At 63.0% G+C, this 162,838-nt stretch carries 126 protein-coding genes and 1 other RNA gene; 81 read left to right on the top strand and 46 right to left on the bottom strand.

Going from position 1 to position 162,838, the window contains the following annotated elements; all coding sequences use genetic code 11:
• Positions 1 to 163: 163 nt before the first annotated feature.
• The 5 genes from ACODSZ_RS12690 to ACODSZ_RS12670 all read right to left on the bottom strand — a co-directional run bounded on the left by ACODSZ_RS12690 (position 164) and on the right by ACODSZ_RS12670 (position 7,389).
• The gene (locus ACODSZ_RS12690) at positions 164 to 850 is read right to left on the bottom strand and encodes a hypothetical protein (RefSeq protein ID WP_488927720.1); all 687 of its coding nucleotides are present in this window, start codon (positions 848 to 850) and stop codon (positions 164 to 166) included.
• Positions 851 to 945: 95 nt separating this feature from the next.
• On the bottom strand, positions 946 to 1,635 hold the full coding sequence (locus tag ACODSZ_RS12685) for a hypothetical protein (protein WP_488927719.1): 690 nt from the start codon (positions 1,633 to 1,635) through the stop codon (positions 946 to 948).
• A gap of 4 nt (positions 1,636 to 1,639) precedes the next feature.
• Positions 1,640 to 2,350, bottom strand: coding sequence for a hypothetical protein (locus ACODSZ_RS12680; RefSeq protein ID WP_488927718.1), 711 nt, complete (start codon positions 2,348 to 2,350; stop codon positions 1,640 to 1,642).
• Entirely contained in the window at positions 2,347 to 4,617 is a 2,271-nt protein-coding gene (locus ACODSZ_RS12675; protein ID WP_488927717.1) for a peptidoglycan DD-metalloendopeptidase family protein, read from the bottom strand. The genes ACODSZ_RS12680 and ACODSZ_RS12675 overlap by 4 nt, the downstream gene beginning before the upstream one ends.
• Positions 4,618 to 4,623: 6 nt before the next feature.
• Positions 4,624 to 7,389 (bottom strand): type VI secretion system Vgr family protein, encoded by a 2,766-nt coding sequence (locus ACODSZ_RS12670; RefSeq protein WP_488927716.1) that lies wholly within the window; start codon positions 7,387 to 7,389, stop codon positions 4,624 to 4,626.
• 362 nt (positions 7,390 to 7,751) lie between these two features.
• Between ACODSZ_RS12670 and putA the strand changes: the two genes are divergently transcribed.
• From putA to ACODSZ_RS12640, 6 genes are all read left to right on the top strand, one after another.
• Positions 7,752 to 11,450, top strand: coding sequence for a trifunctional transcriptional regulator/proline dehydrogenase/L-glutamate gamma-semialdehyde dehydrogenase (gene putA / locus ACODSZ_RS12665; RefSeq protein ID WP_488927715.1), 3,699 nt, complete (start codon positions 7,752 to 7,754; stop codon positions 11,448 to 11,450).
• 199 nt (positions 11,451 to 11,649) lie between these two features.
• Positions 11,650 to 12,186, top strand: coding sequence for an ATP-dependent protease subunit HslV (hslV, locus tag ACODSZ_RS12660; protein ID WP_488927714.1), 537 nt, complete (start codon positions 11,650 to 11,652; stop codon positions 12,184 to 12,186).
• Between the two features lie 64 nt (positions 12,187 to 12,250).
• Positions 12,251 to 13,594: an ATP-dependent protease ATPase subunit HslU gene (gene hslU / locus ACODSZ_RS12655; RefSeq protein ID WP_175342987.1), complete on the top strand. Its 1,344-nt coding sequence runs from the start codon at positions 12,251 to 12,253 to the stop codon at positions 13,592 to 13,594.
• 23 nt (positions 13,595 to 13,617) lie between these two features.
• Complete coding sequence (locus ACODSZ_RS12650; RefSeq protein WP_008334294.1) at positions 13,618 to 13,821, top strand: hypothetical protein; 204 nt, start codon at positions 13,618 to 13,620, stop codon at positions 13,819 to 13,821.
• Positions 13,822 to 14,115: 294 nt separating this feature from the next.
• A complete protein-coding gene (locus tag ACODSZ_RS12645) occupies positions 14,116 to 15,291 on the top strand; it encodes a porin (RefSeq protein ID WP_488927713.1) in 1,176 nt (391 codons plus the stop codon).
• Positions 15,292 to 15,870: 579 nt separating this feature from the next.
• Positions 15,871 to 17,406, top strand: coding sequence for a tetratricopeptide repeat protein (locus ACODSZ_RS12640; protein ID WP_175342986.1), 1,536 nt, complete (start codon positions 15,871 to 15,873; stop codon positions 17,404 to 17,406).
• Between the two features lie 50 nt (positions 17,407 to 17,456).
• Here the strand turns inward: ACODSZ_RS12640 and gspG are convergent, their stop codons facing one another.
• Both gspG and cyaY read right to left on the bottom strand, forming a co-directional pair.
• Positions 17,457 to 17,912 (bottom strand): type II secretion system major pseudopilin GspG, encoded by a 456-nt coding sequence (gene gspG / locus ACODSZ_RS12635; RefSeq protein WP_488927712.1) that lies wholly within the window; start codon positions 17,910 to 17,912, stop codon positions 17,457 to 17,459.
• Between the two features lie 100 nt (positions 17,913 to 18,012).
• Entirely contained in the window at positions 18,013 to 18,345 is a 333-nt protein-coding gene (gene cyaY, locus ACODSZ_RS12630) for an iron donor protein CyaY (RefSeq protein ID WP_488927711.1), read from the bottom strand.
• Positions 18,346 to 18,394: 49 nt separating this feature from the next.
• Between cyaY and lptM the strand changes: the two genes are divergently transcribed.
• The 17 genes from lptM (at position 18,395) to ACODSZ_RS12545 (ending at position 38,067) form a co-directional block, all read left to right on the top strand.
• A complete protein-coding gene (gene lptM / locus ACODSZ_RS12625) occupies positions 18,395 to 18,616 on the top strand; it encodes an LPS translocon maturation chaperone LptM (RefSeq protein WP_034351583.1) in 222 nt (73 codons plus the stop codon).
• A gap of 126 nt (positions 18,617 to 18,742) precedes the next feature.
• On the top strand, positions 18,743 to 20,035 hold the full coding sequence (gene lysA, locus ACODSZ_RS12620; protein ID WP_175342984.1) for a diaminopimelate decarboxylase: 1,293 nt from the start codon (positions 18,743 to 18,745) through the stop codon (positions 20,033 to 20,035).
• A 316-nt stretch (positions 20,036 to 20,351) separates the two neighbouring features.
• Positions 20,352 to 21,254 (top strand): phage tail protein, encoded by a 903-nt coding sequence (locus tag ACODSZ_RS12615; protein ID WP_488927710.1) that lies wholly within the window; start codon positions 20,352 to 20,354, stop codon positions 21,252 to 21,254.
• Between the two features lie 257 nt (positions 21,255 to 21,511).
• Positions 21,512 to 22,969, top strand: coding sequence for a high affinity choline transporter 1 (locus tag ACODSZ_RS12610; RefSeq protein ID WP_488927709.1), 1,458 nt, complete (start codon positions 21,512 to 21,514; stop codon positions 22,967 to 22,969).
• Positions 22,970 to 23,167: 198 nt separating this feature from the next.
• Positions 23,168 to 23,911 carry a trehalose-phosphatase gene (gene otsB, locus ACODSZ_RS12605; RefSeq protein ID WP_008334313.1) on the top strand — a complete coding sequence of 248 codons (744 nt, stop codon included), beginning with the start codon at positions 23,168 to 23,170 and terminating at the stop codon, positions 23,909 to 23,911.
• An 88-nt stretch (positions 23,912 to 23,999) separates the two neighbouring features.
• Complete coding sequence (locus ACODSZ_RS12600) at positions 24,000 to 25,889, top strand: glycoside hydrolase family 15 protein (RefSeq protein WP_008334315.1); 1,890 nt, start codon at positions 24,000 to 24,002, stop codon at positions 25,887 to 25,889.
• On the top strand, positions 25,889 to 27,283 hold the full coding sequence (gene otsA / locus ACODSZ_RS12595) for an alpha,alpha-trehalose-phosphate synthase (UDP-forming) (protein WP_175342982.1): 1,395 nt from the start codon (positions 25,889 to 25,891) through the stop codon (positions 27,281 to 27,283). The genes ACODSZ_RS12600 and otsA overlap by 1 nt, the downstream gene beginning before the upstream one ends.
• 178 nt (positions 27,284 to 27,461) lie before the next feature.
• The gene (locus ACODSZ_RS12590) at positions 27,462 to 27,818 is read left to right on the top strand and encodes an FmdB family zinc ribbon protein (protein ID WP_034351585.1); all 357 of its coding nucleotides are present in this window, start codon (positions 27,462 to 27,464) and stop codon (positions 27,816 to 27,818) included.
• 18 nt (positions 27,819 to 27,836) lie between these two features.
• The gene (locus ACODSZ_RS12585) at positions 27,837 to 28,472 is read left to right on the top strand and encodes a DUF502 domain-containing protein (protein ID WP_175342981.1); all 636 of its coding nucleotides are present in this window, start codon (positions 27,837 to 27,839) and stop codon (positions 28,470 to 28,472) included.
• A gap of 95 nt (positions 28,473 to 28,567) precedes the next feature.
• On the top strand, positions 28,568 to 30,373 hold the full coding sequence (aspS, locus tag ACODSZ_RS12580; RefSeq protein ID WP_112068518.1) for an aspartate--tRNA ligase: 1,806 nt from the start codon (positions 28,568 to 28,570) through the stop codon (positions 30,371 to 30,373).
• A 247-nt stretch (positions 30,374 to 30,620) separates the two neighbouring features.
• Entirely contained in the window at positions 30,621 to 31,922 is a 1,302-nt protein-coding gene (locus ACODSZ_RS12575; RefSeq protein WP_008334331.1) for an MFS transporter, read from the top strand.
• Between the two features lie 8 nt (positions 31,923 to 31,930).
• Positions 31,931 to 33,160: a metal-dependent hydrolase family protein gene (locus tag ACODSZ_RS12570; RefSeq protein ID WP_175342980.1), complete on the top strand. Its 1,230-nt coding sequence runs from the start codon at positions 31,931 to 31,933 to the stop codon at positions 33,158 to 33,160.
• A 120-nt stretch (positions 33,161 to 33,280) separates the two neighbouring features.
• Entirely contained in the window at positions 33,281 to 34,186 is a 906-nt protein-coding gene (locus ACODSZ_RS12565; RefSeq protein WP_488927708.1) for a LysR substrate-binding domain-containing protein, read from the top strand.
• A gap of 48 nt (positions 34,187 to 34,234) precedes the next feature.
• Positions 34,235 to 34,738: a dihydroneopterin triphosphate diphosphatase gene (nudB, locus tag ACODSZ_RS12560; protein WP_488927707.1), complete on the top strand. Its 504-nt coding sequence runs from the start codon at positions 34,235 to 34,237 to the stop codon at positions 34,736 to 34,738.
• 53 nt (positions 34,739 to 34,791) lie between these two features.
• A complete protein-coding gene (locus ACODSZ_RS12555) occupies positions 34,792 to 35,589 on the top strand; it encodes an endonuclease/exonuclease/phosphatase family protein (protein WP_175342978.1) in 798 nt (265 codons plus the stop codon).
• 2 nt (positions 35,590 to 35,591) lie between these two features.
• Positions 35,592 to 36,755, top strand: a complete 1,164-nt coding sequence (locus ACODSZ_RS12550; protein ID WP_175342977.1) for a phospholipase D-like domain-containing protein — start codon at positions 35,592 to 35,594, stop codon at positions 36,753 to 36,755.
• Positions 36,756 to 36,891: 136 nt separating this feature from the next.
• The gene (locus ACODSZ_RS12545) at positions 36,892 to 38,067 is read left to right on the top strand and encodes an acetyl-CoA C-acetyltransferase (RefSeq protein ID WP_008334339.1); all 1,176 of its coding nucleotides are present in this window, start codon (positions 36,892 to 36,894) and stop codon (positions 38,065 to 38,067) included.
• Positions 38,068 to 38,158: 91 nt separating this feature from the next.
• Here the strand turns inward: ACODSZ_RS12545 and ACODSZ_RS12540 are convergent, their stop codons facing one another.
• The 3 genes from ACODSZ_RS12540 to ACODSZ_RS12530 all read right to left on the bottom strand — a co-directional run bounded on the left by ACODSZ_RS12540 (position 38,159) and on the right by ACODSZ_RS12530 (position 44,655).
• The gene (locus tag ACODSZ_RS12540; protein ID WP_488927706.1) at positions 38,159 to 39,715 is read right to left on the bottom strand and encodes an SEL1-like repeat protein; all 1,557 of its coding nucleotides are present in this window, start codon (positions 39,713 to 39,715) and stop codon (positions 38,159 to 38,161) included.
• Between the two features lie 99 nt (positions 39,716 to 39,814).
• Entirely contained in the window at positions 39,815 to 41,734 is a 1,920-nt protein-coding gene (locus tag ACODSZ_RS12535) for a phospholipase D-like domain-containing protein (protein WP_488927705.1), read from the bottom strand.
• A gap of 26 nt (positions 41,735 to 41,760) precedes the next feature.
• Complete coding sequence (locus tag ACODSZ_RS12530) at positions 41,761 to 44,655, bottom strand: type VI secretion system Vgr family protein (RefSeq protein ID WP_488927704.1); 2,895 nt, start codon at positions 44,653 to 44,655, stop codon at positions 41,761 to 41,763.
• A 173-nt stretch (positions 44,656 to 44,828) separates the two neighbouring features.
• Between ACODSZ_RS12530 and ACODSZ_RS12525 the strand changes: the two genes are divergently transcribed.
• The 7 genes from ACODSZ_RS12525 (at position 44,829) to ACODSZ_RS12495 (ending at position 53,219) form a co-directional block, all read left to right on the top strand.
• Positions 44,829 to 45,203, top strand: coding sequence for an RNA-binding S4 domain-containing protein (locus tag ACODSZ_RS12525; protein ID WP_008334342.1), 375 nt, complete (start codon positions 44,829 to 44,831; stop codon positions 45,201 to 45,203).
• Positions 45,204 to 45,297: 94 nt separating this feature from the next.
• Positions 45,298 to 45,759, top strand: a complete 462-nt coding sequence (locus tag ACODSZ_RS12520; RefSeq protein ID WP_034351592.1) for a hypothetical protein — start codon at positions 45,298 to 45,300, stop codon at positions 45,757 to 45,759.
• Between the two features lie 216 nt (positions 45,760 to 45,975).
• A complete protein-coding gene (locus tag ACODSZ_RS12515) occupies positions 45,976 to 46,683 on the top strand; it encodes a TetR/AcrR family transcriptional regulator (RefSeq protein ID WP_008334346.1) in 708 nt (235 codons plus the stop codon).
• 17 nt (positions 46,684 to 46,700) lie between these two features.
• Positions 46,701 to 48,491 carry an acyl-CoA dehydrogenase C-terminal domain-containing protein gene (locus tag ACODSZ_RS12510; RefSeq protein WP_175342974.1) on the top strand — a complete coding sequence of 597 codons (1,791 nt, stop codon included), beginning with the start codon at positions 46,701 to 46,703 and terminating at the stop codon, positions 48,489 to 48,491.
• A gap of 225 nt (positions 48,492 to 48,716) precedes the next feature.
• Complete coding sequence (locus ACODSZ_RS12505; RefSeq protein WP_488927703.1) at positions 48,717 to 51,104, top strand: 3-hydroxyacyl-CoA dehydrogenase/enoyl-CoA hydratase family protein; 2,388 nt, start codon at positions 48,717 to 48,719, stop codon at positions 51,102 to 51,104.
• 50 nt (positions 51,105 to 51,154) lie between these two features.
• Positions 51,155 to 52,351 (top strand): acetyl-CoA C-acyltransferase, encoded by a 1,197-nt coding sequence (locus tag ACODSZ_RS12500; protein ID WP_008334355.1) that lies wholly within the window; start codon positions 51,155 to 51,157, stop codon positions 52,349 to 52,351.
• Between the two features lie 103 nt (positions 52,352 to 52,454).
• Positions 52,455 to 53,219, top strand: coding sequence for an enoyl-CoA hydratase (locus tag ACODSZ_RS12495; RefSeq protein WP_488927702.1), 765 nt, complete (start codon positions 52,455 to 52,457; stop codon positions 53,217 to 53,219).
• A 27-nt stretch (positions 53,220 to 53,246) separates the two neighbouring features.
• Here ACODSZ_RS12495 and ACODSZ_RS12490 read toward each other — a convergent pair whose 3' ends face one another.
• The 4 genes from ACODSZ_RS12490 to ACODSZ_RS12475 are packed head-to-tail and all read right to left on the bottom strand — an operon-like array spanning position 53,247 to position 56,904.
• Entirely contained in the window at positions 53,247 to 53,750 is a 504-nt protein-coding gene (locus ACODSZ_RS12490) for an Lrp/AsnC family transcriptional regulator (protein ID WP_488927701.1), read from the bottom strand.
• A 29-nt stretch (positions 53,751 to 53,779) separates the two neighbouring features.
• A complete protein-coding gene (locus ACODSZ_RS12485) occupies positions 53,780 to 55,141 on the bottom strand; it encodes an aspartate aminotransferase family protein (RefSeq protein ID WP_488927700.1) in 1,362 nt (453 codons plus the stop codon).
• The gene (locus tag ACODSZ_RS12480) at positions 55,138 to 56,205 is read right to left on the bottom strand and encodes a phosphotransferase (RefSeq protein WP_488927699.1); all 1,068 of its coding nucleotides are present in this window, start codon (positions 56,203 to 56,205) and stop codon (positions 55,138 to 55,140) included. The genes ACODSZ_RS12485 and ACODSZ_RS12480 overlap by 4 nt, the downstream gene beginning before the upstream one ends.
• Positions 56,206 to 56,238: 33 nt before the next feature.
• A complete protein-coding gene (locus ACODSZ_RS12475; protein WP_488927698.1) occupies positions 56,239 to 56,904 on the bottom strand; it encodes a haloacid dehalogenase type II in 666 nt (221 codons plus the stop codon).
• Positions 56,905 to 57,222: 318 nt separating this feature from the next.
• On the opposite strand from ACODSZ_RS12475, the gene ACODSZ_RS12470 reads away from it, so the two are divergent.
• Positions 57,223 to 58,497 (top strand): NAD(P)/FAD-dependent oxidoreductase, encoded by a 1,275-nt coding sequence (locus ACODSZ_RS12470; RefSeq protein WP_008334366.1) that lies wholly within the window; start codon positions 57,223 to 57,225, stop codon positions 58,495 to 58,497.
• On the opposite strand, the gene ACODSZ_RS12465 is transcribed toward ACODSZ_RS12470, so the two are convergent.
• A complete protein-coding gene (locus ACODSZ_RS12465; protein WP_488927697.1) occupies positions 58,478 to 59,644 on the bottom strand; it encodes a GGDEF domain-containing protein in 1,167 nt (388 codons plus the stop codon). The two genes, ACODSZ_RS12470 and ACODSZ_RS12465, sit on opposite strands and share 20 nt — an antisense overlap.
• 106 nt (positions 59,645 to 59,750) lie before the next feature.
• A complete protein-coding gene (locus ACODSZ_RS12460; protein ID WP_008334369.1) occupies positions 59,751 to 59,942 on the bottom strand; it encodes a hypothetical protein in 192 nt (63 codons plus the stop codon).
• 224 nt (positions 59,943 to 60,166) lie between these two features.
• On the opposite strand from ACODSZ_RS12460, the gene ACODSZ_RS12455 reads away from it, so the two are divergent.
• The 4 genes from ACODSZ_RS12455 to ACODSZ_RS12440 all read left to right on the top strand — a co-directional run bounded on the left by ACODSZ_RS12455 (position 60,167) and on the right by ACODSZ_RS12440 (position 65,650).
• Positions 60,167 to 62,179 (top strand): putative bifunctional diguanylate cyclase/phosphodiesterase, encoded by a 2,013-nt coding sequence (locus ACODSZ_RS12455; RefSeq protein ID WP_008334371.1) that lies wholly within the window; start codon positions 60,167 to 60,169, stop codon positions 62,177 to 62,179.
• A 176-nt stretch (positions 62,180 to 62,355) separates the two neighbouring features.
• A complete protein-coding gene (locus tag ACODSZ_RS12450) occupies positions 62,356 to 63,315 on the top strand; it encodes a bifunctional enoyl-CoA hydratase/phosphate acetyltransferase (protein ID WP_008334373.1) in 960 nt (319 codons plus the stop codon).
• On the top strand, positions 63,312 to 64,493 hold the full coding sequence (locus ACODSZ_RS12445; RefSeq protein WP_488927696.1) for an acetate/propionate family kinase: 1,182 nt from the start codon (positions 63,312 to 63,314) through the stop codon (positions 64,491 to 64,493). The genes ACODSZ_RS12450 and ACODSZ_RS12445 overlap by 4 nt, the downstream gene beginning before the upstream one ends.
• A gap of 83 nt (positions 64,494 to 64,576) precedes the next feature.
• The gene (locus ACODSZ_RS12440) at positions 64,577 to 65,650 is read left to right on the top strand and encodes an alpha/beta fold hydrolase (protein WP_217509815.1); all 1,074 of its coding nucleotides are present in this window, start codon (positions 64,577 to 64,579) and stop codon (positions 65,648 to 65,650) included.
• Positions 65,651 to 65,656: 6 nt separating this feature from the next.
• On the opposite strand, the gene ACODSZ_RS12435 is transcribed toward ACODSZ_RS12440, so the two are convergent.
• The gene (locus tag ACODSZ_RS12435) at positions 65,657 to 66,358 is read right to left on the bottom strand and encodes a TetR/AcrR family transcriptional regulator (protein WP_175342968.1); all 702 of its coding nucleotides are present in this window, start codon (positions 66,356 to 66,358) and stop codon (positions 65,657 to 65,659) included.
• A 227-nt stretch (positions 66,359 to 66,585) separates the two neighbouring features.
• On the opposite strand from ACODSZ_RS12435, the gene ACODSZ_RS12430 reads away from it, so the two are divergent.
• From ACODSZ_RS12430 to ACODSZ_RS12420, 3 genes are read left to right on the top strand one after another with little or no spacing between them, the layout of a single operon-like run.
• Complete coding sequence (locus ACODSZ_RS12430) at positions 66,586 to 67,671, top strand: efflux RND transporter periplasmic adaptor subunit (RefSeq protein WP_488927695.1); 1,086 nt, start codon at positions 66,586 to 66,588, stop codon at positions 67,669 to 67,671.
• The gene (locus ACODSZ_RS12425; protein ID WP_008334379.1) at positions 67,668 to 70,811 is read left to right on the top strand and encodes an efflux RND transporter permease subunit; all 3,144 of its coding nucleotides are present in this window, start codon (positions 67,668 to 67,670) and stop codon (positions 70,809 to 70,811) included. The genes ACODSZ_RS12430 and ACODSZ_RS12425 overlap by 4 nt, the downstream gene beginning before the upstream one ends.
• Positions 70,811 to 72,295 carry an efflux transporter outer membrane subunit gene (locus tag ACODSZ_RS12420; RefSeq protein WP_488927694.1) on the top strand — a complete coding sequence of 495 codons (1,485 nt, stop codon included), beginning with the start codon at positions 70,811 to 70,813 and terminating at the stop codon, positions 72,293 to 72,295. The genes ACODSZ_RS12425 and ACODSZ_RS12420 overlap by 1 nt, the downstream gene beginning before the upstream one ends.
• 15 nt (positions 72,296 to 72,310) lie before the next feature.
• On the opposite strand, the gene ACODSZ_RS12415 is transcribed toward ACODSZ_RS12420, so the two are convergent.
• The 5 genes from ACODSZ_RS12415 to ACODSZ_RS12395 form a co-directional block, all read right to left on the bottom strand.
• On the bottom strand, positions 72,311 to 73,162 hold the full coding sequence (locus ACODSZ_RS12415; protein ID WP_175342964.1) for a carbohydrate ABC transporter permease: 852 nt from the start codon (positions 73,160 to 73,162) through the stop codon (positions 72,311 to 72,313).
• Positions 73,163 to 73,216: 54 nt separating this feature from the next.
• A complete protein-coding gene (locus ACODSZ_RS12410) occupies positions 73,217 to 74,140 on the bottom strand; it encodes a carbohydrate ABC transporter permease (protein ID WP_175342963.1) in 924 nt (307 codons plus the stop codon).
• 99 nt (positions 74,141 to 74,239) lie between these two features.
• A complete protein-coding gene (locus ACODSZ_RS12405; protein ID WP_488927693.1) occupies positions 74,240 to 75,487 on the bottom strand; it encodes an ABC transporter substrate-binding protein in 1,248 nt (415 codons plus the stop codon).
• Between the two features lie 215 nt (positions 75,488 to 75,702).
• Positions 75,703 to 77,679, bottom strand: coding sequence for a beta-galactosidase (locus ACODSZ_RS12400; protein ID WP_488927692.1), 1,977 nt, complete (start codon positions 77,677 to 77,679; stop codon positions 75,703 to 75,705).
• Positions 77,680 to 77,739: 60 nt separating this feature from the next.
• Entirely contained in the window at positions 77,740 to 78,885 is a 1,146-nt protein-coding gene (locus ACODSZ_RS12395; protein WP_008334390.1) for an ABC transporter ATP-binding protein, read from the bottom strand.
• Between the two features lie 416 nt (positions 78,886 to 79,301).
• On the opposite strand from ACODSZ_RS12395, the gene ACODSZ_RS12390 reads away from it, so the two are divergent.
• From ACODSZ_RS12390 to ACODSZ_RS12365, 6 genes are all read left to right on the top strand, one after another.
• Positions 79,302 to 80,324 carry a LacI family DNA-binding transcriptional regulator gene (locus tag ACODSZ_RS12390; RefSeq protein ID WP_488927691.1) on the top strand — a complete coding sequence of 341 codons (1,023 nt, stop codon included), beginning with the start codon at positions 79,302 to 79,304 and terminating at the stop codon, positions 80,322 to 80,324.
• A 255-nt stretch (positions 80,325 to 80,579) separates the two neighbouring features.
• Positions 80,580 to 83,312, top strand: a complete 2,733-nt coding sequence (locus ACODSZ_RS12385; RefSeq protein WP_488927690.1) for a type VI secretion system Vgr family protein — start codon at positions 80,580 to 80,582, stop codon at positions 83,310 to 83,312.
• Positions 83,313 to 83,325: 13 nt separating this feature from the next.
• On the top strand, positions 83,326 to 85,461 hold the full coding sequence (locus ACODSZ_RS12380) for a T6SS effector phospholipase Tle3 domain-containing protein (RefSeq protein ID WP_488927689.1): 2,136 nt from the start codon (positions 83,326 to 83,328) through the stop codon (positions 85,459 to 85,461).
• Positions 85,461 to 86,951 (top strand): hypothetical protein, encoded by a 1,491-nt coding sequence (locus ACODSZ_RS12375; protein WP_488927688.1) that lies wholly within the window; start codon positions 85,461 to 85,463, stop codon positions 86,949 to 86,951. Before ACODSZ_RS12380 ends, ACODSZ_RS12375 begins: the two co-directional genes overlap by 1 nt.
• Before the next feature lie 61 nt (positions 86,952 to 87,012).
• Positions 87,013 to 88,362 carry a hypothetical protein gene (locus tag ACODSZ_RS12370; protein ID WP_488927687.1) on the top strand — a complete coding sequence of 450 codons (1,350 nt, stop codon included), beginning with the start codon at positions 87,013 to 87,015 and terminating at the stop codon, positions 88,360 to 88,362.
• Positions 88,363 to 88,396: 34 nt separating this feature from the next.
• Complete coding sequence (locus tag ACODSZ_RS12365; protein WP_488927686.1) at positions 88,397 to 88,660, top strand: PAAR domain-containing protein; 264 nt, start codon at positions 88,397 to 88,399, stop codon at positions 88,658 to 88,660.
• Between the two features lie 98 nt (positions 88,661 to 88,758).
• Here ACODSZ_RS12365 and ACODSZ_RS12360 read toward each other — a convergent pair whose 3' ends face one another.
• Complete coding sequence (locus ACODSZ_RS12360; RefSeq protein WP_237713618.1) at positions 88,759 to 89,862, bottom strand: GGDEF domain-containing protein; 1,104 nt, start codon at positions 89,860 to 89,862, stop codon at positions 88,759 to 88,761.
• Positions 89,863 to 90,397: 535 nt separating this feature from the next.
• Between ACODSZ_RS12360 and ACODSZ_RS12355 the strand changes: the two genes are divergently transcribed.
• Entirely contained in the window at positions 90,398 to 90,808 is a 411-nt protein-coding gene (locus ACODSZ_RS12355) for a VOC family protein (RefSeq protein ID WP_008334403.1), read from the top strand.
• Positions 90,809 to 90,960: 152 nt separating this feature from the next.
• Here the strand turns inward: ACODSZ_RS12355 and ACODSZ_RS12350 are convergent, their stop codons facing one another.
• The 3 genes from ACODSZ_RS12350 to ACODSZ_RS12340 form a co-directional block, all read right to left on the bottom strand.
• Positions 90,961 to 91,320, bottom strand: a complete 360-nt coding sequence (locus ACODSZ_RS12350; protein WP_488927685.1) for a 5-carboxymethyl-2-hydroxymuconate Delta-isomerase — start codon at positions 91,318 to 91,320, stop codon at positions 90,961 to 90,963.
• Between the two features lie 111 nt (positions 91,321 to 91,431).
• Positions 91,432 to 92,409 (bottom strand): threo-3-hydroxy-L-aspartate ammonia-lyase, encoded by a 978-nt coding sequence (locus tag ACODSZ_RS12345; protein ID WP_175342960.1) that lies wholly within the window; start codon positions 92,407 to 92,409, stop codon positions 91,432 to 91,434.
• A 74-nt stretch (positions 92,410 to 92,483) separates the two neighbouring features.
• A complete protein-coding gene (locus ACODSZ_RS12340; protein WP_175342959.1) occupies positions 92,484 to 93,146 on the bottom strand; it encodes a helix-turn-helix transcriptional regulator in 663 nt (220 codons plus the stop codon).
• 154 nt (positions 93,147 to 93,300) lie between these two features.
• On the opposite strand from ACODSZ_RS12340, the gene gcvA reads away from it, so the two are divergent.
• From gcvA to ACODSZ_RS12325, 3 genes are all read left to right on the top strand, one after another.
• On the top strand, positions 93,301 to 94,203 hold the full coding sequence (gcvA, locus tag ACODSZ_RS12335; RefSeq protein WP_034351598.1) for a transcriptional regulator GcvA: 903 nt from the start codon (positions 93,301 to 93,303) through the stop codon (positions 94,201 to 94,203).
• Between the two features lie 100 nt (positions 94,204 to 94,303).
• Positions 94,304 to 95,140 (top strand): DMT family transporter, encoded by an 837-nt coding sequence (locus ACODSZ_RS12330; RefSeq protein ID WP_175342958.1) that lies wholly within the window; start codon positions 94,304 to 94,306, stop codon positions 95,138 to 95,140.
• 60 nt (positions 95,141 to 95,200) lie between these two features.
• Complete coding sequence (locus ACODSZ_RS12325) at positions 95,201 to 95,962, top strand: SDR family oxidoreductase (protein ID WP_488927684.1); 762 nt, start codon at positions 95,201 to 95,203, stop codon at positions 95,960 to 95,962.
• 97 nt (positions 95,963 to 96,059) lie between these two features.
• Here ACODSZ_RS12325 and ACODSZ_RS12320 read toward each other — a convergent pair whose 3' ends face one another.
• The 8 genes from ACODSZ_RS12320 to ACODSZ_RS12285 all read right to left on the bottom strand — a co-directional run bounded on the left by ACODSZ_RS12320 (position 96,060) and on the right by ACODSZ_RS12285 (position 104,296).
• The gene (locus tag ACODSZ_RS12320) at positions 96,060 to 97,136 is read right to left on the bottom strand and encodes a saccharopine dehydrogenase family protein (RefSeq protein ID WP_488927683.1); all 1,077 of its coding nucleotides are present in this window, start codon (positions 97,134 to 97,136) and stop codon (positions 96,060 to 96,062) included.
• Positions 97,137 to 97,301: 165 nt separating this feature from the next.
• Positions 97,302 to 97,766, bottom strand: coding sequence for an Lrp/AsnC family transcriptional regulator (locus ACODSZ_RS12315; protein WP_008334419.1), 465 nt, complete (start codon positions 97,764 to 97,766; stop codon positions 97,302 to 97,304).
• 115 nt (positions 97,767 to 97,881) lie between these two features.
• Positions 97,882 to 99,132, bottom strand: coding sequence for a phospholipase D-like domain-containing protein (locus ACODSZ_RS12310; RefSeq protein WP_488927682.1), 1,251 nt, complete (start codon positions 99,130 to 99,132; stop codon positions 97,882 to 97,884).
• A gap of 31 nt (positions 99,133 to 99,163) precedes the next feature.
• A complete protein-coding gene (locus tag ACODSZ_RS12305; protein ID WP_008334421.1) occupies positions 99,164 to 99,808 on the bottom strand; it encodes a MotA/TolQ/ExbB proton channel family protein in 645 nt (214 codons plus the stop codon).
• 66 nt (positions 99,809 to 99,874) lie between these two features.
• Positions 99,875 to 102,310, bottom strand: a complete 2,436-nt coding sequence (locus tag ACODSZ_RS12300) for a TonB-dependent receptor (protein WP_488927681.1) — start codon at positions 102,308 to 102,310, stop codon at positions 99,875 to 99,877.
• A 76-nt stretch (positions 102,311 to 102,386) separates the two neighbouring features.
• Positions 102,387 to 103,097 carry an energy transducer TonB gene (locus ACODSZ_RS12295; RefSeq protein WP_175342954.1) on the bottom strand — a complete coding sequence of 237 codons (711 nt, stop codon included), beginning with the start codon at positions 103,095 to 103,097 and terminating at the stop codon, positions 102,387 to 102,389.
• Positions 103,097 to 103,504: an ExbD/TolR family protein gene (locus ACODSZ_RS12290; RefSeq protein WP_175342953.1), complete on the bottom strand. Its 408-nt coding sequence runs from the start codon at positions 103,502 to 103,504 to the stop codon at positions 103,097 to 103,099. Before ACODSZ_RS12290 ends, ACODSZ_RS12295 begins: the two co-directional genes overlap by 1 nt.
• A gap of 195 nt (positions 103,505 to 103,699) precedes the next feature.
• Positions 103,700 to 104,296 carry a hypothetical protein gene (locus ACODSZ_RS12285; RefSeq protein ID WP_249776935.1) on the bottom strand — a complete coding sequence of 199 codons (597 nt, stop codon included), beginning with the start codon at positions 104,294 to 104,296 and terminating at the stop codon, positions 103,700 to 103,702.
• 256 nt (positions 104,297 to 104,552) lie between these two features.
• On the opposite strand from ACODSZ_RS12285, the gene ACODSZ_RS12280 reads away from it, so the two are divergent.
• Together ACODSZ_RS12280 and ACODSZ_RS12275 are read left to right on the top strand one after the other, a co-directional pair.
• On the top strand, positions 104,553 to 104,909 hold the full coding sequence (locus tag ACODSZ_RS12280; RefSeq protein ID WP_008334438.1) for a MarR family transcriptional regulator: 357 nt from the start codon (positions 104,553 to 104,555) through the stop codon (positions 104,907 to 104,909).
• Positions 104,910 to 105,025: 116 nt separating this feature from the next.
• Complete coding sequence (locus ACODSZ_RS12275; RefSeq protein WP_488927680.1) at positions 105,026 to 105,796, top strand: CDP-diacylglycerol diphosphatase; 771 nt, start codon at positions 105,026 to 105,028, stop codon at positions 105,794 to 105,796.
• 9 nt (positions 105,797 to 105,805) lie between these two features.
• On the opposite strand, the gene ACODSZ_RS12270 is transcribed toward ACODSZ_RS12275, so the two are convergent.
• Positions 105,806 to 106,696 carry a LysR family transcriptional regulator gene (locus tag ACODSZ_RS12270; protein WP_175342951.1) on the bottom strand — a complete coding sequence of 297 codons (891 nt, stop codon included), beginning with the start codon at positions 106,694 to 106,696 and terminating at the stop codon, positions 105,806 to 105,808.
• Between the two features lie 156 nt (positions 106,697 to 106,852).
• On the opposite strand from ACODSZ_RS12270, the gene ACODSZ_RS12265 reads away from it, so the two are divergent.
• The 5 genes from ACODSZ_RS12265 to ACODSZ_RS12245 all read left to right on the top strand — a co-directional run bounded on the left by ACODSZ_RS12265 (position 106,853) and on the right by ACODSZ_RS12245 (position 112,625).
• Positions 106,853 to 107,599 (top strand): SDR family oxidoreductase, encoded by a 747-nt coding sequence (locus tag ACODSZ_RS12265; RefSeq protein WP_488927679.1) that lies wholly within the window; start codon positions 106,853 to 106,855, stop codon positions 107,597 to 107,599.
• 225 nt (positions 107,600 to 107,824) lie between these two features.
• Positions 107,825 to 109,081: an Hsp70 family protein gene (locus ACODSZ_RS12260; RefSeq protein WP_488927678.1), complete on the top strand. Its 1,257-nt coding sequence runs from the start codon at positions 107,825 to 107,827 to the stop codon at positions 109,079 to 109,081.
• Between the two features lie 142 nt (positions 109,082 to 109,223).
• Positions 109,224 to 110,072, top strand: coding sequence for a MurR/RpiR family transcriptional regulator (locus ACODSZ_RS12255; RefSeq protein WP_175342949.1), 849 nt, complete (start codon positions 109,224 to 109,226; stop codon positions 110,070 to 110,072).
• 416 nt (positions 110,073 to 110,488) lie between these two features.
• The gene (locus tag ACODSZ_RS12250; RefSeq protein ID WP_488927677.1) at positions 110,489 to 111,937 is read left to right on the top strand and encodes an MFS transporter; all 1,449 of its coding nucleotides are present in this window, start codon (positions 110,489 to 110,491) and stop codon (positions 111,935 to 111,937) included.
• A gap of 22 nt (positions 111,938 to 111,959) precedes the next feature.
• Positions 111,960 to 112,625: an aspartate/glutamate racemase family protein gene (locus tag ACODSZ_RS12245; protein ID WP_008334460.1), complete on the top strand. Its 666-nt coding sequence runs from the start codon at positions 111,960 to 111,962 to the stop codon at positions 112,623 to 112,625.
• 19 nt (positions 112,626 to 112,644) lie between these two features.
• Here the strand turns inward: ACODSZ_RS12245 and ACODSZ_RS12240 are convergent, their stop codons facing one another.
• Positions 112,645 to 113,487, bottom strand: coding sequence for an aldo/keto reductase (locus ACODSZ_RS12240; protein WP_488927676.1), 843 nt, complete (start codon positions 113,485 to 113,487; stop codon positions 112,645 to 112,647).
• Positions 113,488 to 113,675: 188 nt separating this feature from the next.
• Here ACODSZ_RS12240 and ACODSZ_RS12235 point away from each other — a divergent pair, with 188 nt between their 5' ends.
• The 4 genes from ACODSZ_RS12235 (at position 113,676) to ACODSZ_RS12220 (ending at position 123,087) form a co-directional block, all read left to right on the top strand.
• On the top strand, positions 113,676 to 115,949 hold the full coding sequence (locus tag ACODSZ_RS12235; RefSeq protein WP_488927675.1) for a CHASE2 domain-containing protein: 2,274 nt from the start codon (positions 113,676 to 113,678) through the stop codon (positions 115,947 to 115,949).
• A 573-nt stretch (positions 115,950 to 116,522) separates the two neighbouring features.
• Entirely contained in the window at positions 116,523 to 118,187 is a 1,665-nt protein-coding gene (locus tag ACODSZ_RS12230; protein WP_175343000.1) for a ShlB/FhaC/HecB family hemolysin secretion/activation protein, read from the top strand.
• A gap of 1 nt (position 118,188) precedes the next feature.
• Complete coding sequence (locus ACODSZ_RS12225) at positions 118,189 to 122,265, top strand: beta strand repeat-containing protein (protein WP_175342945.1); 4,077 nt, start codon at positions 118,189 to 118,191, stop codon at positions 122,263 to 122,265.
• Positions 122,266 to 122,319: 54 nt separating this feature from the next.
• Complete coding sequence (locus ACODSZ_RS12220) at positions 122,320 to 123,087, top strand: FecR family protein (RefSeq protein WP_488927674.1); 768 nt, start codon at positions 122,320 to 122,322, stop codon at positions 123,085 to 123,087.
• An 82-nt stretch (positions 123,088 to 123,169) separates the two neighbouring features.
• Here the strand turns inward: ACODSZ_RS12220 and ACODSZ_RS12215 are convergent, their stop codons facing one another.
• The gene (locus ACODSZ_RS12215) at positions 123,170 to 123,943 is read right to left on the bottom strand and encodes a 3',5'-cyclic-nucleotide phosphodiesterase (RefSeq protein ID WP_175342943.1); all 774 of its coding nucleotides are present in this window, start codon (positions 123,941 to 123,943) and stop codon (positions 123,170 to 123,172) included.
• A 445-nt stretch (positions 123,944 to 124,388) separates the two neighbouring features.
• Here ACODSZ_RS12215 and ACODSZ_RS12210 point away from each other — a divergent pair, with 445 nt between their 5' ends.
• The 3 genes from ACODSZ_RS12210 to ACODSZ_RS12200 all read left to right on the top strand — a co-directional run bounded on the left by ACODSZ_RS12210 (position 124,389) and on the right by ACODSZ_RS12200 (position 129,429).
• Positions 124,389 to 126,056, top strand: coding sequence for an HD domain-containing phosphohydrolase (locus ACODSZ_RS12210; protein ID WP_488927673.1), 1,668 nt, complete (start codon positions 124,389 to 124,391; stop codon positions 126,054 to 126,056).
• A 106-nt stretch (positions 126,057 to 126,162) separates the two neighbouring features.
• Positions 126,163 to 127,737, top strand: a complete 1,575-nt coding sequence (locus ACODSZ_RS12205; protein ID WP_349627551.1) for a COG3904 family protein — start codon at positions 126,163 to 126,165, stop codon at positions 127,735 to 127,737.
• 207 nt (positions 127,738 to 127,944) lie between these two features.
• Complete coding sequence (locus ACODSZ_RS12200; protein WP_175342940.1) at positions 127,945 to 129,429, top strand: SulP family inorganic anion transporter; 1,485 nt, start codon at positions 127,945 to 127,947, stop codon at positions 129,427 to 129,429.
• 139 nt (positions 129,430 to 129,568) lie between these two features.
• Here the strand turns inward: ACODSZ_RS12200 and ACODSZ_RS12195 are convergent, their stop codons facing one another.
• The 4 genes from ACODSZ_RS12195 to ACODSZ_RS12180 form a co-directional block, all read right to left on the bottom strand.
• Positions 129,569 to 131,083 (bottom strand): efflux transporter outer membrane subunit, encoded by a 1,515-nt coding sequence (locus tag ACODSZ_RS12195; protein WP_488927672.1) that lies wholly within the window; start codon positions 131,081 to 131,083, stop codon positions 129,569 to 129,571.
• A gap of 33 nt (positions 131,084 to 131,116) precedes the next feature.
• Positions 131,117 to 134,332 (bottom strand): efflux RND transporter permease subunit, encoded by a 3,216-nt coding sequence (locus ACODSZ_RS12190; RefSeq protein ID WP_175342938.1) that lies wholly within the window; start codon positions 134,330 to 134,332, stop codon positions 131,117 to 131,119.
• Positions 134,333 to 134,434: 102 nt separating this feature from the next.
• On the bottom strand, positions 134,435 to 135,640 hold the full coding sequence (locus tag ACODSZ_RS12185) for an efflux RND transporter periplasmic adaptor subunit (protein ID WP_488927671.1): 1,206 nt from the start codon (positions 135,638 to 135,640) through the stop codon (positions 134,435 to 134,437).
• Positions 135,641 to 135,650: 10 nt separating this feature from the next.
• Positions 135,651 to 136,514: an alpha/beta hydrolase fold domain-containing protein gene (locus ACODSZ_RS12180; RefSeq protein WP_175342936.1), complete on the bottom strand. Its 864-nt coding sequence runs from the start codon at positions 136,512 to 136,514 to the stop codon at positions 135,651 to 135,653.
• 402 nt (positions 136,515 to 136,916) lie between these two features.
• Here ACODSZ_RS12180 and ACODSZ_RS12175 point away from each other — a divergent pair, with 402 nt between their 5' ends.
• The 3 genes from ACODSZ_RS12175 (at position 136,917) to ACODSZ_RS12165 (ending at position 140,303) form a co-directional block, all read left to right on the top strand.
• On the top strand, positions 136,917 to 137,930 hold the full coding sequence (locus ACODSZ_RS12175) for a LysR family transcriptional regulator (RefSeq protein WP_008334492.1): 1,014 nt from the start codon (positions 136,917 to 136,919) through the stop codon (positions 137,928 to 137,930).
• A 297-nt stretch (positions 137,931 to 138,227) separates the two neighbouring features.
• Positions 138,228 to 139,232, top strand: coding sequence for an AraC family transcriptional regulator (locus ACODSZ_RS12170; protein ID WP_488927670.1), 1,005 nt, complete (start codon positions 138,228 to 138,230; stop codon positions 139,230 to 139,232).
• A gap of 63 nt (positions 139,233 to 139,295) precedes the next feature.
• Positions 139,296 to 140,303 carry an aldo/keto reductase gene (locus ACODSZ_RS12165; protein ID WP_175342934.1) on the top strand — a complete coding sequence of 336 codons (1,008 nt, stop codon included), beginning with the start codon at positions 139,296 to 139,298 and terminating at the stop codon, positions 140,301 to 140,303.
• 34 nt (positions 140,304 to 140,337) lie between these two features.
• Here ACODSZ_RS12165 and ACODSZ_RS12160 read toward each other — a convergent pair whose 3' ends face one another.
• Positions 140,338 to 141,090 carry an HpcH/HpaI aldolase family protein gene (locus ACODSZ_RS12160; protein WP_488927669.1) on the bottom strand — a complete coding sequence of 251 codons (753 nt, stop codon included), beginning with the start codon at positions 141,088 to 141,090 and terminating at the stop codon, positions 140,338 to 140,340.
• A gap of 85 nt (positions 141,091 to 141,175) precedes the next feature.
• Complete coding sequence (locus ACODSZ_RS12155) at positions 141,176 to 142,441, bottom strand: D-amino acid dehydrogenase (RefSeq protein WP_488927668.1); 1,266 nt, start codon at positions 142,439 to 142,441, stop codon at positions 141,176 to 141,178.
• A gap of 183 nt (positions 142,442 to 142,624) precedes the next feature.
• Here ACODSZ_RS12155 and rnpB point away from each other — a divergent pair.
• An RNA gene (rnpB, locus tag ACODSZ_RS12150) (RNase P RNA component class A) lies at positions 142,625 to 142,959 on the top strand.
• A gap of 80 nt (positions 142,960 to 143,039) precedes the next feature.
• Positions 143,040 to 144,200 (top strand): enoyl-CoA hydratase/isomerase family protein, encoded by a 1,161-nt coding sequence (locus ACODSZ_RS12145; protein WP_488927667.1) that lies wholly within the window; start codon positions 143,040 to 143,042, stop codon positions 144,198 to 144,200.
• A 44-nt stretch (positions 144,201 to 144,244) separates the two neighbouring features.
• Here ACODSZ_RS12145 and ACODSZ_RS12140 read toward each other — a convergent pair whose 3' ends face one another.
• The 3 genes from ACODSZ_RS12140 to ACODSZ_RS12130 form a co-directional block, all read right to left on the bottom strand.
• Positions 144,245 to 144,724 (bottom strand): nuclear transport factor 2 family protein, encoded by a 480-nt coding sequence (locus ACODSZ_RS12140; RefSeq protein WP_241821439.1) that lies wholly within the window; start codon positions 144,722 to 144,724, stop codon positions 144,245 to 144,247.
• Positions 144,725 to 145,077: 353 nt separating this feature from the next.
• Positions 145,078 to 145,362: an HU family DNA-binding protein gene (locus ACODSZ_RS12135; RefSeq protein WP_006465510.1), complete on the bottom strand. Its 285-nt coding sequence runs from the start codon at positions 145,360 to 145,362 to the stop codon at positions 145,078 to 145,080.
• Between the two features lie 78 nt (positions 145,363 to 145,440).
• A complete protein-coding gene (locus ACODSZ_RS12130; RefSeq protein ID WP_175342931.1) occupies positions 145,441 to 145,809 on the bottom strand; it encodes a hypothetical protein in 369 nt (122 codons plus the stop codon).
• 432 nt (positions 145,810 to 146,241) lie between these two features.
• Here ACODSZ_RS12130 and mraZ point away from each other — a divergent pair, with 432 nt between their 5' ends.
• The 14 genes from mraZ (at position 146,242) to ftsA (ending at position 162,789) form a co-directional block, all read left to right on the top strand.
• Complete coding sequence (gene mraZ / locus ACODSZ_RS12125) at positions 146,242 to 146,670, top strand: division/cell wall cluster transcriptional repressor MraZ (protein ID WP_006465511.1); 429 nt, start codon at positions 146,242 to 146,244, stop codon at positions 146,668 to 146,670.
• Between the two features lie 12 nt (positions 146,671 to 146,682).
• The gene (gene rsmH, locus ACODSZ_RS12120) at positions 146,683 to 147,666 is read left to right on the top strand and encodes a 16S rRNA (cytosine(1402)-N(4))-methyltransferase RsmH (protein ID WP_008334517.1); all 984 of its coding nucleotides are present in this window, start codon (positions 146,683 to 146,685) and stop codon (positions 147,664 to 147,666) included.
• Positions 147,663 to 147,935, top strand: a complete 273-nt coding sequence (gene ftsL / locus ACODSZ_RS12115) for a cell division protein FtsL (protein WP_008334519.1) — start codon at positions 147,663 to 147,665, stop codon at positions 147,933 to 147,935. Before rsmH ends, ftsL begins: the two co-directional genes overlap by 4 nt.
• On the top strand, positions 147,932 to 149,710 hold the full coding sequence (locus tag ACODSZ_RS12110; protein ID WP_008334521.1) for a peptidoglycan D,D-transpeptidase FtsI family protein: 1,779 nt from the start codon (positions 147,932 to 147,934) through the stop codon (positions 149,708 to 149,710). Before ftsL ends, ACODSZ_RS12110 begins: the two co-directional genes overlap by 4 nt.
• Positions 149,710 to 151,236: a UDP-N-acetylmuramoyl-L-alanyl-D-glutamate--2,6-diaminopimelate ligase gene (locus ACODSZ_RS12105; RefSeq protein ID WP_175342928.1), complete on the top strand. Its 1,527-nt coding sequence runs from the start codon at positions 149,710 to 149,712 to the stop codon at positions 151,234 to 151,236. The genes ACODSZ_RS12110 and ACODSZ_RS12105 overlap by 1 nt, the downstream gene beginning before the upstream one ends.
• Positions 151,233 to 152,693 (top strand): UDP-N-acetylmuramoyl-tripeptide--D-alanyl-D-alanine ligase, encoded by a 1,461-nt coding sequence (locus ACODSZ_RS12100; RefSeq protein WP_175342927.1) that lies wholly within the window; start codon positions 151,233 to 151,235, stop codon positions 152,691 to 152,693. Before ACODSZ_RS12105 ends, ACODSZ_RS12100 begins: the two co-directional genes overlap by 4 nt.
• A gap of 1 nt (position 152,694) precedes the next feature.
• Entirely contained in the window at positions 152,695 to 153,864 is a 1,170-nt protein-coding gene (gene mraY, locus ACODSZ_RS12095) for a phospho-N-acetylmuramoyl-pentapeptide-transferase (protein WP_008334527.1), read from the top strand.
• Positions 153,865 to 153,983: 119 nt separating this feature from the next.
• A complete protein-coding gene (gene murD, locus ACODSZ_RS12090) occupies positions 153,984 to 155,981 on the top strand; it encodes a UDP-N-acetylmuramoyl-L-alanine--D-glutamate ligase (RefSeq protein ID WP_488927666.1) in 1,998 nt (665 codons plus the stop codon).
• Positions 155,978 to 157,243, top strand: a complete 1,266-nt coding sequence (ftsW, locus tag ACODSZ_RS12085) for a putative lipid II flippase FtsW (protein ID WP_488927665.1) — start codon at positions 155,978 to 155,980, stop codon at positions 157,241 to 157,243. Before murD ends, ftsW begins: the two co-directional genes overlap by 4 nt.
• Positions 157,240 to 158,322 carry an undecaprenyldiphospho-muramoylpentapeptide beta-N-acetylglucosaminyltransferase gene (gene murG, locus ACODSZ_RS12080; protein WP_008334531.1) on the top strand — a complete coding sequence of 361 codons (1,083 nt, stop codon included), beginning with the start codon at positions 157,240 to 157,242 and terminating at the stop codon, positions 158,320 to 158,322. The genes ftsW and murG overlap by 4 nt, the downstream gene beginning before the upstream one ends.
• A complete protein-coding gene (gene murC / locus ACODSZ_RS12075; RefSeq protein WP_175342924.1) occupies positions 158,319 to 159,746 on the top strand; it encodes a UDP-N-acetylmuramate--L-alanine ligase in 1,428 nt (475 codons plus the stop codon). Before murG ends, murC begins: the two co-directional genes overlap by 4 nt.
• Positions 159,743 to 160,747: a D-alanine--D-alanine ligase gene (locus ACODSZ_RS12070; RefSeq protein WP_008334541.1), complete on the top strand. Its 1,005-nt coding sequence runs from the start codon at positions 159,743 to 159,745 to the stop codon at positions 160,745 to 160,747. Before murC ends, ACODSZ_RS12070 begins: the two co-directional genes overlap by 4 nt.
• Before the next feature lie 28 nt (positions 160,748 to 160,775).
• A complete protein-coding gene (locus tag ACODSZ_RS12065) occupies positions 160,776 to 161,546 on the top strand; it encodes a cell division protein FtsQ/DivIB (protein ID WP_008334542.1) in 771 nt (256 codons plus the stop codon).
• 10 nt (positions 161,547 to 161,556) lie between these two features.
• Positions 161,557 to 162,789: a cell division protein FtsA gene (gene ftsA, locus ACODSZ_RS12060; RefSeq protein ID WP_008334543.1), complete on the top strand. Its 1,233-nt coding sequence runs from the start codon at positions 161,557 to 161,559 to the stop codon at positions 162,787 to 162,789.
• Positions 162,790 to 162,838: the final 49 nt, after the last annotated feature.

Raw genomic sequence — 162,838 nt, 5'->3', positions numbered from 1 at the left:
AAGGCGGCTTATCTGGGTGAGGGATGATGGGTGGTTTCAGTGCGTGGTGAAGAAACCGGTAAATGATATAAATCATTTGCAGTGAAATCCCATGAAAAAGCGCAGCTCTCGGGCTGCGCTTTTTTTGCTTGAAGGCTGAGTGCATCGCCTGCATGAATCTTTATTACGGAGACCAGGGTAATCGCCAGTGACCAAACTTAATGCTCTTCAATGCGCGCATGAAGTCTCGATAATGCAGTTCGTTCGGCGCTCGGGGATTACGGTCTCGGGCAAGACAGGTGGCGAACTCCAGGCTGTTTTTTTGATTGCCGATCAAGGCGATGAAACATCGTTGTGGCCGTTTAGGTGCCGCATCGCCCATCTCTTTGCGCGTCGGCTCCGTGCGCCGCGTCCAGAGATAGCCGGTCCAGTCCCTGCCGCGAAGCTTCTCGCGTTTGATCTCATCTGGCCGGGTGGCCCAGAGAAAATCCACACCGTACTCGTTGAGCTGTATCGCATCATCTTCCTGATTCAGGTGGCCAGTGGGCGCAGGGACGGCGATCCAGTCCGAGATGCCTGAAGCGAGATAGTCCTGCGTCGATTGTCCCGAGAGAAAACCATCCGTGAAGGCCAATAACCCAGGTCCCGGAAAGTCCTGCGGATAATGGCCTATCTGCAGTACCTTGGCGCCAGGGTAGCGGGGAAGGTCCGCACAGGTGATGAAGGCTGCACTGGGCGGTAGCTTCATATCAAGAAGACATTTGCGTTGGACGTCATTTCGAACGTCACGTGCGAAGGCTTCGCGGTTTCCTGCCATGCTGGTGGTCGCCAGCGTGGCCGTGAACAAGAGCGAGCAATAGAGCAGACACATGTTCAACGATATTCTCCTGAATGGAAGATGGTTCTTTCGAGCGGACGGCGCAAGTAGCCAGGGGACCTGATCGGGAAAGATAAGTAAAAAGAAAATTAATCCGTATTGAATCTGATGCTGCGAATCATCGTGAGGAAGTCCTCAAAGTCAAAATCGGCAGGATGGGTTTTCTTGCGGTTTGTTGGCAAGCAGGCTGGGCCGAAGTGCAGGATCCTGGATCGATTGCCGATGATCGCTACGAAGCAGGTATCCGACAGATCAGAAGTCATGCAGTTGCCCGCTAGATCAGCGTGTTTTGGCCGCGATCTACGTGCGCACAGATAGCCTGACCAGTTATCAGACTTGATGGCTTTTCTCTCAATGTCGAGTTCGCTTCTTGCGCATAGACTTTCCATTGTCTCCGGCTGAAGAACGGGCTTTCCATTATCCGGGAGCTGCCCGTTAGCGCCCGATTCTCGGGCCAGGACCACGCTTCGCGCGCCACCGTCCATATATTTTTCAAACACATTTTTTTCGACAATTCCGGAGATGTGTCTTACGGCTTCGTTGTGTATGAATTGTTGGAGAAAGTATTCGATGTCTAGAATTACGTAGCCGTGTTCGTTAAGACCCCCACTGCATCCAGCTGAACTAATGGACGCGGGAAAATGGATTTTCAAATCGCAATCGTCCGTTAGCTCCAATGGTAAATTTTCAAATTGCTCGGACCTGAAAGGAGTCGCCCAGCTGGAGTCCGGCATAAGGAAACTAAGGAAGAGGGCCATGAAAAATGCACTTGGACTCATTTATTCAACTGCCTTTGGAAAGGGAGAGATCTAAAGTGTCGAAAGTAATGCTGTAGATCATCTTCATGAAGTCATCCGCATCAAACTCAGCAGGGTCGGTTTTCTTTCCGTTGCGGAAGATGCAGACGTCGGAAAAATGCAAGACCGTTGTTTCATTTCCCAAGATCGCTGTAAAACAAATGGTTGATTCAGAGAGACCCGGACAACCATCGCCCATCTGTTTTCTCTTGATTCTGCGGACAGGTTGCCATACATATCCACGCCAGCCATACGACTCGATTACGTTGATCGCGATGTCGTTCTTTGTCTTGGCACAAAGCCTGGCTATGTGTTTCTCAGTCAGATCTGGCAGCGGGGAGGAGCTAGCGTTCGTCCGCGAACCGATGGGAAGAACATCCCCCGAGGCACCATTGCGCAGGTACTCATCCAGGGAATCATTGGATACGATGGCCTCGATGTAGCGCGCGAAACCATTATGGACAAACTGATTCCTGAAATAGGTCACGGTGACCAACGCGTCTTCCTTTTCACGGAGATCTCCGGAGCAAGCTATCGAATAGGCGGCTTCGGGAATCACCATGTTCAGCCTGCAGCGTTTTTCGCCGGACATGGATAGCGTGCGTGGCGGATGATCCTCGGTTTGAGAGAGCGCAACTGTTGGAAAGCCGATGGCCACGAGGGTGGTGATACAGGCGATGGTTGGCCAAATAGTCATTCGGGCGGCCTCTGAATCGAATTGCGCATTGTTGAAGGGATTTTTGCATCTCCGAGTATTAATAGCAGATAAGCCAAAGCGGCTTGGCGCGCAGAGAAATGAGTCGTCCCGCCATTGACAGCAATTGTCGCGAGACTGAACGAGGTAGATAAATCGCCATCGGCGTAGCGATTGATGTTTAGTTTCTTGTATTCCCGGCTCACCCAGAATTTGAGCGCGGAATCGACTGCCTCAAAGGCATTACTTGCCAATAAATTTTCTCGACCGTCGCTCGTGTAATCTTTGCCGCGATAGATACCGTAGCCGGCGTAATTAGAGCGGCCGGTGAGCTGAATGATCCCGCGTCCTTTGAAACGTGGGCCGTCTCCGGCTTGCGTGTTGCCGAGACTAGCTGCTTTTTCCTTAACTTGGTCAGGTCGAATGGATTTGTATTCTTCCAAGCTGTACTTGGCTTTTGTTTTGCGGTTGATATTGAGGTCAAATCGATTTGCAACGCTTTTGGGATTCGAATAGTCTTCAGCGCATTCCTGTTCGGTAATTACCTCATACATTGTCCGATAGTGGCGATCGTTGCCATACTCGACGACAGCCTTGAGTACATCGCTTTCAACCATGACCTGGCTGAAGAAAGTAGCAACTCTTACAGGTGACGACGACAATTGATATTTACGAGAGAGAACTTGCCAGTTAGGGTGTAGGTGGGGAGGCATTGATCCACGATCTTCGTCCAGTGCACCTTGTTCTAGCCGTTTAATTGCCTTTTTCCAATCCACACCTGCAAGCTTTGCGACTGACGATTTAGCCGGTATTATTTGAGCCATCTCTTTCAACGACATCCATCCATTCCTTCTAAAGACAAGCAAGAATTCACGCGGATTGAACCGCCACTTCGCCATCAAGATCTCTTTGTGATCGATGCAAAGCGCCCTCGCATGCTTTTTGAATTGCTCAAATCCCTCGGCATTCAACCGCGCCGGCACACCATTCTCACTGCGTGTCAGCCATGACCATCGCGCCTCCAGCCTGGCGGCATCCCACTCACTTTCCACCCTGCAGATCAAGCGAGAAAGCCGCTCATGCGCAGTCTGGTCATCCAGTGCCTTCAAGGCCTCTTGTTCCGTCACCTTGCCGTCGCCATCCAGATCCAGCCAGCGGGAGACGGCGTTGGCTGCGCATCGGCTATCCACGGATCGTGAATGCTCTTCTTCCCTGACGAGTTGCCAGTGCTGCCAGGGAGGGAAGTCGGCATCGCTGTATTTGCGGATTCCCGCGCCATTCAGGTTGACCCAGCCTTTGCCTGTGGGCAGCGCAATCTCCCGCCAGTGCGGTACATCGGACGGTACCAGCGGATCAGGCCCCACGATCCTGCCAAAGCGCAGCAGTTCATAGACTGCGCTGGGTGCCGGACGCTTGCCTTCGGGATAGGCCAGGCTGATCTTGTTGGCGCTGGCGTAGAGGAGATATTCCGCCTCCGGCAAGCGGAGGGATTGTCCTATCCGTTCCCCATCCGCACGATAGGTCGTGATGAGCAGGTCGCCACGCTGTGCGGGTGCGCCGTCACCTTCGGCATAACGCAGTCCGACGATCAGCATTTCCTTGCTCAACTGCAGCGTTTCGGTCTCCGGCGTACTCTGGTTACGTGGTGGTTCTTTCACATACAACCGAGTACCGGCAGGCAGCAGGAAATACATTTCACCGAAGAGCACATCGGTGCGTCCGTCGCGGCTCAGGTCCAGCTTGTTGTCGCTGCGCCCGATCAATTTTCCAAGGTTGGCGTCATCGCAAGCGATCTCGAAGTGGATCAGTTTGCGTGAGCTGTCATGGCACTGGCCGGCCATTCCCAGCAGATCCTTGCGGTAGACTTTTTTCCCCGCCTTGATGCCGGCTTCCACCTGGCTCAGATGCATGTAGAGCGAATAGAAGACGATCTGGGAGGCCGCTGCACCCTCGCCGATGTCGGTGTCATGGCGGATCACAACGCAGCCATCATCGGTCCAGCCCAGATAGTTCAGGGCATGTTCACGATTGTCGTTCTTTGGCGTGGTACTACGGCTGAAGATGACCGTGCCATCGGCAATGGCGTGGACCCATTCCGTACCCTTGGCGTGAGCAGGGGCGTGCACATGCAGACCGCCATGCCAGTTGAGATCACGACTGACAGGAAAGAACCCCTCGCCAGCTGGTGGATCGGGCAAGAGCTTGTTCAGCCATGCGGCATCGGAGAGATCGCCGGGGCGCGGCGGCAGAAATGGAGGGCTCAGCAGCATGGCAACTCACTTTGAAAACGGTGACCGGTTTTTTTCTTGAACAGGGGCTTTGGGCAAAAGAGGGAGTTCGAGCTTGATGCGTGCGGCGCCGTCCAGCAGCTTCTGCCCCGCATGGACTGTCAGCGTCCCCGGACACAACACCGTAATGTTCCCGCCCTCGATGACGATACTGGCCCCACCCGCCGTGGCCAGCGTGATCTTGCGCGCCGCCGCCCACGTCACACCGGCATTGGCGCTGACCACCTGCAACTGTTCCCGCGCCTGCACGGTCAAGTTGCCGGCCTGTGCCTGCACATCGATGTCGCGCTGCGCAGCGATCATCTGCAAGCCGATGCCCTTGTCGCCAGCAGCCGTGGCCCCGCCCAGCAGTCCGATAGCCTGCTGCGTGCGCAGCCGGAATTGCTGACCACTGACGTGCTGGGCATCCTGTCCGTTGATCAGGCTGACGCCGCCACCATTGGCCAGTTGCAGATGCTGTCCCGCCACCACGCCCAGCCCTTCCTTTGCGGCGATCTGGATCAGCGGTGTACTGCTGGCAGGCAGGTCCTGCTGCGCAATCTCGGCCTGCCCGGCGATGGCCTGCTTCATCGCATCGAGTCCCTCTGCCATCCCCACCGTGCGATGCGTGCGGACTGCCTCGTCGAAGGTCTTGCGGATATGTGCGGCCTGTCGTGCCATCGCCCGTTGGCCCGTGTTGTCCCCGGCCGGGTCACGATGCTGGGCGCGATGTTCCACCCGATAACTGGAGAACAGAATGCCGCGTCCCGCACGAATGACCCCATAGGCATCAGTACGCAATTCCACGCCCGTGCCACGGAAGCTGCCGCGATAATTGTCAGCGTTGTGGATCAGGTGACCGAGATTGAGTTCGCTGCCGGCCTGGGTGGTCTTGAGCTGGATACGGCCACGCTGGTTGCTGTCGTCGAAGAGCAGCTGGTTGTATCCCCAGCCGCCAAATTCCTTGGACCGGATGCCCCATTGCGCAGCGGGATTGCGGTGCCCGTCGAGATCGGCACTGGCACCATGCCACGTTGGCGCATTACCGCCAGCCAGATTGCCCTGGCCACTGATGGCGATATCGCCGGCTTGGTGAAAAACCCGGATTTCGGCAGAAACCTTCACTTCTCCGCCAGGCGTCGGGGCGACACCTCCCTCCCCGCGGCCGTTGTAGAGGGCACCGAGCACAATCGGTCGTTCCAGGTCGTTTTCGAGGAACTGCACCAGCACTTCCTGCCCGATGCGCGGCAGGAAGTGCATCCCCATGCCCGGGCCGGCGCAGCGCTGGCCCACGCGCACCCAGCAGGTGGCCGCCGCGTCGTCGTGCCGTCCCTGCCAGTGGAAACGGATGCGCACGCGGCCCAACCGGTCGCAGCAGATTTCATCGGGACCGTTGGGCTGGGTCTCGCCCCGGTAGCCGACCACGATGGCGCTCTGGCTACCGTGCGACGGCGCATGCGGACGGCGCTCCATGCCCGTGCCATCGGCCAGGACGGGACGCCAGGGAATATCGGCGCGGATCGCTTCGAACACATTGGCGTATCCCATGCGGCGCGCCAGTGCAATCAGGCCCTGATCACATGCCTGCGGCTGGACCATCCCGGTGGCCTTGAGACAGGTTGCGACAGCCTCCTCCAGCAAGACCGGCAAGGGCCCGAACAACTCAGCCAGTACCGCTTCGGTATCGGCAGGCAGATTGTTGACGCCCACACCGAGCACCGAGAGCACGGCATAGTCACGTTCCTGTCCGGCCAACGGTGCCTGCATCAAGGTGAAGCGCGATCCGGCCTGCAAGCTGCGTACCGTGCCGCGTCCGCGCCAGAGCTTGTTGCGGGCCTCGGCGGCTTCCATCATCAGGCGCGCGTGGCGGTCTGCGGCGTCGCTGTCGTCATGGGCGGCCAGGCCTGCACTGTCGTAGCTTTCCAGCCATGGCGCAGCGCGGCCGCCGAAGGCGTGATGGGTGGGGATGCTGGCGGCGATGGCTCGTTTGTTTTGGTCGTCGTAGGACAGCAGCGCATAGCTGGCCGCTTGCAGGCTGCGGCAGGCGGTCAGGGCCTGGATGCCATCCTGTTGCTCCTGCTCCCTGGCGCCATGAAAGCGGATGCCGCCATGGGCCGCGCTGGTCGCATCTTCGGGAAAGCAAGCGCGCGCAGTACTGTCGGCAAAGATCACCATGCGATGTCCCTGCGGGCTGGTCGCATGTTCTTCCATGCGCCATGAGAGCCCTTCGCCGGCCAGCAGGCGGCTGATGAAATCGAAATGAGTCTGCCGGTATTGCACGGTATAACTGCGCAGCGGCAAGCGATCCAGGCAGGCCAGCGCATCGGCGGACCAATGCCAGTCGGCGTGTTGCAGGAATTCGCGGAAGACGTCTTCGACCACTTCCAGCAGGCTTTTGTCTTGCCAGACGCGGCTGGTGCTGGCCTGTGTGAGCAACCACGGCCAGGGGGCCAGGCGCAGGCGATAACGGCAGAAACCGCCATCGCCGCCCAGCCGGGCGACTTCATGGATCAGCCCGGTACAACGATGGACACCACCATCGGCCAGGCGCATCTCCAGCGTGGCGCGGCAACCCAGCAGGGACTTCGCTGGCGCGTCTGCATCCAGGCTCAGGACAATCAGCTCGGTGGCACCCACCGTATGCAGGGCATCGACGGTCACATGGGCCTCGACCAGGAAACGGTCCTCGGTTTGACCGGCAATGTCCAGGCGGTACAAGCGCGTTGCCGCAGAAAAGCGCAGCAGACGGGACAACAACTGGCGGGTGGTATCCATGAGCAAGCCCGGAGCAATGATGGGCCGTCATTCTTGTTCGACGCGTTCGGCTTGCCAGAAAAACACCGAAAATCCTCGGCAAAGCTCGAAATGAACCGAAGAATGCTTCGAATTATTTGTGATTCCCGCTGACCAGGCCCTTGCTTGCACCGGTTCAGGCCGATTCGCAGCGCTTGCCACCGCCGCAAGCCGCGACAGCTCTGCACAAGACGCCGATGCTGCCGAATTGTGGAAAATTTAAGTTCGTATAATTTCAATATGCCAAATTAAATATTGGGTAAGAGGTTCAAATACAGAATTAATATTGGCATCAAGCACATAGAATCCGGTTGCCCATTTCCATCCCATTTCGACTCCAGACCATGACCACCGTCGCCTCCGCCGCCCCTGCGGCCTCCGCTTCCAGCCTGCCCTTTGGCTCTTTCCAGGCCGAGTTGCTGCCGGCCCCCAGCCCGCTGCGTGCGGCCATCACCGCCGCCTATCGTCGCGACGAGCGCGAGGCCGTTCAATGGCTGCTGCAGCAGGTGCAGGGCCAGCAACCCTGGAAGGATGCCACCCAGCAACTGGCCAGGAAGCTGGTGCAGCAGGTGCGCGAGAAGCGCACCCGGTCCTCCGGCGTCGATGCGCTGATGCACGAGTTCTCGCTGTCCTCGGAAGAGGGGGTGGCGCTGATGTGCCTGGCCGAGGCACTCTTGCGCATCCCCGACCGCCAGACCGCCGACCGTCTCATCGCCGACAAGATCAGCAAGGGCGACTGGCGCAAGCATCTGGGCGAGTCGCCCTCACTGTTCGTCAATGCCGCCACCTGGGGTCTGCTCATTACCGGCAAGCTGGTCTCCACCAGCAGCGAAAGCGGCCTCACGCAAGCCATCACGCGCCTCATCGGCAAGGGCGGCGAACCGCTCATCCGCAAGGGCGTGGACCTGGCCATGCGTATGCTGGGCAATCAGTTCGTGACCGGCCAGACCATCGACGAGGCACTGGAAAACAGCCGCGACAACGAAAAGCGCGGCTATCGCTATTCCTACGACATGCTGGGCGAAGCGGCACTGACCATGCACGATGCCGATGCCTACTACCAGTCCTACGAGAGCGCCATCCACGCCATCGGCCGCGCTTCCAATGGTCGCGGCATCAAGGACGGCCCGGGCATCTCGGTCAAGCTGTCGGCCCTGCATCCGCGCTACTCGCGCGCCCAGCATGCGCGCGTGATGGGCGAACTGCTGCCGCGCCTGAAGCAGTTGCTGCTGCTGGCCAAGCAATACAACATTGGCCTGAACATCGATGCTGAAGAAGCCGACCGCCTCGAACTGTCGCTGGACATGATGGAAGTGCTGGTGGCCGATCCCGACCTGGCCGGTTTCGAGGGCCTGGGCTTCGTGGTGCAGGGCTACCAGAAGCGCTGCCCCTTCGTCATCGACTATCTGGTCGATCTGGCCCGCCGCAACGGTCGTCGCCTGATGATCCGCCTGGTCAAGGGCGCTTATTGGGATAGCGAAATCAAGCGCGCCCAGGTCGATGGCCTGGAAGGCTATCCGGTCTACACCCGCAAGCTGCATACTGACCTGTCCTACCTGACCTGCGCGCAGAAGCTGCTGGCCGCCACCGACGTCATCTATCCGCAATTCGCCACGCACAATGCGCATACGCTGGCGGCGATCTATCACTGGGCCAGGCAGCACCAGATCGACAACTACGAATTCCAGTGCCTGCACGGCATGGGCGAGACCCTGTACGACCAGGTGGTCGGTGCCGACAACCTGGGCAAGGCCTGCCGCATCTATGCGCCGGTGGGGTCGCACCAGACCCTGCTGGCCTACCTGGTGCGCCGCCTGCTGGAAAACGGCGCCAACTCTTCCTTCGTCAACCAGATCGTCGACGAGGCCGTGCCGCTGGATCGTCTGGTGGCGGATCCCATCGAGACTGTGCGCGCCCAGGGCGGCGTGCCGCATCCGGCCATTGCCCTGCCGCAGCAGCTGTATGGCCAGGAGCGCAAGAATTCAGCAGGCATCGATCTCTCCAACGAATCACGCCTGCAGCAACTGGGCCAGTTGTTCGTCTCCATGGCCCAGCGCCAGTGGCAGGCCGCGCCGCTGATCGCCGGCGACATCGTTGCCCAGGCTGCACAGCTCGTACGCAACCCGGCCGACCATCGCGAAGTCGTGGGTCAGGTCAGCGAAGCCACCGTGGCCGATGTCGATACCGCGCTCACCGCAGCGACTGCCTATGCACCGCAATGGCAATCGACCCCGGCCGCCGAGCGCGCCGCCATGCTGGAACGCGCGGCCGACCTGCTGGAAGAAAATATCGCCGAGCTCATGGCCCTGGCCGTGCGTGAAGCCGGCAAGTCGCTGCCCAATGCGATTGCCGAAGTGCGCGAAGCGGTCGATTTCCTGCGCTACTACGCCATCGCCTCGCGCCATGACGGCAACGTGCTGGCCTGGGGACCGGTGGTGTGCATCAGTCCGTGGAATTTCCCGCTGGCGATCTTCATCGGTGAAGTCAGTGCCGCCCTGGCTGCCGGCAATGTGGTGCTGGCCAAGCCGGCCGAGCAGACCGCGCTGATCGCCCATCGCGCCGTGCAACTGCTGCATGAGGCGGGTGTCCCGCGCGCCGCCCTGCAATTGCTGCCGGGCCGTGGTGAGACCGTGGGCGCCGCGCTGACCTCGGATGCGCGCGTCAAGGGCGTGATCTTCACCGGCTCCACTGAAGTGGCACAGCTCATCAATCGCACCCTGGCCCAGCGCAAGCATGATGATGGCGATGGCAGCGGCGAACACGGCGAGGTCCCGCTCATTGCCGAGACCGGCGGCCAGAATGCCCTGATCGTGGATTCCTCGGCCCTGGCCGAGCAGGTGGTGCAGGACGTGCTGTCCTCGGCCTTCGACAGCGCCGGCCAGCGTTGCTCGGCCCTGCGCATCCTGTGCCTGCAGGAAGACATCGCCGACCGCACTCTGGAAATGTTGAAGGGGGCCATGGCCGAACTGCGCGTGGGCCGCCCGGACCGTCTCTCCACCGACATCGGCCCGGTCATCGATGCCGAGGCCCGGCAGAACCTGCTGGCCCACATCGAGCGCATGCGCAAGAGTGCGCGTGCCGTCCACCAGCTGCCGCTGGGCGAGGATTGCCAGCACGGTACTTTCGTGCCCCCGACCGTCATCGAGATCGACGACCTGGGACAACTGCAGCGCGAAGTCTTCGGCCCGGTGCTGCACGTGCTGCGCTATCGCCGCGATGCCCTGCCGCAGCTCATCGACGCCATCAACGCCACCGGCTATGGCCTGACCCTGGGCGTGCATTCGCGCATCGACGAGACCATCGATTTCGTGTCCCGGCACGCCCACGTGGGCAACATCTACGTCAATCGCAACATCGTCGGCGCGGTGGTGGGCGTGCAGCCCTTCGGCGGCGAAGGCAAGTCCGGTACCGGTCCCAAGGCCGGTGGTCCGCTCTACCTCAAGCGCCTGCAACGCCATGCGCAACTGCACGAAGAGCTGACCCGCGCACAACCCGCAGACGTGCCCAACACTCTGCTGGACAGTCTGCTGGACTGGGCCCGCACGCACGGCCATGAACGCCTGGCCGCCAGCGGCCAGCGCTATCACCGCGACAGCCTGCTGCAGCGCAGCCTCCTGCTGCCCGGGCCGACCGGCGAGCGCAATACCCTGGCCTTCGCCCCGCGCGGCCTGGTGCTGTGCGTGGCCGCCAGTGTCGGTACGCTGTTGAATCAGCTGGCCGCAGCCTTTGCCACCGGCAATACGGTGGTGGTCGACGAGGCCACGGCAGCGCTGCTGCCGGCTGGCTTGCCGGCCCCGGTGCGTGCGGCCATCCGCCGCGCCAGCCAGCTCGATGCCGAGCCGCTGCAGGCGGCCCTGGTGGACAGCCATCAGGCTGCCCCCTGGCGGGTACGCCTGGCCGCCCGTGAGGGTGCGCTGGTGCCGCTGATCCTGTGCAGCGAAGACGGCGCCATCCCCCTGTGGCGCCTGCTGGCCGAGCGCGCTCTGTGCGTCAACACCACGGCCGCGGGCGGCAATGCCAGCCTGATGACCATTTCGGTGTAATCGCTCCCGCTGCCTGAGACGGGCGCCCCGGCCTTGTGGCCCGGGCGCCCGTTTTCCTTGCGGGCGTACAATATCGGCCTCGACGGCGGCCCTTCCGATCTCATGACTTGCAATCCGGCGGGCCAGCCCCATCTCGACAGGAATGCGGAATCGGTACGTCCCTCCGCGGCTCCCAGGCACATATTGAACAGAGGCAAGCATGGAACAATTTCACGGCACCACCATCCTTTCCGTCCGTCGCGGCAATCAGGTCGCGCTCGGTGGCGACGGCCAGGTGACGCTTGGCAACATCGTCATGAAGGGCAGTGCGCGCAAGGTGCGCAAGCTCTATCACGGCAAAGTCCTGGTCGGTTTCGCCGGCGGCACGGCCGACGCTTTCACCCTGCTCGATCTGTTCGAAGCCAAGCTGGAAAAGCACCAGGGCAACCTGATGCGTGCCTCGGTCGAACTGGCCAAGCACTGGCGCACCGACCGCATGCTGCGTCGCCTGGAAGCCATGCTCCTGTGTGCCGACAAGGAAACCACCCTGGTCATCACCGGCAATGGCGACGTGCTCGAACCCAATGACGGCATCGGCGCCATCGGCTCCGGTGGCAGCTATGCGCAATCGGCGGCCAAGGCCCTGTACGACAACACCGACCTGGCGCCGGCCGAGATCGTCAAGAAATCCCTGACCATCGCCGGTGAGCTGTGCATCTACACCAACCTGAACCACATCATCGAGACGCTGGAATAAGCCGCGCAGCGCGCATTTCCTGCCTATTTCTCCGATGAATCGTCACAGCGAAAAGATCACCACCATGAATATGACTCCCAAGGAAATCGTCTCCGAACTCGACAAGCACGTCGTCGGCCAGGCCCGCGCCAAGCGCGCGGTGGCTATCGCCCTGCGCAACCGCTGGCGCCGCCAGCAGATCGAGGAGCCGCTGCGCCACGAGATCACGCCCAAGAACATCCTCATGATCGGCCCGACCGGCGTGGGCAAGACCGAGATTGCACGTCGCCTGGCCAAGCTGGCCGATGCGCCTTTCATCAAGATCGAAGCCACCAAGTTCACCGAAGTCGGCTATGTGGGCCGCGACGTGGACACCATCATCCGCGACCTGGTTGACATCGGTATCAAGCAGACCCGCGAGCTGGAAACGCGCAAGGTGCGCACCCGCGCTGAAGATGCGGCCGAAGATCGCATCCTCGATGTGCTGCTGCCGCCGGCCCGCGATTTCGGTTTTACGCCCGATGGCAATGCCAGCCCGGAGAAGGACGACAAGAACACCACCCGCCAGACCTTCCGCAAGCGTCTGCGCGAAGGGGCGCTGGATGATCGCGAGATCGAGCTGGAACTCAATGACGCTGCACCGTCGATGGAAATCATGGCGCCCCCGGGCATGGAAGAAATGACCGAGCAGATCAAGTCGATGTTCTCCGGCCTGGGCAACCAGCGCAAGAAGGCGCGCAAGATCAAGATCAAGGAAGCCATGAAGCTGTTGATCGAGGAAGAGGCGGCCAAGCTGGTCAACGAGGAAGAACTCAAGCAGAAGGCCATCGCCAACGTCGAGCAGAACGGCATCGTCTTCCTGGACGAGATCGACAAGATCGCCACCCGCTCGCAGAACGGCAATGCCGACGTCTCCCGCGCCGGTGTGCAGCGTGACCTGCTGCCGCTGGTGGAAGGCACGACCGTCAACACCAAGTACGGCATGATCAAGACCGATCACATCCTCTTCATCGCCTCCGGTGCATTCCACCTGTCCAAGCCCTCCGATCTGATTCCGGAACTGCAGGGCCGCTTCCCGATCCGCGTGGAGCTCGATTCGCTCTCCATCGCCGATTTCGAGCGCATCCTGACCGGCACCGATGCCTGCCTCACCAAACAGTATGAAGCGCTGCTGGCCACCGAAGGCGTGAAGATCGAATTCGCCGACAGTGGCATCCAGCGCCTGGCCGAGATTTCGCACACGGTCAATGAGAAGACCGAGAACATCGGTGCACGTCGTCTCTACACCGTGATGGAAAAGCTGCTGGAAGAGGTTTCCTTCACGGCCGGCGAAGCCGGTGTGGATGGCCTGCTCATCGATGCCGCGTACGTCAACGAGCGTCTGGGTGAGCTGGCCGTGGATGAGGACATGTCGCGCTACGTGCTCTAACGCCAGCAGGCGAGGAGATCGGGATGGCCAACAAGACCCTGGGAACGCGGCAGAAGCTGAGTTTTCGCGTCGAGCCATCGCAGTCCAGGCCACGCAATCCGGTGGCCCTGGCGGCACAGCAGCGTGCCGGTGGGGCCGGTGCACATCGCAAGAACGCCTCGGCACAGCGCCAGCAATTGAAGTCGGATCTGTTGAAAAAGCTGGTCGGTGATCCTGAAAAGGAATGAGGGCGCATCAAGCTCTGCTGGCAAGATGTATCAAAATGTTAGAAATCACGAGAAGCGCCGGTAGAGATACCGGCGCTTTTTCCTTGATGCGAGCCGATCCCGCAGCCGGGTCGCAAGCGCGCCATGGAAATTGACGATAAAAAAATACAACAATTGCCATTTCAATCTTTCGCTCCCGTCTAAAAAATCACTTCTATCGACCAAGGTGCAGTCACGCGCGGCGAGAAGCATTAATGTTTGCCCATCCGACTGCAAGTGCGGATCCTCAAGACTATTTTTAGAGAAGGACGTCACATGAAAAAATCTCTGCTGGCACTCGCCGTTCTGGGCGCGTTCGCAGGCGCAGCCCATGCGCAAAGCTCCGTCACGATCTACGGTATCGTCGATACCGGTGTTGTCTACCAAAGCAAGGTTGCTACCACCTCCGGTGGCACCGGCAGCAAGTTCGGCCTGAATTCGGGCGTCATTCAGGGTTCGCGTATCGGCTTCAAGGGTGTTGAAGATCTGGGCGGCGGTCTGTCGGCCGTGTTCAACCTGGAAGCTGGCTTCTCCAACGATACCGGTGCTCTGGATGACTCCAAGACCAGCAACACCCTGTTCCGTCGCAAGTCGGTCGTGGGTCTGACTGGTGGTTTCGGTAGCGTGCTGGTCGGTCGTCAAACCGACTTCGCTGACACCATCTCCGCTTACACCGCCGTGGCCGACTTCGGCGGCTGGGTCAGCAACTCCGGTTCGGGCCTGGATCGCCTGCAAGGCACCCGTACCAACAACTCCATCAGCTACACCACCTCGAACCTGAACGGCTTCACCGGTAACCTGATGTACGGCTTCGGCGAAACCGCTGGTCAGACCTCCGCTGGTCAAGCCTTCGGCGTTGGCGGCAAGTACGACAACGGTCCTCTGGGTCTGGGCATCACCTACTACCAGTCCAAGGCTGGTTCGACCGCGGCTGACACCTCCCTGCTGAGCAGCAGCACCACCACCAGCGTGGCCAGCGAAAGCAACCTGGCTGGCAGCACCGCTCAGAAGGTCTTGAACGTGGCAGCGTCGTATCAGTTCGGCCCGGCACGTGTGTATGGTAACTACTCGCGCGTCAAGCAAGATCTGAACAGCCAGACCAACCTGAGCGCCGCTGGTGTCGGTTCGCTGACCAGCATCGCCAACCGTACCCTGGCCAACTCCAAGAAGGCTGACATCTACGAACTGGGTACCGCTTACTCCCTGAGCCCGTCCCTGAAGCTGCTGGCTGCCGTGGATCACACCCGTGCCGACTTCGACGGCGTGTCGACCAAGGCCAAGCTGACTCAAGTCAGCCTGGGTACCGACTACTGGCTGTCCAAGCGCACCGACCTGTACGCCTTCATGGCTTACACCAAGGCTAGCGACCTGAACAACCCGGGCGTTTCCAACGCCACCGGTACCGATGGCAACCAGGGCGCCGTCGCCGTGGGTATCCGTCACAAGTTCTAATGTGACTTGAACTGCGTCGTCTTCCCGGCGGCGCAGTTTGATCTGCAACAGAGCAAGAGAAGCGCCGCATGAGGTTCATGCGGCGCTTTTTTCATGTGTGCAGGGCGTTTCATTTTGTTAGTTTCTGTAACAGTGTTTTCTTCGCCGCGCACGAATGCACCATTTTCGTGGCGTCCCCATTTTCTTCCTCGCATTCCAAACCAATTTGGTGCGCCTGGCGGCGCGCGGCCACGCTGGAAGGCCGTTTGTGGCACCGCAAAAAGCTCGCTTTAGCATCGTCAAATGCTGACGAAACCCTTACTGGTAGCGGGTCTTGATGTCAGTAAAGAAAGCGTAATAAGCTCTCGTCATTGCGCACTTTTTTGCAGCGCACTGCTCTAATAAGAGCGCTATTTCGATGCGCGTCGAGTTCATCCTCATCCATGACCCGCGCATCGCACCGCCCACTCATGCACTGGCGGGTCGCATTCAAATACTTAGTTTTTGATGCACACCGGACTGACGCAGCCTGCTGCGCCAGCGGGGATGTTTTTGCCTGCAGCTTTTGACTGTCGGGCTTGCTGAGAAAGGAACAAGAACATGGCAACGAGAGAAGAACTGGCCGTCATCAAGGCCGCCCGCGCCGGTGAATCGCGCGCACAGCTGGCCCTGGGCCGGCGCTACCTGAGCGGCGGCAGCGGACTGCCGCGCAGCAAGGGAACGGCCTTCTACTGGCTGCGCCGCGCTGCGCAACAGGGGGTCGATGATGCGTGGATGATCATCGGCCGCAATATCACCTATGAGCAGGTCAAGGAATTGTCCTCGCCCCAGGAAGCGGCCATCTGGTACGAGAAGGCGTTTGAAGCGGGCGTGCCGCAGGCTGGCGTGATCTTCGCGCGCCTGGTGCTGGAGCACACCGCACAGTTCGACAGCAATACCCATGCTCGCGCCATTGCTGCATTGTCCTTGCTGGCCAGCCGCGACGATCACGAGGCTCAATGGCTGCTGGCGCAGCAGATGCAGCGTCACGGGCAGCCCATGGTGCCTGGCCTGGCGGCCTCGGCGGTCGAGGAGAACCTGGTACGCGAAGCCGCCCGTGCGGGCATCGAGCAGGCGCAGTACGCCCTGCTGGACAAGGCCTGGCAGCAGGGCCAGGGTGCGGCCTTCGCGCGCGGTGCCGCGATACTGGTCAAGCGCCTGATGGAGCGCAACAGCGCCGCGCTGGCGCAGCTGGAGAAAGAGAGCGACGGTGCCGGGCTGGTCCGGCTCAACAGCGAGGAGGCTACGCTGCTGCTGCGTTATGGTCAGTGGCAGGCGGGTACGCAGCAACCTGACCTGGGCCAGCTGCTGCGCCTGTTCGAACTGGCGGCGCTGGCCGGCAATGTCGAGGCGCGCCTGGAGTTGGGCCTGTTGTGCGCCAAGATTGACCGTGCCGGCAATCGGGTGTTCATGGAACAAGGCCTGGCCAATTTCAAGAAGGCACTGCACTGGTTGCTGTTGGCCGGGGAGGGCGGTGCGGCTCAGGCATGGCATGCACTGGCGCGTATCTATTCGCGCTCGATCTATTCGCAGCGCAATCTGCAGGTGGCCCAGCAATATCTGGAGAAGGCCGCCGAAGCGGGATTGGTGCAAGCGCAGTGCGAGCTGGCACAGATCTTCTGGCGCAATCGCCGTGATGATCCCCTGCATGACGTCAAGGCCCTGTACTGGTGGCAGCAGGCCGCCAGCCAGGGCGATGCTGCTGCGATGCAAGCCTTGCACGCCTTCACGGTCCAGGAGCAGGGCCCGTCATGGGCGCTGCAGGCACGCCAGCAGCTCAGCGAGCGCCTGCGCAACAGCAATCCCTTCCTCAGTGCCCGCATCGAGCTGGCGGCCATCTTTGGGCTGACCAAGCCGGAAGCGCTGCTCATCGACATCAAGCAGGCTGATTACGGGCACTGTCTGGTGGTCGACATCTGCGCTCATCATGCCCGCAGCAAACGTCGCCTGATCGCGGTGCAGACCGAAGCCCAGCGTGCGGCCATCAACCGCGTGAGCCGTCTGTTCGGCGACGTCGACTGTGGGTTCAGCGGTCCCGAAGGCAATTACCGGCAGCGTCAGTACCGGCTGCGCACGGCCTTCCCGGATGTGGCCTGAACAGGCCCTGAGAAAGACTCCGGGCGGCGCCGGCCGCCCGTGGCACAAGCTCAGTGCAGGCTGATGACCTGCTCGCCATCGGCACCGCCATCCGGGCCAGCTGCGCCGAAAGAATAGAGTTCGTAGCGACTGCCCTCATCATCGGCCCCGTATTGGTAGGAGTTGCCCCAGGGGTCGCGCGGCAGGCGATCGACGTAGCCGCCGATCTGCCAGTTGCCCGGCACGGGCGGCCGCGTGGGCTTGATCACCAGCGCCAGCAGGCCCTGGGGGCCACTGGGGTAGCGACCGTTGTCCTGGCGATAGCGCTCAAGGCCTGCGGCAATGGCCTGCAGGTCTTTTTCGGCTGCCAGGGTTTGGGGGCTGTGGTCATGGTTCAAGCGTGCCACCAGCGGCGGCAGCAGCAGTGCTGCGGCCACGGCCAGCAAGGTCAGCACCAGGATCCAGCGCAGGCGCGCCAGTCCGCGCTGCAGGAACAGGAAGGCAGGATGTCGGAGGGATCGACGCATGAATGCTGCAGGTTGATTGTCTTGGACGGTGCAAGTCGGAAGGGCGCACGGGCAGGCAGCCGCCGCAGCGGCAGGATGCACGGACCGGCGCCGCGCCGGCTCAGGGCTGGATGGTGACGGGTACGCCCGCCTGGCTGCTGACCACATCCGACAGTGTGGCGTAAAGCTCGCTGCCATCGCGGGTGTTGAGCCAGTGTCGGCCGTCATATTTGTAGTGGAAGCCGCCGGAGCGCGCGGCCAGCCACATTTCCTGCATGGGGGCCTGGCTGTTGATGATGATCTTGGAACCATTGTCCACGCATTCGATTTCCAGCACGTTGCCGCTGCGACTGCATTCCACGTCCAGCTCACTGGCGTCGCAGGCGTCTTCCAGGGCCGTCTCGATGGCGTTGAGGGTGGCGTCAGCCAGGTCCAGGAATTCCGATTCGGTCATGCTACACTCCAAGTCATTCTAAGATTTCGATGTAATCCGTCATTTTATCGTGAAGTCACCCCATTCTCCCTTCCGTTGTGCAGCTTCCCTGGCGCTGTGCGCCGCCGTCCTGATGCTGGCCGGTTGCGGCCAGAAAGGTCCGCTGTACATGCCCAAGGTGCCGCCCGACCCGTTCGTGCGCACCCAGCCGGTCGCTCCGGCCAAGGACAAGGCGGCCGGCCAGGAGGGCGCGGTCTCTGCCGACACCTCCGCCGACACGCCCAAACGATGATGCCGGACTGAAACATCTGGCTGCATCGCGGCCGGTCCCCCAAAAAGCATGAAGGAGGGACCGCGCCGGATTTCCTTGTCGAACCGATTTTTCCGCTGATCTTTGCGCTGACCTTTCCGGAACCCCATGTCCCACTTCTCCTATCGCAACGGCGTGCTGCACGCCGAAGATGTCTCCCTGCAAGCGCTGGCTGAACAGTTCGGCACCCCGCTCTATGTCTATTCCAGGGCAGCGTTGGTGCAGAATTTCTCGGCCTATGCCGATGCCTGCCGCGCGGCAGGCCGCACCGACGGTGCCAAGGGCGGCGCCCTGGTGTGCTACTCGGTCAAGTCCAATTCCAACCTGGCGGTGCTGAACCTGCTGGGCAAGCTGGGTTCGGGCTTCGACATCGTTTCCGGCGGCGAACTGCTGCGCGTGGTGGCCGCCGGCGGCGATGCGCGCAAGGTGATCTTCTCGGGCGTGGGCAAGGGCCGCGACGAAATGAAGCTGGCGCTGGAGCACGACATCCTCTGCTTCAACGTCGAATCCATCCCCGAAGTGGCGCGCCTGAACGAAGTGGCCGGTGCACTGGGCAAGCGTGCGCGCATCTCGCTGCGTGTCAATCCCAATGTGGACGCCAAGACCCATCCCTACATCTCCACCGGCCTGAAGGAAAACAAGTTCGGCGTGGCCTATGAAGATGCGCTGAACTGCTACCGCGCCGCTGCCGCCCTGCCCAACATCGAAGTGGTGGGCATCGACTGCCACATCGGCTCGCAGCTGCTGGACGACTCGCCGCTGCTGGAAGCGCTGGAGAAGATCATCGACATGGTCGACGCGCTGGAAGCCGAGGGCATTCCGATTCACCACCTCGACATCGGCGGCGGCATCGGTATCCGTTACGACGACGAGCAGCCGGTGGCCATCGGTGATTACCTGGCGCGCGTGTTCGCCCGCGTCGATGCCTGGCGTGCCAGCAAGTACCAGGGCCGTCCCATCCAGGTCATGTTCGAGCCGGGTCGCTCGGTGGTCGGCAATGCCGGCCTGTTGCTGACCGAGGTGCAATACCTCAAGCATGGTGAAGAAAAAAACTTCGCCGTGGTCGATGCCGCCATGAACGATCTGATGCGTCCGGCCATGTACGAAGCCTGGCATGGCGTCAAGACAGTGAAGGAAAACGCCGGTCAGCCCCGCATCTACGACGTCGTCGGCCCGGTATGTGAATCCGGCGACTGGCTGGCCCGCTCGCGCGAACTGGCCATCGACCAGGGCGATCTGCTGGCACTGATGTCGGCCGGCGCCTACGGCATGACCATGGCCTCCAACTACAACACCCGCGGCCGGGCGGCCGAGGTGCTGGTCGATGGCGCGCAAGTCCACCTGGTCCGTGCGCGCGAGAATCCGGCAGATCTGTTTGCACTGGAAAAGATCGTCGACTGAGCCAATCTTGTTGTCGGCATGTTAAGCGGCAGTCCTGGAAACGGGGCTGCCGTTTCTTTTTGCACATCGTTTCTTGATAGCCCGGCAAGTCCCGTCCGGCTTGGGATGCAGATATTTTTTGCATAGCCGCATTTTTGTTTTGCCTTTCAGAAATTTCGGCGCAAAATAGCCATCCGTCCAAAAAACAAACGCAGCATCAAAACATGCCTTGGGGTGAAGTTACCCGCTTCTGGAGACCAGGCAAGCAAACACGGACGTGAGGGAGCACACCAGGGCCGCCAGGAGGGTGGCCGGTAGCGCAAACAGGGGAATTCCAATGCAAGTTCTGGAGCGTTCAGGGGAAGATCGCGACCGGCGCGCCGCCAGCGAGGGTGTGTGCGCGCATGCGCCGCATGCCGGTCAAGCGCATGCACCCGCGCGCACGGCCACGGTGCCACAGGTACTGAGCGAGGAGGAACTCGAAGTGCGTGCCTCGCACATCACCGCCGCAGCCGTGGCCGCCGCGGCGGTTACCGCGGCCGTGGCCACCTCGGCCACCAGTGCCAGCCAGCCGATCGAACAAGCCGTCGCGGAGGCGTCGGCGCAGCAAGAGCCAGCACCCATGGCCCGCCGCAGCGCACGCGGGCCGCGCAGCCAGGCGCAGCCGCAGGCATCGATGCGGGGGGCCTTGCTGGTCTCGTTGCTGACCCTGGCCATCATCGGGCTGGCCCTTTGGCTGGGTACGCATTGGCCCCAGCGCGCGCTCAAGCCGGTCATGCAGCCATTGCCACCCCAGTCCAGATCCGCCCCGCCCGAGCCGCTGGCCCCGGTGGTCAGCGCCGATCCGGTGGCCGCCAGCGCCAGCGACGCCCCTGGCTCCGAAGTGATTGCTCAGTTGCAACAGGAAGCCGACGAGCGCGCCCGTCAACTGGCCCAGAAGCGTGCCGCGGCTGAATCCCGCCATCGCCGCGAGGATGCCGCCCTGGCCCTGCGCGAGCAGCGTCGTCGCGAGGCCGAGGCGCAACTGGCCAAGGCCCGCGCCAAGGCGGAACGCGCCCAGGCCGTGGCGCCAGCGCCGGACGTGGTCCAGGTGCCGTCCCTGCCGACCCTGGCCGAGCAGGTCAGGCAATGCAGCGCGCTGTCGGTGTTTGCACGGGAACGCTGCCTGTGGAAGCTGTGCGACGGCAGTTGGGGCAAGAACGGCTGCCCCTCCTACGAGCGCAACAACGAAGGCGCCTGAATCCTCCTCTGCTGCGCTGCCGCTCCGGTGGTGCAGCAGGCTTCACTTCCGCTTCAATCCTCCCTGACAACATCTTCAATGCCGACCGCCTGCGGGCAGGAGCAATTCTTGCTTGCGCAGCAGACCGCCCGTACTGGCTGGCCAGCGCGGCTGTGGCCTGACGGCGACAGATGAAAAGTCTTGCCGCAAGCGGCTTTGCGCGAGGAAGTTGCCGCTATAATGCGCGTTTTTCTTACCCCCCCTGCAAGGAAAAAGGCATGAATGCACTGCTCTGGTTCGTCGTCCTCTATTGGGTCATCTCGGTCGGAATCGGCTTGTATGCCACCCGCTATGTGAAGAGTTCGAAGGACTACGCCGTGGCCGGCCGTTCGCTGCCGATGTCGGTGGTGACCGCGACCGTCTTTGCGACCTGGTTCGGGTCCGAGGCCGTGCTGGGCGTGTCCTCGACCTTCCTTCAGGAGGGCTTGGGCGGTATCGTGGCCGATCCCTTCGGCTCCTCCCTGTGCCTGATCCTGGTTGGCGTTTTCTTCGCCAAGCGGCTCTACCGCATGAATCTGCTGACCATCGGCGACTATTACAAGAAGCGCTTCGGTCGCGCTGCCGAAATGCTGGTCACGATCTGCATCGTCATTTCCTACCTGGGCTGGGTGGCCGCACAGATCAAGGCGCTGGGGCTGGTTTTCAATGTCGTCTCGGGTGGCTACATTCCCATGCACTGGGGCATGATCATCGGTGCCGGTAGCGTGCTGATCTATACCCTGATGGGGGGCATGTGGGCCGTTGCCATCACCGACTTCCTGCAGATGATCATCGTGGTGGTCGGTATGCTCTACATCGGATATGAAGTGTCGGGCATGGTCGGCGGGCCGGGAGTGGTCATCGCCCATGCGGCGGCGGCCGGCAAGTTCAATTTCTGGCCGGCGGCCGAACTGAAGGACGTGCTCTGGTTCTTTGCCGCCTGGATCACCATGATGCTGGGGTCGATCCCGCAGCAGGACGTGTTCCAGCGCGTGATGTCCTCCAAGAACGAGAACGTGGCGCGCAATGCCTCGGTGCTGGGGGGCGTGATCTATTTCTTCTTCGTCTTCATCCCGATCTTCCTGGCCTATTCGGCCACGCTGATCGATCCGGCCATGGTCTCGCGCCTGCTGGAAACTGACTCCCAGCTGGTGCTCCCGACCCTGATCATGGAAAAGATGCCGGTATTCGCCCAGGTGATGTTCTTCGGCGCGCTGCTGTCGGCCATCAAGAGCTGCGCCAGTGCGACACTGCTGGCCCCCTCGGTGACCTTCACCGAGAACGTCCTCAAGGAGATTCGCCCGTGGAAGAACGATCGTGAATTCCTCTTCTCGATGCGCGCCGTGGTGCTGCTCTTTACCGTAGGCGTGACCTCGCTGGCCCTCAACAGCCAGTCCAGCATCTACGAGATGGTCGAGAATGCCTACAAGGTCACTCTGGTCGCCGCCTTCGTGCCGCTGGCGTTCGGCGTGTACTGGCCGCGCGCCACCCGCCAGGGCGCGTTGATGGCCATGGTGCTGGGTCTGGTCTCCTGGATTGTCCTGGAATACCTGGCCCCGGATGGCCTGTGGCCGCCCCAACTGGCCGGTCTGCTGGTCTCCATCGGCGGCATGGTGGTCGGCTCCCTGATGCCCCAGGTGCTGGCCCCGGTTCCGCCCATGGCGGTGGCCCCGGCCGAGGGCAGCATGCAGTCCTGACCCTCTCCTGCCGCACTGAAACGGTCGCCCGGCCTTGCCGCGCGGCCGTTTTGTCTTTTTGCGCCAGCTCATCAGAACTGCTGGGCCAGCTGCTGTCAAAGAAGTTCGTCGCCGAAGTTTCGAATTTATTTGATATATGATTGGCAATAATTCGAGATCAAGCCGGAACTTATTTGCCTTACATCAACCTGAAATGGCATGACTGAGCACATTCGCCCCTACGATGTTGCTGCCGATGCGTTGTTTCTGGACTTCGACGGCACCCTGGTCGACCTGGCGCCCCAGCCTGAAGAGATCGTGGTACCGCCGCAGCTGATCACGCTCCTGCAGCGCATCCAGCAAGAATCGGACGGCGCGCTGGCCATCGTCAGCGGCCGCCCGCTTGATCAACTGGACTTCTTCCTGGCCCCGCTACGCCTGCCGGCGGCGGGCGTGCATGGTGCCGAGCGCCGCACGGCGGATGGCCGCATCCTGCAGCAGCCGGTGCCGGACGTGCATCATCTGCGCCAGCGCCTGCTGCCGCTGGTCGAGTCGCATGCCGGCTTGCAGCTTGAACTCAAGCGCGGGGCCCTGGCGCTGCATTACCGCCACGCCGCCCATCTGGAGCAGCGCTGCGTGGAAACCATGATGGATGCGCTGCGCCACGAACCCGGCTTTACCTTGCTGCACGGCAAGATGGTGGTGGAGGCCAAGCCGCACATCAACAAGGGCGATGCCGTCGCCGCCTTCCTGCATGAAGCGCCTTTCCGGGGCCGACGTCCTGTCTTCATCGGCGATGACGTCACCGATGAAGCCGGATTTGCCATCGCCCAGGGGGAGGTCTTCGGCGGACTTGGCATCAAGATCGGCACCGGTCCCAGTCAGGCTTTGCAGCGCCTGGCCGATCCGGCCGCCGTGCTGGACCTGCTGCGCCAGAGCGTGGAAGGGCGCAGCAACTCCTGAGAACCGTATTGCCGGCATGCCTGCCGGCCCCCGCAGCACATCGCCTTCCATCAAGAAATCTGATCCACAGAACAGAGCACGAGGAACCATGAGCCAGCCCAGTCCCGATCCGCGGCAAGAGTCGCAACCGCAGCCGCACTCCCAGACGCAGCATTCCGAACAACCGCATCTGGCCGCCCAGGCCCATGATCTGCCCTCGACCTCTTCGCTGGAGCTGGGCGTGATCGGCAATTGCGCCTTCTCGGCCCTGGTGGACAAGATGGGCCGCATCGTCTGGTGCTGCCTGCCGCGCTTCGACGGCGATCCGGTCTTCAATGCCCTGCTCGATCCCACCGACAATGGCGCACTGTGGTCTTTCCAGCTGGAGAATTTCTCCCACAGCGAGCAGTGGTATGAACCCAATACCGCGGTGCTGCGCACCCGCCTCTACGACACGCTGGGGCAGGGCATCGAGATCACCGACCTGGCGCCGCGCTTCCAGAGCCGTGGTCGTTTCTTCCGTCCGCTGCAACTGGTACGCCGCATCCATCCGCTTTCGGGGGCACCGCGCATGCGCGTGGTGCTGCGTCCGAAGTTCGACTGGGGCCGCGAAGTGCCGCCGCAGACACGCGGCAGCAACCATATCCGCTATGTCGGCCAGGAGCAGACCCTGCGCCTCAATACCGATGCGCCCATCAGCTACATCGTCGACGAGACCGCCTTCGTGGTCAGCCGCCCGTACAACTTCATTCTCGGCCCGGATGAAACTCTGCATGGCGGCATCAACGATACCGCCCGCGATTTCGAGCAGGAAACCACCGCCTATTGGCGCAACTGGAGCCGTGCCCTGGCCACCCCGCTGGAGTGGCAGGACGCGGTCATCCGTGCCGCCATCACGCTCAAATTGTCGGTCTATGAAGATACGGGCGCGATCATCGCCGCCATGACCACCAGCGTGCCCGAGGCACCGGGCAGCCAGCGCAACTGGGACTACCGTTATTGCTGGCTGCGTGACGCTTTCTTCGTGGTGCGTGCCCTCAACAGTCTCTCCGAGCTGGGCACCATGGAGGACTACCTGCGCTGGCTGACCAATGTGGTGGTGCGTTCCGGTGGCGGCCATGTGCAACCCCTGTATGGCATCGGCCTGGAAGAGGCGCTGCCCGAGCAGATCCTCGGCCACCTGCCGGGTTACCAGCACCACCAGCCGGTGCGCGTGGGCAACCAGGCTTACGAGCATTTCCAGCATGACGTCTACGGCAACATCGTGCTGGGTGCGGCGCAGGCTTTCCACGACATGCGCCTGCATCATCGCGCCGGCGCCGAGCACTTCCAGCATCTGGAAGCCGTAGGCGAACGTGCCTACGAGGTCTACAACCAGCCCGATGCCGGCATGTGGGAGCTGCGTACGCGCTCGCGCATCCATACCTCGTCGGCACTGATGAGCTGGGCCGCCTGTGACCGCCTGGCCAAGATCGCTGCGCGCGTCGACCTGCCCGAGCGTGCCCGCTACTGGGGCGACCGGGCCAAGGAAATCGGCGAGCGCATCCTCAGCGAAGCCTGGAACGAGCAACGCCAGGCCTATGCCGAAAGCTTCGGCGGCCGCGACCTGGATGCCAGCGTGTTGCTGATGGTGGAAGTGGGCCTGATTTCGCCTACCGATCCGCGCTTCATCTCCACCGTGGAAGCGCTGGAGAAATCGCTCTGCGATGGCCCCTACATGCGCCGCTACGAGGCTCCGGACGACTTCGGCCGTCCCGAGACCGCTTTCAACATCTGCACCTTCTGGCGCATCGACGCGCTGGCGCGCATCGGCCGCAAGGAGCAGGCGCGCGAGATCTTCCAGGCCATGCTGGATGCCCGCAACCACCTGGGCCTGTTGTCCGAGGACACGCATCCGGTCACGCGCCAGATGTGGGGCAACTTCCCGCAAACCTATTCGATGGTGGGCATCATCAACTGTGCGATGCGCCTGTCGGCATCGTGGGAGGCGGTAATCTGATGGCCAGACTCGTCGTTGTTTCCAATCGCCTTGCCGATCCACGCAAGCCTGCTGCGGGCGGTCTGGCCGTTGCCCTGGGCGAAACCCTCAAGAAGACCGGCGGACTCTGGTTCGGCTGGAGCGGCAAGGTCATCGAGAACGGCACGCCCGGCGAGGGTGAGCTGCGCGTCAACCAGGCCGGCCCGGTCACCCTGGCCGAACTCGACCTGTCGCAGGAAGACCATGATGCCTACTATCGCGGCTACGCCAATGGCGTGCTGTGGCCGGTGTTTCACTATCGGCTGGACCTGGCGCATTTCGAGGCGGGTCACCTGGGCGGCTATCGCCGGGTCAATCAGCTCTTCGCGCGTAAATTGTTTCCGCTGTTGAAGCGCGATGACATCGTCTGGATCCACGATTACCACCTCATCCCGCTGGCCGCCGAACTGCGCGCCATGGGCTGCGAGGCGCGCATCGGCTTCTTCCTGCACATCCCGCTGCCGCCGCCGCCCATCCTCACCGCCATCCCTTCGCATGAATGGCTCATGCGCGCACTGTTTGCCTACGATCTGGTGGGCTTCCAGAACCACGCCGACCTGCAGCACTTCGCCCAGTACGTCCAGGCCGAAGCGACCGCCGAGCCGGTCGGTCCCAACCAGTTCCGCGCCTTCAACCGCACGGTGCATGCCAATGCCTTCCCGATCGGCATCGATGTGGCCGAGTTCCAGCGCCTGGGTCAGGCCAGGGAGGCGCGCGATACCTATGAAAGTACCAAGGCCGAGTATTCACGCCGGCGCCTGCTGATCGGCGTGGACCGGCTGGATTACTCCAAGGGCCTGCCGCAGCGCATCCGCGCCTTCCGCGAGCTGCTGCGCCTGTATCCGGAGAACCGCCACAGCGCTACGCTCCTGCAGATTGCCTCACCCAGCCGCGAGGACGTGGAAGCCTACGGCGACATCCAGCGCGAGCTGGAAAGCCTGTGCGGTTCCATCAATGGCGACTTCGGCGACTTCGACTGGATGCCGATCCGCTACATCCACCGCACCGTGGCGCGCCGCCGCCTGCCCGGGCTGTACCGGGCCTGCGCCGTGGCCCTGGTCACGCCCCTGCGCGATGGCATGAATCTGGTGGCCAAGGAATTCGTCGCCGCCCAGGATCCGGACGATCCGGGCGTGCTGGTGCTGTCGCGCTTTGCGGGGGCCGCCGAGCAGATGAAACAGGCGCTCATCATCAACCCCTACGACACCCATGGTGCCGCCCAGGTGATTCAGCAGGCCCTGCAGATGTCGCAGAGCGAACGGCGCGAGCGCCACGCCGCGCTGATGGAGAACATCCGGCGGTTTGACGTCCATTGGTGGTGTAGTGAATTTCTCGACACCCTGCGCAGCAGCCGTGCCGCCCCGGTGGAGAGTTGAGCCGCAAAGGCAGCGCCGGCCGGGCAGGGTGGTGAATAAAATTTCCAAAAAGCAAATATTTGCCGGGTGCGGCGGTACAGGCCGTCGCGTCAGCGCATCGCCCGCGCGGGCAGGTTCAGTAAAACTCCGCCAAAAGCCTTTATAATTCAGGGTTTTGGAAGTTTTTTGCGGAGTTTTCATGCCCATTTACGCGTATCGCTGCCAAGCGTGTGGTTTTGCCAAGGATGTTTTGCAGAAGATCTCTGACGATGCGTTGACCGTTTGCCCCTCCTGCCACCAGGACAGTTTCCGCAAGCAGTTGACTGCGGCCGGCTTCCAGTTGAAGGGTTCGGGCTGGTATGTGACCGATTTCCGGGGCAATGGCAGTGGCTCGGCCAACAGCAAGGGTGCCAATGGCACCGGCATCGCCGGTTCCGCCGACGCCCCGGCCCCTGCTGCGGATGCTCCCGCTGCTGCGGCGCCGGCTGCTGCGGCCCCTGCGCCTGCACCTGCCGCGGCCCCTGCGGCGGCGCCCTCCACCCCCAGCGCCAGCTAACGAGGCCATCCTTCCCCCATGCGCAAATACTTCATCACGGGTCTGCTGATCCTGGTTCCCCTGGCCATCACGCTGTGGGTGCTGAACCTGATCATCAGTACCATGGACCAGTCGCTGCTGCTGTTGCCGGAGGCCTGGCGGCCGGCGCACTGGCTGGGCCACAACATCCCGGGCCTGGGCGCGATCCTGACCTTGCTCATCGTGTTCCTCACGGGCCTGGCCGCGCGCAACTTCATCGGTCGCCGCCTGGTCCTCTTGTGGGAAGGCATGCTGACCCGCATCCCGGTGGTGAAGTCGATCTACTCCAGCGTCAAGCAGGTCTCCGACACGCTGTTCTCGCCCTCCGGCAACGCCTTCCGCAAGGCCGTGCTGATCCAGTACCCGCGCCAGGGGTCGTGGACCATCGCCTTCCTGACCGGCGCGCCGGGTGGTGAAGTCAAGAACCATCTGCAGGGCGACTTCATCAGCGTGTATGTGCCCACCACGCCCAACCCGACTTCCGGTTTCTTCCTGATGCTGCCGCGTGCCGATGCCATCGAGCTCGACATGTCGGTGGATGCAGCCCTGAAGTACATCGTCTCCATGGGCGTGGTCGCCCCCGAGATGGTCACCGACAAGAAGATCATCACCGACGCGGCGGCACCGAAGAATTGAGGGGGCGACCGGCTCCTTGCCCGGCCAGCCCCACCTTCGCCCTTAGCGTCTTCTCTTTCGAATTCAACAAGAACACTGTCAACGGAATCACAACCATGTCCATGCGAACCCAATACTGTGGCCTCACTACCGAGGCACTGCTCGGCCAAACCGTCAGCCTGTGCGGCTGGGTGCACCGTCGCCGCGATCACGGCGGCGTGATCTTCATCGACTTGCGCGACCGTGAAGGCCTGGTCCAGGTGGTCTGCGACCCGGATCGCGCGGACGTCTTCAAGAACGCCGAATCGGTGCGCAACGAGTTCTGCCTGCGCATCACCGGTCTCGTGCGCAACCGTCCGGAAGGCACCACCAACGCCAACCTGAAGTCGGGCAAGATCGAAGTGCTGTGCCACGAACTGGAAGTGCTGAACCCGTCGGTGACGCCGCCGTTCCAGCTCGATGACGACAGCCTGTCCGAAACCACCCGCCTGACCCACCGCGTGCTGGACCTGCGTCGTCCGCAGATGCAGAACAACCTGCGCCTGCGCTACAAGGTCGCCATGGAAGTGCGCAAGTTCCTGGATGCGCAAGGCTTCATCGACATCGAAACCCCGATGCTGACCAAGTCCACCCCGGAAGGCGCCCGTGACTACCTGGTGCCCTCGCGCGTGAACGCCGGTGAATTCTTCGCCCTGCCGCAGTCGCCCCAGCTGTTCAAGCAGCTGCTGATGGTGGCCAACTTCGACCGCTACTACCAGATCACCAAGTGCTTCCGCGACGAAGACCTGCGCGCTGACCGCCAGCCCGAATTCACCCAGATCGACTGCGAAACTTCCTTCCTCAACGAACAGGAAATCCGTGACCTGTTCGAAGGCATGATCCGCCTGGTCTTCAAGAACGCGCTGGACATCGACCTGCCGAACCCCTTCCCGGTGATGGACTTCGCCACCGCCATGGGCATGTATGGTTCGGACAAGCCGGACATGCGCGTCAAGCTCGAATTCACCGAGCTGACCGATGTCATGAAGGACGTGGACTTCAAGGTCTTCTCGGGCGCTGCCAACAGCGAAGGCGGCCGCGTGGTCGGCCTGCGCGTGCCGGGCGGTGCTGAAATGCCGCGTTCGGAAATCGACGCCTACACCCAGTTCGTCGCCATCTACGGCGCCAAGGGCCTGGCCTACATCAAGGTCAATGAAAAGGCCAAGGGCCGTGACGGCCTGCAGTCGCCCATCGTCAAGAACATCCACGATGCGGCCCTGAACGCCATCATCGAGAAGACCGGCGCACAAGACGGCGACCTGATCTTCTTCGGTGCCGACAAGGCCAAGGTGGTCAACGACGCCATCGGCGCGCTGCGCGTGAAGATCGGCCACAGCGAATTCGGCAAGAAGAACGGCCTGTTCGATGACGCATGGCGTCCGCTGTGGGTGGTCGACTTCCCCATGTTCGAATACGACGAAGACGGCCAGCGCTGGGTGGCCCTGCACCACCCGTTCACCTCGCCCAAGGATGGCCACGAAGACTTCATCTCGACCAACCCGGGTGCGGCCATCGCCAAGGCCTACGACATGGTCCTGAACGGCTGGGAACTGGGCGGCGGCTCGGTCCGTATCCACCGCGCCGACGTGCAGAGCAAGGTGTTCCGCGCCCTGAAGATCGATGACGAAGAAGCCCGCCTGAAGTTCGGCTTCCTGCTGGACGCCCTGCAATACGGCGCGCCCCCGCACGGCGGCATCGCCTTCGGCCTGGACCGCCTGGTCACCATGATGGCCGGTGCCGAATCGATCCGCGACGTGATCGCCTTCCCCAAGACCCAGCGCGCCCAGTGCCTGCTGACCCATGCGCCTTCGGAAGTGGACGAGAAGCAGCTGCGCGAGCTGCACATCCGCCTGCGCAATACCGAGCCGGCAGTGAAGGCCTGATCGTCTTATCGATTTTCTCGATAAGCCCATCGAAAAAAGCGCGTGCAGAAATGCACGCGCTTTTTTCATTATCTCCGGCGCCTCGAATAATGGTTTAAATAATATAGATAATTAATCGCATAATTCACTAAATCATTTGCCGACGCATGCGCCCAGAGCATGGCTGCATGCACAGATATCATTTCCGCCTGCCCCTTGCTGACCCTATCATCGGCCGAACATTCAACGTCCGACATGAGGGGAGAGCATGCAAACAACGACATTACCAGCCGACGGGATTGCGCTGGTGACCAATCACCAGCGCCGCCGCGCGATCATTGCGACCGTGATCGGCAATGGTCTCGAATGGTTCGATTTCACCGTCTACAGTTTCTTCGCGGTGATCATCGCCAAGCTGTTTTTCCCCACCGGCAATGACCTGACCTCGCTGCTGCTGGCGGTGGCCACCTTCGGTGTCGGTTTCTTCATGCGCCCGGTGGGCGGCATCCTGCTGGGCATCTACGCCGACCGCGTGGGGCGCAAGGCCGCGCTGTCGGTCACCATCCTGCTCATGGCCGTGGGCACCACCATGATCGGACTGGCGCCGACTTATGACAGCGTGGGCCTGTTTGCGCCGCTCATCATCGTCCTGGCGCGGCTGCTGCAAGGCTTCTCGGCCGGTGGCGAAATGGGTAGCGCCACCGCCTTCCTGACCGAATATGCCCCCGAGCGTGAACGCGCCTATTACTCCAGCTGGATTCAGGCCAGCATCGGCGTGGCCGTGCTGCTGGGTGCGGCGGTGGGTACCTTCGTTACCGCCAGCCTGGATGCACAGGCACTGGCCAGCTGGGGCTGGCGCCTGCCTTTCCTGCTGGGCATCGTGATCGGTCCGGTCGGATACTACATCCGCAACCACCTTGAAGAGACCCCGACCTTCCTCGAAGAAAAGGACAAGACCGATTCGCCCTTGAAGGACGTGATCCGCAACTTCCCGCGCGAGACCTCGGCCAGCTTTTCCATGGTGATCCTGTGGACGGTCTGTACTTATGTTCTGCTGTTCTACATGCCGACCTACTCGGTCAAGGTCCTGAAGCTGCCGCAGACGACCGGGTTCATCGCCGGCATGGTGGGCGGGCTCTGCATCATGGTGCTGGCACCCATCGTCGGACGCCTGGCTGACCGCATCGGACGCCGTCCGCTGCTCTCCGGCTCGGCTGCGCTGATCCTGGTACTGGCCTATCCCATGTTTGCCTACATCAACAGCGCGCCCAGCCTGTCGACGCTGCTGATCTTCCAGCTGGTCTTCGGCACCCTGATTGCGGCCTATACCGGTCCCATCCTGGCGGCGTTCTCCGAACTGTTCCCGGCCAAGGTGCTCTCGACCGGGTTGTCGGTGGCCTACAACCTGGCCGTGACCATCTTCGGCGGATTCGCCTCCTTCTTCATCACCTGGCTCATCGCCGCCACCGGCAGCACCATGGCCCCGGCCTTCTACGTGATGATCGCCGCTGCCATCAGCTTCGTCGGCACCCGCTTCGTGCGTGAGCCGCAGTACCTGCAACAAACTTGATTTCTGACATGACCAAGATTCTCCTCAAGGGCGGCAACGTCCTCGATCCGGCGCTGGGCAGCCTGTTTCCGCGCCATGATGTCCTGATCGAAAAAGACCGCATTACCGAAGTTTCCTCCACCCCGCTGGAGGTGAGCGGCGCGCGCGTGATCGACGTGAGCGGCAAGACCGTCATGCCCGGCCTGATCGACTGCCACGTCCACGTGCTGGCTTCGCTGGCCAACCTGGGCCTGAACGCCTTGCAACCCGGCTCGCTGACCTCGATCCGTGCCTTGCCCATCGTCGAAGCCATGTTGAACCGCGGCTTCACCAGTGTGCGCGATGCCGGCGGTGCCGACTGGGGCCTGGCGCAAGCCATCGCCATCGGCCTGGTGCCGGGTCCGCGCATCTTCCCGTCGGGCAAGGCACTCTCGCAGACCGGTGGCCATGGCGATTTCCGCCCGCGTTCCGACGTGCTGGAGCCGTGCTCCTGCGCCTTCCGCGCCGGTGCCATTGCACGGGTGGCCGATGGGGTGGATGCGGTACGCCTGGCCGCGCGCGAGGAATTGCAGAAGGGCGCCACCCAGATCAAGATCATGGCCTCCGGTGGCGTCGCCTCGCCAACCGATCCCATCGGCAACACGCAATACAGCGAAGATGAAATCCGTGCCATCGTGGCCGAGGCCGAAGCCGCGCAGACCTACGTGATGGCGCATGCCTACACCGGCCGCGCCATTGCCCGCGCCGTGCGCTGTGGCGTGCGCACCATCGAGCACGGCAACCTGGTCGATGCCGAGGCTGCGCGCGTCATGCGCGAGCACGGCGCCTTCGTGGTGCCCACGCTGGTGACCTACGACTCGCTGGCCCGCGACGGTGCCCGCCTGGGTTTGCCGCCGGACTCGGTGGCCAAGATCGAATCGGTGCGCCAGGCTGGCCGCGACTCGCTGCGCATCTATGCCGAGCATGGCGTACAGATGGGCTTCGGCTCGGACCTGCTGGGCGAGATGCACCAGGACCAGTCGACCGAATTCCTGATCCGCGCAGAGATCCTCGGCAACCTGGAAACCATCCGTTCGGCGACCTCGATCGCCGCCGCCATCCTCCAGCGCGAAGGCGAACTGGGCACCGTGCGTAGCGGCGCCCTGGCCGACCTGATCGTGGTCGATGGCAACCCGCTGCAGGACATCACGCTGCTGACCGGGCAGGGCGAGCACCTGTCGCTGGTCATGCAGGCCGGCCACATCCACCGCACTCGCTGATCTGCGGCACCGCGTCCCTGCCGCCGCCGCTTTCCCTCTGCAACAGGAAAGCTGCGGCGGGCATGCTTTTCGCTCTACCATCTCGATCTGGATGAGACCTTTCGAGCTGGAGCGCCGACCATGCGTATATCGCCACTTCCCCCACTGCCTTCGCTGATCGCGTTTGAAGCCGCCATGCGCCATGGCAGCTTCACCCGCGCCGCTGCCGAACTGCACCTGACGCAAAGCGCCATCAGCCGCCAGATCGCCCAGCTGGAACGCTTTCTGGGCAAGAAGCTGTTCCTGCGCGAGCCGCGCGCCTTGCGCCTGACCGTCAGCGGCCAACGTTACGCGGCGCTGGTGCAGCGCCTGCTGGTCGATTGCGCCGAAGCCACCGAAGACATCATGAAACGCAAAGGCCACCAGGAACTGACGGTGGCCTGTTCGCAAGGCGTGGCCGTACTGTGGCTCACGCCGCGCCTGGCACGTTTTCGTGCTCTGCATCCGGATTGCCACCTGCGCCTGATCGTCAACGACAGCCTGGCCCAGCTCTCAGAAACCGATTTCGACATGGGCATCTATTTCCTGCGCGATGGTCCGCCCTCCGGTATGGCGGTGCGCCGGCTGTATGACGAAGAAGTATTTCCGGTCTGTTCCCCGGCCTATCTGCGCGGCCGTACCCTGACCCCGGCCGACCTGCGCCAAGAGACCCTGCTGATGCTGGAAGACGGGCAGCGGCAATGGATGTCCTGGCAGAACTGGATGGCACACAATGAAGTGCCGGATGCACGCATCGAGCACCAGATCCTGTCCAATCAATATCCCGTGCTGCTGCAACTGGCCATGGAAGGGCAGGGCATCGTGCTGGCCTGGCGCCACATGATCGATGCCTGCATACAGCAGGGGCTGCTGGTACCTGCCTGTGCGGCCAGCGCCAGCCTGGGCGGCGGCTATTACGCCGTGTGGCCGCGCGACCGTATCGAACACGCGGCTGCACGGGCCTTTCGCAGCTGGCTGGTCGCCCAGAGCGAGGCTTCGCTGCTCTGAAACGGCCGTCCCGATACAATGGAGCCTTTCCCGCATCACGGACAGGCCATGACGCAAGCCAAGCCCTACAAGATTCCCGAATCGGTGCTGGTGGTGATCCACAGCGCCGACCAGCATGTGCTGCTGATCGAACGCGCTGACCAGCCCGGCTTCTGGCAATCGGTTACCGGTTCCAAGGACAGCCTCGATGAGCCCTTGTCGGAGACCGCCCGACGCGAAGTCGAGGAAGAAACCGGCATCGTGGTCAGCGATGGCGGCGTAGACTCGATGCCGGGTGACGGAAACCGTGTGCCGCGCTCGCACCTGCGCGACTGGCAACTTTCCAACCTCTATGAAATCTATCCCGTCTGGCGGCATCGTTATGCGCCTGGCGTGACCAAGAATACCGAGCACGTCTTTGGCCTCCTGGTGCCGCGCGACATTCCCGTGACGCTGGCCCCGCGCGAGCACACCCGCCATGTGTGGCTGCCGTATCGCGAAGCGGCCGACCGCTGTTTCTCGCCTTCCAATGCCGAGGCGATCCTGCAGTTGCCGCGCCACCTCGCCCCATAGCACGGCCTTGCGCCAGGACGGCGCCGGACAAGAACAAGAGAAAGGCTGCATCGATGAAGCTGCGCGTTGCCACATACAACATCCACAAGGGCGTGACCTCCTTCGCTGGCCGCCCGCGCATCCTGGCGTTGAAGCAGGCGCTGGCACAACTGGATCCGGACATCCTGTTCCTGCAGGAAGTACAGGGCCGCCATGATCTCAACGCCTTGCGCCATGCCTCCAACTGGCCGCAGCAGGGACAGCACGAATACCTGGCTGGCGACACGCATCATGCCGCCTACGGCATGAACGCTGTCTATGACCATGGCCACCACGGCAATGCCCTGATCTCGCGCTTCGAAATCGCTTCCGTACGCAACCAGGATGTATCCGACCATGCCTACGAGTCACGCGGCATCCTGCATTGCGTGGTGCCGGTAGAAGGGGTGGAGGTGCATTGCTACGTGATCCACCTGGGCTTGTTCGCCGGGGGCAGGCGGCGCCAGATTGATGCGCTGATCCAGGCGGTGAGCACTTCCTCACCGCCCGATGCGCCCCTGCTGATTGCGGGAGATTTCAATGACTGGACCAACCAGTTGAGCCGGACCTTGTACCACAACCTGGGCGTGACCGAGGTATTCGATCAGCCGCAAGCGAAGTCACGCGGTGTCATGCAGGGCTTGCGCCGGCTCGGTGGCCTGTCGGCCACGATTCGTCCGGCGCGCACCTTTCCGGCCATGATGCCGTGGCTGCGACTGGACCGCATCTACGTGCGTGGTTTCCGGGTGGAGACGGCAGAGGTCTTGAAGGATGGCCCCTGGGCGCGCCTGTCGGATCATGCACCCATCGTCACCGAACTTCACCTGGCCTGATCTTGCGTCATCTCGCCTTCACCGACGGCAACCAGATTGCGCTGCTGCATAGTGGCGCGGGTTTCTATCCGGCCTTGATCAGCGCCATCGACGCTGCATGCGTCGAGATCTACCTGGAAACTTATATTTTTTCTCTTGACGATACCGGCGTACTGGTCTGCGATGCCCTGAAAAGGGCCGCCGGACGTGGTGTTGTGGTCTATGTCATCAACGATTGGCTAGGTACAGGACGGGAAAATACTAACAAATTGCGATTGGCGCTGACCTCCGCAGGGGTGCAGCATCGCTCCTTCAACCCGTGGTTCCGGCGTGGCGTAGCGCGCAGCCATCGCAAGTTGTGCGTGGTTGATCGGCAGGTGGCCTTCGTGGGTGGCCTCAACATCAATGACGACATGGTCTCTGACCGTGACCATGCCCGGCCCCTGCCGGCACCGCGCTGGGATTTTGCCGTGAGCGTGCTCGGCCCGCTGGTACAGGACATCTATCATGAAGTGCAGGCGCAATGGTTGCGTGTGGGGCGCATGAAGCTCAAGGCGCGCTGGCGCAACTTCAGGCGTCTGCGCCATGGTCATCCCGGGCCGGTGCATGACCAGACCCAGGCCGCGCTGGTGGTGCGCGACAACTTCCGCAACCGGCGCACCATCCAGCGTGCCTATCTGCAGGCTCTGGGTCGTGCACGCGAGACGGCGTTCCTGGCCAATCCTTATTTCGCCCCGGGACGCAAGATGCGTCGTGCGCTGGAAGAGGCCGCCATGCGCGGGGTGAAGGTGACCTTGCTGCTGGGTGTGGGACAGTTCGTGATGCAGGATGCGGTGGCGCATTCCTTCTATCCCAAGCTCTTGCGCGCGGGGGTGCGCATCGTCGAATACACCCATACCGAACTGCATGCCAAGGTTGCGGTGGTTGATGACCGGTGGGCCACGGTGGGCTCCAGCAACTATGATGGTCTGTCCCTCTTCGTGAACCAGGAAGCCAACGTGGTGGTGCAGGATCCGGCCTTTGCCGACTTTCTGCGCCAGGAGATCGAGACCGGGGTGGCGCAGGGGCGGGTGGTGCACCTGTCGGACTTCATGCACGTACCGTGGTACAAGCGCGCGGCCTATGGTGCCGCCTTCCTCCTTTATCGCACGGTAATTCACATCATTACGCTGGGGAAAGACGCTTAGGACTTTTTGCCGGGTGTTTGATTTACCGAAAATTCACCATATCGCCTTCGCAGCTGAAATGGAATAAGATGACCATCCCGGTTTTCGAAGGGCGGCCGCACGCGGCTTCCTGCACTTTCAATAAAAGGAGCGAGTTATGGATGATGTGGTCATTGTCGCAGCACAGAGAACGGCGATCGGCAAATTCGGCGGGTCCTTGTCGAAGATTGCGGCGGCCGATCTGGGTGCGCAAGTCATCAAGGCCCTGCTGGCCAAGACCGGCATCAAGCCCGAAGCCATCAGTGAAGTCATCCTCGGCCAGGTGCTGACGGCGGGTCTGGGCCAGAACCCGGCGCGCCAGTCGGTCATCAAGTCGGGTCTGCCCGACATGGTCCCGGCCTTCGTGGTCGGCAAGGTCTGCGGCAGCGGCCTGAAGGCCGTGCAACTGGCGGCCCAGGCCATCCGTTGCGGCGATGCGCAGATCGTCATCGCCGGCGGCCAGGAAAACATGAGTGCGTCCCCGCACGTGCTGAACAATTCCCGTGATGGCTTCCGCATGGGCGATGCCAAGCTGACCGATACCATGATCGTCGACGGTCTGTGGGACGTCTACAACCAGTACCACATGGGTATTACCGCCGAGAACGTCGCCAAGAAGTTCGAGATCAGCCGTGAAGAGCAGGACGCGTTCGCTGCCGCGTCGCAGAACAAGGCTGAAGCGGCGCAGAAGGCCGGCAAGTTCAAGGATGAGATCGTCCCCATCGAGATCAAGGGCAAGAAGGAAACCGTGGTCTTCGATACCGATGAATTCGTCAAGCATGGTGTGACAGCCGAAGCGCTGGCGGGTCTGCGTCCGGCCTTCGACAAGGCGGGTACGGTGACGGCCGGCAACGCTTCGGGCATCAATGATGGCGCCGCTGCGGTGGTGGTCACCTCGGCCAAGCTGGCCGCTGAACTGGGCCTGCCGGTGCTGGCCAGGATCAAGGCTTACTCTTCGGCCGGCCTGGACCCCAGCATCATGGGCATGGGCCCGGTGCCGGCTTCCCAGCTGACCCTGAAGAAGGCCGGCTGGAGCCCGCAGGATCTGGACCTGATGGAGATCAACGAAGCCTTTGCTGCGCAAGCCATTGCGGTGAACAAGCAGATGGGCTGGGACACCAGCAAGATCAACGTCAACGGTGGCGCCATTGCCCTGGGCCACCCCATCGGCGCCTCGGGTTGCCGCGTGCTGGTGACGCTGCTGCACGAGATGGTGCGCCGTGATGCCAAGAAGGGTCTGGCCAGCCTCTGTATCGGTGGTGGCATGGGTGTGGCGCTGGCGGTGGAGCGTTGAGTCGTCCACTCGGTTTGTTGTGATGAGGAAACGCCGGCTTGATCGCCGGCGTTTTTCTTTGGAGCAAGACAATGCTGACTTGCTCAACAGTTCAATGTCCGTGCTCTTCGGAATGCAGAGGATCGAAGTTGCGGATGGTGATGTCTTTACGCCCCGAAGGCAGAGGCTGATTTGCCTGATCCAGCCATTGCCACTGAATATCTTTTGGAGAAATATCCAGACCGCGTTCACGCGGATCCGGGAAAGGCTGTCCTTCTTCGACATAGGCCTGGCGCGTCCATAGGTTGAAGACCTTTGCCAGGGGATGGGCAAGATCGATGTGGCCGTGCCAGATGCCAGTAGCAGGAGCCGGGAGCAAGCCGCTGGAGCGCAATTCGCGTGAGGGGACGGGGATCTCGCGCAGCACGCCTTGCGGGACCCGCCAGTCAGGGACATGCCGTGCAGCCAGTGGTTTTGGAACAGGCGTGCCGAGATAGTGGAAACGAAGAACGCCGGACTCTTTTGTAAAGTCTTCTGGGGGTGTGAAGGATTCGCCCTGTGCGTAGTACATGGGTATCTGTGCAGCATTCCACGCCACTTGCTTGGGTGTGTAAGGTTTGGCCAATTGCGCTAGCCAAAACCCGCTGATGATGGCATCGGTGTGCAGACGCTGGATCAGGTGGCCACCTTGCGGCTCGTCGGGGAGGACAAAGCCGTCGGGGATATGAGCGCGGCCCTGTCGCAGTGAAGCAGGGGCAGGTTTGATGTCCGCCAGTGAGCTTGTCTTGACGGGTTTGGCGCCATTGACCAGGGTTTCTTTTTCGCCATCCCAGTAGGGGAGGATGGCCGGAGGCAGAGGCAACACCTTGTCCAGGTTGGGAAGGCGGAGGTCGGGGTTGAGGCGGAGCAGGTCGGCGATGGCAGCGTATCTTTCCGCACGACTTTTATCCTGAAATTTATCGACCACCTTTCGTCCATCATCAAATTCGACGAACAGCTTGTTAGCACTGTCTTCGCTGCCAAACTTGACCCCATCGTGAAGAATATGTAACGCCCGCTCAAACCGCTCATGAAAGCTCAGCTCGTGACCTAACAAATACGCAGCGTTTCCATTTTCCTGTTGGTAACCACATTCCATCATCTTGATGGCCATCCCTCTGTTTCCCCAGAAGGCTCCTTTGGGATCATCGTAAGAGGCGTTGAGCTTGTCGCCAAGGTAAGCTAATGCATCAGAACTTCCCATGTTGGCGGCATGCGCCCAGAAAGCATATGCTCGGGTGGCATCTTGCTTAACACCAGTTCCATTCATGTGATAGGTTCCCATCAGGTCAAAGGCCTTTGGGACGCCCAGTGACATTGCCTTCTCCACCAGTTGAACAGCGCGCTCACTGTTGCGCTCAACCCCGGTTCCTTGCAAATGAAGAGTGGCAAGGTTCAGAATGGCGCGCCAGTGATTTTGTTCAGCCGCTTTCGTCCATAGAATGGCAGCTTTCCTGTAGTCTCGATCTTCGGGCCAGAGATCGTAACTGGTTGCAGCGAGGCCTTCTCTGTACCACTGCTCAGCCTCGTCGTTGACCCGTGGCTCCAGGCTTCTTTCATATTGGCAGTAAAATTCTGTTCGATGCGGATCAAAGGCGATCAATTTCATATTGCGCGGGAGAGTTTGCATGATGCATCCAGGGATAAACATCGCTGAGATAACGATGAAAAATGTGAGTAGAGAAAATGAGGTTCCGGACCTATTCAAGTGCATACGTATTCCCATGTTCTAAGCCAGCCTCAGATTGGACGTTCGGTCATCAAAAAATGGAATAAGAAACCCTTGCGGCCCTGACTGCGCGTTCTTCTCTCGACGATTGTCACGTAGCAGATTTCCCCATTTCCTAAACGTGCTGGAAATCTCAGCGGTACTGCCGCTCCCACCGTCACACCCTGCAGCGTTGGCTGAATGCATAGCAAACACCTCCCTACGGAGTTTCCCGCTCAACAACGGATCATCACACCCGATATTGATCTCAGCATCCACCGCCATGCTACGCAGATTCATGTTCGCGCTACCTAAGGTAAAGAACGCATCGTCGATGATCATCAACTTGCTGTGGATGTAGATCTCGCGATATTTTTCCCCCTTGCTGTCCCCGGCGTGATCGTAGGTCCAGAGACTTGCCACGAGGGTTTTGATGCCAAGGGAATCGAGCTCCTTTGCAATGTCTGCATTGCTCCGGGATTCACCGTCGGGAGTGGCCGGCTTGGGTCCCCGCACCAGCTCCGGCGGAGTACCATTTTTCCTTTCCTTGAACTCGTATGTCGCCAGTTTTTTCTCCTGTTCCCGAACAGCCAGCTCTCGTTCCACCTCCTTGTCCTGATTGGGCATCGATGTGCCATGCCCGAGCGCCTTGACGGTCTCATGCGTGGCCGGAACCATCTGTGTGCGCTCTGGAGTGGGGATGACGATGAAGACATGCAGATCGGGAAGTTTATTTAACGGCTGCCCCGCCGCTTTCCATCCTGCGATGAAATCACGGCGCAGCTGCTTGAGATACTTTGCCCACTCTGCGTACTGGAAATACTGGTTCTCGATGTAGATGTAGTTGGAAGCGAAACTGGTCGCTTGTCGATAGAGGCGCTGGATGGTCTTGTCGCCTTCCTCGGCCTGTGTGCGCACGATCTGCGCGCGATGAGCGGCCTTGCCAGCGCGAACCTTCAGGCCAGCCGGTGGCGAACGCAGGTCGTGTGCACGCCGGATTTTCTGATCAGCGGTGGCAACCCGATTCCAGGCATCCACAAAATTCTTGCTCACGCTGATCAAGGCTTCGCCGCAAATGCGGCAGGCATAGTCCTGCAGCGGTTTCAGGCCGGGAAATTCATCCCCACCACCTTCCCATGATTGGCCCCGGCGCGGATCGTGAAACAAGTGCTTTCTGGTATCCCAGTAGTCTGTGACGCTGTTCAATCCCATCACGTAACCGACGGCATGTTCTCCGTCTGCATGGTCGTAGTCGATGAGTATCGTTTTTTGATGCGCAGTCGATGCCTCCATGAGGGAGGTAAATTCCATCTGCGGCAGGATCTTCATCTTCTCCTGCGCAATACTCTGTCCGATCTTGTCGGAATTGGCCGCGCGAACCTTGAAGATGAGATGAGGATGCGTAGCATGGGTAGCTTCAAAGAACCACAACGCATTGAAGTAGCTGCGTCGCTCCTGCGGCGTGAGACCAGCTTCGTGCGGCTTGCCGGAGAGGCGCTCATGATGCCGGATGCGTTTGACCTGATCGGCGTCGAGCGTACCGTAGCCTGGCGTATTCTTTGCGATGGCAGAGAGCATCCCCTCGTGCCAGCACAGCACCCGTACCTCGACCGGCTTGCCGTTGTTGTACTTGCCGGCCGCAACATCTCTCAGCAAATCCCCCCAGGTCGGACCGCGAGGCCAGGTGTGGCCCTTGCGTTCCAGTTCCATGGCCGGGTCGAAGCCCCAGCAAATGATTTCCACACTGTGCTTGGCCTGTCGGATGTCGTGCAGGATACGGGAAAAACCTTCTTCACCGCAGATCAATACTTCAAGCTGGTTGGCGTGATAGATCGGAGAGTTGCTGTCTTCTGCGCGCTCCAGCAGCCATTGTGCCGTTGCGGTAGCACTACGTTTGCGCAGGTCGATGGGAACGCTGCCTGGGTGGTAGGTCTGTGTCATGGAGATGATCCGGGAAAGGAAATGGTTCAGGCGCCTGCATGGCGCAGGCGGCTCTCTGTGTCCGCTTCTGTGCTGCGGTAGCCCGAGGCCGCCAGCTGTTGGTCCAGTGCACTGATCTGCTCGTGGACCGGTAAATCAAAGCGGTAGCCATTGGGGAGCTTGACCGAGTAGTTGTCGTCGCCCGGTTGATGGCCTTCGATCCGCAATCGCCCGGCCGCGTCAGTGACGCCCACGGCGATCTGCGCCCCCTGCTTGAAGAGCGTGTAGGGTTGCTGTGCCAGCGGCCTTCCATCGCGCGCATGACTGCGCAGGCGGACCATCAAACTGGCGCTGTGCTGCAGTTCTTCGTAAGTGGTCGGCGGCGGGATATCGGGCGGCGGGCAATTCGCCGGGCCCAGTACATGATGTGTGGCCGCCTGCTGGCGCCATTCTCCGGGAGTACCGTGCTCGATCATGTCGGCATTCCAGCGGCTGAAGCTGCCCCCGCCGCTGACCTCCGTGTTCTCGCGCGAACGGATACTGATCTTGGGCGCCTGCAGGATGATCTCTTCGCTGGCCTCCAGCAGAATGCGCCGCGCGGCAGAGAGGTCGATATGTTCTTCGTGGGCCTGTACCTTGATGCTGCCTTTGCCGCTGATCAGCTTCATGTGCTTGGCCGCAAAAGCCGCCAACATCTCGCCGGCCCGCATCAGGAGGCTGCGCCCTGTGCTGACCTGGGTATTGGCCTGGCTGACCATGTCGATGTGTTGCGCTGCGCCCAACACCATGGTGTCCTGGCTCGTGATGCTCACGCCCGCCGGTGCGTCCACGGCGACCATGGGCGTCTCGGTGCGCACTGCTTCGCTGCTGGGATCGCCCGCATCCCAGGCCTGCAGTTGGCTGCTGATGCGCTCCAGCTGGGCCAGATCGGTTGCCTCGGCGTGATGCCTGGCGGCATCCTGGCTCAGGCGCTGCGCCAGCTCTTGCAGATCGCGCAGTGTCTCCAGCAGGACGGCACGCTCCAGGATGCGACCGCGTCCTCGGTCCTGGTGTTGCGCGGTGATCAGGACGCCCTTGCCGGCACGCAGCACGCCGTGTCCGTCAGTTCTGGTTTCCACGCCCTCGCCACGATCATTGCCTTGGCCGTCGTGGCGTGGTTCGGTCAGATAGCCCAGGTTGATCTGGCTGTGCTGGTGTTCGCTGGCCAATTGCGTGCTGATCTGGCCGGGGGTGTCATCCAGGCGCAACTGGTTGTAGCGCGCGCCGTCTATCTCCTTGGACTTGATGCCGGACAGGAAGCGGTTGCCCGGCAAACCGCCTGCGTGGCTGAAGCGCGCCGGCAGGTTGAGGCCGTTGTGCAGGACCCCGGCGACGAACATCTTGTCCGGATCGCCACCGAGAAAATCGATCAGTACTTCCATGCCGACCCGGGGCACGGCATCGTGTCCATAGCCTGCCCCGGCCCAGGCGCTCGATACGCGCACGAAGGCGCTGTCCTGGTCATGGCCGCTGGTGCCCGCACCTTGGGCATGGGCGTGGTCTTCCGCTTGCAGGCCCTGCAACTGCACCTTGATGCGTCCCAAGGCATCGCAGTACACCTCTTCCTGTGCCGGCCCCACCACCAGCGCCGTGATCGGATGCACGGCAGGCAGATGCCGGCGCGGATCGTAATGCGGGGTCAGCGAGGCAGTACGCCGCACGCAGGTGAGGCGATTGTGATAGCGCAGATCGCTTGTACCTTGCGGTGCTCCGGCTTGCCACTGGAGTTCCGGCAAGAGTCGGTGGATGGAAGCCTGCAAGACCTTGGGGAAATTGTTTTCGGCGCGCTGCTGCAGCGAGGTGACGATGAATTCGCGCTGCGAGGTATTCCGGTAGCGCATATCGGGGTGCCGTTCCAGAACGAACCAGTGCCCTACCGCCAGGTCGCGCACACTGCCACTGGCCTGGAAGGATTCGCAACGGCCTTCGTGCGCCAACATGCGTGCATCGGCCAGGCGTACCTGGTCCAGCAGGTTCTCTGCCACATGGGGTGCCTCGATGAAGCGATCGGTGATGGCCAGGCCGAGTTCGGTGCCGGCCCTTCCCTGGTCCACGATGCCATGGCTGACCACGTCATCGATGCGTACCGATTTATAGTCCCAGCTGGCGCGTTGCACGCTGGCCGGTGAGAGGCTGCGTTCGCAACTCCATGCGCTGATGGTGTCGCGTTCTTCGGTGGCGCCGTCGCGGTGATAACGCACGTTGGCCGCGCTGGCTTGCGGCAGCAGCGCCACCTGGTCGCAGAACACCAGGGTGTGAGCTGGCGTGGTTGAGGTGTCGATACCGTCCGACGCCTGGGGTGTGGCGATGTACCAGGTGATACCCTCGCGCCGGCAAAGCCGTTCGATGAAGTGCGCATCAGACTCGTTGAATTGATGACTGATCTCGCGGATCGGATAGCGCGCATCGTCGAGCCGGTCGAGGTCGAACGAAAAGGCACTGGCCAGCACAGGACTTCGCTGGCGCCATTCGCGCAGCATGATCTCAAGGATGCTCGGTACGTTCTTGCCGCGGAAGACGCGCGTGTTGACCCGTTCCCTCATCACCGAGAGCGCATCACGCAGCGTCAACTGATAGACCCGCAGCGCCCCATCGGCATGGCCGGCCCGCGCATCGGTGATCAAGCCATTGATATGGTGCAGGCCGCCGCGGTCGGTCACCATCTCTACGCCGATCGGCTGCCCCAGCAGTTCTTGCAGGGGCAGATCGGGATCGATGGACAGGCAAGTCAGCTGTCCTTCCAGTCCCTCCAGCAGCGCTTCGCGCAGCTCTACCCGTTGCACCAGCAGTTGTTGGGAGAAATGGGTTTCACGCTGGCTCCAGCGCAATCGGAGGGGACGATATTGCTGGGTCAGGATGGCCTGGGTGAAGGCCGTCGTGACTGTCGAGAGGTCGTCGGTCATGGCGGGTACCGGAACAATGAAGGCGGGTTGAGCAAGCCGCAAAGCATAAGTACACCGATCCACAGGGAAAGCGATGAGCCCGATAAAGACCAGGTTTCCCGATTTTCTTGTGTATATTTTTAGAAAAATATCGATAATTACCGCAAGACCATTTTTCTCCCATCCCCAACAGCATGGACACAACGCGCATCGACAAATGGTGCTGGGCTGCACGCTTCTTCAAGACGCGTTCGCAGGCCACCGAAGCCGTGGAGCGCGGCCGCATCAAGCTCAACGGCGAACGCACCAAGCCCGCCCACAACGTCAGGAATGGCGACCGCCTGGACATCGACAACGGTTCCACCGAGTGGGAGGTGCTGGTTACCGGCATCGCCGACAAGCGTGGCTCGGCCGCCATTGCCGCGACCCTCTACCAGGAAAGTGAAAAGAGCATCGCGCGCCGTGCCGCCCAGGCCGAGCGTCATCGTCTCTTCCGCGAACCCTCGGCCGAGATCAAGGGGCGACCGACCAAGCGCGACCGCCGTCTGCTGGATCGATCCTCCTCCTGAGCAGGTGACAGCGCCACCGCAGCGCAGGCTCGTTGTAAGATGAGGACCGGTTTTTGTGGCCCGTCTTTTCTCCAACCCAGGTGCAAAGGTGCAGATGTCTCAGGTGGTTTCTTCCGAATCGACGCAGCCCGTTCCGGTGACGCGGCCGCTCCGCAAGGAGTGCCCGCCCGGCGCCTGCGACTGCCAGCGCGAAGCCCTGCTGGAATGCCTGCACGCCCCCGAGGCTCGCGTGCTGTGGCTGACCCGCGAAGAAGAAAAGCGCCTGATCGAACGCATCACCCGCATCGCCACCTATGACGAGCTGCTGCACGTGCGCAGCCTCATGCGCAAGAACCTCGGCATCCACCTGCACATCAGCCCCGGTCCCAACGAAGTGCGCACCGTGCGCGGCCTGCAGATCCACCTGGCCGAGCAGCCCGGCCTGTGCCGCAAGACCCGCGACACCATCCCGGCGGCCATTCGCAAGTGCCTGGAAAACAACCCCACCATCGTCTACGCCCTGCTCGATGCCCATGACCTGCTGGGCAGCGCCAGTCCCCCTGCCGAGTCCGCCTGAAGGCTTGCCGCCCGGAAAAAACCCTGCGGCAAGCCGGCCCGATTTTTTGTTTGACATTTGCGGCGCGATGAATAATAGTACGATCGTTCGAATAAATTCTGCATGAAGAATAATTCATGCCGAATCCATCAGGGCACAAGACAGCGGACCCCGAGCCGCGCCCGTCGAACCGGTTCCTTCCCGCCGCCGCCTGCGGCGGATATCAAAGAGACAACGATGACTGAGACAAGCAAGGTGACCACCGCGCCCGCCCGGCCCAAGTTCCTGCGCAAGGGCGAGCAGACCCGCGCCGCCATCCTCGATGTGGCGCTGGAGCTGGCCAGCCGCGATGGCCTGGAAGGGCTCACCATCGGCCTGCTGGCCGAGAAGATGAAGATGAGCAAGTCCGGCGTCTTTGCTCATTTCGGCTCGCGCGAGGATTTGCAGATCGAGGTCGTGCGCCTGTACCACAACCGTTTCGAGCAGGATGTGTTCTATCCCTCCATCAAGGAGCCGCGCGGCCTGCCGCGCCTGGAAGGCATGTTCGCGCGCTGGATCAAGCAGGTCACGGTGGAAATCGCTCTGGGCTGCATCTACATCAGCGGCGCGGTCGAGTACGACGACCGCCCCGGCGCCATCCGCGATCACCTCGTGGCCATGGTCCAGGCCTGGCGCGATGCGCTGGAACGCTGCATCAAGCAGGCCATGGAAGCCGGCCACCTGCGCACCGACATCGAGGTCAGCCAGATGGTCTATGAAATGTATGGCCTGATCCTGGCCCTGCATCACGATGCGCGCTTCCTGCATATCCCAGGCAGTGTCGAACGTGCCGAGGCCAGCTTCCGTCGCCTCATCGACAGCTATCGTCCGCAGGGCAGCCACAGCAAGAGCGGCAGCGCGACCACGTCCAAGAATTCCAAATCGGCTGCCAGGAAGGCAGCGTAACCCGTCCGGAGACATTCATGCCCCAATACAACGCCCCCTTGCGCGACATGCAGTTCGTGCTGCACGAGCTGCTCAATGTCGAGGAAGTGTTCAAGGAACTGCCGCCCCACGCCGACACCAACCGTGAACTGGTGGATCAGGTGCTGGAAGAGGGCGGCAAGTTTGCCTCGCAGGTCCTGTTCCCGCTGAACCATTCGGGTGACCGCGAGGGCTGTCACTACGATCGCGAGAGCAAGGCCGTGACCACGCCCAAGGGTTTCAAGCAAGCCTACCAGCAATACGTGCAAGCCGGCTGGGCGGCGTTGTCCTGCGATCCGGAATTCGGCGGCCAGGGCCTGCCGCTGACGATCAACAACTCCTTCTACGAGATGTTGAACTCGTCCAACCAGGCCTGGACCATGTATCCCGGCCTGTCGCATGGCGCCTACGAGTGCCTGCATGCGCACGGTTCGGATGAACAGAAGCAGCTCTACCTGCCCAAGCTGGTCTCGGGCGAATGGACCGGCACCATGTGCCTGACCGAAGCGCACTGCGGCACCGACCTGGGCCTCTTGCGCAGCAAGGCCGAGCCGCAGGCTGACGGTTCCTACAAGATCACCGGCAACAAGATTTTCATCTCCGCCGGAGAAAACGACGTTTCCGACAATATCGTTCACCTGGTGTTGGCGCGATTGCCCGATGCACCGGAAGGTTCGAAAGGAATTTCACTTTTCCTGGTTCCCAAGTTTTTGCCCAATGCCGACGGCTCGCTGGGCGCGCGCAACCCGATCTTCTGCGGCGCCATCGAAGAGAAGATGGGCATCCACGGCAATGCCACCTGCCAGATGAACCTGGACGGCGCTACCGGCTGGCTGATCGGCCAGCCGCACAAGGGCCTGCAGGCCATGTTCGTCTTCATGAATGCAGCCCGCCTGGGCGTGGGCATGCAGGGACTGGGCCTGACCGAAGTGGCTTACCAGAACGCCCTGGTCTACGCCAAGGACCGCCTGCAGATGCGTAGCCTGTCCGGCATCAAGGCGGCCGACAAGCCGGCTGACCCGATCATCGTGCATCCCGATGTGCGCCGCATGCTGCTGACCGCCAAGGCGTTTGCCGAAGGTGGCCGTGCCTTTACCTCCTATGTCGCCCTGGAGCTGGACAAGGAACTGACCCATCCGGACGAGCAGGTGCGCAAGGACGCCGCCGACATCGTGGCCCTGCTGACCCCGGTGGTGAAAGCCTTCCTGACCGACAACGCCTGGATGGCCACCTCCGAGTGCCTGCAGGTCTATGGCGGCCACGGCTACATCGCCGAATGGGGCATGGAGCAATACGTGCGCGATGCCCGCATCAACATGATTTATGAAGGGACCAACACCATCCAGTCGCTGGACCTGCTGGGCCGCAAGATCCTGATGGACAACGGCGCCAAGCTGAAGAAATTCGGCGCGCAGATCCAGGCCTTCGTGGAAGAGCACGGCACAGATGAATCCATGTCTGAATTCATCACCCCGCTGGCCGACATCGGCGACAAGGTCACCAAGTTGACCATGGAAATCGGCATGAAGTCCTTCGCCAACCAGGATGAAGCCGGTGCGGCTGCCGTACCTTACCTGCGCGTGGTGGGCCACCTGGTGTTCTCCTACCTGTTCGCCCGCATGGCCAAGATCGCGCTGGAAAAGCAGGACAGTGGCGACAGCTTCTATACCGCCAAGCTGGCCACGGCGCGCTTCTACTTCGCGCGCCTGCTGCCGGAAACCGCGATGCTGATCCGCCAGGCCCGTTCGGGCGCCGGCAACCTGATGGCGCTGGACGCAGCGTTGTTCTGACCGCAACACCATGCCGTGTGCGGGCTGTCGGCCTGCACGCGGCGTTGATCCACCGCAATATGGGCCGCCATGGCGTCACGTGGACGTCACTGCGGCAGGGCATGCTGAGAGCCGCCGCCTTGCAAGGGACAAAGAGCGTACAGTAGTTGCTCGTCCCAGCGGCGCAGCACCTTGCCAGGCCCGAATTCATGTTTCATGTTTGCAGCACCAGCAAAGGAGATTTGCGTGTCCAATTTCATCGTCAAAAAAGTGGCCGTGCTCGGCGCGGGCGTCATGGGGGCGCAGATTGCCGCCCACTGCATCAATGCCCGCGTGCCGGTCGTGCTGTTCGACCTGCCGGCCAAGGAAGGCCCGAAGAACGGCATCGTGCAACGCGCCATCGAGAACCTCAAGAAGCTCAGCCCCGCACCGCTGGGCAACAAGGATGACGCGGCCCTGATCCAGGTCGCCAACTACGAGGATGACCTGGCCGTGCTGGAAGGCTGCGACCTCATCATCGAAGCCATCGCCGAGCGCATGGACTGGAAGCATGACCTCTACAAGAAGGTCGCCCCGCACATCGGCCCCAAGGCCATCTTCGCCTCCAATACCTCGGGCCTGTCGATCAATGCCTTGTCCGAAGGTTTCGATGCCGGCCTGAAGGCGCGCTTCTGCGGCGTGCACTTCTTCAACCCGCCGCGCTACATGCACCTGGTCGAACTGATCCCGACCCAATCGACCGAACCGCACATCCTCGACCAGCTCGAAGCCTTCCTCACCACGACGCTGGGCAAGGGCGTGGTGCGAGCCTTCGACACCCCCAACTTCGTGGCCAACCGCGTGGGCGTGTTCGGCATCCTGGCCACCATCATCGAAGCCGAGAAGTATGGTCTCTCGGTTGATGTGGTCGATGACCTGACCGGTGCCAAGCTGGGCCGTGCCAAGTCCGGTACCTTCCGTACCGCCGACGTGGTGGGCCTGGATACCATGGGCCACGTCATCAGGACCATGCAGGACAACCTGAAGGATGATCCCTTCTTCTCCTCCTATGCCACCCCGCCGCTGCTGGCCAAGCTGGTCGAGCAGGGCGCACTGGGCCAGAAGAGCGGTGCCGGTTTCTACAAGAAGGTGGGCAAGGATATTCTGCGCATCGATCCGGCCAAGGGCGATTACGTCCCGGGCGGTGCCAAGGCCGATGACATCATCGCCCGCATCCTCAAGGAAAAGGATCCGGTCAAGCGCATGAAGGCGCTGCATGATTCGACCAATCCGCAAGGCCAGTTCCTGTGGGCCATCTTCCGCGATGCCTTCCACTACATCGCCGTGCACCTGGAATCGGTGGCCGACAACGCACGCGACCTCGACTTCGCCATGCGCTGGGGCTTCGGCTGGAGCGTCGGTCCCTTCGAGACCTGGCAAGCCGCCGGCTGGAAGCAGATCGCGCAATGGGTCAAGGAAGACATCGATGCAGGCAAGGCACTGTCGAGCGCTCCGCTGCCCGACTGGGTCTTCGATGGCCGTGATGGCGTGCATTCGGAGAAGGGTTCCTGGTCGCCCTCCAAGAAGGCTGACGTGGCCCGTTCCGAACTGCCGGTCTACCAGCGCCAGGCTTTCCGCGCCCCGCTGGTGGGCGAGGGTGCAGCCGATGGCAAGAGCGCCGGCACCACCTTCTTCGAAGACGAATCGGTACGCATCTGGCACCAGAATGACGATGTGCTGATCCTGTCCTTCAAGACCAAGATGCACGTGATCGGCCAGGGCGTGATCGATGGCATGAACAAGGCCGTCACCGAAGCCGAACAGAACTTCAAGGGCCTGGTGATCTGGCATCCGGATGCAGCCGAAGGCGGCGCCTTCTCGGCCGGCGCCGACCTGCAATCGATGCTGCCGCTGTTCATGTCCGGTGGCGTCAAGGCCATCGAGCCGGTGGTGCACCAGCTGCAGCAGGCGCACCAGCGCCTGAAGTACGCCAGCGTGCCGGTGATCGCCGCGGTGGCCGGCCTGGCCCTGGGCGGTGGCTGCGAATTGCTGCTGCATACCGCCAAGCGCGTGGTCTCCATCGAGTCCTATATCGGCCTGGTGGAAGTGGGCGTGGGCCTGATCCCTGCCGGGGGCGGCCTCAAGGAAGCCGCCGTGCGCGCTGCCCGCGAAGCCAAGGGCAACGACATCCTGCAGTTCCTGAAGGAATACATGCTGGCGGCAGCCACTGCCAACGTCTCCAAGTCCGCACTGGAAGCGCGCAAGCTGGGCTACCTGCGCGAGGATGACGTCATCGTCTTCAACCCCTATGAATTGCTGCACGTGGCCAAGGTCGAGGCGCGTGCGCTGTTCGACGCCGGTTACCGTCCGCAGCTGCCGCCGCAGGTGCCGGTGATCGGCCGCAACGGTCTGGCCACCATCATGGCGCAGCTGGTCAACATGCGTGATGGCGGTTTCATCTCGGCCCACGACTTCAAGCTGGGCAAGATGATCGCCGAGACTGTCGCCGGTGGCGAGGTGGAAGAGGGCAGCATCGTCAATGAACAATGGCTGCTCGACATCGAGCGCAAGTTCTTCATGGAGCTGCTCAACCACCCCAAGACCCAGGAACGCATCATGGGCATGATGCAAACCGGCAAGCCTGTGCGCAATTAATGAAACCTCTCTCCCCCTGAAGGGGAGGGAGAGTCCAAGGAGATTTGGTAATGAGCAAACAACTGCAAGACGCCTACATCGTCGCCGCCACCCGCACCCCTATCGGCAAGGCGCCGCGTGGCATGTTCAAGAACACCCGCCCGGATGACCTGCTGGTGCGTGCCATCCAGTCCGCCGTCGCACAAGTGCCGGGCCTGGACCCCAAGCTGATCGAGGACGCCATCGTTGGCTGCTCCTTCCCCGAAGGTGCACAGGGCCTCAACATGGCGCGCAATGCCGTGCTGCTGGCCGGCCTGCCCAATACCATCGGCGGTGTCACCATCAACCGCTACTGCGCCTCCGGCATCACCGCCATCGCCATGGCCGCCGACCGCATCCGCGTCGGCGAGGCCGATGTGATGATCGCGGCCGGTGCTGAATCGATGTCGATGGTGCCGATGATGGGCTTCCATCCTTCCATCAACATCAATGCCTTCAAGGATGAGAACGTTGGCATGGCCTATGGCATGGGCCTGACCGCCGAGAAGGTGGCGCAGCAGTGGAAGGTCTCGCGTGAAGCCCAGGACGAGTTCTCGCTGGCCTCGCACCAGAAGGCCATCGCCGCCCAGCAGGCCGGTGAATTTGCTGACGAGATGACCTCGGTCGAGATCGTCGAGCGCTTCCCTAATCTCGCCACCGGCGAGATCGACATCAAGACCCGGACCGTCGCCCTGGACGAAGGTCCGCGTGCCGATTCCAACCTGGCCGCGCTGGCCAAGCTCAAGCCCGTCTTCGCCGCCAAGGGCAGCGTCACTGCGGGCAACAGCTCGCAGACCTCCGATGGCGCAGGTGCGCTGATCATCGTCTCGGAAAAGATCTTGAAGCAATTCAACCTGACCCCGCTGGCGCGCTTCGTCTCCTTCGCCGTGCGCGGCGTGCCTCCGGAAATCATGGGCATCGGTCCGAAGGAAGCGATTCCTGCGGCTCTCAAGGCAGGTGGCCTGACCCAGGACCAGATCGACTGGATCGAACTGAACGAAGCCTTCGCTGCGCAAGCATTGGCCGTCATCGGCGACCTGGGCCTCGACCCGAGCAAGGTCAACCCCATGGGTGGCGCGATTGCTTTGGGCCACCCGCTGGGCGCCACCGGTGCCATCCGTGCTGCCACCACCATCCATGCACTGCGCCGCAAGAATCTGAAGTACGGCATGGTGACCATGTGCGTGGGTACCGGCATGGGTGCCGCGGGCATTTTCGAACGCGTCTGATCCGCGCCCGCAAGGCCTGATGCAAAAGCCGCACTGCGCATGCCGTGCGGCTTTTTTCATGAACCTTATAAATCATTTATAACATTCAAGGAGACCTGTGCAGATGGATATCCAGCTCACCAAGGCCGATGGCATCCTGACCATCCACTTCGACCGCGAAGACAAGAAGAACGCCATCACCGCCGCCATGTACCAGCAACTGGCCGATGCCCTGAAGGAAGCCGAGACCGACAACGCGGTGCGGGTCATCCTCTTCACCGGCAAGCCCAAATCCTTTTCGGCCGGCAATGACCTGGAAGACTTCCTGAAGAATCCGCCCAAGACCCAGGATGCACCGGTATTCCAGTTCCTGTGGCAGATTAGCCATGCCAGCAAGCCTATCGTGGCTGCCGTCTCGGGCGTGGCCGTGGGTATCGGTACCACGCTGCTGCTGCATTGCGATCTGGTGTATGCCGCCGACAATGCCAAATTCTCGATGCCCTTCACGCAACTGGGTTTGTGCCCGGAGGCCGCTTCCTCTCTGCTGTTGCCGCATATCGCCGGTTACCAGCGCGCCGCCGAAAAGCTCTTGCTGGGCGAAGCCTTCGGCGCAGACGAAGCCTGCCAGATGGGCATGGTCAATCGCGTACTGCCGCTGGAAGAGTTGCTGCCCTATGCGCAGCAGCAGGCGGCCAAGCTGGCGGCGCTGCCGGCAGCGTCGATCCGGGTAACCAAGCAGTTGATGAAAAAAAACCGGGTGACAGCGACCGAACAGCAGATGGTGGCCGAGATCGAGCACTTCTCGCGCATGCTCACGGCACCGGAGGCCAAGGAAGCCTTCACCGCTTTCTTCGAGAAGCGCAAGCCGGATTTCACGCGGTTTTCCTGAGCGCGGCGACGGCGGGCTCGCCTGCCGTCACTTCCAGCTGCTCTTCCCCGAAGCAATCACCTCCACCGGCTCCACCCGCCGCTCATACGGATGCCGCAACACAATGCGGCTGGCGAATTTCTCGATGCCGATCTCATCCTCCAGCAGGCGTTCCATCAGTTCCTGGAACAGCCCAACAGTAGGCGAGACGATCTTGAGCAAATAGTCATACCCCCCGCTGACGTTGTAGCACTCCACAATTTCCGCATACCGCGCTGCGCCGTCTTCGAACTTGCGAAAGTCCGCGGGACGGTGGCTGCCCAGCGTGATTTCGGAAAACACTACGACGTGGCTTCCCAGCTTCTCCAGTGCCACCTGGGCCGCATAACCGGCGATGACGCCGGTTTCTTCCATGCGCTTGGTCCGGGTCAGGCAGGGGCTGGGACTGAGATTGACGGCCTCGGCCAGCTCCACGTTGGAACAGCGGCCCTCCCGCTGCAAGTGCTCGAGGATCTTGATGTCGGTGCGGTCGATGGGGTCGGGGGTGCGCATGGATCGATCATAGCACCGCATCATCGGCCTCAGCCGCGCGCCGCAGCTGCCCGGGCTTCGGTCAGCGACTCGTCCAGCGCATCGATCACCATGCCCGCCTGGTCGGCCGACAGCACCAGCGGCGGCCGGATCTTGAGCACGTTGTGGCCCATCGCGCAGGCACTGAGCAGCACGCCCTTCTGGCGCATCCGGTTGACCACTTCGCTGGTGAGCGCCCGATCCGGCGTACGCTGTGCCCGGTCCGACACCAGTTCCACGCCGACGAACATGCCCGCACCGCGCACGTCGCCGATGGCTTCATGGCGTTCGGCCAGCGCACGGATGCCTTCAAGCAGAACGCCACCGACCTCCCGTGCATGGGGAACCAGGCTTTCGCGCTCTATCGTCTTCAGTACCGCCAGCGCGGCAGCACACGAGACCGTATTGCCGGCGAAGGTATTGAAGTAACGCGAACGCTGCCCGAATTCCTGCAGCACATCGGCGCTCGCCAGGATGCCTGCGACCGGCTGGCCATTGCCCATCGGTTTGCCCATGGTGACGATGTCGGGCGCGACGCCATGGCGCTGGAAACCCCACATGTGCTGGCCGGTGCGGCCGAAGCCCGGCTGTACTTCATCGGCGATGAACAAGCCGCCTGCCGCCTTGATGGCCTGCACCGCCCCCTGCAGAAAGCCCGCCGGGCCGGGGAGGATGCCGTCGCTGGTGAAAAGTGAATCCACGATCAGGGCAGCAGGCCGGATGCCGTGCCGTTGCAGGTCGGCGATGGCGGCTTCGACGTCGCGTGTGAATTTTTCTCCCAGGTCCTGCCCCGGCGCATGATAGGCGCGCGGGGCCGGTACCAGGCGCACATGCGGCCCCAGGTTGACGCTGCTGCCCAGCGAGGGCGAGAACTGCGAGACGGTATCGGTGATGCCGTGATAGGCCGTGTCAGTGACGATGACGCCGGTGCCGCCGGTATGCACCTTGGCGATGCGATAGGCGAGGTCATTGGCTTCGCTGCCGGTGCAGGTGAGCATCAGGTGGGCCAGCGATGTCTCCGGTACCGTCGCCAGCAAGCGCTCGGCCAGCTCCAGGATGGTGTCGTGCAGGTAGCGCGTATTGGTGGCCAGCGTCTGCACCTGCTGGCAGATTGCCTCGGTGACGGCCGGATGGCAGTGTCCCAGCGAAGTGACATTGTTGTACACATCCAGGTAGCGCCGCCCCTGCGGATCGATCAGCCAGACGCCTTCGCCGCGCACGATGTGCAAGGGATGTTCATACATCAGTCGATAGGCCGGCCCCAGCAGGGCATTGCGGCGCTCGATCAGGGCCCCTGTCACGGGTCCGACGTCGGCGCGGCCGGGAATGTAGGCGTTGACCATGGTGAGGTCGGTGGTGGTGGTAGTGCTCATGCAATGCTCCTGTGTCGGATGTCGGAAAGCAGGCGGTCACGTGCGTCCTGGCGCGGCAGGTCGGCCAGCTGGCCGAGCGCCTCCCAGGCCGCCGGGTTGTGCCGCATGATGTAGGCGCGGTTGTGGGGATATCGCACGGCGCGCCATTCCGAGATGAGGGCCGTGACCAGATGGCGCGTGACCATCAGGTCGGTGACGATCTCCTGTTCGGGTGCGCTCAGCGGCAGCACGGCGTGATAGGCCGCCACGAATTGGGCCGGCCCGGTAAAGGGATCCTCGTTGCCTGTCATGTGGAAGGCCGCCGCCGTGGCGACTTCACCCACCAGCGGCGCATGCAGCATGTCGCCGAAATCGATGATGCCGGTGATGCGCTCCTGCTCGTGCGGGGCCACCAGCACGTTGTAGAGGTGATAGTCGTTGTGAATCACCTGCGCACGGACGTCGCGCAGGCGCGGCAACACCTGCTCTTCGAAGCGCGTCATGAAGTGCCGTGCCAGCTGGCGTTTGGCCGGATCCTGCAGGCTCTCCATCTTGTCGCGCAGCCGGTGCGCCGCAGAGACGTTCCACAGCAGGTCGTGATGCGCCCCGGCGTGGTTGAAGCCTTGCAGGGCCAGGTCCAGTCTGGCCAGGCCGCTGCCCATGGCGCGCCGCTGGCCGTCGCTGCGTTCGGTATGCTTGATCTGCACGCCGTCGAGGTAGGTCAGCATGCGCACCATGCTGATGCTGCCATCCGGCAGCCTCACCCGTTCGATGCTTTGCCCGCCCAGGGAGCGCAGCACGCGCGGGATCGGCAGCTCCGGTGCCGCCTGCGCGATGTGATCCAGCGCGGCGATCTGGAAATCCACCACGGTGGCCTGTTCGGAGGGATTGCTGATCTTGAGTACGTAGCGCGTGCCATCGGCGCTCTCGAGGCAGGCGTTCTGGTCGCGTTCACCGCCCAGCGCAGTGGCCACGCCTTGGATGCCGTAATGTTGCGCGGCCAGCCTTTGCAGCGCCGACGCCGGCAGGTCAGGTGCCGCCGTGCTGAGGGCGGCGGTATCGGTCGAAGCGGTCTCAAGCATCATGCGTCTCGCGTCGCGTAAACGGCCCGGCATTCATCAGAGGCCCACCAGCGCGGCCAGCTGGCGGAAGTCGGTCAGCCGGCTCACGCCATAGCCATCGCAGTAGGGCTCGTGATGGCGATCGATGTAAGCCTTGCCCATGAAGCCGAGATCCTTGGCCGTCATCAGGTCGTAGCGGAAGCTCGACGAGCAGTGCACCATCTCTTGCGGACCGCAGCCGAGCTGGTCGAACATGTATTCAAAGGCCTGTCCGCGCGGCTTGTAGGCTTGCGCTTGCTCAGCGGTGTAGACCGCATGGAAGGGCGCCTTGAGGTGCGCCACGCTGTGCGGGATCAGGTCGACCATGGAGTTCGACAGGATCACCAGCGGGATGTGCGGGGCGATCTTCTCCAGCGTCTCCACTACATGCGGATGCGGCTGCCAGGTCGGGACGGCCGCATAGAGCGCCTGGCCATCGCTGTCCCGGCATGGCACGCCATGGGCGTGGCAGGTGCGACGGATGGCATTGTCCACCACTTCCAGGAAAGGCTTCCAGGCACCCAGTACTTCGTCCAGACGATAAAAACGGAAGCTGTCCAGGAAGGCCGGCATGCGCTTTTCATCGACGCGGTCGGCGAAGAGCATGCGGGCGGTCGGACCCATCTCGAAATTGATCAGGGTTCCATAGCAGTCAAAACTGATGTACTTCGGCTTGAAAGTCATTTGCTCAAACTCCTTCGTTGGGGATGGAAGAAGTATGGCCGCGCGCCTCCAACTAATAATTCTTATTGCGCCAGGAACGGAGCAGCTTCTACTTTTAAAAGACGGCTTTCCGGCATTTTGCATTGCGCCCCGGCCTGCCTTCGCAAGTGTAGTTCCTCTACGGACGGTGTCTCTGCGAGCATTAAGCTGCGTTTAATGCTGTGTTCAATGAGCATTAATCCCTGCCTGAGGAGCGGGCAGCATAATCAGTACCTACCCTGCTTCGGCCACGCCATCTTCGTTCATGGTCCGGCCTGCCGATTGTCGATGGAGCCCCCGATGCAACTGACGTCGTACTGGCTGGACACCTCCCCTCCCTTCATTACCACCCACACCACCTTGCCCGACGATGGCTGCGACGTGCTGGTCGTCGGTGGTGGCATCACCGGTTCGGCTGCGGCGCTGGCACTGGCGCGCAAGGGCGCCAGGGTGGTGGTGTGTGAAGCCGGTATCGTCGGCGGCGCCGCTTCCGGACGCAACGGTGGCATGTGCAACAACGGCTTCGCGCAGGACTACGCCGCGCTGTCACAGCGTCTGGGAACGGAATGGGCCAACCGGCTCTATCGAGCCTTCGATGCCGGTGTCGATACCGTGGAACGGCTGGTGCGCGAGGAATCCATCGACTGCAGTTTTGCCCGTTACGGCAAGCTCAAGCTGGCGGCCAAGCCCGAGCACGTCGACAAGCTGGCGCGCAGCCAGGCCCTGCTGGCAGCCAACGTGGATCCCGACACGCGTCTGCTCAGCCGGTCCGAGCTGAGCAAGGAGCTGGGCAGCGATCGCTACTACGGCGGCCTGCTGATGGAAAAAAGCGCCGGCATGCACGTGGGCCGCTATGTGCGCGGCCTGGCCCATGCCGCCCAGCGGCGCGGTGCGATCTACCTCGAACATACGCCCGTGCTCGGCCTGAAGGCGCAAGGTGGCCATTATCAGGTACGGACGCCGACGGGCAGTCTGCGCGCCGGCCAGGTGCTGCTGGCCAGCGGCATTTCCCAGGTCGGACCGTTCGGCTGGATACGCCGCCGCATTGTCCCCGTCGGCGCTTTCCTGATCGTCACGGAACCCTTGCCGACTGCATTGCTGGACCAACTGCTGCCGACACGGCGCATGTACACGGATACCAGGAATTTCGTCAATTATTTCCGGGTGACACCGGACAATCGCCTGCTCTTCGGCGGACGCGCGCGCTTCGCGGTTTCCAATCCGCAGTCCGATGCCAGGAGCGGCGAGATCCTCCGAACCCAGATGCTGAACGTCTTTCCGCAACTGGGGTCGGTACGCATCGATTACTGCTGGGGCGGCATGGTCGACATGACGGTCGACCGCCTGCCGCGTGCCGGCCAGCGCGATGGGTTGTTCTACGCAATGGGCTACAGCGGGCATGGCACCCACATGGCCAGCCTCATGGGGACCTTGATGGCCGAGGTCATGGAAGGCAGGGCAGACCTCAATCCGTGGAAAGATCTGGACTGGCCTGCCATTCCCGGTCACCTGGGCAAGCCCTGGTTCCTGCCCCTGGTCGGTGCCTGGTATCGACTCAAGGACTGGCTGCAGTGAAGTTTGCCGGGTTCACGACGAGTCGATTGCGGCCCGCGCGCTTGGCGTCATACAGCGCCGCATCGGCCATTGCCAGCAAGCTTTCCAACGCCAGTGCCGGCGTCGAGTAGAGACTGACGCCCACGCTCAGGCTCACCGCATCAGGCGTGGGCACCCCCTTGAGCGCCACGTGGGCGAAGGCTTCCCGCAGTTGTTCTCCCAGATGCGCCACTTGCTCCGGGCGAACATCCCGCAACACGATCACGAACTCATCCCCACCCAGCCGAGCGGCCAGCGCATCCTCGGGCAGCACCTCGCGCAGCAGGGTGCTCAGGGCTTCCAGCAGCTTGTCACCGGCGGCATGACCGTGCAGGTCGTTGACCTGCTTGAAGTTGTCGATGTCGATGAGCAGCAGCGCGCCCGGATGCGCCTGGCTGGCTTGCGCCAGCAGCGCCGGAGCCCGTGCCAGCAGCGCCCGCCGGTTCAGCAGTCCGGTCAGGGGATCGCGCGCGGCCAGTTGGCCCATGTGCTCTTCGCGGCGATGACGCTCGGTGCCGGTCATCGACAATGCGATCAGCATCACCGCCATCGAGCCCTCCACCAGCGAGACCTGGATCAGCACGCCGCCAAAGGCCGCCAGATCCACAAAAGCACCCAATGCCAGCGCCCAGACCGCCTTGGCCACGTAGAACAAGCCGTGGATCAGCAGGACGAAGCGCAGCTGCACCGCACCTACGCTGAGCGAGGCACCATGGGGCCGGAGCAGCAAGCTGGCGCGCAAGGTGAGGGCGGCGATCATCAGCGATTGCAGGCCCAGCATCACGCGTGACCACCAGGCATGCGCAGGCAGCAACAGCATCAGCACCCACAGCAGCGCGATGAGCCACCAGCCGCGTGAAACGCGGGATCGCGTGAACCAGGCCACGCCCGCCAGGAAGCAGGCGTGCGCGGCGATCAGCAAGCCGTTGGCGAACCAGATACCGACCAGCAGATAGCCCCGCGAGCGCAACAGCGCCAGGAAGGAGCCGATGGTGATGATGGCAAAACCGCTGCTCCATAGCAGCAGCGAGCGTTCTCTGACGCTGTTCCATTCGATGGCCAGATAGAGCGAAGCCGACGCCGCCAGCGCGATGGTGAGGATGAGCAGAGTGGAGGGATCGAGAGCCATGACAGAAGCAGCGCCAGTTTGCCGCGCAATAGATACGGCTCCATTTTAGCCTTCCGGCGGGCTGCCTCCTCAGATGCTTCCGAAGGATTTGTTGCTGTTGTGAAACTCAGGGCGTCGCAGCGCCTCCCGCCGAGCTTTGCGGCGCTGCGTCGGGCGCAGCCGTGGCGGCTCCCTCGGTACCTTGTTGCGGCGAGAGTTGCGGCAGTTTTTTGTGAATCAGGGGTAAGTCCTGACGTTCGCTGCCATCGGGCATGACGGCCTGTTCGGCCGATAACCAGTTGCCGTTGTCTTGGGCCATGCAGTTTCTCCAGGTTGTGAAAGGGGATCAGCAAGGTCGCAGCTTGTCTCTTTCGCGCCAACAACTCGTTGATACATCTCAATGGCCCCATTGTTTTGACAAGAATTCTTCTTATTCATTGGATAATACCCCGCAGCCGCTGCGGGCTCCCTCGGGAAAGGGACGCCTCCGATCCTGCCACGCCTTTCGGCGGGCAGCGCAGCCGGGCATGACGGGATGGAGATGTGAGCGAACTGAAGACAGAAACCGGCGTCGGCGACCAAGCGTCCCGGCCTGCATTGCGAGAACTGATTCGCGCGGACCAACTGACGGCGGCCCGCCACACGGTCATGCTGTCGATCCCGGTGGCTTTCGTGCTGAGCGCCATCTCGACTTTCGTCGCCTGGCATTCCGGCAAGCTCTGGATCGCCCTGGCGTGGCTGGCCTGCGCCACGCTGGTCAACCTGGTGCGTATCCCGCTGTGCCGCCTCTCACCGCAGCGCGTGGCGCAACTGGTGCCGTGGATGCAGCCGCGCGGCGCGATCCTCGGCCAAGGCGACGTGGTGGAATTGAACCTGCGCCTGCACTGGATCCTGGCGCTGGTCTCCGGCTTCGCGTGGGCCGGCATGCCCTGGCTGAGCGAGGGCTACACCACGCCCGAAACGCTTTTCTATCTCACCTGCGTGTGCGGCATCACGGCCGGTGCCGTCACCCACGGCTTCGCCTTTGCCCGCATCCCCATCAGCTTCATCACGCCGCCGCTGTTGTCGGTGATCTTCTGCCTGTCCGTCTTCAATCGCAATCCGACCCGGCTGGCGCTGGCCGCGACGGCCGTGATCTACCTGGCCGGCCTGATTCGCGGCGCCCGCGTGGGCGAGCGCATGTTTGCGCGCGCCTGCGCCCTCAAGAATGAGGCCACCACCGCCAACCAGGCCCTGGCCGTGGCCCATGAAGACCTGCGCCAGTTTGCCGCGCGCATGCAGTATCAGGCCGAACACGATCTGCTGACCGGCCTGCTGGACCGCGCCGGCTTCATGCGGGTCGCCGCGCAGGTGCTGGCGCGCCAGCCGCACCGACAGTGCCTGATGTTCCTTGACCTGGATGGTTTCAAGGTCATCAACGACGCCTATGGCCATGAGGCGGGGGACCAGGTGCTCATCGAAGTGGCACGGCGCCTGCAGTCCTGTCTGCCCGAGAGTGCGACGCTGGCGCGCCTGGCGGGTGACGAATTCGTGATTCTCTACCCGCTGACCGCCCGGGCAGAGTCGCCGGAGCAGCTGGCGCAGCGCCTCATCACGGCGATCCGCCAGCCGTTCGCACGACTGGCCCATCGCCACATCGGCCTGAGTGTGGGGATCTACCTCTCGCGCGGCGATGATATCAACGAGATGCTGGTCTGTTCGGATGCCGCCATGTATGAGGCCAAGCGACGTGGCCGCAATCAGTATCAGGTCTTCAACGCGGCGCTGGATGCGCATCTGCAGATGAAGCGCGATGTCGAGCGCGATCTGGCCCAGGCGCTGGCCGATGGCGAACTGCAGGTGTGGTTCCAGCCCATCGTTTGCGAGGACGGGCGTGCCCTGGACGGTTTCGAGGCCCTGGTGCGCTGGACCCATCGCCGCCATGGCCCGATCGCACCGCCTGACCTGATCGAGATTGCAGCGCTGGCGGGGCTGTCGGAGGAACTGCTGCGCTTCATCATGAACGAAGTGGCGCGCATGATTGCGTTCATGCAGGACACTGGTCGCAGTGACTTGCGCGTGTCGATGAATATCTCGCCGCGTGAAATGGAGCGCATCGTCATCGAGGACCTGGTGGCGGCCACCCTGAAACAGCAGAACCTGCCAGCGCACATGCTGGAAATCGAGATCACCGAAGAGACCGCGCTCGACCTTCAGGCGGCCACACAGACCCTGACGGCGCTGGCGCTGCAGGGCGTGAGCATCGCCATCGACGACTTCGGCGTGGGCTATTCCTCGCTGGGCTTCCTGCGTCAGATGCACGTCTCGCGCGTGAAGATCGACCGCAGCTTCGTCACCGGCCTGGCCGACCAGACCGAGAACCAGGCCCTGGTTTCTGCGGTGCTGCAACTGGCGGCATCGTTCGGTTTCCAGGTGGTGGCCGAAGGCGTGGAGAGCGAGCAAGACATGCAGGTCCTGCAATCCATGCACTGTCACGCGATGCAGGGACATTACTTTGCCGAACCGATGCCGGCCGAGATGGCGCGCCGACACGTGCTGGCACTGGCCCAGGTCTGAACGCGCCAGCATGGCTGCATGCGGTCTGACAAAGTTGAAGCAGATCAAGCTTTGTGCTCTCTGCCCCCTTTGCGGGCAGTGCCGCAATTGAACTCACCTCCGCCTGGGGATATGCTGCGACACAGCAAGCCCGCATGAGCGCGTCCTGCCTCATGCCACCCCTTCAGGAGGACGCCATGTTTCCACCGACGCAGGCCACGCCTGCCGAGCGCTACGGTCAACTCATCCGCGATGCCCTGGGCGCGCAGCCGATGCGGGTGGCCGTGGTCCACCCCTGTTCTGCCGAGGCCTTGCAGGGCGCGCTGGAGGCGCACCAGGAAGGTCTGCTGGAACCGTTGCTGGTCGGGCCCGAAGTCAGAATACGACGTATCGCCGAGCAGGCCGGGCTGTCGCTGACGGGCTTGCAGATCGAGTGCACCGAACACAGTCATGCGGCCGCAGCCCGCGCCGTCGAGCTGGCCGTGCAAGGGCGCGTGGCCGCGCTCATGAAGGGCAGCCTGCACAGCGACGAACTACTCGCAGCGGTGGTGGCGCCGGGTGCTGGTCTGCGCACCGAACGTCGCATCAGCCATGTCTACGCCATGGCCATTCCCACCTACGCCAAGCCCCTCATCATCACCGATGCCGCCATCAACATCACCCCCACGCTGGCCCACAAGCGCGACATCTGCCAGAACGCCATCGACCTGCTGCACGTGATGGGTGTGCCGCGTCCGCACGTAGCGGTGCTGGCAGCCGTGGAGACGGTCAATCCGGCCATGCCTTCCACCCTGGATGCGGCCGCCCTGACCGTGATGGCCACGCGCCACCAGATCACCGGCGCGGTGGTCGATGGCCCGCTGGCCTTTGACAACGCCATCAGTCTGCAATCGGCCAGCATCAAGCAGATCGCCTCGCCGGTGGCGGGTAGCGCCGATATCCTGCTGGTGCCCGATCTCGAAGCGGGCAACATGCTGGCCAAGCAGTTGATTTATTTGTCCCAGGCTGAGGCTGCCGGACTGGTGCTGGGCGCGCGCGTGCCGGTGATCCTGACCAGCCGTGCTGACAGCTTGCGAGTGCGCCTGGCCTCCTCGGCGCTGGCCCGTCTGTTCGCCTCGCGCAGCAAGCTGTGCGCGGTCGGCAAGGAACGCTCATGAATCGCTGGTTGCTGACCTTCAATGCCGGCTCGTCCACGATCAAGCTGGGCGTGTTCCGCCTTGATGGTCCGCGCGCCGGCAAGATCGGCCACGGACAGCTGGATCTGCATCTCTCGCCCTTGCGGCTGCGTCTGGAGATCGAAGGTGTCACATCGACCGTAGCCATCGATGCCGATCCCGTGGCATCCATGGACAAGGTACTGGAGCAGGTGCTGCACCAGCTCGAAGTCGGTCACGATCAGGGAGCATTGTGCGCGGTCGGTCATCGGGTGGTGCATGGCGGCCTGCACCTGGCGCAATCGGTGCTGCTCGATGAACGCATCGAAGCGGAGCTGCAAGCCCTGGCGCCCCTGGCACCGCTGCACCAACCGCAGAACCTGCGCCTGATCCGCGCCGTCGCGCGACTGCGGCCGGGACTGCCGCAGAGCGCGTCCTTCGATACGGCCTTCCATGCCGACCAGGATGCGCTGGCGCGCCGCTTTGCACTGCCGCGCGAGCTGCACGAGCAAGGCGTGCTGCGTTATGGCTTCCACGGCCTCTCCTACAGCTACATTGCGGCCGAACTGCGGCGCCGCCAGCTGCCCGAGGCCCACGGCAATGTGGTGGTCGCGCACCTCGGCAACGGCGCCAGTCTGTGCGGTATCCAGAACGGCCGCAGCGTTGATGCCAGTACCGGCTTCTCGACCTTGGACGGCGTGCCGATGGGCACGCGTTGCGGTGCGCTCGATGCTGGCGTGCTGCTGTATCTGCTGCAGCAGGGGATGACACCGGCGGCGCTGGAAGACTTGCTGTATCACCGCTCCGGCCTGCTGGGGGTATCCGGTGTGAGCGCCGATGTACGCACCCTCCAGCAGAGTCAGGCGGCGCCTGCGCGCGAGGCGCTGGAACTGTTCGCCCTGCGCTGCGCCGGCGAGGCCGCCCGCCTGGCTGCTACCCTGCGCGGCATGGATGCTCTGGTCTTTACCGCCGGTATCGGCGAACACGACGCGCGCATGCGCGCGGCCATCTGTGCGCGTCTGGACTGGCTGGGCGTGCAGCTCGACGAGAGCGCCAATGAAAAGCACCAGGAATGTATCAGCCACCCGGCCAGCCGCGTGCGCGTGCTGGTCATTCCGACCGATGAAGAACAGGTCATTGCCGACGATGCGGCAAGACTCATACACGGGAGTACATCATGACGACCTCACACACCGGCCATGCGCCGCTCGTTGCCGAGACTGCAGAGGGCTGCGGCCCTGGCTGCGTTCCGCTGTTCTGGCCGATGATGCTGGCCAGCGCAGTGTTTCGCCAAGGTCAGGATGTGGTGGACAAGCAGCTGCGCTTTCTGGAAGAAGAAGCCAAGCTGCACGCCATCCACCATCCGCAGATGGCCACCGCTCATCAGGTGCGCCTGAAGCTGCGTACCCTGACCCTGCGCGAATATGGCAAGGCCAGTGGCGCCCACGCCGTCCCCACGCTGGTGGTGGCGCCGTATGCCGGCCATACCTCGGTGATTGCCGATTATTATCCGGGCCAGAGCCTGGTCGAAACCCTGCTCGACCATGGTGTGCCGCATGTCTTTCTGACCGACTGGCATAGTGCCAGCGAGGACATGAAGGACCTGGAGATCGACAACTATCTGGCTGACCTCTGTGTGCTCATCGATGAACTGGGCGGGCGCGCCAATCTGGTCGGACTGTGCCAGGGCGGCTGGATCTCGGCCATGATCGCCGCGCGGTTCCCGCACAAGGTGCAACGTCTGGTGCTGGCCGGCTCACCCATTGATGCCGGTGCCGGCGAGGGGCCGTTGAAGCAGATGGTGGAGCGCACGCCGATCCGCTTCTACGAGGACCTGGTACGTACCGGCGGTGGGCTCATGCGCGGCAGCTTCATGCTGCAGGGCTGGAAGAACATGCACCCCGACGAGCACTACTTCACCGAACACGTGGACCTGTTCCAGCATATCGATGATCCGGTCTACCTGGCCAAGCGCGAGACCTTCGCCGCCTGGTACGAAACCCCGATCGATCTGCCGGGACGCTGGTATCTCCAGGCCATTCGCCAGATCTTCAAGGACAACCTGCTGGCGCGCGGGCAGTTCGTTGCGCTGGGCAAGATGCTGGACCTGCGCGACATCACCTGTCCGCTCTACCTGCTGGCGGGCGAGCGGGATGACATCACCACGCCCGAGCAGGTGCTCAATGCGGCGCAACTGGTCGGTACATCCTCTGCGCACATCACGCAGCGGGTGGTGCCGGGCGGGCACATCGGTCTGTTCATGGGGGGGCGTACACTGGCCGAGGCCTGGCCGCAGATTGCACAGTGGCTGGCCGCCCCGCTGAAAACCGGTGGATAGCCACTCTCAGGCAGCAGGCAGGGTTCTCTTGCGGGCGGCGGCGGGTTTGCGCGCCGCCTTTTTGATTTCCGCGGCGGGCGGCTGATCTGCGGGAGCGGCCACTGCAATGGACGCCTTCAGAAACCACGCCAGCACCGACTCGGCCGTCTTGCCGTCAACGATGTGCGGCACGCAGCGGTAGGAAAAACTGACGCCCTCGCACAAGGCCATCAGGCCGATGGCGATCTCGCGCGGCGGTGCGGCCGGGGCGGTACCGGTCAGGTGGCAATAGGCTTCGACAAAGCGGGTGATCTGAACGTAGCGCTGCTCCAGGAAGCTGTCCAATTGGGCACGGAATTTCTCGTCGCGCAGCGCGATGATGCGCGCCTCCATCCACAGCAGGCTGCACTTGTCATCGCGGTACAGTGCCGAGTACTGCACGGCCAGAGCGTCGCGCAGGGCATGCGGATCGGTCAGACCGCCGCCGAGAATGCGCTCGAAACCCCGGTCGATGCTTTCCCCTTCGCGGCGCAACAGCTCGAAGAAGAGCTGCTCCTTGTCATCGAAGTTGGAATAGAAGGCACCGCGCGAATAGCCCGCTGCGGTGCTGATATCTTCCACGCTGGCCTGCGCATATCCCTTCTGCATGAACATCGCGTGCGCCGCCTCCAGCAGACGTTCCCGGGTCTGCTCACGGCTTTGCTCGCGGCTGAGTCGTTGGCGTGTCATGGGGCTGGATTCTAACACTGTTGTATTCGGATACAGTGTTGCATTTGAATTCATATCTGCATTAGAATCGCTGAACTTTTGTAAAGACGCCCACGAGGCGGAGCGCGCCGCGGTCCGACCCTCCCGACACTCCCTTTCCCGAAAGGAATGCTGTGAAGCCTGTCTCACGTTCGTGTCCCGGTCCTGCTTCCCTGGCTTTTTCCGTACGCCGCGTCCGGCTGGCGCGCATGGCCCTGCTGGCCGTTCCCTTTACGCTCTGGCTGGCCGGATGCAGCAAGCCGGCCCCCGTGGCCGAGGTGCCGCGCGAAGTGGTGGTGTTGCAGGCGCAGGAGCGCGTCGGCACCCAGCCCCTGCACCTGCCGGCCGAAGTGCAGTCGCGCTATGTGACCTCGCTCTCCTTCCGGGTGGCCGGACAACTGGTGGAACGTCGCGTACATCTGGGCGATGTGGTGCGCAAGGGCCAGATCCTGGCCCGTCTCGACCCCGCCGATGCCGACCAGAACGCCGCGTCGGCGCGCGCCGAACTGGCGGCCGCCCGCCAGCATCTCGACGCAGCCGAGAAGCAGCTGCAGCGCGATACGGCGCAGGCCGCAGAACAGCTCATCAGCGCCCAGCAGCTGGAACAAAGCCAGGATGCCCATGCCGCCGCGCTCTCGCAATGGAAGGCCGCGCAGGCCCGTGCCGCGGTGGCCGGCCACCAGCGTGACTACACCACGCTGGTGGCTCAGCATGACGGCGTCATCAGTGCCGAGCAGGCCAATACCGGCGATGTACTGAGCCCCGGTCAGCCGGTCTATTCGCTGGCCTGGTCGGGGGCGGTGGATGTCGTCACCGACGTGGCCGACCGCCAGCTGGCCGGCCTGCAACCCGGGGTCGCTGCCGATGTCACGCTGGCCGCCCTGCCCGGCAAGACCTGGAAGGGGCGTGTGCGTGAAGTCAGTCCGGCAGCTGATCCGCAGAGTCGTACCTATCGCGTCAAGGTCACGCTGGAACAGCCTGACGCCAGCGTGCGCCTGGGCATGACCGGCGAAGTGACGATCACGCCGTCCAACACGACGCAGACGCAGGTTCTGCTGCTGCCGGCCACGGCCTTGTTCCATCAGGGTGACAAACCGGCAGTGTGGGTCGTCGGTGCCGACGGCAAGCTGGTACTGCGTCCGGTGACGGTGGCCGCGTATGGAGAGCGCAGCATTTCGCTCTCGCAAGGCGTGGCTGCCAGTGACAAGGTGGTGGTGCAGGGCGTACATACCCTGACCGTGGGAGAAAAGGTCAAGCCGGTGGCGCCGCTGCACGCCGAGGACTTCGCCCTATGAGCGCACCCGGCCGATTCAATCTGTCCGCCTGGACCTTGCAGCACCAGGCGCTGGTGACCTTCATCCTGGCGCTGGTGACCTTGCTGGGCATGGGTTCCTATTCGCGGCTGTCGCAATCCGAAGACCCGCCCTTCACCTTCAAGGTGATGGTGATCCAGACCGACTGGCCCGGCGCCACCGCGCGCCAGGTGCAAGAGCAGATCACCGACCGCATCGCCCGCAAGCTGCAGGAGACACCGGACGTCGATTTTCTGCGCAGTTATTCGCGCGCGGGGCAGTCGCAGCTCTTCTTCACCATCAAGGACACGGCCCCGGCCTCGCAGGTGCCGCAGACCTGGTACCAGGTGCGCAAGAAGGTCGGTGACATGGCCGCCACCTTGCCGCAGGGGGTCAAGGGACCATACTTCAATGACGAGTTCGGTGATGTCTACACCAACATCTACGCACTGGCCGGTGACGGTTTCACGCCAGCGCAGTTGCGCGACTATGCTGACCAGTTGCGCGGTGAACTGCTGCACGTGCCGGGCGTGGCCAAGATCGATTACTTCGGGGATCGTCAGGAACACATCTACATCGACATCGGCAACACCCGCATGACGCGCCTTGGCATCAGCCCGCAGCAGCTGGCCGATGCCATCGGTGCACAGAATGCGGTGGTGCCGGGTGGTCTCATCACCACCGACAATGACCGCGTCTACGTGCGTCCTACCGGCCAGTTCGACAACCTGCGCGCGCTGGAAGACAAGATCATCCATGTCAACAACCGCAATTTCCGGCTGGGTGACATCGCCACCATCACGCGCGGTTACGACGAACCGCAGGAACAGGAGATGCGCGCCAACGGCCAGCCCGTGCTGGGCATCGGCGTGACCATGCAGCCTGGCGGCGACGTGATCCGCCTGGGCCGCGCGCTGGACGAGCGCACTGAACAATTGCGCAAGCGCCTGCCCGCCGGGCTCACGCTGACGGCGGTTTCCAGCATGCCGCATGCAGTGGAAAAATCGGTAGATGACTTTTTGGAAGCGGTGGCCGAGGCGGTCGCCATCGTGCTGGTGGTGAGCCTGGTCTCGCTGGGCATTCGCACCGGCATGGTGGTGGTGATTTCGATTCCCATCGTGCTGGCGGTGACCTCGCTGTTCATGTACCTCTTCGACATCGGCCTGCACAAGGTCTCGCTGGGCACTTTGGTGCTGGCACTGGGGCTGCTGGTTGATGATGCCATCATCGCCGTGGAAATGATGGCGGTAAAACTGGAGCAGGGCTGGAACCGCCGCCGCGCCGCCGCCTTCGCCTACACCAGCACGGCCTTCCCGATGCTGACCGGCACGCTGGTGACCGTCGCGGGCTTCCTGCCGATTGCACTGGCCAAGTCGGGGACCGGTGAATACACCCGTTCCATCTTCGAGGTCTCGGCCATTGCATTGCTGCTGTCGTGGCTGGCGGCGGTGGTGCTCATTCCGCTGCTGGGCTATCACCTGCTCAAGGAAAAACCGGGTGCGCTCACGGATGAACAGATCGCCGCCAACCCGCATGCCGGCCATGATGAGGAGGACCACGACCATCCCATCTACCAGACCCGCATCTACACCTGGCTGCGTCGTTCGGTGGCCTGGTGCGTGGCCTTCCGTGGGCGTGTGGTGATCGCCACCACGGTGCTGTTCATCGGCTCGCTGGCCGCCTTCGCACTGGTGCCGCAGCAGTTCTTCCCCAGCTCCGACCGCCCCGAACTGCTGATCGACCTGCACCTGCCGGAGCGTGCTTCCTTTGACGCCACGCAGCGCGAGGCGATCCGCATGGAAGCCCTGCTCAAGGGCCGTCCACAGATCGATCATGTGGTCAGTTTCGTGGGCGTCGGCGCGCCGCGTTTCTACCTGCCGCTGGACCAGCAACTGGCCAGCCCCAACTTCGCGCAGTTCGTCGTGACGGCCAAGTCGGTGGAAGACCGCGAAGCCCTGGCGCGGGCACTGGAGGAGCCGCTGCGCCAGCAGTTCAGCGGTGCGCGCACGCGCATGACGAGGCTGGAGAATGGCCCGCCGGTCGGCTTCCCGGTGCAGTTCCGCATCAGCGGCGAACAGATCCCCAAGGTACGCGCCATTGCCGAACAGGTAGCCGCCGAGTTGCGCAAGGAAAGTCGTGCCACCAACATCCAGTTCGACTGGGATGAGCCGGCCCAGCGTTCGGTGTCCTTCGAGATCGACCAGAAACGTGCCGCCGAGCTGGGCTTGAGCAGCCAGCAGATTGCCAACTTCCTGGCCATGCAGTTGTCGGGCGTGACCGTGACGCAATATCGCGAGCGCGACAAACTCATCAGCGTCGACCTGCGCACCCCGCGCAGCGAGCGCGTCGATCCCTCGCGCCTGGCCAGCTTGTCCATGCCCACCGCCAATGGTCCGGTGCCGCTGGCCACACTGGGCCAGTTCCGCAATACGCTGGAATACGGCGTGATCTGGGAGCGCGACCGCCAGCCCACCATCACCGTGCTGGCCGACGTGCGCCCGGGCGTGCAGGGCATCGATGTCACCAATGACGTCAACCGCAAGCTCGATGCCCTGCGCGGCGAGCTGCCGGTGGGTTATCGCATCGATGTGGGCGGTCCGGTGGAAGAGAACGCCAAGGCCCAGTCCTCCATCTCGGCGCAGATGCCCTTGATGGTCATCGCCGTGCTGCTGTTGCTGATGGTGCAGTTGCAGAGCTTCGGCCGCACCCTGATGGTGGTGATGACTGCACCGCTGGGCCTGATCGGCGTGGTCGGCGCGCTGCTGCTGTTTGGTCAGCCCTTCGGCTTCGTGGCCATGCTGGGCACCATTGCCATGCTGGGCATCATCATGCGCAACTCGGTGATCCTGGTGGACCAGATCGAGCAGGACATCGCCGCCGGTCGTGGCCGCTTCGATGCCATCGTCGGCGCCACCGTGCGCCGCTTCCGTCCGATCACGCTCACTGCTGCCGCGGCCGTGCTGGCATTGATTCCGCTGTTGCGCAGCAACTTCTTCGGACCGATGGCCACCGCGCTCATGGGCGGCATCACCATCGCCACCATCCTGACCCTGTTCTACCTGCCGGCGCTGTACGCGCTGTGCTACCGGGTCAAGCCGGATGAAACCCATCACCGCGACCATGCCGCGCAAGGGAGTCACTGATGAGCGCCGTTCGTTTGATCTTCGCCCCGCAGCTGCGCCCCGTGGCGCTGGCCGCCGCGCTGCTGCTGTCCGGTTGCGCCCTGGGACCGACCGGCGAAGCGCCGGCCATGCCGCAGCCGGCCCACTATGCCGCCCAGGCCACGCCTGCCACGCTGGGACCTTCGGAGGCGCGCCAGACCTTCGTGCTGGGTCAGCGCACGGTGCCGCACTGGTGGCGTGCCTATGGCTCGCCGGAACTGTCGGCCTGGGTCGAGGAGGCCTTGCGCAACAATCATTCGCTGGCCGAGGCCGATCGCAATCTGGCCAGTGCACGCCTGCAATTGCGCGCGCAGATCGATGAGTCGCTCTGGCCCACCATCGATGCGGTCGGACAGGCCCAGCGTCAGCGCGCTCTGGGCCTGCCCAACATCGGCCCGACCACCAATCTGTACAACGTCTTCGCCGGCCAGATCCGGGCCAGCTATACCTTCGACCTGTTCGGGGTGGAACGCTTCGCCAATTCGGCCCTGGCCGCGCAGGTCGATGCCCAGTCCTATCAGTTCGATGCGGCACGGCGGGCAGTGGCAGCCAACGTGGTCATCACGGCCATCAATGCCGCTTCATTGCGCGCACAGGTGAGCGACACCGAGCGCCTGGTGGCGCTGGCCGATGCCGATGTGGAGGAATTGCAGCGCCGTCTGGCGCTGGGGGCGGTGTCCGCTGACGAGCTCTTGTCCGCGCGCGCCAGTGCGCAATCGCTGCGCGCCAGCCTGCCCGGTCTGAAGGCGCAATGGCAGGGTGCGCGTCATGCGCTGGCGGTCTTGATGGGCCGCACCCCGGATGCCGCACCATCCGATCTGGAGATGGCCAGCCTGAAGTTGCCGCAGCAGGTTCCGATGACGGTTCCCTCCGAACTGCTCAGGCAACGGCCCGACATCCTCGCGGCCGATGCGGCCTTGAAAGTGGCTGCGGCCCAGCAGGCGGTGGCCACGGCCGAGATGTTTCCCAGCCTGTCCATCAGCGCTTCCTTCGGCCAGTCCGGCTTCTCGTGGGCCAAGGCCACCGGTGGTGCCGGTGCGGTGTGGGGCCTGGGGGCGTCGCTGACACAGCCGCTGTTTCATGGCGGGGCCTTGCGCGCCAAGCGGGACGCCAGCAAGCAAGCCTATTTCGCGGCCGAGGCCCATTATCGCCAGACCGTGTTGAATGCTTTCCAGAACGTGGCCGATAGCCTGGTGGCACTGACCGAGGATGCCGATGCTCTGCAGGCGTCGTCGGCGGCGCGCATCGCTTCCGAGCAAGGCTGGCGCAATGCGCAGCGGCGCGCGCAACTCGGGGCCTATCCGGCCAGTGTCGCGCGCACCGGCGAGCGCCAGTATCTCAATGCCAGGCTGGGCGAGATCCGCGCCACGGCCAGCCGCATGAACGATACGGCCACCCTGTTCCAGGCCATGGGCGTGGGGCTGGAGGAAGCGCCCGTGGCGGCACCGCCACCGACGCAGCCCTGAGTCGGCAGAGCTTGCTCAACCCTTGCTGGCGCCGAAGGTCAGTCCGGCCACGAACTGCTTCTGCATCACGAAGAACAGGATCACCGAAGGCAGCGCCGCCAGGATGGAGCCGGCCGAGACCAGGTTCCAGGAGGTCGTCCACTGGCCGCGCAGCGCCGCCACGCCGACGGTGATGGGCGCCACATCATCGCCCTGGGTCAGCACCAGCGCCCAGAAGTAATCATTCCAGACGAAGGTGAAGACCAGCACCGCCAGCGCGGCCAGGGCCGGCCGGATCAGCGGCAGCACGATGCGATAGAACACGGTCCACTCGCTGGCCCCTTCGATGCGCGCGGCTTCGATCATCTCGAAGGGCAACTGCTTGATGAAATTGCGCAGGAACAAGGTACAGAATCCGGTCTGCATGGCGATGTGGAACAGCATCATCCCGGTGATGGTATTGAACAGCCCCAAGGACAGGGTGAGGTCCCGTACCGGAATCATCAGGATCTGTTGCGGCACGAAGTTGCAGGCCACGAAGGTGGCGAAGAGTACGGTGTTGCCGCGAAACTGATAGGTCGACAGCGCAAAGCCGGCCATGGCCGCCAGCGAGATGGCACCGATCACCGACGGGACGGTGATGAGGCAGCTGTTCCAGAAATAATGCAGCATGGGCGAGGCGGTCAGCGCCTCGCGATAATTGTCCAGCATGGCGAAGTCCTGCGGCCAGCCCCAGTAGTTGCCGGCCATCAGTTCGTCGTTGGAGCGTATCGAGGTCACCAGCGCGGTCAGCATCGGCAACAACCAGATCAGCAGCGCCACCGGCAGCGAGGCGCGGTAGAGCGCGCGGTTGATCGGCTTCCATTTTTCTATCGGCATGGGAAACATGGCGATCTCTCTTTTCTCGTTAAGCGGTTGACGATGGGCGTTTGCGTTCAGCGTTCAGCGTTCAGCGCGCAGCATGCGGCGCAGCTGGAAGACGATGTAGACCAGCATGATGGCAAAGAGCGTTACCGCCACCGCCGCCGAATACCCCTGGCGGTAATACTTGATGGCCTGGTCATAGGCGTAATACGCCAGCACGGTGGAACTCTCGTAAGGGCCGCCGCTGGTCATCACCGAGATCAGATCGAAGCTGCGCAGGGCCCCGATGATGCTGACCACGAAGGCCATGAAGGTGGTCGAGCGCAATTGCGGCAGGATCACGTAGCGCAGCATGGTCCAGCCCTTGGCGCCTTCCATGCGGGCGGCCTCTACCTGGTCATGGTTCAAGGCGGTCAGACCGGTCAGGAAGAGGATCATGCAGTAGGCGGTCTGCGGCCACAGGGCGGCGAAGATGATGCCGAAGGTGGCATAGCGCGCATCACCCAGCACCGGCACACCATGGCCGAGGATCAGCGACAGCAGGCCGAAGCTGGGGTCGTAGAACCAGCTGTAGATCAGCCCTACCACCACGCCCGAGAGCACGAAGGGCGCGAAAAACAATGACTTCACCACGCGCATGCCGCGCACCTTCTGGTTCAGGTAGAGCGCGATGGCCAGGCCCATGGGCGGGGCCAGCAGGAACATGAGCAGCCACAGCACGTTGTTTTTCAGGGCCGTGTAGAAGGTCGGCGCATGGAACAGTTCGATGTAGTTGGCCATACCCACGTACTTGGGCGCAGTCATGCCATCCCAGCTGAAGAAGCTGAGATAGATCGTATAGAGAATCGGGTACAGCACATAGACCAGCGTCATGACGCAGGCCGGCGCCAGGAACCAGAAGGCGGCACGGTTGCGGCGGGCGGCACTGCGCTGCGGGCCGGTCACCGGCGTGGCAGAGGCTTGGGTCGCAGACGGCTGCGCGGCGGATGTGGGCGCTAGCATGGCGGGGTCTCCTTCTTTTTCTGCGGGCCATTCCGCTGCCGCACGCGGCAGGGGAATGACCCGGATGGACTACCTGGACCAGCCAGGCATCAAGGACGATCAGGACTTCTTGTAGATACGCTTGCGGCTTTGTTCCAGCTCATTGAGCACGTCATCGATCTTGGTCGGGTCGCTGACGAACTTCTGCATGCCCTTCATGCCTTCATCGGCCATTTCCTTGGTCATGTCGCGATCATAGAACTGCGAGATACCGCCCTTGGCGTTGGAGAGGATCTCGAAACCGATGCGCGAAATCGGATCGGTGGGCGCCGGCGACTTGCTGTTGGCCGGCAGCGAACCCAGGCCCTCGGCCAGCTTGGCGCTGATGGCCGGGGTACCGACGAAGGCGATGAAGCGGTGCGCATTGGCCTTGTTGCGGGCCTTGGCCGGGATGTGAATGGATTCGGTCGGGCCTTCTTCAGCCGTCGGCACGTTGGCATCGATGATGGGGAACTGGAAGTAACCCATCTCCGGCGCCAGTTTGGCCGGGAAGCCCTTGGCAATGAAGGTACCCATCAACATCATGGCGGCCTTGCCCTGGAACAGGAAGGGTTGTGCGCCATCGAGGTCATAGGACAGGGCGTTGTCGATGAAATACTTGTCGTCGATCAGGCTCTTCCAGGCGGTGTAGACCTTCTTGACGCGCGCATCGGTGTAGGCGACATCGCCCGCCATCAACTGCTGGTGGAAGGCGTTGCCGTTGATGCGCAGGTCCAGATAATCGAACCAGCCCGCCAGGGTCCAGGCGTCACGGCCACCCACGGCGATGGGGGCGATGCCGGCGGCCTTCAACTTCTTGCAGGCATCCAGGAATTCATCCCAGGTCTTGGGTTCGGCGCTGATGCCGACCTTCTTGAACAGGTCCTTGCGATAGAACATGCCCCAGGAGTAATACACGGTCGGCGCCGAATACTGTTTGCCGTGCCAGGAAGAAGCTTCCTTGGTGGAGGCGTAGGTCGTATCCCAGCCGTTCTTCTTCCAGTCGTCACTCAGGTCTTCCAGCAAGCCTCGGCTGGCGTAGAAGGCCATGCGCTCGCCGTTGTGCCAGTTGATGATGTCCGGAGCCTGGGTCGAGAGCCAGCCCGGCAGTTGGACCTTGTAGGCTTCTTCCTCGATGAAGGACACCTTGACGTCCACATCCGGGTTGGCCTTCTTGAATTCATCGACCGTGGATTGCCAGACGTTGCGCTGTACTGCGCCCTTGTAGGCGATGTTGACGGCCAGGGTACCGGCCATGGCAGCGGCGCCCCAGGCGGCGGATGCAGCCAGGCAGCCGGCGATCACGGTCATGCGAATCATCTTCTTCATTGTTGTCTCCGAATGTTTGGTTCAAGCGGTTCAGGCAGTTCAAACAGCTAAACGGTTTATAAGGTCAAAACGGTTTAAAAAGCAAAACGGCTGCGTCATGGATCTCGCAGCTTCTTGTACGTTCACGGTACAGCGATCTTGCGCAGGTCTGTGGCCTGCTTGTGCAGGCGGCCGCAGCCGCCGTGCTGTCTTCCAGAGTGAGGCCGGCGTATTGCTCATGCTTGCGTGTGCGGACGGTAAATGGCCACGCCCTGCGGCTCCAGCGCTGCCTGTCCGACCAGGAACTGCGCGCCGTCGGCGTGCGGCAGCGTGATCGGTGCGTCACTGTAGTTGAAGGCGAACTGCAGGCCGCCCCGCTGCTGCAGGCGCAGGCCTTCCGGCAGGCGTTGCGGAGCCAGTCCGGCGGCGCGCGCCACGTGCTCGAAGTAGCGCGTGGTCAGCTCGGTATCGAAGATGCCGGCCAGGTAGTGCGCGCGCTCCTTCTGCACGATGGCTGGATGGCCGTCACCGAAGCTGGCAATGGTCTGCAGGCCCTCGCCATCGGCTTCGATCAGGTCGCGCCAGTAGCGGGCCTGGCCTTGTGTCGTACCGAACTGTACTGTTTCGCTGACGTTGGGGCGCATCGATTCCACCCGCCATACGCGCATCGGCAGCAACTGTTGCAGCGGGCCCGGCGGCAGGGTCGAAGGAATCTGCAGCGACTGGGTCTTGGAGCCGCTGCGCGGACCGAATACCACCTGCGCACCGCTCTCTGCGATGCGGCCCGGCAGATCGTCCGGCACGATGGGCAGCGGCGGCACCACGATCATGGCGTAGCCTTGCAGATCGGCGTTGAGCGGGACGATGTCCACATCCAGGCCGAGCGAACGCAGGGTCGAGTAATAGTCGAAGGCGAAATGCGCATATTCGAAATCGATGCCCTGGAAGTGGATCTCGAAGAGCCACTTGGCATCGTAATCGAACAGCAGCGCCACCTTGCCGCGCGGCTGGGCCAGCGCGCCGTTGGCGTTTTCCACCGCGAGGATTTCCCGGGCCACGCGTTCGGCTTCGCTGCCGCCCACGTCCAGGCGATTGTCGGGACGGTTCAGGCCGGCGTGCAGTTGTTCCTGCGCGAACGGGCACTGACGCCAGCGGAAGTAGGACACGCAGCCCGCACCGTGGGCAAAGGCTTCCCAGCTCCACAGGCGCACCATGCCGGGCAGTGGGGCCGGGTTCCAGTGCGCCCAGTTCACCGGGCCGGGCTGTTGTTCCATCACCCAGAACGGCTGGGCCGACATGCCGCGATAGAGGTCGTGGTTGAAGCTGGCGAAATCGGGATGGCCGGTGCGCAGCCAGCGCGCCTTGGTTTCCGGGTCGTACCACATCACTTCCAGCGCGCCCAGCGGATAGCTGTCCCAGGTGGCGACATCGAGGTCGGCGGCGACCGGATAGTGATCGAACTCCAGGAACATCTGCATGAAGTTGTGCACCATCAGACGGCCCGGCGAGAGCGGACGCAGGATCTCGACCTGCATGCGGTTGTAGCGCACCACTTCATCCGACGCAAAGCGGCGATAGTCCAGGCGATGCGAGGGATGGGCCTCGGTGACGGTGCCCACGGGCGCATCGATCTCCTCGAAGCTGCGGTATTCCATGCTCCAGAACACCGTGCCCCAGGCGGTATTGAGGGCATCGATACTGCCATAGCGCTGGCGCAGCCACTGTCGGAAGCGGCGCTGGGCCGAGGGCGAATAGCTGACCACGGTCTGGTGGCAGCCGTATTCATTGTCCAGCTGCCAGGCGGTGACCGCCGGATGCTGGCCGTAACGTTCGCCCAGCAGGCGCACGATGCGCTGTGATTCCTCGTAATACGAGTCCGAGGAAAAATCATAATGACGGCGCGAACCGAAGGCGCGCTCGCGACCGTTGGCATCGACTGCCAGCACGTCGTCATGACGGTCGATGAGCCACTTCGGAGGCGTTGCGGTCGGGGTGCACATCACCACTTCCAGGTCATGTTTGGCCAACACCTCGATGGCGCGGTCGAGCCAGTCCCAGCGCAGGTCTCCGGGCGAAGGTTCGATGCGGCTCCAGGCGAATTCGCCGATGCGCACCTGCTTGATGCCCAGCGCCTTCATGCGCCGGGCATCGCTTTCCCACATGGCCTCGGGCCAATGTTCAGGGTAGTAACAGACTCCCAATCGTAACGACATGGTCGTGGTTCCTTAGCGGTAGTGAAGCGTGGAGTGAAGAAGGGCGCGTACGCGGCCTGTTCAGGCTGCGGCGGCCAGGCCCGGATGAACTTCTGTGCGCGCCAGCGCGACCCCGTCCTCATCGAAGAGGTAGGCACAGCTCGGCGTCACCGTTACGCGCAGGCGTTCGCCGCGGGCAATGCGGGCATCGCCCGGCGCCTTGGCCACCAGCGGCTGACCGGCCGGTTCGTCCAGGTGCACGTAGGTCTGCTCGCCCAGGCGCTCCACCAGCATCACTTCGCGGGTGATGCCGTACTGGCCCTGGGTGCCGATCTCCATGTGTTCGGGACGCACGCCCACGGTCACCTGCTGGCCCGCTTGCACCGGACCTTTGGCGGCGACCAGCAGGGTTTCTTCGCTGTGCTGCAAGCGGATCTGGATGCCATTGTCCTGGGCGCTCACCACCTGTGCCGGCAGGAAGTTCATGCGTGGAGAACCGATGAAGCCGGCCACGAAGCGATTGCGCGGATGGTGATACAGCTCCATGGGCGCGCCCACCTGGGCGATGCTGCCAAAGCGCTGGGTATCGGCGCCGGCATGCAGCAGCACGATGCGATCGGCCAGGGTCATCGCCTCGACCTGGTCGTGCGTGACGTAGACCACGCTGGCCTGCTCGAACTGGCGATGCAGGCGCGCGATCTCGATGCGGGTCTGGCTGCGCAGGGTGGCATCGAGATTGGAGAGCGGTTCGTCGAAGAGGAACACCCCGGGGCGCCGCACGATGGCGCGGCCAATCGCCACGCGCTGACGTTGGCCGCCGGAGAGTTCCTTGGGCTTGCGCTGCAACAGTTCTTCCAGCTGCAGGATGCGCGCAGCTTCGCGCACCTTCTGTTCGATCTCGGCCTTGGGCAGCTTGGCCAGGGTCAGACCGAAGCTCATGTTTTCATACACCGTCATGTGCGGAAACAGTGCATAGCTCTGGAACACCATCGCTACCGAACGCTGCGCCGAGGGCACATCATTGACGCGCTTGCCACCGATGAAGAGGTCACCGCTGGTCAGATCTTCCAGCCCCGCGATGCTGCGCAGGAGCGTGGATTTGCCGCAGCCGGACGGGCCCAGGAAAACACAGAATTCATGTTCGCCAATGTCGAGGTCGACATTGCGGATCACCGGCGGTGCATCGCCGTAGGCTTTTTGTGCTGCACGCAAGCTGATGCTGGCCATCACGTTTTCCTAACAGAAATGGATTGCAGGGCAGGGCGCCACGAGGCAGGTGCGGTGTCAGGTTAAGCGCTTAATCAAGCGAGCCAAAAAAAAGATCGCTTGAGTTTCCTGTGTGCAATCGGGGGTTGTCTCCACGTCGTTGTTCTGAGCGTGTTGCCGTGTTGGGTTGGCAAATATTTTGGTTGATCATACCCATCTTGCATGCCCTCCGCAACAACAATCCTGTAACCACCAGCTGCCAGCGATTTGTCAGGAAACGCTCATGCGCATGTGCGAGGGGCCGGCGAACTTTGCGTAAATCGTTTCCGTATTTCCTGCGGGCTGCGCATTCATGGCGTGCATCGTGGCTGACGCGTGCGCGTTGACAAGGCCGTCATAAGCGGTTTGAATGCGAGGGCTTCCAACTCCATGCACCCATGACCACCTTATCCGAAGTTGCCCGTCTGGCCGGTGTTACCTCGGCCACTGTGTCCAACGTCTTGCGCCAGCGCGGCAAGGTTGGCGAGCAGACGCGCCAGCGCGTGCTGGAGGCGGTTGCCCAGCTCGGCTATCGGCCGCATCTGACGGCCCGTGCGCTGGCCGAAGGTCGCGCGCCGACACTGGCGCTGGTGGTCTCCAGCATCGCCAATCCCTTCTATCCGGAATTCGCCCTGGCCGCCGAACGCGCGGCGCGCGAGCGCGGTCGTTTCCTGATCGTCTGCAATACCAACGACGACCCCGATACCGGCCGTGCCTATCTGGACCAGATCGCCGGCACGCTGTCGGACGGCGTACTCATCATGAATGCCAACCTGCCCATGGATGAGTTGAAGAAGACCGAACAGCGCGGCGCACCGGTCGTACTTTGCATGTGGGAAAAACCCGATGCACCGCCCGAGCTGCCCTGCATCGCGGTGGATTTCTTTGCGGCCGGCGCCATCGCTGCGCAGCACCTGGTGGGGCTGGGCCATCGCCACATCGGTGCGCTGGTGGGCAGCAAGAAGAGCGGCATCCATGCCGAGCGCTATCGCGGCTTCGTGGAAGCCTGTGCCGCCGCAGGTATCAAGCACACCCTGCAGCGCACCCGCTATATCGGCGACACGGTCGAATCCGGCTACCAGGCCACCATGACGCTGCTGCGCGAGGAGCCGCAACTGACCGCCATCTTCGCCAGCAATGACCTGCCCGCGCTGGGCGCGATGAATGCCATTGCCGACCTTGGTCTGAACGTGCCACGCGATATCTCCGTGACCGGCATCACCGACATCCAGTGGGCGCGCGTCTCACGGCCCGCTTTGACCACGGTGGCGGTGCCGACCGAAGAGGCGGCCCGCATGTCCATCGACCTGCTGCTGGCCCTGATCGAAGGGCGCAGTCCCTCGCCCGTCATGCGCGTGACCGCGACCCCGCAACTGGTGCAGCGCGCCTCCACGGCGGCACCGCGCAAGCGCAAGCAATGACGCCAGCGTCAAGGCGGTAGCTGCTTCTCCAGATACGCACGGAACATGTCGGCGATGGTCTCCGTGTGCCGGGTCTGTCGATGCGGGTGGCCATGGTTTTGCTGGGCTCAATGAGAACAGGCAACAGAGCAAAACATCTGCCTCGTCCATACGGGAGGGGTGGTGGCAATGGAAGCAAAATCTAGAAAACATACTAAATAATTTCCGTTGGCTGTTCGGTAGCATGCAGAGCTTTCCCTTCGCTGCGTTCCGATCATGACAGTCACTTCCTCGATGACCTCTGCGCCTCCGGGTGCGTTGTTGAATCTGCTGACGCACGAGCGTCGTCTGCTGAGGCTGCACTGGCCTGCCTCTGCCCCTGATCCTGTTCAGCGTCTGGTCGCCTTGCAGGTCAGCGGAACGGAGGCTGTCTGCGGCAATGTGCTTTATCGCTTGCAGTGCGCCAGCAGTACACTCGATATTGCCATTCACGATCTGCAAGGACTTCCCGTCGGCTTTTCCGTGAGGGATGCCGAAGGGAGCCCGGCATTGGTATGCGGCCTGACCAGCGCCGTGCGGCAAGTCCACTCGGAAGCCGGCGCAGTCCTGTACGAGCTCGAGCTCTGCGACGCACTGCATCTGCTGGAGCAGCGCAAGACCTGGCGCGTCTTCTGTGACCGTTCGGTCTTGGACATCAGCGAGCAGATCCTCACCGAGCATGGCCAGGACAATAGCGTCCTGGCCGCCGCCTTGCGCTGGCATACCAGTGGCCTGCGCAACACCTATCCACAGCGGGCCTTCGTCATGCAGGCCGGAGAAAGCGATGCCGCTTTCCTGCAGCGGCTGTGGCGCCAGGAAGGCATTGCCTGGCATTTCCGCTTTACGCTGGAGGGTGATGAACCCGTCCATCATCTGCATCTGGCTGACCATCCGATGGCCTATCCCGACCGGTCCGCAGTGGCCTTGCGTTACCACCGCGCCGACGCACTGGAACAGACGGATACGGTGACGCATTGGGAAGCCTGGCGCGAGCAATCGATCGAGGCAGTCACGCTGGCCGCCTTCGATTACAAATCCAACCGGTGTCTGCAAGCGCAGGAGGATGCGCTGCGCGGAGAAGGGACGACAGGTCTTGAGCTCGCACGCACGTTGGGCCATTACGAGTATGCTCCGCCGTTCCTGGCGGCCGGACCGGCTCACCAGCGAAAAATGGCCAGAAACCGGATGGAGGCTCATGAACTGGCTGCCCAAGGGTACCGCGCCCGCAGTGTGGTGCGCGTCTTGCGCGGCGGTACCGTATTCGCCTTGAGCGGACATCCTCTCGTCGATACTCTGCCCGAGCACGCTCGCCGCTTCACCGTCACGCAGATCACGCTCTACGCGCGCAATGGCCTGGTCCTTGATGCGCCATGGATGGCCGCGCTGATGCAGGAGTGGTTGCCGGCGCGCGCCCATCTGGGTGACCAGACTGCGCTGGACGTACCGGTCTACTGCAATGCGTTTGAATGCGTCCAGCGCGATACCGCCATCGTGCCGTCGTATGACCCGGACCAGGTGCCCAAGCTGGGGATGATGAGTGCACTCGTCGTCGGGGATGGAGACAAGGAGGTCGATGTCGATGAGATGGGGCGCATCGCCGTGCGTTTTCTCTTTACCCGACCCGAAGAACATCCGCGTCAGCGTGGCGCCAGCGGGACCACCGGCGACTCAGCCCGCATCCGCGTTCTGCAGCCCTGGGCCGATGCTGGTTTTGGCGCGGCCTTCTGGCCCCGGGTGGGCAGTGAAATCCTGATCGGCTTTCTACAGCATCACCCCGACAAGCCTGTGGCCCTGGGCGGTCTCTACGATGGCGATCACTGTCCGCCGCTGTTTTCCCATCGGGGCAAGCTCCCGGAGAATAGTGCCCTGTCGGGCATCCGGAGCAAGGAGCTCAAGGGCGACCGGCATGGCCATCTACGATTTGACGATAGCTCAGGGCAGATCAGCAGCCAGCTCTTGTCGGACCACGCCGCCACCCAGCTCAACCAGGGCTGGCTGGGCTCGCCGCGCACGGACGGGCAGTCGGCGCCGCGCGGCGAAGGTTTCGAACTGGCCACGGATGCCGCAGGTTGCTTGCGCACGGCCCATGGCCTGCTGATCACGGCCTTTGCGCGTCTCAATGCCAGTGGCCACCAATTGGCGCGCGAAGAAACGCTCACACTGATGCAGCAATGCGTGCAGCTCTTTGCTGGTATCGGCGAATACGCAGCCCGGCACCAGGCCATGGCGACTGATCAAGCCGCGCATGAGCGCCTGGTTCGGCACGTGCAGCAATGGGAAAACGGCTCCAACACCGCGCCCGCTGCAGAGGGTGGCAGTGCGCCCGTGGTCGCCGTCACGGCCCCGGCGGGCCTGCATTTCAGTACGCCCGAGACCGCCGTCACGCACGCAGGCGAGAACTGCGACACGGTGGCGCTGCGCCATATCCAGCTGGCCAGCGGCGAACATCTGACGGCCAATGCAGGCAAGGGCATTTCTCTGTTTGCCCAGTCGGAAGACCTGAAGCTGATCGCGCATCAGGGTGAGCTCAGGCTGCAGTCGCAGCACAACGATACCAAGGTGGCTGCCGCCAAGAACCTGAGCCTGAGTGCAAGCGAGGGCAAGGTGCAGATCATTGCGGCCGACGAGATCTTGCTGGCCGCCTCCGACGGCAGCTATCTCCGCCTGGGCGGCGGAAAGATCGACATCGGCTGCAGTGGGACAGCGACGATACATGCAGCCACGCACCGCTGGATCGATGCACAGACTGCGTCCGGCGAATTGCCCCGCTTTGCGAAAGATGAGGTGGGTCGCAAGCCTGTCCTGGCACGCCCGACTGACGACCAGAGCGTGGCAGGCGCGCGCTTCGAGATCGACCACGGCGATGGCTCGGGGACGGCGGGGAAGACCGATGATCAAGGCAAGGCCGGCACGATTTCCAGAAACGCGTTCGAGCAGATGCGTATTCGATTTCTCGATACTGATTCATGAGGAGAACGCCACCATGAGCAGCCCATCCGATTCCGATCAGCCCTTCCGCGTGATAGGCGGTGGCAAGTTCGCGCTCTTGCCCGATCATGGCGAGGCACGGTTCTACAAGACCTTGCCCTTGCCCGGGGTCATCATCCTGGTTCACGGGGTGAACTCCGATGGCGAGTGGTACGAGAGCACGGAACGCGGCCTGTGCGAGGGGCTCAATGAGCGGCTGGCCAGACTACCGGAGCAAATGGCCTACAGCGGGCCGACATCGGGACGCCTGATGCCGGCGCACTATACGCCGGAGCTCACCGCCGATGGCTACCTCGCGCCCCAGCGTAGCGCAGACAATTTCATCAATGGCGCATCTCATTATTCGCCTGTCATCCGTTTTCGCTGGGGATACAAGGCCGGCAAGATGGAGATGAGGCAATTCGGCAAGAACGTCTGGCTCAACGAAAACGATTACTGGGGTGGAGGTCCCTTTGCCAACGGTTGTTCGGCCATTGCCGATCTCTGGACGGAGGGACTTAACGACCGCCTTTTCCTCTGGCTGACCGCTCAGCATCTCAATCCGGTGAGCGGTCGCGATGTCTATCGTTGCCCGCACCGCGCCTACTACGTTCACGCCGCGCTGCGCCTGGCGCGGCTCATCAAGTCCATTCGCCAGCGGCAGGCGGATTGCCCGATCACCGTGATGTGCCACAGCCAGGGCAACATGGTCGGTATCGCTGCGGCCTTTCTCGCTGAGCGGCTTGGTGTGCAGGCGGACAACTATCTGCTGTGCAATCCGCCGCTGAGCCTGTTGCCGGACAACATGATGGAGAGCTGGAGCCAGCGCGGCAGCAGCGATTCCCAGGGTTCGCTGGGACGCCAGACGCATCGCGCGCGGGTAGAGACGCTGAAGAATTTCTTTGCGCTGTTACGTTCCCGCGCTGCCTGTGCACACGCGGATGAGAGGGTCGACAAGGAGATGGCCAATAGTTCGCCCAAAGTAGGTACCGCGTTTACAGCGGCCGAAGACCGCCAGCGTCATGGGCTCAACGGTTCCACATTTGGTCGCGTGACGCTCTATTGCAACCCGCACGATCAGGTGATTTCAGCCGCCACCGTGCAAGGGATAGGCTGGCGTGGCATGAGTGCGCAGGAAATCGAGATGACCAACGGCAGGGGCGTATTCGTGCAGCGTGTTTTTGCCCATCGATATTCGGTCGGCCAGGCACCCGGCAAGTCTTATCGTTATTGGGACGACCGCTGGAACAAGGATGCCGGTGCTGGCAAGGACGGGTTCTGGCATCCACCGTCACCCATCGTCACGTATCGATTGCGCCAGGGACTGGCCTCGAGCGAGACGATCATCGAGAAAATCCTGTCCGTGATCACCGGCCCCTTGGTCGGTTTGATTGGCCTTGCCAAACAAGGCGTCAATGCGGATGTTGACAAGGGCTGGTCCATCCCTGTCGATGCCCCTGAATTGCCTCGGCAATTCCTGCCGACGGCCTATCGCTATGGAAAGCCGAGTCCGCAATTTGACGAGGGTGTGGATGCCGTCGGCAGTGCACGCGACGCATCCAAGAGCGGGGATAAAAAGAAGGCTGGCGATCCCTATGACGAGCATGCCACGCGCCAGGCTCAGGACGGTTCTGCTGACGATGCCCCGCAGGGTGATCAAGAGTCGGAGGCGCAATTACGTTACGAGCACCGGGCGCGCTTGCGCATGCAGGCCAGGCGGGATGACATGGTTGATGCACAGGGGAACGTCACCGGAGAACAGCCTGGTGGAGAGCCCACCAGGGAATATCAGGCCTGGCGGACCGAACAGATTGGGATCTTCCTGAAGGAGGGCGTGGATCAGAGTGCCACGGATCACTCGACTATCGTGACCAATTCGGAGCATGCGCGGTTGGCTGCTGCTTATGACGTGGCCGTTGGGGTTTGTACGCTCAGTGAGGAAGAGATGCGGGAGCTGCGGGTTGAGGCGGATTGGCGGTATGGCGCTGGGCTTAAGAAACAACATCCTCATCGCTATTTTGGGGAGTATTTTCATAAAAGCACCATGCAGGGAAAATCTCTAGAAGATTGGCTCTCGAATGAGGAGGCAACTCGCCCGCCGGGCATCGTGGATGAGCGCTCCTGGAAGATAGCTAAGCCGGAGGTCAGGTAATGAGCATCTTTCAGAGAAACGCCCTTCGCCGAATTGTGCTCTTTTTTTTAGTGCTGATAGCGGTGTGTTTTGTCAGCTTGGGGCGGATGTATTTCCTTGATCAAGAACAACCCCGTCATTGGGAAACAGGCGATTTGATGAACCGATTGATATTCCTGCCGCTATCTATCGCGGCATTAATAGTGCTTATAGTAACCGCTGTTACGCATCGATCATCCAGGGCAGTCGAGGTGACAAAAGCACCTTTGGCGCTAGCGAGCGAGGAACGCTTTCGAGCGCAGGTCATTGGCGTCCAATGGCTTAATCCGTTGATGCGACGAGATTATCCGACGGAATGGCAGTTGCTTTGGACGTTGGGAGTCGCAAATCCGAACAAGGATGACGACGAGGTGAAAAGAGATCCGCTCACGTTCACGAGCGTGCAACCAATTGCACCGTTAAGTTTCAATGTCGGCAAGGAAATAGTATTTGATGATGGAAGGAGTGTTTTTCCCGAATATCTTTCCGACTATCTAAGTGAAATCGTAAAACCTATCGGTCGCCAATACGCGTTTAACGGAAGGTATTTCTATACAATCCAACCAGAGAACCGAAAGAAGTGGCGAGAACTCCATGGCATCCACGTTGAACTTGCCATTCCTGATATTTCGTTGTTGGCTTCGGATGACGCTGCGGAACGTACCCGTGAAGCGTTCAAGGCTGAGTTCGAGTTCCATAATCCTGAGTTGTCCACATCAAATATTCCAGCCGACGTCAACATCACCAGAGGCGGCGCGAGCGCCGGTTTCACCTCCCTGTCAGCCGGGATGGATTATCTGGAAGCCCACCCCGACAAAACCGTCTGGGTCATGAACATGGATGCGCCCGAGTTTCCCGAATATGGTCGGATCAGCGAGAACTGTACCTTGCTGATCCTGGCCGGTCCCAAGTTCGAGACAGGCCGCGAACCTCTTGCATGGATCTCCCGCCCTGCAGTTCGTAACGTCGGGGACTTCGCTACCACTGAAGGTGAAAGCCGTACCGCAAGCGCGTGGAAAAGCGCAATCCAGGCAGCCTCCGAACAGGCGTCCATCTCACCCTACGACATTCGTTACGTCATCCACGATGCCGGCAAAGGCAGCGAAGAAGCTGGCCGCCGCATCGGCACGCTGGCGCAGGCCATGACGCAGAGCTTGCCTGAACTGGACGTGCTCAAGCAGACCTTCAATACACCGCAACTGCTGGGTGACATGCGTGCCGGAACGGCAATCACGAATGTCGCGTTGGCCATCGCATGGACCCATCACAAGGGCAAGCCCGTGATGGTGGCAGGCACCACCGAGGCCGATAAGGCTACGGCGTTGGTGGTGATGCCTCCTGACCGTGCCCGTGTCTTCGATTCGGAGAAAAACTGGTTCCGCGCACGGGGAGAGGGCTATGCCTATCTGCCTTGGTGGGGGTTGAGGAAAGACTTTGACTGGAAGACTTATATGCAAGGCTATTCGGATTGATCAGAAAATTTGGCGCACTGATTTTTGCGGAGCCTACTATCCATAGAAGGAAAAGGATCTGATGAACCGATTGATATTCCTACCGCTATCTATTGCGGCATTGGTGGTGCTGATCGTAACTGCTGTCATGCATCGTTCTTCCAGAGCCACAGAAGTGACCGGGTCGCCTGTAGTGGTGAACGCCGAGCACTTCAAGGCGCAGGTCGTAGGTGTTCAATGGCTCAACCCGTTGATAAGAAGAGACTATCCTACCGAATGGCAACTGCTCTGGACGCTTGGCATAGTTAAGCCGAATAAAGACGACGATGAGGTGAAGAGAGATCCCGAGACATTCACGACCATACAGAAGATTGCTCCTTTAAGCTTCAATTTTGATAGGGAAAGTGTCTTTGAGGATGGAAGCAGCGTCTTCCCAGGCTACCTATCCGATTACGTGAGAAAGATCATCCAACCTATCGGCCGTCAGTACGCGCTCAACGGCAACTACTTCTACACGATCCAACCGGAGAAACGAAAGAGGTGGCGAGAGCTACACGGCATCCGCGTCGAATTTGCAATTCCCGATGTCCCCATGTTGACGTCCGAGAATGCAGCGGAGCGCATACGCAAGGCTTTTAACGCAGAGTTCGTGTTCTACAACCCCGAGCTATCCACTGCGAATATCCCTGCCGATGTCAACCTCGTCAGAGGCGGCGCCAGCGCCGGTTTCACCTCCCTGTCAGCCGGGATGGATTATCTGGAAGCCCACCCCGACAAAACCGTCTGGGTCATGAACATGGATGCGCCCGAGTTTCCCGAATATGGTCGGATCAGCGAGAACTGTACCTTGCTGATCCTGGCCGGTCCCAAGTTCGAGACAGGCCGCGAACCCCTTGCCTGGATCGCCCGTCCCGCTGTTCGCAACGTCGAGGACTTTGCCACCACTGAAGGCGAAAGCCGTACCGCAGGCGCGTGGAAGAGCGCAATTCAGTCAGCCGCCGAACAGGCGTCCATCTCGCCCTACGACATTGGTTACGTCATCCACGATGCCGGCAAAGGCAGTGAAGAAGCCGGTCGCCGCATCGGCACGCTGGCGCAGGCCATGACGCAGAGCTTGCCTGAATTGGACGTGCTCAAACAGGCCTTCAACACACCGCAACTGCTGGGGGAAATGCGTGCCGGAACGGCGATCACGAATGCCGCGCTGGCCATTGCATGGGCCCATCACAAGGGCAAGCCTGTGATGGTGGCAGGCACCACCGAGATGGATAAAGCGACGGCGGTGGTGGTGACACCTCCTGAGCGTGCCCGTGTCTTCGATCCTGAGAAGAACTGGTTCCGCGCACGGGGAGAGGGCTATGCCTATCTGCCTTGGTGGGGGTTGAGAAAAGACTTTGACTGGAAGACCTATATGCAGGGCTACTCGGACTGAGCAGCGAATCATCCATGTCGACAAGGAGAGCAAGATGAAGGGCGTCATCCGTCTGGACGACCCGACCAGCCACGGTGGCAAGGTCATCAGCGCCGCGGCGCGCGTGGAGGTGAGAGACAAGGCCGTCGCCCGCGTGGGTGACCGTTGCTCCTGTCCCGTCAAGGGACACGCGGATTGCGTCATCGTCGAAGGACACCCGAGCATCAGGGTCGATGGCATCGCAGTCGCTTTCGAAGGTCATCGGGTCAGCTGCGGCGCCGTGCTGATCTCATCGCTGTCCAATAGCGGCGCTGCCTGAGGGCGCATCAAACAAAAGCGCCGCTGCACGTGCAGCAGCGCCGTTCTCCGTGCAGCAAGAGAGAAGCCCTGGACCTCCCATCCCTGCAAGGCCATCGATCACGCATTGCGCGGATTACGCCCATGCTTGCGCTGATACATCGCCTGGTCAGCCGCATGCAGCAAGGCGCTGAAGTCGCACATCTCCGACGGCGTCACCGTGGCTGCGCCGAGGCTGATTTCGATATCCGTATGCGGCCACCTCACGCGTGCCACCGCCTGCCTGATGCGTTCGGATACCTGCAATGCGCCGGTCTCGTCGGTATCCGGCAGGATCAGCGAGAACTCATCGCCACCGTAGCGCGCCAGGAAATCGCTGGCACGCAGCGGCGAGCGCAACACACGAGCAAGCTGCACCAACAGCGCATCACCGGCGGGGTGACCATAGGTATCGTTGTATTGCTTGAAGTAATCCACGTCCACCATCAGCATGGTCAAGGGGCGGGCGTTGCGCAGATGGCGCGTCCACTCCTCGCGCAGGCGTGAATCAAAACTGCGGCGATTGCCGATGCCGGTCAGGGCGTCGGTCAGCGTCTGCTGCTCCAGCTTCTGCATGGCGCGATGGCTGTCGATCTGCGCTTCGAGCTGGCGTGCCAGCTTCTGGAAAGCTTCGCGTTGCGCCGGAGTCAGCGTGCGCGGTGCGCGGTCCATCACGCACAGCGTACCCAGGAGATCGCCATTGCCCGATACCAGCGGTACGCCCGCATAAAATCGCACCGCCGGATTGCCGCGGGCCAATGCACTGGTGGCAAAGCGCAGATCGCCGGCCAGGTCACTGACCTCGGTAACCTGGCCCGGCGTACGCGCGGCCAGTTCACACAGCGAGAAGTCGACGGCATGACGCAGTACACCGGTCTGACCGGGGAAGCGCCACCATTGGTTGCGAGCATCACCGCGGCCATTGTTGACCGAGAGGTAAGGATGCTGCAGACCGATATCGGCGTGCAGCTGGCTGAACATGCCCATGGGGGTGCCGCAGACGCTGGAGGCCAGCGATATGAAGTCGGACAGGGCCGGTTCCAGCCAGGCATCGGCATCGCTGTCGGTATGCGCCAGCTCGATGCGCTGGGCAGGGTCTTGCGGGTTCGCGTGATGCGTAGCCTGGGACCGCTTGAAAATGGAGCGTTCGGGAGTGTACTGAGCGTGCAAGTCTCGAATGTTCATGGCGCGATACTCGTGAGGGTTGTGGTGCGTTATGTTCGGTCACCGTCTGCGCAGCGCTATGCAGTGGGGGACGGTGCGGCAAGTCAGTGTGCAAGTGGAAATATTTTTCTTTTTTCTTCACCGCACACCATGTTGCCCTGCGACATCAAGGTAGCAGATCAAGTTCGGAAGTAAACCGCTTGGGAACATCCGCTTACAATTTATACGCGTTCCTAGTGCAAACGATGCTATTCCGATCACATACAGACAGCTTGGCTGATCATGCTGACAATTGACGTTTTATTAGTCTCTTGCCGACGGTAAGTCAGGATAGTTTCTTCGCAGGCAAATGAACATCGGACAGCACCACTTTCGCGTGTCAGCGGATTCTTATATTGCTCTGCAATATTTCATGCAAAGGACGACAGAAAGGCGTCGCCGGACAGCGACACAACAGCGTCGCCACAGGGAGACGATTAATGCTTGCCAAGTGCCATGGTCGTAAATAAACTCTGCCGTTCCTTGTTTGATCCGATCAACGTTTTTGAAAGCAGAGATGTCGACCCAGCCCAAAGCAGGCGCAGTCCTGTTCGCCAAAGATGTAGCCCGCCTCGCCGCGTTTTATGCGCAGGTGCTGGCGGTGGTTCCCAAGCAGGCCCAAGCCGAGAAGGTAGTGATCGAGGCCGAGGATTTCCTGCTGGTGATTCATGCGATTCCACAAGCCACGGCAGCCAAGGTGGAGATTTGTTCACCACCGGTGCTGCGCGAGAACGTGCCGGTGAAGCTCTTCCTTCCCGTGCGTTCACTTGCCCACACGCGCCTGTCTGCCGAGCAGCTCGGCGGTGGCATGAAGCCCGCCGCGGCTGAATGGAACGGACCGGATTTCCGGGCCTGCGATGGCTTCGATCCGGAAGGCAACGTAGTGCAGTTCCGCGAGGTCCTGCGCGAAACGGCGCTGGCGTCCTGAACGCCTGATGCACCGGGGGAGAAGGCTGCGCGGCATCACAAGAACAGCATCGCGCTGCGTCCTTCACCCGAAAAAAAGCCGCCCGGTTTTGCACCGCGCGGCTTTTCGTTTTGGGGTGTCCGCTGCCAGGGCAGCAGGGTCACGCCATCGGCTTATTGCAGGGCGACCTTGAAATAGGTCTCGCGCTGCATGTCGACCACTTCCACGGTGATCTGCACCTGGAGATCCTGGGGCCAGCTCTGGTCCCTCTGGATCGCCGCACCCAGCAGGTCCGACACCGACTTCTTTTCTTCCAGCGTGCGGCCGGTCAGGATGGCCAGGCGCAGTGCGACGAAGGCACGCTTGGCCTCGGCAGCGGTACCGACCAGGTAGTTGTCCAGGCGCACGGCACGCGCCTTGATGGCGTTCTCTTCAAAGTGGCCGCTGGCCACCAGTGCCTGGTTGAGCTTGAGCAGGGTGGGCTGCACATCGAGCGCGAGATTGCCGGTGTATTCCAGAACGAGATGGGGCATGGTGTTTCCAGTCCTTGTGATTGAATGGTGGGAGCAAAGTCAATGATGAGGCTCAACACTGTAAGTCAAAATGACCCCGCGCGAGATTGGGGTCACTGATGCGGCCAATCATCAGGACAAATACCCCGACAACTTGCCCAGGTCGATGTTGCCCCCGCTGATGATCACGCCCACGCGCTTGCCCCGCAGCTGGTCCTTCAGCTTGCGGGCCGCGGCAAAGCCCAGGCAGCCGGTCGGTTCCACCACCATCTTCATGCGTTCGGCAAAGAAGCGCAGGCCCGACACCAGCTCGGCGTCGCTGACCGTATGGATGTCGTCCACCAGCTCGCGGATGACCTCGAAGGTGTACTTGCCCAGGTGCTGCGTCTGGGCGCCATCGGCAATGGTCTTGGGGGTATCGATGTGCACGATCTGGCCTGCGCGCAGCGATTGCTGGCCATCGTTGCCCGCTTCCGGCTCGACGCCATAAATCTTGCAGTCGGGCGACAGCGCCCGCGCCGCCAGTGCCGCGCCCGAGAGCAGGCCGCCGCCGCCCAGGCAGACGAAGAGCGCATCCAGCGGGCCGGTTTCCTGCAGCAGTTCCAGCGTGGCCGTTCCCTGACCGGCCATCACGTGCGGATGGTCGTAGGGCGGGATCAGCGTCATCTTGCGTTCGGCCGCCAGGCGCGCACCGATGGCTTCGCGGTCCTCGGTATAGCGGTCATACATCACGACCTCGGCGCCGTAACCGCGCGTGGCGGCCACCTTCGCCGCAGGCGCGTCCTGGGGCATGACGATTACCGCCGGAATACCCAGCAGCTGCGCCGCCAGCGCCGTCCCCTGGGCATGGTTGCCGGAAGAGAAGGTGATCACGCCATGCTTGCGCTGCTCGCTGTCGAATTGTGAAAGCGCATTCATGGCGCCACGGAACTTGAAGGCGCCCATGCGCTGGAAGTTCTCGCACTTGAAGAACAGTTGTGCGCCTACCTCCGCATCGGCCGTGCGCGAGCGCAGCACGGGCGTCTTGTGGGCCCAGGGCTTGATGCGTTCGGCAGCCAGCAGGACGTCGGCAAAGCTGGGCAATTCGGTGGAACTGGAGAGGGGAATCATGAGGTTTCCTTCAAGTGGGATGGAAAGATGAGGACCTTGAGCATGGCAAGCGATGAAGGCGCGGATCGCAGCCCTCACTCCTTCTCGTCGTTGTAGACCGTCGCGCGCGACACCCCCAGGTGCGCGGCCACGATCTCGGCCGAGCGCCGCACATCCATGCAGCCGGACTGGCGCAGTTCGCGCATGAGCTGGCGCCGGTCCTCGGCCTTGAGACTACGCGGGGTGGTCGACATTCGGGCGGCAAAGGCATCAATGCGACTGCGCAGGGCATCGGCACCTGCCGGCTCCAGCGTCTCGGCCACGCGGACCGCGTTGTCGATACCGCCAAACTGGCGCAGCATGCCTTGCAGTGCGCCGAACAGGGTCAGATCAATGTTCATGCAGAGGGCCGCGACGTATTTGCCGTCCGCATCCTTGATGCCGATCGAGGTGCTCTTGGCCTGGCGTCCGTCGGGCAGGGTGTTTGCGTAATTGGTCAGGACCTGCGGATAACTCTCGTCGGCGATGCGTGCCAGTCCCAGTTCGGTGGTGGCATCTCCTACCTCGCGGCCGGACAGGTTGTTGTGCAGGGCGACGATGGAGTGATCCGCGTCACGCAGGTCGTGCAGCACCACTTCGCAGAACGGTGCGAAGGTCTCACCCAGGCCCTTGGCCACCTGCTGCAATTGCGAAAGCAGCAGGGCATGGTCGGGACGGTCAGGTTTCTTTTTGCGGGAGCGGGAGGTCATGCGATACATATTATCTAAAATTAGACGGTATGTATAGCCGCGATGTTGCGCTGCATTCTCGTCCGCTTGCGAGGGGCTTTCCGGACTGCAAGACGGTGCCTGTTGCTATCATGAGCTCTTGTTCATGACTGTTGTTTCCAGCCGTCCATCCCTGAGCGCACCCATGAGAGACCTTCCCCCCACGGCCACCCTGCGGGCCTTTGAAGTCGCCACCCGCCATCCCAGTTTCACCTCCGCCTCGGAAGAGCTGCATGTCACGCAGAGTGCGGTCAGCCACCAGCTGCGCCACCTCGAAGCGCTGTGGGGCATGCCGCTGTTCCAGCGCGGCAAGTCCAATACACTGACCCCGGCCGGGGCTGCACTGGCGCCGGTGGTGCGCGAGTTCTTCGCCCGCCTTGAAGCCACCCTGGCCGAGCTGCGCGCACAGGAAGGGCGGCAGCCGCTGAAGGTCAGTACCACCTATTCCTTTGCGCTCAAATGGTTGCTGCCCCGGCTGCCCGCGCTGGCACAGGCCCATCCCGAGCTGCTGGTGACGCTGGAGACCACGGATACGGCCATCCACTTCACGCCGTCCGAACCGGATGTGGCGATCCGCTTCGGCCCCGGCCACTATCCCAGCCTGTTTTCCGAATTCCTGTTCCGTGAGCAGGTGTTCCCGGTGGCCAGTCCGGCCCTGCTGGCGCGCCTGGGCATGCCGCGCAAGCCGGCCGACCTGCGCCGCTATCCCCTGCTCACGCGCGCCGGGGCCGACATGGTGCCGAAATGGGACCTGTGGTTCCAGCAAGCCGGGGTAAGCGTCTCGGCCTTGCGGGAAAGCGTGCGCCTGGCCGATACCAACATGACGCTCGAGGCGGCGCTGCTGGGCCAGGGCGTGGCCCTGGCCCGCAGCGGCCATGTCGAGCAGGAACTGGCCAATGGCAGCCTGGTGCGGCTGTTCGAGCTGGCCTTGCCTTCCCCGCTGGCCTATTACTTTGTCTGCCCCAAGGGCGTGGAGACGCAGCCGCACGTAGCCAGTTTCCGTGCCTGGCTGCTGGCGCAGTCACAGGTCGCCGGTGCGCGCTACTGAGATGCGGGGTCACCGCCTCGTCACCAGGCATGAGGATTTGCTCATGACGGGATGAGGAGACTTCGCTTCTGTCCGGCGGCGCTCCTGCTTACCATGGCGCATGCCCTTGCCTGTCGTCCTGCTCATCCTCCTTGCCGCCGTCCTGCATGCCAGCTGGAATGCGCTGCTGCGCAACGGCACCGATCGCCTCTGGTCGATGACCGTGATGTGCCTGGCCGTAGCCGTGGCCAGCCTGGCCACCGCGCCGTGGCTGCCCGTACCGTTGCCGGCCAGCTGGCCGTACGGAGTGCTCTCGGCCCTGCTGCACGTGGGCTACAACCTGTTCCTGGTGCGTAGTTACCGCAGCGGTGAGCTGGGCCAGACCTATCCGATCGCGCGTGGAAGCTCGCCCCTGCTGGTCACGCTGGGCGCGGCCCTGCTCGCCGGCGAGACGCCGGGACCGCAGGCGCTGCTGGGCATCGGGCTGGTATCGGGCGGCATCATCGCCCTGGCATTCCGGGGCCGCAGGGTGGCACTACCCGGCCTGCGCTATGCCCTGGGGACCGGGTGTTTCATCGCGGCCTACAGCGTGGTGGATGGCCTGGGTGTGCGGCTCGCGGGCAACCCCATGGCCTATACCGCATGGATGTGCGCGGGATGGGGCTTGCTGATGCCCGCCGTCTTCATGGCCTGGCGCGGCCCCCGTGCATTGTGGCAGCCACCTGCATCGGCGGCGACCTTTGCCACCGCTTTCGCAGGCGGTCTGGTGTCGCTGCTGGCCTATGGCATCGTCATCCAGGCCATGGCGCTGGCGCCCATGGGCGCAGTCTCGGCGCTGCGCGAAACCAGCGTCTTGTTTGCCGCCATCATCGGCCGGCTGTTCCTGGGCGAGACGCTGAGCTGGCCACGGGTACTGGCCTGTGCCGCCATTGCAGCAGGGACGGTACTGATCGGTTAACCCGGTGGCTGTTCCCGCCGCTGCTCCCCTGCCGTTTTGCTCACTCCAAGGAGATCCGTCATGACTCATGCGTCATCGAAGCCCGTCATCCTCATCACCGGCGGCAGCCGCGGCATGGGAGCCGCCACCGCGCGGCTGGCCGCCGAACGCGGCTACGATGTGGTCTTCAGCTATCTGCGCGATGCGCCAGCGGCCGATTCGGTGGCGGCCGATATCGCGCAGCGCGGCGCGCGGGCGCTGGCGCTGCGGGCCGACAGTGCCGACCCGGACCAGGTGGCGCAGCTCTTTGCTGCCATCGATGCGCGCTTCGGCCGCATCGATGTGCTGGTCAACAATGCGGCCATGCTGGAGCGCCAGTCACGCATGGAAGACCTGGGTTTCGCGCGCATGCAGCGCATCTTCGCGGTCAATGCCATCGGTCCCATGCTGTGCGCGCAGCAGGCGGTCAGGCGCATGGCCTATCGGTACCAGGGCAGGGGCGGGGTGGTGATCAACGTGTCGTCGGCCTCGGCCCGCCTGGGCAGTCCCAACGAGTATGTCGACTACGCCGCCTCGAAGGGCGCACTGGAAACCTTCACCACGGGACTGGCCAAGGAAGTCGCCCGCGAAGGGATCCGCGTCAACTGCGTGCGGCCCGGCCACATCTACACCGACATGCACGCCAGCGGTGGCGAACCGGACCGGGTCAACCGGGTCAGGGAATCCATCCCCATGGGGCGGGGCGGACAGCCCGAGGAAGTGGCGCGCGCCATTCTCTGGCTGGCCAGCGAGGAAGCTTCCTTCAGTACGGGGACTTTTCTGGACGTGACCGGAGGCAAGTGAGGCCGGCCTCAGGCTTCAGCATCAACAAGCGCAGGGCCACGGCCCTGGTCCCTGTGCGGCAATTCATCCTGTCCACAGGCTGGCGTGCAGCGTCCGTTCAGGCATACACCGCGCCGAAGCGGTTGCCGAGCAGCTCCGGCAAGCTGATCTGTTCCTGGCGGATGAAGCCGCGCGCTGGCAGTCGACCTGTACGGAACAGGTCCAGCGCCGCGCAGACACCGGCAGCCGTGCTGGACTGGATGGCACTCTCGCGCCGGCCCTCGCGCTCCTGCGCGAAGATCTTGCGGGTGAAGACTTCCTGCATCAGCTTGCCTTCCCGCAAGCCGCTGACGGTAATGAACACCAGCACCACATCCTGCAAGGTCGCCGGCACGCTCTTGCGCAGGATGTCCTTGAGCAAGCCCGGATCATGCCGCAGCCCGAGATCGCCCAGCAGGAATTTCATGCGCTGCTGGTGGCCGGGGTAGCGCACCGACTTGTAGTCGAGATTGCGCACCTTGCCGGCTAGCGTCTCACACAGGCTGCCCAGGCCGCCCGAGGTATTGAAGGCTTCGTACTCCACCCCTTCCAGCGAAAAGTGTTCGAGGTCGGCCAGGGGATCGACCATGACCCGCTCGCCGTCGCGCAAGGCTTCGCAGGGATGGCAGTACTCGTTGATGAGACCGTCCACGCTCCAGGTCAGGTTGTATTTCAATTCATTGGTTGGATACTGCGGCAGCGCACCGACGCGCATCTTGATCTCGTGCACTTCTTCAAAGCCGGCGGCCAGATGGTGCGCGGCAATCCCGATGAAGCCCGGGGCCAGACCACATTGCGGCATGAAGGCGCAGGGAGCACCCTCGGCCAGAGCTGCGATGGCGCGGCTCGCCTGCACATCCTCGGTCAGGTCGAAGTAGTGGGTGCCGGTCAGGCGCGCGACCGTGGCCACGCTCGTGGCCATGTGATAGGGCAGGGCATTGATGACCACGTCGGCGCGTTGCAGCAGTGCCGCCAAGGCCAGCGGGTCGGACGAGTCGAGCACGGCCTTTTCGGCATGCACGCCCGCGATGGCCTGCATGGCCGCCGCATCGCGGTCAGCGATGGTGACCTGGTAGTCGCGGCCTTCGCCGCACTCAGCCAGCAGGCGGGCGATGGTCTGGCCGATGTGGCCGCAGCCGAGGAGGACGGTACGCATGAGGGACTCCCGAATGAAGATGGATACGATGATTCATTCTAGGTAGCCGCCGTGACGGAAACCATTGCCAGATCGTCAGAAAGTAGCGCAGATTTCGTCACTTTGCAGTGCAGTTTCGTCATTATGTAGCGACGCCAATGCAATCCGGCGAAATCGACGTGCTTTTCAGCGCGTCCTGGCCGCGTCCCCCCGATCAATCTTGCGGGCCAGCACCACCGAGGTAGTGGTCTTGAGCACGCCTTCCATCTCGCCGATCTGGTCCAGGATCTTGTCCAGCTGTTCGGGCGTATTGACGCGCAGCCAGGCCACGTAATCATATTCGCCGCTGACCGCGCAGAGCTGGTGGACTTCCGGAATGCGGCCGAAGCGGCGAATCACGTCGCGCCCGGCACGCGGCTGCACAGTCACGCCCACGTAGGCTTGCAGGCTGGCATCGACGACCTCGCGTCCGAGCTTGAGGGTATAGCCGCCGATGATGCCGGTCTGCTCCAGCCGCTCGATACGGGCTACTACGGTAGTGCGCGCGACTCCCAGGCGCCGTGCAATCTCGGCCACCGGTTCACGGGCATTGAGCTGGAGGATGGAAAGGAGTTGACGGTCGATGTCGTCGAGTTGGTCCAGCCTGGTCATCCCGGTTCTCCTGGTCGATGCTACACAATGACGAAACAACGCTACATTTCGTCAGTGTAGACCAGCAGGCGCGCAGTGGCGGGAAGCGGCCCTCAAACGCCGCTCCCGGGTCGAATCATTCCGAGGCGGGCTTGCCCTTGGCCGGCCTGGGATAGACCTTCAGCACATCGATGGCTTGAGCATAGGACGAACTCCAGGTCTGCTCGTGCAGGGCCGCCACGCGCCGTGCCATGGCGGCATCGTGCAGCACCACTTCGAGATTGCGCGAGTTGTCCAGGTAGCCACCGGCCCAGTTGCTGGTGCCGATCCAGGCGATCTTGCCATCGATGCTCATGGCCTTGGTATGGATCACCCGTGCGAAGGGAATGAAACCGCTCTTGGCCTGTGGCAGCGTGACGATGCGGATTTCCACGTTGGGCAGCAGCGCCAGGCTCTGCAGATAGCGGATGGCCGGTGCCTCGGTGTTCCAGTTGGAGACCATCAGCTTGATCTTTACGCCTCGGGTGGCCGCGGCGCGCAGGGCATCATCGATCACGGCGTAATAGGGCCGGGTGTGATTGGGTCCGTAGGACAGCGGGGCGTAGTCCAGCAACTGCACGCGTATCTCCTGTTGTGCTTGACCGATCAGACGCACCAGTTCACTTTGCGAATCCCCCACGCCGGGCGGATTGTAGGCGTTCGGACTGGCCACCAGATAGTTGCCGCGTGCCACATCGGCCGCGACTACGCTGTGGTTGGTCATCACCGGGGTCTGCCCGGCGGCGATGGCGGCCTGTGCCGCCCAGTCGATCTCGAAGATCGCCTGTACCTGCGCTGCCACGGTCGGGTCGGTGATCTTCAGTCCGGTCTCGTGGATGTGCGAGAACGAACGCCAGTCGAAGTTCTGGCTACCCACGTAAGCAGTGCGACCATCAACCACGAAATACTTGGCGTGGATGATGCCGTTGCCGGTCATGCGGGAATAGTCGAGCTGGCGCAATTCCAGGTTCGGGATGCGCTTGAGCTTCTCGATGGTGGCCGGGACCGAGGCGAACTCGCCCTTCTTTTCCATCAGGAAGCGGATCTTCACGCCGCGCCGCCCGGCCGCCTCCAGGTGCGCCATGATGTCGTCGAGCGCTTCCCCATCCTGCCCCGCCACGTAGAACTGGCCAAAGACGATCTCGCGCTGTGCGCTATCGAACATTTCCTTCCACACCAGCGCTGCATCGCGCAGGTCCGGCGTGGCCAGCGTGGTCTCGCGAGGGACCGTGTGCACCAGTTCGAAGCCGGGGATGGCGAATTCGGCGTGGACCGGGCAGACGAGCGAGAGGGCCAGCCCGAAGGCGGCAGCGAGACGAAGCAGTAGACGGCGTGGCGCGAGTTTCATGGTGTCGGAGAAGGTGATGTCAGCGTTGCGCTCAGGCGATATGCAGCTTGCCCTGCGGTTGCGGGCTGTGCTGGGGTTGCGGGTCCAGACGGCCGACGCAGGCGCGCAGCATCAGCACCTTGAGATGATCGTTGATGCGCTCGATGCGTTCCTGGAACAGATTGAAGAAGAACATGCCGACCACGGCGATGCCGATGCCCAGGGCCGTCGCATAGAGCGCAGTACCGATGCCCTGCGACACCTGGCCAGGATCGGAGACGCCCGACACGGCCAGCGCCTTGAAGGTATCGATGATGCCCAGGATGGTGCCCAGGAGGCCCAGCAGGGGCGCAGCAGTCACGATGGTATCTAGGATCCACAGGCGCTGCTGCACTTCGCCGCGCTTGGCGATATAGACCGACTCGCTGAAATCTTCCAGGTCTTTCTCGGTGTGCAGATGGTGCTTTTCGGCCAGGATGTCCGAGACCAGCGCCAGCGGCAGGCTGGGACGGGTGGTCAGTTCGGGCGGCAGCTCTTGCAGGTGCTGCACCGCATGGGTCATGGCGCGTTCCAGTCCGGTGGCCTGGCGCATGGTGTAAGCGAAGAACAGACCGCGTTCGACGATGACGAAGATGGCCAGTGCCGCGCAGGCATACATCAGATAGAAAGCCAGTTCGTGGAGTAGTTGCATGTTCATGCTTGCCTCTCTTGCGTTGATGGGCGGCCCGTGCTGCTGGTGCGGGCCGCCCGGTTCAGACCGCGATCAGAAATCCGCAGTCAGGGTGATGGTGAAGGTGCGCGGGGCACCGATGTAGAGCGAAGGGGCGGTGCCGGCAATGCCGTTGACCGCCACGGCATTGGTGGTGAACTGGCTGCCGCTGCCGCCATTGAGGTTGAGGTACTGCTTGTCGAAGAGGTTGTAGAGGTTCAGCCGCACGGTCGGCTTCTTCAACCAGGTGGTGGATGCGAAGCTCATGCCGGCACCGGCGTTGAACAGGGTGTAGCCCCCCAGGGTGTCGTCGTTGACCAGCGTGGTGTAGCGGCGGCCGGTGTACTTGGCCTGACCGAACACATACCAGCCATCCTGCTGGTATTGCAGCGACAGGCCCGAGAGCCAGTTCGGCGTATCCGGGAATTGCTTGCCCGAGGTCGGCAGGTACTGGGTCGCGCTGTTGCGCAGGTCCTGCTTCATCTTGCTTTTGATGTAGGACAGCGAGCCGTACATCGACAGGTTGCGCGTGAAGGCATAGCCGCTTTCCAGTTCCAGGCCGTGCGAGCTGGCGTCGCCCACGTTGTAGTCGGTCTTGTTGGCGGTGTCCGGGTTGTAGGCGCTGGCGATGCGGTTGTGATAATCGATGTAGAACAGCGAGCCCGAGGCCATCCACTTCTCGGTGTTGTAGCGATAGCCGAGGTCGTAGTTCCAGGAGGTTTCCTTGTCCACCGGCACCTCGCGCTGGGTGGCGCCGACCAGTTGACCGTTGACGATGGTGCCGCCCGAGAGCAGGCCGAAGTAGGAGAAGTTGCCCGGTGCCTTGAAGTTCTTGGCGGCGTTGAAGAACACCGACTGCTTCTCATCGAGCTGGAAGCGTACGCCCAGGCTGGGCAGGAAGTCGGCGTAGTTCTTCTTGACCTTGTAGAAGGCGGCGCTGGAATAGCTGTTGGTCCCGCTGGTGGAGCCGGTGCTGGGGTAGTTGGTGAAGTCCCGGTCGATGGAGGAATAGCGGCCACCGACTTGCACGTTGAGCTTGTCGTTCATCATGCTGATGCTGTCCTGCAGGAAGATCGACTGGGCCGTGCTGACGGTCATGGTGTCGCGGTACTGAAGCAGGGAGCCATCGGCATTGCGCAGCCACAGGTCGGAGCTGTCCTGCCACAGATCGGCGATGTTGCCGTTGTTGTCCACGCGGCTGAAGGGGCCGGTCTGCTGGTGGCGCGCGCGTTCGACCCAATAGCCGGCCAGGATGTGATGGTTGTCCAGCTGCTGGTTGAACTTGAAGGTCACGCCCGGACGGTAAGTACGGGTGCGGCTGCCTTCGTAGGCATAGACGGTATCGAGACGGTCGCCATCGCCGTTGACGTCGGCGACGCCACCACCGAGCTGGCTGGCACCGGCCACGCCGCCTTCACGCACGGTCTGCAACTGGTTGCCACCGGTGCCGAAGCCGTACCAGAAGTAGGGATCGATATCGAGGCTGGCGGTCGGGCTCAGCTGGAAGTGCGCATTGACGGTGCCCAGCCAGTTCTCGAAGGGATTGAGGTTGTAGGCGTAGTAGCCATTGCCGGCGATGTTGGCGGCCACGTTGGGCGCATAGGTCGTATCGTTCTGCGCGGTACCGGCCACGGCCGGCTGGTGCTGCGGCACGGTGCTGCCGTAATCGGCATTGCTGCCGAACTGGGCGATCTGGGCCTTGGTCAGCGAGCGGTAGTTGTTGTTGAGCTGGCGGTTGTAGAGCAGGTTGGCATTGATGAAGCTGCCCTGGCCCAGATTGAAGCTGGTGCCAATGTCGACGTGATCCTTGATGGCACCGCCCGGTCCCTTGAACTTGTCGGCCGTGGTCTTGGAGTACGAGATGAAGAACTTGAACTTGTCATCGAACAGCTTGCCCGAATCGAAGCGCACATAGCGCTTCCAGAGGCTGTTGGAGCCGAAGGCATTGGTTACGCGGATGCGCTGCTGGTCTTCCGGCGCGCAGAAGGTCATGCCGATGTTGCCGCCGGTGGCGCCCACGTGGGGGGCTTCGGTATCGGTCGACCCCTGGGTCACGAAGACGTTGCACAGGTTGTCAGGCTCCGTGTACTCCTGCGGATAGACTGCGAAGTTGCCGGAGTCGTTGACCGGCGCGCCGTTGATGGTGAAGCCCAACTGGTCGCTGTTGAAGCCGCGCACGCGGATGTTGCCGCCGAACAGGCCCGTGCCGTCGTTGTCATAGGTGTTCACACCCGGCAGCAGGTTGATCATCTGGTAGGGCGTACCGGTGGGCGATTGCTTCTCGATGTAATCACGGTTGACCGAGCTGCGCGCCTTGGGCGAATCCTCGGCCTGGATCAGGCCGGTCGCAGCAGCGGTGCCGGCACTGGCGCTGCCGCCTCCCTGTACGGTCACGGTCCCTACATCGGTCGTGGTCTGGGCGAAGGCCGGTGCGCCCGCCATGAAGATCCCGGATATCAGCAAGGACAGCCGGGTAAGTTTGCATTGCATGTCGTGTTCCCCTGGGTTTGTTGGACTACATGTTGAAATCGTTGCGCCCGGCTACCGCCCCTTTCTGCAGGGCAGCTCAGACGGGAATGAATTCCAGATCGGCAGTGAATCGGTGCGTGCTCTCGCCCTGGTAGCTGTCTTGCGGGAAGGGGGCAAAGGTGGCGCGGTGGATGGTCTTGCGGGCCGCGTCATCGAGCAGCATGGAGTTCGAGGAACTCTCGATGCCGCTGTCGACCACGCTGCCATCGCGCTTCAGGACGAACCACACGCGCACCTTGCCTTGCGGCCGCAGGGTGCTGGCCTCGCGGCCGGTCGGATAACGCTTGATGCTGTTGAGATGCGCACGCAGCAGGCCGACGTAGGTCTGTTCGATCCTGGCGGTATCGACCGGCGGCGGCGCCGGTGGTGTCACCGCAGCGGCCTGCACCGGGGGGGTAGCCGGGGCGCTGGCGGCCGGCAGGATGGGCGCTTCCGACGACGGTGGCGCCGGATCCACCGGCGCCGGTGCTTGCCTGACCGGGGCCGGCTTGGACACGGGCTTGGGCGCTTCCTGTTTCCTGGGTGGTTCCACGGGTTTGGGCGGCGGCTCCACTTGCGGCTTGGGTTGCGGCGGTGTGGGCGGTGGTGGCAATTCGGTCAGCGAGATCTGCACCGGCTGCGGATCTTCCTTGCGCTTGAGTTCACTGGCCTTCTGCACCCCGGCCAGGATGAGCACGGCCAGCACCAGCAGCGACGGCAGCGTGGCCAATGGCTCACGGAAGCGGAAGAGGACGGGAACGTTCATCATCATGGCCTGCGGGTGGCAATCGAGATGGAATCGAAACCGCCCTTCTTGAGCGTATCCATCACGTCGACCAGGCGCTGCACTTCCACGCCCCGGTCGCTGTTGATGATGAGGTTGAGTTTTTCGCCTTCGCCGCGCAGCTTGTCCAGGCGGGCGGTGAGCGCGTCCAGGTTGGTGTTCTCGCCATCGACCTGGATCACATCATCCTTGGCGATGGTGATGACGGCCTTGGTCTGCGGTTTCAGGTCCTGGGCGGTAGACGAGCTGGGCAGCCGGGTCTTCAGTCCCAGTGCCGGAATCACGTTCAGGCTGATCAGCACGAAGAAGACCAGCAGGAACATCATCACGTCGATCATCGGAATGATCTCGACACGGGCCTTCCGTTTTTTGGGTTCGTCCCAACTGCGCATGCCACACTCCTCGAAGCTTCGTTATACGATTTGTAGCGCTATAGTTTTTATAGCGATGCGCAGCGTAGCGAGGAAATGTGTCGTGCGTATTACACCATGCAGGTTTGCGTTAAGCGGTGTGAAGCAATGCTGACGGTCCACCGCCTGCATGAAGATGTCGCCGACGCCTGCCGGCGACAGCGGTGGAAGTCGTGATCAGCGGCGTGGCAACGGCCTGCGCGGCAGCAGCGACAGCAGCAGCTTGCACAGGTAGACCACGATCAGTGAGCCGGAGAGGTCGCCCATGGACATGACCACCAGGCCGCTCCAGAAATCCGGATAGACCCCGCGCAGGACGAACCAGATCAGCTGGAACAGCGGATTGGAGAGTGCATACAGCAGGATGCAGGCCATCAGCCGGGTGGTATTGAGGTTGACCAGATTGCGGCCCAGGTCCAGGCCGGAGAGGGTGAGCCGGTAGGCCAGGTAGGGGGCAGCGGCGGAGATCAGGCAGTAGCCTGCCGCCGTGACCAGGTCGTGCGGGAACAGCTGGTAGGTCGCCGCCGTGGCCAGCGAGCCCACCAGCAGGCCCACGCAGCCGGCCTCGGCAAAGAGCAGCGTGCAGATCAGGCGTACCCCGGCAGGCAGGTAGATCCAGGCAATGCCCTCGGTGAACTGGGTGCGCCGGAACAGCCATTCATTGATCGAATAGAACAGGAAATAGCACAGCGCCGTACCGGCAATGGCGGCCAGGTGGGTGCGCAGGGCAGGGCGGAGGTCGGAGGAGGCTTGCATGACGGGAGGGGGAGACATGCGCAACGGCGCGTATGTTACCCATTAAGCTGGCCGGCTGCACCTCCACAATTTTCGACAGTGTGGCGTGCCAGCCGCGCAAATGGTCGCGCAAACGGTCGCAGTGGACGAGTTGGCGCCGGTCAAGACCTTAAAGATTGCACTTTCAGGCAGGGCCGGCGTATGATTCGCTATCAATTCTGGAACGATGTGGCAGGCAAATGGGACCCCGCCAGTCGTACCGCACTTGCAATACAACAACCAACACCATCGTCACATGGGTAAAAACAAGCGGCCGGCGGACATCTACCTGCGATTTCTGCAACTGGCCGAAGCACTCCGGGGATTGCCGTCACTGGCCACGCTGGATCCGCTCGAAGACCGGATCCTGGCTTTCATCGCCCGTGCCGGGCAGGAGCAGCAACGGCTGTCGGTACGCGACCTGATGGCGCAAAGTGAATTGGGCTCGCCGGCGATGCTGCATACGCGCCTGAAATCGATGCGCGAGAAGGGCTGGATCGTGCTGGCCGATACCGAAGACCCGCGCCGCAAGCAGGTCGAACTGAGCCAGGCCGCCTGGCTGCATTTCGACAAGCTCTCCAAGTGCCTGGTGCAGGCCACCCGCGACAAGTGATCGTCCGGCACCGCTGTCATCCTCCGGAAACACCGGGCCGCTAAGCTCACGCTCTGGCTGCAGCGTCCACTGTCCACTGTCCTGAGGTCGCGCAGCGTCTTGCCCGGATGATGTCGATGCGACCGTTTTCCCGTTCTCCTTCCTGCTTCTCTTCCCTCTTTTCGCTCTGCCTGCTGCTGGCGGGTGGGACCATGCCGCTCACACCGGCCCTGGCCGCCGACCCGAACAAGCTGTGGGAAATCACCAGCCAGCAATGCGTGCCCGGCATGCAGGCCAGTGGCCAGCCGCAGCCTTGCGTGCTGGTTGACCTGGCGCGGGGCTTCGTGGTGCTCAAGGATCTGGTCGGTCCCGCGCAGTACCTGCTCATGCCGACCCGTCGCCTCACCGGCATCGAAAGCCCGGAACTGCTGGTACCGGATGCGCCCCGCTACTGGGCCTATGCGTGGGAGCAGCGCGCTCGTGTGGCGCAGGCGCTGGGACGCTCCTTGAGCGACGAGCAGCTGGGGGTGGAAGTCAATTCGGCCGCGGCACGTTCGCAGTTGCACCTGCATCTGCACATCGACTGCATGCGTCGTGACGTGGCCGCCAGCCTGGCCGACCATCGCGATGATCCCCTGCAGCACTGGCAGCCATGGTTCTTCGAGGGCCATCGCTATTGGGTGATGCGGCTGCCCGCCGATGCCCTGGTCCGGCACGATCCCTTCAGGCTGGCCGCTGAACGCAGCGCCTATGCGGCGGCCAACATGGCCGCGCAGTCCTTGCTGCTGACCGGTGCGCGTTTTGCCGATGGCAGCAATGGCTTCTTCCTGGTCAACATGGCGGTCAATTTCGACCAGCAGGAGCCGGGCAGCGCCGAAGTACTGATGGATCACGACTGCCGCTGGTAAGCCCCGGTGTCAGTGGGCGAATTCGCGCACCAGGGCATCGAACACCAGCCGCAGGCGCGGTGGCACCGGTCCGCGTTGTGGACGGTAGAGATACATGTCCCAGGGGTCGGGCTCGTGGTCGGCCATGACCGGCACCAGGCGACCGGCGGCGATGTCGTCCTCGCACAGAAAGCCGGCGATCTGGCCGATGGCCACGCCACTTCTCACCAGCAGATATTCCCCCTCCGAGTCGTCGCAGAGGAAGCGTGCATGATCGGCCATCCACTGGTTCTCCTGCTGGAACAGCCAGGGCCAGGGCCGACCCGTGCCGCGATCCAGCATGGCCGTGCAGGGCAGGTTGCGCAGGGCGTCGGCATCGGTCGGTATGCCGTGGCGCCGCAGGAAGCGCGGCGTGGCCACCACGTGGAAACGCACCTTGCCCAGGCGGCGTACCACGAAGCGATTGTCCGGCACCGTACCGATGCGGATGCCGATGTCGATCTTCTCCCCCACCACATCGGCGCGCTGGTCGGTCAGGCGCAGGTCGAAGCGCAAGCCCGGATGCGCCCGTGCCAGTCGTTCGACGAGCGGTAGCAGGCGGTTGCGTCCCAAGGCCGAGGGCGCAGCCAGGCGCACCAGTCCGCTCATCTCGTCCGTCGGGCTGCCGTTGTCCGTGTCGAACAGGCCATCCAATTCACGCAAGCTGAGGCGGGCGCGTTCGGCCAGGGCCTCGCCGAAGCTGGTGATGCGTACCTGGCGGGTATTGCGATGGAACAGCATCTCACCCTGCAGACGTTCCAGTTCCTGAATGGCTCGCGTGACGGCCTGCGGCGAAATGCCCAGCCGGATGGCCGCCTCCTTGAAGCTGCCGGTATCGGCAGCGGCGCAGAAGATGCGCAGCATCTCCAGTCGGTTGAGCATGATGATTCCTGAAAATGGAATTCTGTAATCTTAACATTTCCATTGTTTGGCATATTCGTGCCACCCATAATCCTTCCATCGACAAGCAGCAACGACAAGCAGCAACGACAAGCAGCAACGACAAGCCAACCCGTCAATACCGGAAAGGAATTCATCATGAGCAACAACATCAAGGACAAGGTCGTCGTCATCACCGGAGCCAGCAGCGGCCTGGGCGAAACCACCGCACGTCATCTCGCTTCGCTGGGCGCCAGGCTGGTACTGGGTGCACGCCGCACCGAGCGGCTCGAAAAACTGGTGGCCGACATCACCGCCGCCGGTGGCCAGGCCATCGCCGTCACCACCGACGTCTCCCGTCGTGACGACGTCGAGGCGCTGGTCGCCAAGGGAGAGCAGCACTTCGGTCGCATCGACGTGCTGATCAACAATGCCGGCATCATGCCGCTGGCGCCGATGGCCAGGCTCAAGGTCGAGGAGTGGGACCGCATGATCGACGTCAACGTCAAGGGCCTGCTCTATGGTGTGGCCGCTGCGCTGCCGCGCTTTGCCGCGCAGGGCACCGGCCATTTCATCAACGTATCGTCGGTGGCCGGCATCAAGGTCTTCGCCGGCATGGGCACGGTCTACAGCGCCACCAAGTTCGCGGTACGCGCCCTGACCGAAGGCCTGCGCGCTGAAGCACCGGACGGTGTGCGCACCACCATCATCTCCCCGGGGGCGGTGGATTCCGAATTGAAGACCCACAGCAGCGACAAGGAGACCTCGGAAGCCCTGCTGGCCTGGTATGAGGCCAACCAGATCCCGGCCGATTCGGTGGCACGTGCGATCGCCTATGCCATTGAACAACCGGCCAATGTGGATATCAGCGAAGTGGTGCTGCGTCCGGTGGCCCAGGAATTCTAAGAATTCTAAGTTTTCCACAAGCGATCTTCTTCGCGCCTTACGACGGCGCCGGTGGGCAGTGATGCCTTCCGGCGCCGTTTTTCGTGGGCTTGTTATCCTGCCATTGCCGTATCGGCAATGATTTCGCGGCGGCATGTTGTTTGCTTCAAACGCTGCAATGCGCGCGTGCAGACAAGCACGGTGCTTTTCTATATGATTGCCGGCCCAAAAAAGAAGGAGTGATCGATGGCGAACGCGTGCGGTGTGGATTTCGGCACCTCCAATTCCACGGTGGGCTGGCTGCGTCCGGATGCCGGGGATTCTCTGCTGCTGCCGCTGGAAGACGGCAAGCCCACGCTGCCTTCGGTCGTGTTCTTCAATGCCGACGAGAACAGTTTCAGCTATGGTCGTGCCGGGCTGGGCGAATACCTGGCCGGTTACGAAGGCCGTCTGATGCGCTCACTGAAGAGCCTGCTGGGCTCCGGCGCCATCGATGGCCAGACCGAAGTGGGCGGGCGCGCGCTGCCCTATCGGGGGCTGCTCTCGCAGTTCATCGGTGAGCTCAAGCAGCGCGCCGAGGGTACCGCCGGGACCGCCTTTTCCCAGGTGGTGCTGGGGCGCCCGGTGCACTTCGTCGATGAGGATGCTGCCGCCGACCAGCTGGCCCAGGATACGCTGGAGCAGATTGCGCGCGATGTCGGTTTCAAGGACATCGCCTTCCAGTTCGAACCCATCGCGGCCGCCTTTGATTACGAATCGCGCATCGACCGGGAAGAGCTGGTGCTCATCGTCGACATCGGCGGCGGTACCTCCGACTTTTCGCTGGTGCGCCTGTCGCCCCGGCGCGCCGCGCGCAGCGAGCGGCGCGACGATATCCTGGCCAATGGCGGCGTGCACATCGGGGGCACCGACTTCGACAAGTACTTCAGCCTGGCCTGCGTGATGCCGCTGCTGGGCCTGGGCGGGCGCCTGCTGGGCAATGCCGAGATCCCGTCGAGCTACTATTTCAACCTGGCCACCTGGCACACCATCAACCAGCTCTACACCCGCAAGGCCTGGCAGCAACTGCAGGACGTGGCGCGTGAAGTGGCCGACCGCGAGCGTTTTGCGCGCCTGCTGGACGTGGTCGAGCAGCGTTGCGGCCACTGGCTGGCGCTGCAGGTGGAAGCGGGCAAGATTGCCCTCTCCACCGCCGACCAGACCCTGCTGGAGCTGGATCGCCTGCGCCAGCCCGAGCAGTTGCCGATCTTGCGCAGCGACTTCAACGGAGCCGTCGATCACCTGGTGCAATCGGTCGAGCAGACCGTACTGGCACTGCTGCAGCAGGCCGGTTTGCGCGCCGACGACATCGACAGCGTCTTCTTCACCGGTGGTTCCAGCGGGGTGCGCCTGCTGCGCGAACGCATCGGTGCGCTCGCCCCGCAGGCGCGTCATGTGGAAGGCGATCTGTTCGGCAGCATCGGCAGCGGCCTGGCCATCGACGCCGCGCGCAAGTTCGGCTGAAGCCGCAGCGCGGTCCTGCTGCTATACAATGCGGCGACCCGGTCCGGATCGCGTGGGTTTGGGGCGATATGAAGCAAATCGTCACAGACGGCATCGCCTGGGCCTGCATTGAACCGCATCGCGGATTGATCCCCGTACCGACATGAAACCTTCTGCCGAATCCTTCGTGCGCCGCGTGCGCAGCAAACTCGACGAGCTCTCCAGTACCGAGCGCCAGCTGGCAGACTTCCTGCTGGAGTTTCCGGGCGAGCTGGCCAGCTATGCCGGCAACGAACTGGCGCAACTGGCCGGTGTCTCGCCCTCGACCGTGAGCCGCTTCATCCGCCGCGTCGGTTACGACAGCTACGAGGAGGCGCGGCGCCACGTGCGCGAGGAACAGGAAACCGGCTCCCCGCTGTTCCACGCCAGCAGCCCCGCTGCCGCGCGCCAGGTGCGTTCGGTGGCGGCGCACTTCCAGCAATCCCGGCACAATCTGGCAGCGACCTTCGAGCGTCTCTCGGATGCGACCCTGGCCGAGATCGCCCGTGCCATCGTCGCCGCGCCGCAAGTGCTCATCTTCGGCAGCCGCAGCAGCCAGGCCTTTGCGCTCTATCTGCGCTGGCAGATCATCCAGGTCTTGCCGCGCGTGACCTGCCTGCCGGGGCCGGGCGAGACGCTGGGGGAATACACCGCCGGTTTGTCCGAGCGCGATTGCGTGATCGTCTTCGGCACCCGTCGCCAGACCGGGCAGATGCAGCGCCTCCTGGAGGCGGCCACGCGCGCCGGTGCTGATCTGCTCTACATCAGCGACCAGGCGTCGGCCGACTATGCCCCGGCGACCTGGTCGTTGCAGGCGCATTGCCGTGGCCCCGGTTCTCTGGACAACCACGTTGGCGTGATGGCCCTGTGCGATCTGCTGGCCACCCTGGTGATCGAGGCCAGCGGTGCCGCCGGGCGCAAGCGGCTGGCGGCGGTGGAGCAGGAACACGAGGAACTGGGCGACTTCGATTGAATTGCCTGACTGAAATGGCGCATGTTCGCCATCGGCAAGATATTGAAATCCCGATTTCATCCCCGCCTTTATTCTGACTCCCAATTTTCATGCGTGCCGCCCCGTCGCGGTGCGCTGAGCCGGCTGACCGCCCTCTTGCGGCGCACGCCGGCGCCTCCCGGGCGACCACTTTCTTCTGAAATCCGGATTTCATCCAGTGCGGCAGTCTGGCACGAAGATTGCTGGTGCAACGCATGTCTGAAATAATAATTTCAATAAATCATATAAATTGAAATTGTTCTTTCATTCACGGGCATGCTGGACTACAGTACTTTCGCGGCCACCGAAGCAGGGCGGCGTGGTTCCACAGCCTCGCATCATCCGATGTGCACACCGAGCAGCACTCATTGGACCTTCCAACGCAAGAGGAGCAGACCATGGCTGGACCCACACTTTCGTCGCCCGACCTGCCGCACTCATCGCGCGTGGCCGAACTGGACGGCGCGCTGGACAAGATCGGGGTGACCCGTTCGCATCACACCATCATTTTCCTGATCCTGATCGGCTGTCTGTTCGACGCCTTCGAACAGAATGCCATCGGCCTGGTCGGCCCGCTGCTCAAGCAGCAGTGGGGGCTGAGCGCGACCGACATCGGCCTGCTCAATACGGTTACCTTTGCCAGCGCCGCCATCGGCCGCATCGTCTCCGGTCTGGTGGCTGACCGCTATGGCCGGCGCGTCATGCTGAGCCTGGATCTGCTGCTCTTCACGCTGGGCGCGGGCATCTGCGCGCTGGCGCCGGACCTGACGGTAATGGCCGTGGGGCGCGCCATTGTCGGCTTCGGTCTCGGGGGCGAGATCGCCATTGCGGTCACGATGCTGGCTGAATTCTGTTCCAGCAAGTTCCGTGGAACGGCCGTGGGACTGGTCAACGTGGGGGCGGGCGGCATGGGCAATTTCCTGGCGCCGGCCTTTGGTCTCTTGGTGTTCACGCTCTTTCCCGGTGAGAACAGCTGGCGCTGGCTGTTCTTCTGCCTGATGCTGCCGGCGCTGCTGGGCGCCTTTTATCGCCGCTACATCCCGGAGACGCCGCGTTTCCTGCTCTCGCGCAACCAGGTCGCGCAAGCCAATGCGGTGCTGGCACGACTGGCCAGCGGCAAGCTCTCCGGTCCGGCGCCACAGGGCCGTGACTGGATCAGCGACGATGGCCGCCACGAGCATGCGGCCTCGGTCAAGGTGCGCTCCATGGAAATCTTCCAGGGTCCGCTGGCTCGCCGCACCCTGCCGCTGTGTATCGCCATCTGGATGACCTATGGCGCGCAGATTTCGGTGCTGACCCTCATGCCGACCATCCTGGTGAGCCTGGGCTATACCATTTCCAAGAGTCTTCTGTTCACCATGGTCATGCAGAGCGGCAGCCTGCTGGGGGCGATTGCCGCCTCGGTGTTCGGTTTCCACCTGCCACGCAAGCGCGTGCTGACGGTGGGCGCCATCTGTGCTTGTCTGGCGGCGCTGGCCATCGGTTTCCTGGCCAAGAGCATCGTACTGATTCTGGCGGCCGGTGCGGTATTCCAGTTCTTCGTGCTGTTGCTCAACACCACCATCTGGATCTTCGCGCCCGAACTGTATCCGACCCGCGTACGCGCCTTCGGCACCGCCTTCATCCTTGCCACCGGCACGGCGGCCGGAGCGTTCATGCCGCTGGTGGCCGGACGCCTGTTCGATGCCTTCGGCCTGGCCGGCGTCTTCGGCATGATCGCCGTCATGTACGGCATCTTCACCGTGGCCATCCGTACCATGCCGGAGACCTATGGCAAGTCACCCGATGCACCGCTGGAAGAAACCGCTTCGCAAGCGGTGGTGCAGGCAGCGGTGGCGCGTAGTTGATGGTCTTTTTCATGAGTCTGGCATGCCGCATATCCTGTTGATCAATCCCAATTCTTCCCAGGCCACCACCGAGATGATGGTGGCCATTGCCCGCGCCTGGCTGCCATCGGGGTATTCGCTCACGGGCGTGAGTGCGCGCCGGGGGCCGGAGATGATCGTCAATGCCGTGGAGCTGGCAGCGGCGGGTGAGGAAGTCCAGCGCAACTGGTGCGAAGGCGGACGGCACAGCGCAGGTGCCATCATCAGCGCCTTCGGCGATCCTGGCATCGAGCGTCTGCGCGGGCTCGATGGGCGTCCGGTCGCCGGACTGTGTGAAGCGTCGATGCTGGAGGCGGCCGAGGGTGGCCGGCGTTTCGGTGTGGCCACCGTCACCCCGGAGCTGGCCGAGGTGATTGGGGAAAAGGCGCAGCAGGCCGGCGTTGCCGCGCTCTATACCGGTATCAGCCTGACTGCCGGAGATCCGCGTACGCTGGCGGCTGATCCGCAGGCATTGGAGCAAGCGCTGGCGCAGGCCGTGCGCGCTTGCGTGGAGCGCGATGGGGCCGAGGCGGTGGTGATCGGCGGTGGACCCTTGGGGCAGGCGGCGACGGCCCTGGCGCAGCGTTTTTCCGTGCCGGTGATTGCGCCGATTCCGGCAGCCGTACGCTATTTGCTCAAGGCCCTGCGGGCCCTGGACGCGGCGGCCTGACGGCCTCTGGTCCATTTCTTCACAACATCGCCAGCGGCTGCTTGCGTCGCGGCGGCGGGAAGGCCGCGTCCAGCTCGCTGATGTCATTTTCATTCAGTTGCAGTTCCAGGCAGGCCCGGTTGGCCTGCACGTGCGCCAGCTCGGTCGCCTTGGGGATGGCGATCACGCCCGTGCGCCGCAATACCCACGCCAGCGCCACCTGTGCCGGTGTCACGCCGTGGCGCTGCGCCACCGCCTTCAAGGCTGGCTGCTTGAGGATGCGTCCCTGCTCGATGGGCGAATAGGCCATGACGGCCACGCCACTGTCTGCGGCCTGCGGCAGCAGGTCGTATTCGATGCCCCGGCGCGAGAGGTTGTACAGCACCTGATTGCACAGGACCTGATCGCCGCCGGGTTGAGCGATCAGCTCGTCCATGTCGTCGGTATCGAAATTGCTCACGCCCCATCCGCGGATTTTGCCCTGCGCCATCAGCGTCTGCATGCCCGCGATGGTGGCCGCCAGCCGATGCGATCCGCGCCAGTGCAGCAGGTAGAGGTCCAGATGGTCGGTGCCCAGGCGCTTGAGGCTGGCCTCGCAGGCGGCAATGGTGCCGCGCTCGCTGGCGTTGTGCGGCAACACCTTGCTGACCAGGTAGACCTGCTCGCGCCGGCCCGCGATGGCGCGGGCGACGATGCGTTCGGACTGGCCATCGGCATACATCTCGGCGGTGTCGATCAGGGTCATGCCCAGGTCGATGCCGGCCTGCAGGGCGCGCACTTCGGCGCTGGCGGCAGCGGACGACTCACCCATGTTCCAGGTGCCTTGGCCCAAGATCGGGACTGGTGTTCCATTGCGCAGGGTGAGCGAGGCGATCGGCTTCATGCAGGACTCCTTCATCATGGACGGGAAAACATTAGAACCCATTTTGCGCATCGGTTCACCGCACCCCGCGCTCTCATCAGCATGGGAATGATGCCGGCGGGCAACTTCCGCAAGTCCCTGCCGATTGTGGGCACAGGCAACTGGTGGCATGATCGCAGCCAATCAAAAAGGGAATCGGGGGAAAGTCCATGTTGCGTCGTTTGCGTACCGCCTTGGCCAAGTATTGGGCGCGCTGGCTGCTGGCACTGTTGCTCATCGGTCTGGCCGAGGCAATGGTGTCAGGGCTGTTGCCCAATCCGGTGGTCGAGCGCATGGACCTGTTCTTCTATGACTTGCGCATGCGGGTGGCCAAGCCCGCGCTGGACCCGCGCATCGTCATCGTCGATATCGATGAACGCAGCATCGACGAACTCGGGCGCTGGCCCTGGAGCCGCGACCTGGTGGCCAAGCTGGTCCAGCAGATGACGCAAACCTATCAGGCCCAGGCGGTCGGTTTCGACGTCGTCTTTGCCGAGCCCGACACCACGTCGGGCTACGGTCGCCTGGAAGATCTCGCGCACGGTCCGCTCAAGGATGTGCCACAACTGGCGCAGCAGCTGCGCATACTCAAGCCGCAGATGGATTACGACGGTCGCCTGGCGGCAGCCCTGAAGGGGCAGCCGGTGGTGATGGGCTATGCCTTCTCCAATGAGAGCGGCGCCGTGGTCAAGGGCGAGTTGCCGCCGCCGGCCTTTACCGTGGCCGACCTGGGCGGGCGTGATGTGGATGTGGTGCGCTGGCGCGCCTATGGTGCCAATCTGCCGCAGCTGCAATCGGCGGCGCGTGCCGGCGGTTTCTTCAATCCGGTTCCAGATGACGACGGACTCATCCGCACCGTCTCGCTGCTGGCGCGGCATGGCGACAATTTCTACGAGTCGCTGGCCCTGGCCACCGCACGGGTGGCCGTGGGCGGCAAGCGCATCAAACCGGTCTTCCTGACCAGCGCCGATGGCTTGCTGGGGAGCCAGAAGGAGAATTACGACGCCCTGGCCGCCATCGCCGTGGAGGCGCGTCCGCAACCGCTGATCATTCCGGTGGAGCGGCGGCTCACGACTCTGGTGACCTACCGCGGGCATGGCGGGCCGCAGGGCGGCGCCTATCGTTACGTGCCGGCGATCGACGTGATCCGTGGCACCTACCCGCATGACCAGCTCGATGGCCGCATCATGCTGGTGGGCACCACCGTGCCCGGTCTGAACGATCTGCGGGCTACGCCCGTGAACCCGGTCTATCCGGGAGTGGAGATCCATGCCAACCTGATCGCCTCCATCATCGATGACGACTTCAAGACCCGGCCCGATTTCGCCGCCGGCTATGACGGGGTGCAGGTGGCGCTGGCTGGCCTGCTGCTGGGCCTGCTGCTGCCCATGCTGGGGCCGCTGGCCTCGATGCTCCTGTCGCTGGGTACGGCCGGTGCACTGGCCTGGCTCAACTACTGGCTCTACGACAGCGCCGGCATGGTGCTGCCGCTGGCCTCGGTGCTGCTGCTGGTGGCGCTGCTGTTCATCAGCAACCTGGGCTGGGGCTATCTGTTCGAGTACCGCAACCGCAAGGCCATCGTCAATCTGTTCGGTGAATACGTGGCGCCGGAACTGGTGGCCGAAATGGCGGCCAATCCGGCCAGCTACAACATGGAAGGCGAGATCCGCGAGCTGACCGTGATGTTCTCCGACGTGCGCGGATTCACCACCATCTCGGAGAGCCTGCAACCCAATGAGCTGCGTGAATACATCAACCTCTATCTGACGGCGATGTCCGAAGACATTCGCGGCAATCGCGGCACGCTCGACAAGTACATCGGTGACGCCGTGATGGCCTTCTGGGGTGCGCCGCTGGATGTGCCCGATCACGCCGCCCGGGCAGTAGCCACGGCATTGAAGATGCAGCAGACCACGCTGCTGCTCAACGAGGAATTCACGCGCCGCAACTGGCCGCCTCTGAAGATCGGCATTGGCGTCAACAGCGGCCAGATGCGCGTGGGCGACATGGGCTCGCGCATCCGCAAGGCCTATACGGTGATGGGTGATGCGGTCAACCTGTCCTCGCGGCTGGAATCGATCACCAAGGTCTATGGCGTGGGTGTGCTGGTGGGGGAGGCCACCCGCCAGGCTGCGCCGCAGTTCGCCTACCGCGAGCTGGACCGGGTGCGCGTGAAGGGCAAGAACGAGCCGGTACCGATCTTCGAGCCACTGGCCCTGGAGAGCGAACTCGATGCCGACTTGCGCGCCGAAGTCCAACAGTGGCATGCGGCGCTGGCGCTGGTGCGCGCGCAGCGCTGGGATGAGGCGCAGCACGCCATTGAACGCCTGCAGGCGACGCAGGCACGCGGCCTCTACACGCTCTACCTGGAGCGCATCGCGCATTTCCGCCAGACGCCGCCTGCGGCGCATTGGGATGGCGTGACCACCTTCGAGACCAAGTAAACGCAATGGCGTGGCGCATGGCTGCAATTGCCGTGCGGAAATCATGCGGCTGATGAAAAACGTACAGCCCCCTGTGCAAAATTTCTCAGCCGCTGGCATTGCCTGAATTTCTTTGCATGTTGAAGGTGCAAATCATTTCCGCATGGCAATCAGGTGTCGCGCAATCTGGCGCAAACGCCCACTGCAAGCGGTTTTTCGCCGATTCTTGTCGACGCGGTCAGACCTAGTCAGTATACTTTGCAAGTGTCAAGAGTGATGTCGCCTGGCAAGGTGGCTTCACTGCCGGAGACGATCCATCCCTCCTCCAAGAAGGGGCATATCGATGTCCGGGCAGGTCTGCTTCAGGGGTTCCTTTTCGTCTTGTCGTTGGCTGTCGTGGTCCGTTCGCCGCTTGTGTGGCGGACCGGGCCTTGCGTGCGCGTCCGCCATGGGCGCTCGCCGGGGCAGCGTGCGACTGGATGCAGAGGTGGCAGTGTGAGCGTGGCCGGTGCCGCGTTGCACGAGAAGAAAACTGGGAGGGCTCGCCGGGGGCGGGTCACAGAGACAATGAATCGATGCTTTCAGCATTCTCTGATGGGGATGGCGCTGCTGGGCAGTGCCGTGGCCGCGCTTGCGCAGCCGGCAGGCATGGCTCCTGGCGCCATGCCCGCCGGCGACAGTGCGCAGGTCCATCAGGACGAGCGTTTCGACATCACCCGCTTTGCGGTCGAGGGCAATACCTTGCTCACGCAGGCCAGGGTGGATCAGGCGGTGGCTCCGTTCCTCGGTCGCGGGCGTGTCTATGGCGATATCCAGCAAGCGCTGGAGTCCCTGGAAAACGCCTACCGCAGCGCCGGTTACACGGCCGTGCAAGTGAGCGTGCCGGAGCAGGAACTCACCGGCGGCGTGGTGCGGCTGCAGGTGGTCGAGACGGTGGTGGGCAAGGTGGTGGTGAGCGACAACCGCCATTTCAGCGAGCAGAACATCCGCGCCAGCATCCCGCAGCTGGTGGAGGGCAGTGCGCCCAACCTGCGGCGCATTTCCGAATCGGTACAACTGGCCAATGACAATCCGGCCAAGCAGGTCAATGTCACCCTGACGGCCTCCGAAGCCACCAACCAGATCGATGCGGCCATCTCCGTCAAGGATGAGAATCCCCTGCGCGTGATGCTCAACCTCGACAACAGCGGCAGTCGCGATACCGGTCAGTGGCGCACCGGCGTGGCCGTGCAGCATTCCAATCTGTTCAACCGCGACCACGTCGCCACGGTGGCCTATACCACCTCGCCCGACAGTCCCTCGGGGGCCAAGGTCGATCTGTACTCGCTGGGCTATCGTCTGCCCCTGTATGGACTGGGCGACAGCCTGGACTTCATCTACGGCAAATCCAACGTCAGTTCAGGTCAGACGCTGGCGGTCAATTCCACGCTCAACATCACCGGTCGCGGTGAAATCTATGCGCTGCGCTGGAACCACTACTTTGCCCGCAGCGGCGAGTGGAGCAGCAAGCTGGTCTTCGGTGCCGATTACAAGAAAGTCGATTCCTCCTGCAGCATCAATGGCGGCCTGCTCAATGGCGCCACCCTCAATACCTGCCTGCCTTATTCCACCTTGCCATTGTCGGTAAGCTACAGCGCGCAGCGGCAGGGCGTGGGCCAGATCGTCGATTACAACCTGGGCATTGCGCGCAACATGGCCACCGGTCAGGCGCGCCGCAACGATACCCTGCAGGTGACGGACCGCTACTCGCTGTTTACCGGATCGCGCCGGTCGATGGACAACTTCATCGCCATCCGTGGTGGCGCGAGCTGGTTCAGGGTCTTCCAGAATGACTGGCAGGTACGTCTGGCCGCTGCCTTGCAGGTGTCGCCCCATGCCCTGCCGGCGGTGGAGCAGTTCGGTCTGGCCGGTGCCAATGCGGTGCGCGGTTTCACCGAGCGCGCCGTAGCGGCCGACAGCGGTGCGGTCCTCAATACCGAACTCTATACCCCGGATCTGCTGGTCAAGACCGAGATGCGCGGCAACCTGCGCCTGTTGGGCTTTGTCGATGCCGGACGCGGAGCCAACAACAACGTCACCTCCGCCTCCACCGTGCCCTCCACGGTCACGCTGGCCAGCATCGGTGCCGGCCTGCGCTATACGCTCGGGCGTGACTTCAGCCTGCGCCTGGATGTGGCGCGGGTGCTGCTCAACGGCAATTCCGTGACCGAACAGCGGGGCGATCTCAACGCCCACCTGAGTGCCATCCTGGGGTTCTGACATGACATCACCATCCACTGCCGTGCAAGTACCGGCCCGTCCGGCCATCGAACTGCTGCCGCCATCGATCACGGTGCGCGTGGGCAAGCGCCGCCTGAGCTTGACCTGGCGCGTACGCAAGCCCCTGCCGATGCTGTTGTCGCGTCTGTTGCGACGCGCCTGGGTGCGCGTGCTGGCGCCGGGCCTGCGCCTGTCACTGGCGGCGGCCGCCGTGTGCGCTGCCTGGCAGGCAACGGCGCTGGCAGCAGCCCCGGCACCTGGCACCCTGCCCACCGGGTGGAGCGTGGTCAACGGCAATCTCAGCTTCAGCCAGAACGGCAACACGCTCAACATCAACCAGCTCTCGCCGCAGGCCATCGCCGCTTTCGCGTCCTTCAGCATCGGTGCGGATGCGACCGTCAACGTGCTCCAGCCGGGTGCCTCGGCCGCCTTGCTGGCCAAGGTGACCGGAGCCGATATCTCGCAGATCTACGGCAAGCTCTCGGCCAATGGCACGGTGGTGCTGTACAACCCCAATGGCGTGGTGATCGGCCCCAGCGGTACGGTCGATGCAGCGCGCTTCATCGCCACTTCGCTGGCCGTGAGCGACAGCGACTTCCTGGCCGGCCGGCTCAACTTCGTCAAGGATGGTACTGCCGGACTGGTGGACAACCAGGGCAAGATCACCTCCGCCACCGGTGGCAGCGTTTACCTGATCGGCGGCAGTGCGTCCAACAGCGGCATCATCACCAGCCCGCAGGGCGAGGTCATCCTGGCCGCAGGTCAGACCGTGACCCTGGCCGATACGGCCACACCGGGCGTGACCGTCAACGTCACCGGCAGTGCCGGCAACGTCACCAACCTGGGCACGATCACGGCCGAGGCCGGGCGGATCGGCGTGGCGGCCGGTCTCATTACCAACAGTGGCGTCATCAATGCCTCCAGCGTGGTGCGTGAAGGTGGCCGCATCTTCCTGCGCGCATCGGGCAACCTGACCACCACTGCCAGCTCCAGCATCAATGCCGATGGCACTCAGGGGGGCAACGTCACCTTGTATGCCGCCAATACGGCCTTCATTGATGGCGACGTGTCGGCACTGGGCACGTCAGGTGCGGGCGGCTTTGTCGATACCTCCGGTCTGAAGCAACTGGAAGTGGTGAAGGTTCCCAGGGTGGGAGCGGGCGGCACCTGGCTCATCGATCCGCTTAACCTGGATGTGGTGTCCACCGGTTCGCAGAATGTGAACATCAGCATTCCTGCCTGTTCAAGCGATTACGCCATCACCTCCACCGGCAGCGGATCAAGGATCACCGCAGAGACCATCACCAGCCAGCTCAACAACGGAACCAACGTCCAGCTGGTGACGGGCGATGGCGAAGGACTGGGCGGCAACATCAACGTCACGGCCAATATCAGCAAGACCGGATCGGCCAACAGTTCGCTCACGCTCAATGCCGCCAACAACATCAGCATCACGGCTGACATCACCAGCCAGGGGGGCGCACTGGATCTGATCCTCAACAGCGGTTACAGCGGGCCGGGGACGCAGGTCGTCTCGGAAGCCCGTGTCCTGGACGAGGGCAAGACGAGTCATCTGAGTACCGTCGACAATGGCGCGCGCATTCTGCTCAATGGCGGCTCCCTGAGCGTCAACGACGGTTCGGCCAGCGGCGATCTGCTCATCAACAATGGCACGGTCAACCTGGGCAGCGGCAACCTGAGCGCAGCCGCGGTGACCGTCAACAGTGCCGGTACCCTGACACTGAACGGTGGCCAGGGCAACATCACTTCGCTCAACAACAACGGTACCGTCAACGTGGCCACGAGTGGCAACAACAGCCTGTCCGTTGGTAGTGATGGCATCACCAACAACGCTACGTTCAACATCAGCGGCAACGTCGCTTCCAGCGGTGATGTGACCAACAATGCCAATGCCACGCTCACCCTCAACGGCGACGCCGCTTCCCTGAACGTGACGGGCAATGCCAGTCTGACCAACTACGGTCTGCTGACGCTGGCCGGTGGCAACATCAGTGCCGCCGCCATCAGCAATGAGGCCAATGGCACCATCGCCGGCAACGGCACCGTTGCGGTCAGCGGGTCATTCACCAATGACGGTGTTCTGGCGCCGGGCAGCGATGGGACTGTGGGCCATCTCATCCTCAGAGGCTTTGGTGAATCCACCGAGCCCCGCTTCAGTCAGGGTGATACCGGGAAGATGCTCATCGATATCGCCAGCGCCGACAGCTACGACCAGATCGACCTGATGGGGTGGTCCTCAGCCAGGCTGGGCGGTACGCTCAAGACCCGCCTGCTGGACGGCTATGCGCCTACCGGTGAGGTGAGCATCAATCCTTTCAACCTCGCTCAGGGTCAGCAATTGAGCGACTACTTCGGCACCGTGACGGGCGATATCGTCGGCGCGGGGCAGCAAGAGAAGATGTTCAAGGCGGTCTACGATGAGAATGGCCTGGCCAATCTGTCCTTGCGCGGGGCCGAGACCTTCACTTACCAGCAGTCCTCCTATTCCGAGGGGGGCTGGGAAGACCGCTCCAACTGGAGCAGCAACGCCACGGTAGGCAATGTGTCTACCTACATGCCGACGCAGATCGATACGGTGGTCATCACGGGCGATCAGAGCGTCAGGCATGGCAGTGGTGACGATACCGTCGCCAATCTTCAGATCGGGTCCGATGCCCAGCTCAATCAGCAAGGCGGTACGCTCACGGTGCGCAACAGTACCAGCAACAACGGGACCATCAGCGTCAATGTCGCCAGCGACGCCAGTGAGGGCAGCGTTGCCGCCCTGGTGCTCAATGGCACTACCAGCGGCAACGGGACCCTCAATATCGGCGGCACGGACTACAGAGAGGGGCAGACAGTCCTGCTCAACGGCACCGTCACCGTGGCCAGCGCCGCCCAGTCCGGCATGACGGCGGTGCTGACGGCAGGCGACCTGACCCTGGGAGGGGATGTGCGCCTGTCCAACCTGACGGTCTCCAATGGTACCGTCACAGGCAACGTCGGTTCGCGCCTGGTGGTGACCGACTCCTTCAGCCAGAGCGGCGGCAATCTGACCCTGGCCGATGCGGCCCTGTCGCAGGCTGACGGTTCTCTGGCCGTTGGCAACATCACCGCCAACAATCTGGTGCTGGAGGCAGCCAGCGGCAATCTCAGCCAGAACACAGGAACCGCAATGCACGTGAAGTCGCAGTTGATCGCCTCGGCCAGCAACGGCATCACCTTCAACAACACCGGCAACCAGATTGCAGGCTTTGCCGCCAACAACAGCGGCACCGGTGACATCACCTTGAAGAACACCCTCAACACCAGCGATGCCAGTGCGGTCAGCATCAATGGCGTCACGACCACGCGCGGCAATATCAGCATCGACAACACCGGCGGCGTGGTGACCTCAGCCATCGGCGCCAAGGCCAACTTCCTCGGCAGCCTGCCCGCCGAGGCCAGCGGCGCGACCATCAGTACCAGCAGCAGGCTCACCACCCTGGGCATCAACAGCAGTGGCCAGATCAAGACCAGCAACGGTACGGTCAGCGTCGTGACGCACAGCCCGCTGACGATCGGTTCCGGCGGCGTCAGCGCCACCGGGACCATTACCCTGACCGCCAGCGCCTCCTCGGGCAGCAATGACACACTGCTGATCAACGGGGTTCTGGTCTCCACGGGGGGCAACATCACGCTGTCGGCGGGTGATTCGATGACCATCAACGCCAATATCTCGACCTCGCCCCCGGGCGTGGCACTGCTGTCGGTGGCGTCTGGTCAGGTCATCGGTTATGCCCAGGGCGTGACCATCGTTGACGCCAATGGCACCCGCACTCCGGTGACGGGCACTACCAGCAGCTCGAGCAACAGCCAGGCTGCGCAGGCCGTGCAGCAACAACAGAACCAGCAGAGCCAGGACCTGCAGACCAGTCTGAACAACGCCCAGCCCGGCACGGAGGTGGCTCCCGTCAACGGCAGTGTGGTGCAGCAGACCGGCAATGCCACCCAGACCGTGGGTGGCACGACGGACCACTTCGGTGACGAGGGCGAGGACCGCAAGCAGGCCAAGAAACCGCTGCCGATGTGTACCTGATGTGATACGGGATGCACGACGGATGACCCGTAATAACCGGATGATGTGATCTTCATGAATTTCTTCAAGCAAAATCCGCCGGCCTCGTTCCGGCGTCCACTGATCGGGCTGGTGATGGCACTGCTGCTTCTGCTGGCGGTGACCTGCGCCTTCGCCCAGGCGCAGCCGGTGGTCGGGCAGGTCACCCATCTGTCGGGCGTACTCAGTGTGCGGCATGCCGACGGTACGCGCGTGGTGCTGTCGGTCAAGTCGGCGATCCTGCAGGGCGACACGCTCATCACCGAGCGCGAGACCTATGCCCGCGTCAAGTTCGTCGACAACGGCGAGATCGTGTTGCGTCCGGGGTCCGAGGTGGCTGTGAGCAAATACCTCTACGACGATAAAGATCCGAAGAATGACTCGGTCGCCATCAGTCTGGTCAAGGGCGGACTGCGGGCGGTCACCGGGCTGGTTGGCAAGCGCAACCACGATGCCGTCAATTTCGATACGCCCACGGCCACCATCGGTATCCGCGGCACCCACTTCGGCGCCCTGTACTGCCAGAACGATTGCGGCGGTGTGCCGACCCCCAACGGTCAGCCGCCGGCCAACGGCTTGCACGTGGATGTGGTCAGCGGTGCCATTCAGGTCACCAACCCCAGTGGCACGCAACTCTACAGCGCGGGCCAGTTCGGTTTCGTCCCCTCGATCTCGCTGCCGCCGGTGATCGTGCCGCCGACGCAAGGCGTGGCGGTGACGATGCCGCCGACCATCAGCAGCAATGCCAATACCGGGACGCAAAAGATCGGTGCGGCCAAGCTGGATGCCTGCGTGACCCAGTAAGCGCCCGGCCGCGCCTGGCGCAGACATGAAAAAAGGCGCCGGCACGGATGTGCGGCGCCTTTGTCGTTGGCCAGGCAGCCCGTCAGAATTCCAGTATGGTTCCCGTGGCCAGCATGCGCGGATGATGCGGGCCGGACCCGGCCGCGATTTCTGCGGCGATCTCCTCGAGTTGTCCGGGTTTGGCGTGGGTGATCAGGACCTCCGGATGGCCCTGCAGGTGTTGCAGTTCCTCCAGCAGCAGGCTGGGGCACAGGTGCTTGGACAGCAGTGCCAGCTCACGGTCGCGGTTGGCGAAGGCGGCCTCGATGATCAGATAGCGCAACTGGTCGATGCGATTGACCGCCTCCCACAGTGGTGCACAGCGACAGGTGTCGCCGCTGAAGGCCAGCGAGGCACCGCTGGCATGATTGCGGACCTGGTAACCGACGGCCGGCACGGTATGCGCTGCGGGCAGCGGCGTGATGCTGCGCTGGCCCAGCTGCACAGGTTGGCCCGGCTCAACCGTGGCGAAGCGCAGGAAGGGGCGCTGGGCATCGGGGATGACGCTGAAGTCGGGCCATATGTGCCAGTTGAAGATGTGCTTGCGGATGATCTCCATGGTCGCCGCGCTGGCGTGCATGGTCAGCGGGGCGCTGCGCATGTCGCCCACGCTGTCGATCATCAGTGGCAGGCAGGCAATGTGATCCAGGTGCGCATGGGTGATGAAGACGTGATCGATCTTCACCAGCCGCGCCAGCGACAGGTCGCCGACACCGGTGCCGGCGTCGATCAGGATATCGTCATCGATGAGCAGAGAGGTGGTGCGCATGCCATTGCCACCGATGCCCCCGCTGCATCCCAGGATTTCTACACGCATTGTGATTGCCGCTCATAGGTTATGGGTTCCGGCCCCACCGCTCGGACTGATTCGGAACCTTGTTGCAGTCCGGAAACCCTTGTCCGGACTGGCTTTGCGGACGATGTAGCAAATTATGCAACATATCGTGATGGTAAGGGATTCAGCGGTGCTGTGCAATCGGGATATCCCTGAGCTCGGCCTTGGCGAGCGCGTCGGGCAAGCGCAGAATTGGCGGTCAATTCCCCTCAAGCTCGCTGCAAGACGGCGTGCGCAGTCGTTCTAAAATCGCGATGATGCCGAAAAAGCATCCGCCAAAAGTGCGCCGACATTGCCCTCTGGCAATGATCGCGCCATGTCCGTATGCCAACGCTTCAGGGAGCCGCATGTTGCCAGTCGTCCATCCAGCAACTCACACCCGCCATCGCGTCCAGTGTTCGCACTGTGGCGCGCGGGAGATGGAAGCATGAACGTCCCGGCCAGCATGCACGATCTCGCGCCCACTGCCGGCGAGCACCGCGACATCGCCTATCGGCTGGAGCGCCTCACCGACCTGTGCCGCGAGCTGGGCAGCCAGCGCGACATTCCCCTGTTGCTGGAACGCATCCTGCTGACCGCGCGCGACATCACTCGTGCCGATGGCGGCACCCTCTACCGCACCACCGACAATGGCGAGGCGCTGCGCTTCGACATTTCCGTCAACCAGACCCTCAAGATGCACCAGGGTGGCAGCAGCGGCCAGGTCATCTCGATTGCCGACATCGCCCTGAGCTTGCCCGACGGCAAGCCCAATCTGACGGCGGTGGCGGCCTATGCGGCCAATACCCGGGAATCGGTCAACATCGCCGATGTCTACCAGGCCAGCGGATTCAATTTCAATGGCATGCGGCTCTTCGACGAGAAGTATGGCTACCATTCCAAGTCCATCCTGACGGTGCCGATGCAGGATCACGAGGGCGAGCTGGTGGGGGTGTTGCAGCTCATCAACGCCATCGATGCCGACAGTGGCGAGGCGGTTCCCTTCTCGGAAACCGACCAGCGCTTCATTGAGGCCCTGGCCGCGCAAGCCGCCATGACGATGACCAACCAGCAGTTGATCGCGCGTCTGGAAAACCTGTTCGAAAGCCTGATCAAGCTCATCAACATCGGCATCGGTGAAAAATCCCCGCACACCGGGCGCCATTGCGAGCAGGTACCGCAACTGGCCATGATGCTGGCCGAGGCCGCGCACAATACTACCGAAGGACCGCTGGCCGATTTCCGCATGAGCGAGGCCGACCGCCGCGAACTGTGGCTGGCCGGTCTGCTGCACGATTGCGGCAAGATCGGCACGCCCAGTCACATCGTCGAAAAGGCGACCAAGCTGGAGACCATTTTCGATCGCATTCACCTGATCGACACGCGTTTCGAAGTCCTCAAGCGCGATGCCGAGATCCGCGTCTTGCAGGAGAAACTGGCGCTGGGCGCCGCGCTGACCCCGCAACGCGTGGCCGAACTGGAGGCCGGGCTGCAGGCCGAGTTGCTGACCTTGGACGAGGAGCGGGCTTTCCTGCGCAAGATCAACTACGGCACCGAAGGCATGCGCGCCGAAGACCAGCAGCGCGTGCTGGACATCGCCGAGCGCAGCTGGCGCGGCCCCGATGGCCAGCTGCGCAAACTGCTCGATGACGAGGAAGCAGGCAACCTGCGCATCCGTGCCGGCACCCTCAATGATGCCGAACGCGCCATCATCAACAACCACATCGTCATCACCATCAAGATGCTGGAATCCTTGCCGTGGCCCAGGCAGCTGGCGCGGGTCACGGAGTTTGCCGGCGGCCACCACGAGCGCATGGATGGCAAGGGCTATCCCAAGGGCCTCACGCGCGAGCAGATGTCGGTGCAGGCCCGCATCATGGCGGTGGCCGACATCTTCGAGGCGGTGACCGCCGCCGACCGGCCCTACAAGCGTGGCAATACGCTCAACGAGGCGGTCGAGATCCTGGCCGGGTTCAAGCAACGCAACCATATCGATCCGGATCTGTTCGATCTGTTCGTGCGGGAACGCATCTACGAGAAGTATGCCCAACAATTCATGCACCCCAGCCAGATCGACCAGGTCGACCTGTCGCGCATTCCCGGCCACGGCGGCTGAAAGCGCGACGGCATCGCCAAGCTGGGTTATGCTGAGGTCTTCATAAAGTCACCTTTCATTGAAGACGCTGTGTGCCTGGCCGCAGCGCATCGAGGAAAAGCACCACGTGTCCGAGGCAGTAACCCGATCTCCCGTTCCCACCCGTTCGTCCACCGGTTTCGTGCGTCGTCACTGGCGCGGCGATTATGGGCTGGGCCGCTCCTACTGGCTGCATACCGTCCTGCTGACCTCGCTGGTACCGGCGCTGGCCATCTCGGTGCTGGCGCGGCTGACCAACGACATGCCGGCGCGCTACGGCATGGCCGGGGTGCTGGGCATCGCCGCCTTCAGCTATCTGGCCTGGACCTGGGGCGTATGCGGCTGCTGGCGCTCGGCCAGCAAGCATGTGGGGCGCGGCGGACGGCGCTGGGCCGAGGTGGTGGTCAAGTTCCTCATCCTCTGTGGTGTCATCAGCATGGTCACCAGCACCTGGCGGGCGGCGCACTCGGTACGTGAACAGCTGGACATCGCGCTGGGCAAGCAACTGGGGCCACCCGTGGTGTACCAGGTGCGGGTGGATGGCAAGTCGGTCCTGCTGCAAGGTGGCATGAACGATGGTGCAGCCGATGGCCTCGATGCGGTCCTGCAACAGCACCCCTCGGTGCGCACCGTGGTGCTGTATTCGGCCGGTGGCTGGGTGCGCGAGGGCAAGCTGGTGGGCGAGGTGATCCGTCGTCACCGGCTCAACACCTATGTGGAACAGGAGTGCTCGTCCTCCTGCACGCTGGCCTTCCTGGCCGGCCGTGACCGTGCCATGGACCCGCGCGCGCACATCGGTTTCCATACGCTCTACACGGTCGGCGGCGATGACCGCATCAACAAGAGCTTCGACCGCAAGCTGACCTTCGAGACCTACGGCAAGCTGGGCCTGCCGCATGACTTCATCGAACGCATTGCCGATACGCCGGCAGCGCAGAGCTGGTATCCCGAGCTGGGCCAACTGTTGCAGGCCGGCGTGCTCACGCGCCTGGCACCGGGCGGCGAGACCGCGCAGATCGCCACCATCGCCACGTCGCGCGATGTGCTGGAGGCCGAATTCAAGAAGGGCGCGCTCTTCGACATCATGGCGCGCTATCATCCGGCCGCCTTCGCCCGGACCATCGACCTGGCCTGGGCCAAGGTGCAGGCGCATGCCTCGGATGCCGAGATCCTGGCCGTGGGGCGCGAGCAGGTCGGACTGCTGAGTCGGCGGCTGCTGCCCATCGCCTCCGATGAATCGCTCGCCGAGTTCCAGCAATTGCTGCTGGATGAGGCCGTGGCGCTGCGCGGCATCAGCGTGTCGGCCTGTACCGAACTGATCTATCCCCGTTCGCGCGCCGATGCCGCGGCCGGCCGGGAAGCCCCGCAAGCGGCGCTGCCACAGGAATTCGCCAACCGCGAGCAACAGATGACCCAGCGCCTGCTGCGCGATGCCGACCCGGCCAACGCCGGGCGCTACAGCCTGGCCGAGCGGACCCGCGTCATGCGCAAGGCGCTGGCCCCGCTGACCCAGGAACAGTTGAAACTGCTGTCCTCGCCATTGCGGCGCCAGGCCGATCCGGTGGCGACCTGCGATGCCTCCATCGCCTACCTGCTGGCTGTCAATCAGTTGCCCCCAGCCGAAAAACGCGTCGCCTTGCGAGTGTTGTATTCCCGCGAATGAGGCGGACAGGCAGCGTCCGGGCAGCGTATGCTGCAATGCGGTAAAATAAGGACTTCCTTTCCTGCCCGCCGTGCGGCATGCCGCGCGTGAGTTGTCGGCACGACATCGTACATGTCATTGCTTGCTGTTCCATTCCTGCCGCGACCCTGACGTCTGCGGCTGCTGCTTTCCTGCTGTTTTCCTGCTGTTTTCCCGCTGATCTTGCCCATGACGACTATCGCCACCCCGACTTCGCGCCTGCGCGATCTGCGCCAGAACGTACTGGCCGGCCTTACCACTTCCTTTGCACTGGTGCCCGAATGTATCGCCTTTGCGCTGGTGGCCCAGTTGAACCCGCTCATGGGGCTATATGGTGCTTTCTTCATCTGTACCATCACGGCTCTTTTCGGTGGCCGCCCGGGCATGATTTCCGGGGCTGCCGGCTCGATGGCCGTGGTCATCGTGGCGCTGGTGGTGCAGCATGGTGCACAGTATTTCCTGGCGACGGTGGTGCTCTCGGGCGTGATCATGCTGCTCTTCGGTGCGCTCAGGCTGGGCAAGCTGGTGCGCATGGTGCCGCATCCGGTGATGCTGGGTTTCGTCAATGGCCTGGCCATCGTGATCGCCATGTCGCAGCTGGAGCATTTCCGTGTCGATACTGCTGCCGGTCCGCAATGGCTGCAGGGCTCGGCGCTGGCCATCATGATCGGCCTGACCCTGGCGACCATGCTGATCGTGTGGCTGCTGCCGCGCGTGACCAAGGCGGTTCCACCGGCGCTGGCGGCCATTCTGGGGGTGGGACTGGTGACCTGGGCCAGCGGCCTGCATACCCGTACGCTGGCCGACATGGCCCACATCGCCGGCGGCCTGCCGCCACTGCACTGGCCGAGCGTGCCGATGAACCTGGAGACGCTGCGCATCATCGGTCCCTACGCGGTACTCATGGCCATCGTCGGCCTGCTTGAAACCCTGCTGACCTTCAATCTCACCGATGAGATCACCTCCAGCCGGGGCCAGCCCAACCGCGAATGCCTGGCCCTGGGCGCGGCCAACATCGTCTCGGGCCTGTTCGGTGGCATGGGCGGTTGCGCCATGATCGGCCAGACCATGATCAACCTCGGCTCCGGCGGCCGGTCGCGGCTCTCCGGGGCGGTGGCCGGTGGCATGATCCTGCTGTTCATCCTGTTCCTTTCGCCGGCCATCGAGCGCATTCCTCTGGCCGCGCTGGCCGGGGTCATGCTGGTGGTGGCGCAGGAGACCTTCGCCTGGGGCTCGCTGCGGGTGCTGGGCAAGGTGCCGCGGAACGACGCGCTGGTCATCATTGCGGTGACGGTCATTACGGTGCTGACCGATCTGGCCGTGGCAGTGTTGTGCGGCATCGTGATCGCCGCGCTCAACTTCGCCTGGCAGCATGCGCGCGAAGTGCGCTCGGATGTGCGCGATGAAGACGACGGCAGCCGCACCTACCTGCCGCATGGCACGCTGTTCTTTGCCTCCACCACGCATTTCCTCGAATTGTTCGATACCGTCAATGATCCGCAGCAGGTCACCCTGGATTGCCGCCATCTGCGCCTGGCCGATCATTCCGCCATTGCCGCCGTGCAGACCCTGGCCGAGCGCTATGCCCGACTTGGCAAGGACCTGCGCGTGGTGACCTTGTCGCAGCGCTGCAGCCAGTTGTTGCAGCGGGCGGGCTTGCCGCAGGTGGCGTAAAAAATGCCCGCCGTCGCTGGGTGCGGGGCGGGCTGAAGTACCACGGGAAATTCTGCTGCATGACCGGCCCGCATCGAAGGATGCGGGCCGGTTTTTCGTATTGCTGGTTTTTGTTTGTTGCTTGTCGCTGCGGGCGCTCCTACTTCGAGGAAGACAGCTGCGTCGCCGGTGCGCCCCAGCCGCCGCCCAGTGCGCGGATCAGGTTGACGGTGGAACGGGCGCGTTCGCCATCGAGCGTGACCGAGGCGCGCCTGGTCTGCAGCACGGTGCGATCGGCATCGATGACGCTGAAGTAGCTCACCGCACCCTCGCGGTACTGCGTGTGCGAGAGTTTGGCTGCGCGCGAGGAGGCGGCCACGGCTTCATCCTGGGCGCGGTTCTGGTCATCCAGGATGCGCAGATTGGCCAGGTTGTCTTCCACTTCGCGGAAGGCATTCAAGACCGTGCCGCGATAGGTGGCCACCTGTTCTTCATAGCTGGCGCGCGCACGATCCACACCGGCCTGACGGCGGCCGCCATCGAAGAGCGGCATTGACAAGGCCGTGCCTACCAGCGGTCCCAGCAGGAAAGTGCGGCTGGACCAGTTGAAGAGATCGCCCAGTTGCGCCGACTCATACCCCAGGCCACCGGTCAGGTTCAGCGCCGGGAAGAAGGCCGACTTGGCCACGCCCACGCGGGCATTGGCGGCAGCCATGGCGCGCTCGGCGGCGGCGATGTCGGGACGGCGTTCCAGCAGCGCCGAAGGCAGCCCGGCCGGCACCGATACGTTCAGGCGCGTGAGCGGTTGTGGCGGCAGCGAGAACTCGGCCGGGGTGCGGCCCAGCAGGATCGCCAGCGCATGTTCGGCACTGGCGCGCTGGCGCGCAATGCCCAGCGCCTCCGATTGGGCCGAGGCCAGTTCGGAGCGGGCACGGGCGACGTCGACCTCGCTGATATCACCCTCATCGAAGCGGCGCTGCACCAGGCGCAGCGATTCCTGGCGCAGGTCCACAGTGCCGCGGTACAGCTCGGCGGCGGCATCCAGTTCGCGCACCTGGAAATACTGCTGCGCCACGTCGGCCTGCAAGGCCAGCAGCACCGAGTGGAACAATGCCTCGCTGCGCTGGGCATCGGCGGTGGCGGCATCGACCGTGGAGGCGACCCGGCCGAACAGGTCAACTTCGTAAGAAACATTCACTTGTGCGCGATACAGAGTGAACGGTTGTGTATTGGCATCGGCCGCTAACCCTTGTGAGGCGGGCGAAGGGCGCTGGCGGGTCGCGCCGACCCCTGCATCCACCTGCGGGAAGTAGCCCGAGCGTGCATCGCGGGTCAGGGCGCGCGCCTGGCCGAGTCGCGCGGCGGCGGCCTTGAGGTCCTGGTTGGCTTGCCGGGCGGTGTCTTCGAGGGCGTTCAGCTTGTCGTCACCGAAGATCTTCCACCACTGGCCGCGGGCGATGTCTTCGGCGGGCTGGGCGGTCTTCCACTGGCTGCCGTTTTCGCCGGTCTGCGCGGTCGGGGCGGCTTCCTTGAAGGCGGCCGGGGTGTCCACCGAAGGACGTTCATAGGTCGGGGCCACCGAGCAGCCGGCCAGTACCAGCAGCGCTGCCAGCAGGGCCGAGCCGATGCGCACGGGGCGCAGCAGGCGGCTCATCGATAGAGATTGGGTCATCATTTTTCTTGCTCCATTCATGGGCTGATCCGCAGATCAGCGATCATCCTGTGCGCCCGGTGCAGCGTGGGCGATGTGGGTGCCGGCAGTCATCGGTGCTTCGTGATGCGAGGCCGAGTGCAGCGCGCGGCGGTCGATGGTGCGCAGCAGGACATAGAACACCGGGGTCAGGAACAGGCCGAACAGGGTCACGCCCAGCATGCCGAAGAACACCGCGATCCCCATCGCATGACGCATTTCCGAACCCGCGCCGGAGGACGTCACCAGCGGCACCACACCCATGATGAAGGCGATGGAGGTCATCAGGATCGGACGCAGACGCAGGCGGCTGGCTTCGATGGCGGCTTGTACGGCGCTGCGGCCCTGCATCTCCAGTTCGCGGGCGAATTCCACGATCAGGATGGCGTTCTTGGCCGAGAGTCCCACCAGTACCATCAGGCCGATCTGGGTGAAGATGTTGTTGTCGCCACGGGTCAGCCAGACACCGGTCAAGGCCGCCAGGATGCTCATCGGCACGATCAGGATCACGGCCAGCGGCAGGGTCAGGCTTTCATACAGCGCAGCCAGCACCAGGAACACCAGCAGCACGCTGATCGGGAACACCCACACGCCCGCATTGCCGGCCAGGATCTTCTGATAGGTCAGGTCGGTCCATTCGAACTTGATGCCGCGTGGCAGGGTGGCAGCGGCCACGCGTTCGGCAGCAGCCTGGGCCTGGTCCGACGAATAGCCGGGTGCCGGGCCGCCGTTGATGTCGGCGGCGGTATAACCGTTGTAGCGCACCACCATTTCCGGACCGAAGGTCTGCTTGACCTTCACCACCGAAGACAGCGGCACCATCTCGCCGGCATCGTTGCGGGTCTTCAGTTGCGCGATGTCCTCGGCCTTGGCGCGGAAGGGCGCGTCAGCCTGGGCACGCACCTGGTAGACGCGGCCGAAGCGGTTGAAGTCGTTCACATACAGCGAGCCGAGGTAGATCTGCATGGTGTTGAACACATCGGTGACAGGGATGCCGAGCTGCTTGGCCTTCACACGATCCAGTTCCACATCCAGTTGCGGCACGTTGATCTGGTAGCTGGAGAACATCGGACCCAGCGCCGGTTCCTTGGCCGCCGCCTTCATGAAGGCTTGTGCGGCCTTGTCCAGTTCGGCATAACCCAGCGCACCGCGGTCTTCGATCTGCATCTTGAAGCCACCCAGCGTGCCCAGCCCCATGACTGGCGGTGGCGGGAAGACGGCGGTGAAGGCTTCCTTGATGCTGCCGAATTTCTTGTTCAGCGAAGCGGCGATGGCATTGCCCGACAATTCCTTGCTCTTGCGTTCCTCGAAGGGCTTCAGACCCACGAAGACGATACCGGCCGAGGAGCTGTTGGTGAAACCGTTGATGGACAGGCCGGGGAAGGCAATCGCACTGGCCACACCGGGTTCCTTCAACATGATGTCGCTCATCTTGCGCATCACTTCTTCGCTGCGGTCGATGGAGGCGCCATTGGGCAGCTGCGCGAAGGCCACCAGATATTGCTTGTCCTGCCCCGGCACGAAACCGCCGGGGACGATGTAGGACACCCCCAGGGTCGCGGCCAGCAGCACCACATACACGCCCATGGTGGCGCCCTTGCGCTTGATCACGCCGGTCACGCCGCCGCCGTAGTTGTTGGAGGCGCGATTGAAGAAGCGGTTGAAGCGGATGAAGAAACCACCGAGGAAGCGGTCCATCTGACGCGTCAGCCAGTCCGGCTTGTCACCGTGGCCCTTGAGCAGCAGGGCGGCCAGGGCCGGCGAGAGCGTCAACGAATTGAAGGCCGAGATGACGGTGGAAATCGCAATGGTCATCGCGAACTGCTTGTAGAACTGGCCGGTCAGGCCGGTCATGAAGGCCAGCGGCACGAACACCGCCACCAGCGTCAGGGCAATGGCGATGATGGGGCCGGAGACCTCCTGCATGGCGCGATAGGTTGCGTCGCGCGGCGAGAGCCCGGCGCCGATGTTGCGCTCGACGTTTTCCACCACCACGATGGCATCGTCGACCACGATACCGATGGCCAGCACCATCCCGAACAGCGACAGCGCATTGATGGTGTAGCCGAAGCCCAGCATCAGCGAGAAGGTACCGATGATGGACACCGGCACCGCCAGGAGCGGAATGATGGAGGCGCGCCAGGTCTGCAGGAAGATGATCACCACGATCACCACCAGCGCAATGGCTTCCAGCAGCGTATGCACCACCGCTTCGATGGAAGCACGCACGAACTGGGTCGGGTCATAGACGATGCTGTAGCTGACCGAGCTGGGGAAGTCGGCCGACAATTCCTTCATCGCCGCGCGCACCTGGGTCGAGACTTCCAGCGCATTGGCGCCGGGCGCCTGGAAGATGGGGATGGCCACGGCCGGCTTGTTGTCCAGCAGCGAGCGCAGGCCGTATTCGGAAGCGGCCAGTTCCACCCGGGCCACGTCACCCAGGCGGGTGGTGGCGCCATCCGGCGAGGCTTTCAGGATGATGTCGCGGAATTCGGCTTCGGTCTTCAAGCGACCCTGGGCGTTCACCGACAGTTGCAGCGGCGTGTCCGGCGAACTGGGCGAGGCGCCGATCACACCGGCGGCCACCTGCACGTTCTGCTCGCGGATGGCGCGTACCACGTCCGAAGCCGTCAGGCCGCGCTGCGCTACCTTGTTGGGATCGAGCCAGACGCGCATGGCGTAGTTGCCAGAACCGAACAGGCCCACTTCACCGACACCCTGGATACGCGCCAGGCGGTCCTTGACGTTGAGGACCGCATAGTTGCGCAGGTAGGTGGTGTCATAGCGGTTGTCGGGCGAGGTCAGGTGCACCACCATGGTCAGCGTGGGGGAGGACTTGAGCGTGGTCACGCCCAGGCGCTGCACGTCTTCCGGCAGGCGCGGCAGGGCTTGCGAGACGCGGTTCTGCACCAGTTGCTGGGCCTTGTCGGGATCGACCCCCAGGCGGAAGTTGACGGTGATGGTGAGGTTGCCGTCGCTGTTGGCCTGCGACTGCATGTAGAGCATGTTTTCCACACCGTTGATCTGCTCTTCCAGCGGTGCGGCCACGGTCTCGGCGATCACCTTGGGGTTGGCGCCGGGATACTGGGCGCGCACCACCACCGAGGGCGGCACCACTTCCGGATATTCGGAGATGGGCAGCTGCAGCATGGCCAGCACGCCGCCCAGCAGGAGCAGTACCGACAGCACACCCGCGAAGATCGGGCGGTCGATGAAGAATTTGGAGATATTCATGTAGGTTCCTTGTCAGTCGTCAGGATGCAAACGCCCGGGCAGCGGGCGGTTCGCGCCCCTGCGACTTGTTCTTCCTTGAATGCGAGAGAGGTCTGTGCCGGATCAGGCCTTGCCGGCAGCGGGCGCCGGTGCCGCTGTCGCGGTCTGCACCTGCATCGGCACCACGGTCGGGGTGATGGCGTCACCCGGACGGATGCGCTGCAGGCCATTGACCACGATGCGTTCACCCGGCTGCAGACCCTTTTCGATCACCACCAGGCCATCGTGACCGGCGCCTACCACCACCTGGCGATAGTTGGCGTGGTTGTCCTTGTCGGCCACCATCACGAAGCGCTTGTCCTGGTCGGTGCCGATGGCCTTTTCATCGATCAGCACCGCCTCATGGGGCGAGCCGCCACCCAGGCGCACGCGGGCATACAGACCCGGTACCAGCTGGCCGTCGGCATTGTCGAAGATGGCGCGCACGCGGATGGTGCCGGAGGCGGTGTCGAGACGGTTGTCCACCGAACCGACCCGGCCCTTGCGGGAGTAGCCGTCTTCATTGGCCAGGCCCAGTTCCACGGGGACGGTGGTGCCTGCGGCGCGGGCCGGGTTGACGTATTTCAGGAAACTTTGTTCATCTACGTCGAAGGAGGCATAGACCTTGGCCACGGATACCAGCGTGGTGAGGGGCGCATTGGCTGCACCGGGGTTCACTACGTTCCCGAGCGTGACTTCGGCGCGGGAAATACGTCCGGACACCGGTGCGGTGATGCGGGTGTATTCCAGGTTCAGGCGTGCTGCACGCAGGGCGGCGCGGGCGGCGGCGACGTTGGCTGATGCTTCGCGCGAGGCGTTCTGCTTCTCTTCGAAGTCGCGCTTGGCGATGGCGTTGTCGCCCAGCAGGCGCTGACCACGGGCCAGGTCGGAGGCGGTGTAGCCGGCGCGGGCTTCGGCACCGGCCAGTTGGGCTTCGGCACGGGCGACTTCGGCCTCATAAGGGCGCGGATCGATGGTGAAGAGCAGATCGCCCTTCTTGACCAGCGCGCCATCCTTGAAGTGGACGGCGGTCAGAGTGCCGCCAACCAGGGGACGGATTTCGACACGATCGACGGCTTCGATGCGGCCCGAATAGGATTGCCAGTCGATGATCCGGCGCTGGACCACTTCGGCCACATCGACCGGGGCACCAGCGGCGGCGGTCGGTGCGGTGGTGGCGTTGGCCGAGAGGCCTACCACCGAAATGGCGCCACCGATAGCGAGGGCGATGACAGCCAGGACCGTGGCGGTGAGAGCGAAGCGTTTGCGCAGTGGAGCGGGAGTGTTCATTTTCTTGTCCTCAAAGTGAAGTGGAGGGGTGAAGCGGATACGGCAGGAATTCAGCGGGCGCGGCATCGCGTCGCAAGCTGGCGAAGCGACAGCGCAGGAAATTGACGATCTCGGTCAGCAGCGGCAGGTGCGTACGCAGGGCGCCATGCGTGATACCGGCAAAGCGCGAGACCTGGGTCGGCACACCGGCGCGGATCAGGCTGGAGGCGTATTTTTCCGCCTCCGGACACAACACGTCGCGCTCGGCGGTGGCGATGAAGGCCGGCGGCAGACCGGCCAGGCGGCTCACTTCCAGCGGTGCGGCATAGGGATGCAGGCGCTGCATGGTCTGCGGCAGGTACTGGCGATAGCTGGCCGCACAGGTCTCGGCGGTGAGGTCCGATTGCAGGCGGGCGGCGTCGCCCAGCAGGCGCATGCTCGGATCCAGCATCGGGCTGATCAGCACCTGGGCCGCCAGCGGCTTGCCGCAGCGGTCGCGCGTCATCATGGTCAGGCTGGCGGCCAGGCTGCCACCGGCGTCGTCACCGGCCACCACCATGCGCTCCAGGTCCACCTTCAGTTCGGCCGCGTTCTTGCAGGCCCAGGTGGCGGCGGCAAAGGCGTCTTCGGGCGCGGCCGGGAAGGGCTTGGCCGGGGCCAGCGCGTAGCCCACAGAGAGCACCACGGCCTGGTTGTGCCGTGCCAGGAAACTGGCCGGGGTATCGGCGTCGTCCAGTGAACCACTGGTGAAACCGCCACCGTGGAAATACAGCACCAGCGGGCGTTTCTCGCCCTTGGGCAGCGCTTCGGCGGGCTGGTACAGACGCACGGGGATACGTCCCAGCGGGCCTGGAACGAAGAAATTGCGGATGTCCAGCGAAGAGGAAGCGTGCATGATGAGCGCCCGGGCCGAAGCCACTTGTCCAAGAATGAGGCGAATTGTGCGGCACAGCAGGGTCTCGAATAAACACCTATAATCCAACAACACTGTTCGGCAACCCTGAACAATCGGGAGAATCAATTCATTCACTTTGCTATCCTTTTGGTGAAGAAAAAACCAGGTCAGCCGCCCCGGCCGGGCAGGCTTGCTGAGGTGGCATCGGCAAGATTGGCTGCCGATGCACTAAGTTGGCTGGCTTTTGGCGTTATTTGGTTTAAATTGGGATGAGGCTTGTTGCTGCATCCCGTCATGGCAAGACGGCGCGCCGGGGGCGGTGCCTGGCCTTGCGTGGATCTGTCTTGGCCCCCGTTTGCCGCGCCGGTGTTGACCCCGGTGGCGGCCTCAAAGGAGAGAGCGATGGACCGTTTCCAGGCCATGCAGGTCTTTACCGCTGTGGTGGATGCCAACAGCTTCACGCGCGCTGCCGACAACCTGAACCTGCCGCGCACCACCGTCACCACCCTAATCCAGGGGCTGGAGAGCATGCTGCAAGTGCGCCTGCTGAACCGCACCACGCGCCGCATCAGCCTTACACCTGATGGCGCGGCCTATTACGAGCGCTGCGTGCGCATCCTGGCTGACATCGACGAGACCGAGCAGTCCTTCCGCAATGTCACGCGCGGCCCGCAGGGACGACTGCGCATCGACGTGCCCGGCTCGATCGGGCGCCTGATGTTGCTGCCCAATCTGTGCGATTTCTACGGCAAGTACCCGGACATCGAACTGGTCATGGGCATGGGCGACCGTCCGGTGGATCTGGTGCAGGAGGCAGTGGACTGCGTCATCCGCGTGGGCGAGCTGCAGGATTCCTCGATGGTGGCGCGCCGCATAGGCACTTTCCAGACCGTGACCTGCGCCGCGCCTTCCTACCTGGAGCGCCATGGCGTACCGCACACCCTGGAAGATCTGCAGCAGCACCAGTCGGTGCATTACTTCTCCAGCCGTACCGGGCGCACCATCGACTGGGATTTCGTGGTCGATGGCGTCACCCGCGAGGTGAAGATGAACGGACGTCTTTCCGTCAACGATGCCGATGCCTACGTGGAATGCGCACTGCAGGGCTTCGGCATGGTGCAGGCGCCGCTCTACATGGTCACGCGCCACATCGACGAAGGCCGGCTGGTGGAGGTGCTGTCGCAATGGAAGCCGGCACCGCTGCCAATCTCGGTGGTGTACCTGCACAACCGTCATCTCTCGCCCAAGGTGCGCGCCTTCGTGGACTGGGTGGCCGAGCTGTTCGCTACCTGCCCGCTGAACAAGGCCTGCACCATGGGCATGGAAGACAGCGAGTGCCACTTCGTCAACAAGCCCGAATCCACGACGGTGCGTACGGTGGTAGAGCAGTACAACATCGCGGAGAGCGTGTTCTGACCGATTCTGTATCGCTTTGGGTTCGGCGAGGATTATGCAGTGGTGGCACCGCTTTAGGCGTGCCTTAAGTTGCAGATTTTCTGCCCGATTCTCTGTGTGTCGTGCTTGGGTTTTCAGGTGGGGCAGCGCCGCGTCCTTTTGTATGCTGCGTTGTTGGAATTTTGGTCGGACCCATTCCTGTTGCGGCATACCTGATTCTGCAAACTTCTTGCCTGATTCTCCGGTCTTGCATCATGGAGGATCAGGCAAATGTCAGTCCGCGCTACAGTCGTGTCTGTCTTTCAATGAGAGGAGCTTATGGACCTCGATCTGCATTCCCTGCAGGATGCCGGGCCCTTGCTGCTGCCTGATGCGGCGCCGGGCGCCGCGGACCAGGAGAGGGATGACCCGCGTTTCCAGGCCATGCAGCAGGAACTGTTGCAGTTGCTGGAGCGCTATACGACCGGTGCCGAGGGCATGCTGGCCACGGCCATTCCCAACATGGAAATCTATCGCATCACCTGCCCGACCGGCCCCAAGCACGCGGTGCAGAAGCCGGTTTTCGCGGTGATTGCGCAGGGTTCCAAGCGCATCTTCGTGGGCGACGAGATCTACGAATACGATCCCATGCACTACCTGGTGGCCTCGGTCGATCTGCCGGTGGTCGGCAAGGTCATGGTCACCAGTCCTGACGAGCCCTATCTGGGTTTGCGGCTGGAGCTGGATACCCAGGAAATCGGTGAGCTCATCGGCGATGAAAACCTGCCCGCCGCCGCCAGCCTGGGCGAGGGGGCGGCACGCGGGCTGTACGTGAACCGGCTCGACGTCGACCTGCTCGACGCGGTGCTGCGCCTGTTGCGCCTGCATGAAACGCCGCGCGATGTGCCGATCATGGCGCCCATGATACGGCGCGAGATCCTGTACCGGCTATTGATGAACGGGCAGGGCGCGCTGCTGCGCCAGACCGTCTTGCAGGATAGCCAGATGAACCGCGTGGCCAAGGCGATCCGGCTCATCAAGGAGGGTTATGACCAGGCGCTGCGCATCGAGGATGTGGCACGCGAGGTGCACATGAGCGTATCTTCGCTGCATCATCACTTCAAGCTGGTGACGGCCATGAGTCCGCTGCAATACCAGAAGAACCTGCGTCTGCAGGAAGCGCGCAAGCTGATCCTCACCGCCGACGCCAGCGTGGCCACCGCCGCGCATCGCGTCGGGTATGAAAGTTCATCCCAGTTCAGCCGTGAATACAGCCGCCTGTTCGGCGCCCCGCCCCTGCGCGACAAGCGGCGCTGGCAGGAAGAGGAAGCGCCGATCTTGTGAGCCTGTGAGGTATGCAATCGGGCAGTTGATTTATCCACACCCTTTTTTCGATTTGGAGAGAGCATGCACTATCGTCGCCTTGGCAAGAGCAATCTGAAGGTATCGGCCCTGTGTTTGGGGTCGATGATGTTCGGGGATCAGACCGATCTGCAGGAGTCCGGCCGCATCGTGGCCTCGGCCCGTGAGCATGGCGTCAATTTCATCGATACTGCCGACGTCTACACCAAGGGCAAGTCCGAGGAAATCGTCGGCAAGCTGCTGGCCGGACAGCGCCACGAGTGGGTGCTGGCCAGCAAGCTGGGCAATGCCATGAGCGGCAAGCCCAATGAGTCGAACTACTCGCGCAGCTGGATCGTGCGCGAGACCGAGAACATCCTCAAGCGCCTGGATACCGATTACCTCGACATCCTCTACATGCACCGCGACTACCAGGAAGAGAACCTGGAGGAAGCCGTGCAGGCTCTGGGCGATCTGATCCGTGCGGGCAAGATTCGCGGTTTTGGCGTCTCCAATTTCCGTGGCTGGCGCATTGCCGAGATCGTGCGGCTGTGCGAGAAAAACAATGTGCCGTTGCCGCTGGTGTGCCAGCCGTATTACAACCTGCTCAATCGTCAGCCGGAAGTGGAAATCCTGCCGGCTTGCGCGCATTACGGTTTGGGCGTGGTGCCTTACAGCCCGATTGCACGCGGGGTGCTGACCGGCAAGTACCAGCCCGGTCAGAAGCCGCCCGAAAACACGCGCGCCGGTCGGGGCGACAAGCGCATGATGGAAACCGAGTTTCGCGAGGAATCGCTGCTGATCGCGCAGCGGCTGCAGCAGCACTGCGAAGCGCGCGGCATCAAACTGGGCCAGTTCGCCACCGCCTGGGTGCTGGCCAATTCGGCCATCAGCAGCGTGATCGCGGGGCCGCGCACGCTGGTGCAGATGGAGGATTACTACGATGCGGCGGACCTGAAGATCACTGCCGAGGAGGAAGCGCTGGTGGATAGCCTGGTGACGCCCGGGCATGCTTCCACGCATGGGTATAACGATCCGAATTATCCGTTCTTTGGACGGGTGGTGACCCGCTGAAGCCACGGAACGATTCTGGCATCACGCGAGCGGATCAGCGCAATGCCCCGATCCGCCGCGCCCCTTCCGCCTTGATCTGCTGAATATCCGTCCCCGGTACCACCAGATCCATCCCGATATGCTTCATGCGCTGGGCCATCTCCATGGTCCCGGCGAAGATCCCCACGTATTTGCCCAGCCTGCGCGCCAGCGCCAGCAGATGGTCGATGGCGTCATTGAGGCGCACGTCGTCGTAGGCATCCGGCGCCAGGCCCAGTTCGATGGCCAGGTCGCTGGGGCCGATGAAGATGCCGTCCAGGTCAGGGGTCTGCAGGATCGCTTCAGCGTTGGCATAGCCTTCGCGGGTCTCGATCATGGCCAGGGTCAGAATGGTGGCGTTGGCGTGCGCAAAGTAGTCCGCTCCGCCATACAGGAAGCCGCGCGCCGGGCCATAGCTGCGTCCGCCGCGCGGGGAATAATGGCAGGCCCGCACGAAGCGCTCGGCGTCGGCCGCCGTGTTGATGAGCGGACAGATCACACCATAGGCACCGGCGTCGAGCAGCTTGTTGATTTCTCCCAGGCTGTTTTCGGAGCAGCGCACCAGCGGTATGGCGGGCGTGCCGGAGATGGCCTGCAGCATCGGCAGCGCCGATTCGATCGAGAAGGGACCGTGCTGCAGATCCACCGTCACCGCATCGTAGCCGCTGTGCCCCAGCACTTCGGCCAGCAGCGAATTGCCCATCGATACCCAGCCCGAGAGGACCAGTTGCTGTTGCGCGAAGAGGGTGCGCAGCCGGTTTTCCCGCATCGTTCGTCTCCCGTGGATAGGCCAGCGCAGATGCTGGCGATGTGCCATGTTAAGTCCGAATGCGGGCGCCTGAGATGAAACTTCTTCAGGCGCGGTACCGGAAGGGCGCATCGTCGATGGCGCGCCGGCGGCCGGCGATCTGGTCGGCCACCAGCGCCGCACTGCCACAGGCCAGCGTCCAGCCCAGCGCACCCTGGCCAATGTTGAGATGCAGATTCTCCACCGGCGATGCGCCGACGATGGGCACGCCGCTCGGCGTGGCCGGCCGAAATCCCGTCCACGGCGACAGCGTCGCATCCTCGGCCAGCGCGCAGCCGGGGAAGAGCTCGCGCAGGCCATTCTTCAGTTCCTCGATGGCCGAGGGCGGGATGCGGGCGTCGCGGCCCACCAGCTCGATGCGGCCCGCCACGCGCAGCCGTTGGCCGAGGCGTGCATAAACGATCTTCCTGGCGATGTCGGTGATGGATACCTGAGGCGCCGCGGCGCGGCTGGCCTCATCCTCCAGCGGCACGGTGATGCTGTAGCCCTTGAGTGGATAGAGTGGCAGGCGCAGATCGACCAGGCGCGCGAAGTCCGCGCTATCGGCACCCAGTGCCAGCACGAAACGGTCGGCAGCAATCCATTGGCCACCGGCCTGCACCGCGCGCAGGGCACGCCCTTCGCGGCGTACGGCATCAACGCGGGCAGCGCCGATGAAACGGAAATCCGGATGCGCCTGCATGGTTTCGACCAGGGCGCGGCAGAATTGCGGACAATCGCCCGCCTCTTCACTGGGCGTGTAAACCCCGCCAACCCAGTCGCGCTGTGAGTGGCCCAGGGCCGGTTCGATGCGGATGCACTCGGCCGCGCTGAGTACCTCTTGCCGGCAGCCATGCTGCGCCTGGAATTGCACCTGCTGCGCAGCCGCCTCCAGCCCTTGTGCATCGGTAAACATGACCAGCTTGCCGGAACGCTGATGATCGAAGGACAGCTGCAGGCCGGCATTCCATTGGGTGAGCTGGTCGCGACTGTAGAAGGCCAGTTGCAGCAGGTCGATGGTGGTCTGGCGTACGCGCTGCGCATTGCAGCAGCGCAGGAACTGCAGCAGCCAGCGATATTGGGCGCTATCGGCGGTCGGCTTGATGGTCAGCGGCGAATCCTTGCTGAACAGGTAGTATGCCCATTTGGTCCACACTGAGGGATCGGCCAGGGGGGCCACGTAGGAATAGCTGAGCTGGGCACCATTGCCCTGGCTGGTGCCCTCGCCGGGTTGGTCGCGGGCATCGATGAGGCTGACCTGATGGCCATCCTGCAGGAGACGGTAGGCAGTGGTCACGCCGATCACGCCGGCGCCCAGTACGCAGATTTGCATGGTGTTTCGTTGAAGTCAGTCAGGAACCGCGCGGCGCAGGGCCTGTAGCGGATCAGCAGCAGACTACCGAAGAGCCGCTCGGGTGTCACATGCCGAATCGGCATGATCTTTTTGCGTGGGCGCAAAAGCGTTTTGCGATGGACGATGCGCGGTGTCGGCCCATGCTGCGCTACAATAGCGCCCGATGCAGGCCAGACAGCCGCTGGCCGTCTTCGCAAGGAGGCGGCGGGAGGAAGGTCCGGACTCCACAGAGCAGGGTGACGGTTAACGGCCGTCCGCTGAAAGCCGGCGCAAGCCGGTATAAGGCGAGGAACAGGGCCACAGAGACGAGCGTATTCAGTTACGGTGAAACGCGGTAACCTCCACCCGGAGCAATTTCAAATAGGCACGCGTTGATGTGGCTCGCGGAGCGTGCGGGTAGAAAGCTTGAGCGGCGGAGCGATCCGTCGCCTAGAGGAATGGCTGTCATAGCGGGTTTCCCGCCGTAACAGAATCCGGCCTACCGGCCTGCTTCATTGAATTCGATTTTTTCTTCATTCTTCATAACAACACTGCGGCCCGTGGGCACTGCGGGCTCGCCAGAGACCCCAGGAGACCCATGAACCAAGCCGCCGCCCCCGTGGCATTCGAAGAACTGACGGCCGCCAACGGCCAACGCATCGGCATCGCCACCCTCGCTTCCGAAAAGACCCTGCATGCCATCTCGCTGGAGATGGTCAGGCTGCTCACGCCCCAACTGCAGCAGTGGCAGGCCGATCCGGGCGTGGCCATGGTGATGCTGCAGGCGCAGGGCGACAAGGCCTTTTGTGCCGGTGGCGACTTGCAGCAGCTCTATCGCTCCATGCGCGAACATCACGCCTCGCCCGCGCGCGAGGACATTGGCGCCAATTCCTATGCAGCGGAATTCTTCGAGCAGGAATATCGCCTGGATTATCTTGTCCACAGCTTCGCCAAGCCCATCCTGTGCTGGGGGCATGGCATCGTCATGGGCGGTGGTATCGGCCTGATGGCCGGTTGCAGCCATCGCGTGGTCACCGAAAAATCGCGTCTGGCCATGCCGGAAATCACCATCGGGCTCTATCCGGATGTGGGCGGAAGCTGGTTCCTGTCCCGCATGCCGGGCAAGAGCGGCGTCTTCCTGGCGCTCACCGGTGCCAACCTCAATGCCAACGACGCCCTCTTCGCCGGCCTGGCGGACTATCGCGTGGCCCATGCCGCCAAGGCATCGGTGATCGATGCCCTGCTGATGCAGCCGTGGGGAGAGGGCAAGGATGCCGAGCTGCTGGATCGTGTACTGGGTGCGGCGCAGGCTTCTTCCTCGTCGCAAGGCACGGCATCGTTTGCGGCCTCCAGCCTGCGTACGCATTTCGACCTGATCGAGTCCCTCTGCCGTCGGCCCACCTTGCCGGAAATCGTCGAGGGCATTCTGAGCTTGCAGACCGAGGATGCCTGGCTGAGCAAAGCCCAGGCTACCCTGCGGGCCGGCTCGCCCGGTTCGGCCTGGCTGGGCTATGCCCTGCAGAAGCGTGTGCGTCCGCTGTCGCTGGCGGAGGTGTTCCGGCTGGAATTCGTGGTGTCGCTGCATTGCGCGGCACGCCCCGATTTCGTCGAGGGCATCCGCGCGCTGATCATCGAGAAGGACCAGAAACCACAATGGAATCCGGCCTCTCTGGCCGCTGCCACGCCGGCATGGGTAGAGGGATTCTTTGCCGATCCCTGGTCGCGCCAGGCGCATCCGCTGGCCGACCTGGGCGCCTGAATCGCTTCAGGCCGACCCCGGTCGGGTCGACGGACGGCCCGTGCTTACAGGCCCAGTTCGGACAGGCCGGGATGGTCGGCCGGACGCGGGCCTGAGCGGTCCCAGTGGAATTTGCGTTCCGCTTGCCTGATCGGCAGATCATTGATGGAAGCATGGCGCAGGCGCATCAGTCCATGCTCGTCGAATTCCCAGTTCTCGTTGCCATAGGAGCGGAACCAGCTCCCCGAATCGTCGTGCCATTCGTAGGCGAAGCGCACGGCGATGCGGTTGTCTTCGTGCGCCCAGACTTCCTTGATGAGTCGGTAATCCAGCTCGCGCGCCCATTTGCGGGTGAGGAAGGCGACGATCTCGGCGCGTCCGTGGACGAAGTCGGCGCGGTTGCGCCAGCGGCTGTCTTCGGTATAGGCCAGCGAGACGCGCTGCGGATCGCAGGAATTCCAGGCATCTTCGGCAGCGCGCGCCTTCATGGCGGCCGTCTCACGGGTGAACGGGGGCAGCGGTGGACGCTGGGCGGGGCTATTCATCGACAGTCTCCTTGGGTGTGCCGGATGGGTCGGCTGTTCATGGTCTACGACGGGACGACAAGCGGGAATGCGGCTGTATGGAGCGATGGATCGAAAAAATTCTAGGCGCTGCGCCGGACCTTGGCAAACAAAGCCTGTCTGTGCGGGAGACCGTCATTGCTGTGCGTTGCGCGCCAACGGGCAACTGTGCTGGAGGGACATCGCTCTGCGGTGTGGCCCTCAAGAGAAGCGATGAGGAAGAAGAAACGAGCGGGAAGGCGAGGAGGGGGGAGGGACGGCCGATCCTGTCGAATCGGCCTCGATTTGAATGCCCTGAACCTGGTTGAGGGCATTCAAATGCGTGAAGCGTGAAATTATTTCTTCTTCTTGTTGACGGCTTCCTTGAAAGCCTTGCCAGCCGAGAACTTCACGGTGGTCGCAGCGGCGATCTTGATTTCTTCGCCGGTTTGCGGGTTGCGGCCGGTGCGGGCAGCGCGCTTGCCGGTCGAGAAGGAACCGAAGCCAACCAATTGCACGGTATCGCCCTTGGTCACGGCCTTGATGATGTTCTCGATGACGGAGTCCAGCGCGCGCTGGGCTGCTGCCTTGGAGATCTCGGTGTCGGCGGCGATAACGTCAACCAATTCAGATTTGTTCACTTTTAAATTCCTTTCACTGTTAAGGTGCCCAGATTTTAGCACTGGAATGAGCCGGATCCGCAAGCCCTATCTGCGTTTTCAGCCGATAGGGCCTGGTCGGAACCAGCCTTGATTGAAAAAAATCGACGTGCTCTTCAACACCCGCAAACGGGCCATGCCGGCCGCGTTTTTGCGTATCGATCTTCCCAAAGACACGGATAGTAAAAGGTGCTCGCCGCCGAAGTCAAAACAAAAACGCTTCCTGCCATTCATTTGACGAAGAATTTCATGAAGTTTCGGGATCACAAGCGTTCTCGCCGCATCTGCTGAGGCGCTTGCCCCGCAGGGCAATGCCCTCGTTGTCAGGGTGACGATGCAGGGCGAGGCATGCTCCGGACTGCCCCAAACGGATATTTCTTGTCCATTTTCGCGCCATCCGGTGAACTTAAGTTGCACTGCAAAATCCATGTCCTTTGGTTCAGTTCACTCGCAAATCCTGCGCTTTCCTGCTCCCGTCGTTTTCCCTCTCCCTGCTGCCCCGAAATCGGGCAGACCGCCGCGTCCATGCGCCGCAAATCCGCGCCGTTGCGCAATTCTGGCGCGAAACACATGTGTATAGCTCAGGTTGCACCTTCAATGTAAATGCTAAGTCCTTCATTTTCTTCACAAATGTTATGAAGAGGGTGTTTTAAGGAAGTGCGCTAAGTCTTTGACTTTATTAGCAAAATCGCGGTTTTTCGCTGCGTATACCGCTTGACCTGCAATAGTGCATCCACTAAAGTGGGCGGCAGTGTCAAAAAGTGTTTTTTTGTGGGGCATTTGTGGTGTCATTTGCATTTGCCCGGCACGACACGGCACCCGATCAGCAATCTCACTCGCCGCAGGCGAAGGAAAAACACAGTGTTCCAGGGCGCGTCAGCACTCAATCTCGATGCCAAAGGACGGATGACCATTCCGGCCAAGCATCGTGACGCCCTGATTGTGCAGTGCGAAGGACGCGCCACCGTGACGCGCCATCCGCATGGCTGCCTGTTGTTCTTTCCGCGCCCGACCTGGGAGACGCATCGCGAGCAGATCGCCAACTGGCCGATGTCGGCCCGTGCCTGGCAGCGCATCTTCCTGGGCAATGCCCAGGACGTGGAGCTCGACAGTGCCGGCCGCATCCTGATTGCGCCCGAACTGCGCGCGGCCGTGGGCTTGCAGCGCGATGTGATGTTGCTGGGCATGGGTAGTCATTTCGAAATCTGGGATGCCGTCAAGCTGGCCGAAAGCGAAGCCGAGGCTGTGGCGGGTGGCATGCCGGATGTGTTGAGCAACTTTTCCTTCTGACGGCCGGACAAGATGAATCTGCAACCGGTGCCCGAGCTGCAGCACCGCACCGTGCTGTTGGAAGAAGCCGTGGACGCGCTGGCCATCAGTGGTGAGCGCGCCAATGGCATTTACCTGGACGGAACCTTCGGCCGTGGCGGTCATAGCCGCGCCATCCTGTCCAGGCTGGGCCCGCAAGGGCGCCTGATCGCATTTGACAAGGACCCGTTGGCCATCGCCACGGCGCAGAAGATTGACGATGCCCGCTTCGAGATCGTGCACGACAGCTTCGCGACCATGGACGAGGCGCTGGCCGCACGCGGCATCGCGCAGGTCGACGGGGTATTGATGGATTTGGGCATCTCGTCGCCGCAGGTGGATGACGCCGCGCGCGGCTTCAGTTTCCGTCTTGATGGCCCGCTGGACATGCGCATGGATACCACCCGTGGCGTGTCGGCAGCGGAATGGCTGGCAACGGCAGATGAACAGCAGATTGCAAAGGTGATACGAGATTATGGGGAAGAACGGTTTGCTCTTCAGATTGCAAAGAAGATTGTTGCTGGCCGGGCAATCGAGCCAATTTCAAGCACACGACAGCTTGCCGCGCTCGTGGCACAAGCCGTCAAAACCCGCGAGAAAGGCAAAGACCCGGCCACTCGTACCTTTCAGGCTGTACGGATTTTCGTCAATCAAGAGCTTGAAGAACTCGAAGTAGGACTGGACAAGGCATTTGCCCAGATGGCGCAGCACGGGAGATTGGTCGTGATCAGCTTTCACTCGCTGGAAGATCGCATCGTCAAGCAGTTCATGGCCTCCAAAGCCCATGCGCCGCAGCCTGACCGTCGCCTGCCGATCCGTGCCGTGGACCTGCCGCAAGCCCCGGCCCGCCTGCTGCCGCGCGTCATGCCCAGCAGTGCCGAAGTCGAATCCAACCCGCGTGCCCGCTCGGCGGTCATGCGCGGCCTGGAGCGCGTGATGCCGGTGTCCACCCGCACCACCGAAGGGGCGCCTGCATGACCGGGCGTCTGTGCATCCTGCTGACCATCATGCTGGTGGGTTGCGCGCTGTCGGTGGTGAGCGCCCAGTACAAGGCCCGCAGCCTCTTCATCGAGCTGGAACGCGCCCAGAGCGCGGCGCGCCAGCTCGACGTCGATTGGGCGCAGTTGCAACTGGACCAGTCCACGCTGGGCAAGAATGCCCGCATCGAGGAGCTGGCACGGCGTGATCTGGGCATGGTCCCGGTCACCGCCGCCCGTACCCAATACCTCACCGTGGGGGTGCCATGACCAAGATGCCCCCGCGTACCAATCTGACCGGCGCTCGCGTGGCTGCCTCCAAGGGCGTGGCGTTTTCGTCCAATCCCATCCTGCAGGTCAAGCTGCCGGCCTGGCGCTCGCGCTTCGTGCTGTTCGTGCTGTTTGCCGCCTTCGTGGCGCTGGTGCTGCGCGCGCTGTGGCTGCAGGGCGTATCGACCGATTTCCTGCAGAAGCAGGGCGCCTCGCGCTACGCCCGCACCCTGGAAATGCCCGCCACGCGCGGCAAGATCCTTGACCGCAACGGCCAGGTGCTGGCTTCCTCGGTGCCGGTCAAGGCGATCTGGGCCATCCCCGACGATGTGCAGGGCGCACCCAAGGACAAGCTGGTGCAGCTGGCCAAGCTGCTGGACATGAGCGATGCCGAGCTGCGCAAGAAGCTCGATTCCGACCGCAGCTTCGTCTACCTCAAGCGCCAGGTCGAGCAGGATACCGCCGACAAGATTGTCAAGCTGGGCATCCCCGGCATCCAGACCCGCAAGGAATACAAGCGCTTCTATCCCGAAGGCGAGGTGATGGCGCACGTGGTCGGCTTCACCAACATCGAGGATGCCGGCCAGGACGGCATGGAGCTGTCCGCGCAGAAGACGCTGGCCGGCGTGACCGGCAGCCGCCGCGTCATCAAGGACCGCCTGGGCCGTGTGGTGGAAGATATCGAATCGATCCGCGAGCCGCACGATGGCCGTGACCTGACCTTGTCCATCGACAGCAAGATTCAGTACATCGCCTTCACGCAACTGAAGGAAGCGGTAGAAAAATACAAGGCCAAGGCCGGTGGCATCATCGTGGTCGATGCCAAGACCGGCGAAGTGCTGGCCATGGCCAATCTGCCCTCCTACAATCCCAACGACCGTTCGGTGCTGACCGGGGCGCAGCTGCGCAATCGCGTGGTGACCGATACCTTCGAACCGGGCTCGACCCTCAAGCCCTTCACCGTGGCCCTGGCGCTGGACACGCATCGCGTGACTCCGTCCACGGTGTTCCAGACCGCGCCCGGCAAGATGACCATCGGCACCGCCACCATCGGCGATTCGCATCCCCACGGTCCGCTGACGGTGGCGCAGATCATCGAGAAGTCTTCCAACATCGGCACTGCCAAGATCGCGCTGGGCATGCCGGCCGAAGAGATGTGGGAAATGTTCACCACGGTCGGTTTCGGTCAGCAGCCCAAGTTCGGCTTCCCGGGGGCGGTGGCCGGTCGCGTGCGTCCCTACAAGTCGTGGCGCCCGATCGAGCAGGCCACCATGAGCTACGGCCACGGCATTTCGGTGTCGTTGATCCAGCTGGCCCACGCCTATCTGATCTTCGCCCGCAATGGCGACATCATTCCCTTGTCCTTCACCAAGGTCACCGATTCGCCCATCGGCCAGCGTGTCATCTCGGCCGATACCGCCCTGCAGATGCGCCGCATGCTGGAAACCGTGGTCGCTCCGGGCGGTACGGCACCGCAGGCCCAGGTGCCGGGCTATCGCGTCGGCGGCAAGACCGGTACCGCTTACAAGATCGAAAACGGCAAGTACGTGCGCAAGTACGTGGCCTCGTTCACGGGCATCGCCCCGATGTCGGACCCGCGCCTGATCATCTCGGTGATGATCGACGAGCCGCAAGGTCAGCACTTCGGCGGCCCGGTGGCCGGCCCGGTATTTGCCAACGTCGCCGCCAATGCCTTGCGCGCATTGAACGTACCGCCGGATTCCAGCGTGACCAACATCATCATTCCCAAAGAACCGCTTGAGGAGAGCATGTAATGTCCGAGCGCGTTCCCAGCCTTCAAGACATCCTCGCCTGGCTGCGCCAGGCGTCGCCGTCTGCGCAACTCACCTCGGATTCCCGCCGCGTGGCGGCCGGCGACGTGTTCTTCGCTTACGTGGGCGACGCCGATGGCCGCTCCTATATTGCCGATGCCGTCGAGCGGGGCGCGGCCGCCGTGCTCTACGAAGCCGACGGTTATACCTGGCCGGCCCAGATCGACGTGCCGCACCTGCCCCTGTCCGACCTGAAGGCGCGCGCCGGCGAGATCGCCGCCGCCTGGTACGGCCAGCCTGATCAGGCCATGTTGACGGTGGCCGTCACCGGCACCAATGGCAAGACTTCCTGCGCCTACTGGCTGGGTACCGCATTGTCGCGTCTGCCCGGCGCCAGCGCCGCCGGCGTGATCGGTACGCTCGGCGTGGGCAGCTTTGTCAATGGCAAGCCGCAAGGCTTCGAGGTCACCGGCTACACCACACCGGACGCCGTACTGCTGCAACGCAGCCTGTTCAAGTTGTCGCAGGGCCGCGTCGGTGCGCTGGCCATCGAGGCCTCCTCCATCGGACTGGCCCAGGGGCGCATGAACGGCATGCACGTCGATGTCGCGCTGCTGACCAATTTCACCCGTGATCACCTGGATTTCCACGGTGACATGCAGACCTACGAAGACGCCAAGCGCAAGCTGTTCCAGTGGCCGGGCCTGAAGCACGCCGTGGTCAACCTGGACGACGGCATGGGCCAGCGCCTGCTGCCGCTGCTGGCCGAGCGCAAGCTGCCGGTGATCGGTTATGCCATCGCCGACGAGCAGGGCGGCAACACGCACGGCGTACCGACTTTGCGCGCCAGCCAACTGCGCAGCAGCCATACCGGCACCGCCTTCCACGTCGATTCCCCTTTCGGCAGCGGCCAGGTCAAGACCCAGCTGGTGGGACGCTTCAATGTCAGCAACGTGCTGGGCATCATGGGCGTACTGCTCACGCAGGGCGTGGCCTGGGATGCCGTGGTCGCCGCAGCGGCCGCACTGACCCCGGCACCGGGCCGCATGCAGCAGTTCGGCGGCCCTGATGTGCCGCTGATCGTGATCGATTACGCCCATACCCCCGACGCCCTCGACAAGACCCTGTCCACCCTGCGCCAGGTCGCCACCCAGCGTGGCGGCCAGCTGTGGTGCGTATTCGGCTGCGGTGGTGATCGCGATCCGGGCAAGCGCCCGCAGATGGGCCAGATCGCCGAGCAGGCCGACCAGGTCGTGCTGACCAGCGACAATCCGCGCAGTGAAGATCCGCAGGCCATCATCGAGCAGATCCGTGTAGGCATGAGCCGCGTCGAACCGGTGGTGCTGCCCGACCGCGCCGGCGCCATCCTGTGGGCGATCCGCCATGCCACCCGCTCCGACGTGGTACTGCTGGCCGGCAAGGGGCATGAGCCCTACCAGGAAATCGCCGGCAAGAAACTGCCCTTCCTCGATGCCGACCATGTCGCCCTGGCCCTGGCCGCGCGCTCGACGATGATGGGAGGCGCATGATGCGATTCGATTTCCGCCAGTTGCTGGAGTGGATCCGCACCGCCGAGCAAGCCGCCTCCGCACGCACCGTGCCGGGCGTGGTCAATGCGCCGGCAGGCGTACTCGAACTCAATGACGTCGTCACCGACAGTCGTGCGGTCAAGCCCGGCAATGTCTTCGTCGCTCTGCGCGGCGAGCGCTTCGATGCGCATGATTTCCTCGATACGGTAGCCGCCCAGGGTGCTGCCGCCGTGGTGGTCGAACGCGTACCGCCAGGCCTTGGCGTGCCGGCCATCGTGGTACCCGACACCCGCGCCGCACTGGGCCAGATCGCCCATGGCTGGCGTATCCGGCATCAGATCCCGGTGATCGGCGTGACCGGCAGCAACGGCAAGACCACCGTCAAGGAAATGATCGCCGCCATCCTCACGGCCGCCTTCGGTGAAGACGGCTACCTGGGTACGCGCGGCAATTTCAACAACGAGATCGGCGTCCCGCTGACCTTGTTCCGTCTGCGCGCGCAACATCAGGCTGCCGTCATCGAGATGGGCATGAATCATCCGGGCGAAATCGCCGTGCTTTCTCGCATTGCCGCGCCCACGCTGGGGCTGGTCAACAATGCCCAGCGCGAGCATCAGGAATTCATGGCCAGCGTGGAAGCGGTGGCGCGCGAAAACGGCGCCGTGATCCGCCACCTGCCTGCTGACGGCGTGGCCGTGTTCCCGTCCGATGATGATTTCACCGCGCTCTGGCGTGAAGAAGCCGGTGCCCGCCGCGTGCTGACTTTCGGCCTGACTGCGCAAGCCGATGTCAGCGCCAGCTATCAGGCCAGCGCCTTCGGCAGTACCCTGCAGGTGACCGTGAAAGGTCTGGCCGTCCCGCCCGCGCAGTTCAAGGTGGAACTGGCCGCCGTCGGTGAGCACAACGTGCGCAATGCCCTGGCTGCTGCCGCCTGCGCGCTGGGTGCCGGCATCACGGTTGAGGCCGTGGTACGCGGCCTGCAGAGCTTTGCCCCGGTCAGTGGCCGCCTGCAGCGCAAGCAAGCCCGCAGCGGCGCGCTGGTGATCGACGACACCTACAACGCCAACCCCGACTCCGTGCGCGCCGCCATCGACGTGCTGGCCGCCATCGACGGTCCGCGCGTGCTGGTGCTGGGCGACATGGGTGAAGTCGGCGACCAGGGCCCGCAGTTCCATGCCGAGATCGGCGCCTATGCCCGCAGCCGTGGCATTCCGCTCTTGCTCGGACTGGGCGAATTGACGAAACACGTCGTCAGTTCGTATGGTCCGGCGCTGCAAGGTGTAGCGCAGGCTACGCATTTCGACGATATCGCCGCACTCAATGCCGCGGTGGAAAAGGCTGCCCCGCAGGGGGCGACCATTTTGGTAAAAGGTTCACGCTTCATGAAGATGGAGCGAGTTGTACAGCATCTGGTCAACGTTGAATCACTCTCGCAACATCAACAGGAGACCCATTAGCATGCTGCTCTGGCTTGCACAGAATTTTCAACAGGATTTCGGCTTTCTGCGCCTGTTCAACTTCATCACCTTCCGCGCGGTCTTCGCCACGCTGACGGCGCTGTTGATCGGCATGATCGCCGGCCCTGCCGTGATCCGCATGCTCACCCGCATGAAGGTCGGCCAGGCCGTGCGCACCGATGGACCGCAGACCCACCTGATCAAGTCCGGCACCCCCACCATGGGCGGCGTGCTGATCCTGATCGGCATCGGCGTTTCCACCCTGCTGTGGGCGGACCTGTCCAACCGTTTCGTGTGGATCGTGCTGATCGTCACGCTCGGGTTCGGCGCCGTCGGTTGGGTCGATGACTACCGCAAGGTGGTCTATCGCGATCCGGAAGGCATGCGCTCGCGCGAAAAATATTTCTGGCAATCGCTGATCGGACTGGTGGCGGCGTTCTACCTGGCCTTCTCGGTTTCCGAAGTGAGCAACCTGAAGGTCTTCGACCTCTTCGTCGCCTGGGTGCGTTCCGGCTTCAGCCTGGACCTGCCGCCCAAGGCCGACCTGATCGTGCCCTTCTTCAAGACCGTGACCTATCCGCTGGGCGTGTGGGGCTTCATCGCGCTGACCTATTTCGTCATCGTCGGCACCAGCAATGCGGTCAACCTGACCGATGGTCTGGATGGCCTGGCCATCATGCCCACCGTGCTGGTGGGGGCGGCCCTGGGCCTGTTCGCCTACCTGACCGGCAACGCGGCCTACGCCAAGTACCTGTTCATTCCGCACATCCCGGGTGCCGGCGAACTGCTCATCTTCTGCGGCGCCATGGGTGGCGCGGGCCTGGCCTTCCTCTGGTACAACGCCTACCCGGCGCAGGTGTTCATGGGCGACGTCGGCGCGCTGGCGCTGGGTGGTGCGCTGGGCACCATCGCCGTCATCGTGCGCCAGGAAATCGTGCTCTTCATCATGGGCGGCATCTTCGTGGTGGAGACGCTCTCGGTGATGATCCAGGTGGCCTATTTCAAGTACACGAAGAAGCGCTTCGGCACTGGCCGTCGCGTGCTGTTGATGGCACCCCTGCATCACCACTACGAACAGAAGGGCTGGAAGGAAACCCAGGTGGTGGTGCGGTTCTGGATCATCACCATGATGCTGGTACTGGTCGGCCTGTCGACCCTGAAGCTGCGGTAAACAGGCGATATGAAGAAAAACGGCGCCCCTTGTGACGAAATGCAGGAGGCGCCTTCGTGGTTGGCAGGGCTGGGCCCTGCATGGCAAGACCTTGATGAAGAAGTGAGTCGGAAAACAAGATGAATTACTCGGGCAAACACGTTCTGGTGCTCGGACTCGGCGAGTCCGGCCTGGCAATGGCGCGGTGGCTGGTCTACTGCGGCGCCGGCGTGCGCGTGGCCGATACCCGTAGCGAAGCGGCGCTGGCCGAGCGCCTGGCGGCCTTGCGCGCCGACGCGCCCGAGGCCGAGGCTGTGCTGGGCCAGGCATTGGCCCCCTCGTTGCTGGAGGGAATCGATTTCGTCGCCGTCAGTCCCGGCCTGGCTCCCGCAGGCGAGCTGGCCCCGCTGATGCCGGCCATGGCCGAGCGCGGCCTGCCGCTGTGGGGCGAGATCGAACTGTTCGCCCAGGCCCTGGCCGCCCTGCGCGAAGAGACCCTGTATCAACCCAAGGTGCTGGCCATCACCGGCACCAACGGCAAGACCACCGTGACCCGCCTGACCGGTCTTTTATGCGAGCGTGCCGGGCTGTCGGTGCAGGTGGCAGGCAACATCAGCCCGGCTGCGCTGGATGTGCTGCGTGAAGCCGTGATCAAGGACAAGATCTTCCTGGCCGAACTGGCCGAGCAGGATGCCCGCGACGCGGCCCAGGCCGCAGCCGAAGCCGAGGCACAAGCGGCCCAACAGGCCGTGCTGGACGCCCGCCAGGCCGCCGAGGCCGAGAAGCATCGCCGTGCTGCGGCCAGCATCGAGCAGGCCGCCGCGATTGCCGTGCCGGTCCTGCAGGCGCAGCCCGAGGTGGCCGCGCCAGCGCCTGAACCGGCGCCGCAGGGAGAACTGCTGGCCAGCGAGGAACCCGCGCACGAAGCTGCCGAGTACACGGTACCGGATACCGGGCAGCCCACCGAGGCCACCCTGGACGTGGCCTCCGACGTGGTGCCGCAAGCCGATATGGCGGCCCCCGCCACCACGGGCGAAGCCATGAACCTGGGCGACTTCATGGAAGTCTCGCGCAAGGCCGAGGAAGATGCGCTGGTGGAAGTGCCTCCGCCGCCGCCACCGGAGCCGAGCTATCGCGGTTCCCTGCCGCAGGCCTGGGTGCTGGAGCTCTCCAGCTTCCAGCTGCACACCACGCACAGCCTGCAGCCGCATGCCGCCACCGTCCTGAATCTGACCCAGGACCACCTGGACTGGCACGGCAGCATGGACAACTACGCCGCCGACAAGGCCCGCATCTTCGGCCAGGACACCGTACGCGTGCTCAACCGAGATGACGCACTGGTGATGGAGATGAGCGCAGCCGCTGCGCCGCTGTCCACCTTCGGTCTGGACGAACCGTCCACCCCCAACAGCTTCGGCCTGGTCAATGACAATGGCATGCTGTGGCTGGCCAACGCCTTCGTGCATGAAGACGATGAAGTCCCGGAAGGCAAGCGTCGCCGCAAGCAGAAGGACATGCTGCCGCCGCCGGTGACCGTCAAGCGCCTCATGCCTGCCGATGCCCTGCGCATCCGTGGCGCCCACAACGCCATGAATGCGCTGGCCGCGCTGGCCTTGTGCCGCGCCGTCGATCTGCCGATGGCGCCGCTGCTGCACGGTCTGCGCGACTACACGGGCGAACCGCACCGGGTGGAACTGGTCGGCGTGATCCAGGACGTCGAGTACTACGACGACAGCAAGGGCACCAATGTCGGCGCCACCGTGGCTGCGCTCAATGGACTGGGTTTGGGTGGTCGTCCCAACCGCATCGTGCTGATCGCTGGTGGTGATGGCAAGGGTCAGGACTTTTCGCCGCTGGATCTGCCGGTGCAGAAATACGCCCGCGCCGTCTTGCTGATCGGTCGCGACGGCCCCGCCGTGCGCGCGGCCCTGGCCGACAGCGGTGTCGAACTCATCGATTGTGCCAGCCTGGAAGCGGCCGTGGAAAAGGCCGGTGAACTCGCCGCCGCCGGCGATATCGTACTGCTCTCGCCGGCCTGCGCCAGCCTGGACATGTTCCGCAACTATGCCCATCGCGCCGAGGTCTTCGTGGACGCGGTGCGCGAACTGGCGCTCTCGCGCGGTGAGGTGCTGGCATGAAACTGGGCCTGTCCTCGGTGCGCAACTGGCTGGGCGGCTTGAAACAGGCCGCGCCGGTGGCCGCCGGTCGCGTCCGCAGCAGCCGTGGCAGCGCATCGGGCAGCATCGGCTTCGAGCAGCGCTCGCGCATGATGGAATACGACCAGCCGCTGATCTGGGTGGTCCTGCTGTTGATGCTGTTCGGCATGGTGATGGTGTATTCGGCCTCGGTGGCATTGCCGGACTCGCCCAAGTACGCATCCTATTCGAATTACCACTTCCTGATCCGCCAGGCGATCTTCATCGTGCTCTCCATCGTGGCCGGTGCGGTGGTCTTCCGCGTGCCCATCGAGACCTGGCAGAAGTGGGCGCCCTATCTCTTTGCCATCACGCTGATCCTGCTGCTGATGGTGCTCATTCCGGGCGTGGGCAAGGGGGTCAATGGTGCCAAGCGCTGGCTCTCGCTGAAGATCATCAACCTGCAGCCCTCCGAACTGATGAAGCTCTTCATCGTGCTGTATGCCGCCGACTACACGGTGCGCAAGCAGGCGGTGATGCACAAGCTGGTCAAGGGCTTCTTCCCCATGGCCGCCGCCGTCGGCCTGGTCGGCCTGCTGTTGCTGCTGGAGCCTGACCTGGGTGCTTTCGGCGTGATTGTCTGCATCGCCATGGGCATCCTGTTCCTGGGCGGCATCAACGGCGTCTGGTTCGGCGGTATCGGGGCTACCCTGGTGGGGGTGTTCTCGCTGGTCATCGTCACCTCGCCGTGGCGGCGCGAGCGCATTTTTGCCTATCTGAATCCCTGGGAGGAAGAAAACGCGCTGGGCAAGGCCTATCAGTTGTCGCATTCGCTGATCGCCTTCGGGCGCGGCGAACTGTTCGGCGTCGGGCTGGGCGGCAGCGTGGAAAAGCTGCATTACCTGCCCGAAGCGCATACCGACTTCCTGCTCGCCGTCATCGGCGAGGAGCTCGGTTTCGTCGGGGTGCTGGTGGTGGTGTTGCTGTTCTACTGGCTGGTCAAGCATTCCTTCGAGATCGGTCGCCAGGCCATCGCGCTGGACCTCACCTTTGCCGGCCTGGTGGCCAAGGGCATCGGTATCTGGCTGGGCGTGCAGGCCTTCATCAACATGGGCGTGAACCTCGGCCTGCTGCCGACCAAGGGGCTGACGCTGCCGCTGATGAGTTATGGCGGTTCGGGTGTGCTGTTGAATTGCGTGGGCCTGGCCATCCTGCTGCGCATCGATTACGAAAACCGGGTACTCATGCGCGGAGGCCGTCCATGAGCGCGCCGCGCAAGTTGCTGATCATGGCCGCCGGTACCGGCGGCCACATCTTCCCTGGTCTGGCGATCGCCGACACCATGCGCGCGCGCGGCTGGCAAGTGAGCTGGCTGGGCACCACGCACGGCATGGAGCGCGAGCTGGTGCCGCGCCATGGCGTGGAGATGGACAGCATTGTCTTCGCCGGCCTGCGCGGCAAGGGGCTGCTGCATACGGTCAAGGGGATGTGGCGTCTGCTGGCAAGCTTCCTGCATTGCCATGCCATCCTCGGCCGTCGTCGTCCCGATGTGGTGCTGGGCATGGGCGGCTACGTCACCGTACCGGGCGGCGTGATGGCGCGCCTGCGCGGCAAGCCGCTGGTGCTGGTCAATGCGGATGCGGCACTGCTGCTGTCGAACAAGACCCTGGCGCCGATGGCGACCAAGCTTCTCTTTGGCTTCCCGGCCGATTTCGGCCGTGCGGCGGGCAAGGCCGAGGTCACCGGCAATCCGGTGCGCAAGGAAATCATCGCGCTGCCGCAGCCGGCCCAACGTTACGCCGGCCGCAGCGGCCCGCTGAAGATTCTGGTGGTGGGCGGCAGCCTGGGCGCCAAGGTCTTGAACGACAACGTGCCCGCCGCGCTGGCGAAGCTGCCTGCCCAGTTGCGTCCGCAAGTGACGCACCAGTCGGGCAAGCAGCATATCGCCGCCTTGCGCGCAGCCTACGAGGCCGCAGGCGTGCAGGCCGAAGTGGTCGATTTCATCGACGACATGCCGCGCCGCTATGCCGAGGCCGATCTGGTGATCTGCCGCGCCGGGGCCATCACGGTCTCCGAGCTGACGGCTGCGGGCGTGGCCAGCGTGTTGGTGCCGCTGGCGGTATCGACCACCTCGCACCAGATCGACAATGCGAAGTGGATGGCACGGAACAAGGCGGCGATTCACTTGCCGCAACGCGAACTGACGCCGGATCACCTGGCCGGTTTGCTGCAGAAACTGGACCGCGCTGCATGCCATGACATGGCACAGGCGGCATACGAACAAGGCCGGCGCGACGCCAACGAGGCAATCGCGCGCGTGCTGGAAGGACTGGTAACACCATGAAGCATCGCGTCAAGAACATTCATTTCGTGGGTATCGGCGGCTCAGGCATGAGCGGTATCGCCGAAGTGCTGCTCAACCTCGGCTATGGCGTCTCAGGCTCCGACCTGGGCAGCAATGCCGCCACCCAGCGCCTGGCGCAGCTGGGCGCCAACATCCGCTATGGCCATGCGGCCGAGAACATCGAAGGCGCTGACGCCATCGTCACCTCCACCGCCGTCAGGGGCGACAACCCGGAAGTGCTGGCCGCGCGCAAGAAGCACATCCCCATCGTGCCGCGCGCGGTGATGCTGGGTGAACTGATGCGCCTGAAGAAGGGCATTGCCATTGCCGGCACCCACGGCAAGACCACCACCACCAGCCTGGTGGCCAGCGTGCTGGCCCAAGGCGGACTGGACCCGACCTTCGTCATCGGTGGCCGCCTCACCAGCGCCGGCGCCAATGCCAAGCTGGGCACCGGTGAATTCATCGTGGCCGAAGCCGATGAGTCGGATGCGTCCTTCCTCAACCTGACGCCCGTGATCGAAGTCATCACCAACATCGATGCCGATCACATGGAAACCTACAACCATGACTTCGCGCGCCTGAAACAGGCCTTCGTCGAGTTCACCCAACGCCTGCCGTTCTACGGTGTGGCCGTGCTGTGCCTGGATGATCCGCACGTGCGCGAGATCATGCCCATGGTCTCCAAGCCCATTCTGACCTACGGCTTCCATGACGACGCCGACGTGCGCGCCATCGAGGCCCGCGCCGTGGATGGCAAGATGGAATTCACCGTGATCCAGGACGGCTACGCACCCATGCAGGTGAGCCTGAACCAGCCCGGCATGCACAACGTGCAGAATGCCTGCGCCGCCATCGCCATTGCCCGTGAACTGGATGTGGATGATGCCGCCACCCAGAAGGCGCTGACCGAATTCAACGGTGTAGGCCGCCGCTTTACCCGCTATGGCGAGGTGCCGATCACCGATGCGCAGGGCAATCCCGCTGGCCACTTCACGCTGGTGGACGATTACGGCCATCACCCGGTCGAGACCGCCGCCACCATCGCCGCCGCCCGTGGCGCCTATCCCGGCCGCCGCCTGGTGCTGGCCTTCCAGCCGCACCGCTATACCCGTACGCGCGATCTGTTCGAGGATTTCGTCAAGGTACTGTCCTCACCCGATGTGCTGGTGCTGGGTGAAGTGTATTCCGCCGGTGAAGCCCCCATCGTGGCCGCCGATGGCCGTTCGCTGGCGCATGCGCTGCGCGCGGCCGGCAAGGTGGAGCCGGTCTTCGTGGACGACATCGGCGACATGCCCGAGACCATCCGCAATGTGGTGCGCGACGGCGACGTCGTCATGACCATGGGGGCTGGATCGATTTCCGCCGTACCGGGGCGTTTGGTCGCGCACGCCGGTGGCAAGAACGAACAGGGGGCCGCATGATCAGCCAGGACCAGATCAAGGCCTTCGGCCGCGTCGGCGTGCTCTTCGGTGGTCGTTCCGCCGAGCGCGAAGTGTCGATGATGTCGGGCAATGGCGTCTTGCAGGCCCTGCGCAGCAAGGGCGTGGATGCGCATCCCTTCGATCCGGCTGAGCGCAGCCTGGGTGAATTGCAGGCCGAGAAATTCGACCGCGTCTTCATCGCCCTGCATGGCCGCTATGGCGAAGACGGCACGCTGCAAGGTGCGCTGGAACAGATGGGCTTGCCCTATACCGGCCCGGGCGTGATGGCCTCCAGCATCGCCATGGACAAGATCATGACCAAGCGCATCTGGCTCTCGCATGCTCTGCCCACGCCGCGCTTCCTGAGCCTGGATGCCAAGGCCACCTCGCGCGAGCAATTGCGCGTGGTGCCCGACGAGCTGGGTTTGCCGCTGATGCTCAAGGCGCCGCATGAAGGCTCGACCATCGGCATTGCCAAGGTCAACGGTTATTCCGACATGCAGGTGAGCTTCGAGATGTGCGCCCGCTATGACAGCGTGGTGCTGGCCGAGGAATTCATCCGTGGCCGTGAACTGACGGTGCCGGTACTGGGGCAGGGACGCGATGCGCGGGCCTTGCCGGTCATCGAGATCTGCGCGCCGGATGGCAACTACGACTACCAGAACAAGTATTTCACCGACGACACGAAATATTACTGCCCCGCCCCTCTGGATGCGGAACTGACGCGCCATATCCAGGATCTGGCGGTACGGGCTTTCAATGCGTTGGGTTGCCGTGGCTGGAGCCGCGTGGACTTCATGCTGCGTGAGGCGGATGGAAAGGCTGAGCCTTACCTGATCGAAATCAACACCTCGCCCGGCATGACCGGCCATTCGCTGGTACCGATGGCGGCCAAGGCGGTGGGCATGAGCTATGAAGACCTGTGCTGCGAGATTTTGGCGATGGCCGCGCTGGACATGAGGCCATCGAAGGACTGGACGCCGCAGGCGGGCCAGCCGTGATGGTCCGGGTTTAAGGAAGAACGCGTCGATGTGGCAGGACGTCAAGATGCTCAACGCCATCAGCAGTGCGCTTTTTGCGCTGGTGCTGCTGGCCCTGGTGGCATCGGGTTTGTGGTGGGTGGCGCAGCGGCCGATGTTTACGCTGCACACGATACGCATCGAATCAGCCAGCGATATGCCGCTGGAGAAGGTCAATGCCTTGACGGTGCGGGCCACTGCGGTGCCGCGCATCCATGGCAATTTCTTCACGGCCGACCTGACGGCGGTGCGCGCGGCCTTCGAAGCCGTGCCCTGGGTGCGCAAGGCCATGGTGCGGCGTGAATGGCCGGACCGGCTGGTGGTGAAGATCGAGGAACACAAGGCCCTGGGTACCTGGGGCGAAGATGGCAAGTTGTTGTCGCAGAAGGGTGACGTGTTCACCGCCAACCTGGCCGAGGCCGAGGATGACGGTGAGCTGCTGGAGTTCGATGGCCCCCCCGGCAGCGAGAAGCAGGTGGTGGCGCGACTGGCCTTGTTCCGTCAGTGGTTCGCGCCCATCAAGCTGGAGCCGGAGTCGGTGGTGCTGTCGAACCGCTATGCCTGGACCGTACGGCTGGACAATGGCATGACGGTCGAGCTGGGCCGCGAGCAGGGCGATGCGATATTGAAGGAACGGGTGGCGCGGCTGGTGGCGGCATATCCGCAGCTGATGGAACGATTGCAGGGAAAGATAGAAAGCGTCGACCTGCGCTATCCCAACGGGATGGCCTTGAAGGCGGATGGCCTGGTGCTGGCGGCAATGAACGGGAAAAAGAAATAAGCGGAACGCTATGACAAAAGACGCAAAAAATCTGATCGTCGGTCTGGACATCGGCACCTCGAAAGTGGTGGCGGTGGTGGCCGAGGTGCTGCCCGATGGCCGCCATGAAGTGATCGGGCTGGGGCAGTCCGAATCCAAGGGGCTCAAGAAGGGCGTGGTCGTCAACATCGAGGCCACCGTCGAATCGATACAGCGCGCCCTGGAAGAAGCCGAGCTGATGGCCGACTGCAAGATCCGCAATGTCTACACGGGCATCGCCGGCAGTCACATCCGCAGCTTCAATTCCAGCGGCATGGTCGCCATCAAGGACAAGGAAGTGACCGCCGCCGACGTCTCGCGCGTGATCGAGACCGCCAAGGCCGTCAACATCCCGACCGACCAGCAGCTGCTGCACACGGTCCCGCAGGAATTCATCGTCGACAACCAGGAAGACGTGCGCGAGCCCATCGGCATGAGCGGTATCCGCCTGGAAGTGAAGGTGCACATCGTCACCGGTGCGGTTTCCGCCGTGCAGAACATCGTCAAGTGCGTGCGCCGTTGCGGTCTGGAAGTCTCCGACCTGATCCTGCAACCGATGGCCTCGGCCGATTCGGTGCTGACCACGGATGAGCGCGAACTGGGCGTGGTGCTGGTCGACATCGGTGGCGGCACCACCGATGTGGCGGTCTTCACCGAAGGCGCGATCCGTCATACCGCGGTGATCCCGATTGCCGGTGACCAGATCACCAACGACATCGCCATGGCCCTGCGCACCCCCACGCTGGAAGCCGAAGAGATCAAGCTGCGCTATGGCGTGGCCAAGCAGATCCTGGCCGATCCGACCGAGACGCTGGAAGTGCCCGGCCTGGGCGACCGCAATCCGCGCACCCTGTCGCGCCAGGCGCTGGCCGCCGTCATCGAGCCGCGCGTCGAAGAGCTGTTTGCGCTGGTGCATCAGGTGGTGCGCGAGTCGGGTTATGAAGAGGTGCTGTCCTCGGGCATCGTGCTCACCGGTGGCTCGGCAATGATGCCGGGCATGACCGAACTGGCCGAAGACATCTTCCTGAAACCGGCGCGCCTGGGCACGCCCGAATACAGCGGCCAGCTGGCTGACGTGGTACGCAGCCCGCGCTACTCGACCGTATTGGGCCTGCTGCAGGAAGCCAAGAAACAGTATCTGCGCGGCTACATCGTGACCCGCCAGGAAGGTTCGGTCAAGGCGGTCTGGCAGCGCATGAAGGAGTGGTTCCTCGGCAATTTCTGAACCCTTCGCGAAGGCCGTCGCGTGCGGCCATCGATGAATGCTTCAGGAT

The sequence above is a fragment of the Herbaspirillum sp. FG34 genome, assembly GCF_057809315.1.
This window is presented reverse-complemented; position numbering and strand designations above follow the sequence as displayed.

Excerpts from the sequence above, each read along its gene's own strand:
- ACODSZ_RS12690 (WP_488927720.1), bottom strand. The coding sequence starts at position 850 with ATGTGTCTGCTCTATTGCTCGCTCTTGTTCACGGCCACGCTGGCGACC.
- ACODSZ_RS12685 (WP_488927719.1), bottom strand. The coding sequence starts at position 1,635 with ATGAGTCCAAGTGCATTTTTCATGGCCCTCTTCCTTAGTTTCCTTATG.
- ACODSZ_RS12680 (WP_488927718.1), bottom strand. The coding sequence starts at position 2,350 with ATGACTATTTGGCCAACCATCGCCTGTATCACCACCCTCGTGGCCATC.
- ACODSZ_RS12675 (WP_488927717.1), bottom strand. The coding sequence starts at position 4,617 with ATGCTGCTGAGCCCTCCATTTCTGCCGCCGCGCCCCGGCGATCTCTCC.
- ACODSZ_RS12670 (WP_488927716.1), bottom strand. The coding sequence starts at position 7,389 with ATGGATACCACCCGCCAGTTGTTGTCCCGTCTGCTGCGCTTTTCTGCG.
- putA (WP_488927715.1), top strand. The coding sequence starts at position 7,752 with ATGACCACCGTCGCCTCCGCCGCCCCTGCGGCCTCCGCTTCCAGCCTG.
- hslV (WP_488927714.1), top strand. The coding sequence starts at position 11,650 with ATGGAACAATTTCACGGCACCACCATCCTTTCCGTCCGTCGCGGCAAT.
- hslU (WP_175342987.1), top strand. The coding sequence starts at position 12,251 with ATGAATATGACTCCCAAGGAAATCGTCTCCGAACTCGACAAGCACGTC.
- ACODSZ_RS12650 (WP_008334294.1), top strand. The coding sequence starts at position 13,618 with ATGGCCAACAAGACCCTGGGAACGCGGCAGAAGCTGAGTTTTCGCGTC.
- ACODSZ_RS12645 (WP_488927713.1), top strand. The coding sequence starts at position 14,116 with ATGAAAAAATCTCTGCTGGCACTCGCCGTTCTGGGCGCGTTCGCAGGC.
- ACODSZ_RS12640 (WP_175342986.1), top strand. The coding sequence starts at position 15,871 with ATGGCAACGAGAGAAGAACTGGCCGTCATCAAGGCCGCCCGCGCCGGT.
- gspG (WP_488927712.1), bottom strand. The coding sequence starts at position 17,912 with ATGCGTCGATCCCTCCGACATCCTGCCTTCCTGTTCCTGCAGCGCGGA.
- cyaY (WP_488927711.1), bottom strand. The coding sequence starts at position 18,345 with ATGACCGAATCGGAATTCCTGGACCTGGCTGACGCCACCCTCAACGCC.
- lysA (WP_175342984.1), top strand. The coding sequence starts at position 18,743 with ATGTCCCACTTCTCCTATCGCAACGGCGTGCTGCACGCCGAAGATGTC.
- ACODSZ_RS12615 (WP_488927710.1), top strand. The coding sequence starts at position 20,352 with ATGCAAGTTCTGGAGCGTTCAGGGGAAGATCGCGACCGGCGCGCCGCC.
- ACODSZ_RS12610 (WP_488927709.1), top strand. The coding sequence starts at position 21,512 with ATGAATGCACTGCTCTGGTTCGTCGTCCTCTATTGGGTCATCTCGGTC.
- otsB (WP_008334313.1), top strand. The coding sequence starts at position 23,168 with ATGACTGAGCACATTCGCCCCTACGATGTTGCTGCCGATGCGTTGTTT.
- ACODSZ_RS12600 (WP_008334315.1), top strand. The coding sequence starts at position 24,000 with ATGAGCCAGCCCAGTCCCGATCCGCGGCAAGAGTCGCAACCGCAGCCG.
- otsA (WP_175342982.1), top strand. The coding sequence starts at position 25,889 with ATGGCCAGACTCGTCGTTGTTTCCAATCGCCTTGCCGATCCACGCAAG.
- ACODSZ_RS12590 (WP_034351585.1), top strand. The coding sequence starts at position 27,462 with ATGCCCATTTACGCGTATCGCTGCCAAGCGTGTGGTTTTGCCAAGGAT.
- ACODSZ_RS12585 (WP_175342981.1), top strand. The coding sequence starts at position 27,837 with ATGCGCAAATACTTCATCACGGGTCTGCTGATCCTGGTTCCCCTGGCC.
- aspS (WP_112068518.1), top strand. The coding sequence starts at position 28,568 with ATGTCCATGCGAACCCAATACTGTGGCCTCACTACCGAGGCACTGCTC.
- ACODSZ_RS12575 (WP_008334331.1), top strand. The coding sequence starts at position 30,621 with ATGCAAACAACGACATTACCAGCCGACGGGATTGCGCTGGTGACCAAT.
- ACODSZ_RS12570 (WP_175342980.1), top strand. The coding sequence starts at position 31,931 with ATGACCAAGATTCTCCTCAAGGGCGGCAACGTCCTCGATCCGGCGCTG.
- ACODSZ_RS12565 (WP_488927708.1), top strand. The coding sequence starts at position 33,281 with ATGCGTATATCGCCACTTCCCCCACTGCCTTCGCTGATCGCGTTTGAA.
- nudB (WP_488927707.1), top strand. The coding sequence starts at position 34,235 with ATGACGCAAGCCAAGCCCTACAAGATTCCCGAATCGGTGCTGGTGGTG.
- ACODSZ_RS12555 (WP_175342978.1), top strand. The coding sequence starts at position 34,792 with ATGAAGCTGCGCGTTGCCACATACAACATCCACAAGGGCGTGACCTCC.
- ACODSZ_RS12545 (WP_008334339.1), top strand. The coding sequence starts at position 36,892 with ATGGATGATGTGGTCATTGTCGCAGCACAGAGAACGGCGATCGGCAAA.
- ACODSZ_RS12540 (WP_488927706.1), bottom strand. The coding sequence starts at position 39,715 with ATGCAAACTCTCCCGCGCAATATGAAATTGATCGCCTTTGATCCGCAT.
- ACODSZ_RS12535 (WP_488927705.1), bottom strand. The coding sequence starts at position 41,734 with ATGACACAGACCTACCACCCAGGCAGCGTTCCCATCGACCTGCGCAAA.
- ACODSZ_RS12530 (WP_488927704.1), bottom strand. The coding sequence starts at position 44,655 with ATGACCGACGACCTCTCGACAGTCACGACGGCCTTCACCCAGGCCATC.
- ACODSZ_RS12525 (WP_008334342.1), top strand. The coding sequence starts at position 44,829 with ATGGACACAACGCGCATCGACAAATGGTGCTGGGCTGCACGCTTCTTC.
- ACODSZ_RS12520 (WP_034351592.1), top strand. The coding sequence starts at position 45,298 with ATGTCTCAGGTGGTTTCTTCCGAATCGACGCAGCCCGTTCCGGTGACG.
- ACODSZ_RS12515 (WP_008334346.1), top strand. The coding sequence starts at position 45,976 with ATGACTGAGACAAGCAAGGTGACCACCGCGCCCGCCCGGCCCAAGTTC.
- ACODSZ_RS12510 (WP_175342974.1), top strand. The coding sequence starts at position 46,701 with ATGCCCCAATACAACGCCCCCTTGCGCGACATGCAGTTCGTGCTGCAC.
- ACODSZ_RS12500 (WP_008334355.1), top strand. The coding sequence starts at position 51,155 with ATGAGCAAACAACTGCAAGACGCCTACATCGTCGCCGCCACCCGCACC.
- ACODSZ_RS12495 (WP_488927702.1), top strand. The coding sequence starts at position 52,455 with ATGGATATCCAGCTCACCAAGGCCGATGGCATCCTGACCATCCACTTC.
- ACODSZ_RS12490 (WP_488927701.1), bottom strand. The coding sequence starts at position 53,750 with ATGCGCACCCCCGACCCCATCGACCGCACCGACATCAAGATCCTCGAG.
- ACODSZ_RS12485 (WP_488927700.1), bottom strand. The coding sequence starts at position 55,141 with ATGAGCACTACCACCACCACCGACCTCACCATGGTCAACGCCTACATT.
- ACODSZ_RS12480 (WP_488927699.1), bottom strand. The coding sequence starts at position 56,205 with ATGATGCTTGAGACCGCTTCGACCGATACCGCCGCCCTCAGCACGGCG.
- ACODSZ_RS12475 (WP_488927698.1), bottom strand. The coding sequence starts at position 56,904 with ATGACTTTCAAGCCGAAGTACATCAGTTTTGACTGCTATGGAACCCTG.
- ACODSZ_RS12470 (WP_008334366.1), top strand. The coding sequence starts at position 57,223 with ATGCAACTGACGTCGTACTGGCTGGACACCTCCCCTCCCTTCATTACC.
- ACODSZ_RS12465 (WP_488927697.1), bottom strand. The coding sequence starts at position 59,644 with ATGGCTCTCGATCCCTCCACTCTGCTCATCCTCACCATCGCGCTGGCG.
- ACODSZ_RS12460 (WP_008334369.1), bottom strand. The coding sequence starts at position 59,942 with ATGGCCCAAGACAACGGCAACTGGTTATCGGCCGAACAGGCCGTCATG.
- ACODSZ_RS12450 (WP_008334373.1), top strand. The coding sequence starts at position 62,356 with ATGTTTCCACCGACGCAGGCCACGCCTGCCGAGCGCTACGGTCAACTC.
- ACODSZ_RS12445 (WP_488927696.1), top strand. The coding sequence starts at position 63,312 with ATGAATCGCTGGTTGCTGACCTTCAATGCCGGCTCGTCCACGATCAAG.
- ACODSZ_RS12440 (WP_217509815.1), top strand. The coding sequence starts at position 64,577 with ATGATGCTGGCCAGCGCAGTGTTTCGCCAAGGTCAGGATGTGGTGGAC.
- ACODSZ_RS12435 (WP_175342968.1), bottom strand. The coding sequence starts at position 66,358 with ATGACACGCCAACGACTCAGCCGCGAGCAAAGCCGTGAGCAGACCCGG.
- ACODSZ_RS12430 (WP_488927695.1), top strand. The coding sequence starts at position 66,586 with ATGGCCCTGCTGGCCGTTCCCTTTACGCTCTGGCTGGCCGGATGCAGC.
- ACODSZ_RS12425 (WP_008334379.1), top strand. The coding sequence starts at position 67,668 with ATGAGCGCACCCGGCCGATTCAATCTGTCCGCCTGGACCTTGCAGCAC.
- ACODSZ_RS12420 (WP_488927694.1), top strand. The coding sequence starts at position 70,811 with ATGAGCGCCGTTCGTTTGATCTTCGCCCCGCAGCTGCGCCCCGTGGCG.
- ACODSZ_RS12415 (WP_175342964.1), bottom strand. The coding sequence starts at position 73,162 with ATGTTTCCCATGCCGATAGAAAAATGGAAGCCGATCAACCGCGCGCTC.
- ACODSZ_RS12410 (WP_175342963.1), bottom strand. The coding sequence starts at position 74,140 with ATGCTAGCGCCCACATCCGCCGCGCAGCCGTCTGCGACCCAAGCCTCT.
- ACODSZ_RS12405 (WP_488927693.1), bottom strand. The coding sequence starts at position 75,487 with ATGAAGAAGATGATTCGCATGACCGTGATCGCCGGCTGCCTGGCTGCA.
- ACODSZ_RS12400 (WP_488927692.1), bottom strand. The coding sequence starts at position 77,679 with ATGTCGTTACGATTGGGAGTCTGTTACTACCCTGAACATTGGCCCGAG.
- ACODSZ_RS12395 (WP_008334390.1), bottom strand. The coding sequence starts at position 78,885 with ATGGCCAGCATCAGCTTGCGTGCAGCACAAAAAGCCTACGGCGATGCA.
- ACODSZ_RS12390 (WP_488927691.1), top strand. The coding sequence starts at position 79,302 with ATGACCACCTTATCCGAAGTTGCCCGTCTGGCCGGTGTTACCTCGGCC.
- ACODSZ_RS12385 (WP_488927690.1), top strand. The coding sequence starts at position 80,580 with ATGACAGTCACTTCCTCGATGACCTCTGCGCCTCCGGGTGCGTTGTTG.
- ACODSZ_RS12380 (WP_488927689.1), top strand. The coding sequence starts at position 83,326 with ATGAGCAGCCCATCCGATTCCGATCAGCCCTTCCGCGTGATAGGCGGT.
- ACODSZ_RS12375 (WP_488927688.1), top strand. The coding sequence starts at position 85,461 with ATGAGCATCTTTCAGAGAAACGCCCTTCGCCGAATTGTGCTCTTTTTT.
- ACODSZ_RS12370 (WP_488927687.1), top strand. The coding sequence starts at position 87,013 with ATGAACCGATTGATATTCCTACCGCTATCTATTGCGGCATTGGTGGTG.
- ACODSZ_RS12365 (WP_488927686.1), top strand. The coding sequence starts at position 88,397 with ATGAAGGGCGTCATCCGTCTGGACGACCCGACCAGCCACGGTGGCAAG.
- ACODSZ_RS12360 (WP_237713618.1), bottom strand. The coding sequence starts at position 89,862 with ATGAACATTCGAGACTTGCACGCTCAGTACACTCCCGAACGCTCCATT.
- ACODSZ_RS12355 (WP_008334403.1), top strand. The coding sequence starts at position 90,398 with ATGTCGACCCAGCCCAAAGCAGGCGCAGTCCTGTTCGCCAAAGATGTA.
- ACODSZ_RS12350 (WP_488927685.1), bottom strand. The coding sequence starts at position 91,320 with ATGCCCCATCTCGTTCTGGAATACACCGGCAATCTCGCGCTCGATGTG.
- ACODSZ_RS12345 (WP_175342960.1), bottom strand. The coding sequence starts at position 92,409 with ATGATTCCCCTCTCCAGTTCCACCGAATTGCCCAGCTTTGCCGACGTC.
- ACODSZ_RS12340 (WP_175342959.1), bottom strand. The coding sequence starts at position 93,146 with ATGTATCGCATGACCTCCCGCTCCCGCAAAAAGAAACCTGACCGTCCC.
- gcvA (WP_034351598.1), top strand. The coding sequence starts at position 93,301 with ATGAGAGACCTTCCCCCCACGGCCACCCTGCGGGCCTTTGAAGTCGCC.
- ACODSZ_RS12330 (WP_175342958.1), top strand. The coding sequence starts at position 94,304 with ATGCCCTTGCCTGTCGTCCTGCTCATCCTCCTTGCCGCCGTCCTGCAT.
- ACODSZ_RS12325 (WP_488927684.1), top strand. The coding sequence starts at position 95,201 with ATGACTCATGCGTCATCGAAGCCCGTCATCCTCATCACCGGCGGCAGC.
- ACODSZ_RS12320 (WP_488927683.1), bottom strand. The coding sequence starts at position 97,136 with ATGCGTACCGTCCTCCTCGGCTGCGGCCACATCGGCCAGACCATCGCC.
- ACODSZ_RS12315 (WP_008334419.1), bottom strand. The coding sequence starts at position 97,766 with ATGACCAGGCTGGACCAACTCGACGACATCGACCGTCAACTCCTTTCC.
- ACODSZ_RS12310 (WP_488927682.1), bottom strand. The coding sequence starts at position 99,132 with ATGAAACTCGCGCCACGCCGTCTACTGCTTCGTCTCGCTGCCGCCTTC.
- ACODSZ_RS12305 (WP_008334421.1), bottom strand. The coding sequence starts at position 99,808 with ATGAACATGCAACTACTCCACGAACTGGCTTTCTATCTGATGTATGCC.
- ACODSZ_RS12300 (WP_488927681.1), bottom strand. The coding sequence starts at position 102,310 with ATGCAATGCAAACTTACCCGGCTGTCCTTGCTGATATCCGGGATCTTC.
- ACODSZ_RS12295 (WP_175342954.1), bottom strand. The coding sequence starts at position 103,097 with ATGATGAACGTTCCCGTCCTCTTCCGCTTCCGTGAGCCATTGGCCACG.
- ACODSZ_RS12290 (WP_175342953.1), bottom strand. The coding sequence starts at position 103,504 with ATGCGCAGTTGGGACGAACCCAAAAAACGGAAGGCCCGTGTCGAGATC.
- ACODSZ_RS12285 (WP_249776935.1), bottom strand. The coding sequence starts at position 104,296 with ATGTCTCCCCCTCCCGTCATGCAAGCCTCCTCCGACCTCCGCCCTGCC.
- ACODSZ_RS12280 (WP_008334438.1), top strand. The coding sequence starts at position 104,553 with ATGGGTAAAAACAAGCGGCCGGCGGACATCTACCTGCGATTTCTGCAA.
- ACODSZ_RS12275 (WP_488927680.1), top strand. The coding sequence starts at position 105,026 with ATGCGACCGTTTTCCCGTTCTCCTTCCTGCTTCTCTTCCCTCTTTTCG.
- ACODSZ_RS12270 (WP_175342951.1), bottom strand. The coding sequence starts at position 106,696 with ATGCTCAACCGACTGGAGATGCTGCGCATCTTCTGCGCCGCTGCCGAT.
- ACODSZ_RS12265 (WP_488927679.1), top strand. The coding sequence starts at position 106,853 with ATGAGCAACAACATCAAGGACAAGGTCGTCGTCATCACCGGAGCCAGC.
- ACODSZ_RS12260 (WP_488927678.1), top strand. The coding sequence starts at position 107,825 with ATGGCGAACGCGTGCGGTGTGGATTTCGGCACCTCCAATTCCACGGTG.
- ACODSZ_RS12255 (WP_175342949.1), top strand. The coding sequence starts at position 109,224 with ATGAAACCTTCTGCCGAATCCTTCGTGCGCCGCGTGCGCAGCAAACTC.
- ACODSZ_RS12250 (WP_488927677.1), top strand. The coding sequence starts at position 110,489 with ATGGCTGGACCCACACTTTCGTCGCCCGACCTGCCGCACTCATCGCGC.
- ACODSZ_RS12245 (WP_008334460.1), top strand. The coding sequence starts at position 111,960 with ATGCCGCATATCCTGTTGATCAATCCCAATTCTTCCCAGGCCACCACC.
- ACODSZ_RS12240 (WP_488927676.1), bottom strand. The coding sequence starts at position 113,487 with ATGAAGCCGATCGCCTCGCTCACCCTGCGCAATGGAACACCAGTCCCG.
- ACODSZ_RS12235 (WP_488927675.1), top strand. The coding sequence starts at position 113,676 with ATGTTGCGTCGTTTGCGTACCGCCTTGGCCAAGTATTGGGCGCGCTGG.
- ACODSZ_RS12230 (WP_175343000.1), top strand. The coding sequence starts at position 116,523 with ATGGGGATGGCGCTGCTGGGCAGTGCCGTGGCCGCGCTTGCGCAGCCG.
- ACODSZ_RS12225 (WP_175342945.1), top strand. The coding sequence starts at position 118,189 with ATGACATCACCATCCACTGCCGTGCAAGTACCGGCCCGTCCGGCCATC.
- ACODSZ_RS12220 (WP_488927674.1), top strand. The coding sequence starts at position 122,320 with ATGAATTTCTTCAAGCAAAATCCGCCGGCCTCGTTCCGGCGTCCACTG.
- ACODSZ_RS12215 (WP_175342943.1), bottom strand. The coding sequence starts at position 123,943 with ATGCGTGTAGAAATCCTGGGATGCAGCGGGGGCATCGGTGGCAATGGC.
- ACODSZ_RS12210 (WP_488927673.1), top strand. The coding sequence starts at position 124,389 with ATGAACGTCCCGGCCAGCATGCACGATCTCGCGCCCACTGCCGGCGAG.
- ACODSZ_RS12200 (WP_175342940.1), top strand. The coding sequence starts at position 127,945 with ATGACGACTATCGCCACCCCGACTTCGCGCCTGCGCGATCTGCGCCAG.
- ACODSZ_RS12195 (WP_488927672.1), bottom strand. The coding sequence starts at position 131,083 with ATGATGACCCAATCTCTATCGATGAGCCGCCTGCTGCGCCCCGTGCGC.
- ACODSZ_RS12190 (WP_175342938.1), bottom strand. The coding sequence starts at position 134,332 with ATGAATATCTCCAAATTCTTCATCGACCGCCCGATCTTCGCGGGTGTG.
- ACODSZ_RS12185 (WP_488927671.1), bottom strand. The coding sequence starts at position 135,640 with ATGAACACTCCCGCTCCACTGCGCAAACGCTTCGCTCTCACCGCCACG.
- ACODSZ_RS12180 (WP_175342936.1), bottom strand. The coding sequence starts at position 136,514 with ATGCACGCTTCCTCTTCGCTGGACATCCGCAATTTCTTCGTTCCAGGC.
- ACODSZ_RS12175 (WP_008334492.1), top strand. The coding sequence starts at position 136,917 with ATGGACCGTTTCCAGGCCATGCAGGTCTTTACCGCTGTGGTGGATGCC.
- ACODSZ_RS12170 (WP_488927670.1), top strand. The coding sequence starts at position 138,228 with ATGGACCTCGATCTGCATTCCCTGCAGGATGCCGGGCCCTTGCTGCTG.
- ACODSZ_RS12165 (WP_175342934.1), top strand. The coding sequence starts at position 139,296 with ATGCACTATCGTCGCCTTGGCAAGAGCAATCTGAAGGTATCGGCCCTG.
- ACODSZ_RS12160 (WP_488927669.1), bottom strand. The coding sequence starts at position 141,090 with ATGCGGGAAAACCGGCTGCGCACCCTCTTCGCGCAACAGCAACTGGTC.
- ACODSZ_RS12155 (WP_488927668.1), bottom strand. The coding sequence starts at position 142,441 with ATGCAAATCTGCGTACTGGGCGCCGGCGTGATCGGCGTGACCACTGCC.
- ACODSZ_RS12145 (WP_488927667.1), top strand. The coding sequence starts at position 143,040 with ATGAACCAAGCCGCCGCCCCCGTGGCATTCGAAGAACTGACGGCCGCC.
- ACODSZ_RS12140 (WP_241821439.1), bottom strand. The coding sequence starts at position 144,724 with ATGAATAGCCCCGCCCAGCGTCCACCGCTGCCCCCGTTCACCCGTGAG.
- ACODSZ_RS12130 (WP_175342931.1), bottom strand. The coding sequence starts at position 145,809 with ATGGATTTTGCAGTGCAACTTAAGTTCACCGGATGGCGCGAAAATGGA.
- rsmH (WP_008334517.1), top strand. The coding sequence starts at position 146,683 with ATGAATCTGCAACCGGTGCCCGAGCTGCAGCACCGCACCGTGCTGTTG.
- ftsL (WP_008334519.1), top strand. The coding sequence starts at position 147,663 with ATGACCGGGCGTCTGTGCATCCTGCTGACCATCATGCTGGTGGGTTGC.
- ACODSZ_RS12110 (WP_008334521.1), top strand. The coding sequence starts at position 147,932 with ATGACCAAGATGCCCCCGCGTACCAATCTGACCGGCGCTCGCGTGGCT.
- ACODSZ_RS12105 (WP_175342928.1), top strand. The coding sequence starts at position 149,710 with ATGTCCGAGCGCGTTCCCAGCCTTCAAGACATCCTCGCCTGGCTGCGC.
- ACODSZ_RS12100 (WP_175342927.1), top strand. The coding sequence starts at position 151,233 with ATGATGCGATTCGATTTCCGCCAGTTGCTGGAGTGGATCCGCACCGCC.
- mraY (WP_008334527.1), top strand. The coding sequence starts at position 152,695 with ATGCTGCTCTGGCTTGCACAGAATTTTCAACAGGATTTCGGCTTTCTG.
- murD (WP_488927666.1), top strand. The coding sequence starts at position 153,984 with ATGAATTACTCGGGCAAACACGTTCTGGTGCTCGGACTCGGCGAGTCC.
- ftsW (WP_488927665.1), top strand. The coding sequence starts at position 155,978 with ATGAAACTGGGCCTGTCCTCGGTGCGCAACTGGCTGGGCGGCTTGAAA.
- murG (WP_008334531.1), top strand. The coding sequence starts at position 157,240 with ATGAGCGCGCCGCGCAAGTTGCTGATCATGGCCGCCGGTACCGGCGGC.
- murC (WP_175342924.1), top strand. The coding sequence starts at position 158,319 with ATGAAGCATCGCGTCAAGAACATTCATTTCGTGGGTATCGGCGGCTCA.
- ACODSZ_RS12070 (WP_008334541.1), top strand. The coding sequence starts at position 159,743 with ATGATCAGCCAGGACCAGATCAAGGCCTTCGGCCGCGTCGGCGTGCTC.
- ACODSZ_RS12065 (WP_008334542.1), top strand. The coding sequence starts at position 160,776 with ATGTGGCAGGACGTCAAGATGCTCAACGCCATCAGCAGTGCGCTTTTT.
- ftsA (WP_008334543.1), top strand. The coding sequence starts at position 161,557 with ATGACAAAAGACGCAAAAAATCTGATCGTCGGTCTGGACATCGGCACC.